General features: G+C 71.5%; 207 protein-coding genes, 5 tRNA genes and 5 pseudogenes (1 of these 217 only partly in view). 152 read left to right on the top strand and 65 right to left on the bottom strand.

Annotation, left to right across the window (positions count from 1 at the left end):
- The 3 genes from CRV15_RS11090 to CRV15_RS11080 form a co-directional block, all read left to right on the top strand.
- On the top strand, positions 1-300 hold the 3' end of the coding sequence (locus tag CRV15_RS11090; protein ID WP_003953298.1) for an LLM class flavin-dependent oxidoreductase. The gene continues 819 nt to the left of window position 1, outside the view; the window shows 300 of its 1,119 coding nt (coding positions 820-1,119); its start codon lies beyond the left edge, outside the window; it ends in the stop codon at positions 298-300.
- Positions 301-421: 121 nt separating this feature from the next.
- On the top strand, positions 422-2,161 hold the full coding sequence (locus CRV15_RS11085; RefSeq protein WP_003953297.1) for an N-acyl-D-amino-acid deacylase family protein: 1,740 nt from the start codon (positions 422-424) through the stop codon (positions 2,159-2,161).
- Entirely contained in the window at positions 2,158-3,627 is a 1,470-nt protein-coding gene (locus CRV15_RS11080) for an aldehyde dehydrogenase family protein (protein ID WP_003961427.1), read from the top strand. The genes CRV15_RS11085 and CRV15_RS11080 overlap by 4 nt, the downstream gene beginning before the upstream one ends.
- 64 nt (positions 3,628-3,691) lie before the next feature.
- Here CRV15_RS11080 and CRV15_RS37390 read toward each other — a convergent pair whose 3' ends face one another.
- Positions 3,692-3,814 carry a hypothetical protein gene (locus tag CRV15_RS37390; protein ID WP_257785465.1) on the bottom strand — a complete coding sequence of 41 codons (123 nt, stop codon included), beginning with the start codon at positions 3,812-3,814 and terminating at the stop codon, positions 3,692-3,694.
- A 452-nt stretch (positions 3,815-4,266) separates the two neighbouring features.
- Between CRV15_RS37390 and CRV15_RS11075 the strand changes: the two genes are divergently transcribed.
- From CRV15_RS11075 to CRV15_RS35895, 4 genes are all read left to right on the top strand, one after another.
- Entirely contained in the window at positions 4,267-5,826 is a 1,560-nt protein-coding gene (locus CRV15_RS11075) for an APC family permease (protein ID WP_003961429.1), read from the top strand.
- Between the two features lie 329 nt (positions 5,827-6,155).
- On the top strand, positions 6,156-6,503 hold the full coding sequence (locus CRV15_RS11070; protein WP_009997252.1) for a hypothetical protein: 348 nt from the start codon (positions 6,156-6,158) through the stop codon (positions 6,501-6,503).
- Positions 6,504-6,587: 84 nt separating this feature from the next.
- Entirely contained in the window at positions 6,588-7,304 is a 717-nt protein-coding gene (locus CRV15_RS11065) for an ABC transporter ATP-binding protein (RefSeq protein WP_003961432.1), read from the top strand.
- Between the two features lie 11 nt (positions 7,305-7,315).
- Positions 7,316-9,508: a hypothetical protein gene (locus CRV15_RS35895; protein WP_009997253.1), complete on the top strand. Its 2,193-nt coding sequence runs from the start codon at positions 7,316-7,318 to the stop codon at positions 9,506-9,508.
- A 24-nt stretch (positions 9,509-9,532) separates the two neighbouring features.
- On the opposite strand, the gene CRV15_RS11055 is transcribed toward CRV15_RS35895, so the two are convergent.
- The gene (locus CRV15_RS11055; RefSeq protein WP_003961434.1) at positions 9,533-11,170 is read right to left on the bottom strand and encodes a CehA/McbA family metallohydrolase; all 1,638 of its coding nucleotides are present in this window, start codon (positions 11,168-11,170) and stop codon (positions 9,533-9,535) included.
- 217 nt (positions 11,171-11,387) lie between these two features.
- On the opposite strand from CRV15_RS11055, the gene CRV15_RS11050 reads away from it, so the two are divergent.
- A complete protein-coding gene (locus tag CRV15_RS11050; protein WP_003953290.1) occupies positions 11,388-12,215 on the top strand; it encodes a TIGR03619 family F420-dependent LLM class oxidoreductase in 828 nt (275 codons plus the stop codon).
- Between the two features lie 137 nt (positions 12,216-12,352).
- Here CRV15_RS11050 and CRV15_RS11045 read toward each other — a convergent pair whose 3' ends face one another.
- Positions 12,353-13,348 (bottom strand): ArsR family transcriptional regulator, encoded by a 996-nt coding sequence (locus tag CRV15_RS11045; protein WP_003953289.1) that lies wholly within the window; start codon positions 13,346-13,348, stop codon positions 12,353-12,355.
- A 177-nt stretch (positions 13,349-13,525) separates the two neighbouring features.
- The gene (locus tag CRV15_RS11040) at positions 13,526-14,347 is read right to left on the bottom strand and encodes an alpha/beta fold hydrolase (protein WP_009997256.1); all 822 of its coding nucleotides are present in this window, start codon (positions 14,345-14,347) and stop codon (positions 13,526-13,528) included.
- Between the two features lie 73 nt (positions 14,348-14,420).
- On the opposite strand from CRV15_RS11040, the gene CRV15_RS11035 reads away from it, so the two are divergent.
- From CRV15_RS11035 to CRV15_RS11015, 5 genes are all read left to right on the top strand, one after another.
- Positions 14,421-17,003 carry a bifunctional FO biosynthesis protein CofGH gene (locus CRV15_RS11035; RefSeq protein ID WP_003961436.1) on the top strand — a complete coding sequence of 861 codons (2,583 nt, stop codon included), beginning with the start codon at positions 14,421-14,423 and terminating at the stop codon, positions 17,001-17,003.
- Between the two features lie 393 nt (positions 17,004-17,396).
- Positions 17,397-17,783: a hypothetical protein gene (locus CRV15_RS11030; RefSeq protein ID WP_230864159.1), complete on the top strand. Its 387-nt coding sequence runs from the start codon at positions 17,397-17,399 to the stop codon at positions 17,781-17,783.
- A gap of 138 nt (positions 17,784-17,921) precedes the next feature.
- Positions 17,922-18,494, top strand: a complete 573-nt coding sequence (locus CRV15_RS11025) for a hypothetical protein (RefSeq protein ID WP_003953285.1) — start codon at positions 17,922-17,924, stop codon at positions 18,492-18,494.
- Positions 18,495-18,612: 118 nt separating this feature from the next.
- Entirely contained in the window at positions 18,613-19,767 is a 1,155-nt protein-coding gene (locus CRV15_RS11020; protein WP_003953284.1) for an ADP-ribosylglycohydrolase family protein, read from the top strand.
- A gap of 341 nt (positions 19,768-20,108) precedes the next feature.
- A complete protein-coding gene (locus tag CRV15_RS11015) occupies positions 20,109-22,679 on the top strand; it encodes an NACHT domain-containing protein (RefSeq protein ID WP_003961438.1) in 2,571 nt (856 codons plus the stop codon).
- Positions 22,680-22,682: 3 nt separating this feature from the next.
- Here CRV15_RS11015 and CRV15_RS11010 read toward each other — a convergent pair whose 3' ends face one another.
- The 4 genes from CRV15_RS11010 to CRV15_RS10995 all read right to left on the bottom strand — a co-directional run bounded on the left by CRV15_RS11010 (position 22,683) and on the right by CRV15_RS10995 (position 26,970).
- A complete protein-coding gene (locus CRV15_RS11010) occupies positions 22,683-24,212 on the bottom strand; it encodes a sodium:solute symporter family protein (RefSeq protein WP_003961439.1) in 1,530 nt (509 codons plus the stop codon).
- A 422-nt stretch (positions 24,213-24,634) separates the two neighbouring features.
- Entirely contained in the window at positions 24,635-24,844 is a 210-nt protein-coding gene (locus CRV15_RS11005) for a DUF397 domain-containing protein (RefSeq protein ID WP_003953280.1), read from the bottom strand.
- A 207-nt stretch (positions 24,845-25,051) separates the two neighbouring features.
- Entirely contained in the window at positions 25,052-25,912 is an 861-nt protein-coding gene (locus CRV15_RS11000) for a helix-turn-helix domain-containing protein (protein WP_003953279.1), read from the bottom strand.
- Between the two features lie 338 nt (positions 25,913-26,250).
- Positions 26,251-26,970, bottom strand: a complete 720-nt coding sequence (locus CRV15_RS10995; protein WP_003953278.1) for a GOLPH3/VPS74 family protein — start codon at positions 26,968-26,970, stop codon at positions 26,251-26,253.
- A gap of 210 nt (positions 26,971-27,180) precedes the next feature.
- Here CRV15_RS10995 and CRV15_RS10990 point away from each other — a divergent pair, with 210 nt between their 5' ends.
- From CRV15_RS10990 to CRV15_RS10980, 3 genes are all read left to right on the top strand, one after another.
- Complete coding sequence (locus CRV15_RS10990) at positions 27,181-29,760, top strand: D-alanyl-D-alanine carboxypeptidase (protein ID WP_003961441.1); 2,580 nt, start codon at positions 27,181-27,183, stop codon at positions 29,758-29,760.
- Between the two features lie 453 nt (positions 29,761-30,213).
- Positions 30,214-32,109, top strand: a complete 1,896-nt coding sequence (locus CRV15_RS10985) for a hypothetical protein (RefSeq protein ID WP_003953276.1) — start codon at positions 30,214-30,216, stop codon at positions 32,107-32,109.
- 352 nt (positions 32,110-32,461) lie between these two features.
- Positions 32,462-33,637, top strand: a complete 1,176-nt coding sequence (locus CRV15_RS10980) for a hypothetical protein (protein WP_003961442.1) — start codon at positions 32,462-32,464, stop codon at positions 33,635-33,637.
- Between the two features lie 252 nt (positions 33,638-33,889).
- Here the strand turns inward: CRV15_RS10980 and CRV15_RS10975 are convergent, their stop codons facing one another.
- The 4 genes from CRV15_RS10975 to CRV15_RS10960 form a co-directional block, all read right to left on the bottom strand.
- On the bottom strand, positions 33,890-35,179 hold the full coding sequence (locus CRV15_RS10975) for a CHAP domain-containing protein (RefSeq protein ID WP_003961443.1): 1,290 nt from the start codon (positions 35,177-35,179) through the stop codon (positions 33,890-33,892).
- Positions 35,180-35,314: 135 nt separating this feature from the next.
- Positions 35,315-36,535 carry an aggregation-promoting factor C-terminal-like domain-containing protein gene (locus CRV15_RS10970; protein ID WP_003953273.1) on the bottom strand — a complete coding sequence of 407 codons (1,221 nt, stop codon included), beginning with the start codon at positions 36,533-36,535 and terminating at the stop codon, positions 35,315-35,317.
- Between the two features lie 125 nt (positions 36,536-36,660).
- Complete coding sequence (locus CRV15_RS10965) at positions 36,661-36,852, bottom strand: hypothetical protein (protein ID WP_003953271.1); 192 nt, start codon at positions 36,850-36,852, stop codon at positions 36,661-36,663.
- A gap of 230 nt (positions 36,853-37,082) precedes the next feature.
- Complete coding sequence (locus CRV15_RS10960; RefSeq protein WP_009997263.1) at positions 37,083-37,322, bottom strand: hypothetical protein; 240 nt, start codon at positions 37,320-37,322, stop codon at positions 37,083-37,085.
- 255 nt (positions 37,323-37,577) lie between these two features.
- On the opposite strand from CRV15_RS10960, the gene CRV15_RS10955 reads away from it, so the two are divergent.
- On the top strand, positions 37,578-38,573 hold the full coding sequence (locus CRV15_RS10955; RefSeq protein WP_003953269.1) for a helix-turn-helix transcriptional regulator: 996 nt from the start codon (positions 37,578-37,580) through the stop codon (positions 38,571-38,573).
- Positions 38,574-38,755: 182 nt separating this feature from the next.
- On the opposite strand, the gene CRV15_RS10950 is transcribed toward CRV15_RS10955, so the two are convergent.
- Positions 38,756-39,670, bottom strand: coding sequence for a hypothetical protein (locus tag CRV15_RS10950; RefSeq protein ID WP_003953268.1), 915 nt, complete (start codon positions 39,668-39,670; stop codon positions 38,756-38,758).
- A gap of 460 nt (positions 39,671-40,130) precedes the next feature.
- Here CRV15_RS10950 and CRV15_RS10945 point away from each other — a divergent pair.
- Positions 40,131-40,367: pseudogene (locus CRV15_RS10945) on the top strand (hypothetical protein); the annotation flags it as partial.
- A gap of 408 nt (positions 40,368-40,775) precedes the next feature.
- Entirely contained in the window at positions 40,776-41,063 is a 288-nt protein-coding gene (locus CRV15_RS10940) for a hypothetical protein (RefSeq protein ID WP_003953266.1), read from the top strand.
- 27 nt (positions 41,064-41,090) lie between these two features.
- Here CRV15_RS10940 and CRV15_RS10935 read toward each other — a convergent pair.
- Positions 41,091-41,163 (bottom strand) — tRNA-Arg (locus tag CRV15_RS10935).
- A 358-nt stretch (positions 41,164-41,521) separates the two neighbouring features.
- Here CRV15_RS10935 and hemB point away from each other — a divergent pair.
- Entirely contained in the window at positions 41,522-42,511 is a 990-nt protein-coding gene (hemB, locus tag CRV15_RS10930; protein WP_003953265.1) for a porphobilinogen synthase, read from the top strand.
- Between the two features lie 119 nt (positions 42,512-42,630).
- Here hemB and CRV15_RS10925 read toward each other — a convergent pair whose 3' ends face one another.
- Together CRV15_RS10925 and CRV15_RS10920 are read right to left on the bottom strand one after the other, a co-directional pair.
- Entirely contained in the window at positions 42,631-43,542 is a 912-nt protein-coding gene (locus CRV15_RS10925) for a glycoside hydrolase family 19 protein (RefSeq protein WP_003953264.1), read from the bottom strand.
- Between the two features lie 251 nt (positions 43,543-43,793).
- On the bottom strand, positions 43,794-44,708 hold the full coding sequence (locus tag CRV15_RS10920) for a glycoside hydrolase family 19 protein (RefSeq protein ID WP_196933390.1): 915 nt from the start codon (positions 44,706-44,708) through the stop codon (positions 43,794-43,796).
- Positions 44,709-45,292: 584 nt separating this feature from the next.
- On the opposite strand from CRV15_RS10920, the gene CRV15_RS10915 reads away from it, so the two are divergent.
- The gene (locus CRV15_RS10915; RefSeq protein WP_003953261.1) at positions 45,293-45,565 is read left to right on the top strand and encodes a DUF1876 domain-containing protein; all 273 of its coding nucleotides are present in this window, start codon (positions 45,293-45,295) and stop codon (positions 45,563-45,565) included.
- A gap of 220 nt (positions 45,566-45,785) precedes the next feature.
- Here the strand turns inward: CRV15_RS10915 and argS are convergent, their stop codons facing one another.
- Complete coding sequence (gene argS / locus CRV15_RS10910) at positions 45,786-47,549, bottom strand: arginine--tRNA ligase (protein ID WP_003953260.1); 1,764 nt, start codon at positions 47,547-47,549, stop codon at positions 45,786-45,788.
- 277 nt (positions 47,550-47,826) lie between these two features.
- On the opposite strand from argS, the gene lysS reads away from it, so the two are divergent.
- Together lysS and CRV15_RS10900 are read left to right on the top strand one after the other, a co-directional pair.
- Complete coding sequence (lysS, locus tag CRV15_RS10905; protein ID WP_009997267.1) at positions 47,827-49,554, top strand: lysine--tRNA ligase; 1,728 nt, start codon at positions 47,827-47,829, stop codon at positions 49,552-49,554.
- Positions 49,555-49,912: 358 nt separating this feature from the next.
- Positions 49,913-51,529 carry a hypothetical protein gene (locus tag CRV15_RS10900; protein ID WP_009997268.1) on the top strand — a complete coding sequence of 539 codons (1,617 nt, stop codon included), beginning with the start codon at positions 49,913-49,915 and terminating at the stop codon, positions 51,527-51,529.
- Positions 51,530-51,545: 16 nt separating this feature from the next.
- Here the strand turns inward: CRV15_RS10900 and CRV15_RS10895 are convergent, their stop codons facing one another.
- The 6 genes and pseudogenes from CRV15_RS10895 to CRV15_RS10870 all read right to left on the bottom strand — a co-directional run bounded on the left by CRV15_RS10895 (position 51,546) and on the right by CRV15_RS10870 (position 58,284).
- Complete coding sequence (locus CRV15_RS10895) at positions 51,546-52,709, bottom strand: alanine racemase (protein WP_009997269.1); 1,164 nt, start codon at positions 52,707-52,709, stop codon at positions 51,546-51,548.
- Positions 52,710-53,680: 971 nt separating this feature from the next.
- Positions 53,681-54,799 (bottom strand): annotated as a pseudogene (locus CRV15_RS36670) (aminotransferase class V-fold PLP-dependent enzyme); the annotation flags it as partial.
- On the bottom strand, positions 54,796-55,932 hold the full coding sequence (locus CRV15_RS10885; RefSeq protein WP_003961450.1) for a phosphotriesterase family protein: 1,137 nt from the start codon (positions 55,930-55,932) through the stop codon (positions 54,796-54,798). The gene CRV15_RS10885 and the pseudogene CRV15_RS36670, both read right to left, overlap by 4 nt.
- A 43-nt stretch (positions 55,933-55,975) precedes the next feature.
- Positions 55,976-57,355: a YhfT family protein gene (locus CRV15_RS10880; RefSeq protein WP_003961451.1), complete on the bottom strand. Its 1,380-nt coding sequence runs from the start codon at positions 57,353-57,355 to the stop codon at positions 55,976-55,978.
- A 130-nt stretch (positions 57,356-57,485) separates the two neighbouring features.
- The gene (locus CRV15_RS10875; RefSeq protein ID WP_003961452.1) at positions 57,486-57,842 is read right to left on the bottom strand and encodes a DUF2620 domain-containing protein; all 357 of its coding nucleotides are present in this window, start codon (positions 57,840-57,842) and stop codon (positions 57,486-57,488) included.
- Positions 57,843-57,909: 67 nt separating this feature from the next.
- Entirely contained in the window at positions 57,910-58,284 is a 375-nt protein-coding gene (locus tag CRV15_RS10870) for a PRD domain-containing protein (RefSeq protein WP_003961453.1), read from the bottom strand.
- A gap of 158 nt (positions 58,285-58,442) precedes the next feature.
- Between CRV15_RS10870 and CRV15_RS10865 the strand changes: the two genes are divergently transcribed.
- Complete coding sequence (locus tag CRV15_RS10865; RefSeq protein ID WP_009997270.1) at positions 58,443-58,646, top strand: hypothetical protein; 204 nt, start codon at positions 58,443-58,445, stop codon at positions 58,644-58,646.
- A gap of 974 nt (positions 58,647-59,620) precedes the next feature.
- Here CRV15_RS10865 and CRV15_RS10860 read toward each other — a convergent pair.
- The 3 genes from CRV15_RS10860 to CRV15_RS10850 all read right to left on the bottom strand — a co-directional run bounded on the left by CRV15_RS10860 (position 59,621) and on the right by CRV15_RS10850 (position 63,284).
- On the bottom strand, positions 59,621-61,219 hold the full coding sequence (locus tag CRV15_RS10860; RefSeq protein WP_003961454.1) for a DUF2637 domain-containing protein: 1,599 nt from the start codon (positions 61,217-61,219) through the stop codon (positions 59,621-59,623).
- A gap of 90 nt (positions 61,220-61,309) precedes the next feature.
- On the bottom strand, positions 61,310-62,080 hold the full coding sequence (locus CRV15_RS10855; RefSeq protein WP_003961455.1) for a hypothetical protein: 771 nt from the start codon (positions 62,078-62,080) through the stop codon (positions 61,310-61,312).
- Between the two features lie 271 nt (positions 62,081-62,351).
- A complete protein-coding gene (locus tag CRV15_RS10850; protein ID WP_003961456.1) occupies positions 62,352-63,284 on the bottom strand; it encodes a hypothetical protein in 933 nt (310 codons plus the stop codon).
- Positions 63,285-63,456: 172 nt separating this feature from the next.
- Between CRV15_RS10850 and CRV15_RS10845 the strand changes: the two genes are divergently transcribed.
- From CRV15_RS10845 to CRV15_RS10835, 3 genes are all read left to right on the top strand, one after another.
- Positions 63,457-64,662 (top strand): RtcB family protein, encoded by a 1,206-nt coding sequence (locus tag CRV15_RS10845; RefSeq protein WP_003959045.1) that lies wholly within the window; start codon positions 63,457-63,459, stop codon positions 64,660-64,662.
- Between the two features lie 157 nt (positions 64,663-64,819).
- The gene (guaD, locus tag CRV15_RS10840) at positions 64,820-66,181 is read left to right on the top strand and encodes a guanine deaminase (RefSeq protein WP_003961457.1); all 1,362 of its coding nucleotides are present in this window, start codon (positions 64,820-64,822) and stop codon (positions 66,179-66,181) included.
- A gap of 18 nt (positions 66,182-66,199) precedes the next feature.
- Positions 66,200-67,525 (top strand): MFS transporter, encoded by a 1,326-nt coding sequence (locus CRV15_RS10835; RefSeq protein ID WP_009997271.1) that lies wholly within the window; start codon positions 66,200-66,202, stop codon positions 67,523-67,525.
- A 55-nt stretch (positions 67,526-67,580) separates the two neighbouring features.
- On the opposite strand, the gene CRV15_RS10830 is transcribed toward CRV15_RS10835, so the two are convergent.
- Positions 67,581-68,342, bottom strand: coding sequence for an SDR family NAD(P)-dependent oxidoreductase (locus tag CRV15_RS10830; RefSeq protein ID WP_003959040.1), 762 nt, complete (start codon positions 68,340-68,342; stop codon positions 67,581-67,583).
- An 89-nt stretch (positions 68,343-68,431) separates the two neighbouring features.
- Positions 68,432-68,767 carry a YnfA family protein gene (locus tag CRV15_RS10825; protein ID WP_003959039.1) on the bottom strand — a complete coding sequence of 112 codons (336 nt, stop codon included), beginning with the start codon at positions 68,765-68,767 and terminating at the stop codon, positions 68,432-68,434.
- An 87-nt stretch (positions 68,768-68,854) separates the two neighbouring features.
- Between CRV15_RS10825 and CRV15_RS10820 the strand changes: the two genes are divergently transcribed.
- Positions 68,855-69,334: a hypothetical protein gene (locus CRV15_RS10820; RefSeq protein ID WP_003959038.1), complete on the top strand. Its 480-nt coding sequence runs from the start codon at positions 68,855-68,857 to the stop codon at positions 69,332-69,334.
- Positions 69,335-70,180: 846 nt separating this feature from the next.
- Here the strand turns inward: CRV15_RS10820 and CRV15_RS10815 are convergent.
- The 3 genes from CRV15_RS10815 to CRV15_RS10805 all read right to left on the bottom strand — a co-directional run bounded on the left by CRV15_RS10815 (position 70,181) and on the right by CRV15_RS10805 (position 73,319).
- The gene (locus CRV15_RS10815; protein WP_003961460.1) at positions 70,181-71,641 is read right to left on the bottom strand and encodes an FAD-dependent monooxygenase; all 1,461 of its coding nucleotides are present in this window, start codon (positions 71,639-71,641) and stop codon (positions 70,181-70,183) included.
- A gap of 229 nt (positions 71,642-71,870) precedes the next feature.
- Positions 71,871-72,605 carry a Mut7-C RNAse domain-containing protein gene (locus tag CRV15_RS10810; protein WP_003961461.1) on the bottom strand — a complete coding sequence of 245 codons (735 nt, stop codon included), beginning with the start codon at positions 72,603-72,605 and terminating at the stop codon, positions 71,871-71,873.
- 150 nt (positions 72,606-72,755) lie between these two features.
- Positions 72,756-73,319, bottom strand: coding sequence for a hypothetical protein (locus tag CRV15_RS10805; protein WP_003961462.1), 564 nt, complete (start codon positions 73,317-73,319; stop codon positions 72,756-72,758).
- Between the two features lie 273 nt (positions 73,320-73,592).
- On the opposite strand from CRV15_RS10805, the gene hemL reads away from it, so the two are divergent.
- The 6 genes from hemL (at position 73,593) to ccsB (ending at position 80,070) form a co-directional block, all read left to right on the top strand.
- On the top strand, positions 73,593-74,900 hold the full coding sequence (gene hemL, locus CRV15_RS10800; protein WP_029183006.1) for a glutamate-1-semialdehyde 2,1-aminomutase: 1,308 nt from the start codon (positions 73,593-73,595) through the stop codon (positions 74,898-74,900).
- Positions 74,897-75,673 (top strand): histidine phosphatase family protein, encoded by a 777-nt coding sequence (locus CRV15_RS10795; RefSeq protein ID WP_003961463.1) that lies wholly within the window; start codon positions 74,897-74,899, stop codon positions 75,671-75,673. The genes hemL and CRV15_RS10795 overlap by 4 nt, the downstream gene beginning before the upstream one ends.
- 139 nt (positions 75,674-75,812) lie before the next feature.
- Complete coding sequence (locus CRV15_RS10790) at positions 75,813-76,406, top strand: TlpA family protein disulfide reductase (RefSeq protein WP_003956167.1); 594 nt, start codon at positions 75,813-75,815, stop codon at positions 76,404-76,406.
- A 4-nt stretch (positions 76,407-76,410) separates the two neighbouring features.
- Positions 76,411-77,229, top strand: a complete 819-nt coding sequence (locus CRV15_RS10785; protein WP_003961464.1) for a cytochrome c biogenesis CcdA family protein — start codon at positions 76,411-76,413, stop codon at positions 77,227-77,229.
- A gap of 4 nt (positions 77,230-77,233) precedes the next feature.
- Positions 77,234-78,991, top strand: coding sequence for a cytochrome c biogenesis protein ResB (resB, locus tag CRV15_RS10780; protein ID WP_003956169.1), 1,758 nt, complete (start codon positions 77,234-77,236; stop codon positions 78,989-78,991).
- Positions 78,988-80,070 (top strand): c-type cytochrome biogenesis protein CcsB, encoded by a 1,083-nt coding sequence (ccsB, locus tag CRV15_RS10775; RefSeq protein WP_003956170.1) that lies wholly within the window; start codon positions 78,988-78,990, stop codon positions 80,068-80,070. The genes resB and ccsB overlap by 4 nt, the downstream gene beginning before the upstream one ends.
- A 117-nt stretch (positions 80,071-80,187) precedes the next feature.
- Here ccsB and CRV15_RS10770 read toward each other — a convergent pair whose 3' ends face one another.
- A complete protein-coding gene (locus CRV15_RS10770; RefSeq protein ID WP_003956171.1) occupies positions 80,188-80,511 on the bottom strand; it encodes a PLD nuclease N-terminal domain-containing protein in 324 nt (107 codons plus the stop codon).
- A gap of 89 nt (positions 80,512-80,600) precedes the next feature.
- On the opposite strand from CRV15_RS10770, the gene CRV15_RS10765 reads away from it, so the two are divergent.
- The 8 genes from CRV15_RS10765 to CRV15_RS10730 all read left to right on the top strand — a co-directional run bounded on the left by CRV15_RS10765 (position 80,601) and on the right by CRV15_RS10730 (position 88,574).
- A complete protein-coding gene (locus tag CRV15_RS10765; protein WP_003961465.1) occupies positions 80,601-82,052 on the top strand; it encodes a menaquinone biosynthesis decarboxylase in 1,452 nt (483 codons plus the stop codon).
- Complete coding sequence (gene mqnP, locus CRV15_RS10760) at positions 82,049-82,954, top strand: menaquinone biosynthesis prenyltransferase MqnP (protein ID WP_003956173.1); 906 nt, start codon at positions 82,049-82,051, stop codon at positions 82,952-82,954. Before CRV15_RS10765 ends, mqnP begins: the two co-directional genes overlap by 4 nt.
- A gap of 223 nt (positions 82,955-83,177) precedes the next feature.
- Complete coding sequence (locus CRV15_RS10755; RefSeq protein ID WP_003956174.1) at positions 83,178-83,837, top strand: UbiX family flavin prenyltransferase; 660 nt, start codon at positions 83,178-83,180, stop codon at positions 83,835-83,837.
- Between the two features lie 134 nt (positions 83,838-83,971).
- Entirely contained in the window at positions 83,972-84,427 is a 456-nt protein-coding gene (locus CRV15_RS10750) for an Lrp/AsnC family transcriptional regulator (RefSeq protein WP_009997274.1), read from the top strand.
- 95 nt (positions 84,428-84,522) lie between these two features.
- Positions 84,523-85,686: an aminofutalosine synthase MqnE gene (gene mqnE, locus CRV15_RS10745; protein WP_003956176.1), complete on the top strand. Its 1,164-nt coding sequence runs from the start codon at positions 84,523-84,525 to the stop codon at positions 85,684-85,686.
- An 11-nt stretch (positions 85,687-85,697) separates the two neighbouring features.
- Positions 85,698-86,222: a GNAT family N-acetyltransferase gene (locus CRV15_RS10740; protein ID WP_003956177.1), complete on the top strand. Its 525-nt coding sequence runs from the start codon at positions 85,698-85,700 to the stop codon at positions 86,220-86,222.
- Between the two features lie 98 nt (positions 86,223-86,320).
- Positions 86,321-86,602 (top strand): DUF4229 domain-containing protein, encoded by a 282-nt coding sequence (locus CRV15_RS10735; protein ID WP_003961467.1) that lies wholly within the window; start codon positions 86,321-86,323, stop codon positions 86,600-86,602.
- A gap of 625 nt (positions 86,603-87,227) precedes the next feature.
- Positions 87,228-88,574, top strand: a complete 1,347-nt coding sequence (locus CRV15_RS10730; protein WP_003956181.1) for a dicarboxylate/amino acid:cation symporter — start codon at positions 87,228-87,230, stop codon at positions 88,572-88,574.
- Between the two features lie 375 nt (positions 88,575-88,949).
- Here the strand turns inward: CRV15_RS10730 and CRV15_RS10725 are convergent, their stop codons facing one another.
- On the bottom strand, positions 88,950-89,153 hold the full coding sequence (locus tag CRV15_RS10725; protein WP_003956183.1) for a cold-shock protein: 204 nt from the start codon (positions 89,151-89,153) through the stop codon (positions 88,950-88,952).
- Between the two features lie 342 nt (positions 89,154-89,495).
- Between CRV15_RS10725 and CRV15_RS10715 the strand changes: the two genes are divergently transcribed.
- From CRV15_RS10715 to CRV15_RS10700, 4 genes are all read left to right on the top strand, one after another.
- Positions 89,496-90,377 carry a menaquinone biosynthetic enzyme MqnA/MqnD family protein gene (locus CRV15_RS10715; RefSeq protein ID WP_003956184.1) on the top strand — a complete coding sequence of 294 codons (882 nt, stop codon included), beginning with the start codon at positions 89,496-89,498 and terminating at the stop codon, positions 90,375-90,377.
- Positions 90,378-90,605: 228 nt separating this feature from the next.
- The gene (mqnC, locus tag CRV15_RS10710) at positions 90,606-91,805 is read left to right on the top strand and encodes a cyclic dehypoxanthinyl futalosine synthase (protein ID WP_003956186.1); all 1,200 of its coding nucleotides are present in this window, start codon (positions 90,606-90,608) and stop codon (positions 91,803-91,805) included.
- Between the two features lie 19 nt (positions 91,806-91,824).
- Complete coding sequence (locus CRV15_RS10705) at positions 91,825-92,487, top strand: imidazolonepropionase-like domain-containing protein (protein ID WP_003961470.1); 663 nt, start codon at positions 91,825-91,827, stop codon at positions 92,485-92,487.
- Positions 92,488-92,519: 32 nt separating this feature from the next.
- On the top strand, positions 92,520-93,212 hold the full coding sequence (locus CRV15_RS10700; RefSeq protein WP_003956189.1) for a demethylmenaquinone methyltransferase: 693 nt from the start codon (positions 92,520-92,522) through the stop codon (positions 93,210-93,212).
- A gap of 79 nt (positions 93,213-93,291) precedes the next feature.
- Here the strand turns inward: CRV15_RS10700 and CRV15_RS10695 are convergent, their stop codons facing one another.
- Entirely contained in the window at positions 93,292-93,798 is a 507-nt protein-coding gene (locus tag CRV15_RS10695) for a GNAT family N-acetyltransferase (RefSeq protein WP_003956190.1), read from the bottom strand.
- Between the two features lie 98 nt (positions 93,799-93,896).
- Between CRV15_RS10695 and CRV15_RS10690 the strand changes: the two genes are divergently transcribed.
- Positions 93,897-95,183: a geranylgeranyl reductase family protein gene (locus CRV15_RS10690; RefSeq protein ID WP_003956191.1), complete on the top strand. Its 1,287-nt coding sequence runs from the start codon at positions 93,897-93,899 to the stop codon at positions 95,181-95,183.
- Positions 95,184-95,515: 332 nt separating this feature from the next.
- Complete coding sequence (locus CRV15_RS36665; RefSeq protein WP_009997276.1) at positions 95,516-95,653, top strand: hypothetical protein; 138 nt, start codon at positions 95,516-95,518, stop codon at positions 95,651-95,653.
- 309 nt (positions 95,654-95,962) lie between these two features.
- On the opposite strand, the gene CRV15_RS10680 is transcribed toward CRV15_RS36665, so the two are convergent.
- Positions 95,963-96,850, bottom strand: a complete 888-nt coding sequence (locus tag CRV15_RS10680) for a C40 family peptidase (protein WP_003961472.1) — start codon at positions 96,848-96,850, stop codon at positions 95,963-95,965.
- Positions 96,851-97,596: 746 nt separating this feature from the next.
- On the opposite strand from CRV15_RS10680, the gene CRV15_RS10675 reads away from it, so the two are divergent.
- From CRV15_RS10675 to nuoN, 14 genes are all read left to right on the top strand, one after another.
- On the top strand, positions 97,597-97,956 hold the full coding sequence (locus CRV15_RS10675) for an NADH-quinone oxidoreductase subunit A (RefSeq protein ID WP_003956195.1): 360 nt from the start codon (positions 97,597-97,599) through the stop codon (positions 97,954-97,956).
- 21 nt (positions 97,957-97,977) lie between these two features.
- The gene (locus CRV15_RS10670) at positions 97,978-98,532 is read left to right on the top strand and encodes a NuoB/complex I 20 kDa subunit family protein (RefSeq protein ID WP_003956196.1); all 555 of its coding nucleotides are present in this window, start codon (positions 97,978-97,980) and stop codon (positions 98,530-98,532) included.
- Between the two features lie 91 nt (positions 98,533-98,623).
- Positions 98,624-99,352 carry an NADH-quinone oxidoreductase subunit C gene (locus CRV15_RS10665; protein WP_003956197.1) on the top strand — a complete coding sequence of 243 codons (729 nt, stop codon included), beginning with the start codon at positions 98,624-98,626 and terminating at the stop codon, positions 99,350-99,352.
- The gene (locus tag CRV15_RS10660; RefSeq protein WP_003961473.1) at positions 99,352-100,737 is read left to right on the top strand and encodes an NADH-quinone oxidoreductase subunit D; all 1,386 of its coding nucleotides are present in this window, start codon (positions 99,352-99,354) and stop codon (positions 100,735-100,737) included. Before CRV15_RS10665 ends, CRV15_RS10660 begins: the two co-directional genes overlap by 1 nt.
- Complete coding sequence (gene nuoE / locus CRV15_RS10655; protein WP_003956199.1) at positions 100,734-101,582, top strand: NADH-quinone oxidoreductase subunit NuoE; 849 nt, start codon at positions 100,734-100,736, stop codon at positions 101,580-101,582. Before CRV15_RS10660 ends, nuoE begins: the two co-directional genes overlap by 4 nt.
- Positions 101,582-102,958, top strand: a complete 1,377-nt coding sequence (gene nuoF / locus CRV15_RS10650; protein WP_003961474.1) for an NADH-quinone oxidoreductase subunit NuoF — start codon at positions 101,582-101,584, stop codon at positions 102,956-102,958. The genes nuoE and nuoF overlap by 1 nt, the downstream gene beginning before the upstream one ends.
- Entirely contained in the window at positions 102,955-105,474 is a 2,520-nt protein-coding gene (locus CRV15_RS10645; RefSeq protein ID WP_003956201.1) for an NADH-quinone oxidoreductase subunit G, read from the top strand. Before nuoF ends, CRV15_RS10645 begins: the two co-directional genes overlap by 4 nt.
- Entirely contained in the window at positions 105,471-106,850 is a 1,380-nt protein-coding gene (nuoH, locus tag CRV15_RS10640) for an NADH-quinone oxidoreductase subunit NuoH (RefSeq protein WP_003956202.1), read from the top strand. The genes CRV15_RS10645 and nuoH overlap by 4 nt, the downstream gene beginning before the upstream one ends.
- Positions 106,843-107,463 carry an NADH-quinone oxidoreductase subunit NuoI gene (gene nuoI / locus CRV15_RS10635; RefSeq protein WP_003961475.1) on the top strand — a complete coding sequence of 207 codons (621 nt, stop codon included), beginning with the start codon at positions 106,843-106,845 and terminating at the stop codon, positions 107,461-107,463. The genes nuoH and nuoI overlap by 8 nt, the downstream gene beginning before the upstream one ends.
- Positions 107,460-108,377, top strand: a complete 918-nt coding sequence (locus CRV15_RS10630) for an NADH-quinone oxidoreductase subunit J (RefSeq protein WP_003961476.1) — start codon at positions 107,460-107,462, stop codon at positions 108,375-108,377. The genes nuoI and CRV15_RS10630 overlap by 4 nt, the downstream gene beginning before the upstream one ends.
- Positions 108,374-108,673: an NADH-quinone oxidoreductase subunit NuoK gene (gene nuoK / locus CRV15_RS10625; protein ID WP_003956205.1), complete on the top strand. Its 300-nt coding sequence runs from the start codon at positions 108,374-108,376 to the stop codon at positions 108,671-108,673. The genes CRV15_RS10630 and nuoK (CRV15_RS10625) overlap by 4 nt, the downstream gene beginning before the upstream one ends.
- A gap of 11 nt (positions 108,674-108,684) precedes the next feature.
- The gene (gene nuoL / locus CRV15_RS10620; RefSeq protein ID WP_003956206.1) at positions 108,685-110,589 is read left to right on the top strand and encodes an NADH-quinone oxidoreductase subunit L; all 1,905 of its coding nucleotides are present in this window, start codon (positions 108,685-108,687) and stop codon (positions 110,587-110,589) included.
- A gap of 5 nt (positions 110,590-110,594) precedes the next feature.
- The gene (locus tag CRV15_RS10615; protein ID WP_003961477.1) at positions 110,595-112,166 is read left to right on the top strand and encodes an NADH-quinone oxidoreductase subunit M; all 1,572 of its coding nucleotides are present in this window, start codon (positions 110,595-110,597) and stop codon (positions 112,164-112,166) included.
- Entirely contained in the window at positions 112,163-113,812 is a 1,650-nt protein-coding gene (gene nuoN, locus CRV15_RS10610) for an NADH-quinone oxidoreductase subunit NuoN (protein WP_003956208.1), read from the top strand. The genes CRV15_RS10615 and nuoN overlap by 4 nt, the downstream gene beginning before the upstream one ends.
- Positions 113,813-113,933: 121 nt before the next feature.
- On the opposite strand, the gene fahA is transcribed toward nuoN, so the two are convergent.
- Together fahA and CRV15_RS10600 are read right to left on the bottom strand one after the other, a co-directional pair.
- Positions 113,934-115,163 (bottom strand): fumarylacetoacetase, encoded by a 1,230-nt coding sequence (gene fahA, locus CRV15_RS10605; RefSeq protein WP_009997277.1) that lies wholly within the window; start codon positions 115,161-115,163, stop codon positions 113,934-113,936.
- A gap of 68 nt (positions 115,164-115,231) precedes the next feature.
- Positions 115,232-117,286, bottom strand: a complete 2,055-nt coding sequence (locus tag CRV15_RS10600; RefSeq protein WP_003961478.1) for a CocE/NonD family hydrolase — start codon at positions 117,284-117,286, stop codon at positions 115,232-115,234.
- A 239-nt stretch (positions 117,287-117,525) separates the two neighbouring features.
- Between CRV15_RS10600 and CRV15_RS10595 the strand changes: the two genes are divergently transcribed.
- The 5 genes from CRV15_RS10595 (at position 117,526) to CRV15_RS10575 (ending at position 123,880) form a co-directional block, all read left to right on the top strand.
- Entirely contained in the window at positions 117,526-118,536 is a 1,011-nt protein-coding gene (locus tag CRV15_RS10595; RefSeq protein ID WP_003956211.1) for a polyprenyl synthetase family protein, read from the top strand.
- 275 nt (positions 118,537-118,811) lie between these two features.
- Positions 118,812-119,978 (top strand): CHRD domain-containing protein, encoded by a 1,167-nt coding sequence (locus CRV15_RS10590; protein ID WP_003961479.1) that lies wholly within the window; start codon positions 118,812-118,814, stop codon positions 119,976-119,978.
- 310 nt (positions 119,979-120,288) lie between these two features.
- Positions 120,289-121,704 (top strand): LolA family protein, encoded by a 1,416-nt coding sequence (locus CRV15_RS10585; RefSeq protein WP_003956214.1) that lies wholly within the window; start codon positions 120,289-120,291, stop codon positions 121,702-121,704.
- Positions 121,705-121,911: 207 nt separating this feature from the next.
- Positions 121,912-122,871 (top strand): ABC transporter ATP-binding protein, encoded by a 960-nt coding sequence (locus CRV15_RS10580; RefSeq protein WP_003961480.1) that lies wholly within the window; start codon positions 121,912-121,914, stop codon positions 122,869-122,871.
- Positions 122,858-123,880 carry an ABC transporter permease gene (locus tag CRV15_RS10575; RefSeq protein ID WP_009997278.1) on the top strand — a complete coding sequence of 341 codons (1,023 nt, stop codon included), beginning with the start codon at positions 122,858-122,860 and terminating at the stop codon, positions 123,878-123,880. Before CRV15_RS10580 ends, CRV15_RS10575 begins: the two co-directional genes overlap by 14 nt.
- Before the next feature lie 220 nt (positions 123,881-124,100).
- On the opposite strand, the pseudogene CRV15_RS10570 reads toward CRV15_RS10575, so the two are convergent.
- Together CRV15_RS10570 and CRV15_RS10565 are read right to left on the bottom strand one after the other, a co-directional pair.
- Positions 124,101-125,066, bottom strand: a pseudogene (locus CRV15_RS10570) (M28 family metallopeptidase); the annotation flags it as partial.
- A 482-nt stretch (positions 125,067-125,548) separates the two neighbouring features.
- Positions 125,549-125,995, bottom strand: coding sequence for a VOC family protein (locus CRV15_RS10565; protein ID WP_003956219.1), 447 nt, complete (start codon positions 125,993-125,995; stop codon positions 125,549-125,551).
- A gap of 21 nt (positions 125,996-126,016) precedes the next feature.
- Between CRV15_RS10565 and CRV15_RS10560 the strand changes: the two genes are divergently transcribed.
- Positions 126,017-126,613: a CGNR zinc finger domain-containing protein gene (locus CRV15_RS10560; RefSeq protein WP_003956220.1), complete on the top strand. Its 597-nt coding sequence runs from the start codon at positions 126,017-126,019 to the stop codon at positions 126,611-126,613.
- Positions 126,614-126,713: 100 nt separating this feature from the next.
- Here CRV15_RS10560 and CRV15_RS10555 read toward each other — a convergent pair whose 3' ends face one another.
- A complete protein-coding gene (locus tag CRV15_RS10555; protein WP_003956222.1) occupies positions 126,714-127,256 on the bottom strand; it encodes a winged helix-turn-helix transcriptional regulator in 543 nt (180 codons plus the stop codon).
- Positions 127,257-127,404: 148 nt separating this feature from the next.
- On the opposite strand from CRV15_RS10555, the gene CRV15_RS10550 reads away from it, so the two are divergent.
- Positions 127,405-128,820 (top strand): MFS transporter, encoded by a 1,416-nt coding sequence (locus CRV15_RS10550; RefSeq protein WP_230864160.1) that lies wholly within the window; start codon positions 127,405-127,407, stop codon positions 128,818-128,820.
- A gap of 77 nt (positions 128,821-128,897) precedes the next feature.
- On the top strand, positions 128,898-129,335 hold the full coding sequence (locus CRV15_RS10545; protein WP_003956224.1) for a DUF6401 family natural product biosynthesis protein: 438 nt from the start codon (positions 128,898-128,900) through the stop codon (positions 129,333-129,335).
- Between the two features lie 73 nt (positions 129,336-129,408).
- Here the strand turns inward: CRV15_RS10545 and CRV15_RS10540 are convergent, their stop codons facing one another.
- From CRV15_RS10540 to CRV15_RS10510, 7 genes are all read right to left on the bottom strand, one after another.
- Entirely contained in the window at positions 129,409-130,230 is an 822-nt protein-coding gene (locus CRV15_RS10540) for a mechanosensitive ion channel family protein (protein WP_003961482.1), read from the bottom strand.
- Between the two features lie 222 nt (positions 130,231-130,452).
- Entirely contained in the window at positions 130,453-131,445 is a 993-nt protein-coding gene (rarD, locus tag CRV15_RS10535; protein ID WP_372461439.1) for an EamA family transporter RarD, read from the bottom strand.
- A 446-nt stretch (positions 131,446-131,891) separates the two neighbouring features.
- The gene (locus CRV15_RS10530) at positions 131,892-132,893 is read right to left on the bottom strand and encodes a 2-oxoacid:ferredoxin oxidoreductase subunit beta (RefSeq protein ID WP_003961484.1); all 1,002 of its coding nucleotides are present in this window, start codon (positions 132,891-132,893) and stop codon (positions 131,892-131,894) included.
- Positions 132,894-133,191: 298 nt separating this feature from the next.
- Positions 133,192-135,156, bottom strand: coding sequence for a 2-oxoacid:acceptor oxidoreductase subunit alpha (locus CRV15_RS10525; RefSeq protein ID WP_029183008.1), 1,965 nt, complete (start codon positions 135,154-135,156; stop codon positions 133,192-133,194).
- Between the two features lie 252 nt (positions 135,157-135,408).
- The gene (locus CRV15_RS10520) at positions 135,409-136,068 is read right to left on the bottom strand and encodes a response regulator transcription factor (RefSeq protein WP_003956229.1); all 660 of its coding nucleotides are present in this window, start codon (positions 136,066-136,068) and stop codon (positions 135,409-135,411) included.
- A 207-nt stretch (positions 136,069-136,275) separates the two neighbouring features.
- Positions 136,276-137,646 (bottom strand): sensor histidine kinase, encoded by a 1,371-nt coding sequence (locus tag CRV15_RS10515; RefSeq protein ID WP_003956230.1) that lies wholly within the window; start codon positions 137,644-137,646, stop codon positions 136,276-136,278.
- 113 nt (positions 137,647-137,759) lie between these two features.
- The gene (locus CRV15_RS10510) at positions 137,760-139,010 is read right to left on the bottom strand and encodes a sensor histidine kinase (protein WP_003956231.1); all 1,251 of its coding nucleotides are present in this window, start codon (positions 139,008-139,010) and stop codon (positions 137,760-137,762) included.
- 312 nt (positions 139,011-139,322) lie between these two features.
- On the opposite strand from CRV15_RS10510, the gene CRV15_RS10505 reads away from it, so the two are divergent.
- The 12 genes from CRV15_RS10505 to CRV15_RS10450 all read left to right on the top strand — a co-directional run bounded on the left by CRV15_RS10505 (position 139,323) and on the right by CRV15_RS10450 (position 151,178).
- Positions 139,323-139,796: an NADH-quinone oxidoreductase subunit A gene (locus CRV15_RS10505; protein ID WP_003961487.1), complete on the top strand. Its 474-nt coding sequence runs from the start codon at positions 139,323-139,325 to the stop codon at positions 139,794-139,796.
- The gene (locus tag CRV15_RS10500) at positions 139,787-140,506 is read left to right on the top strand and encodes an NADH-quinone oxidoreductase subunit B (RefSeq protein ID WP_003961488.1); all 720 of its coding nucleotides are present in this window, start codon (positions 139,787-139,789) and stop codon (positions 140,504-140,506) included. Before CRV15_RS10505 ends, CRV15_RS10500 begins: the two co-directional genes overlap by 10 nt.
- Complete coding sequence (locus CRV15_RS10495; protein ID WP_009997284.1) at positions 140,503-141,744, top strand: NADH-quinone oxidoreductase subunit C; 1,242 nt, start codon at positions 140,503-140,505, stop codon at positions 141,742-141,744. Before CRV15_RS10500 ends, CRV15_RS10495 begins: the two co-directional genes overlap by 4 nt.
- The gene (locus CRV15_RS10490; protein ID WP_003961490.1) at positions 141,741-142,706 is read left to right on the top strand and encodes a complex I subunit 1/NuoH family protein; all 966 of its coding nucleotides are present in this window, start codon (positions 141,741-141,743) and stop codon (positions 142,704-142,706) included. Before CRV15_RS10495 ends, CRV15_RS10490 begins: the two co-directional genes overlap by 4 nt.
- A gap of 2 nt (positions 142,707-142,708) precedes the next feature.
- On the top strand, positions 142,709-143,347 hold the full coding sequence (locus CRV15_RS10485) for a NuoI/complex I 23 kDa subunit family protein (protein ID WP_003961491.1): 639 nt from the start codon (positions 142,709-142,711) through the stop codon (positions 143,345-143,347).
- A complete protein-coding gene (locus CRV15_RS10480; RefSeq protein ID WP_003961492.1) occupies positions 143,344-144,000 on the top strand; it encodes an NADH-quinone oxidoreductase subunit J family protein in 657 nt (218 codons plus the stop codon). Before CRV15_RS10485 ends, CRV15_RS10480 begins: the two co-directional genes overlap by 4 nt.
- Positions 144,000-144,389: an NADH-quinone oxidoreductase subunit NuoK gene (gene nuoK / locus CRV15_RS10475; protein WP_003961493.1), complete on the top strand. Its 390-nt coding sequence runs from the start codon at positions 144,000-144,002 to the stop codon at positions 144,387-144,389. Before CRV15_RS10480 ends, nuoK (CRV15_RS10475) begins: the two co-directional genes overlap by 1 nt.
- Positions 144,386-146,395: an NADH-quinone oxidoreductase subunit 5 family protein gene (locus CRV15_RS10470; protein ID WP_003961494.1), complete on the top strand. Its 2,010-nt coding sequence runs from the start codon at positions 144,386-144,388 to the stop codon at positions 146,393-146,395. Before nuoK (CRV15_RS10475) ends, CRV15_RS10470 begins: the two co-directional genes overlap by 4 nt.
- 27 nt (positions 146,396-146,422) lie before the next feature.
- Positions 146,423-148,057, top strand: coding sequence for an NADH-quinone oxidoreductase subunit M (locus CRV15_RS10465; RefSeq protein WP_003961495.1), 1,635 nt, complete (start codon positions 146,423-146,425; stop codon positions 148,055-148,057).
- Positions 148,054-149,700, top strand: a complete 1,647-nt coding sequence (locus tag CRV15_RS10460; protein WP_003961496.1) for an NADH-quinone oxidoreductase subunit N — start codon at positions 148,054-148,056, stop codon at positions 149,698-149,700. Before CRV15_RS10465 ends, CRV15_RS10460 begins: the two co-directional genes overlap by 4 nt.
- A 228-nt stretch (positions 149,701-149,928) precedes the next feature.
- On the top strand, positions 149,929-150,789 hold the full coding sequence (gene htpX / locus CRV15_RS10455) for a zinc metalloprotease HtpX (protein WP_137986978.1): 861 nt from the start codon (positions 149,929-149,931) through the stop codon (positions 150,787-150,789).
- On the top strand, positions 150,786-151,178 hold the full coding sequence (locus CRV15_RS10450) for a YccF domain-containing protein (protein ID WP_003956493.1): 393 nt from the start codon (positions 150,786-150,788) through the stop codon (positions 151,176-151,178). The genes htpX and CRV15_RS10450 overlap by 4 nt, the downstream gene beginning before the upstream one ends.
- Positions 151,179-151,229: 51 nt before the next feature.
- On the opposite strand, the gene CRV15_RS10445 is transcribed toward CRV15_RS10450, so the two are convergent.
- The 3 genes from CRV15_RS10445 to CRV15_RS10435 all read right to left on the bottom strand — a co-directional run bounded on the left by CRV15_RS10445 (position 151,230) and on the right by CRV15_RS10435 (position 153,234).
- A complete protein-coding gene (locus tag CRV15_RS10445) occupies positions 151,230-151,997 on the bottom strand; it encodes an alpha-ketoglutarate-dependent dioxygenase AlkB family protein (protein ID WP_003961497.1) in 768 nt (255 codons plus the stop codon).
- Positions 151,994-152,548 (bottom strand): methylated-DNA--[protein]-cysteine S-methyltransferase, encoded by a 555-nt coding sequence (locus tag CRV15_RS10440; protein WP_003961498.1) that lies wholly within the window; start codon positions 152,546-152,548, stop codon positions 151,994-151,996. The genes CRV15_RS10445 and CRV15_RS10440 overlap by 4 nt, the downstream gene beginning before the upstream one ends.
- A gap of 197 nt (positions 152,549-152,745) precedes the next feature.
- Positions 152,746-153,234, bottom strand: a complete 489-nt coding sequence (locus CRV15_RS10435) for a YajQ family cyclic di-GMP-binding protein (protein WP_003956490.1) — start codon at positions 153,232-153,234, stop codon at positions 152,746-152,748.
- Between the two features lie 199 nt (positions 153,235-153,433).
- On the opposite strand from CRV15_RS10435, the gene CRV15_RS10430 reads away from it, so the two are divergent.
- Positions 153,434-153,515: transfer RNA gene (locus CRV15_RS10430), tRNA-Tyr, on the top strand.
- Positions 153,516-153,737: 222 nt separating this feature from the next.
- Here CRV15_RS10430 and CRV15_RS37870 read toward each other — a convergent pair.
- The 5 genes and pseudogenes from CRV15_RS37870 to CRV15_RS10410 all read right to left on the bottom strand — a co-directional run bounded on the left by CRV15_RS37870 (position 153,738) and on the right by CRV15_RS10410 (position 156,766).
- Positions 153,738-153,920, bottom strand: coding sequence for a hypothetical protein (locus CRV15_RS37870; protein ID WP_372461438.1), 183 nt, complete (start codon positions 153,918-153,920; stop codon positions 153,738-153,740).
- 106 nt (positions 153,921-154,026) lie between these two features.
- Positions 154,027-154,083 (bottom strand): annotated as a pseudogene (locus tag CRV15_RS38025) (hypothetical protein); the annotation flags it as partial.
- Positions 154,084-154,188: 105 nt separating this feature from the next.
- A complete protein-coding gene (locus tag CRV15_RS10420) occupies positions 154,189-154,698 on the bottom strand; it encodes a GyrI-like domain-containing protein (RefSeq protein ID WP_003956489.1) in 510 nt (169 codons plus the stop codon).
- Positions 154,699-154,769: 71 nt separating this feature from the next.
- A complete protein-coding gene (locus tag CRV15_RS10415; protein WP_003961500.1) occupies positions 154,770-155,426 on the bottom strand; it encodes an NAD(P)H-binding protein in 657 nt (218 codons plus the stop codon).
- Positions 155,427-155,545: 119 nt separating this feature from the next.
- Positions 155,546-156,766 carry an amidohydrolase family protein gene (locus tag CRV15_RS10410; protein ID WP_003961501.1) on the bottom strand — a complete coding sequence of 407 codons (1,221 nt, stop codon included), beginning with the start codon at positions 156,764-156,766 and terminating at the stop codon, positions 155,546-155,548.
- A gap of 519 nt (positions 156,767-157,285) precedes the next feature.
- On the opposite strand from CRV15_RS10410, the gene CRV15_RS10405 reads away from it, so the two are divergent.
- The 6 genes from CRV15_RS10405 to CRV15_RS10380 all read left to right on the top strand — a co-directional run bounded on the left by CRV15_RS10405 (position 157,286) and on the right by CRV15_RS10380 (position 159,898).
- A tRNA-Thr gene (locus CRV15_RS10405) sits at positions 157,286-157,358 on the top strand.
- A 46-nt stretch (positions 157,359-157,404) separates the two neighbouring features.
- Positions 157,405-157,477, top strand: a tRNA-Met gene (locus CRV15_RS10400).
- A 96-nt stretch (positions 157,478-157,573) separates the two neighbouring features.
- Entirely contained in the window at positions 157,574-157,738 is a 165-nt protein-coding gene (gene rpmG, locus CRV15_RS10395; RefSeq protein WP_003956487.1) for a 50S ribosomal protein L33, read from the top strand.
- 82 nt (positions 157,739-157,820) lie between these two features.
- Positions 157,821-158,273 carry a MaoC family dehydratase N-terminal domain-containing protein gene (locus CRV15_RS10390; protein ID WP_003956486.1) on the top strand — a complete coding sequence of 151 codons (453 nt, stop codon included), beginning with the start codon at positions 157,821-157,823 and terminating at the stop codon, positions 158,271-158,273.
- Entirely contained in the window at positions 158,273-158,701 is a 429-nt protein-coding gene (locus tag CRV15_RS10385) for a MaoC family dehydratase (protein ID WP_003956485.1), read from the top strand. The genes CRV15_RS10390 and CRV15_RS10385 overlap by 1 nt, the downstream gene beginning before the upstream one ends.
- Positions 158,702-158,842: 141 nt before the next feature.
- On the top strand, positions 158,843-159,898 hold the full coding sequence (locus tag CRV15_RS10380; RefSeq protein WP_029183010.1) for a UDP-N-acetylmuramate dehydrogenase: 1,056 nt from the start codon (positions 158,843-158,845) through the stop codon (positions 159,896-159,898).
- A gap of 87 nt (positions 159,899-159,985) precedes the next feature.
- Here CRV15_RS10380 and CRV15_RS10375 read toward each other — a convergent pair whose 3' ends face one another.
- Together CRV15_RS10375 and CRV15_RS10370 are read right to left on the bottom strand one after the other, a co-directional pair.
- Positions 159,986-161,032: an adenosine deaminase gene (locus CRV15_RS10375; RefSeq protein WP_003956483.1), complete on the bottom strand. Its 1,047-nt coding sequence runs from the start codon at positions 161,030-161,032 to the stop codon at positions 159,986-159,988.
- 192 nt (positions 161,033-161,224) lie between these two features.
- Positions 161,225-162,451: a pyridoxal phosphate-dependent aminotransferase gene (locus CRV15_RS10370; protein ID WP_003956482.1), complete on the bottom strand. Its 1,227-nt coding sequence runs from the start codon at positions 162,449-162,451 to the stop codon at positions 161,225-161,227.
- A 249-nt stretch (positions 162,452-162,700) separates the two neighbouring features.
- Here CRV15_RS10370 and CRV15_RS10365 point away from each other — a divergent pair.
- From CRV15_RS10365 to tuf, 13 genes are all read left to right on the top strand, one after another.
- A tRNA-Trp gene (locus CRV15_RS10365) sits at positions 162,701-162,773 on the top strand.
- 104 nt (positions 162,774-162,877) lie between these two features.
- The gene (gene secE / locus CRV15_RS10360; RefSeq protein ID WP_003956481.1) at positions 162,878-163,156 is read left to right on the top strand and encodes a preprotein translocase subunit SecE; all 279 of its coding nucleotides are present in this window, start codon (positions 162,878-162,880) and stop codon (positions 163,154-163,156) included.
- An 88-nt stretch (positions 163,157-163,244) separates the two neighbouring features.
- Complete coding sequence (nusG, locus tag CRV15_RS10355; RefSeq protein ID WP_003961504.1) at positions 163,245-164,159, top strand: transcription termination/antitermination protein NusG; 915 nt, start codon at positions 163,245-163,247, stop codon at positions 164,157-164,159.
- Between the two features lie 176 nt (positions 164,160-164,335).
- A complete protein-coding gene (rplK, locus tag CRV15_RS10350; RefSeq protein ID WP_003956479.1) occupies positions 164,336-164,770 on the top strand; it encodes a 50S ribosomal protein L11 in 435 nt (144 codons plus the stop codon).
- Positions 164,771-164,881: 111 nt separating this feature from the next.
- The gene (gene rplA, locus CRV15_RS10345) at positions 164,882-165,604 is read left to right on the top strand and encodes a 50S ribosomal protein L1 (protein ID WP_003956478.1); all 723 of its coding nucleotides are present in this window, start codon (positions 164,882-164,884) and stop codon (positions 165,602-165,604) included.
- Between the two features lie 507 nt (positions 165,605-166,111).
- Positions 166,112-166,642 carry a 50S ribosomal protein L10 gene (gene rplJ, locus CRV15_RS10340; protein WP_003956477.1) on the top strand — a complete coding sequence of 177 codons (531 nt, stop codon included), beginning with the start codon at positions 166,112-166,114 and terminating at the stop codon, positions 166,640-166,642.
- A gap of 110 nt (positions 166,643-166,752) precedes the next feature.
- Positions 166,753-167,139, top strand: a complete 387-nt coding sequence (gene rplL / locus CRV15_RS10335) for a 50S ribosomal protein L7/L12 (RefSeq protein WP_003961506.1) — start codon at positions 166,753-166,755, stop codon at positions 167,137-167,139.
- 598 nt (positions 167,140-167,737) lie between these two features.
- On the top strand, positions 167,738-171,220 hold the full coding sequence (gene rpoB / locus CRV15_RS10325; protein ID WP_009997288.1) for a DNA-directed RNA polymerase subunit beta: 3,483 nt from the start codon (positions 167,738-167,740) through the stop codon (positions 171,218-171,220).
- A 104-nt stretch (positions 171,221-171,324) separates the two neighbouring features.
- A complete protein-coding gene (locus tag CRV15_RS10320) occupies positions 171,325-175,224 on the top strand; it encodes a DNA-directed RNA polymerase subunit beta' (RefSeq protein WP_003956474.1) in 3,900 nt (1,299 codons plus the stop codon).
- A 437-nt stretch (positions 175,225-175,661) separates the two neighbouring features.
- Entirely contained in the window at positions 175,662-176,033 is a 372-nt protein-coding gene (gene rpsL / locus CRV15_RS10315) for a 30S ribosomal protein S12 (protein WP_003948652.1), read from the top strand.
- Between the two features lie 2 nt (positions 176,034-176,035).
- Complete coding sequence (rpsG, locus tag CRV15_RS10310; protein ID WP_003956472.1) at positions 176,036-176,506, top strand: 30S ribosomal protein S7; 471 nt, start codon at positions 176,036-176,038, stop codon at positions 176,504-176,506.
- Between the two features lie 38 nt (positions 176,507-176,544).
- On the top strand, positions 176,545-178,671 hold the full coding sequence (gene fusA / locus CRV15_RS10305; protein WP_003956471.1) for an elongation factor G: 2,127 nt from the start codon (positions 176,545-176,547) through the stop codon (positions 178,669-178,671).
- Between the two features lie 154 nt (positions 178,672-178,825).
- Positions 178,826-180,019, top strand: a complete 1,194-nt coding sequence (tuf, locus tag CRV15_RS10300) for an elongation factor Tu (RefSeq protein ID WP_003956470.1) — start codon at positions 178,826-178,828, stop codon at positions 180,017-180,019.
- A gap of 142 nt (positions 180,020-180,161) precedes the next feature.
- On the opposite strand, the gene CRV15_RS10295 is transcribed toward tuf, so the two are convergent.
- Entirely contained in the window at positions 180,162-182,315 is a 2,154-nt protein-coding gene (locus CRV15_RS10295; protein ID WP_003961507.1) for a PIG-L family deacetylase, read from the bottom strand.
- 888 nt (positions 182,316-183,203) lie between these two features.
- Here CRV15_RS10295 and rpsJ point away from each other — a divergent pair.
- The 31 genes from rpsJ to truA all read left to right on the top strand — a co-directional run bounded on the left by rpsJ (position 183,204) and on the right by truA (position 200,870).
- A complete protein-coding gene (rpsJ, locus tag CRV15_RS10290; RefSeq protein ID WP_003948644.1) occupies positions 183,204-183,512 on the top strand; it encodes a 30S ribosomal protein S10 in 309 nt (102 codons plus the stop codon).
- Positions 183,513-183,526: 14 nt separating this feature from the next.
- Positions 183,527-184,171, top strand: coding sequence for a 50S ribosomal protein L3 (gene rplC, locus CRV15_RS10285; protein ID WP_003956465.1), 645 nt, complete (start codon positions 183,527-183,529; stop codon positions 184,169-184,171).
- Between the two features lie 5 nt (positions 184,172-184,176).
- Positions 184,177-184,827 carry a 50S ribosomal protein L4 gene (gene rplD, locus CRV15_RS10280; protein WP_003961508.1) on the top strand — a complete coding sequence of 217 codons (651 nt, stop codon included), beginning with the start codon at positions 184,177-184,179 and terminating at the stop codon, positions 184,825-184,827.
- Positions 184,827-185,156 (top strand): 50S ribosomal protein L23, encoded by a 330-nt coding sequence (gene rplW, locus CRV15_RS10275; RefSeq protein WP_003961509.1) that lies wholly within the window; start codon positions 184,827-184,829, stop codon positions 185,154-185,156. The genes rplD and rplW overlap by 1 nt, the downstream gene beginning before the upstream one ends.
- A 39-nt stretch (positions 185,157-185,195) precedes the next feature.
- Positions 185,196-186,032, top strand: a complete 837-nt coding sequence (rplB, locus tag CRV15_RS10270) for a 50S ribosomal protein L2 (RefSeq protein WP_003956462.1) — start codon at positions 185,196-185,198, stop codon at positions 186,030-186,032.
- A gap of 12 nt (positions 186,033-186,044) precedes the next feature.
- Positions 186,045-186,326 carry a 30S ribosomal protein S19 gene (gene rpsS, locus CRV15_RS10265; RefSeq protein WP_003956461.1) on the top strand — a complete coding sequence of 94 codons (282 nt, stop codon included), beginning with the start codon at positions 186,045-186,047 and terminating at the stop codon, positions 186,324-186,326.
- 51 nt (positions 186,327-186,377) lie between these two features.
- Complete coding sequence (gene rplV / locus CRV15_RS10260) at positions 186,378-186,725, top strand: 50S ribosomal protein L22 (protein WP_009997296.1); 348 nt, start codon at positions 186,378-186,380, stop codon at positions 186,723-186,725.
- The gene (gene rpsC, locus CRV15_RS10255) at positions 186,725-187,555 is read left to right on the top strand and encodes a 30S ribosomal protein S3 (RefSeq protein WP_003956459.1); all 831 of its coding nucleotides are present in this window, start codon (positions 186,725-186,727) and stop codon (positions 187,553-187,555) included. Before rplV ends, rpsC begins: the two co-directional genes overlap by 1 nt.
- Before the next feature lie 5 nt (positions 187,556-187,560).
- Positions 187,561-187,980, top strand: a complete 420-nt coding sequence (rplP, locus tag CRV15_RS10250) for a 50S ribosomal protein L16 (RefSeq protein ID WP_003956458.1) — start codon at positions 187,561-187,563, stop codon at positions 187,978-187,980.
- On the top strand, positions 187,980-188,204 hold the full coding sequence (gene rpmC, locus CRV15_RS10245; RefSeq protein ID WP_003956457.1) for a 50S ribosomal protein L29: 225 nt from the start codon (positions 187,980-187,982) through the stop codon (positions 188,202-188,204). Before rplP ends, rpmC begins: the two co-directional genes overlap by 1 nt.
- Positions 188,204-188,491 (top strand): 30S ribosomal protein S17, encoded by a 288-nt coding sequence (gene rpsQ / locus CRV15_RS10240; RefSeq protein ID WP_003956456.1) that lies wholly within the window; start codon positions 188,204-188,206, stop codon positions 188,489-188,491. The genes rpmC and rpsQ overlap by 1 nt, the downstream gene beginning before the upstream one ends.
- Before the next feature lie 97 nt (positions 188,492-188,588).
- Positions 188,589-188,957, top strand: a complete 369-nt coding sequence (gene rplN, locus CRV15_RS10235; protein WP_003956455.1) for a 50S ribosomal protein L14 — start codon at positions 188,589-188,591, stop codon at positions 188,955-188,957.
- A 2-nt stretch (positions 188,958-188,959) separates the two neighbouring features.
- Entirely contained in the window at positions 188,960-189,283 is a 324-nt protein-coding gene (gene rplX, locus CRV15_RS10230) for a 50S ribosomal protein L24 (RefSeq protein ID WP_003956454.1), read from the top strand.
- Complete coding sequence (gene rplE, locus CRV15_RS10225) at positions 189,283-189,840, top strand: 50S ribosomal protein L5 (protein ID WP_003956453.1); 558 nt, start codon at positions 189,283-189,285, stop codon at positions 189,838-189,840. Before rplX ends, rplE begins: the two co-directional genes overlap by 1 nt.
- A gap of 3 nt (positions 189,841-189,843) precedes the next feature.
- Positions 189,844-190,029, top strand: coding sequence for a type Z 30S ribosomal protein S14 (locus CRV15_RS10220; protein WP_003956452.1), 186 nt, complete (start codon positions 189,844-189,846; stop codon positions 190,027-190,029).
- 211 nt (positions 190,030-190,240) lie between these two features.
- Positions 190,241-190,639 (top strand): 30S ribosomal protein S8, encoded by a 399-nt coding sequence (gene rpsH, locus CRV15_RS10210; RefSeq protein ID WP_003956451.1) that lies wholly within the window; start codon positions 190,241-190,243, stop codon positions 190,637-190,639.
- Between the two features lie 21 nt (positions 190,640-190,660).
- The gene (gene rplF, locus CRV15_RS10205) at positions 190,661-191,200 is read left to right on the top strand and encodes a 50S ribosomal protein L6 (protein WP_003956450.1); all 540 of its coding nucleotides are present in this window, start codon (positions 190,661-190,663) and stop codon (positions 191,198-191,200) included.
- 3 nt (positions 191,201-191,203) lie between these two features.
- Entirely contained in the window at positions 191,204-191,587 is a 384-nt protein-coding gene (gene rplR, locus CRV15_RS10200) for a 50S ribosomal protein L18 (protein ID WP_003956449.1), read from the top strand.
- A 66-nt stretch (positions 191,588-191,653) separates the two neighbouring features.
- Positions 191,654-192,259 carry a 30S ribosomal protein S5 gene (gene rpsE, locus CRV15_RS10195; RefSeq protein ID WP_003956448.1) on the top strand — a complete coding sequence of 202 codons (606 nt, stop codon included), beginning with the start codon at positions 191,654-191,656 and terminating at the stop codon, positions 192,257-192,259.
- Positions 192,259-192,441: a 50S ribosomal protein L30 gene (gene rpmD, locus CRV15_RS10190; RefSeq protein WP_003956447.1), complete on the top strand. Its 183-nt coding sequence runs from the start codon at positions 192,259-192,261 to the stop codon at positions 192,439-192,441. The genes rpsE and rpmD overlap by 1 nt, the downstream gene beginning before the upstream one ends.
- A 1-nt stretch (position 192,442) precedes the next feature.
- Complete coding sequence (gene rplO / locus CRV15_RS10185; RefSeq protein WP_003956446.1) at positions 192,443-192,898, top strand: 50S ribosomal protein L15; 456 nt, start codon at positions 192,443-192,445, stop codon at positions 192,896-192,898.
- A gap of 257 nt (positions 192,899-193,155) precedes the next feature.
- Positions 193,156-194,475, top strand: a complete 1,320-nt coding sequence (gene secY / locus CRV15_RS10180) for a preprotein translocase subunit SecY (RefSeq protein ID WP_003956445.1) — start codon at positions 193,156-193,158, stop codon at positions 194,473-194,475.
- On the top strand, positions 194,475-195,119 hold the full coding sequence (locus tag CRV15_RS10175) for an adenylate kinase (RefSeq protein ID WP_003956444.1): 645 nt from the start codon (positions 194,475-194,477) through the stop codon (positions 195,117-195,119). Before secY ends, CRV15_RS10175 begins: the two co-directional genes overlap by 1 nt.
- A gap of 233 nt (positions 195,120-195,352) precedes the next feature.
- Positions 195,353-196,189, top strand: a complete 837-nt coding sequence (gene map, locus CRV15_RS10170; RefSeq protein WP_003956443.1) for a type I methionyl aminopeptidase — start codon at positions 195,353-195,355, stop codon at positions 196,187-196,189.
- 245 nt (positions 196,190-196,434) lie between these two features.
- A complete protein-coding gene (gene infA / locus CRV15_RS10165) occupies positions 196,435-196,656 on the top strand; it encodes a translation initiation factor IF-1 (RefSeq protein WP_003956442.1) in 222 nt (73 codons plus the stop codon).
- Positions 196,657-196,710: 54 nt separating this feature from the next.
- The gene (rpmJ, locus tag CRV15_RS10160) at positions 196,711-196,824 is read left to right on the top strand and encodes a 50S ribosomal protein L36 (RefSeq protein WP_003956441.1); all 114 of its coding nucleotides are present in this window, start codon (positions 196,711-196,713) and stop codon (positions 196,822-196,824) included.
- A gap of 214 nt (positions 196,825-197,038) precedes the next feature.
- On the top strand, positions 197,039-197,419 hold the full coding sequence (gene rpsM / locus CRV15_RS10155; RefSeq protein WP_003956433.1) for a 30S ribosomal protein S13: 381 nt from the start codon (positions 197,039-197,041) through the stop codon (positions 197,417-197,419).
- Between the two features lie 98 nt (positions 197,420-197,517).
- Positions 197,518-197,922 carry a 30S ribosomal protein S11 gene (rpsK, locus tag CRV15_RS10150; RefSeq protein ID WP_003956432.1) on the top strand — a complete coding sequence of 135 codons (405 nt, stop codon included), beginning with the start codon at positions 197,518-197,520 and terminating at the stop codon, positions 197,920-197,922.
- A gap of 248 nt (positions 197,923-198,170) precedes the next feature.
- Complete coding sequence (locus CRV15_RS10145; RefSeq protein WP_003956430.1) at positions 198,171-199,193, top strand: DNA-directed RNA polymerase subunit alpha; 1,023 nt, start codon at positions 198,171-198,173, stop codon at positions 199,191-199,193.
- Between the two features lie 167 nt (positions 199,194-199,360).
- Positions 199,361-199,867: a 50S ribosomal protein L17 gene (gene rplQ, locus CRV15_RS10140; RefSeq protein ID WP_003956429.1), complete on the top strand. Its 507-nt coding sequence runs from the start codon at positions 199,361-199,363 to the stop codon at positions 199,865-199,867.
- 136 nt (positions 199,868-200,003) lie between these two features.
- Positions 200,004-200,870 carry a tRNA pseudouridine(38-40) synthase TruA gene (truA, locus tag CRV15_RS10135; protein WP_003961513.1) on the top strand — a complete coding sequence of 289 codons (867 nt, stop codon included), beginning with the start codon at positions 200,004-200,006 and terminating at the stop codon, positions 200,868-200,870.
- Here truA and CRV15_RS10130 read toward each other — a convergent pair.
- Entirely contained in the window at positions 200,844-201,950 is a 1,107-nt protein-coding gene (locus CRV15_RS10130; protein ID WP_009997308.1) for a hypothetical protein, read from the bottom strand. The genes truA and CRV15_RS10130 overlap by 27 nt on opposite strands.
- A gap of 56 nt (positions 201,951-202,006) precedes the next feature.
- On the opposite strand from CRV15_RS10130, the gene CRV15_RS10125 reads away from it, so the two are divergent.
- From CRV15_RS10125 to glmM, 4 genes are all read left to right on the top strand, one after another.
- Positions 202,007-203,629 (top strand): ABC-F family ATP-binding cassette domain-containing protein, encoded by a 1,623-nt coding sequence (locus CRV15_RS10125; protein ID WP_003956426.1) that lies wholly within the window; start codon positions 202,007-202,009, stop codon positions 203,627-203,629.
- 290 nt (positions 203,630-203,919) lie between these two features.
- Positions 203,920-204,363: a 50S ribosomal protein L13 gene (gene rplM, locus CRV15_RS10120; protein WP_003956424.1), complete on the top strand. Its 444-nt coding sequence runs from the start codon at positions 203,920-203,922 to the stop codon at positions 204,361-204,363.
- 41 nt (positions 204,364-204,404) lie between these two features.
- Positions 204,405-204,923: a 30S ribosomal protein S9 gene (rpsI, locus tag CRV15_RS10115; protein WP_003956423.1), complete on the top strand. Its 519-nt coding sequence runs from the start codon at positions 204,405-204,407 to the stop codon at positions 204,921-204,923.
- Between the two features lie 189 nt (positions 204,924-205,112).
- Complete coding sequence (gene glmM, locus CRV15_RS10110) at positions 205,113-206,471, top strand: phosphoglucosamine mutase (RefSeq protein WP_003956422.1); 1,359 nt, start codon at positions 205,113-205,115, stop codon at positions 206,469-206,471.
- Between the two features lie 90 nt (positions 206,472-206,561).
- On the opposite strand, the gene coaA is transcribed toward glmM, so the two are convergent.
- Positions 206,562-207,602 carry a type I pantothenate kinase gene (coaA, locus tag CRV15_RS10105; protein ID WP_003961515.1) on the bottom strand — a complete coding sequence of 347 codons (1,041 nt, stop codon included), beginning with the start codon at positions 207,600-207,602 and terminating at the stop codon, positions 206,562-206,564.
- A 72-nt stretch (positions 207,603-207,674) separates the two neighbouring features.
- Here coaA and CRV15_RS10100 point away from each other — a divergent pair.
- Positions 207,675-208,385: pseudogene (locus CRV15_RS10100) on the top strand (glucosamine--fructose-6-phosphate aminotransferase); the annotation flags it as partial.
- A gap of 116 nt (positions 208,386-208,501) precedes the next feature.
- Positions 208,502-208,870: a holo-ACP synthase gene (locus tag CRV15_RS10095; RefSeq protein ID WP_003956419.1), complete on the top strand. Its 369-nt coding sequence runs from the start codon at positions 208,502-208,504 to the stop codon at positions 208,868-208,870.
- Positions 208,871-209,132: 262 nt separating this feature from the next.
- On the opposite strand, the gene CRV15_RS10090 is transcribed toward CRV15_RS10095, so the two are convergent.
- A complete protein-coding gene (locus tag CRV15_RS10090; protein ID WP_003961516.1) occupies positions 209,133-211,277 on the bottom strand; it encodes a hypothetical protein in 2,145 nt (714 codons plus the stop codon).
- 3 nt (positions 211,278-211,280) lie between these two features.
- Entirely contained in the window at positions 211,281-211,853 is a 573-nt protein-coding gene (locus CRV15_RS10085) for a neocarzinostatin apoprotein domain-containing protein (RefSeq protein WP_003961517.1), read from the bottom strand.
- A 271-nt stretch (positions 211,854-212,124) separates the two neighbouring features.
- Here CRV15_RS10085 and CRV15_RS10080 point away from each other — a divergent pair, with 271 nt between their 5' ends.
- The 5 genes from CRV15_RS10080 to CRV15_RS10060 all read left to right on the top strand — a co-directional run bounded on the left by CRV15_RS10080 (position 212,125) and on the right by CRV15_RS10060 (position 217,420).
- On the top strand, positions 212,125-213,567 hold the full coding sequence (locus tag CRV15_RS10080; protein WP_003961518.1) for an NAD(P)H-hydrate dehydratase: 1,443 nt from the start codon (positions 212,125-212,127) through the stop codon (positions 213,565-213,567).
- 395 nt (positions 213,568-213,962) lie between these two features.
- Positions 213,963-215,153 (top strand): alanine racemase, encoded by a 1,191-nt coding sequence (gene alr, locus CRV15_RS10075; protein ID WP_003961519.1) that lies wholly within the window; start codon positions 213,963-213,965, stop codon positions 215,151-215,153.
- A gap of 84 nt (positions 215,154-215,237) precedes the next feature.
- Positions 215,238-216,464 carry an alpha/beta fold hydrolase gene (locus CRV15_RS10070; RefSeq protein ID WP_003961520.1) on the top strand — a complete coding sequence of 409 codons (1,227 nt, stop codon included), beginning with the start codon at positions 215,238-215,240 and terminating at the stop codon, positions 216,462-216,464.
- A complete protein-coding gene (gene tsaE, locus CRV15_RS10065; RefSeq protein ID WP_009997315.1) occupies positions 216,436-216,993 on the top strand; it encodes a tRNA (adenosine(37)-N6)-threonylcarbamoyltransferase complex ATPase subunit type 1 TsaE in 558 nt (185 codons plus the stop codon). The genes CRV15_RS10070 and tsaE overlap by 29 nt, the downstream gene beginning before the upstream one ends.
- Positions 216,994-217,177: 184 nt before the next feature.
- The gene (locus CRV15_RS10060; protein WP_009997316.1) at positions 217,178-217,420 is read left to right on the top strand and encodes a hypothetical protein; all 243 of its coding nucleotides are present in this window, start codon (positions 217,178-217,180) and stop codon (positions 217,418-217,420) included.
- Positions 217,421-217,587: 167 nt separating this feature from the next.
- On the opposite strand, the gene CRV15_RS10055 is transcribed toward CRV15_RS10060, so the two are convergent.
- Positions 217,588-218,109, bottom strand: coding sequence for a hypothetical protein (locus tag CRV15_RS10055; protein WP_003961522.1), 522 nt, complete (start codon positions 218,107-218,109; stop codon positions 217,588-217,590).
- Between the two features lie 161 nt (positions 218,110-218,270).
- Between CRV15_RS10055 and tsaB the strand changes: the two genes are divergently transcribed.
- From tsaB to CRV15_RS10035, 4 genes are read left to right on the top strand one after another with little or no spacing between them, the layout of a single operon-like run.
- Positions 218,271-218,933 carry a tRNA (adenosine(37)-N6)-threonylcarbamoyltransferase complex dimerization subunit type 1 TsaB gene (gene tsaB / locus CRV15_RS10050; protein ID WP_003961523.1) on the top strand — a complete coding sequence of 221 codons (663 nt, stop codon included), beginning with the start codon at positions 218,271-218,273 and terminating at the stop codon, positions 218,931-218,933.
- A 56-nt stretch (positions 218,934-218,989) separates the two neighbouring features.
- Positions 218,990-219,472 carry a ribosomal protein S18-alanine N-acetyltransferase gene (gene rimI / locus CRV15_RS10045; RefSeq protein WP_003961524.1) on the top strand — a complete coding sequence of 161 codons (483 nt, stop codon included), beginning with the start codon at positions 218,990-218,992 and terminating at the stop codon, positions 219,470-219,472.
- A complete protein-coding gene (gene tsaD / locus CRV15_RS10040) occupies positions 219,465-220,598 on the top strand; it encodes a tRNA (adenosine(37)-N6)-threonylcarbamoyltransferase complex transferase subunit TsaD (protein WP_003961525.1) in 1,134 nt (377 codons plus the stop codon). The genes rimI and tsaD overlap by 8 nt, the downstream gene beginning before the upstream one ends.
- Entirely contained in the window at positions 220,595-220,894 is a 300-nt protein-coding gene (locus tag CRV15_RS10035; RefSeq protein ID WP_003961526.1) for a hypothetical protein, read from the top strand. The genes tsaD and CRV15_RS10035 overlap by 4 nt, the downstream gene beginning before the upstream one ends.
- Before the next feature lie 3 nt (positions 220,895-220,897).
- Here CRV15_RS10035 and CRV15_RS10030 read toward each other — a convergent pair whose 3' ends face one another.
- Positions 220,898-221,575 (bottom strand): TetR/AcrR family transcriptional regulator, encoded by a 678-nt coding sequence (locus CRV15_RS10030; protein WP_009997319.1) that lies wholly within the window; start codon positions 221,573-221,575, stop codon positions 220,898-220,900.
- 122 nt (positions 221,576-221,697) lie between these two features.
- On the opposite strand from CRV15_RS10030, the gene CRV15_RS10025 reads away from it, so the two are divergent.
- From CRV15_RS10025 to CRV15_RS10015, 3 genes are read left to right on the top strand one after another with little or no spacing between them, the layout of a single operon-like run.
- Positions 221,698-223,170, top strand: a complete 1,473-nt coding sequence (locus tag CRV15_RS10025) for an MFS transporter (protein ID WP_003957105.1) — start codon at positions 221,698-221,700, stop codon at positions 223,168-223,170.
- Between the two features lie 43 nt (positions 223,171-223,213).
- A complete protein-coding gene (locus CRV15_RS10020; RefSeq protein WP_003957106.1) occupies positions 223,214-223,570 on the top strand; it encodes a YciI family protein in 357 nt (118 codons plus the stop codon).
- A gap of 52 nt (positions 223,571-223,622) precedes the next feature.
- Positions 223,623-224,870, top strand: coding sequence for an RNA polymerase sigma factor (locus CRV15_RS10015; RefSeq protein ID WP_003957107.1), 1,248 nt, complete (start codon positions 223,623-223,625; stop codon positions 224,868-224,870).
- A 412-nt stretch (positions 224,871-225,282) separates the two neighbouring features.
- Here CRV15_RS10015 and CRV15_RS10010 read toward each other — a convergent pair whose 3' ends face one another.
- Positions 225,283-226,476 (bottom strand): THUMP-like domain-containing protein, encoded by a 1,194-nt coding sequence (locus tag CRV15_RS10010; RefSeq protein ID WP_003957108.1) that lies wholly within the window; start codon positions 226,474-226,476, stop codon positions 225,283-225,285.
- Positions 226,477-226,614: 138 nt separating this feature from the next.
- Here CRV15_RS10010 and CRV15_RS10005 point away from each other — a divergent pair, with 138 nt between their 5' ends.
- Entirely contained in the window at positions 226,615-227,505 is an 891-nt protein-coding gene (locus CRV15_RS10005) for a polysaccharide deacetylase family protein (protein WP_003957109.1), read from the top strand.
- Positions 227,506-227,638: the final 133 nt, after the last annotated feature.

Genomic DNA, 227,638 nt, shown 5'->3' with positions numbered 1-227,638 from the left:
GACACCTTCCCCCGGCCCGAGGGGATACCGGTGTGGCCCGAGCTGATCCCCGAGTACACCGAGGAGATCATCGAGCTGCTGATCGCGGAGGAGCTGATCATCTGCGGCGACCCCGAGGAGGTGCTGGGACAGTGCAAGCGCTGGGAGCAGGCGGGCGCCGACCAGCTCTCGTTCGGACTGCCGGTGGGGATCGGCCGCGAGGACACCATGAACACGATCAAGCTGCTCGGTGAGCATGTGATCCCCCGTATCGACACCGACCCGATACACCGGACGACCCGCTTCCGTAACGCCGTCTGACCCGGTCGGCGACGGAACGGGAGCGGCCGGACGGGATCCGGCGGAACGGCGGCAACGGAACGGGAGCAGCCGAACGGGATTCAGTGGAACGGCGGCAACGGAACGGGAAGGGACAGGGGCCATGCTCGACCACCTCATCCGCTCGGCGACCCTCGTCGACGGCACGGGCGCGCCCGCGCGGGTCGCCGACATCGGGCTCCGGGACGGCCGGATCGCGGTCGTCGCCCCGCCCGGCACCGTCACCGCCCCCACGGCCACCGGCGAGGACGCCACCGGACTCGTCCTCGCCCCCGGCTTCGTCGACCCGCACACGCACTACGACGCCCAGCTCTTCTGGGACCCGTACGCCACCCCCTCCATGAACCACGGCGTGACCACCGTCGCGGGCGGCAACTGCGGCTTCACCCTCGCCCCGCTCCACCCCGGGCGGCCCGCCGACGCCGACTACACCCGCCGCATGATGGCCCGGGTCGAGGGCATGTCCCTGGCCGCGCTGGAGCAGGGCGCGCCCTGGACCTGGCACACCTTCGGCGAGTACCTCGGCGCCCTCGACGGGCGGATCGCCGTCAACGCGGGCTTCATGGTCGGCCACTGCGCCCTGCGCCGCCATGTCATGGGCCCCGCCGCGATCGGCGGCAGCGCCACCCCGGAGCAGCTCGACGCGATGCTCGCGCTGCTGCACACCTCGATGGACGAGGGCGCCTGGGGCCTGTCCACCACCCGGTCCACCACCCACTCCGACGGCGACGGCGCCCCCGTCGCCTCCCGCCACGCCGACCCCGGGGAGCTGATCGCCCTCTGCCGGGCGGTCGGCGAGCACGAGGGCACCCAGCTGGAGGCGATCGTCGCGGGCTGTCTCGACCGGTTCGCCGACGACGAGATCGACCTGCTGGTGGCGATGACCCGGGCCGCCGGGCGCCCCCTCAACTGGAATGTGCTCACCATCGACTCCGCCGTCCCCGAACGGGTGCCCCGGCAGCTCCTCGCGAGCGGGCGCGCCCGCGCGGCGGGCGGCCGGATCGTCGCCCTGACCATGCCGATCCTCGTCCCCATGAACATGTCCCTGGGCACGTTCTGCGCGCTCAACCTCATCCCCGGCTGGGGCGAGATCCTGGGCCTGCCCGTCCCCGAACGGATACGGCGGCTGAACGATCCCCAGGTGCGGGCCGGGATGCTGCGGCGGGCCGCGTCCCCCGAGGCGGGCATCTTCCGGCGGCTCGCCGACTTCGCGGGCTATGTCATCGGCGACACCTACGACCCCGGGAACGCGGGCCTCACCGGCCGGACCGTCGGCGACATCGCCGCCGAACGCGGCCAGGACCCCTTCCACTGCCTCGTCGCGATCTGCGTCCGGGACGGGCTGCGCACCGTGCTCTGGCCGATGCCCCCCGACGACGACCCCGCCTCCTGGGAGCTGCGGCGGCGGACCTGGGAGCACGAGGACGTCCTGCTCGGCGGCTCCGACGCGGGCGCCCATCTGGACCGGATGTGCGGGGCGCCCTACACCACCCGCTTCCTCGGCGACTGTCTGCGCGGCCGCGGGCTCGTCCCCCTGGAACGGGCGGTACGGATGCTCAGCGACGATCCGGCCCGCCTCCTCGGGTTGCGGGAACGCGGCCGGATCACCGAGGGGTACCACGCGGACCTCGTCCTCTTCGACCCGGAACGGATCGACGCGGGCCCCGCGACCCTCGTCCACGACCTCCCCGGCGACAGCCCCCGCCTCGACGCGGCGGCGGCCGGGATCGTCTCCGTCCGGGTCAACGGCGTCGAGACCCTCCGCGACGGCCGGGTCACCGGGGCGGTGCCGGGCACGGTGCTGCGCTCCGGACGGGACACGAGAACGGTGCCGACCCGGTGACCGGCCCCGACGGCCCCGGGCAGCGGCTGTTCATCGCCGGGGAGTGGGTCGAGCCCGACGGCGGCCACCACCCGGTCGTCGACCCGGCCACCGAGGAGACCGTCGGACTCGCGCCCGAGGCGAGCCGCGCCCAGGTGCTCGCGGCGACCGAGGCGGCCCGGGACGCCTTCGGCCCCTGGTCGCGGACGCCCCCCGAGGAACGCGCCCGGCTGCTGGACGCGGCGGCGGAGATCGTGCTGCGGCACACCGAGCCGTACACGGAGCTGGCGCGCGCCGAGACCGGGGCGACCACCGGCACCGCGCGCGCGATGCAGGTACGGGTGGCGGCGGCCCGGTTCCGGCGGTACGCCAAAGGGGCCCTGGAACCGGTCGAGCAGCCGTTGCCGCCGCAGCTCAACCCGGCGGGGCCGATGGGCCCGGCCCGGATCATGGGGGCGCTGGCGGTGCGCCGCCCGGTGGGCGTGGTCACCTGCGTCACCTCGTACAACAACCCCTGGGCCAACGCGGCGGGAAAGGTCGCGCCCGCGCTCGCGATGGGCAACACGGTGGTGGTCAAGCCCGCGCCGCAGGACCCGCTCTCCGTCTACCGGATGGCCGGGGCACTGGCGGAGGCGGGGATTCCGCCCGGGGTGGTCAATGTGGTGGGCGGGACGTCCACCGCCGTGGGGGAGGCCGCCGTCGGGGCGCCCGCCGTCGACATGGTCAGCTTCACCGGCTCCACGGCGGTGGGGCGGCGGATCGCGGAGGTCTGCGGGCGCGGGATGAAGCGGCGGCTGATGGAACTGGGCGGCAAGGGCGCGGCGCTGGTCTTCGACGACGCGGACCCGGAGGCGGCGGTGCGCGCGATCGGCACCACGTTCACCTTCTACAGCGGGCAGATCTGTACGGCGCCGACCCGGGTGATCGCCCAGCGGGGCATCCACGACCGGCTGGTGGCGGGGCTCGCCGCCCTCGCGGCCCGGCTGCCGGTGGGACACCCGGCCGAGCCGGGGACCGTCGTCGGACCGGTGATCTCGGCGGCGCACCGGGACCGGGTCGAGTCCTATGTGGCGCTGGGCCGCGCGGAGGGCGCGCGGCTGGTGGCGGGGGGCGAGCGGCCCTCGTTCGAACGGGGCTTCTGGGTCGCTCCGACGCTGTTCACCGAGTGCGCGGCGGGCATGCGGATCGTCCGCGAGGAGATCTTCGGGCCGGTGGTGGTCGTCGTCCCGTTCGACACGGAGGACGAGGGGGTGGCGCTGGTCAACGACAGCGAGTACGGACTCATGGACTATGTGTGGTCGGGCGACACGGCCCGCGCCTTCCGGGTCGCGGCCCGGCTGCGCTCCGGCGGGGTGGGGATCAATACGGTCGGACGCCATATGGAGGCGCCGTTCGGCGGCTTCCGCGCGAGCGGGGTGGGGCGGGACGTGGGCTCGTACGCGCTGCACGCCTACAGCGAGACGCAGGCGATCGTCTGGCCGGGGTGAGACGGGCGGCGGCGGTGCGCCGGGCCGGGTGGGCCGGCCCGGCGCACCTGTCCGGCCGGGTGGCTCAGCCGGGGTCCCAGGAGTCGCCGTCCCCGGTGAGGTACGGCGCGGGCCCCTGAGCCCCTGTTGCCAGTGTCGTCGGCGTTCTCGGCGTCTGCGAGGTCTGCGTGCCCGCTCTGCGGCTCATCCGTTGTCTCCCCCGTCGATCCCTCTGGCCGTACCGCTCCGTGGTCACAACTGCCACAGGAGTAGACGGCTTCAGCTTGGACCTCAATTTTCTCTGTGGTTTCCGCGTAGGGTAGATACAGGGAGTAGCGAATCCCCTTACCCTCCGTGAGGAACATCACGGTTGCCCTGGTGCGGCGAGGAGATCTGCGTCCTTTCTGTGAAGGATCTGTGAAGCGGTGGGGTCGCCACCCTCTTCCTCCCGCAAAGGGAAATTTTGAAAGCGGACAAAACGGACTCAGCTGCGGTTATCGCACCGGGGAAATCCTGGAATCACCCCCGGTAACGCATGGGGCGTGCGGCGAGGGTCTTTCAAGCGCAGGTGCGGTTGCCTTGTTGCCCGTTAAATCCAAGGTGGATCATCCGGATGGCTTTCCTCCAGATGTGGAAACCGCAGCATTTAACGTCCTGTTCATGACTCAGCTGGATGCGCGGCCCCTGGCCGGAGACAGAGCGGAGGACGTCCCTGGCGGGACCAGGGGCGTACGCACCAAGGGGCTCGGCGGCAACTCCGTCGGGCTCACCGGGAGTGCCGTCATCGGCATCTCCACCGTCGCACCCGTCTACTGCCTGACCTCGACGCTCGGCTCCACGGCCGGTGAGGTCGGACTCCAGATGCCGGCCGTCTTCCTGGCGGGCTTTCTGCCGATGCTGCTGGTGGCCTTCGCCTACCGCGAGCTGAACCGGGTCATGCCGGACTGCGGCACCTCGTTCACCTGGACCGTGAAGGCGTTCGGCCCCCGCGTGGGCTGGATGTGCGGCTGGGGGCTGGTGATCGCCACGATCATCGTGCTCTCCAACCTCGCCGGGGTGGCCACGTCCTTCTTCTGGCTGCTCGCGGGCGAGATCACCGGCAAGGAGTCCATCGCGGCGCTGGACGACAACAAGGCCGTCCACATCGTCACCGTGCTGGTCTTCATCGCCGTCGCCACGGCCATCAGCTACCGGGGCATGACCGCGACCAAGGGGGTCCAGTACGCCCTGGTCGGGCTGCAACTCCTGGTCCTCGCGCTGTTCGTGGCGATGGCCCTCGGCAAGGCGGGCGAGTTCGAGACCTCGCTGTCCTTCTCCGCCGAGTGGCTGAATCCGTTCGCCGTCCAGTCCTTCGCGGCCTTCACCGCCGGACTCTCCCTGTCGATCTTCATGTACTGGGGCTGGGACGCCTGTCTCACGGCCAACGAGGAGACCACCGGCAGCGACCGGACCCCCGGCCGCGCCGCGCTGATCGCCATGGTCGTCCTCGTCGGCGCCTACCTCGCCACCGGGGTCGCCGCGCAGATGGCCGTCGGCTCCGGCGACCAGGGCCTGGGCCTCGCCAACCCCGACACCTCGGACAATGTCTTCGCCGCCCTCGCGGGCCCCGTCATGGGCCCGGCCCTGGGCGTCCTCCTCTTCGTCGCGGTCCTCGCGTCCGCCGCCGCGAGCCTCCAGACCACCTTCATCCCGGTCGCCCGCACCGTCCTCGCGATGTCCGCGTACGAGGCCCTGCCGCCCTCGTACGCCCGGGTCCACCCCCGCTTCCGCACCCCCGGCCGCGCCACCGTCGTCGCGGGCCTCGCCACCGGCGCGTTCTACACCGTGATGACCCTCGTCAGCGAGAACGTCCTGATCGACACGGTCTACGCACTCGGCCTGATGATCTGCTTCTACTACTCCCTCACGGCCTTCGCCTGCGCCTGGTACTTCCGCCGCGAACTCCTGCGCTCCGGCCGCGACCTGGTCTTCAAGGGCGTCTTCCCGCTCCTCGGCGGCACCCTCCTCGCCGCCGTCTTCTCCAAGACCCTCTACGACATGTGGGACCCCGCCTACGGCAGCGGCTCCGCCGTCCTCGGCGTCGGCTCGGTCTTCGTCATCGGCGTCGGCCTGCTCCTCCTCGGCCTCGTCATCATGCTGGTCATGACCCGCCGCAGCCCCGCCTTCTTCCGCGGCGAGATCCTGACCCGCGAAACCCCCTCCCTGATCGTCCGCGACTGACCGCGGACCCCTGAACCGGCCGGCGGCGTCCCCGTGGGGGGTGGCGCCGTCGGCCGCCTCGCTCTCCGGGGTCAGGCCGCCCGCGCGTCCCCCGGGCCGCCCCGTCCGCCGCCTCACAGCGTGATAGCGGCCGGATCGAGCCAACGCCAGGGCGAAGCCGAATCAGCGGCCAGCCCTTTGTCCCTGCGTGCGCGCTCCCTTTCGGTCAACGGGAGCTTGCGTCCGATCGTGTGGGGCGGGCGGTGGTTATGGTCATCTCCACTCACCAGGCGCCCACCGGGGCTGAGCCCCCGGGGCGCATTCACCTGGCAAGAGAACGGGGAAACATCATGAACAGACGTCTGCAGAGAGCCACCGTGCTGTCGGTCACCGGCTTCGCGCTGCTGGGAGCCGCGTCATCCGCCATCGGTGTCGACATGGAGAGAAGCCGGGGCGGCGTGCACGCCTGGAGCAGGGGCGCGAACGGCCAGATAGCCGTGAAGGACACGGCCGGTGACAGCAAAGAGGTGTACGCGGACTACAAGCGCAGGTACACCGAGCACGAACTCCGCAACAGCAGCGGCAACGGCACCACCGTGTACAGCAGCAACGACGAGACCAACTACGTGCGGGGCTTCAAGGCGTGCGTGGCCGTCAACTTCCAGCCCGACGACTGCACGACCTGGGCCTGGCGCTGAGTTCTGACGGCACGGGGGTGGCACAGTGGGCCGCCCCCGTGCCGTGCGCGGGGTGAGCGGACAGGAGCGGGGGGGGGGAACGGCTTGAAGACCTCGGGTACGCAGGGCCCGGACGGAACGGTTCTGGCCATCGGCGGTCTGGACTACTCCGTCGCGGGGCGGCGGCTGCTGAACGGGCTGGAGCTGGAGCTGAGGGCCGGGGAGTCCGTCGCGGTCACCGGGCCCAGCGGATCGGGCAAGAGCACGCTGCTCTCGTGCGTCCTCGGGCTGATACGCCCGAACGGCGGGACCGTCGCGGTGGCGGGGGCGGACACGACCGGTCTGCGGGGGGCGGCGCTGGCGCGGCACCGCAGCCGTCACATCGGGATGGTCTTCCAGTTCGGGGAGTTGCTGCCCGAGCTGTCCCCCGTGGACAACGTCGCGCTCGCCGCGCTGCTGGCGGGCACCGCCAAGGACAGCGCGTACCGCCGGGCCGAGGAGCTGCTGGACGAGCTGGAGGTGCCCCGGGCGGACACCAGCGGGGAACTGTCGGGCGGCGAACGGCAGCGGACCGCCGTCGCCCGTGCCCTGATCAACTCCCCGTCGCTGCTGCTCGCGGACGAGCCCACCGGCGCACTGGACGCCGCGACCCGGGACAAGGTCACCGAGCTGCTGTTCGCGATGCCGGCCCGGCACGGGTGCGGTCTGCTGCTCGTCACCCACGATCTGACGGTGGCGACCCACGCCGAACGGGTCCTCTCCCTCGACGACGGACGGCTGGTGCCGGTGCCGGTGCGGTCGCCGGGGGCGGGCGACCGATGAGCCGGAGAGGCATGTACCGGCAGCTCCTGCGGGTCGGCAGGGCGGCAGGGAGCCGGTCCGAGGCCGGCGGGGTCCGGTTCGCGGCACTGGTCGTCTCCGTCCTCGCCCTGGCCCTGGTGGGGGTGGCCCTGGTGGCCACCCACGCGGCGTACGAGGGCCAGCGCGAGCGGGGCACCGCCCGGGGCCCGGTGTTCCGGGAGGACCGGCCCGAGCTGCCGGCCCGGGCTCTGTGGAAGGCCGCCGGTGACTCGCTCACCGGCGGTGGCCGCTTCACCGTCGTCCTCGTCGAGCCGCTCACCGCCGACGCCCCCCTACCGCCGGGTGTCGCGGCGTGGCCCGCCCGGGGCGAGGCCGTGCTCTCCCCGCGCCTGCGGGGGGCCGGGGCCGACGACGGAATCGGGGAGCGCTACGGCCGGGTGGCCGGGACCATCGCGGCGGAGGGCCTCCAATCCCCCGACGAGCTGTTCGCCTATGTGCGTCCACTCTCCGGCCTGACCGGGCGGAACGCCTCGCCGATCGTCGGATTCGGGCCCGCCGCCGGACCTGTCTACTTCGCCGTGGGCCAGACCGACCAGGCGAAGCCGGAAGGGAACTTCCTCGTCATGCCAGGGGTCCTGGGGCTGCTGCCCGCGGGAATCCTGGTCGTCGTGGCGGCCCGCTCCGGTGCGCACGGCAGGGACCGGCGGGCCACCGTGGTCACGGTGCTCGGTGGGACGGCCCGTGCCCGCGCGGTGCTGCTCGTCGGCGAGACCTGGCGGCCGGTCGCCCTCGGCGCGGCCCTCGCGCTGGCGGCGGTCGCCGTCTCCTGGGCGACGGACCTCCGGCTGCCCTGGACCGGCCATGTGGTGGCGGCGGCGGACATGCGGGCATGGGCAGGGGCGCTGCTGCTCGCGGTCCTGGCCGCCGCCGTGGCCGTCCTGGGCGCGGCGGTGGCGGTGGACCGCCCGGGGCGGACCAGGACCGGCACCACCCGGCCTGTCGCGGCCCGCCGGGCGCCCGCCCGCTGGGCGGTGCTCTGCCCCGTGCTGCTGCTCGTGGCGGTGCGCGGCCCCGACCTCTTCGAGCCGGGCACCACCCCCTATGTCTTCGTGAACTGGATCGGTGCCGCCGGGACGCTGGCCACCCTGCCCGCCGCCGTGGCGGTGCTCACGGCCCGCCTCGGCCGGGGCATGGCACGGCTGGGGCGCCGGCTGGGCAGCCCCGCGCTGCTGGTGTCGGGGCGCAGGGCGGCGGCGCATCCGCGACCGGCCGCCCGGCTGGTCTCGGGTGTGGTGGTCGCGCTCGGTCTGCTGATCCAGATCGTCGTCTGGCAGGCTCAGTTCGGCTCCCAGGCCCGCGCCGCCCAGGCCGCCGTCGACCGGATCGGCACCGCCGCGCTCGTCGTCCGCCCCGGTTCGGAGGTGACGGAACGGCAGATCGACGGGTTCCTCGCGGCACTGCCGGACGGCCTGGACGCCATCGCCACCGTGACCGACCCCCGGCGCGGCACCCTCACACTGAAGGGGGAGTGCACCTCGCTCACCGCTCTCGGACTGCCCTGCTCCGGAGAGCGGACCCCCCTCACCCGGGTCCCCGGCGACCCGCGCGCCCAGGAGATCATCACCTGGAACGGGACCCCGGGCGTCCGGCTGTACACCCAGGGCGGGGCGTCGGTCGCCCGGTCCGCCGCGCGCGACGACTTCGCTCAGATCGTGCTGATCTCCCCCCGGGGCGCGCCCGCGTCCGTGCCCGAGGTGAAACGCCTGGCCTACCGGACCCTTCCGACCGGTGCCGATGTGCACACGCTGGGCGGGGAATGGCTGGTCTCCAGCCAGGTGAACAAGGACCACGGCCGGTGGATCTTCCTCTTCGGATTCTTCGGCATCCTTGTCCTCACCGTCGCCATGACCGTCTCCGGCACCGCCGAGTTCCTCCGCAACGGACGCGCTCTCGCTCCGCTGACCGTGCTCTCCGGGGACCGCGGCCTCCAACGGACCACCGCGGCCTGGAGTCTTCTCGTACCGCTGGTCCTGGCGGGCACGGCGGGCTGTGCGATCGGGCTCTGGCTCGCCCTGCCCCGGACGGCTGACGGCGGCTCCTACGTCTCCGGGGACTTCCTCGCCGCCTGTGCCGCCGCCGTCGCCGCGATGGGCGTGGTGGCCTGGATCTGGGCCTCGTCCGTCGCCGGGCGGCAGGCCCGGCGGTGGCGCCCCCGCGGCGAGTGACCCCGGGGGACGCCACCGCGGAGGTCAGGCCGCCCGCGCGTCCCCCGGGCCGTGCCCCAGGAACACCGGGTTGGTGAAGGCGGCCATCCGGCCCGGCAGGCCGGGGGTGGTCGGGGGGTGGCGGAGTTCGGCGCGGACGTAGGTCGCGCGGCGGGGGGTCGTGGACCAGGAGACCGCCGTCCGGCCGTCCGCAGGGGTCGTGGGGGAGGTGTGCAGGACGCCCTGGTCGGTGATGAGGCGGACCGAGCAGCCGGGGACGCCCGAGGCTTCGAGGCGGACGGTGACGGGGGTGTCGTCGGGGACCCGCAGGCGGTCCCCGATGCCCGCGGTGCGGGCCCGGCCGCCCGTGGCCGTGAGGGAGAGCGCGACCGACGAGGACTCCGCCACATAGCTGCGGCCCCGGCGCAGGCCCTCCAGGAGCGCCGTCCGGCTGAGGGCGTCGGCGAGGACGACGGTCTGCGGGGTGCCGACCGGGTCCGGGTCGCGGTGGGCGTCGCTGTTGCCCATCGCGGGGGTCCAGCGGCCCCGTGCCAGGGCCGCGTCCCAGGTCTGGAGCGACACCTCGTCGTCCGCGTTCCACGAGCCGTTCCACACCTCCACCACATCCGCCTCGCCGAGGCCGAACTTCCAGTTGCAGCCGAGGCAGGTGGCGTGCGGATGCGCCGGGACGACCAGGCCGCCCGCGCGCCGGATCTCCCGGGCGAAGCGGCCGAAACGGTTCTCCCTGGCCCGGTAGCGCCAGTCCACGAAGGTGCCCGGGTCGGTGCCGAGCGCCAGGACGTGCCCGTTGCGCGTGGTGATCTCCTCACCGGTGAGGATCAGCAGATCGTCGCCCGCGTGCTCCGCCCAGTGCCCGTGCGCCGCGTGCGTGTTGTGCTCGGAGGTGTGGATGAAGTCCAGCCCGGCCGCCCGGGCGAGGGCCGCGATCTCGCCGGGGGTGCGGCGGCCGTCGGAGAACCACGAGTGCAGATGGCAGTCCCCCCGGTACCAGGCCCGGCCCCGGCCCTCCGCCCGCTCCGGCGGGAACGTGAACCGCGCCGTCGGCGCCTCGTCCCCGTACCGCAGGACCACCGTCACCTCGTAGGCGAGCCCCTGCGGCGCCACCGTGTACGGACCGAGGACGACATGCCAGGTGCCCGGCCGCACGGGGCCGGGCACATACCCCGGGGTCGCCTCGTCGGCCCGCAGGAAGAACTCGCTCCGCGCCCCGCCCGACCAGCCCCGGAAGCCCTTCCCGCCGAGCGCCGTCCCCCGTTCGTCGAAGATCCCGATGTCGAGCGCGTTGCCCGCCGTGCCGGCCGGGACGGCGGGACGCTCGTACCGGTAGGCCACCCGCAGCTCGCGCACCCCCGGCGGTACCTCCACCGGGAGATAGACATAGTCCGGCGCGCCGGGCGGCAGCACTCCGCGCACCACCTCGGTGCGCTCCGTCCCCGCGGCCGGGCCCGCGTCCGGGGACCCGTCCGCCGGGGGCGGCGCCTCGGGAAAGCTCACACCCCTCAACGTAAACGCCGCGCCCGCCCCCGTCGCGAGCAGCCGCCGTCTGCCGGGGCCCCCGGGGCTCCCTGGGTCCTCGAAGCGCCCGGAGTGCTCAAAGGCTCCTGAGGCGCCCCCGCCCGCCCCTGTCTCCGTCGTCTCCGTGGGCACCGCTCTCTCGCGCATACAGTTCAACTCCTCAGGCTGTCCCGCAGGCTGTTTCCCGGCACATGAACCCTGGTACTGATCGCTGAACGGCACCGCAAGGGGCGGCGTCGGCCACGTTGACGACGCCCCCGTGTCCACGGCACCCACGGACACGGCACACACCTTCACCACGAGCACCTTCACGACGAGCACCTTCACCACGAGCACCTTCATCACCACGGAGGGCGACACAGGCATGCGCATCGCGACCACGATCTTCCTCACGGACGAGACCATCACCCCGGTACGCCTCGCCCGGGAGCTGGAGGCCCGCGGCTTCGCCGGGCTCTTCCTCCCCGAGCACAGCCATATCCCGGTGGACCGCACCACCCCCGCCCCCATGGGCGGTGAACTGCCCCGCGAGTACGGCCGCACCCTCGACGCCTTCGTCGCCCTCGCGCAGGCCGCCGCCGTCACCGAACACCTCGGGATCGGCACCGGCATCACCCTCGTCGCGCAGCACGACCCCATCGACCTCGCCAAGCGGATCGCCACCCTGGACCATCTCTCCGGCGGCCGGTTCACCTTCGGCGTGGGCCACGGCTGGAACCGCGAGGAGTCCGCCGACCACGGTGTCGTCTGGCACACCCGGCGCGCCCTCGCCGAGGACCGCATCGCCCTGATGCGCGCGCTGTGGGCGCCCGAACCGACCGCGTACGAGGGCGCCTTCGGCTCCGTGCGCGCCTCGTTCGCCCACCCCAAACCGCACGGCGGCGCACCGCGCATCCTCTTCGGCGGGGCGGCGGGTCCGAAGCTCTTCGCGCAGATCGCCGCGTGCGCCGACGGCTGGCTCCCGATCGGCGGCAGCGGCCTCGGCGAGAGCATCCCGCTGCTGCGCGCGGCCTGGGAGCAGGCGGGCCGGGACCCCGGGGCGCTCCGGATCGTGCCCGCGTCGGTGATTCCCACGCCCGGGAAGCTCGCGCACTACGCCGAGCTGGGGATCGAGGAGGTCGTCCTCCAGCTCCCGACGGGCGGTGAGGCGGAGGTCCTGCGCACACTCGACGAGTACGCGCGGTACCTGTAGCGGCGCCTCGCCAGGGGCGGGCCGCCCGCGGGCCGGTGGGCGGCCTGCCTCGGGCCGGGGGAGGCCCCGGGCCCCGGGTCGGACCCATGGGCCCGGCGCCGGGGGAGGTCCCGGGCCCACGGGCCCGGGGAGGCCGCTCAGCGGACGCCGACCAGTGCCTCCCCCACACTCGTCCGCGCGTACAGCACCACCCGCCCCGTCCGGTGCGCGCTCACCAGACCGGCCGCCCGCAGCGCCGTCAGATGCTGCGACACACCCCCGGCCGACAGCCCCAGCCGCCGGGCCAGTTCGGTCGTGGACGCCGGGTGCGTCAACTCGGCCAGCAGCAGCGCCCTGCTCCGTCCCAGCACCCCCGCCAGCGCGTCGGAGCACGGCCGCGGACCGTGCTCCCACAGCGTGCCGATCCCGCGCGGCGGATAGCGCAGCGTCGGCTGCCACGCCCCGCTGCCCAGGTTGGAGAAGATCCGGGGCCAGGCGAACGCCGACGGCACCAGCAGCAGCCCCCGCCCGTCCAGCCGCTTCGTCCCCCGGCTGGAGCGCCGGATGAGCTGGAGCGTCCCCGAGTCCCAGGTGACCTGGGGCCCGAAGTCGTCGAAGAGCCGCCGCGCCCCGCCCTCCGCGAGGTGGATGGCCCGGTGCAGGATGTCCCCCTCGAACAGCGCCTGCATCCGGGGCCAGAACGGCGCGATAGCGATCTCCCAGTACGCGGAGATCAGATCGGCGAGCCGCCCCAACTCCCGCCCCGGGTCGGCCCGCAGCTCCCCCACGCACGCCTCGACGCCGGGTGTCGTCGTCCGCAGCAGCTCCGGCGGCGTGGCCCGCAGCGCCGCCAGCTCCACCGCCAGGGACGGCTGCGGAGTCGTCGGCGGCGGGACGAGGAACGAGGGGACGCACTCCGCCGGAACGGCGATCAGCCGGGAGAGCGGGGTGAGATCCAGCCGTTCCGCCGCGAGCAACGGCCGTACGTGCTCCGCCCACCGGCGGTGCATCCCCTGGTCGTCCCCGCCCTTGAGAACCCGGACACTGGCCACCACCTCCCACAGCGGAGAGACGGCGAACCGCGTTCTGGCCATGTCCTCGGCCGTGAACTCGATGTCGACGGTGCCGCCTTGGGCACGTCCCACTTGCACCATTCGGCCGACACTAAATGATGGACGCCGGACCGGGGGCCGCAGAGCGTCAGAGGCGCGTCAGGGGAGAGACCCTGGCGCCCCTCCCCGGGCTTCTCCTGGCCACCGCCCGCACCGCGCACCGCCCGCGTCGCGCGTCAGGCCGCACCGCCGCCACCATGAGGACGCTCACGGTGCCCGTCAGCGCGTACCGTCGAGACCCGCCAGGAACTCCGCCACCACCGGCCCCATCGCCGCCCCCAGATCCTCCGCCGTCAGCAGCTCGTGCGACAGCGTCACCGGCGCGAGACGGCCCCGCGGCAGCACCGCCGCCACCCGCTCGGCCAGCTCGGTCGGATGGCGGACGTCCGTACCGGGCACGATCAGCGCCGGGACCCCGACCACCGCGAGATCGGACACCTCGCGGAAGGCGCGGTCCCGTCCGATCGCGCAGAACGCGGCCACGCTCGCCGGGTCCGCGCGCGGGATCGCCTCCCGGACCAGATGCCCGATCAGCGGGGCCAGATCGGGCAGCACCGGCGCCCAGCCCGCCGCCACGCCCCCGGCGCGCACCCGCTCCGCGAACCGTTCGAAGAAGACCCGCTCGGCCTCCTTTGCCGCGTCGTCCTCGATGTCCTCTACACTGACGACCACCACCGCCCGGACCCGTTCCGGGTGCTCCACCGCCGTCCGCAGCGCGACCGTGCCGCCCAGCCCGGTGCCGCCGACCACCGCCCGTTCCAGACCCAGCCGGTCCAGCAGCGCGACCACGTCGGCCGCATACCCCGACCAGGTGTGACGCTCCTCGTGCGCGCAGAGCGAACGGCCGAAGCCGCGGACGTCCGGCAGGACCACGGTGTACGCGGACGACAGCCGCGCGGCGAGCGGCAGCAGACTGCGGTGGTCGGGGCCGCCCCCGTGCAGCAGGACGACCGGCGGGCCGGTGCCGCTCACCCGTGCGCGCAGCGGACAGCCGTCGCCCCCGTGGAAGACCACCCCGGTTCCCGACGCCTCTTCGGACACGCCTCCCCCTCCGTTCCCCACCGGCTGATTCTGCCCGGCCCGACCCTTCCCATCAGTACGTATGCTCGGCTCCATGACGGACCACGTACCCGTACCCCCGACCGAGAACGCCATGCGCCGAGCCCTCAGGCGAGCCCGGGACGGGGTCGCCCTCGACGTCACGGAAGCGGCGGTGCTGCTCCAGGCGCGGGGCAGTGATCTGACGGACCTGTGCCGCTCGGCGGCGCGGGTGCGCGACGCCGGACTCGAAGCCGCGGGCCGCCCCGGGGTCATCACCTACTCCAAGAGCGTCTTCATCCCGCTCACCAGGCTCTGCCGGGACAAGTGCCACTACTGCACCTTCGCCACCGTCCCCGGGAAGCTGCGCCGCGCCGGGCACGGCATGTTCATGTCCCCGGACGAGGTTCTCGCCATCGCCCGCCGCGGGGCCGAGCTGGGCTGCAAGGAGGCCTTGATCACCCTCGGCGACAAGCCCGAGGACCGCTGGCCCGAGGCCCGTGAGTGGCTGGAGGCCGAGGGGTACGACGACACCATCGCCTATGTCCGCGCCATGTCCATCCGCATCCTGGAGGAGACGGGGCTGCTGCCCCACCTCAACCCCGGTGTGCTGTCCTGGACCGACTTCCAGCGGCTCAAGCCCGTCGCCCCCTCCATGGGCATGATGCTGGAGACCACCGCCACCCGGCTGTGGAGCGAGCCCGGCGGCCCCCACCACGGCTCGCCCGACAAGGAGCCCGCCGTCCGGCTGCGGGTGCTGGAGGACGCCGGGCGCAGCTCCGTCCCGTTCACCAGCGGACTGCTCATCGGCATCGGGGAGACCCACGAGGAGCGCGCCGAGTCGCTGTTCGCGCTCCGCCGTGTCTCCCGCACGTACCACGGCATCCAGGAGCTGATCCTCCAGAACTTCCGCGCCAAACCGGACACGGCCATGCGCGGCATGCCCGACGCCGAACTGGACGAGCTGGTCGCCACCGTCGCCGTCGCCCGGCACCTCCTGGGCCCCGCCGCCTGTCTCCAGGCCCCGCCGAACCTGGTGGACGCCGAGTACGCGCGGCTCATCGGCGCGGGCATCGACGACTGGGGCGGGGTCTCCCCGCTCACCCCCGACCATGTGAACCCCGAGCGGCCCTGGCCGCAGATCGACGAGCTGGCCGAGCACTCCGCCGCCGCCGGTTTCCGCCTCGCCGAACGGCTCTGTGTCTACCCGGAGTTCGTCACCCGGGGCGAGCCCTGGCTCGACCCCCGTGTCCTGCCGCACGTACGGGCGCTCGCCGACCCGGCCACCGGACTCGCCGACCCCGGGGCCCACCCCGCCGGGCTGCCCTGGCAGGAGCCGGACGAGGGCTTCACCTCCACGGGCCGCACCGATCTGCACCGCACCATCGACACCGAGGGCCGCACCCACGACCGCCGCGACGACTTCGACGCCGTCTACGGGGACTGGGACGCCCTGCGCGAGGCCGCCGCGCCCGGGATGGTCCCGCAGCGCATCGACACCGACGTCCGGCAGGCGCTGCGCACGGCCGCCGACGACCCCACGCGGCTCACCGACGACGAGGCCCTGGCGCTGCTGCACGCCGACGGACCGGCCCTGGACGCGCTCACCCGGATCGCCGACGAGCTGCGCCGCGACGTCGTCGGCGACGACGTCACCTATGTCGTCACCCGGAACATCAACTTCACCAATGTCTGCTACACCGGCTGCCGTTTCTGCGCCTTCGCGCAGCGGCGCACGGACGCGGACGCCTACACCCTCTCCCTGGACCAGGTCGCCGACCGGGCCGCCCAGGCGTGGGACGTGGGCGCGGTGGAGGTGTGCATGCAGGGCGGCATCCATCCGGATCTGCCCGGGACGGCGTACTTCGACATCGCCCGCGCGGTGAAGACCCGGGTCCCCGGCATCCATGTGCACGCCTTCTCGCCGATGGAGGTCGTCAACGGGGCCTCCCGCACCGGCCTGTCCATCCGGGAGTGGCTGACGGCGGCGAAGGAGGCCGGACTCGACTCCGTGCCCGGCACCGCGGCCGAGATCCTGGACGACGAGGTCCGCTGGGTGCTCACCAAGGGCAAGCTGCCCGCCGCGACCTGGATCGAGGTCATCAGCACCGCGCACGAGCTGGGCATCCGCTCCTCGTCGACGATGATGTACGGGCATGTCGACCAGCCCCGGCACTGGCTCGGCCATCTGCGGACGCTCGCGCGCATCCAGCAGGAGACGGGTGGCTTCACGGAGTTCGTCACGCTGCCCTTCATCCACACCAACGCCCCCGTCTATCTCGCGGGGATCGCCCGCCCGGGGCCGACGGACCGGGACAACCGCGCGGTGACGGCGATGGCCCGGCTGCTGCTGCACCCCCACATCACCAATATCCAGACAAGCTGGGTGAAGCTGGGGGCGGAGGGCGCCGCCGAGATGCTGCGGTCCGGTGCCAACGATCTGGGCGGCACGCTGATGGAGGAGACTATTTCGCGGATGGCGGGTTCTCGTTATGGCTCGTACCGTTCGGTCAGGGATCTGGTGGCGATCGCCGAGTTGGCCGGGCGGCCTGCGAGGTCGCGGACGACGTTGTACGGGGAGGTGCCCGGGGAGCGGACGCGGGCGGCGGAGGCGTCGGACGGGCAGTTGCCGGAGCTGCTGCCCCTGGTGACCGACTAGCCGCGGGCCGCCCTGCCCCGCCCCGTCCCGTTTCATCCCGTCATGGTCTGCTGTGGGGCGTCTCGTCCGGGATCGTCCCGTCCTGTGCGGGCACGGTCCCGTACCCGGGTCCTGTGCGGCGCCGGGGGCGGTGGTGGTGCAAGCCCCTGGGGTCGTGTCGGGGGTCGGTCCCGGTGCTGACTTCCCGGTGCGGGGGACCGGCCCCGCGGTGGATGTGGTGGCGGTGCCGCTGTCGGCATGCTGGAGCCGGCGGCGGGCGGGTGGGGAACGGCCGGTGCTGTTCCTCCGGGTGCCGGGGTGGCCCGTTCCGGCGGGAGTGGGCCCGGTGTGCTGTTCCGTCCGGCGGCCGCGGGAGCTGTGGTCGGTCATCCGTGAGCGGGAAGGCGGCGGTCCGTGGTGTGGTGGTTCGGGCGGACGGAGCTGGTCGCGGGGGCCGTGGTGCTCACGGCTGCCGCGCTGGTGGGTGCGGGGGCGGAGCTGCGGTCCCCGCCTGTGCTGGACCATGGGCCTGTGGTGATCGGCGAACGCGCGGAACGGGCGGAACGCGCGGAACGGGAACGGGCCGAGCAGGCCGAACGGGCCGAACGCGCCGAGCGGGCGGAACGGGGCCGGCGCGCCGGGCGGGAGCCGTGCGCCGGGACGGACACCGACACCCGAACCGACAGCGGACACGGCACGGGCACGGGCACGGATGCGGGTACCGGCACCGGCACGGGCAGGGGCACCGTGGAGCGACCCCGGCGCGCGGAGCCGGACGGCACCGCGGAGCGGCCCGAGTGAGCCGGGCGCGTCAGGGGCGTACGTCCGGCGTCCGGCCGCTCCCGGCCGCCCGCCGCCGGGAGAACATCAGCGGATAAGCTGCCTGACGTGACGGCCCCCGCCGGGGGCGGGAGAGCGCGTTGAGGAGACACACCCCCGATGGCCCGTCAGATCTCGTCCGCGGCGCTGGTGACCGGACTCACCTCCGCCGCCCTCGTCGGCGTACTCCTGCTCGCCGTCCAGGCCGGACAGGCCGCCCCGCAGAACACGGCGGCCCGCAAGCCCGCCCCCGGCGCCAGCGGCTCCCCCGAGGCCAAGGACCGCACCCGTGAGCCCGCCGAGCAGCCCACCGCCCTGCCCGCGGACTCCGGCACCGGCAAGCGGGTCGTCTACTCCCTCGGCCGGGACCGGGTCTGGCTGGTGGACCACTCCGGCAGGCCCGTCAGCACCTTCACCGTCTGGCCCGGCAATGTGGAACCGGCGCTCGGCACCCACCGGGTCACCGACCGCCAGCCCTCCATCACCGGCAACGACGGCGTCTCCGTCGAGAACATCGTCTACTTCTCCGGCTCCAAGGAGGGCCTGCCCATCGCCTTCTCCGCGGCCGTCGACGGCTCGTCCCCGAAGCCGGTCCCCGGCAAGCAGACCGGCGCGATACGCGTCCGCACCGCCGACGGCGACCGCATCTGGGACTTCACCGTCGTGGGCAGCGACGTCGTCGTGGTGCGCTGACCGACGGCCGCCCGCTCCCGGACCGGACCACACCCGTTCGATTACAGTGCTGCTCCGGCAGAGGTTCGACACCGGACGGCCGGCCCGCACAGCGACCACGTCCAGGGAGGGGCGCGCGGTGAGCGCAGCAGCCACAGCCGTCTGGGGGCGAACCGAACAGCAGGACTTCCGGGCCCGGGTCCGCGGGGCACTCCTCGGCGCGGCCCTCGGCGACGCCCTCGGAGCGGCGGTCGACCCGCTCCCGTACGAGGAGATACGCGAGACCCACGGCCCCGACGGACTCACCGACCTGGTCCCCGTCCACGGCCGCCGCGGCGCCGTCACTGCCGCCACCCAGCTCACCCTCTTCACCGTCGACGGGCTGATCCGCGCCCAGGTCCGCCGGGACACCGGCGCCTGGCACCCGCCCACCGACGTCCACCGCGCCTATCTGCGCTGGGCCGCGACCCAGCGCGACTGGGGCCCCGACGAACGCCGCAAGGACAACGGCTGGCTGGCCCAGGAGGAGTGGCTGTACGCGCGCCGCGCCGCGCCCCGCGCCAGTCTGCTCGGCCTCGGCGACGACACCATGGGCACCCTCGAAGCCCCCAAGAACCCCACCGCCCGCGACGGCGGCGCCCTCGCCCGCTCGGCCCCGTTCGGCCTGCTCGTCGGCTGGGAACCCCAACTGGTCTGCCAGCTCGCCCTGGAGTGCGCGGCCCAGACCCACGGCCACCCCACCGCCTTCCTCGCGGCGGGTGCCTGCGCCGTCATCGTGCACGGCCTCGCCCGGGGCGAGACCCTGGAGGCGGCCGTCCGCCGTGCCCTCGCGCTGGTGGCCGTCCACCCCGGGCATCAGCAGGTCACCGAAGGGCTCACGGCCGCGCTCGCCGCCGTACGGGAAGGGGTCCCCGGACCCGGGCGCGTCGGCGCCTTCCACACCCCCGGGGACGACACGGACGACGGGGATGGCCCCGCCGGGGGGTCCCACGCGGGGGCCGATCTCGCCGCCGCTGTCTACGCCGCCCTCGTCAGCGAGGACATGCGCCACGGGCTGCGGCTCGCCGTCAACCACGACGGCGCCTCGACCGTCACCGGCGCGGTCACGGGCGCCCTGCTCGGCGCCCTGCACGGGGAGACGGCCCTGCCCCCGGCCTGGCTCTGCGAACTGGAGGGCCGCCCCACCGTGCTCGCCCTCGCCGACGACTTCGCCCTGGAGACGACCCAGGGCCCCGCCCTCCACGGCCCGACCGCCGCCGCCCCCGGCTGGCTCGCCCGCTACCCCCGCGCCTGACCGGACGCGCATCCGCCAGGTGCCTCGGCGCTTGGCCGGACGCGCACCCGCCGGTACGGGCGCGGTCTGGCGGGACGCGCATCCGCCGGGTGTCTCCGTGGGCGGAATGCGCATCCGCCGGTACGGGCGGCCTGATCGGACGGGCACCCGCCGGTCCCGGCACCCGCCCGGACGGGCACCCGCCGGGTACCCGCACCTGGCGGGACGCGCATCCGCCGGTACGGGCGGCCTGACCGGACGGGCACCCGCCGGTACGCCGGTGCGCCGGTACGAGCAGCCTGGCCCGACGCGAATACGCCGGTCCCGGCACCCGCCCCCCGCCGCCGCTCTACGATCACGCCATGGATGCCGCCGCCGCCGTCGCCGCCCGACTCGCGTCCACCGCCGTCGCCCCCCTCGTCCGCAAGCTCTTCACCCCCCAGCCCGACGGCGCCCGCCTCGTCGACAAGCCGGTACGGATATCCGGCCTGGTCTCCTTCCGCGGCGAACGGCGGACCCTCGGCGAGAAGGAGCTGAGGAGACTCGCCACCGAACTCGTCGACCGCGCCGCCGCCTCCTACGGCCCCCACGAGGCCCCGTCCCCCGAGACCCGCCGCGAACTCGCCGACGCCCTCGCGCTCGCCCTCCACAGCCTCGGCGACCTCGACATGGACGACGTCCAGGCCGTCCGCCTCGGCCCCGAGGCGTTCACCGCCCGCCTGGCCCGCCCCCGGCACCTCTCCGCGGCGGCCGAGGCGTACTACGAGCCCCTGCTCCACACCGCCGGGCTCCACATCCTCAACTTCTTCAGCCAGCGGTCCTCGTTCGTCCCCCGCACCCTCACCGAACAGACCCGCACCCTCGACCGGCTCGTCGCCCTCACCGATCTGCTGCTCGAACGGCTCCCCTCCCGGCCCGCCGAGGACGCCCGCTTCGAGGACCGCTACACCCGCCACATCGCGGCGAAACACAGCGAACTGACCATCCACGGACTCGACCTCCGCCAGGCCCGCGCCTGGCACCTCGACTCCGCCTATGTCTCCCTGGAAGCCGCCGACGCCACCACCTCCGTACCGCGACCCGCCGACCGCGCCCTCTCCGGCCGGGACCGGGTGCTGCTGCGCGGCGGCGCGGGCTCCGGGAAGACCACCCTCGTCCAGTGGCTCGCGGTCACGGCGGCCCGGCAGAAGTACGAGGAGTTCGGCGACCACCTCGACCACCTCGTCGGCCGGATACCCTTCGTCCTCCCGCTGCGCCGCGTCATCAGGGACGGCCGCCCGCCCACCCCCGACGAGTTCCTGCGCGCCGTCCGCAGCGTCCTCGCCGGAGCCGAGCCGCCCGGCTGGACCGACCGCGTCCTGAGCGCGGGCCGCGCGCTCGTCCTCGTCGACGGCATCGACGAGATCCCGCAGCGCGAACGCGAGACCACCCGCCGCTGGCTGCGCGAGCTGATGGCCGACTTCCCCGGCAATCTGTGGCTGGTCACCGCCCGCCCCTCCGCCGTCGACGCGGACTGGCTCGCCGCCGAGGGCTTCACCGAGCTGACCCTCGCCACGATGTCCCACGACGACGTCACCCGCTTCGTCCACCGCTGGCACACCGCCGCAGCGGCCCCCGCCAGCCTCGCCGGCACCCTCCTGACCGCCGTCCGGGTCAGCACCGACCTCGGCCGTCTCGCCGTCAACCCCCTGATGTGCGGCATGCTCTGCGCCCTCCACCGCGAACGGAACGGCTTCCTCCCCCACAGCCGCAAGGAGCTGTACGAGGCGGCCCTGCGCATGCTCCTCGAACGCCGCGACCTCGAACGCGGCGTCCAGGACGAGCTGAGCCTCTCCTCCGAGACCCAGATCCTGCTGCTCCAGCGGCTCGCGCACTGGATGATCCGCAACGACACCGCCGAGATGGAACGCGCGGACGCGGTGGCCCAACTGGGACGCGCCCTGGAGCTGATGCACCATGTGACCGCCCCCGCCGACCGGGTCCTGACCCATCTCCTGGAACGCTCGGGCCTGATCCGCGAACCCGCCCACGACCGGATCGACTTCGTCCACCGCACCTTCCAGGACTATCTGGGGGCGAAGGCCCTGGTGGAGGAGGGCGATTTCCCGCTGCTGCTGAAGAACGCCCACCGGGACCAGTGGGAGGACGTGGTCCGCATGGCGGTGGCGCTGGGGCGGCCCGCGGAACGGGACCGGATTCTGCGGGGGCTGGTGGCGGGGGACTCCGACGAGCTCTTCGACCTCCGCGGGGTGCTGCTGGCGTTCGCCTGTCTGGAGCAGGCCCCCGAGGTGTATCCGGAGACCCGGAGCCTGATCACCGGGCTGACCGCGGAGATCATTCCCCCGAAGAACACGCCGCACGCCATGGCTCTCTCGAATTTCGGCGGCTCCTTGGCACTCGGCCTGCTGCCCGGACCCGAGGGGCTGTCGGACGACGAGGCGCGCGGCACCGTCCTCGCGGCCTCCTACATCGGCACGGACGCCGCCCTGCCCGTCCTCGCCCGCTTCCGGCACCACCCCTCGCTCCGCATCCGCAGCCAGCTCGTCTGGTCCTGGTACCGCTTCGACTGCCGCCGCTACGCCGACGAGGTCATCGCCCATCTCGACCCGGCGGACCTCTACTTCACCGTCCCCGGCGTCGAGCACGCCCACGCGCTGACGGCCCTCGGCGGCCGGGAACGGGTCCATCTGCCGAGCGGCGCCGATCCGTCGGCGGTGGCGGAGCACCTCGACACCGAACGGGTCACCCATGTCTGGGTGGAGCTGGGACGCACCAGCGAGGAGTACTGGGCGTGGGTCCGGGACTTCCCCCGGCTCCACACCTTGGTCCTGGAGGACGACGCGGTGCGTGCGGCGGCGTCCCCGTATCTGCCGCCGCACCTCACCGTGCTGCCCTGGCCGGGCGAGGGCCGGTACACCGAGCGCACCCCGTAGCGGCTACCGCCGCACCGTCCCCGGCGCCTCGGCCTCGTCCCCGTCCGTGTTGATCCGTTCGATGAGCGCGTCCCGTTCCGCCGTGTTCTCCGGCTTCAGGAAGCCGATCGCGATGTACAGCACCAGCGAGATCGCCAGCGGTACGGAGACCTGGTACTGGAGCGCGATATCGGTCCGCTGGTCGCCGTTCAGCTCATAGTTGACCAGGAAGAAGGCGAGCAGCCCGGCGGCCCAGCTGGTGAGCGCCGCCGTCGGTCCCGAGCGGCGGAAGGAGCGGAGCATGCCGAGCATGAAGGGGATGGCGATCGGGCCCATCAGCCCGGCGACCCACTTGATCACGACGGTGATGATGTCCTTGAACGTGGGCGAGTTGACCTGGGTGGCGATGGCCATCGACAGGGCCAGGAACGCGATGGTCGACCAGCGCGCCGCGATCAGTCCGGCCTGCTCGGTCCAGGAGCGGGCCTTCTTCGAGAGCACCGGGGCGATGTCCCGGGTGAAGACGGCGGCGATGGCGTTGGCGTCGGAGGAGCACATGGCCATCGTGTGCGAGAAGAAACCGACGATGACCAGGCCGAGCAGGCCGTGCGGCAGCAGTTGCTCGGTCATCAGGGCGTAGCTGTCGGAGGCGTCCGGCTTCTCCGTCTTCACCAGCAGCGGCGCGCACCACATCGGGAAGAAGAGGACCAGCGGCCAGACGAACCAGAGCACCGCGGAGAGCCGGGCGGAGCGGGTGGCCTCGCGGGCGTTGGCGGTGGCCATGTACCGCTGGGCCTGGTTCCACATGCCGCCGTTGTACTCGAAGGTCTTGATGAAGAGGAACGCGAGGAGGAAGGTCACGGTGTAGGGGCCGGCGGTGGGTTCGGCATGGCCCTGGAGCTGGGGCTCGTCCCAGATGGTCCACAGGGTGCTGAAGCCGTCGAGTTCCCTCATGACGGCGAAGAGCATGGCGAGCCCGGCGAACAACTGGATGATGAACTGGCCGAGTTCGGTGAGGGCGTCGGCCCACAGCCCGCCGATGGTGCAGTAGACACCGGTGATCACACCGGTGATCAGGATGCCCTGGTTGAGCGATATACCGGTGAACACGGAGAGCAGGGTGGCGATGGCCGCCCATTTGGCACCCACGTCCACGATCTTCAGCAGCACGCCGGACCAGGCGAGGGCCTGCTGTGTCTTCAGGTTGTACCGGTTCTTCAGATACTCCAGCGGAGAGGCCACATGGAGCCGGGACCGGAGCCGGTTCAGCCGGGGGGCGAAGAGCGTGGAACCGATGTAGATGCCGATGGCGATGGGGAGGGACCAGGTCACGAAGGATGTGACGCCATAGGTATAGGCGATACCGGCGTAGCCGGTGAACATCACCGCGCTGTAGCCGGACATGTGGTGCGAGATGCCCGACAGCCACCAGGGCATCTTGCCGCCCGCGGTGAAGAAGTCGCTGACGTTGTCGACCCGTTTGTGCGACCAGAGCCCGATCGCGACCATCACACCGAAGTAGCCGATGAGCACGGTCCAGTCGAGACTGTTCATCTGCCCCCTCCTGGGGTCCGCCTTGTGAACGACCGGCAGTGCACTCCGTCAGACGTCAGTTCAGCGGTGCCCCCGTACGGGATGGGGGCTAGCGGGGATTGAACCCCTGGGGGAGAGGGGCGGTCAAGAGGGCAGTAGGTCAAGTATGTGAACAGGAGTCAGAAAGCAGAACGATTTTACTTCTTCTTGACCAACGGGGTTGTTGTCCCGCTCACACCGGGGCACCCACGATGAGCGGGCACTTCGTCAGGCGGTGGACGGTGAAGGAGGGTGCGGCAGACGCATACGAAAAAAGCCCGCGGACCAGGCCGCGGACAGCGCCGAGCCCCCTCGGCCGGGACGGCGGACCAGTCGAGAGGGCTCTGTCAGTGTCGCGCCGACGGGCGCGTACTACTCCGGTGGCTCGATCGAGCTCGGGTGGCTCAGCCGAGGTCGAACGAGCCCCGGCCCACCTCGCCCACGAACGCGTTCCACGAGCCGGGGACGAAGGTCAGCTCCGCACCGGCCGTGACCTTGGAGTCCCGCACGGAAATCGCCCGGGTGACCGGGGACTTGACTTCCACGCAAGCCCCGTTGCCCCCGGAGTACGAGGACTTCGTCCAGGACTCCGTGGCTCCTTCGATGATTGCCATTTCCGCTCCGCTTCGGCGAGTGATGTGAGTGCACCAACGATTTTGCCGGTGCTTGATGCGGTGGACGCTACTCGCCACAACTGCCCGGTGAGGCATGGTTTCACTCGGTCGGATGGCATATTCCGGACGTCCCTTCCGCAGCCGGTGGCGGGGGTGTACCTTGCGCGCCCCCGCGCACCGGCTTCCGGAGTGATTCCCCGGACTTCCTCATAGCATCGTGTACCGCTTGGCGATGTTCTCGATGAAAGCCCGCGACTGGTCGGCATTCAGCGCCTGGGCGCGCAGATGCTCGTACATGACCGTGTACTTGTGGACATCGTTGGCCTTCTCCAGATAGAGGTCGCTGGTGACGCCTTCGATATACACCACGCTCGAATCGGTCGCATCGGGAAATTCAAGGATCGCGTACTGACCGTTGATGCCCGGATGGGCGCCCATCTCGAACGGCAGTACCTGAACGGTGACATGCGGCAGCCGGGACAGCTCGATCAGATACTCCAGCTGTTCGCGCATGAGCGCCTTGCCGCCCACGATCCGGTGGAGCGCGGCCTCGTCCACCACGGCCCACAGCCGCAGCGGAAGCTCCTCCGCGTGCACCCGGTCCTGGCGGCGCATGCGCACACTGACCCGCTTCTCGATATCGGCGGTGCTGCTCTCCGGGAGCGCCCCGGCGATCAGCGACTCGGCGTACGGCCGGGTCTGGAGCAGCCCCGGCACCACTTGCGGCTCGTAGACCCGAAGGCTCGCCGCGTCCGTCTCCAGACCGATGTAGACGCTGTAGGGGATATCGCCGAAGGCATGCCACCAGCCCTGCTGACGCGAGTCCTTGGCCATTTGCATGAGTGAGTCGACGATACGGTGGTCGTCGACCTCGTACACTCCGCAGAGGTCGCGGACATCACGCTGACTGATGGAGCGGCGCCCGTTCTCCAGGCGGCTGATCTTCGACTGTGACACCAGGAGGCGCTCTGCCACCTCTTCGGCGGTCATGCCTTTCAGCTCGCGGAGCCGGCGCAGCTCCAGGCCCAATCGGCGTCTCCTGACGGTGGGATTGACGTTGGACGCCACGGAAACTGCACCTCCGGCTGTTTAGCTGAGCGTATGTACTGCTCAGCAGACTGCCACCAAACCGCGTGAGCGCGCTGAGGAATCGCCACACGGGCCACATTCATGACATCATCCGCCGGGCTCCGCACGGGAATTCTCGTACGGACGCTCGTATCGGCTCGTGTCCTCGCCGAGTCGGTCCGGACAGTCGAAGCGCTGTCCGGACCGATCGGCGGTTCGTGTCATGGCGCGGCCACCGTGTGGAGCGCGCGACGGTTCCGGTACCGGAGTCCGATGGCATCACGGTACGGGGTCGGTGCGAGAGAAAGATGTGGAAATCCGGGTGAGATTCGTGAGATTCAGTGCGCAGCGACGCGGACCATGCCACCGCGGCGGGCCTGCATCGAGACGGCCGGCTGCCGGCCGTTCGTCGCGGGCGCCCGGCGTGGCTGCGCGGCCACACCGTTCTGGACGTCCATGACGGCGTGCGCCACGAGACCGCCCATGGGGTCGTGCCGGATGAGATCCCGCAGCCGGGATCGCGAGGAACGGCCCTCATTGCCGGGGTACAGGTGCTTGCCGAGCCCGACCGCGTGGGCCAGGGCGGCGAGCGCCGCGGTCCGGGGGTCCGGCGGCACCCCGGTGCGGATCGCGCTGTCCAGCCGTGAACGGATGTCGCGGCTGATCGCCGTGTCGGTCGCCTGATAGCGCGTCGTCGGCAGCACTCCGCACATCTGGCCCGCCACGGCATGCACCATGCCGCACCGTTCCAGGTGCAGAAGATAGATCTGACGCAGCCCCAGTCGGGGCCCGCCGATCCAGTGGACGGCCCGGACCGGGCTGCCGCGTCTGCGCAGCAGCTCCAGTGCGGAGTCCAAGGTCGGATCTCCGGTCGGCCGTGGCATCACCACGGCGATACGATCCCCGTCTGGGGCTATCCGTCCTGCCAGTGCCAGCTCCACTAGCTGGGCTCCGGCCAGGCCGAGGTCGAGCGACTGCGGCTGCGCTGTGGTACCCGTGGTCGGGTCCAGAGCGAGCAACAGAAGCTCCTCCGGAAGTGTTCTGCGGCTCCTGCCCATCCATGCCTCCCCGCGTGGATGAATGACAGGGTGACGCCTCTCACATTGGTCTGTCGAGAGTGCCTGTGCGCTTTGGATGGGAACCAGTAGGTATGTCGTTCTCGTCTCACCACAGGGGCCGGGCTCCCACACAGGACACTGATAGATGGTTCGGACAACACGGGCCGCCGGTATCCGGCGCCCGTCGGTGCGTACGCAGGGCGGCGGCGCATGACTGATGGAGGAGGCACGGTGGCGGGCGAGTCCCCCGACAGGTCGGAGCAGCGGAAGCCGTCGGGGGGGACGGCGAACGGCGGCGCCGACCCGAGACTTGCCATGGCCGACCGGTCGGACGCGTCCGACACGCCGGACACCACGGATGCGCCGGACGCTCCGGAGGTGCTCGCGCGGGAGTCCGGCACGGAGACGGGTTCGGCGGACGCCGACCGTGAGCTGAGGTCCGCCGTGGCGGCGTGGGTGGCGTCGGCGGGCGACGGGCGTGACGACGGCGGGCGCGAGGGCGACCGCGACAGCTCCGCCGCGGACCGCACGGTGGAGACCGCGGTACTGCCCGGGGCCGCCGCCGAGGAGACGGCGGTGCTGCCCGAGATACGGCGGCGCCCCGGCAAGGGCGGCGAGACCGACCAGGCCGACCAGGGCGCTACGGGTGGCGAGGCCGGGAAGGCCGAGGGCTCCGGCGATGGGCCCGCCGCCCCGGGCGAGGGCAAGGCCGCCGCCGAGCCCGACGCCGAGGCCGCCCCGGACGTCAAGGACGCCGAGCCGGACGTGAAGAAGGACGAGCCGGACGTCAAGGACGCGGCGCCGGACGTCGAGCCGGACCCGGACGTGAAGAAGGACGAGCCGGAGGCGGGGAGCGAGCCGGGCCCGGCCGAGGACGACGCCCAGGAGACGAAGCCCGTCGCGAAGGCGACGGCGAAGGCGGCGTCGGCCGCCGGGCGGGTCGTCGACCACCCCACCACCGCGTTGCGCACGCCTCCGGCCCCCCGTGCGGAGCCGGACTCCGGCGCGAAGGGTGCGAAGGCCGCGAAGGCCGCGAAGGGAGCGGCGGCGGACAAAGCCGCGGACAAGGCCGTGGAGAAGGCCCCCGGCGGGACCGAGGAGGACAAGGGCGGCTCCGAGGGGGACCCCGCGAAGGGCGTCGCGAAGGACGCCCGGAAGGACGCCGGGAAGAAGAAGGACACTGAGACGGACACCGAGACGGACGCCGAGCGGACGAGTACGTTCGTCCCGCTGCGGACCGACGACATCCGGCGTCCGGCCGTGCCCCGGAGCAGGAACGAAACCTCTGGCGCCGCGCCCGCGACCCCCGGGTCCGAGCGCTCGGGGAAGACGGCGGGGGCGAAGCCGGAGGAGAGGCCCGGCGGGAAGAAGTCCGCTGAGGAGCCCGTCGAGAAGCCCGTCGAGGAGAAGCCAGGGGCCGGGAAGCGGCCGGAGAAGAGCGGAGGAGCCGCCGAGGCCACGGGTGCCGCGGCGACCGCCGACCCCGAGCGGACCAGTCAGCAGCCGCTCCCCCCGCTCGATCTGCTCGCCCAGCTCACGAACACCCCGCTCACCCCGTTCCGCGCGGTGGTGCGACGGGTCAAGATCTGGACGCCGCTGGTCGTCCTCCTCCTGATCGTCCTCGCCGTCGCCCAGGTGCTGCGCCCGCTTCCCGCGCCCGAGCTGAAGCTCAGCGGGGACCCGGCGTTCACCTTCAAGGGCGATGCCGTCGATCTGAAGTTCCCGGGTGAGGGCCAGGGTGCGGTGGCCGTGGACGGCGTCGGAACCGTCGCGACCTACGGCGACCAGAAGCCCCGGCCGATCGCCAGCGTCACCAAGGCGATGACCGCGTATGTGATCCTCCGGGAGAAGCCGCTCACCGGGAAGGGGCAGGGCGACCGGATCACCATCGACCAGCGGACCGAGGACGAGTACCACTCCGGCAAGAACAGCGAGTCCGTCGTCGAGGTCAAGGCCGGGCAGAAGTACACCCAGCGGCAGCTCCTCGAACTGCTGATGATCCCGTCCGCGAACAACGTGGCCCGGCTGCTGGCCCGCTGGCACGCCGGGTCCGAGGCCGCGTTCGTGAAGAAGATGCAGGCCGCCGCGGACGACCTCGGGATGAAGGACACCGTCTACACCGACCCGAGCGGGCTGCGGAGCACGACCGTGTCCACCCCGCTCGACCAGCTCAAGCTGGCGGAGGCGGCGATGCAGGACGAGGTTTTCCGGGAGATCGTCAACACCACGAAGCTCAAGGTGCCGGGGATAGAGCGGACCATCTACAACAGCGCCGACAAGGCCCTGCTCCTGGACGGTGTCGGCGGGATCAAGACGGGTTCGTCCACCCCGGCGGGCGGCAATCTGCTCTGGTCGGCCAATGCGGAGGTCGACGGGGAGATCCACCGGGTCTACGGGGCGACCTTCGACGTCCATGACGCGGGCAGGCTCGACGAGAAGCTGGAGCTGGCCGTCGACCACAGCATCCGGGTGATCGAGGCGGCGCAGCAGGCCGTGACCTCCGACACGGTGATCAAGAAGGGCACCGTGGTCGGCCGGGTGGACGACGGTCTCGGGGGCACGACCCCGGTGGTCGCCACGGAGGATCTGAAGGCGATCGGCTGGGCGGGCCACCGGGCGGAGATCTCGATCGACGGCGCGGGCAGTCCCGTGCCCGGCACCGGGGCCGCCGGGGACGTCGTGGGCCGGATCACCGTCGGCACCGGTGAGGGGCGGCTGACCGCGCCGGTCGCGCTCCAGCGGGAGCTGGTGGAGCCCGGAGTCCTGGACAAGCTGACACGGATCGGCTGAGCCGCGGTTATCACCGGTTTTCGCGCCAGGGCGTCCCGGTTCACCGGGGCGCCCTCGTGTTAGCGTCCGATCAGTTCGGTTGGTCCGTCAGTTCGATCGGTCCTGTCAACCTGGACGGCGGGGACGGCGTCCTTGACCGAAGGGCGGCATCCCGGGCGGCGGGGGAGACCGCCGGTGCGGTGTGCCGGGAGGCGCCGCCCGGACGGGGTCACGCCGGGGTGATGACGGACGGATTTGATCACACCCGTTTCCATCGGACAATATCGGATGCAATTGGATGGAATCTGATGCATTCGGGTGGAAGTGGCGGCCGCGCCGGCAGGGGCGAAAGTGACCGGACGAGAGCGGTCGGGCAAGGGCGGCCGGGTGAGAGCATCCGGACGAAGGCAGTCGTGACCGAACGAGGACAGCCGGGCGAGGAAGACACCGGACCGGGAGACGGGGAGAGTCGCAGTGAGTACCGCTGAGCCGGTCCGGACGGACGGCCACAGCACCCGTACCGGACCCGCGGGGTCCACGGGCAGCGCCGGACCGGCCGGACCCCGAATACAGGGGACGGCACCGCAGGCGGGGGAGCCGGGAGGCCCCGACCGCAGAGGGCCGGGCGCCGCCGGAGTCCTCGCCGACGCCCGGGACCGGCTGTCGCGCCGCCCCGTCCTGGTCGCGACCGCGGTCGCGGCCTTCACCCATGTGCTCTGGTTCTTCTTCTTCGCCAACAGCGGCGGCGATCTGGCCGCCCAGGACGCCTGGGCCGAGTTCGTCGGCCGCCACCCCGACTCCGCGTACAACCTCGCCTGGTACGGCGGGATGCACCCCGTCTCGTACAGCGTCGTCTCGCCCTATCTGATGTCGGTCATCGGTGTCCGGCCGACCATGATGGTCGCGGGCACCGTGTCGGCGGCCCTGACGGCGCTGATCCTGGTGCGGCTGCGGGCCGTGCGCAATCCGCTGGCCTGCGCGCTCGCCGGGGTGTTCGCCTTCCTCTGCAACGCGCTGTCGGGCCGGGTCACCTTCGGCCTCGGCATGATGTTCGCGGTCGGCGCCGTCGCCGCCGTCTTCTGCTGGCCGCACCGCTGGCGGTACCACCGCTGGGCGAAGGGCGCCGTCGCCGCCCCGCTCGCCGCGCTCGCCACCGCGTCCAGCCCGGTCGCCGGACTCTTCCTCGGGGTGGTCGCCGCCGCGCTCTTCCTCAACGGCCGCAGGCCCGGCGCGTACGCCATCGGGCTGCCGCCGGTCGCGGTCGTGGGGCTCTCGGCCTGGCTGTTCCCCTTCTCCGGCACCCAGCCGATGTCGATCGCGTCCTCGTCCCTGCCCTTCGTCTACGGCGTGCTGGTCTGCCTCCTCGTCCCGAAGGAGTGGCGCACGGTCAAGGTGGCCTCCGGCGTCTACGCCCTCGGGGTCTTCCTCGCCTGGGCGATAGATTCCCAGATCGGTTCGAACATCTCCCGGCTGCCGATGCTCTTCGCCGGGGTGGCGCTGCTCGCGGTCCTTCCGTACACCGTGCCGCGCTCCCGGAAGTGGTACGCGCTGGTTCTCGCCGTGGTGGGGATGAACGTCTGGGTCGGCTTCAAGGGGGTCGACGACATCCTGCGGACGGCCCCCACCGCGTCCTGGAACTTCGAGCTGGCGCCGCTGGTCAACAAGCTCCAGGAGGTCGACGCGGAGAAGGGCCGGGTCGAGGTGGTCCCCGCCAGCAGCCACCGGGAGGCGTCGGCGCTCGCCCCGTACGTCCATCTGGCGCGCGGCTGGAACCGACAGGCCGACATGGAGCGGAACGCGATCTTCTACGACAAGGAGAACCCGCTCACCGCCGTGGACTACCGCGCCTGGCTGGAGCGCTGGGCCGTCCGCTATGTCGTGCTGCCCGAGGGCACGCCCGATGTCGGGGCCGAGCGGGAGGCGGAGCTGGTCCAGGGCGGGCTGCCCTATCTGGAACGGATCTGGGGCGACGCGAACTGGCAGCTTTTCAAGGTGCGCGACCCGGTCCCGATGGCGGACCCCCCGGCCACGGTGGAGCAGGCGACCGCGGGCGAGGTCCGCATCCGGGTCGCGCAGGAGGGCCGGGTGCGGATCAGGATTCCGTACTCGCCCTGGCTGAGCCTCGTCGACGAGAAGGGCGACAAGGTCGAGAGCCCGGAGGAGACCGAGGAGTCCCAGCAGCGGCCCGAGGGGTCACCCAAGTCGTTCACCAATCCGGGTGGCTGTCTGATCAAGCTGGACGAGGACGACGAGGGCGACGAGTGGACCGAGCTGGTCGCCCCCCGCGCCGGGACCTACCGGCTCGCGGCCCCGTACGACATACAGCGCGGCACGCCGTGCCCGGAGGAGATGCGCCAGGAACTGCCCTGATGGGCTCTGGTGGGCACGGACCGGCCATGACAGGCTCGGACGTGTCCGGGCCCCGGCCTCCGGGGCCCCGCCCCGATGCGCCGTGAGGCGGCTCCGAGGCGCCGCGAGGTGCCCTGGGGCACTCCGGCGCGCGGGCGCGGTCCGAGGAGGCCGAGGCGGTGGGGACTGTGGTGCGGACGGGGAGAAGCGGGTGAACTCCCCCAGGGCTTACCGGCGTTAACACCTGTCGGCCCACGGTCTCCTCATGCATAGTGGACACGATTTCTGAGCCATACCGAACAGTCGGTCTACGTAGTCCAGGTGTGAGATGGCGTGCGAACGATGCGGTGGCCCCGGTGGCACGCTGCCGGGGATGCGATGCCCGGTGTGCGGAGCCCCTCCGGGCCCGGGAGCCGGTGACTGGGCGGCCCGTGACACGGTGCTCGGACGGTTCGCGCTGCTCTCCCGGACGGGGAAGATCCTGCTGGTCGGCGGTGTCGTCCTGACGGCGCTCGCGCTGGCCGCCTCGGTGATGACCCTGCGCGGCGGCGAGTCCCCGCGGGCCAGGGCGGGCGCGCCGAAGGACCCGGGGCTGCTCCCCGAGAGTCTGGGCGGTCTGGGCGGCCTCGGCGGGGTTCCGCAGCGGATCGAGCCCTCGCCGCCCGCCGGGCGCTCGGCCGGAGGGTCCGCTTCCGCCTCCGTTTCCGCCGGTCTCGCGGCGGGCTCGGCCCTGGGCACGGCGGGCTCGGGCGACCGTGAGGGCGGGAGCGCCGGGGGCCGCGGGGGCCCGCTCTCCCCGTCCGCGGCTCCGGTGGAGCCGCCCGCCGAGGCGTCGGAGACCTCGGGAACGCCGGGAGCGGCGGGGCTGCCGGACGCTGTCCCCGAACGGCCGTCCACCGGGGCGGCGGGCGGTGCGGGCGGCTCAGGCCCGGGTGCCTCCGGCGGTCCCGGCTCCGGCTCCGGTTCCGGTTCCGGCTCCGGTTCTGGTTCTGGTCCTGGTTCTGGTTCCGAGGGTGGCTCCGCGTCCGTCCAGCCACTGCGGGGCGCGTACTCGGCCTGGGCGGGTCCTGGCTGCACCGGCGGCGGACGCTACCGCGAGCACGGCCGCTACCAGGACGGCGACCGCGGCTGGTACGCCCGTCCGCAGGGCGGGCACCGGGGCCACGGCTGCGACGGGCGCTTCAGCGCGCTGCCCATGTCGGGCCGCGCGCACCAGGACAGCGGCGGCTCGGCGATCTGGGCGTGGTACGTCGGCAGCGGCTACCGCGAGTGCTCCCTGACGGTCGTCGTCCCCCGGGGCGAGCGCGACCGGGACGTGGCGGGCGCCCCGTCCGTCTACCAGGTCATGGCCGCCCCGGTCGAGGGCGGCGGGCCGATCCAGACCTTCGAGATCGACCAGGTCTCCCGGCGGGGCGACCGCGTGGTCGTCCCCGGCGCCCTGGTGAGCGACCGGCATCTGACGGTGCGGCTGCTGGACCGCGGCGAGGGCCGCGAGGGCGGGCACCACGCGGCGGCGCAGATCAGGGCGGACTGCCGGACGGCGGCCTAACGGTCCGGGCCCAGCGGTCCGGGCCGCGTGTCCGGGACCGGGCCGGGGCGGACGGTCCGGCGGCAGCGCGGGGAGCGTCCCCGCGGAGGGCCCGCGCGGACCACCGGCGTGGAGGGTCCGCGAGGAGGGTCTGCGCCGAGCACCGGCGTGGGCAGGGGCGAAGCGCTCGCGCGAAGGGCCCGCGCCACCCGGAGGGGCGACGCGGGCCTGGGGAGAGGGAGCCCGGTTGGGGCCGGGTCCCTCTGGCTGATATCAGCCCTTGGGGGAGACGAACGCGAGGACGGGTCCGGCGCCGACCGGGCTGGAGGCGGTGTCCCAGTTGAACCAGCCGGCCTTGGAGACCTTGCCGCTCTCGTTGCCGCCGACGGTCTGGATCTGCGTCCCGTCCGCCGAGACCGCGACGACGATGTTGACGTGGTCGGCCTCGCCGTCGTTCAGGTTGCGGTCGACGTCGTAGAGCACCGCGTCGCCGACCTTGGGGCCGCTGGTCCGGTAGGTGCCGTGCCTCTGGCCGTACTCCTTGAGGCTGATGGCTCGGGCGTCCAGCTCACGGGAGTGGTCGACGCTGTTGCCCGCCCAGATGTACTCGACGAACTCGGCGCACCAGGCACGGGCGTGGTTGAAGTCGAAGTCGTTGAAGTTGTTGCCGACCTCGCGGTTGGCGTCGGCGGCTATGTCCTGGCCGAGGGTGTTGACCTGCTTGCAGGAGGTGGTGTCGGGCGCGGCGGAGAGCAGCTTCTGGGTCCAGCCGGACGTGTCGACCGGGTCGTTGGTGTGGTAGACGATGTCGCTGCCGCTGCCGTCGGAGATATTGCCGTCCTTGTACCAGTACATGGCGCCCGTGGTCGGAATCCGGCCGAAGTAGAAGCCGCCGCCGGAGGAGGTCAGCTCGTCGAAGGCGGACCAGCCGTCGTTCTTCAGGTCGTCCCGCTTCCAGGCGGAGCCGATGATCTTGTACGAGAGGAGACGGCCGTCGGCGGCGGTGGCCAGCAGCCGGTCCTTGCCGGTCGCGGTGAGGGTCTTGAGGACGAAGCCGGTCCCGATCTCCTTGCGCTGGCCGATGTGCTGGGAGCCCTGCGGCTTGTCCTGGGAGACGAGGTACTGGAGCAGGTTTCCGGCGGCGGTGGTGCCGTAGAGGTGGCCGTAGCCGTCGTAGGCGAGCTTGTCGTGGGTCCAGCCGCTGTCGGCGATCTTCTCGACGCCGGAGAGTTCCAGGGCGTTGTTGTTGGTCAGAACATCCACGCGGTAGAGGGCGCCCGCGGTGGAGGTCACCAGGATCGTGTTGAAGTTCAGCGTGGCCATCGCCTTGGGCGTGAAGCCCAGGTCCGGGCCGATCAGCGTCTTGAGCCGGTCGCCCTTGGTGTTGATGGCGGAGTAGGTCAGCCGCCCGTCGCCGAGGATCCCGTACACGGAGGCGGTGCCGGTGCAGACCTCGGCGGCGACGGCGGGCTGCGCGCCGGTGGCGGTGACGAGGCCCATCGAGGCGGCCGTCAGGGCGAGTCCGGCGACGGTGGTGCGGAGCTTCTTGGACGTCGGGAACATCTGGCGTCTCCAGGTTCTGGGCAGCCCTGACCGGGGTGTGGCGGGCCGAAGTCGATGAGGGTGTGCGGAGCGGTACGGGATGAGCCGGGGGCGCGGGGCGCGGTGTGCACTCGGGGCCGAGGGCGGTCCCGGGGCTCAGTACCAGTTGTTGTTCTGGAAGAAGTTCCAGGCGCCGCAGGGGCTGTCGTAGCGGTTCTCGATGTAGTACAGACCCCACTTGATCTGGGTCAGCGGGTTGGTCGCCCAGTCCGCGCCCATGAGGCCCATCTTCGAACCGGGGTTGGCCTGCGGGATGCCGTACGCGGCGGAGGAGGGGTTGTCCGCGTTCCAGCGCCAGCCGCTCTCCTTGTCCCAGAGCCGCTCCAGGCAGCTCCACTGCGCGGCGGTGTTCCAGGCGCTGTTCCGCTGGGCCATCAGATTCCGGCCCGCGGCCTTGACCTGCGCGATGTTGTCGCGGTCGACGGTCTCCGGCGCGGTGGTGGTGCACTTGAACGTGTTCGGCTGCGCCGAGAGCAGCTTCTGCGTCCAGCCGTCCGTGTTCACCGGGTCGTCGTTGTGGTACGTGATGTCGCTGCCGCTGCCGTCGTTCGGGTTGGCGTCCTTGTACCAGTACATGGCGCCCGTGGTGCCCATCCGGCCGTAGTAGAGCCCGCCGCCGGGCGAGACCAGCTGGTCGAAGGCGGACCAGCCGCTCGTCTTCAGATCGTCGCGGTCCCAGGCGCCAGCGCTGTTGATCTTGTACGAGTAGAGCGCGCCCGTGGAGGTCGTCGCGAGCAGCCGGTCGTCACCGGCGGCGGTGAGGGTCTTGAGGACGAAGCCGCTGCCGATCTCCTTGCGCTGGCCGATGTGCTGGGAGCCCTGCGGCTTGTCCTGGGAGACGAGGTACTGGAGCAGCGTCCCGTCGGACGTGGTGCCGTAGAGGTGGCCATGGCCGTCGTAGGTCAGCTTGTCGTGGGTCCAGCCGCTGTCGGCGATCTTCTCGACGCCGGAGAGTTCCAGGGCGTTGTTGTTGGTCAGGACATCGACCCGGTAGAGGGCGCCCGCGGTGGAGGTCACCAGGACGGTGTTGAAGTTCAGGGTGGCCATCGCCTTGGGCGTGAAACCGAGGTCGGGACCGATCCGGACCTTGGTGAGGTCGCCCCGAGCGGGGTTGATGGCGCTGAAGGTGAGCCGGCCGTCGTCGAGGATTCCGTACACGGAGGCGGTGCCGGAGCAGGAGGTCGCGGCCTGGGCGGCCGGGGCGGTGGCGACGGTGGCGGCGGTGAGGAGTCCGGCGCCGACGGCACCGGAGAGCAGCGCGCCGGTGGCGGCACGGAGGGCGGGACGGATGGCGGGCACGGGGTTCCCCTCGGGCATACGGCGTACGGCGTACGGGTGTGGTGATCGGTGATCGGTGATCGGCGATGCGGCGGCGGTGACGCGGGGGCGGGCCGGGGTGCGCGGGCGCTCGGCGCGCGGCGCTCAGGGCCGCCCGGGGCCGGTTACTGCCAGCTCATGTCGTACGGAGCGATCTGCCAGCTCATGTCGTTCGTCGTGAACGAGGGCTGAAGGGCCGTCACCGAGGTGGCGCGGACCGGGGCGGAGTGTCCGGCGGCGGAGGCGACGGCCGGGGTACCGAGGGCGAGGACGAAGGCGGCGACCGCGGTGGCCTGGGCGATACGGGTGGCGCTCATGACTGCTGAGGTCCTTTCGGGGGGTGGCCGTCAGGAGGTCCGTGCGACGGCGGAGAGTGCGGATTCCCGGTGCTGTGAGCGCCCCGCGGTTGGCGCCCCCGTTCCGGTGATCACTAGCTAAGCCGCAGCTCAACGGGGTGAGAAGAGGATTCGGCTGGACCGAATAGGACGTGGACGGTTGCGGCCAGCGAGGCCGTTCCGGGGCCGTTTCCGGCCGTCCGCGGCCCCGGTCAGGAGGTGCCGGAGCCGAACAGCTCGGGCCGGAGCAGCGGAGCCTCGGCCTTCAGCAGTCGTGCGGAGGGCAGCCTCCCGCTGTCGAGCAGCCGTCGGCTCACCCGTTCGGCCCGGCTCTCCGCCTCCGCGAGCGATCCGGCCACCAGATAGAAGCCGAGGACGAAGTGCCGGGGCGGACGCCGGTGCACGGACAGATGCTCGATCCGGTCTTCGTCGGTGAGCAGAGAACGGCTCAATTGCCGCAGATCAAATGGGATCTCCGTGTCCGGCGGAGTCTCAAAGCGCGCGTGGACGAGGTACATCCCCCCAGGGTCGGGCCCTCGTCAGGGGTGAACTCGCCCTGAGCGCTGGCCGATTCGGGCCAGGGCCGGAAACGGCCCGTCCGCCGCCCGTTATCACGGCGTGCGCCGGTGCATTTTCTGCACAGATATGAGCCACTTTCTGCGATGATCGACAACGTGTGATCGTGTTTGACACCGAGGGGGGACCTCATGCTCACGGGCCTTGGGCTGAGTGCTGCGGCCGAATCCGTCTACCGGGCGATGCTGCTGCATCCACGGGCCGGGGTGGCCGCGATCGCGGCCACGACCGGCGACTCCGAGGCGGAGGTGCGCGAGGCCCTCGACGAACTCAGCGAGCTGGCCCTCGTCCGGGCCTCGGCCGAGGACGAGGGCCGGCTGCGGGTGGTCTCCCCGGACATCGGCATGGAGATCCTGATGGCCCGCCGCCAGGCCGAGCTGGCCGCCGAACAGCAGCGCCTCGAAGCGTCCCGCGCGGCGGCGGCCCAGCTGATCTCCGAGTACGCGGAGCTGCGCCCCGCGACCCCGCACCCGGGCGTGGAACAGCTCATCGGCCTCGACGCCGTACGCGACCGGCTCGTCGTGCTGACCCGGGAGCTGAAGGAGGAGCTGATGGCCTTCTCACCCGACTCCGCGCTGACCGAATCGGCGATCACGTCGTCCCGCCCGCTCAACGAGGAACTGCTCGCGCGCGGGGTACGCATGCGGACGATCTACCTGGACAGTGTCCGCAACAGCCGCCCCTCCATCGAACACGCCAACTGGCTGGCCGAACTGGGTGGCCAGGTCCGCACCGTGGCCGCGCTGCCGACCCGGATGCTCATCGTGGACCGCGGCACGGCCGTGATCCCGGTCAGCAGCGACAACACGGCGGCGGGCGCGGTGGTCCTCACCGGCCAGGGCATGCTGACCGCCCTCTGCGCCCTCTTCGAGGCCACCTGGGCCGCCGCCCACCCCCTGGCCGAATCCACCACCCGCGACCCCCACGGCCTCACCCCCCAGCAGTCCGTTGCCCTCCACCTCCTCGCCGACGGCCACACCGACGACTCCGTCGCCAAACGCCTCGGCGTCTCCCCCCGCACCGCCCGCCGCATGGCCAACGACCTGATGGAACGCCTTGAGGCCCGCAGCCGCTTCGAGGCGGGCGTCCGAGCGGTACAGCGTGGCTGGCTCCCGAACGAGGAGTGAGCCCGACCCTGCGGGTGCGGGGGCTCAGCGCGCGCGGAGCCCGGCTCCGGGGCGGACCGGCTCGGCTCCGGCTGACCCCGGCCGACATCCAACGCCAACTCCGCTCGAAAAACTCACTTCACAGGCATCCACACCGCCCAACATGGTCCCGACCAGCCTCGACGGCAAGACCTGACAGAGCCCTACTGGTCATCGGTGTTCAGCCAATTCTGGCTGATGGTCTGTACGCCGATGACGCTGGGGAAGCGATCTGCAAGGTAAGGCTGTTCGATCTTCTCGCCGGTCTCACGGTCGCGCCTGGCCTTGACGCCGCCCATCTTCATCTTCTTCAGAGTGCCGATGGTCTCACCTGAGACGAGTGCGTTGAATGCCTTGATGGCTTGTGCCGCCTGTTGGACGCTGTCCCTGCTGATGACGCCTTTGTTCACATTGAGCATGGTGTTTGTGTAGACGGCCCGGGGATCTTTTCCGACATAATCGCGACTTGCGTCACCGATCCCTTCGAAGAAGAGATTGACCACACTCTCGGGCCACTTTTCCAGGATGATGTGGTGACTGATGAGCAGTCCCGTGCCGCTGGCGTGGCACTGTCGTCCCTTTGTCAGCATGTAGTTGATTCGGGATTCTGGGATGGGCCATGATGACATGAGCTCAGGGATCTCATCGGCAGTGATTTTTCCCGTAGTCCAACGGGTCCAGTGAAGGCCCTGAGCCCGATTGCGAAGGATCTTCAGCGATGCGCTGTAATAGTTGGCATTGTTCTGCGTCATGCCGGACGCCTGGGCCACGTGATCGCCTGCGGTCCGCACACGACCTCCGTCGATGGCGGCGAAGGTGTCAGGGTCCAGGTCGTATGTGACCTGTGCGGTCACGGAGATTCCTGTGTCGATGATGGCCTGTGCTCGATGCTGTCCATCGATAAGGCAACCGTGTGAGTCCAGCGCGAAACCTTGATGGGTCGTTCGGAATTGTCCCGTCCGCAGGATTTCTCGAAATTTCTCGACGTTGTAACTGCGCAACGGCACGCAGTTGCAGACCCGGTTTTTCATCCACTTGACGCACATGTCAGGTGTGACCAGCACTGTCTTGGTACGCATGGATGAGTTCTCCCGGTTTTGTACAAGGGTGCGACGGAATTGAGCCCGCTATTTCTCGTTGCGCAGCATTGCAGGCCCGATCTGATTCTGTAGCTGAGTGATTGAAATATGGCAAGATTTGTCCGAAAGTGTAAGTTTTCTTTCTCGGTTGCATCGATTGTGGTCTGTCGACACCGAGTTGTATCAGTCTTTTATCGCCCTTCGTTCAAGGGCGGTCCGACAGGTGATGGGCTCAACGGCAGTTGAATGGGCTACAGCAAGGGTGTCAATGATGGGGATTGCAATGTCATTGAGGTGCCAGTGCAGTGGAATCGAATAATCCCCGTTGCCTGGCGTTTGGACTGATTCATCAGGGTGCCGCCTGTGAGGCCGACGGAGGGGCACCTGGCGCAGAATGCTGCTCAGCTGTTGTTCGGGGCCAGGGTCCTGTGCGGCTGTATGAAGGCGTCCATCGCTTCAGCGGTCGGGTGCCAATGATCTGGGTGGGACGTTGATGGAGGAGACTATTTCGCGGATGGCGGGTTCTCGTTATGGCTCGTACCGTTCGGTCAGGGATTTGGTGGCGATCGCCGAGTTGGCCGGGCGGCCTGCGAGGTCGCGGACGACGTTGTACGGGGAGGTGTCCGGGGAGCGGACGCGGGCGGCGGAGGCGTCGGACGGGCAGTTGCCGGAGTTGCTGCCCCTGGTGACCGACTAGCCGCGTCCCGCCCCGCCCCGCCCCGCCCTGCCCCGCCCCGTCCCGTTTCATCCCGTCATGGTCTGCTGTGGGGCGTCTCGTCCGGGTTTGTCCCGTCCTGTGCGGGCACGGTCCCGTACCGGGGTCCTGTGCGGCGCCGGGGGCGGTGGTGGTGCAAGCCCCTGGGGTCGTGTCGGGGGTCGGTCTCGGTGCTGACTTCCCGGTGCGGGGGACCGGCCCCGCGGTGGATGTGGTGGCGGTGCCGCTGTCGGCATGCTGGAGCCGGCGGCGGGCGGGTGGGGAACGGCCGGTGCTGTTCCTCCGGGTGCCGGGGTGGCCCGTTCCGGCGGGAGTGGGCCCGGTGTGCTGTTCCGTCCGGCGGCCGCGGGAGCTGTGGTCGGTCATCCGTGAGCGGGAAGGCGGCGGTCCGTGGTGTGGTGGTTCGGGCGGACGGAGCTGGTCGCGGGGGCCGTGGTGCTCACGGCTGCCGCGCTGGTGGGTGCGGGGGCGGAGCTGCGGTCCCCGCCTGTGCTGGACCATGGGCCTGTGGTGATCGGCGAACGCGCGGAACGGGAACGGGCCGAGCAGGCCGAACGGGCCGAACGCGCCGAGCGGGCGGAACGGGGCCGGCGCGCCGGGCGGGAGCCGTGTGCCGGGACGGACACGGACACCCGAACCGACAGCGGACACCGGAGGCCCTGCCACCCTCGCGGGTGACAGGGCCTCCGATCTGATGCTTCAGTGTGCCCCCGGCAGGATTCGAACCTGCGACACCCGCTTTAGGAGAGCGGTGCTCTATCCCCTGAGCTACGAAGGCAAGAGCCGGTACCCATGGCCGGTCGGCCGGGTGGGTCCGTGGGCAGTGGGGCTGGTTGGCAGCCGGTGACGGTCAAGGTCGGGGCGGTGCCGTGCAGGGTCCTACTGGCCTCTGACAGCGTAGCGGATGTGTTCGCCGATGAGGCGCCTGGTTGCCGAGAAGATCACGGCGGACCGGGAGGCGGGTGGGGCGGGGCGGGGGGTGGGGTGCCGCCCGGGTCGGTTTCGGGCCGGTGGAGAGCGTCGCCGGGATCGGCGTCGTCCTTCGTCTCCGTCGTGCGCCCGGAACCGGACGCGGGCGCTCCCAGGGCGGACGACCCCCGGCGAGGACGGGGTCGCGCGCGGCGTAGCGTAGAGGTATGAGTGCCTATGGATCTTTCCCCGGGGCCCGGCCGCGTCGGCTGCGGACCACCCCCGCCGTGCGGCGTATGGTCGCCGAGACCCGGCTGCACCCCGCCGATCTGATCCTTCCCGCCTTTGTCCGGGAGGGTGTCAGCGAGCCGGTGCCGATCTCCGCCATGCCCGGTGTGGTGCAGCACACCCGGGACACGCTGCGGAAGGCGGCCGTCGAGGCCCGCGCGGCCGGGGTCGCCGGGATCATGCTCTTCGGGGTGCCGGAGGACTCCAAGAAGGACGCGCTGGGCACGGCGGGCACCGATCCGGACGGCATTCTCCAGGTCGCCATCCGCGATGTGCGCTCCGAGGTCGGCGACGATCTGGTGATCATGTCCGATCTCTGTCTGGACGAGTACACGGACCACGGGCACTGCGGGGTCCTCGACGCCGATGGCCGGGTGGACAACGACGCCACCCTGGAGCGGTACGCCGAGATGGCCCAGGTCCAGGCCGACGCGGGCGTCCATATGGTCGGCCCCAGCGGGATGATGGACGGCCAGGTCGGTGTCATCCGGGACGCGCTCGACACGATCGGCAAGGAGGATGTGTCGATCCTCGCGTACACCGCGAAGTACTCCTCGGCCTTCTACGGGCCGTTCCGGGAGGCCGTCGGCTCCTCGCTGACCGGCGACCGCAAGACCTATCAGCAGGACTCGGCCAATGTGCGGGAGTCGCTGCGCGAGCTGGCGCTCGACCTGGACGAGGGCGCCGACATCGTCATGGTCAAGCCCGCCGGGCCCTACCTCGACGTCCTCGCCAAGATCGCCGAATCGGTGTCCGTACCGGTCGCCGCGTACCAGATCAGCGGCGAGTACTCCATGGTCGAGGCCGCCGCCGAGAAGGGCTGGGTCGACCGGGAGAAGGCGATCCTGGAGACCCTCACCGGCATCAAGCGGGCCGGTGCCGACATGATCCTCACCTACTGGGCCACCGAAGTCGCCCACCGGCTCTGACCTGCGAGGGGAGACACCTGCGAGGGGAGACCGGGGAAGCGGCAGCGGAGGGGGCCGGGGCGCATGCCCCGGCCCCCTCCGTTCGCTCCGTCCGGCAGCCTCAGTGCCTCAGTGACACCTCAGCAGTACAGGTTCGGCCCCGTCGGCACCCCGAGGATCTTGGTGAAGCGCTCGTACCGCGTCACCCGGCTCTGCACGTACTGCGGACCCTTGCCGTCGCACTCCAGCGCACCGTTGATGGAACGGACCGACTGGCCGAAGCCCGCGCCGCTCACCATCGCGTCATGGCCGGTGATCGGGCCGGGGCCGTCCTGCGTGTTCCAGTACCACAGGCCCGTCATCATCGCGATCGCCGGGTCGCGCTCGACCAGCCAGGGGTTGTTCAGCAGGTCGACACCGAGGTAGTCGCCCACGGTCTTGTAGTTGAAGTTCCAGCTCAGCTGGATGGGCCCGCGGCCGTAGTACGCGGACTGGCCCGCCGGGCAGCCGTAGGGCTGGTCGCGGTCGCAGTACAGCGGGTAGTTGGCCTCGTTGATCTCCTTGATGTAGTAGAGGCCGCCGGTCTCATGGCTGACGTTGGCGAGGAACGCCGCCGCCTCCTGCTTGCGCATGGTGTCCGTGCCGGTGTGGGCGAACTTCGGGAACGCCTTCATGGCGTCCGTCAGACCCTTGTACGTGTAGAACGGGTTCCGGCGCGGGAACATCTCGTTGAACTGGGCCTCGGTCACCACGAAGCTGTTGTGGTCCGGGTTCCCGGTGCCGCTGCCGCAGAGGTACTTGTCCCAGTAGTAGCTGCTGGCCACCGGGTTGTAGCCCGGGTTGTCGCGCTCGGCGATGTAGACCGAGCCATCGGTGTACTTGACGATGTCCCGGGCCTTGTAGTTGGCGCCGGCGGACCAGTTGGGCGCCTTGGCGCACTCGTCGGACGGTGTCGCGGCGGTGGCCGTCGCGGCCGGCAGCAGCACCGTGGCGGCCAGCGTACCGACGGCGGCGACGCCGACCATGAGCGCCTTCATACGTTCTCTGAGCACGACTTTCCCTTTCGCACGAGCACGTCAACGGGCACGCCGGAGCGGCCCGGGGGAAGCCGGTGCCGAACGGGTGCGCCGTGGCGGGGGTGTACGCACAGCCAAGCGCTCCCGATGGGTTCCAGTCAAGGTATAGACCAATGCCTTTTCGCTCTTAACCTTCAGAAAAGGAAGGGGCGTTGGCCTCGTGCGATGGCACGGCGGGCCGGGGGAGATCCCCGGCCCGCCGTGCCGTACGGGTGGTGCGGTGGGCGTCAGCAGTACAGGTTGGCGCCGGTCGGGACGCCCAGGAGCTGGGCGAACCGGGTGTAGTTGGTGACCCGGCTCTGGACCTGTGCCGGGTTGCCGCCGTTGCACTCCAGGGAGCCGTTGATGGAACGGATCGACTGGCCGAAGCCTGCCCCGTTCACCATCGCGGCGTGGCCGGTCATGGTCCCCGGCCCGTTCTGGGTGTTCCAGTACCAGAGGCCGGTCTTCCAGGCCACGGCCGGATCGGTCTGCACCCGGGAGGGGTTGCCCAGCAGATCGATGCCGAGGTGGTCGCCCGCCGCCTTGTAGTTGAAGTTCCAGCTCAGCTGGATGGGCCCGCGGCCGTAGTACGCGGACTGCCCGGCCGGGCAGCCGTACGGCCGGGTGCGGTCGCAGTAGTGCGAGTAGTTGGCGGTGTTCTGTTCCACGATGTGGACGAGGCCGCCGGTCTCATGGCTGACGTTGGCGAGGAACGCCGCCGCCTCCTGCTTCCGTACGGTGTCGCTGCCGGTCTTCGTGAACGCCGGGAACGCGCTCAGCGCGTCCGTCAGACCCTTGTAGGTGTAGAACGAGTTCCGCCCCGGGAACATCTGGTTGAACTGGGCCTCGGTCACCACGAAGCCGGACGGGTTGGGGTTGGGGTTGGGGTTCGGGGTGCCGCCGCCGCTACAGGTGTGCGGGTTCCAGAACCAGTGGCTGATCACCGGGTCGTAGCCGGGGTTGGCGTGCTCGGCGATGTAGTACCGGCCATCCGTGTACCTGACAACGTTGCCAGGTACATAGGCGGTCCCGGCCCGCCAGGCCGGGGCGTTGGTGCACTCGTCGGCCGCGGCCGGTGTCGCCGCGGGGATGAGGCCCGCGACCGCGAGCCCCGCCGCAGCGAGGATCCCGGTCAGGGCGGAAGTCAGGCGCTTTTTCAGCACGATTCGGCTCCTTCGTGCGTCAACGGCCTTGCCCGGGTCCCGGTTGGGGGCCGGGAGGGGATTCCGGACAGGGCTGTGGTGGTGGGGGGAGCACCACTGAACCGCGCTGACTGCGCCCCAGTCAAGGTATAGACCAATACGAATGTGCCTGTGTGACGTGTCGACTCCCGCGCTGTGGTGAAGAGTTGAAGCAATGGGGTGACGGGGCGTCAGTGCGGTGGCTCGGCGTCCCGCGGGCGGGCGGGGTCGCCCGAGCCCGGTCGCGGGGTCGGCCCCGGCGCCGCCGCCGGTCCGGCGCCCCCGCGCCCCGCACGGGCGGCCCGCCCGCCCGGCCCGTACCGATCATGGGGCGCGGCGCTCGGCCTGCCACGGTGCCCGGCGGACACGTCGGCGGGGACAGCGGACAGGTCAGTGGGGACAGCGGACACGTCGGCGGGGACAGCGGCCAGGTCAGTGGGACAGCGGACACACCGGCGGGGACAGCGGGCAGGTGAGCGGGGAAAGTGGTGATCAGACGGCCCCGGGCGCACCCTGGAGACGTACCACCGGACGCGCAGCCCGACCGCTGGAGGTGATCCGTCATGCAGACGCTCGTCGGATGGCACATCGACATGGAATTCCGTGAAGAAGGGCACCATCGGACCCGGGCCGCCGCCCTGGTGCGGCTCCCGGACGGAACCGAGGTGCGCGGTCACGGCTCCGCCCAGCGGCACCCCTCCGACGCGGAGCAGCTCCGGGTCGGCGAGGAGATCGCGGGCGCCCGGGCGCTGATGGACATCGCCTCGCAGATGCTCCAGAAGGCCCACGCCGAGATCGACGAGGATTCGGGGCGCACCTCCCACGGCCTCGGCTGAGGCCGAGCCCCACCGGGAAGGCCCGTGCGCACCTGCCATGACGCGGGCCCGTGCGCACCTGCCGCGGCGCAGGACACGCGCGCACCTGCCACGGCGCGGGACACGCGCGCACCTGCCACGGCGCGGGACACGCGGGAACGTCTACGGCGAAGGGCCCGCGACCGCCACGGTCACGGGCCCCTGCGGTACCCGCACGCACGCCGCGCGGGTGCCGAATGGCTCAGAGGCGCTCGGGCGTGCGGATGCCCAGCAGCCCCATTCCCTGGTGCAGCGTCCGCGCCGTCAGATCGATCAGGAAGAGCCGGTTCTCCACCACCTCGGGCGGATTCTCCGCGCTCAGCACCTGGCACTGGTCGTAGAACCGCGTCAGATGCGAGGCGAGCTGGTACAGATACGCGGCCAGCTTGTGCGGCTCGTACGCGGCGGCCACCTCGGCGATCGTCTCCGCGAACTGGTCCAGGTGCAGCCCCAGCGCCCGCTCGGCCGGGGCCAGCGCCAGCTCGGGGTGCGCCTTCGGCCGGACCTCGCCCGCCTTGCGCTTGATCGACTGGATGCGGGCGTACGCGTACTGGAGGTACACCGAGGTGTCCCCGTTCAGCGACACCATCTGGTCCAGGTCGAACTTGTAGTCCCGGGCGGCGGACGTGGACAGGTCCGCGTACTTCACCGCGCCGATGCCGACCTGGGTGCCGCGCTCGGCGATCTCCTCGTCGGTGAGGTCGCGGGCCTTCTCCCGGACCACGGCCGACGCGCGGTCGATCGCCTCGTCCAGCAGGTCCACCAGCCGCACCGTCTCGCCCTCACGGGTCTTGAACGGCTTGCCGTCCGAGCCGAGGACGGTGCCGAACGCGAGCTGGACGGCCTTGACCCCCTCGCCCAGCCAGCCGGCCCGGCGGGCGGTCTCGAAGACCATCTTGAAGTGCAGCGACTGCCGGGCGTCCACGACATAGATCAGCGTGTCCGCGCCGAGCCGCTGCACCCGGTCGCGGATCGCGGAGAGGTCGGTGGCCGCGTAGCCGTAGCCGCCGTTCGACTTGCGGACGATCAGCGGCACCGGGTTGCCGTCCGGGCCCTTGACGTCGTCGAAGAAGACACAGAGCGCGCCCTCGGAGCGGACAGCGACGCCCGACTCCTCCAGCAGGCGGCAGGTCTCGTCCAGCATGTCGTTGTAGCCGGACTCGCCGACGATGTCGGGGTCGCGGATCTCCATGTCCAGCTTGTCGAAGACGGAGTAGAAGTAGATCTTCGACTCGTCCACGAACCGCTGCCACAGGGCACGGGTCTCCGGGTCGCCCGCCTGGAGGGCGACCACCCGGTCCCGGGCCCGCGCCTTGAACTCCTCGTCGGAGTCGAAGAGCGCCCGGGACGCCTTGTAGAGGCGGTTCAGCGAGGACATCGCCTCCTCGCCGGAGACCTCCGCGCCCTCCTGGTGGTCCAGCTCGTGCGGGTGCTCGATCAGATACTGGATGAGCATGCCGAACTGGGTGCCCCAGTCGCCGATGTGGTGCCTGCGGACCACCGTCTCACCGGTGAACTCCAGGATCTCCGTCATCGCCGCGCCGATCACCGCCGAGCGCAGATGACCGACGTGCATCTCCTTGGCCACGTTCGGCTGGGCGTAGTCGATCACGGTGGTGCCGGGGTGGTCCCTGAGCGGGACGCCGAGGCGGTCGTCGGCGGCGCGCGCCGCCAGCGTCCGGACGATCGCGCCGTCCGTGAGCGTGATGTTCAGGAAGCCGGGCCCGGAGACCTCGATCTCCTTCAGGACGTCGTTCTCCCCGATCGCGTCCACGACCTGCGCCGCCAGCTCACGCGGGTTGCCCTTGAGCTTCTTGGCCAGCGCCAGGATGCCGTTGGCCTGGAAGTCCGCCCGGTCGCTCCGTCGCAGCAGCGGGTCGGCGGGGCCTGCTTCCGGCAGGGCTGCCGTGAGGGCGTCCGCGAGGCGCTGGTGCACATCCGAGGCGAGTGAAGGGACCGAGGCCATGGGTTCCGTTCCTGGGGTGGTCGTACCAATTTATGGATGTCAAGTGTCCCATGCGGGAGCCCTCTCTCCCGCCCGGATTTCCGCCTGGGCCCGGCCTCGGATGTATCCCTGGATTCACCCCTGAATTCACCCCCGGGCCCCGGCCCCCGATTCACCCCTGGGCCCGGCCCCGGAATCACCCCGGCACCCGGCCCCCGGAAACACCTCGACGAGCGGTGCGGACGGTCTGGGAGAATGGGGCATCGATGCGACAACCCCAGCGATGAGGAAGAAGGACGTGCCGACCGTGGCTCAGAGCAGCACCGAGACCGACTGGGTCTCCCGTTTCGCGGACGAGGTCATTGCGGAATCGGAACGGCGTGCGCCTGGGAAACCGGTGGTCGTCGCCTCGGGTCTCTCCCCTTCCGGCCCCATCCACCTGGGGAATCTCCGTGAGGTCATGACCCCGCACCTGGTCGCGGACGAGGTGCGCCGGCGCGGGTACGAGGTCCGGCACCTGATCTCCTGGGACGACTACGACCGGTACCGCAAGGTGCCCGCCGGGGTCGAGGGCGTCGACGAGAGCTGGGCCGAGTACATCGGCCGCCCGCTGACCTCCGTGCCCGCCCCCCAGGGCTCCCCGCACGCGAACTGGGCCGAGCACTTCAGGGCCGCGATGGTCGCCTCGCTGGCCGAGTTGGGCGTGGAGTACGACGGGATCAGCCAGACCGAGCAGTACACCTCGGGCGTCTACCGTGAGCAGGTCCTGCACGCGATGCGCCACCGGGCCGACATCGACGCGGTGCTCGCCCAGTACCGCACCAGGAAGGCCCCGGCGAAGACGTCGCAGAAGCCGCTCGACGAGGCCGAGGTGGAGGCCGCCGAGGGCTCCGGCGCGGCGGGCGAGGACGACGGCGCGGGTTCGTCCGGCTACTTCCCGTACAAGCCGTACTGCGGTGGCTGCGGCAAGGACCTCACCACCGTCACGGCGTACGACGACGAGACCACCGAGCTGACGTACACGTGCTCGGCCTGCGGCTTCGCGGAGACCGTCCGGCTCACCGAGTTCAACCGGGGCAAGCTGGTCTGGAAGGTCGACTGGCCGATGCGCTGGGCGTACGAGGGCGTGATCTTCGAGCCCAGCGGGGTCGACCACAGCTCCCCCGGCTCGTCCTTCCAGGTCGGCGGGGAGATCGTGGGGATCTTCGGCGGCGAGCGGCCGATCGGCCCCATGTACGCCTTCGTCGGCATCAGCGGCATGGCCAAGATGTCCTCGTCCAAGGGCGGCGTCCCCACCCCGGGCGACGCGCTGAAGATCATGGAGGCGCCGCTGCTGCGCTGGCTGTACGCGCGCCGCAGGCCCAACCAGTCGTTCAAGATCGCCTTCGACCAGGAGATCCAGCGGCTGTACGACGAGTGGGACAAGCTCAGCGCCAAGGTGGCCGACGGCTCCGTGCTGCCCGCCGACGCCGCCGCCCACTCCCGGGCGGTGCGCACGGCCGCGGGTGAGCTGCCGGTGACGCCGCGTCCGCTGCCGTACCGCACGCTCGCGTCCGTCGCCGACATCACCGCCGGGCACGACGAGCAGACGATCCGCATCCTCAGCGAGCTGGACCCGGCGAACCCGCTGGCCACGCTGGACGAGGTCCGGCCCCGGCTGGACCGCGCCGAGTACTGGATCACCAGCCAGGTCCCGGCGGACGCCCGGACGATCGTGCGCGCCGAGCCGGACCGTGAGCTGCTGGACACGCTGGACGACGAGGGCCGCGAGTCGCTGCGGCTGCTCCTGGAGGGGCTGGACTCGCACTGGTCGCTCGACGGGCTGACCACGCTGGTCTACGGCGTGCCGAAGGTCATGGCGGGGCTGGAGCCCGACGCCAGGCCGACGCCCGAGCTGAAGGTGGCGCAGCGGACGTTCTTCGCGCTGCTGTACCGGCTGCTGGTGACCCGGGAGACCGGGCCGCGGCTGCCGACGCTGCTGCTCGCGGTCGGCGCGGACCGGGTGCGGACGCTGCTGGGCGCGTAACGCGCCATCGGGCCGGGCGGTCCGAGGCGTCCGGGGTGTCCGGGACGCGGCGGCGGCCCGGACGAGGCGTCCGCGCGGGACGGTGACGGCCCGTCCGGGACGCGGCGGCAGCCGGACCCGCACGGCACAGACACGGCACAGGCACGGCACAGGGGCCGGGCGCTCTCCTTCGGGAGGGGCCCGGCCCCTTGTCGTGTCCGTACCCGGGGCGCCCGCGGACCCGTGGGGCTCCGGGTGGGTACGCGGGACACGCCTGACTCCCTTCAGCGGCGAGATCCACCGGAATGTCGCATTTTCATGATCCACTGGTGGTCGTCTTATCCGATCCATGGGGGGCTGCCCAGGTGAAGGAGTCGGAGTGCGGACACTGCGCGGACTGAGGGCCCTGGCGCTCTCGCTGCTCCCGGCGGTCACCCTGCTGAGCGGCCCGGAGGCCGCAGGCGCGGAGCGCCCCGGGCCCGCCGTACGGCGGCTGCCCCTGACGGACGGCGCCTTCGGACTGACCGCGACCGATCACCGGCCCCTCGCCGACGAACTGGCGCGGACCCGGCTGACCCGGCGGGTGAGCCTGGCCGACGTGCTCGACACCGAGCTGACGACCGACTCGCGGGGCCGCCCCGACGGCTGGCTGGGGCTCCGCCGGATGCGGGCCTGCGCGGGCGCGGAGGCGCTCGCCCTGCCGCCGGTCAGCCGCCGGGCCGCCTGGTGCTGGGACTCGTCCCACCGGGACGACACCACGATGGAGTGGCTGCCGCAGGGGCTGAGCAGCACGGGCACCGCCGACGGCGGCGACGGCGCGATCCAGCGGCGCTCCGCCCTCGCGATCGCCTGGCACCACGAGAACCCCGGCCGCCCCGCCGCCGGGTGCCGGAGTCACAATCTGCTGCGGCTGACCCTCATCGACCACGCCACCCGCCGCTACCGCCATGTGCTCCTCGTCGAGCCGACGGCGGCGGGGCCCTCGTCCACGGGGGCGGGCGGGCCCGGTTTCCGCTATGTCACCGGCCACGGCGGCGGGGTCGTCTGGTACGGGAACCATCTCTACGTCACCGACACCGTCCGGGGGCTGCGCGTCTTCGACCTCGGACGGATGGCGAAGGTCGACACCTACGGCTCCGGTGTCACCACGTACGGCGTCGGCGCCGACGGCCGCTCCAGCGCCTGCGGCTATCCGTATGTCGTCCCGCAGACCCATACCTATCGGCAGGACGCGGCCGTCCCGGCGGGCGGCTGCGGGACCCGGGGCGCCGGAGGGCGGCCCGCTCCGCGCGCCCTCTGCTTCTCCTGGCTCTCCCTGGACAAGAGCGGGTCGCGGACGGCCACCGCCGCCGGAGGAACGGGCGGAACGGGTGGAACGGGCGGCTCCGGAGGAACGGGAGGGGCCGGGGCGTACCGGCTCGTCGTCGGCGAGTGGTACGGCTCCGTCCGCGGCGCCCGGGTGGTCCGCTACCGCCTCAACCCCATGAACGCGCCGTCCGCCCCCGGGCTGCTGCCCCTGACCGGCGGCCGGGCGGTGCCCGACGACGCCTACACCGCCGACCGCTACACCGGACTCCAGGGCGGTATGACCTGGACGGACACCCGGGGCGTGCTCAACTTCGCGTTCCACAAGGGCTGCGAGACCCTGCCGAACATCTTCGCCCGCACCTGGCTGGGGGACACCCGCCCCACGCTCACCACCGCCTGTCAGACCCGGGACGGCAGCCCGGACGGCATCCACCCCCGGGGCAACTGGGCCGCGGGCACCGTCCAGGCCCTCAGCCACTGGCCCCGCCGCGACGGCCGGGCCGTGGACGAGCTCTGGGGGCTGACCGAGAAGGTCTGTCCGCCCGGACGCCGGACCGCCCGGGGCGGGCCCCTGCCGCTGCGCGATCCGCTGGACGCCTGCTCCGCGCAGTACGGCGACCGGCCGCTGTCCCTGCGGACCGTCTTCGCGGTCGGCTTCCACGACCCGCTGGTGCAGGGCCGCCACTGAGCACGGGCGCCGGTGGTCACAGGGGGCGGCCCCGGGAGTCGTACAGACCCAGGAGCCGCCCCCGGCCCGTGGAGAGCCCCGCGACGACCGCGACCGTGGACCGGGTGACGAAGATCTGGGTACGGAACGCGAGCAGCGCGGTGTCCCCGGTCCGGGCCTCCCGGGGGCGGGCCGGGGCCGCCAGCAGCCGGTAGTAGTCGATGTGGTCCGGGGGCGCCGGGAGCACCGGCAGCCGGGTCCCGGTGCGCGGCAGCAGGGCGGTGCGGGCCCGCCCCCGGGCGTAGAAGCCGCCGCCGAAGAGGGCGGGGCGGCCGTCGGCCAGGGTGTGGGCGACCTCGGTGACATACACGTACGCGGGCCGTTCGGGCTGGTCCTGGTCGGCGGCGTGCAGCGGGGTGGTGCCGGTGAGGGCGTGTCCCGGCTCCCCGTGGGTGGCCCCGGCGGCGGCGAGCAGCGGCAGCACGGCGGCGCAGGTGGCCCCCGGGGCGCTCAGCAGGAGCCCTTCATGGCCCCGCGCGGTCAGCAGCGCGACGGCGGCCTGTGCCGCGGCGAGGTCGGGTGTGGCGGACGGCTGCCCGGTGACCGGGTCGCAGCGGACGCACGGGAAGGCGGTGACGCCCGCGATCCGCACCCCCGGCAGCCGCTCGGCGGCCTCGGCGAACTCCGTCAGGGCGGTGAGCGGTACGCCGCCCTCCTGGCCGGGGTGGCCGGAGCCGGGCCCGTTCTCCAGCCGTACGAGGACGTCCTGCGTCCACCCGCCGCGCCGGGCCGCCCGGCCGACCGCGCGGGCGCCCGCCAGGTCGAACACGGTGACGGCCAGGGGCCGCAGGGCCAGCAGCCCGCCGAGGGCGCGCACGGGGATCTGCGAGAGATGACCGAGGTTGCCGGGGCGGGCCCCGGCCGCGTCCAGCGCACGGGCCTCGGCGGCGTCGATCGCCGCGTACCGGGGGATGTGCCGGGCCACGGCCCGGATCAGCGCGGGGTTGCGGCCGAACTGCTTGACGACGAACCAGAGCCCGAGCCCGAGCCGCTCGGCCCGGTCCGCGAGCAGCGCGGCGTTGGCGTCGACGGCGTCGAGGTCCAGGACATAGGTGTCGGGCGGGATGCGCCCCCGCCGGTGCAGCGCGGTGGCGGCCCCGGCGAGCGCGGGATTGCGACGGAGGACGACATCGAGGAACACGCCGGCCCCGCCCCTCAGCACCGGGGCGCGGCGGGCCCGCCGGGGGCGGTAGGGCCCGCAGGGCCGTCCGGCGCCGTGGCGCCGCCGGGGGCCGGTGGGCGGTCCTGGGTCCCTGTACCGGGGGACCGGCTTGGTGGGGTGTCCTCGTCGGGTGCGCCATGGCTGCCGGGGGCCGGGAGGCCGCTCGGGCCTGGGGGGCTGTCGGGTGCGGCGGGCCCGCAGGGGGCCGGGGGGCAGCCCAGGGCCGGTGGGCGGTCCTGGGCCCCTGTACCGGGGGAGGGGCCAGGTGCCCCAGCGCTGCCGGGCACGGGTCGACTGCCGGGTGCCGGGGGGCCGTTCGGGGCCTTCGTCCCGGGGGAGTCGCCGGGTACCGCAGGGGTGGCGGGTGCCAGGGAGTTGCCGGGTGGTGGTGCGAGGTCCGGTGCCGGGGGGCCGTTCGGGGCTGGGGTTCCGTCGGGTGCGCCATGACGGCCGGGGGCTGGGGGCCCGCCGGGTGTCGGTCGGCTGCCCGGGGCCGGTGCCGGTGCCGGTGGGCGGTCCTGGGTCCCCGTACCGGGGGAGTGGCCCGGTGCGGTGGGGCCGCCCGGCGCCGGAGGGTCGCTCGGGAACGGGGCTTCGCCGGGTGGCGCATGCCGATCGGGTGTCGTGGCGCTGCCCAGTTCCCCAGCGCCACCGGGTGCCGGGGGCTCGCCGGGTGGCGCAGGGCCGTCCAGCGCGGTGGGGCCGCCGGGTGGTGGTGTGGGGTCCGGTGCCGGGGGGCCGCTCGGTGCTGGGGTTCCGTCGGGTGCGCCATGATGGCCGGGGGACGGGAAGTGGTCCTGGGGCTCTGTACGGGGGGACCGGCCCGGTGCGGTGTCCCCGCCGGGGGCCGGAGGGGCGCCGGGAGTCGTATGGCGAGCGCTTCCGGGGGCCGCGGGCGCGCCCGACGCCGGGGAGTGGTCCGGAGTGCCGCCGGGGCTCGGGGAGGTGCCCGGTGGGGTCAGTGAGGCGATGGCGCGGCGCAGCAGGTCGACGACGAGGTCCGCGCCCGCTCGCATCGGGTTGACGCGGACGGCCCAGTCGGCGAGCGCGGGCGCGTCCTCCAGGCAGGAGCCGGAGAGGCGGTAGACCAGCGGGGCGATCTCGTAGCGGGAGTTCGCCCCCACGGGGTGCGGCGCCGCACCCAGCCGGGCCGCGGCAGCGGGCAGCTCGCGGGCGAGCGGGCGCTCCAGCCGCACCAGCAGACAGCGGTCCTGCGCGTTGGCGACGGCGACCTCCGCGACCCCGGGCGCCTCGCCCGCCCGCAGCCGCTCGGCGACCTCCTCCGTGACCTGGGACTGGATGGACCACATCACCGGGACGTGGGTGAGCGCGCGCAGTGCGTCCAGCGCCTGGTGGCCCTGGACCTGGCCGCCGCCGGAGTAGTTGTCGGAGCGGATCCGGTCGATCAGATCACGGGCGCCGACGACCGCTCCGACCCCCTCGGGGCCGTGCAGCTTGAAGAGCGAGAAGCAGGACGCGTCCGCGCCCAGTTCCACCCCGCACGCGGGCACCCGCAGCGCCGCGTAGTTGTCGTCGACGATCGTGCGGACCCCGGCGGCCCGGCACGCGGCCACGGTCGCGCCCACGTCGTACGCGTCGCCGAGCCGCTGCCGCGTGTGCTGGATGTACGCCCAGCGCACGGAGGGCAGTACGGCGGCCAGCGCCGCCGGGTCGCCGTAGTCGGCGGCGACGGTGCGGACCGCCATGCCGACGAGGGTGGTCCGGGTGGTCGGGTAGAGCGGGGCCGTGTGCACCAGCAGCCCGCCGGGGGTCGCCGGGCGGATGCCCGCCGCGTGCAGCGCCGCCCGGATCGCCCCGGTGCCCGCGCCCTGGACGAGGGCCGCGTCCTCGGCGCCGAAGAAGTCGGCGAGCACCGCCTCGACCTTGGCGGTGGTCCGGGGCCGGCCGGGACCGGGAACCACTCCGGCGTCCGCCGTGAACAGCTCCTGGCCCTCGAAGTGGCCGGTGACGCACTCCAGGAGCTGGAACTGACGGGCGATCGCGTCCTGGAGCGGCACGGTGGGCAGGGGGTGGGTCCGGGGGAGGGACACGGGATCGGTGACGGTCATCGGGCGTCCTTGGGGGAGGGGTCCTGGAGCGGAGGCCGAGGCGGAGCCGGAGGAGGGGACGGAGACGGGGACGGAGGCGGAACGGGGGCAGGGCGCGCGGGCCCCGGGTCGGCGCCGGTGAGCAGCCGCAGCGGATTGCGGCGGGTCAGCAGGTCGATCAGCGCGTCGTCGGCCCCGGCGGCGCGCAGCCGGGGCAGGAAGACGCGGAAGAGGTGCCCGTACCCCTGGCCGCCCTCGGACCACAGATAGCGGTGGCGGGAGATGTCCCCGCTGAGCAGCGCCCGGTCGGCGTGGCCCGCCTCCAGGAGGGCCAGCAGCAGCCGCAGCCGGGTGGTGTCGCTCCCGTAGTCCTCCTTGCCGACGGTGTCGAACGCGACGTACGCGCCGGTCGCCGCCAGCTCCCGGTGGACGGCGGGGGAGTCCAGGAGGTCCTGGTGGCCGATGCTGACACGGTCGGGCGGCAGTCCCTCACGGGTGAGGAGGGCGAGTTGCGCGGGGCCGCCCCGGCCGAGGTGGGCGTGGGTGGCGACGGCGAGACCGGTGGCGAGCGCGGCCCGGGCGGCGGCCCGCAGCACCCGGGTCTCGGGCTCGCTCGGGGTCTCGCCGTGGCTGCCGACCTCGCCGATGATCCCCGGGAGGACGGGCCCGGCACCGGTCCCGGCCGCGGCGGGGACGGCGCCCGCGGCGGCGCCCGTGGTGATGCCTGCGGCGGCGCCTGTGGTGATGCCCGTGGTGATCTCCCGGATCAGGACGTCCGCCAGCTCCTCGACCCCGGCGCCGTTCACCTCGGGGGTGTGGAACGGCTCGTAGTACCAGCCGGTGGCGGCGACCACGGCGACGCCGGACGCCCGGGAGATCCGCCGCAGGGCCGCCGGGTCCCGGCCCATGCCCCGGCAGGTCGGCTCGACGACGAGGCCGAGGCCGTACTCCTCCCGCAGCCCGGCCAGCTCGGCGGCCACCGCCGGGGCGTGGCGGGCGTCGAGCACGGCCGCGCCCTCCCCCGTCCGGTCCAGGTCCAGGGCCAGATGCTCATGGGCGAGGACCGGGCCGGTGACCGCGTGACCGGGGAGCGGCCCGGTGACCGTACGGACCTGCGGTGGGGCCGGTGGGGCCGGGCGGGTGGCGCGGTCCATGGTGCGGGGCCTCCGGAGGGGAGCGGCGGTACGGGCGCCGCGGTCAGGCGGCCACCGGGGTGAACAGGCCGAGCCAGTGCAGCAGATTGAGCAGTACCCCGCCCGCGAGGACAGCGGCGGGCGCGGCGGCCATCCGGACCAGTGGCCGTCCCATCGCCTCGTTCAGCAGATAGAGCCCGCCGACGATCAGGATGCCCAGCCCGCCGCCCATCGCGTTCGCGGCCATCAGCGAGCCGAAGAGGATCGCCAGCAGCAGGGTCTCGGTGATCGCCCCGCGCAGGTGCTCGGAGGAGTCCCGGACGGTCGGCAGCCGCCCGAGCAGTCGGCCGAGCGCGGACAGGGCCAGTACCTCGACGGTGAGGACGAGGGCCCCGGCGCCCGCCGCGAGCAGCGCGCTCGGCATCAGATAGCCCAGCGGGTAGACGAAGGTGAAGCCCGCGATCGCGTACGCGCCCGAGGCGAGCGCGGTGGTGGCGATCAGCGGCAGAAAGCCGAAGGCGCGGTAGAAGTCGACCTGGGCCGCTTCGGTGTGCTCGCCCTTGGCGATGAGGAAGCTGGTCGCCTCGCCGCCGCCGAAGACATGGCTCTGGGCGAGGACGGCGACCCCCGCGCCGAGCAGGGCGAAGAGCGGGAGGAAGCGCCGCAGCCGGGCCGCGCCCGCGCTGAAGAGCGAGGCCAGCGGGTCGGCGGCGGCACCGGCGGCACCGGCGGCTCCGGAGGTGGGCCGGGTGGCCTGGGCGGCCGCCTGCTCGCGGCGCAGCCGCAGATCCCGGGCGACGGCGAGCGAGACGAGCAGCAGCACCCCCACGGCCATGGCGAGCGCCCCGGCGAACATGTTCGGCCAGAGCTTCATCGTCGCCACGACCAGGGAGAGTTCCAGGGCGCCCGCGACGGCGCCCCAGGCCCGGCCGAACTGCCGGACGATCGCGAGCACCGGGAAGAGGGTGAAGAGGAAGAGGATCGGCGTCGACATCTGCTGCATCGCGGTGAGGAAGTCGACGGGCAGGTCGTGCGCCAGGTCGTTCGCCCCGTCCAGGCCGAAGACCACCACCGCGCCCCACGCCGCGCCCAGCAGGAGGGCGAGCACACGGCCCGGGGCGAGCAGCCCGAGGACATCGGTGGGGAGGAAGAGCAGCCAGGGGTTGAGGACCCCGCTGGAGAGCGCCATCGGCGCCCCGAGGCCGAAGACGAAGCCCGCGGAGAGGCCGAAGGCGACGGCGGCGGTGGCGTTGCGGGTGGTCCGGCCGTGGACGAAGTCCAGCAGGAAGGGGCGGACGCCGTCGTTGAAGACGGCGAAGGCCAGATGGGAGACGAGCGCGGTCAGCGCGCAGAGGCCGATCACCGTCCCCTGCTGGAACGCGGTGAAGTCGAGCCCGGCGGGCGGCGGCGCGGGGACGGGGGCGGCGGCGATGGGGAGGTGCACGGGTCACTCCACTCCGGTTGCCGGGCGCGGTGGGCAGGTCGGGTCCTGGCCCGCGGTGTGTACCGGGGCTCGCGCGGCGCGCTGTGCCACGACGCGGGGGCGCGCTGTGCTCGGGCCGGGCGCGCCGTGCTCAGGCGCGGGCGGCGGCGATGGCGCGTCCGATGGCGGGCGCGACGGCGTCGATCCGGTCCAGGGAGAAGCCGAAGACCCGTTTGCCGTCCGCGAGCAGGGCGCCGACCTCGGTCTCCGTGGGGACCGAGCGGCCGAAGGTGTGACAGGTCCCCTGGCCCAGCAGGCCGACGAGCACCCCGAGCGAGGCCCCGGCGCCGGTGTGGCACGTTCCGAGGTAGTAGTCGGCCCCGCCGGTGGTGAGCCGCCGCGCCGCCTCCAGATCGTTCGAAACGGTGATCTCGACGCCGTCGAGGGCGAGGGCGCGCAGCGCGTCGGCGGTCTCCGTCCTGCCGAGACCGCCGGTGAGGATGTTCATGAGGGCTCCGTCCTGGCGGCGGTGCCGCCGGCTCAGCGCTGGGTACGGATCGGACCGGTACGAGGGCTCAGGGCGCGGGCTGTGCGGTGAGGACGGCCAGGTGCATCCCGAGGAAACGGACCTCGGACTCGGGCAGGGCCGCCCCCAGCGCGCGTTCGGCGCGGCGGGCCACCGCGCGGGCGCGTTCCAGGGCGTCCGGACGGCCGCCCAGCTCCGCCGTCAGCAGCGCGTCGGCGGGGTCGTCGGTGATCGGTTCGCCGTCCAGGAGCCGGGTGAGCGCCAGCATCAGATGGCTCGTCAGCACTCCGGCGGTCGTCTCCGTGACGGCGCGGCCCTCGTCGGCGAGGGCCCGCAGTTCGGCGGTGACGAAGTCGGCCACCTCGGGCCGGACCCGGCCGCCCGCGCGGAACAGGCGGATGCGCTCGGCGAGTCGGTCGTCCATGGGCAGCACCTCCCGGCCCGGACAGTAAACCGGATTCCCGCCCCGGTGCCGAGGGCGGCGGCGTCCCCGGTGTGGCGCGGGGACTGCATCCTTCGGCCTACCCCAGGTTCCGTCGTGGGCATGACGTTTCCACCGGTCCCGCGCGGGACCGTGGAGGCATGAAGAACGAGATCCTTCTGACCATCGGCTGGGTCACCGCGATCCAGGGCGGCCTCGGCGCGGGGGGTCGGCTGTTCGGCGAGGGCCCCTGGGGGCTGCTGCACCGCTGGTGGGACGTGCCCACCTCCGGTTATCTCGCCCTGCTGCTGGTGGGCGCGGTGCTGGCCGTGACCGGCGAGAGGGCCAAACGCGCCCGGACTTGACCCTCGCCCGGTCACTCGGCCGGGCGCCCGGGCGCCCGGTCCCTCGCCCGGTCCCTCGGGCCGGACCCCCGCCGGTCCTCCGGGGGCGCCCTCGTACCTCATTCCCGATTCCCGTCCGCTCCTCGGACCTGACGCTCCGCCAGTCCCCGGCCCGGAGCCCGGGGCCCGGGGCCGGACGCCTGCAGGGCAGGTGCCCTCGCTCTTGACGCCTGTCCGCTCCTCGGTCCTGACGCTCCGGCGGCCCCCGGTCCGGCTCCGGTCTCCGCGACGGAAGCCCGCTCCGGTCCGCGGCCTCGTTCCGGTCCGCGGCCTCGTTCCGGCTCCGGCTCCGGCCCGTCCACAGCGGCGCGCCGGGCTCCGGCACCGGTCAGTGCCGACAGCGGTGTGCCGGACCCGGGCTCCGGTCCCTCGGTCCTGACGCCCGCCCGCCCCTCGGGTCTGACGCCCCGGCAGCCCCGTGCCGGTGGCGGAGGCCCGCGTCGGGCCTCGGCCCCCGTCCGGCTCCGGCCCGGCTGCCGGGGAGCCCCGCCGGACCCAGGCGCGCGGCCCCGGTGCTGGTCACCGGTGGTGGGCCGGGTCTGCGGCAGCGCGCCGGGCTCCGGGGCCGGCACGGGTCCTCGCTATCGGTCCGGGCCCGGTGGCGCGCCTGGGCTCCGGCACCGGCCGGGCCCGGCGGCGGCGTCCCGGGCCTGGGCTCCGGTACCCCGGGCTGGACACCGCCCGCCCCTCTTCGGGGCTGACGCTCCGACAGTTCCTGGTCCGGTGGCGCAAGCGCGCCGGTCCGCGGCTCCGCGTCGGGCCTCGGCCCCCGTCCGGCTCCGGCTGCCGGGGAGCCCGCCGGGTCCGCGGCTCCGGGCCGGTCATCGGTGGTGGCACCGGCCCGGCTTTCGGCAGCGCGCCGAGCCTGCGACCAGCCCGGCCCGGCTGCTGCGGAGCGCGCCGGGTGTGGCCCGTGGTCCGGGCCGGTCATCGGCTCAGGCGATGTGCTCGTCCATCAGTTCGGCCTGGAAGCGCTCCCTGAAGGACGGCATCGCCTGCCGCAGCAGCGCCGCGCCGCCCGCGTGGTTGATGCCGTGGACATCGGAGAGGTGTATGTCGAGCTGCTCCACCTTGGGGTAGTCGCCCAGCTCGTGCGCGAGGGAGGCGAAGACCGGGTAGGCGGACTCGATGAACTCCTCCTCCTGCTCCTTGCGCTCCCGGCGCAGCGCCCGCTTCGAGTCCCGGGCGGACCGCTCGGGGGCGGGGGGCTCCGGGGTCCGCGTCACCGGCTCCGGCACCTCGGGCAGCTCGGGGGCGTCCGGGACGCCGACCGCCCCGGGGACGTCCGACGCGTCCGGGACGCCCGGCAGCGCCTCGGTCCCGTGGCCCTCGTAGCCGGGGTCGTAGCCGCCCTCGTACGCCTTCTGCCGGGGCGGCCCGGCGAACCAGGGGCTGCCGCCCGGCCCCTCGGGCGCCGGGCCCTGCTGCGCGTGCTGCGCCCGGGGCCGGTCCTCGTCCGGGTACGGCGGCTCGTCGTACGGGTCCGGGTGCTCCTCGTGGGGCGGCTCCGGCCACTCCTCCTCCGGCCACCCCTCCTCCGGCCACCCCTCCTCCGGCCAGTGCTCCTCGGGCCACAGCTCCTCGGGCTCCGGCTCGGGCCGCCGCCCCTGCCGCTGCTCCCGGTCCCGGGCCTGCGGGGGCTGCTTCTGGAGCCGAGTCCGTGCGGGCGGCAGCTCCGGCCGGTCGGACCCCGCCGCCGCCACGGCCGGCCGGGTGTCCTGCTCCCCCCGGGGCGACCCGCCCGAGAGCTCCGGTACGTCCGCCCGCTCCGCCGTGACGGCGGCCGGTTCCGGAACGGCAGCGGCAGCGGCGACGGCCGGAGCCGGGGCGGGCGGCAGCAGCACCGGGTCGACCCCCGCCGCCGCGAGCCCCGCCGGAGCCGTCTGCGCGAGCGGCACACCGAACTTGGCGAGCCGCAGCGGCATCAGCGCCTCCACCGGGGCCTTGCGCCGCCAGGCCCGCCCGTACCGCCCCTGGAGCCGCGCCCGGTAGACCAGCCGGTCCTGCTCCAGCTTGATGACCTGTTCGTAACTGCGCAGCTCCCACAGCTTCATCCGGCGCCAGAGCTTGAACGTGGGGATCGGCGACAGCAGCCAGCGGGTGAGCCGCACCCCCTCCATGTGCTTGTCGGCGGTGATGTCGGCGATCCGGCCGATCGCGTGCCGGGCCGCCTCCACGGTGACCACGAACAGCACCGGGATCACCGCGTGCATGCCCACGCCCAGCGGGTCGGGCCAGGAGGCGGCACCGTTGAACGCGATCGTCGCCACCGTCAGCAGCCAGGCGGTCTGACGGAGCATCGGGAAGGGGATGCGCATCCAGGTCAGCAGCAGGTCCAGCGCGAGCAGCACACAGATGCCCGCGTCGATGCCGATCGGGAAGACCAGCGCGAAGTCGCCGAACCCCTTGCGCTCGGCCAGTTCACGGACCGCCGCATAGGACCCCGCGAAGCCGATGCCCGCGATGACCACCGCACCGGCTATGACGACGCTGATGAGTATGCGGTGGGTGCGTGTCAGCTGCATCGCGGCCATACGCGACCCCCTCCCCTTTTGAAACGCGTGCCACAGAGCGTCTCAGAGTGCTCAGAGCTGTACGCGTGTTCCACTTTCGCCAGGGGAAGGCTACTTGTTGGCGCGCGCCACCGATCCGACAGCCTCCTTGGCGGCGGCGACCGCGTCCTTGGCGAGGTCCGCGACGGAGGGGCCCTTGGCGCCCGCGTAGCCGGTGCCGTTGTACGTGAGGCTCACGACCACGTTCTCGGTCCGGCTCACGACGGTGACGTACGAGAAGTCCGCGTCGGTCTTGCGCAGTCCGTAGCTGACGGTCTGGGCCTCGTCGCCGACGCCGGACAGCGGGGCGGTCTTCAGGTCCCTGGCGCCCTCGGCGGCCCGGGCCTTGGACAGCTCCTTGGTGTAGTTCTCCTTGGCGCGCTCGGCCCCGTCGCTCCCGAGCGCGGCCTCCGACTCGTAGCGCTGGAAGGCGACATCGAGCCAGCGGTACTGCGAGCCCTTGACGCCCTTGTCGTCCAGGCCGTTCCAGGAGCAGCCCGCGCGGCTCATGCTGTCCGATGTGCGGCTGGAGGCGCCGTCCTTGTCCTTGACCGAGGGGACCAGCGCACCGACCGTCTTCCCGGAGACCGCCTGGCACGCGGCGGGCAGCTTCGCGTACTTCGCGGGCAGGATCTCCCGGCTCTTCGACGCCTCGGGGGTGGCGAGCGCGGCGCCGGAGTCCTGGGTACCGGCGGACGCGCCGGTCTGGCCGGAGCCGGGCTTCTTCGCCGAGTCGGAGCCGGAGTCCGAACCGGAGTCGGACGAGCAGCCGGAGACGACGAGCATCACCGGGACGACTGCGCAGGCGAGTACACGGGCGAGCCGCGGGGCTGTTCGGTGCATGGTTCCTTCGGTTTCGTTGGTCGTACGCGCTCCGGCCGGTCCGGCGTGACGTTTTTGCCCGCAGGCTTGCGCCCAGGGGCTGTGCGTCCGCGGGCGGGCGCCCGTGGACGCGCGTCCACACGCTGGTGCCCACGTGCTTCCGCCCGCGGGTTTGTGCCCGCGGGCTGGTAGCCGGTGGGCCCGGCCAACGACACCGTACGCGGACACGCTGCCGGGGCGAAGACGTCCGGTGCGGATCGCCCCCGGCACCCGGGGGCGGCGCACCGTGCCGTCAGCCGAACTCCCCGGCCAGGTCCTCGGCCAGCTTTCTGGCCCTGTCCTGGAGTTCCTTGCTGTCGGGGACGTCCGTCACCCGCCCCGAGTGCTCGGTGTAGACGACGGTCGCGACGACGTTCGATGTGCGGAACACCACGCTCACGGTCCGCCGCTGGGCCGTGGAGCCGCCGCCCGCCGCCGACAGGACGTCGTTGATGAACGCGGCGTCCCCGAGGTCGTCCAGCACCCGTGGCACGGGCTCCGCCGCCGCGGTGTCCCCCGGGGCGCCGGAGGCCCCCGGCGCGGAGGCGGACGAGGACGACGGCGGCGCGGAGGAACCGGAGCCGGAGGAGGGCGGCGGTCCGGAGGAGCCGGTGGCGGACGGCGACGGGGGCGCGCCCGGCGTCCCGGGGGGGAACACGGCGCTCTGCTTCCGCCCGTACACCTCCGCGGCCCGGTCCGTGTCGCTGGTCCCGGCGTCGTACGAGACCACCCGTTCGAAGTCGAGCGTGAGGGTGTGGGCGGCGCCCGTGGCGGACGCGGCCCGCCAGGCGCAGCCGACCCGGCGGTCGCTGTCGAAGGTCCCGGCCGCCTCGCCGCGCAGCTTGGCCCGCTGCTGGTCCTCGGGCAGCTCGGCGATGCCGGGCAGCAGCTCGCGGAGGGTGGCGTCGGCGACGGCGCCACAGGGTTCGAGGAGGGTGCGGTACTTCCCGGGCTGGGCGACCGTCCGGGCCCCGCTGCCCGCCTTGGCGTCGCCGGTGGCCCCCTCGTCGCTCGCGCCGGCCGTGCAGCCGGTCGCGACCGCGCCGACGACCAGGGCGATCAGCGCGGCGGCGAGCCCCGGCGCGTACGGCCTGTTCCCCGGGTGCCGCCCGGTACTGCTCCGGCCCGCTCGGCCTGCTCGGGACCGCGGCCCCTCCCGGCGGGTCGTGTACGCCCATCGCTGCACGGTCCCAGGCTCCCTTCGGGCGGAAAAGCGTTTGCCGCCCCCTGGCGGCCGATGGACACAATGTCTATCGCACGCAATGCCGTGGATGCCGGTCCGCTGAGTCTTTCGCGGCCCTTGGCACCGGTTTTGCGATTCATGGATTTTGTCGGGTTGTCGGGGGAATTGGATAGACATGTCGTATGTAGAGGTGCCGGGAGAGCAGACGCCCATCCGGATGTGGACGGATCCCGCGTCGGTCGAGCATCAGGCGATGCAGCAGCTCCGCAATGTCGCCACCCTGCCCTGGATCAAGGGTCTGGCCGTGATGCCGGACGTCCACTACGGCAAGGGCGCCACGGTCGGCTCGGTGATCGCGATGGAGGGGGCCGTCTGCCCCGCCGCGGTCGGTGTCGACATCGGCTGCGGCATGTCCGCCGTGAAGACCTCGCTGACCGCCGAGGACCTGCCCGGCGACCTCTCCCGGCTGCGCTCCCTGATCGAGCAGGCGATCCCGGTGGGCCGGGCCGGACACCCGGACCCGGTGGATGTCTCGCGGGTCTTCGGCTTCTCCGCCGTCGCGGGCTCCGGCCGCTGGGACGACTTCTGGAGCCGCTTCGACGGGGTGGCGGACGCGGTGAAGTTCCGCCGGGAGCGGGCCGCCCTCCAGATGGGCACCCTGGGCGGCGGCAACCACTTCGTCGAACTGTGCCTGGACGAGTCCGGCGCCGTCTGGCTGATGCTCCACTCCGGCTCCCGCAACATCGGCAATGTGCTCGCCGAGCACCACATGGGCGTCGCCCGCGGCCTCCCGCACAACCAGGGGATCGTCGACCGCGACCTCGCCGTCTTCGTCTCCGGCACCCCGCAGATGGACGCGTACCGCAACGACCTGTACTGGGCGCAGGAGTACGCCCAGCACAACCGCGCGATCATGATGGGCCTCTTCCAGGAGGTCGTCCGGCGCGAGTTCCGCAAGGCGAAGGTCACGTTCGAGCCGGTCATCTCCTGCCACCACAACTATGTCTCGGAGGAGCGGTACGAGGGGGTGGACCTCCTCGTCACCCGCAAGGGCGCGATCAGGGCGGGCAGCGGCGAGTACGGGATCATCCCCGGTTCCATGGGCACCGGCTCGTACATCGTGCGCGGTCTGGGCAATGAGAAGTCGTTCAACTCCGCCTCCCACGGCGCGGGCCGCCGGATGAGCCGCAACCAGGCGAAGAAGCGGTTCTCGACCGAGGACCTGGCGGCGCAGACCCGGGGTGTGGAGTGCCGCAAGGACGCCGGTGTGGTCGACGAGATCCCCGGCGCGTACAAGCCGATCGAGCAGGTGATCGACCAGCAGCGGGACCTGGTCGAGGTCGTCGCCAGGATCAAGCAGGTCATCTGCGTCAAGGGCTGACGCGTACGGACGGCGCGGGGTCCCGGACCGGTCGGCGGTCCGGGGCCCCGCGCTCCCCGGCGTCCGCGAGGTCACCCGAACGGACCGTCCGCGGGTGCCGGGGACGGGCCGGGGACATGGACTGGGACCGCTGCCCGCGACCCGCCCGGAGGTGACGATGTCCTCGTCCGCAGCCGTGACGGCCGTCCGCGGACCGCTGGTGTGGTTCCGCGACGACCCCTTCCTCCACGACCGTGACGAGTCGTTCGTCCATATCGAGGACGGCCTGCTGATCTGCGCGGACGGCCGGATCACCGCGGCCGGACCGTACTCCGCCCTGCGGGAGCGGCTGCCCGCCGGGACCGTCCCCGTCCACTACCCGGACCAGGTGATCGTGCCGGGGTTCGTCGACACCCATGTGCACTACGTCCAGACCGGGATCATCGCCGCCTTCGGCTCCCAGCTCATCGACTGGCTCAACCACTACACCTTCGTCGAGGAGCAGCGCTTCAGCGATGCCGGTTACGCCCGGCGGATCGCCTCGGGGTTCTGCGACGAACTGCTCCGCAACGGCACCACCACCGCGCTGACGTTCTGCGCCGTCTACCCCCAGTCCGTGGACGCGCTCTTCGAGGAGGCGTCCCGGCGGAACATGCGGATCGCGGCGGGCAAGGTCCTCATGGACCGCAACGCCCCGGACGCGCTGCTCGACACCGCCGAGACGGGGTACGCCGACTCCAAGGCCCTCATCGCCCGCTGGCACGGCACCGGCCGCAACCTCTACGCGATCACCCCGCGCTTCGCCCCCACCAGCACCCCCGCCCAACTGGAGGCGGCGGGCGCCCTGCGCCGGGAGCACCCCGGGGTGCTGACCCAGACCCATGTCTCCGAGAACACCGGCGAGATCTCCTGGGTGCGCTCGCTCTTCCCCGAGCGGCGCGGCTACCTCGACGTCTACGACCACTACGGGCTGCTCGGACCCCGTACCGTCCTCGCCCACGGCGTCCATCTCACCGGACGGGAACGGGACCGCTGCGCCGAGACCGGGACGGCCGTCTCGCACTGCCCCACGTCCAATCTCTTCCTCGGCAGCGGTCTGTTCCACCTGCACGACGCCAAGGACCCCCGGCGGCCCATGCTCGTGGGCCTCGGTACCGACATCGGGGCGGGCACCAGCTTCTCGCTGCTCGCGACCATGAACGAGGCGTACAAGGTCGCCGAGCTCGGCAACTACCCCCTGGACGCGGTCAAGTCCTTCTACCTCGCGACCCTGGGCGGGGCGCAGGCCATGGGGATCGCCGACCGGGTCGGCTCCCTCGAACCGGGGCACGAGGCCGACTTCGTCGTCCTGGACCCCCGGGCCACCCCGCTGCTCGCGGAGCGCGCCTCCCGGGTGGGGGACATCGAGGAGCTGCTGTTCGTCCTCGCGGTGATGGGGGACGACCGAACGGTACGGGCCACCTATGTGGCCGGTGCCCTGGCCCACGACCGCGACGCCGCGCCCGTGCCCCGGGGCGGCGCGCCCGACGGCTCCGGCTGAGGACAGGAGACCATGGCCATGGCGAACAGCGCGGCCGCCGCCCCCGGCGGCACCACGGAGTACAAGAAGCACCCCGGGGCCCGGATCCTGCACGGACCGCACCGGACCATCGGCGGTGTCGAGGCGTGGATCGTCTGGGGCCTGTGCACGATCTTCGTGGTCTGGCTCTTCTCCATCCAGACCGGGTACGCGGTCGTCTCCCCGGAGATCCAGCGGACGGCCTCCCTCACCGTGGCTCAGATCGGCCTCGCCGGGTCGATCTACACCTGGGCGTTCGCGCTCTGCCAGTTCTTCTCCGGCGCCCTGCTCGACCGCTTCGGCTCCCGGCCGCTGCTGACGATCGCGGTCGCCTTCGTCACCGCCGGAGCCTTTCTGTACGCGCAGACCAGCAGCATGGGCACGCTGATCGCGGCGCAGATCGTGCTCGCGGTCGGCTCCTCGTTCGGCTTCGTCGGCGCGGGCTACATCGGCGGCCAGTGGTTCCCCGCGGCCCGCTACGGGCTGATGTTCGGCATGGTGCAGTGCCTCGCCTCGCTCGGCTCGGCCTTCGGGCAGCCCGCGATCTCCTGGCAGCTCACCCTGGTGAGCTGGCAGCAGCTCCTCAACGGCTTCGGCGCGGCGGGCGTCGTCCTGATCGTGCTCTTCGCCCTGCTGGTACGGAACCCCTCCCCGGGCCCCGAACAGCTCGCGCGGGCGACTGCCGCCGGGCCGCGGCCCGCGCTGGTACCGAGCATCCTGCGGGACCTCGGCGCCTGCTTCCGCAACCGCAATGTGGTGCTCTCCGCCCTGCTCGCCGGGGTCTCCTTCGGCTCGATGCTGGCCATGGGCGTGCTGTGGGGGCCCCGGGTGATGGAGGCGCGCGGCGCCGAGTCCTCGCTGGCCGCCGTGTTGACCGCGATGTCCTGGCTCGGCCTCGCCATCGGCGCGCCGCTGTTCAACCTGGTCTCCGACCACTGGAACAACCGCCGTCTCCCGGCCGTGACGGGGGTGCTGCTCCAGGCGGTGGCGGTGAGCCTGCTGATCTATCTGCCGACCGAGACGAACAGTGTCTCCGTGGTGACGATGTTCTGCGTCGGCCTCTTCGCGGGCGCCCATATGCTCGGGTTCACCGTCGCCGGGGAGTCCGTGCCCGGTGCCCTGGTCGGCAGCTCCGCCGCGATCGTCAACGGGGTCTGCTTCATCGTCGGCGGACTCCTTCAGGCCATCCCCGGCAAGATCCTGCCCGCCGTCCCCGATCTGGCCGACTTCGGCCACGCCCTGCTGATGATGCCGATCCTGCTGGTGTTGGGGGCGGCGGCCGGATTCTTCATCAAGGAGACCGGCACCGCCCGCCAGGACATCTGAGCCGCCCGCCGGGCCATCTGGGCCGGGTGCCGGTGCGGCGCCCGGGCCGGGCGGGTCACGACTCCCGGTGCACCTTGGTGTTGGACGCCTGGGCACGCGGCCGGACGACCAGCAGATCCACGTTGACATGGGAGGGACGGGTGACCGCCCAGGTGACCGCGTCCGCGACGTCCTCGGCGGTCAGCGGCTCGGCCACCCCCGCGTAGACCTTCGCCGCCTTCTCGGTGTCGCCCCGGAAACGGGTGGTCGCGAACCCCTCGGTCCGCACCATCCCCGGCGCGATCTCGATCACCCGGACGGGGGTGCCGACGATCTCCAGCCGCAGGGTCTCGGCGAGGACGTGCGCGCCGTGCTTGGCGGCGACATAGCCCGCCCCGCCCTCATAGGTGGCGTGCCCCGCCGTGGAACTGATCACCACGACGGTGCCGTCGCCGCTCGCGGTGAGCGCGGGCAGCAGGGCCTGGGTGGTGTGCAGGGTGCCGATGACGTTCACCTCATACATCCGCCGCCACTCGGCGGGGTCGCCGGTCGCGACCGGGTCGGCGCCGAGCGCGCCCCCGGCGTTGGCGACGAGGACGTCGCAGCGGTCGAGCGAGGCGGCGAGGGCGTCGACGGCCGCCCGGTCCGTCACATCGAGGACGTGGACCCTGGCCCGGTGGCCCGCGGCCGTCAGCTCCCCGGCGAGTTCCCGCAGCCGCTCCTCGCGGCGGGCGGTGAGGACCACCTCGTACCCGGCGGCGGCGAGCCCGCGCGCGGTGGCGGCGCCGATACCGCCGCTGGCTCCGGTGACGACGGCGACGGGGGTGGCGGCGGTCATGTCGTGACTCCTCGCGAAGACGGTGCCTTCTCCGGTGACGGGACCGGAGGCGCTGGTCCGCATCGTAGGCGGGCGGGGGAGACGGGGGCTCAGCGCCCCCGGGGCGCGTACATGATCAGCGCCATGCCCAGCAGACAGACCAGCGCGCCCGCCACGTCCCAGCGGTCCGGGCGGTAGCCGTCCGCGACCATTCCCCAGACGAGCGAGCCCGCCACGAAGACGCCGCCGTACGCGGCCAGCACCCGGCCGAACTCGGCGTCCGGCTGGAGGGTGGCCACGAAGCCGTAGGCGCCGAGCGCGATGACCCCGGCGCCGATCCAGATCCAGCCCCGGTGCTCCCTGACGCCCTGCCAGACCAGCCAGGCACCCCCGATCTCGAACAGGGCGGCGACGAGGAAGAGGGCGGCGGAGCGGAGGACGAGCATGGGGACACCCTGCCACGGCCCCGGTCACCGACGCGCCGCGCTGATGAATCATCAGGATTATAAGCGGATAAAAGGTATCTTCCTCCCATGGCGGTGATGCACAGGACTCTGCTCGCGGCAGGCGCGACCGTGGTGATGGTGGCCGGTACCGGGGCGGTGAACGCGGGCGCGGGCATGGTCGCGCCCCAGGCGGACGTGGCCCACCACGGGCGGGCCGCACTCTCCGAGGGCCGGCTGGCGCTCTCGGTCGAGTCCGGCAGCCAGGGCCCCGCCGACCTGGAGAACGCCACCGTGCGGCTCGCGTTCTCCACCCCGCTCGCGGGCGGCCGGGAGCTGCCCTCCTCCTGTCTGTGGAGCGGCGAGACGGTGGTGCTCTGCGCCACCGGCCCGCTGCGGGCCGGTGGCGCGAGCCGCCGTACCGTGATCGAGCTGCGGACGGAGGAGAGCACGGACGAGCTGACGGTGACGGTCCGCACCCACTGGAACGGCGGCGCGGTGGACAAGCACCCCGAGAACAACGAACACGAGGTGCTGGTGCCCGCCTCCGGGGAACCGACCGTCTTCTGACCTGCCGTCACGGGCCGCGCTCCCGGGCTCCGGCGTGCCATGCCGCACGGGCTGGACCGGCCCGGGCTTCGGGCGTTTCCCGGGCCCGGGCCCGTCGCCCGGGTGAAAGGTCCCCGACGGTGGCGCGTCACATGGGCTGGACCGGCGCGGGCTTCCGGCGTTCCCCGGCCCGGCTCCGGCGATGTGGTGCCACGGCGGCCCGGTCCGGTGGCTCCGGAAAGACCCCGGCCCGTGCCCCGGGCGGCCCCCGGCGCTGGCGCGCCATGCCACACGGGCCGGGCCCGGCCTTGGCCGTGCGGCGCCGCACGACCCGGCCCCGGCGGAAGGCGCCCGGCGGTGGCGCGGCCCGCCACACGGGTCGGACCTCCGGACCCGTGGTCCTGGAAGGTCCCGGCCGCGGGGCGGCCCGCCACTCCAGGTCCCGGCCCCGGCTTCCGGCGTTCCCCGGCTCCGGCGGTGTGGGGCCGCGCGGTCCGGGCCGGTCCGTTGCGGAAGCTCCAACCTGGCTCCGACGGTGGCGCGTCACACGGGCCGGACCTGCCCGGGCTTCCGGCGTTCCCCGGCCCGGCTCCGGTGATGCGGTGCCACGAGGCCCGGTCCGGTGGCCCCGGGGCGTGGAGTCCACCGTGCCCCCGGGCCTCGGGCGAGGCGCCACGGGCCATCCGGCCCCGCTCTCCCGGTACGGGCCTTCGGCCCGGCTTTCGGCTTTCCCGGGGCCGTCGCCCGGGTGAAAGGTCCCCGGTGGCGGCGTGCCCCGCCGTTCGGGCCTACGGTTTACCGGGCCCCGGTCCGGGCCCGGCCGGCGCGCCGCGCGGTCCGGGCCCGTCGGGCCGGGGAGCCCCAGGCTCAGCGCCCGGTCTGCGCCGCCCAGGCGATATAGCCGTCCGGGCGGATCAGCAGGGCGTCCCGGCGGGCGGAGAGCCAGTGGGCCCGCACCGCGTCCGCCGGGGCCGGGGTCGTCCGGGGCGGCTCGCCCTCCGGTGCCACCAGGACGAACCTGCCGCGTCCCAGCAGCTCGTGCAGCCGCCCCTCGGCGAGCCGCAGATCGGGCGCGCGGCGGCCGGTGAGCGGATGGGAGCCCCGGGGGCGCGGATAGGCGATCCCCACCCCGGAGATCTGGCCGAGCACCGTGTCGAGGAGCGGGGGCAGGGAGCCCACCGCCTTGGCAGCCAGCAGCCGCAGCGCCCGCTCGGCCCGGTTGTGGGCCACGACCATCCGGATGAGGGTCCCGCTGGAGCGGATCACCATCCGGCCCACGGGGTGGCGCTCCGCGTGGTAGCTGTCGAGCAGTTCCTCCGGCTCGGGCGTCCGGCCCTGGACCACCGCGGCCAGCTTCCAGGAGAGATTGGCCGCGTCCTGGAGCCCCGTGTTCATCCCCTGGCCGCCCGCGGGCGAGTGCACATGGGCGGCGTCCCCCGCGAGGAAGACCCGTCCGCTGCGGTACGCGGGAACCTGCCGCTCCTCGCTCTGGAGCCGGGACATCCAGCGGGGGTCGTGCATCCCGAGGTCCGTGCCCAGCGCCCGCCGGGTCGTCTCCCGCACCTCGTCCAGGTCGAGCGGCTCGTCGACGGGTGTCTGACGGCGGGCGTCCGAGCAGATGACACGGTGCCAGCCGTCACCGAAGGGGACGACCAGCGCCACCGCGTCCGCTGCCGCGTTGGCGGCGATCGTCCGCTCGGTCCCCCCGGCGAGCCGGACATCGGCGAGGGCCATGGAGAGGACCAGGGCGCTCCCGGGGAAGGGCATCCCCAGCGCCTCGCGGACGGTGCTGCGCACCCCGTCCGCGCCGACGGCGTAGCGGGCGTGCAGGGTCCCCTCCGTTCCGTCGGCGTCCTCGGTGGTGGCGGTGACCCGGTCCGCGGACTGGGTGAGCCCGGTGAGCCGGGTGCTGTGCCGGAAGGCGACCCCGGCGGCCCGGGCCCGGGCCGCCAGCAGCCGTTCCACCTCGTACTGCGGGGTGATCAGGACAAAGGGGAACCGGGTCCGGTCCGCCAGCCGGGACAGATCCAGGGTGAGCAGTTCGAAGAAGCGCAGGGAAGAGACGGGGGAGCCGGTGGCGATCAGCTCCTCGGCGAGGCCCCGGTCCGCCAGCAGTTCCAGACTGCGGGCGTGGACGGCGAAGGCGCGGGTCAGATTGCTGATCCCGGGCGGGCGGCGCTCGATCAGCGTGGTCCGTACGCCCGCCTGGGCGAGGTCCCCGGCGAGCATCAGGCCGGTGGGGCCCGCGCCCACGACGAGGACGTCGGTGGTGTCGGCGGTGTGGTGAGGGGTGTCGGCTGCTTCGGTGGTCGCGGACGCGTCGGTCATCGCTGCCTCCTGACGGCGGTGCGGGTGATCCTTCCCTCCTGCGGGCCCCACCCTCGGCCGTGGCCGTTCACCGGGCAAACGATCACGTAATCCGGCGGGGCGCAGGGGTGCTGCCGGCCGGTCCCCATGGTCCCGCCCGCTCCCCGCCTCCGCCGGACCGGCGCGCCGCCGCTCACCCCCGGACCGCCGCGCGGCCCGGCCCGGCGTGCCATTCAAACCGCCGGGCCGCTCAGACCGCCGCGCCGCCGAACTCGTCCATCGCCGCCGAGACGATCGCCTCCAGCCGGGCGTGGTGGGCACCCCGCCAGTACACCCGTTCACAGCCGGAGCACTGGGCGAACACGTCGTACGTCCGCTGCGTGCCCTGCTCCAGCCGCTCCTGCACCGCGTCCTTGTCGGCGTCCCGCAGCGGTCCGTTGCACGCGGTGCAGCGGGTCCACGGCGCGAGCACGGGGGCGAACCGCTCCAGGACATCCCTGAGCTGCTCGTCCGGTTTGTCGCTGTAGATGTACGCGCCCGCCCACAGCTCCCGGCGGCGCAGCAGCCCCCGGTCCCGGGAGAGCAGCACCCGCCGCTCCCGCGCGGAGAGCGCCGCCAGCGCGGGGTCGCCGATGTCCTCGTTCTCGTACGCGGCGTCCACGCCCAGCAGCCGCAGCCGCCGGGCGAGCGTGCCGAGGTGGACGTCGAGGAGGAAGCGCAGCGGGGCGCCGGGCACCCGCTGGGGCCGTTCGACCCCGTGCACGGCGACATGTTCCCCGGCGCGCGGGATGTGGGAGACCTCCACCGGGCCTCCGTCGACGAGCAGCCGCCCCGCCTCGGTGAGCGGGACCCCCAGCGACTCGATGACATGGCCGAGCGTCGAGACCCCGTCGGTGGTGAGGGCGGAGCGCCCCGACCGGTGTGCCGAGGGGACGAAAAGGTGCAGCTCGGGGGCGATGCTGAGGGTGATGTCCGGTCCGTTCACGCCGTCAGCATGGCACCGGGGCGCACGGAAATCACCCGGGTTCCGCCGGGGCCGCCGCCGGGGTGCCGGGCCGCCCGCCCGCGCGGGCCCGCCGCCGGGCCCCGGGGCCGTCCGCGCGGGGACGGCCCCGGCGTCCGGCCCGCCCCCTGCTCAGGGCCAGACCAGGCAGTACGGCTGGTGCCCGGCGTCATGCAGCCGGTGGCTGAAGTCCTGCCACTCGTGCAGGAGCTGGTAGACGTCGAACGCGTTCCGCGGCCCGCCCCGGTCCGGCACCGTCGACCAGATGAACGCGGCGGCGCCGACGGACTCCTCGCCGATGCCCCGCAGCGGGTCGACCGCGGTCAGGGGCAGCTTCACCACCGCGTAGTCGGGGTGGAGCACCACCAGCTCCAGCGGCGGCACCTTGTGCAGGGGCAGGCCCTGGATGCCGGTGAGCACCATCGCCGCTATGGTCTCCGGCTTGATCTTGGTGAAGAGCCCGCCCATGCCCAGCTCGTCACCGCCCAGTTCCTCCGGGCGCATCGAGATCGGGACCCGTGCGGCTGTCGCCCCATTGGGAGCCCCGAAGTACTTGTACGTCACCCCCATGCGGGCGTTCCTGCCTCCCATGGCCCGCGCGTCCGCTTCCGCCTCGCTTCGCCGGTGCCTGCCCCGCCGGGTCGGCTCAGGACCCAGGTCGTCGGTCCCCTCGCCCGGTCCGCCACCGCGATACATATCTCCACCCGACCACTCGCGACCCCCGCCGCGCAACCCGATCATCGTGTCAGTGACCTCCCCCGCCGACGCCTGGTGAAACACCTGTCCGCAAGGAACACCGGGGCCTCTGACACCATGGATTCCGTGAGCCTTCCCTGTGTCGCCCCAGTTTCGCAGATACAAGGAGGCTGAGGCCGTTCCGTAATACGAGGAGCACGGACTCTTCGCCCACCCGTGGCCGAGATCATCCGCACCGGCCGCCCGACACCCTCATCCGAGATCAGGACCAAAGTGGCGTATTCATACGAAGCCCCAGTTTCACAGGCGCTCTTCGACCGCGCGTCCGCCGTGACGCCCGGGGGCGTCAACTCCCCGGTGCGGGCCTTCCGGGCCGTGGGCGGTACGCCCCGGTTCATGGTGTCCGGTACCGGTCCGTACCTCACCGACGCGGACGGACGCGAGTACGTCGACCTCGTCTGCTCATGGGGGCCGATGATCCTCGGCCACGCGCACCCGGCCGTTCTGGAGGCCGTGCAGGCCGCCGTCGCCCGGGGCACCTCCTTCGGGACGCCCGGCGAGGGCGAGGTCGCCCTCGCCGAGGAGATCGTGGCCCGCGTCGCCCCCGTCGAGCAGCTGCGGCTCGTCTCCAGCGGCACCGAGGCCACCATGTCCGCCATCCGGCTCGCCCGGGGCTTCACCGGCCGGGCGAAGGTGGTCAAGTTCGCGGGCTGCTACCACGGCCATGTGGACGCGCTGCTCGCCGCCGCCGGGTCCGGCGTCGCCACCTTCTCGCTGCCCGACACCCCCGGTGTCACCGGCGCCCAGGCGGGCGAGACCATCGTCCTGCCCTACAACGACCTCGACGCCGTGCGCGCCGCCTTCGCCGCGCACCCCGGCGAGATCGCCTGTGTGATCACCGAGGCGTCCCCCGGCAACATGGGCGTCGTCCCCCCGCTGCCCGGCTTCAACCAGGGCATCAAGGACCTCTGCCAGGAGAACGGCGCGCTCTTCATCTCGGACGAGGTGATGACGGGCTTCCGCACCAGCCGCGCGGGCTGGTACGGCGTGGAGGGCGTCGAGCCCGATCTGCTGACCTTCGGCAAGGTCATGGGCGGCGGCTTCCCGGCCGCCGCGTTCGGCGGGCGCGCCGACGTCATGGCCCATCTGGCCCCGGCCGGACCCGTCTACCAGGCGGGCACCCTCTCCGGGAACCCGGTGGCCACCGCCGCGGGCCTGGCCCAGCTCCGGCTGCTCGACCAGGCCGCGTACGACACCGTCGACGCCGTCTCGCGGGAGATCCAGGGCCTGGTCACCGCGGCGCTGGCCAAGGAGGGCGTGGCCCACCGGCTCCAGACGGCGAGCAATATGTTCTCCGTCTTCTTCACCCCGGACGAGGTCCGCGACTACGCGGACGCCAAGCGGCAGGAAGCGTTCCGTTTCAACGCCTTCTTCCACGCGATGCTCGCGCACGGCGTCTATCTGCCGCCGTCGGCCTTCGAGTCCTGGTTCGTCTCGACCGCCCACGACGCCCGCGCGATCGAGCGCGTCGCCGCCGCGCTGCCCTTCGCCGCCCGTGCCGCAGCGGAGGCCACGGCATGAGCACGGAGCGCACGGCCCCGGCGAACGGCGGCGGACCCGCCGCCGGGCAGGCCGGAGCCGTCGGAGCCACCGGCCCCGACGGTGCCGCCGGGCAGGCCGAGCCGGTGCGGACCCTCGTCCATCTGGTGCGCCACGGCGAGGTCCACAACCCCGACGGCGTGCTCTACGGCCGTCGCCCCGGCTACCACCTCTCCGAGCTGGGACGGCAGATGGCCGACCGGGTCGCCGAGCACCTCGCGGGCCGGGACATCACCCATGTCGCCGCCTCCTCGCTGGAGCGCGCGCAGGAGACCGCGTCCCCCGTCGCCGAGGCGCACGGCCTGGCCGTGGCCACCGACGACCGGCTGATCGAGGCGGCCAACGTCTTCGAGGGCAAGACCTTCGGCGTCGGCGACGGCGCCCTGCGCAGGCCGGAGAACTGGCGCCATCTGACCAACCCGTTCCGCCCGTCCTGGGGCGAGCCGTACATCGAGCAGGTCGTGCGGATGATGGGCGCGCTCCAGACCGCCCGCGCGGCGGCCGGCGGCCACGAGGCCGTCTGCGTCAGCCATCAGCTCCCGATCTGGATCGTGCGCAGCTTCGTGGAGCGGCGCAGGCTCTGGCACGACCCGCGCCGCCGCCAGTGCACCCTCGCCTCGCTGACGACGTTCACCTTCGAGGACGACCGCATCGTCTCGGTGGGGTACGCGGAGCCCGCCCTCGACCTGGTGCCGCCGCATCTGCGCGCCGGGGCGAAGCCCGTGAAGGGGCAGTCCAAGGCGTTCGGCGCCTGAGCCGCCGACGAGGGGACGCGGGGGACCCGGCGCCCCCGCATCCCCTCGTCGGCCGCCCGTTTCTGCGGACATCCACGGACATGGGAGCGCCCCAGGGGGGCGCCGAAGATCGCCGCAAACGCCATGCGAAACTTTTCACATGAGCCTTAGCCGTGCGCCTCGCGCTGCCCTGCTGACCGCTGTGATCGTGGCCGGCGGGCTCCTCCTGTCCGCTTGTGGAGGAACGTCGGGCGGTGGGGGCAACACCAAGTTCCTCACCAACACGGGCGGGATCTCGACCGTCGAACGCGGCGAGCGCAAGGCCACCGGCGAGCTCAGCGGGGAGACCCTGGAGGGGGACCGGCTCGACCTCGCCGACCTCAAGGGCAAGATCGTCGTCCTGAACGTCTGGGGCTCGTGGTGCCCGCCCTGCCGGGCCGAGGCCCCCCACTTCGTCAAGGTCGCCAACGAGTACAAGGCCAAGGGCGTCGAGTTCGTCGGCATCAACACCCGGGACCCCAACAAGAGCCCGGCACTCGCCTTCGAGAAGGACTACGACGTCCCCTACCCGAGCTTCTACGACCCGGCGGGCAAGCTGATCGTGGGCGGCTTCCCCCGGGGGACCCTGCCGCCGCAGTCCATCCCCTCCACCCTGGTCCTGGACCGTGAGGGGAAGATCGCCGCCCGCTCCCTCCAGGCGCTCGACGAGAAGCGGCTGCGCCAGATGATCGACCCCGTGCTCGCGGAGAAGTGACCCCGTGGCACTCGTACCCACCGCCTCCGCGCCGCCCTTCCCGGGGCCGGCCGCCGAAGCGCTGACCCTCGCCGCCTACACCGGCACCAACGAGACCGTCCTCAGCGGCGCGCTCGCGGTCGCCCTGCCGATCGCGCTCCTCGCCGGTCTCGTCTCCTTCTTCTCCCCCTGCATCCTCCCGCTCGTCCCCGGCTATCTCTCCTATGTGACCGGGGTCGGCGGCACCGATCTGGCCGAGGCCCGGCGCGGCCGGATGTTCCTCGGCTCCCTCCTCTTCGTCCTCGGCTTCACCGCCGTCTTCGTCTCCGGCGGCGCCCTCTTCGGATACTTCGGCGCCGAGCTCCAGGCCCAGCAGGAGATCCTGAGCAAGGTGCTCGGCGCGGTGATGGTGCTGCTGGGCGTCTTCTTCATGGGCGGCATGCCCTGGCTCAGCGCCCGCACGGTCCGCTTCCAGAAGCGCCCGGCGGCCGGACTCGCCGGGGCGCCGCTGCTCGGCGCGCTCTTCGGGGTGGGCTGGACCCCCTGTATGGGTCCGACGCTCGCCGCCGTGCTGACGCTCTCCGCCGAGCAGGAGAGCGCGGGCCGGGGCGCCGCGCTGACCGTCGCCTACTGCCTGGGCCTCGGCCTCCCCTTCATCTTCGCCGCGGTCGCCTACCGCAAGGCGCTGGGCACCTTCGGCTGGGTCAAACGCCACTACGTCTGGGTCATGCGGATCGGCGGCATCATGATGATCGCGACCGGGGTGCTGCTGCTCACCGGCGTCTGGGACGTCATGGTGCAGCAGATGCAGACCTGGACCGGCTCCTTCACGGTTGGAATCTAAAGCGATGAGCACGACAGAGACGACGGCCGCCCCGGGCCCGGAGCGGCCCGGGACCGACGCGGACGCGGACGCCGCCGGGGCGCTCTCCACCGCTCCCCGGGAGGAGCCCGACGGGCCCCGGGAGGAGCTGAGCGGCGGACCCTCGCTCGGGTTCATCGGCTGGGCCCGCTGGTTCTGGCGCCAGCTCACCTCGATGCGGGTCGCCCTGCTGCTGCTCCTGCTGCTCTCGCTCGCCGCGATCCCCGGCTCGCTGATCCCGCAGAACAGCGTGGACGACCTGAAGGTGCGGGGCTGGAAGGAGGCGAACGAGAACTGGGCGGGGCTCTTCGAGGCGCTCCAGCTCTTCGACGTCTACAGCTCGGTCTGGTTCTCCGCGATCTACATCCTGCTCTTCGTCTCCCTCATCGGCTGTATCGTCCCGCGCACCTGGCAGTTCGTCGGCCAGCTCCGGAGCCGTCCGCCGGGGGCCCCGGGACGGCTGAACCGGATGCCCGCGTACACCACGTGGCGCACGGACGCCGACCCCGACGAGGTCCGCGAGGCCGCGCTCGGCCTGCTGAAGCGGAAGCGTTTCCGCGCCCATGTCGCCGGGGACGCGGTCGCCGCCGAGAAGGGCTATCTCCGCGAGGCCGGGAACCTGGTCTTCCATGTCGCGCTGATCGTGATGCTGGTGGCCTTCGCCGCCGGTCAGCTCCTCAAGTCCGAGGGCGGCAAGCTGATCGTCGAGGGCGACGGCTTCTCCAACACGCTCACCATGTACGACGACTTCCGCTCCGGCCCGCTGCACGACCTGGACGACCTGACACCGTTCACGTTCATGCTGGACGGCTTCACCGGGACCTATGAGGAGAACGGCCCGCAGAAGGGCACCCCGCGCACCTTCGAGGCGGGCGTCACCTGGTCGAAGCCCGGCGGTCCTGACAAGAAGGCCACGATCGAGGTCAACCGTCCGCTGAAGGTCGGCGACACCAAGGTCTATCTGCTGGGCCACGGCTACGCCCCCGTGGTCACCGTCCGGGACCGGCAGAACAAGGTCGTCTACAACGGCGCCGTGCCGCTGCTGCCCCTGGACTCGAACATCACCTCGCAGGGCGCGATCAAGGTGATGGACGGCTACCGCGACAAGAACGGCAAGAAGGCGCAGCTCGCGTTCAAGGCGTTCTTCGTCCCGACCTTCGCCGGTCATGGCGAGGGCACGATGTTCTCCACCTTCCCCGGTCTGGAGTTCCCGGTGATGGCGGTCAACGCCTACATCGGCGATCTCGGCGTCGACGCGGGCCTCCCGCAGAACGTCTACCAGCTGGAGACCCGCAAGCTGAAGCAGTTCACGGACGAGAAGGGCAACAAGCTCGCCAAGCTGCTGCTGCCCGGCGAGACCATGAAGCTGCCCGACGGCGCGGGATCGATCACCTTCGAGAAGGAGATCAAGGAGTGGGCCAGTTTCCAGATCTCCGAGTCGCCCGGCAACGGCTGGGCGCTGACGGGTGCCGTCGCCGCCGTCGCCGGACTGATCGGCTCGCTGTTCATCCAGCGCCGCCGGGTCTGGGTCCGCGCGGTGCGGGGCGCCGACGGGGTGACGGTGGTGGAGATGGCGGGTCTCGGCCGCAGCGACTCGCCGAGGCTGCCGGAAGAGCTGGCCGACCTGGCCGGCACGCTGCACGAGCGGGTGCCCACCGCGCCCGCGGGCACACCCAAGGACGAACCCGTGGACGAATCTGTGGACGAACCTGTGGAAGTTTCTGCCGAAGGGGCTGAGAAGTGACTCTCGCCGCCGCTACCAACGAGAACCTCGCCCAGATCAGCAATACGCTGATCTACTCGGCGATGGCCGTCTACACCCTCGCCTTCCTCGCGTACATCGCGGAGTGGGTCTTCGGCAGCCGCAGCAAGGTCGGCCGCAGCTCCGCCGCGCTGACGGGCTCCGCCGCCGCTGCCCCGGCACCGGCCGTGGTGGTGAAGGGCGCCCAGGGCGCCACCGGCACCGCCGTCCTGGAGAAGCCGAGGGTCGTCACCCGGATCGCCGCCGGGACCCGGGACGTCCCCGACGGCCCCGGCGCCGCGGGCGGCACCTACAAGGGCGACCTCTACGGCCGGATCGCCATCTCCCTCACCGTGCTCGCCTGGGCGGTGCACGCGGCCGGGGTGGCGACCCGCGCCGCGTCCGTGCGCCGTGCCCCCTGGGGCAATATGTACGAGTTCTCCATCACCTTCTCCATGGTGCTGGTGGCCGCGTACCTGGGCTTCCTGGTGGCGCGGAAGAACGTCCGCTGGCTGGGGCTGCCGCTCGCCGGAACCGTCCTGCTGGACCTGGGCATCGCGACCACGTACCTCTACACCGCGAGCGACCAGCTCGTGCCCGCCCTCGACTCGTACTGGCTGTGGATCCATGTCTCCACCGCCATCTTCTGCGGCGCGGTGTTCTACCTCGGCGCCGTCACCACGGTGCTCTATCTCTTCCGGGACAGCTACGAGAACAAGGTGGCGCGCGGCGGGAAGCCCGGCGCCTTCGCGGTCTCCGTCCTCGAACGGCTCCCGGCCGCGGCCTCCCTGGACAAGTTCGCCTACCGGGTGAACGCGGCGATCTTCCCGCTGTGGACCTTCACCATCATCGCGGGCGCCATCTGGGCGGGCGACGCCTGGGGCCGCTACTGGGGCTGGGACCCCAAGGAGGTCTGGTCCTTCATCACCTGGGCCGCCTACGCCTGCTACCTCCACGCCCGGGTGACCGCGGGCTGGAAGGGCCGCAAGGCCGCCGTCCTCGGTCTGATCGCCTTCGCGTGCTGGCTGTTCAACTACTACGGAGTGAACATCTTCGTGGACGGGCTCCACTCGTACGCGTAAGGCACCGCTCCCCGTACGCCCGCCCGCGGCGCCGCCGGGAACGGAAAGGGGCCCCGCCGCCGGACATCCGGCCGCGGGGCCCCTCCGCATGCGCACCCGTTCACCGGGACGGGGACATCACACCCCGTCCTCGTCCTTCGTGTCCTTCTTCTGCTCCTCGTCCTTCGGACCCTTCTCGTCCTTCAGGGACCGGAGGAACTCCGGGTTGTCGTCGGGGGCGACCCAGCCGCCGCGCCCTTTGGCGTATCCCACGGTCCGGCGCGGACGGCCCGCGACCAGCCAGGCGACCGGACCGATCAGCACCTGCCCGAACAGCAGCACGATGATGACCCACGCGATCTTCGGCAGATTCCTGACCTCGTTCTCCGGAGTGTTCAGGCAATCGATGAAGGCGTAGATCCACACCGCCAGGACCAGCAGGAAGGGCAGATACCTGAGCATGGTGGACGGTCCCCCAGGAAGAGGCGGAAGGGTACGGAAACGAACCCCGGTGACGCGGCCAGGGTAACGGGTACCGGATACTGGGGCGCATGGCTTATGACGATCTTCGCTCCCTGCTCAGGGCCCTGGAACGCGAGGGAGACCTCAAGCGGATCACGGCCGAGGTGGATTCCCATCTGGAAGTCGGGGAGATCGTCGACCGGGTGAACAAGGCCGGTGGGCCCGCGCTGCTCTTCGAGAATGTGCGCGGCTCGTCGATGCCGCTCGCGATGAACGTCTTCGGCACCGACCGACGGCTGCTGAAGGCCCTGGGGCTGACGTCCTACTCCGAGATCAGCGACAAGATCGGCGGGCTGCTCAAGCCGGAGCTGCCGCACGGTTTCGTCGGGGTCCGCGAGGCGTTCGGGAAGCTGGGCTCGATGGTCCACGTCCCGCCGAAGAAGGTGAAGGACGCCCCGGTGCAGGAGGTCGTCCTGCGCGGCGACGACGTGGACCTCGACGCGCTGCCCGCGCTGTTCACCTGGCCGAAGGACGGCGGCTCCTTCTTCAATCTGGGGCTCACGCATACGAAGGACCCCGAGTCCGGCGTCCGCAATCTGGGGCTCTACCGGCTCCAGCGCCACGACAAGCGCACCATCGGGATGCACTGGCAGATCCACAAGGACAGCCGCAACCACTACCAGGTGGCCGCCCGCCGCGGTGAGCGGCTGCCCGTCGCCATCGCCTTCGGCGCCCCGCCCGCCGTGACCTACGCCTCGACCGCGCCGCTCCCCGGCGACATCGACGAGTATCTGTTCGCGGGCTTCCTCCAGGGCAAGCGGATCGAGATGGTGGACTGCAAGACGGTCCCGCTCCAGGTCCCGGCGCAGGCGGAGGTCGTCCTCGAAGGCTGGCTGGAGCCGGGGCAGATGCTCCCGGAGGGCCCCTTCGGCGACCACACCGGCTTCTACACCCCGCAGGAGCCCTTCCCCGCGCTCACCATCGACTGTGTCACCATGCGGCGCCGCCCGCTGCTCCAGTCGATCGTCGTGGGCCGCCCGCCGACGGAGGACGGTCCGCTGGGCCGGGCCACGGAGCGCTTCTTCCTGCCCCTGCTGAAGATCATCGTCCCGGACATCGTGGACTACCACCTGCCGGAGGCGGGCGGCTTCCACAACTGCGCGATCGTCTCGATCGACAAGAAGTACCCCAAGCACGCCCAGAAGGTGATGTCCGCGATCTGGGGCGCGCACATGATGTCGCTGACCAAGCTGATCGTGGTGGTCGACTCCGACTGCGACGTCCACGATCTGCACGAGGTGGCCTGGCGCGCGCTCGGGAACACCGACTACGCCCGCGACCTCACCGTGGCCGAGGGCCCCGTGGACCATCTGGACCACGCCTCGTACCAGCAGTTCTGGGGCGGCAAGGCGGGCATCGACGCGACGAAGAAGTGGCCCGAGGAGGGGTACACCCGGGACGGGGGCTGGCCCGACATGGTCGAGTCGGACCCCGCGACGGCGGCCCTCGTGGACCGGCGCTGGAAGGAATACGGTCTGTGACCGCTTCCGCCGCGGCGGCCGTGCCCCGGCCCGGCCGCACCCGGGCCTTTCTGCGGCTGGTGATGATCGAGCACTCGGTCTTCGCGCTGCCGTTCGCCTATATCGCCACCCTCACGGCGATGTACACGACGAGCGGCTCCGTGGACTGGCTCACCCTGCTGCTGGTCACCGTGGCCATGGTGGGCCTGCGCACCTTCGCCATGGCCTGCAACCGGATCATCGACCGGGAGATCGACGCCCGCAATCCGCGGACCGCGGGCCGGGAGCTGGTCACCGGCGCGGTGAGCGTCCGCTCCGCCTGGACGGGCGCGCTGATCGCGCTGGTCTTCTTCCTGGGCGCGGCGGCGCTGCTGAATCCGCTCTGTCTGGCGCTGGCGCCCGTCGCGGTGGTCCCGATGGTGGTCTATCCGTACGGGAAGCGCTTCACCGACTTCCCGCACGCGATCCTGGGCCTGGCCCAGGCGATGGGCCCGGTGGGCGCCTGGCTCGCGGTGACGGGGAGTTGGTCCTGGGAGGCGGTGCTGCTCGGGCTCGCGGTCGGGGTCTGGATCGGCGGCTTCGATCTGATCTTCGCCTGCCAGGACGTCCGGGCGGACCGGGCCGAGGGCGTGCGCTCCGTGCCCGCCCGCTTCGGTGTCCCGGCCGCCCTGCACGGGGCCCGCGCCTGCCATCTCGTCACCACGGCCCTGCTGGTCTGGTACGGCCTGGCCAGTGGTGCCGGGGCGTTCTTCTGGGCGGGCCTCGCGATCGTGGCCGCGGCCTTCGTCCACGAGCACACGATCGTCCGTCCGCACGATCTGTCCCGGCTGAACCGGGCGTTCTTCACCGTCAACGGATTCATCGGCATTGCCCTGTTCGTGTGCGCGCTGTTCGATCTGGTGAGCCGCGGGCTGTCGGTCTGACCGTCCCGCCGACGCCGCCGCGCGCGGGCGGACGCCGATGCACGCTGATAAACGCCTATAAAAGCCGATGAACACGGCTGAACGCCGAGGGTGGGCCGGGGGCGCCCCGGGCGGCGGCCCGCCGGTCCCCGCGCGGGCCCCGGCGGTCTCCTCCGCGACCCCGGCGCCTGGCCTACGGAGCCCCGGGGCGTCCGGATAGGCTCCTTGTGTGGAGCCAGCAGAAGTGAACCCCCGTCGGCCCTGGATCGTCGGAGTCTCCGGCGCCTCCGGGACGCCCTATGCCGCCGCCGTGCTGCGGGGGCTGATCGACGCGGGGGAGAGCGTCGACCTCGTGGTGTCGCGCGCGTCCCGGCTGACGCTGATCGACGAGACGGGGATCTCCTTCCGGGACGCCCACTGGCGCGAGGACCTCGGGGAGTGGCTCGGCCGCGGGGCCGACGGAAAGCCCGGGACCTTCGCGGTGGACCTCTCGGACGTGCGGTACTGGGCCGCCGGTGACCTGGCGGCCGGGCCCTCCTCCGGCTCGTACCCCGCGCAGGGCATGCTGATCGTGCCCGCGTCGACGGCGTGTGTCGCCGGGGTCGCCCTCGGGCTCTCCAAGGACCTGCTCCAGCGCACCGCGAGCGTGACCCTCAAGGAGCGCCGCCCCCTGGTCGTGGCCGTCCGGGAGACCCCCCTCAACGGCCAGACCCTCGCCCACCTCGTCACGCTGGACGCGGCGGGCGCGGTGGTCCTGCCCGCGTCACCCGCGTTCTACGCGGGCGCGACCCATATCCAGGACCTGGTGGACTTCGTCGCCGGGCGGGCGCTGGACGCGGTGGAGGTGCCGCACCGGCTGTACCGGCGCTGGGAAGGCGAGCTGGGGGGCTCCCGCAGCGACTGACCCCGCAGCGGCGCCCGGCGGCACGGACCGCCGGGGCACCGGGAAGCAGAGGAACAGCGCTGGTTCCACGCAGTAAACGCAGGGCCTCGTCCCTGCACGCCTCAGGTTCAGCAACGATGGAAGGCTCCAGGCACATGGACGCGGTGGACAGACAGCTCATCCAGGCCCTCCGGGAGAACGGCAGGGCCTCCTACGCCGAGCTGGGACGGCTGGTCGGGCTCTCCGGCCCCAGCGTCACGGACCGGATCAACCGCCTGGAGACGGCGGGCGTCATCACCGGCTATCGCGCCACCGTCGACGCGGCCTCGCTCGGGCTCGGGGTGACCGCGCTGATCGGCATCTCGCTCTCGGACGCGGCCGACCACGAGGACGTGGCGCGGCGGCTGCGCGACCTCGCCGAGATCGAGGACTGCTGGTTCATCGCGGGCGACGACTCGTACATGCTCAAGGTGCGGGCCAGCGATGTGGACGGGCTGGAGAAGACCATCCGCAGACTGAGCGGCACCCGGGGCGTCTCCCGCACCCGGACCACCATCGTGCTCTCCACCAAGTGGGAGAACCGCGTCGGCGAGCTGCCCGGCGAGGGCTGACAGCCACTCGGGGGACCACGGTGCCCGCCCCTCGGAGGCGGGCGGGTACCGTGGGAACGGCCCGATGTGACGAAGGACAAATGGGAGGCGGGCGCATGGACGCAGGGCTCAAGCGCGAGCTGGAGGCGAAGGTCACGGCCGGGGAGCGGCTGAGCCGTGAGGACGGCATCGCTCTGTACGCGTCGGACGACCTGGCCTGGCTCGGCGGCCTCGCGCACGAGGTGCGGACCCGCAAGAACGGCGACGTGGTCCACTTCAACGTCAACCGCCATCTGAACATGACCAATGTGTGCACGGCCTCGTGCGCGTACTGCTCGTTCCAGCGCAAGCCGGGCGAGAAGGACGCCTACACCATGCGCATCGAGGAGGCGGTGCGGCTCGCGAAGGCGATGGAGAGCGACAACCTCACCGAGCTGCACATCGTCAACGGGCTCCACCCGAACCTCCCCTGGCGCTACTACCCCCGCTCCCTGAGCGAGCTGAAGAAGGCGCTGCCGGACGTCTCGCTGAAGGCGTTCACCGCGACCGAGATCCACCACTTCGAGACGATCTCGGGGCTGTCGGCCTCCGACATCCTGGACGAGCTGATCGAGGCGGGGCTCGAATCCCTCACCGGCGGCGGCGCGGAGATCTTCGACTGGGAGGTGCGTCAGCACATCGTCGACCACCGCACCCACTGGGAGGACTGGTCGCGCATTCACCGCCTCGCCCACAGCAAGGGCCTCAAGACCCCGTCCACCATGCTGTACGGGCACATCGAGGAGCCCCGGCACCGCGTCGACCATGTGCTGCGGCTGCGTGAGCTCCAGGACGAGACCGGCGGTTTCCAGGTCTTCATCCCGCTGCGCTACCAGCACGACTTCGTGGACATGAAGGACGGCAAGGTCCGCAACCGCCTTCAGGCGCGGACCACGATGGCGACCGGGGCCGAGGCGCTGAAGACGTTCGCGGTCTCCCGGCTGCTCTTCGACAACGTTCCGCACGTCAAGGTCTTCTGGGTGATGCACGGCCTCCAGACCGCGCAGCTCGCCCTCCAGCACGGCGCGGACGACATGGACGGCTCGGTGGTCGAGTACAAGATCACGCACGACGCCGACAACTACGGCACGCCGAACAAGCTGACCCGTGACGATCTGCTGGAGCTGATCCGGGACGCCGGGTTCCGCCCGGTGGAGCGGAACACCCGGTACGAGATCATCCGCGAGTACCCCGGCCCGGACTCCGGGCGCCGGGAGTCGCCGCAGCCCATGCGGGTGTGAGGCACCTCTCCATGGCACTGCGCTTCACGCTGGACCCGGAACTGGACCCGGCGCTGCACGACGGGGTCCTCGCGCTCTGGGTGGACGCCACGAACGCGGGCGGGGCGGTGGGCTTCGTGCCGCCCGTCGCGGCGGAGCAGGTCCGGCCCGTGCTGGGCCGCCAGCTCGACCTGGTGGCCCAGGGCGGGATGCGGCTGCTCGTCGGCCATGACGAGCGGGGCGAGCTGGTGGCCACCGCGTTCCTCGCCTACAACAGCCATCGGCTCATGACCCACTGGGTCTGGCTCTACACGGTCATGATCCACCCCAGGCTCCAGGGGACCGGGCAGGGCCGGGCGCTGATGGACGCGGTCGCCGGGGCCGCCCGGGGCTTCGAGGGCATCACGGCGATACGGCTCGGCTGCCGCAGCGGGATGGGCCTGGAGCAGTTCTACGAGGGCTGCGGCTATCAGGAGGTCGGCCGGGTCCCCGGGGCGATCCGGGTGGCCGAGGGCGACTACCGCGACGATGTCACGATGCTGCTGCCGCTGCGCTGAGCCCCCGGGGGGCCCGTGATGATCGGGAAGACGCCGTGTTTCACTGGATCGGCACGATCTGTCGTGAGTGGCGATGTGAAGAGAGTAGGCACCCCGGGATGACAGCCAAGACGAGCGCCGCGCTCAAGTACACCGGTATGCGCTTCGGCATCTTCGCCGGCTGCTTCCTGGTGGTGGCCGTCCTGGTCCAGTTCGGCATTCTGCCCAAGGGCCTCGGCGGGTCCAACTTCGTCTGGGTCGTGCTGCTGGCGCTGGTGCTCTCCGCCCCGCTCAGCTTTGTGCTGCTGCGCAAGCAGCGGGACGCGATGTCCGAGCAGATCATCGTCAAGACGGGCGAGGTCAAGCAGCGGCTGAGCTCGCACCGGACCCAGGAGGACTGACCGCGCGGTCCCCGTGGTGAGCCCCCGGCGCCCTGGCGAATGCCAGGCTTCGGGGGCTTCCGTGTGTCCGGGCCGGGTGCCTGGGCCGGGCGTCCGGGCTGGGTGTCCGGCGGGCCCGGGGCATCCGGGCGCCGGGCCCGCCGGGCGGGGCTGAGGGTGCCGGGCCCGCCGGGGGAGCCGGGGGGTGCCGGGCGGGGCTGAGGGTGCCGGGTGTCCGGAATCCGACCCCAACACCCCGCCTCCCCGGGTTCTTCCCCCGGGCCGCGTGGCGAAGATCCCAAAGGGGGCCTTTGAGGTCCTCAAAGTTCAAGTGTTAATGTACTGGCCATGAAGTCAGCAGCGCGCACCCTCGACGACCTGGGGCCTCCCCTCGTCATGCGCCTGCACATCGACCTCTGTCGCTGTATGTCCGCGTACTGTCACTGTCCGCTCTGACTGCACGGCCCGGATCGGCTCCCCCCGATCCACCCGCGCACCGGTCCGATCGCACCGCGTTGATCCGGCCTGATCCGGACAAGCCGCGTCCGGTGGCCCAGGCCCCGACAGCACACGCGGACCGCCCCCACGCGCACGGGCGCCGCACCCCCTCACCCTTCTCCCCAACCGCCGCCACTGGAGTGTGTCCGTGTCCGCGAACGCCGCGTCCACCACGACCGGGGCCCCCTCGGGCTCCGGCTTCCGTATACCCAAGGTCCCGTTCTGGGCGCAGATCGTCCTCGGTCTGGTGCTCGGCGCCGCGCTCGGCTGGCTCGCCCGGGGCCAGGACATCGGCTGGCTCAAGGAGACCCTGAGCCAGATCGGCACCATCTTCGTCCGGCTGCTGAAGCTGGCCGTGGCCCCCCTGGTCTTCTTCGCGATCCTGGTGTCGATCACCAACCTCCGCAAGGTCAACAACGCCGCCCGGCTGGCCGGCCGCACCCTGCTCTGGTTCCTGATCACCTCGCTGATCGCGGTCGGCATCGGCCTCGCCCTCGGCCTGCTCACCAGCCCCGGCGCGGGTACCGGCCTCACCCCGAAGGACGGACAGCTCCCGGAGAAGCAGGGCACCTGGATCGACTTCCTCACCGGAATCGTCCCCACCGACATCATCACGCCCTTCACCGAGCTGAAGGTGCTCCAGATCGTCTTCCTGGCCGCCGTCGCCGGTATCGCCGCGCTCTCCCTCGGGGAGAAGGCCAAGCCGATCCTCACCCTCAGCGAGTCCGTTCTGGAGCTGCTCCAGAAGGCCCTGTGGTGGGTCATCCGCCTCGCCCCGCTGGGCACCGTCGGTCTGATCGGCTATGCCGTCGCCGACTACGGCTGGGATCTCATCAGCAAGTACGCCACCTTCACCGCCGATGTCTACATCGGCTGCGCGATCGTGCTCTTCGGCGTCTACCCGCTGTTGCTCGCGACCGTGGCCAAGGTCAATCCGATCCACTTCTTCCGGGGCGCCTGGCCCGCGATCCAGCTCGCCTTCGTCTCCCGCTCCTCGGTCGGCACCATGCCGGTCACCCAGCGGGTCACCGAGCGGCTGGGCGTGCCCAAGGAGTACGCCTCCTTCGCGGTGCCCTTCGGCGCCACCACCAAGATGGACGGCTGCGCCGCGATCTACCCGGCGCTGGCGGCGATCTTCGTCGCGGAGATCTTCGACGTCCAGCTCGGCATCCAGGACTATCTGCTGATCGCCTTTGTCTCCGTGGTGGGCTCGGCGGCGACCGCCGGTCTGACCGGCGCGACGGTCATGCTCACCCTGACCCTCTCCACGCTGGGCCTTCCGCTGGAGGGCGTGGGTCTGCTGATGGCCATCGACCCGATCATCGACATGATCCGGACGGCCACCAATGTGGCGGGCCAGGCGCTGGTCCCGGTGATCGTCGCCGCCCGGGAGAAGATCCTCGACCACGACGCGTACTCCTCGGCCACCGCCTCGCCGATCGACGAGGCCCCGGAGGCGACCGTTCCGCAGGACCGGGTCCCCGCCACCGCCTGACCGCGACCCCGGGACGGGGCCTGCGGGCCCCGCTCCGGGCCCCGCGGGGCCCGTAACCCAACCGGGCCCCTTCTCCGCCGTGCAGGTCCGCACGCGGCGGAGAAGGGGCCCGGCCGTCGTTTCCACCGTTTCCCCACCGTTCTTCGCCGTTCCCCACCGTTCTTCGCGGTTCTTCGCGGTTCTCCGCCGGTCGTGCCCTCCGGCGGGTCCGGTGAACGCCGCTCGGCATTCGGGTGAATGCCATGCGAAAAACTCGGTAAAGGTCCGGTAATGGAGCGGACAGGGCCGTTCCGGAAAAGGCAGGAGCCCCGTCCCTGGAAGGGACGGGGCTCCTTGGGTACTGCTAAGTCGGGTGCGATCGCCGACCTGGCCCGATTAGGCCGGGGAGACGTTCTCCGCCTGCGGGCCCTTCGGGCCCTGGGTGACGTCGAAGTTCACGACCTGGTTCTCCTCAAGGGAGCGGAAGCCGGTCGCGTTGATCGCGGAGTAGTGGACGAAGACATCCGGGCCGCCGCCGTCCTGGGCGATGAAGCCGAAGCCCTTTTCAGCGTTGAACCACTTGACGGTTCCGGTAGCCATAAGCCCTCCTTGGGCCAAAGGGTTGCCCTGCTCCAGAACCTGCAAACAAGTCTGAAAACTACAAAAGCCTGCGGGTTACATGCTCCGCAGGCTCTGTACTGCAAGGGAAACCAAACTGCAACTTGCGTTGAGCGTAGCACGCAGGGTGTTCTCAGCGGTAGAGGCAAAGATCACTTCACCCGGATGCCTGAAACCTGCGTCCGCCGCTGACGAGTCCCGCACGATCCGAGGATTCGCGGCGGTGGCGGCGGGGTAAGGGGGGAGGCCCCGCAGCCAAGGGGAGACCCGCCGCCACGGGCACCCGGCGGCGGGGCGGCCGGTCCACGGGTCTAGCCTCGCCGTGTGGACAGTCTCGGAGAAAACGCAGCAACCGCCACCCGGCGCAGCAGGCCCCGGGTCGGCCATATCCAGTTCCTCAACTGTCTCCCCCTCTACTGGGGGCTGGCCCGCACCGGAACGCTTCTCGATCTGGAGCTGACGAAGGACACCCCGGAGAAGCTGAGCGAGCGGCTCGTCCGGGGCGATCTCGATATCGGACCGATCACTCTGGTGGAATTTCTGCGCAATGCCGATCAGCTCGTCGCCTTTCCCGATCTCGCGGTCGGCTGCGACGGGCCGGTGATGTCCTGTGTGATCGTCTCCCAGCTCCCCCTGGAGAAACTCGACGGCGCCCGGGTCGCGCTCGGCTCCACCTCCCGTACCTCCGTCCGGCTGGCACAGCTGCTGCTCGCCGAGCGCTACCGGGTGACCCCCGACTACTTCGACTGCCCGCCCGATCTCCGCGTGATGATGCAGGAGGCCGACGCGGCGGTCCTCATCGGCGACGCGGCGCTGCGCGCGGCGCTGCACGAGGCCCCGCAGCTCGGTCTTGAGGTGCACGATCTGGGCCTGCTGTGGAAGGAGTGGACCGGGCTCCCCTTCGTCTTCGCGCTCTGGGCGGCGCGGAAGGAGTACCTGGCCCGCGAGGAGGGGCTCGTGCACGAGGTGCACCAGGCGTTCCTCGCCTCCCGGGACCTCTCCCTCCAGGAGGTCGGCAAGGTGGCCGAGCAGGCCGCGCGCTGGGAGCTGTTCGACGCGGAGCTGCTGGAGCGGTACTTCCGGACGCTCGACTTCCGTTTCGGTGCCGAGCAGCTCGGGGGTGTGCGCGAGTTCGCCCGCCGTACGGGGGCCACCACCGGGTTCCCGCGGGACGTCGCCGTGGAACTGCTGCCGCCCCGCCCCTGACCCCGGCCGCCCCCCGCCCGGGTGGCCAGCGCGGCCCGGAGCCCCGCCCGTACCCCGGCACCGGCCCGGGGCCGCCGAGGGGCCTGGCGTAGGGTGGACGCGCCCGCAGCCGCCGCTGACCAGCCGATGACAGGCCGCCGGCCGGTCGCGCGCCGGACTCCCGCCGGAACCGTCAGAACCGCCGGAACCGTCGGAAATTACTGTCGAACTCGCGAAAAGGTGAACCCGGTGACCGAGAAGGCCGACCTTCAGTCCGTGCTGGACCGTGCCGCCGCAGGAGGCCGGATCACGCCGGAGGAGGCGCTGGACCTCTACCGCTCCGCCCCGCTGCACGCCCTGGGCCGCGCCGCCGACGCCGTGCGCCGCCGCCGTTACGCGGGCACCGAGCACATCGCGACGTACATCATCGAACGCAATATCAACTACACCAACGTCTGCGTCACGGCCTGCCGCTTCTGCGCCTTCTACGCGGCGCCGAAGGACACGGCCAAGGGCTGGACCCGGAACCTCGACGACATCCTGCGCCGCTGCGCGGAGACCGTCGAGCTGGGCGGCACCCAGATCATGTTCCAGGGCGGCCACCACCCCGACTTCGGCGTCGAGTACTACGAGGAGCACTTCTCGGCCATCAAGCAGGCGTTCCCCCAGCTGGTGATCCACTCGCTGGGCGCCTCCGAGGTCGAGCACATGGCCCGGATCTCCGGGGTCTCCGCGCAGGAGGCCATCGAGCGCATCCACGCCGCCGGTCTCGACTCGTTCGCGGGCGCCGGTGCCGAGCTGCTGCCCGAGCGCCCCCGCAAGGCGATCGCCCCGCTCAAGGAGTCCGGCGAGCGCTGGCTGGAGATCATGGAGATCGCCCATGGCCTGGGCGTGGAGTCCACCTCCACCATGCTGATGGGCACCGGCGAGACCAACGCCGAGCGGATCGAGCATCTGCGGATGATCCGCGACGTCCAGGACCGTACGGGCGGCTTCCGTGCCTTCATCCCGTACACCTACCAGCCCGAGAACAACCATCTGAAGGGCCGCACGCAGGCCACGCTCTTCGAGTATCTGCGGATCATCGCGGTCGCCCGGCTCTTCCTCGACAACGTCGCCCATGTCCAGGGCTCCTGGCTCACCACCGGCAAGGAGGTCGGACAGCTCTCCCTGCACTACGGCGCCGACGACCTCGGCTCGATCATGCTGGAGGAGAACGTCGTCTCCTCGGCGGGCGCCAAGCACCGCTCCAACCGCCAGGAGATCATCGACCTCATCCGCGCGGCGGGCCGGGTCCCGGCCCAGCGGGCCACGACGTACGAGCACCTCCTCGTCCACGAGGACCCGGCGGACGACCCGGCCGACGAGCGGGTGGTCTCCCACATCTCCTCGACCGCGATCGCGGGTGGCACCGCCCACCCCGAGCTCAAGCTCCTCGACGCCCGCTGAGCGCCGGACGGTCCCGCGGGTGCTCACCCTCCACACGGCAGACGTCCTGCTGACCGCCGACGGCTCCCCGGTGCCCGGCCCGTACGCCGTCCTCGTCGGCGCCGGGCGGATCGTCGCGCTCGGCCCGGCCGCGGAGCTGGCGGGCGCCCACCCCGGGGCCCGGGAGCGCCGCTGGCCCGGGGTGCTCACGGCGGGGCTGTGGCACACCCGCGCCGCCGAGCTGCTCCAGGGCGCCTACCACCCCGACCCCCGCGAGGCCGACGCGCTCGGCACCGAGCCGCTGACCGGCGCCGCGCTGAGCGCGCTGGCGCCGGACGGGACCCGCTGGGGCGGCAGCGACCGGCGCGGGGTGCAGCGGCTCCTCGCCCGGGGCGTCACCACGGTCTCCGGGCCCTTCGCCCGGCCCTCGGCGCACACGGCGGTGGCCCGCTCCGGGCTCCGCACCCGGCCCGCGCCCCCGGGCGCCCCCGAGCTGACCCTGAGCGGGGCACCGGCCGTCGGCGGACCGGCCGATCTCGCCGTCTTCGCCCTCCCCGGCGCACCGGACCCACGGGCCCTGACCGCCTTCCTCGGGGGCGCGGAGGGCGCGGACGGCCCCGGAGCGGTCGCCGCCCGGCTGGCCGCCGGGGCCGAGTGCGTCGCCACCGTCCTCGGCGGACGCCTGGTGCACCGCCGCGCGTAGCCGCCCCGGGGCGCCCTGCTTGAATGGGCGGCGTGAACCGAGCCTCCCTGGACAAGCAGCCGGACGATGTCGCCGCGATGTTCGACGACGTCGCGAAGAACTACGACCTCACCAACGATGTGCTGTCGCTGGGCCAGGACCGCAGATGGCGCAGGGAGGTCACCAGGGCGGTCGATCCGCGCCCCGGCCAGAAGGTGCTCGACCTCGCCGCCGGGACGGGCACCTCGTCCCTCCCGTTCAGCGGGGCCGGTGCCTGGGTGGTGCCCTGCGACTTCTCGCTCGGCATGCTCACGGTGGGCAAGAGCCGCCGTCCGTGGATGCCGCTGACGGCCGGTGACGCGACCCGGCTCCCGTTCCGCGACGACGTCTTCGACGCGGTCACCATCTCGTTCGGACTGCGCAATGTGCAGGACACCGAGGGGGCGCTGCGGGAGATGCTGCGGGTGACCAGGCCGGGCGGCCGGATCGTGGTCTGCGAGTTCTCCCACCCGACCTGGGGGCCGTTCCGGAAGGTGTACGAGGAGTATCTGATGCGGGCGCTGCCGCCGGTCGCCCGCGCCGTCTCCTCCAACCCGGAGGCGTACGTCTATCTCGCCGAGTCCATCCAGGACTGGCCCGAGCAGCCCGAACTGGCGGGGCTGCTCCAGAAGGCCGGCTGGTCCCAGGTGGCCTGGCGGAACCTCTCCGGCGGGATCGTCGCCCTGCACCGGGGCACCAAGGTCTGACCCGCTGTCGCCGTCGCCGTGGGGCGGCGGGCCGGTCCGGACGCGCGGAAACACGTACGGGACCCGCCCGCCGGACCGGCTACAGCGCCAGCCGGAAGCAGCGCGCCGTCCGCCCCGGCGTCACCTCGTGGCTCTCGCCCGCCTCCATCCCCAGCCGCCGGGTCACCGCGATGGAGCGCTCGTTGCCGGAGTCCACGACCGCGACGACCCGGTCGACGCCCGCTGTGCGCAGCCGCTCCAGTGTGGTGTCGGCGGCGGCGCTCGCGTAGCCCTTCCCCCAGGCCGCCCGCCCCAGCCGCCAGCCGATCTCGATCTCGCCGACCGGACCCCGGTCCCGGTGCGGCCAGGGCTGGGCGCCGGTGAACCCGATGACCTCGCCCTCCTCGTCGAGCAGCGTCCACAGGCAGTAGCCGAGTTCGGCGTCGTGGCGGCGCTGGCGCGCCGTCAGTTCCTCGTACACGGACAGCTCGGACGGGCGCCCGCCCAGGTACCGCATCACCTCGGAGTCCGCGAAGACCCGGTGCCAGGCGAGGGCGTCCTCGTCGGTGGGCACACGCAGGGTGACGGCGGGGAGGAGCCTGCTCATGAGGGAGCCCTTCGGTCGGTGGATCAGTACGTCCCCATAGACTGCACACGTCCTGTGCCGTACAAGCACGTCTGATCGAGTCTTCGGGAGATTCAACCGTGACCGAGCCCCTCTCCGAGCACAGTGCCGATGTGATCGTCGTCGGGGCGGGCCCGGCCGGTTCCACTGCCGCGTACTACCTGGCCAAGGCGGGACTTGACGTCCTGCTGCTGGAGAAGACGGCCTTCCCGCGCGAGAAGGTCTGCGGCGACGGCCTCACCCCGCGCGCCACCAAGCAGCTCGTCTCGATGGGGATCGACATCTCCGAGGAGGCCGGCTGGCTGCGGAACAAGGGGCTGCGGATCATCGGTGGCGGGATGCGGCTCCAGCTCGACTGGCCGGAGCTGGCCGCCTACCCGGACTACGGACTCGTGCGCAAGCGCGACGACTTCGACGAGCAGCTCGCCCGGCAGGCGCAGAAGGCGGGGGCGCGGCTGTACGAGCGCTGCAATGTCGGCGCGCCCGTCATCGACGCCCGCACCGGCCGGATCACCGGGGTGGAGGCGAAGCTCGGCGAGGAGCGGACCCCGGTCACCTTCCACGCCCCGCTGGTCGTCGCCGCCGACGGCAACTCCTCCCGGATCTCCCTGGCGATGGGGCTGCACCGCCGTGAGGACCGCCCCATGGGCGTGGCGGTACGGACGTACTTCACCTCGCCCCGGCACGACGACGACTATCTGGAGTCCTGGCTCGAACTGTGGGACCGCCGCGGCCCCGGCCCGGACCGCCTCCTCCCCGGCTACGGCTGGATCTTCGGCATGGGCGACGGCACCTCCAACGTGGGTCTGGGCGTGCTCAACACGTCCTCCTCCTTCAAGGAGCTGGACTGGCGCGAGGTGCTGAAGGCGTGGTGCGCCTCGATGCCCGAGGAGTGGGGCTACACCGAGGAGAACATGACGGGCCCGATCCGGGGCGCCGCGCTGCCGATGGCCTTCAACCGGCAGCCGCACTACACCCGGGGGCTGTTGCTCATCGGTGACGCGGGCGGTCTGGTCAACCCGTTCAACGGCGAGGGCATCGCCTACGCGATGGAGTCCGCGCAGATCGCCGCCGAGGTCATCGTGCAGGCCCACGCCCGTGCCACCCCGGCCCAGCGGGAGCTGGCCCTCCAGCGCTACCCGAAGATCCTCAAGGACACCTACGGCGGCTACTACACGCTGGGCCGTGCCTTTGTGAAGCTGATCGGCAACCCGAAGATCATGAAGCTGGCGGCCGACCGGGGACTCTCCCACCCGGTGCTGATGCGTTTCACGCTCAAACTGCTGGCGAACCTGACCGACCCGACGGGCGGGGACGCGATGGACCGCATCATCAACGGGCTGTCGCGGGTGGCCCCCCGGGCCTGAGCGCCCCACGGAGAAAACCTCGGAGCGGGACAGCGGGCCGGACATCGGGCCCCGCTGTCCCGCTCTGCTGTTCCACCCCTTGTGAGCTGCGCTTTCGTTGTCCCGGACAGCGGACTGCTGTCCCGGACACGATCAGTGTTGCCGGACGGGTGCCGGGGCCCGCAGTCTGGAACCCGTCCACCGATCCGGACGGTGGGCCCGGCGCCACAGGGCACGGCCCGGCACCACCGGGCACGACCCGGCGCCGATCGAGCACGGCATGCCGCACCCCGCACGTCAGGGCACCGGCGCAGCACGTCAGCAGTCAGCACAGCACTCACGGGGGATACACCATGAACACCTTCACCTTCTCTGCCACGCTCTTCCCGGTCCTCGCCGTCCTCGGGGGAACGGCCGTGCCCATCGGCACGGGCGACGACGACGGCTCGTGGGACCCGTCCCTGGACGGGGCGGCCCCGGCCGGGATCTGAGCCACAGTCCGGTCGCACCGGTTCCGTCGGCACGGCCACTCCGGCCGACGGGAGGGGGAGAGTGCGACTGCCGGGCGGGCCGGGCCACTTCAGGAGGTCCGGTCCGCCCGGGACGCCGATCACGGCGATGGGACGACGACGGGGCCGACGGGAGAGATTCCCGTCGGCCCCGTCGGCCGTGGGCCCGGCGCTCCGGAGCCCGTTCAGGGCCGCTCGGAGCCCCGTTCAAGCCCGTTCAAAGCCCGTTCGAGCCCGTTCACGTGCGGAGGAGTCGGCTCAGGGGCCCGTTTCGGGGCCCGTGGGGTCCGCTCAGAGCACGCGCACCGCGCCCGTCGCCGGGTAGCCCGACAGATCCTGGATGACCACACCCTTGGCGGGGTTCGCGGCGTCGAGGTACTGGCCGCCGCCGATGTAGACGCCGGTGTGGTACGCGCTGCCCGCGTTGCCCCAGTAGAGGATGTCGCCCACCTGGAGGTTGGAGAGAGCGACCGGGGTACCGGCGGTGGACTGCTCCTGGGAGATCCGCGGCAGGTCGACGCCCACCTGGCGGAAGGCCGCCTGGACCAGGCTGGAGCAGTCCCAGGAGTTGGGGCCGGTGGCGCCCATCACATAGGCGTCGCCGAGCTGCGCCTTGAGGAAGTTGATGACGGTGGCCACGCTGCCGGACGCCGGGGCGGAGGTGCTCGGGGCCTGGCTCTGGGAGCCGCCCGTCGTTCCTCCGGTGGCACCGGACGAAGGGGCGCTCGCCGTACGGGCGGTGGAGAGGTCGGTGCGCTCGGCGGCGCGGGCGGCCCGCTCCTGCTCGGCGGCGCGCGCGGCGGCGGCCTCCTCGCGTTCCCGCTTCTCCTCGGCCTTCTTCTCCGCCTCGGCCAGGCGTACCGCTTCGGCCTTGGCCTTCTTCGCGGTCTTCGCGGCGCGGTCGGCGGCGGAGTCCTCGCGGGCCTGGGCGTCCTGCTCGAAGGCGATTTGCTGCTGGGACTGGACGGACTCCTCGACGGCCAGCGCGAGACCGGCGGTGGGGGAGAGGACGGGCATCTCGATGGTCTCGGTCACCGGCTCGGCGTTCGCCGTTCCGGCGGACCCGGCCACCGCGATGGTGCTGAGGACACCACCGGCGACTCCGGCGCGGAGCGCCATGGCGGAGGCGCTGGGGCGGCGCGGCTTCCGGTGGCTGGTTATCTGAGCGGTGTGGGACATGGGAACAACCGCTATCAGCCGCGGCCGGTTCCCGACAACAAACGTGGGTTGCGCCACAGTTACGATCGGAATGAATCAATCCGTTTTCTGTGGGCTCTTATTGACGCCACAACGGACAAAGCGGGCGTCAGTGATCATGGCCGTGATCATGGACTTTCAGAAAAAAGTCCGAATTGCCATTCGCTTACCACTCTTGCGGATCATTGGCCAAGCCCGGTGTTCCTGGTGCCGGGACGGCGTGGCGCAGGTCACAGATCGACTTCGGTCGTGTGTGCGGACGGTGTCCGAAAGGTGACGGGGTGATGCCTGCCGGGCGGCGGGCCGGACGGTGTGCCGACGGGGCCCCGCCCGCCCCTTCCGCGGCGGCGGCGAGGGCGCTCCGCGCCAGGTGAGGCAAGGCTTACTATCACTTGATCGCGGCCACCGCCAATTTGCCCGAGCAGGCATAGGCTTGATAGTGCAAGACGCCTTTCACCAGCGAAAACCTCAAGAGATGTCACCTCTGGTGATCAACTGCGTGCTTCACGTATGAAGATCACGCCTCATCCGAGTTCATGATCGTTCGCCGGGTGGTGGAGATCACAAGAGTGGTTCCCGACCCCGTGTCGCAGATCACAGACCGGCGGGCATAGGATGCGGGGCAATCGGGCTTGTGAACTGCCTCACATGAACGCGATCTTTGTGACGGAGCGCCAGACGCCCGGTGCGGTCCACTCGGTCAAGGACGACTGGAAGGAGCGAGGAGGGTGAATGCCTACGCGCCCATCCTTGTGCTCGGCGCCCTCGGGGCAGGGTTTGCGATCTTCTCCGTGGTCATGGCCACGTTGATCGGCCCCAAGCGGTACAACCGGGCAAAGCTCGAAGCGTACGAGTGCGGCATCGAGCCGACACCGACGCCGGCCGGAGGCGGTCGCTTTCCCATCAAGTACTACCTGACGGCGATGCTCTTCATCGTCTTCGACATCGAAATCGTCTTTCTCTACCCCTGGGCGGTCAGCTTTGACGCGCTGGGGCTTTTCGGGCTCGTCGAGATGCTGCTCTTCGTGCTCACCGTGTTCGTCGCGTACGCGTATGTCTGGCGGCGCGGCGGTCTGGAATGGGACTGAGGCTGAGGGGCTGAGCGACCAATGGGACTCGAAGAGAAGCTGCCGAGCGGTTTTCTGCTGACCACCGTGGAACAGGCCGCCGGCTGGGTGCGCAAGGCGTCGGTCTTCCCCGCCACCTTCGGCCTGGCCTGCTGCGCCATCGAGATGATGACCACCGGCGCGGGCCGGTACGACCTGGCCCGCTTCGGTATGGAGGTCTTCCGCGGCTCGCCGCGCCAGGCCGATCTGATGATCGTGGCCGGCCGGGTCAGCCAGAAGATGGCCCCGGTGCTGCGGCAGGTCTACGACCAGATGCCCAACCCCAAGTGGGTCATCTCCATGGGCGTCTGCGCGTCCTCCGGCGGGATGTTCAACAACTACGCGATCGTGCAGGGCGTCGACCACATCGTCCCCGTGGACATCTATCTGCCCGGCTGCCCGCCCCGCCCCGAGATGCTGATGGACGCGATCCTCAAGCTGCACCAGAAGATCCAGTCCTCGCACCTCGGCGTGAACGCGGAGGAGGCGGCCCGGGAGGCGGAGCAGGCGGCGCTCAAGGCGCTGCCGCTGATCGAGATGAAGGGACTGCTCCGGTGAGCGGGACACACCCCGCGGCCGGGCGGCCGACCAAGGACCGGGCCGCACCCCCGCGCCGCAGTGGCCGGGGCACGGCCCCCGAGGAGGGGCGATGACGGACCAGCCGAACCCCGAGAAGGAACTCAGCGAGCAGAACCTCCCCGGCCAGCGCGGTGAGCACGGCGAGGAGATCCGCGTCCAGCGCGGCATGTTCGGCGCCGCCAACGGCGGCGACACCTCCGGCTACGGCGGACTCGTCCGCTCCGTACGGCTGCCGGGCCCGGCCTCCCGCCCCTACGGCGGCTGGTTCGACGAGGTCGCCGACGAGCTGGAGGGCGCGCTCGAAGAACAGGGGCTCGTCCCCGAGCACGCCATCGCGCAGACCGTCGTGGACCGGGGGGAGCTGACCTTCCACATCGAACGGGAGCATCTGCTCCAGGTCGCCCGCACCCTGCGCGACGACCCCGCGCTCCGCTTCGAGCTGTGCACCGGGGTCAGCGGGGTCCACTACCCCGAGGACAAGGGCCGCGAGCTGCACGCCGTCTACCATCTGCGCTCGCTCACCCACGGCCGGCTGATCCGCGTCGAGGTCAGCGCCCCCGACGCCGATCCGCACATCCCGTCGCTGGTCTCCGTCTATCCCACCAACGACTGGCACGAGCGCGAGACCTACGACTTCTTCGGCCTGGTCTTCGACGGCCACCCCGCCCTCACCCGAATCATGATGCCGGACGACTGGCAGGGCTTCCCCCAGCGCAAGGACTATCCGCTCGGTGGCATCGCCGTCGAGTACAAGGGCGCCCAGATCCCGGCTCCGGACCAGCGGAGGTCGTACAGCTGATGGCCACTTCCCACGCGGACCACCCCGCGGACCACCCGGTGGACGCCCCGGCGGACCCCTCCGGCGGGACCGCGCCCGCCCAGTCCCGCGAGACCACCGAAGGCACGGTCTACACGGTCACCGGCGGCGACTGGGACGAGGTCGCCGAGAGCGCCGCCCGCGCCGACGACGAGCGCATCGTCGTCAACATGGGGCCCCAGCACCCGTCCACCCACGGAGTGCTCCGGCTGATCCTGGAGATCGACGGCGAGACCGTCACCGAGGCCCGCTGCGGTATCGGCTACCTCCACACCGGCATCGAGAAGAACCTCGAATTCCGGAACTGGACCCAGGGCACCACCTTCGTGACGCGCATGGACTACCTCACGCCCTTCTTCAACGAGGCGGCCTACTGCCTCGCGGTCGAGAAGCTGCTGGGCATCGAGGACCAGATCCCGGACCGCGCCTCCGTCATCCGGGTGCTGCTGATGGAGCTGAACCGGCTCTCCTCGCATCTGGTGTGCATCGCCACCGGCGGCATGGAGCTGGGCGCCACCACCATCATGATCTACGGCTTCCGCGACCGCGAGCTGATCCTCGACCTCTATGAGCTGATCACCGGGCTGCGGATGAACCACGCCTACATCCGCCCCGGCGGCCTCGCCCAGGATCTGCCCGCGGGCGCCGTGGACCGGCTGCGCGAGTTCGTGAAGACCATGAAGAAGAACCTGCCGGAGTACGACAAGCTCGCCACCGGCAACCCCATCTTCAAGGCCCGGATGCAGGGCATCGGCCATCTCGACCTGACCGGCTGCATGGCGCTGGGCGCCACCGGCCCGATCCTGCGCGCCGCCGGGCTGCCGCACGACCTGCGCAAGACCGACCCGTACTGCGGTTACGAGACCTACGACTTCGAGGTCCCCACCGCCGACACCTGCGACTCCTACGGCCGCTTCCTGATCCGTCTGGAGGAGATGCGGCAGTCGCTGCGGATCGTCGAGCAGTGCGTCGAACGGCTCGCCCCCGGCCCCGTCATGGTCGCCGACAAGAAGATCGCCTGGCCCGCGCAGCTCGCCCTCGGGCCCGATGGACTCGGCAACTCCCTCGACCACATCAAGAAGATCATGGGCACCTCCATGGAGGCCCTGATCCACCACTTCAAGCTGGTCACTGAGGGGTTCAGGGTCCCCGCCGGACAGGCGTACGCGGCCGTCGAATCCCCCAAGGGCGAACTCGGCGCCCATGTCGTCTCCGACGGCGGCACCCGCCCCTACCGGGTCCACTTCCGGGACCCCTCCTTCACCAACCTCCAGTCCATGGCGGCGATGTGCGAGGGCGGCCAGGTCGCCGACGTCATCGTCGCCGTCGCGTCCATCGACCCCGTGATGGGAGGCGTCGACCGATGACGGCCCAGTCGCCCAAGCAGGAAGTGGCGCTCGGGATGCCCCAGCTCCCCGCCCCCGACTACCCGGCCGAGGTGCGGGCCAGGCTGGAGACGGACGCCAAGGACGTCATCTCCCGCTACCCCGACTCCCGTTCGGCACTGCTGCCGCTGCTCCACCTGGTGCAGTCCGAGGAGGGCTTCGTCTCCCGCACCGGTATGCGCTTCTGCGCCGAGGTGCTCGATCTGACCACCGCCGAGGTCACCGCCGTGGCCACCTTCTACACCATGTACCGCCGCGGGCCCTCCGGCGACTACCAGGTCGGGGTCTGCACCAACACCCTCTGCGCCGTCATGGGCGGGGACGCCATCTTCGAGGACCTCAAGGAACACCTCGGCGTCGGCAACAACGGGACCACCGAGGACGGCAAGGTCACGCTGGAGCACATCGAGTGCAACGCGGCCTGCGACTTCGCCCCCGTGGTGATGGTGAACTGGGAGTTCTTCGACAACCAGACCCCCGCGTCCGCCCGCGCCCTCGTGGACGACCTGCGCGCGGGCCGCCCCGTGAGCCCCACCCGCGGCGCGCCCCTGTGCACCTTCCGGGAGACCGCCCGCATCCTCGCCGGATTCCCGGACGAGCGCCCCGGGGCCACCGCCGCGAGCGGCGGCGCCGGACCCGCCTCCCTCGTCGGGCTCCGGCTGGCCAAGGGCGAGGGCCCGGCGAAGGTGGTCGCCCCCCGCGGCGAGACCGCCCAGGACACGCCCCGGCCCGGTTCCCGGCACCGCGGCCCACAGGACGCACCGCGGCCCACCGCGGACTCCGGCCCCGGCCACCCGTCCGGGCCGGTCACCGAGGAGGGGGAGTGATGACCTTGTCCACGGAGCAGGGCGACACCGCCCGTCCCCCGGCCGACGAGGGACAGGGCCCCGAGCAGCTCCTGACCCCCGTCCTGTCGGCCTTCTGGGACGAGGAGGAGTCCTGGACGCTGGAGACCTATCGGCGCCACGACGGCTACCAGGGCCTGCGCAAGGCCCTGGCCATGGCCCCCGACGACCTCATCGCCCATGTCAAGGACTCCGGGCTGCGCGGCCGGGGCGGCGCGGGCTTCCCCACCGGGATGAAGTGGCAGTTCATCCCCCAGGGAGACGGCAAACCGCACTATCTAGTTGTCAACGCCGACGAATCGGAGCCCGGGACCTGCAAGGACATCCCGCTCCTCTTCGCCAACCCGCATTCCCTCATCGAGGGGATGATCATCGCCTGTTGGGCGATCCGTTCGAACCATGCCTTCATCTATCTGCGCGGCGAGGTCGTCCCCGTCCTCCGCAGGCTCCACGAGGCCGTACGGGAAGCCTATGAAGCGGGCTATCTGGGCCGGAACATCCTCGGCAGCGGACTCGATCTCGACATCACGGTGCACGCGGGCGCGGGCGCGTACATCTGCGGTGAGGAGACCGCGCTGCTCGACTCGCTCGAAGGACGCCGCGGCCAGCCCCGGCTGCGACCCCCCTTCCCCGCGGTCGCCGGTCTGTACGCGTGCCCCACTGTGGTGAACAACGTCGAGTCCATCGCGTCGGTTCCCGCGATCCTGCACCGGGGCAAGGACTGGTTCCGTTCGATGGGCAGCGATAAGTCCGCGGGCTTCACGCTCTACTCGCTCAGCGGCCATGTGGCGAGCCCCGGACAGTACGAGGCCCCGCTCGGGATCACCCTGCGCCAGCTCCTCGACATGAGCGGCGGCATGCGCCCCGGCCACCGGCTGAAGTTCTGGACCCCCGGCGGCTCCTCCACCCCGCTGCTCACCGAGGAACACCTCGACGTCCCCCTCGACTACGAGGGCGTCGCCGCCGCCGGGTCCATGCTCGGCACCAAGGCGCTCCAGTGCTTCGACGAGACCACCTGCGTGGTGCGGGCCGTCACCCGCTGGACCGAGTTCTACGCCCATGAGTCCTGCGGCAAGTGCACCCCCTGCCGCGAGGGCACCTACTGGCTCGTCCAGCTCCTGCGCGACATCGAGGACGGCAAGGGCGCGCCCGCCGACCTCGACAAGCTCGCGGACATCGCCGACAACATCAACGGCAAGTCCTTCTGCGCCCTCGGCGACGGCGCCGCGTCCCCGATCTTCTCCTCGCTCCGCTACTTCCGCGCGGAGTACGAGGCGCACCTCGACGGAGCGGGCTGCCCCTTCGACCCGGCCAAGTCCACCGCTTGGGCCGACCACCCCACGGAGGTGACCGCATGACCGTGACCACCGGCGCTCCCTCCGGGGGTGGCCAGGCGGCCAAGCCGCCCGAGGACCTGGTCACGCTGACCATCGACGGCGCGGAGATCAGCGTGCCCAAGGGGACGCTCGTCATCCGGGCCGCCGAACTCCTCGGCATCGAGATCCCCCGCTTCTGCGACCACCCCCTGCTGGACCCCGCCGGAGCCTGCCGCCAGTGCATCGTCGAGGTCGAGGGCCAGCGCAAGCCGATGGCCTCCTGCACCATCACCTGCACCGACGGCATGGTGGTCAGGTCGCAGCTCACCTCGCCCGCCGCCGAGAAGGCGCAGCAGGGCGTGATGGAGCTGCTGCTGATCAACCATCCGCTGGACTGCCCCGTCTGCGACAAGGGCGGCGAGTGCCCCCTCCAGAACCAGGCGATGTCCCACGGCGGGGCCGAGTCCCGCTTCGAGGGCAGGAAGCGGACCTACGAGAAGCCGGTACCGATCTCCACCCAGGTGCTGCTCGACCGCGAGCGCTGTGTGCTGTGCGCCCGCTGTACCCGCTTCTCGAACCAGATCGCGGGCGACCCGATGATCGAACTCGTGGAACGGGGCGCGCTCCAGCAGGTCGGCACCGGTGAGGGCGACCCCTTCGCCTCGTACTTCTCCGGCAACACCATCCAGATCTGTCCGGTGGGCGCGCTGACCTCGGCCGCCTACCGCTTCCGTTCCCGCCCCTTCGACCTGGTCTCCTCGCCGAGCGTCTGCGAGCACTGCGCCGGGGGCTGCGCCACCCGCACCGACCACCGCCGGGGCAAGGTCATGCGGCGGCTCGCCGCCGACGACCCCGAGGTCAACGAGGAGTGGATCTGCGACAAGGGGCGGTTCGCCTTCCGCTACGCCCAGGGCAAGGACCGGCTCACCACCCCGCTGGTGCGCGACGCCGATGGCGCGCTCCGGCCCGCGAGCTGGCCCGAGGCGCTCGAAGCGGCGGCGGCCGGTCTGGGCGCGGCCCGCGGCCGGGCGGGGGTGCTCACCGGCGGCCGGCTCACCGTCGAGGATGCCTACGCGTACGCCAAGTTCGCCCGGGTCGCCCTCGACACCAACGACATCGACTTCCGGGCCCGGGTCCACTCCCCGGAGGAGGCCGACTTCCTCGCCGCGCGGGTGGCCGGAAAGGGCCGCGACCTCGCGGACGGCGGTCGGGCCGTGACCTATGCGCTCCTGGAGCGCGCCCCCGCGGTCCTGCTCGTCGGCTTCGAGGCCGAGGAGGAGGCCCCCGGGGTCTTCCTGCGGCTGCGCAAGGCCCACCGCAAGCACGGGCAGCGCGTCTACGCCCTCGCGAGCCACGCCACCCGGGGCCTGGCCAAGGCGGGCGGCACCTTGCTGCCCGCCGCGCCCGGCACCGAGACCGAGTGGCTGGACGCCCTCAGCGGACAGGTCGGACTGGACGCGGGCGGTGCCGGGGCCCAGGCCGCCGACGCGCTGCGCGCGGAGGGCGCGGTCATCGTCGTCGGCGAACGGCTCGCCGCGGTCCCCGGCGGCTTCACCGCCGCCGTCCGCACCGCCACCGCGACCGGCGCCCGGCTGGTGTGGATTCCGCGCCGGGCCGGTGAGCGCGGCGCGGTCGAGGCGGGCGCGCTGCCCTCGCTGCTGCCCGGCGGACGCCCCGCCACCGACCCGCGCGCCCGTGAGGAGACCGCCGAGATCTGGCGGGTCCGTGAACTCCCGCGCGCCTATGGGCGGGACACCGGCCGGATCGTGGCCGCGGCGGCCACCGGCGAGCTGGGCGCCCTGCTGGTCGCGGGCGTCGAGGTCGCCGATCTGCCCGACCCGGCGCGGGCCCGCGAGGCCCTGGCCGCCGTCGGTTTCCTGGTCTCCCTGGAGCTGGCGCCGAGCGAGGTCACCGAGCGGGCCGACGTGGTCCTCCCGGTGGCCGCGGTCGCCGAGAAGTCCGGCACGTTCCTCGACTGGGAGGGCCGGGCCCGGCCCTTCGAGGCGGCGCTCAAGCCCGAGCAGATGACCCGCGGGCTCGCCCCGTCCGACGCCCGGGTGCTCCATATGCTCGCGGACGCCATGGACGTGCCCTTCGGGCTGCCCGATGTCGCCGCCGTGCGCCGGGAGATGCACCGGCTGGGCACCTGGGGCGGACCGGGGGCCACCGAGCCGATGGAGTCCGCCCGTCCGCTGCCCCGCGCGGGTGACGGCGAGGCCGTGCTCGCGGGCCACCGCCTCCTGCTCGACCAGGGGCTGCTGCAACGCGGTGACGAGGCGCTGGCCGGTACCCGGCACGCCGCCGTCGTCCGGCTCTCGGCGGCCACGGCGGCCGAGTCCGGCGTCCAGGACGGCGAGGAGCTGGCCGTCACCGGCCCCGCGGGCACCGTACGGCTGCCGCTCGCGATCACCGAGATGCCCGACCGGGTGGTCTGGCTGCCGCTGAACTCCACCGGCGGCGGGGTGCTCTCCGACACCGGGGCCCACCCCGGCGAGCTGGTCCGGATCGGCCCGGCCGCCCCGCAGTCCGCGACGACGGCGCCGGAGGTGCGCGCATGATCTCCCAGGTGCAGGTCCTCGCGGCCGAGGACCTCTCGATGTTCGGGCGCGACCCCTGGTGGCTGGTGCTGATCAAGGCGGTGTTCTGCTTCGCCTTCCTCATGGTGACGGTGCTGTTCTCGATCGTCTGGGAACGCAAGGTCGTCGCCTGGATGCAGTTGCGCATCGGCCCCAACCGGCACGGCCCCTGGGGGCTGCTCCAGTCCCTCGCCGACGGCGTCAAGCTGATGCTGAAGGAGGACGTCGTCGTCAAGCGCGCGGACAAGGTCGTCTACATCCTCGCGCCGATCGTCGCCGCCATCCCCGCGTTCATGGCGATCGCGGTCATCCCCTTCGGCCCGGCGGGCAACGAGGTCTCGATCTTCGGCCAGCGCACCACGATGCAGCTCACCGATCTGCCGATCGCGATGCTCTACGTCCTCGCGGTCGCCTCGGTCGGCATCTACGGCATCGTGCTGGCGGGCTGGTCGTCCGGCTCCACCTATCCGCTGCTCGGCGGGCTCCGCTCCTGCGCGCAGATGATCTCGTACGAGATCGCGATGGGCGCGGCCTTCGCCTCCGTCTTCCTCTACTCCGGCTCGATGTCGACCTCGGCGATCGTGGAGGCGCAGGCGGACCGCTGGTATGTGCTGCTGCTGCCGGTCTCGTTCATCATCTACATCGTCACGATGGTGGGAGAGACCAACCGGGCGCCGTTCGACATGCCGGAGTCCGAGGGCGATCTCGTCGGCGGCTTCAACACCGAGTACAGCTCGATCAAGTTCGCGCTGTTCATGCTGGCGGAGTACGTCAACATGGTCACCGTCTCCGCCGTGTCGGTCACCCTCTTCCTGGGCGGCTGGCGGGCCCCCTACCCGATCTCCACCTTCTGGGAGGGCGCCAACCACGGCTGGTGGCCGATGCTCTGGTTCGTCATCAAGGTCCAGTTGCTGCTGTTCTTCTTCATCTGGCTGCGCGGCACGCTGCCCCGGGTCCGCTACGACCAGCTCATGAAGCTCGGCTGGAAGGTGCTCATCCCGGTATCGGTGGTCTGGCTGATGCTGGTCGCGACCGTCCGGGCGCTGCGGAACGAGAACTACGACTTCCAGCAGATCGTGCTCTATGTCGCCGGAGCGGTGATCGCCCTGCTGCTGCTCTCCTTCGTCGCGGACATCTTCCGCGACCGGCGGGACCAGCAGGAGCAGGGCGACCGGGAGGCGGCGGCCCCGGACTTCGACCCGATGGCGGGCGGCTATCCCGTTCCCCCGCTGCCCGGGCAGACCCTGCCGCCGGTGCCGCGCAGGCGCCCGCGCCGTGAACGCGAGCTGATTGTCAGTGGTGGACCCGACACTGTGAGTGAGGGATCTCGCGAAGGAAAGGAGGCTGACGGTGTCTGAGGAATCGGAGAAGTTCCAGAACCCGGTCGCCGGCTTCGGCGTGACCTTCAAGGCCATGTTCAAGCGGCGGCTGACCGAGCAGTACCCGGAGGAGCAGAAGGTCACAGCGCCGCGCTTCCACGGCCGGCATCAGCTCAACCGGCATCCGGACGGGCTGGAGAAGTGCGTCGGCTGCGAGCTGTGCGCCTGGGCGTGCCCCGCCGACGCCATCTATGTGGAGGGCGCGGACAACACCGACGAGGAGCGCTACTCGCCGGGCGAGCGGTACGGCCGCGTCTATCAGATCAACTACGCCCGCTGCATCCTCTGCGGGCTCTGCATCGAGGCGTGCCCCACCCGGGCGCTCACGATGACCAACGAGTTCGAGCTGGCCGACAGCTCCCGCGAGAACCTGATCTATACGAAGGAGCAGCTCCTCGCCGGGCTGACGGAGGGCATGGTCGACTCCCCGCACGCCCTTTACCCCGGGATGGACGAGGGCGACTACTACCGGGGCGCCGTCACCGGGGCCGCCCCCGGGACCGTCCGTCAGACCGCCGTCTCCCAGGGCGAGAAGGACGAGAAGGACAAGAAGGACGAGAGCGACGAGAAGGCCAAGGAGGTGGACGCATGACCGGCCCGATCCCGCTGGGCACCCTGGCCGCGTCCACCACGTCCACCGGTGAGGCCGTGCAGTTCTGGGTGCTCGGGACCGTCGCCGTGCTGGGCGCGCTCTGTACGATCCTGATGAAACGGGCCGTGCACAGCGCCCTCTGCCTCGCCGGGACCATGGTGGTCCTGGCGGTCTTCTACCTCGCCAACGGGGCCTACTTCCTGGGCGTGGTGCAGATCGTCGTCTACACCGGCGCGATCATGATGCTCTTCCTCTTCGTGGTCATGCTCGTCGGCGTCACCGCCGCCGACTCCCTGAAGGAGACGCTGAAGGGCCAGCGCTGGCTGGCCGCCCTCTGCGGGCTCGGCTTCGGGGTGCTCCTGGTCGCCGGTCTCGGCAACGCCTCGCTGAACGAGTTCAACGGACTCGGCGCGGCCAACAGCGAGCACGGCGGCAATGTGGAGGGCCTGGCCGCCCTCATCTTCACCAAGTACGTGTTCGCCTTCGAGATCACCGGCGCGCTGCTGATCACTGCGACGGTGGGCGCGATGGTGCTCACCCACCGCGAGCGCACCGAGCAGGCCAGGACCCAGCGCGAGCAGGCCGAAGAGCGGGTGCGCGCGGGCGTTCAGCTCCCGCCGCTGCCCGCGCCCGGCGTCTACGCCCGGCACAACGCCGTCGATATCGCGGGTCTGCTGCCCGACGGCACCCCGTCCGAGCTGACCGTCAGCCGGACCCTGCGCGAACGCGGCCAGATCCGCGATGTGTCCACGCAGGCGCTGGACGACCTCAAGGCGCTGGAGCAGCGCTCCGAGGAGCGGCTGGGACGCGGGGGCCACGGCCCCGACGCCCCCGGACCCGCAGGTGATGGACCCGATGACCGTACCCGGAACACCGATGACCGGGACCGGGACGGAGAGGAGGCTCATCGGTGAATCCGGCCAACTACCTCTATCTGGCTGCGCTGCTGTTCACGATCGGTGCGGCCGGAGTGCTGATCCGGCGGAACGCCATCGTGGTCTTCATGTGCATCGAGCTGATGCTCAACGCCTGCAATCTCGCGCTCGTCGCCTTCTCCCGGATGCACGGCAATCTCGACGGCCAGATCATCGCCTTCTTCACGATGGTCGTCGCCGCCGCCGAGGTCGTGGTGGGACTCGCGATCATCGTGTCCCTGTTCCGTTCCCGCCACTCGGCCTCGGTCGACGACGCCAGCCTGATGAAGCTGTGAGGGGCTGAACCGTGACGAACGCTGAGAATCTGATCGCGCTGCTGATCGGCGCGCCCCTGCTCGGAGCGGCGGTGCTGCTGTGCGGGGGGCGGCGGCTCGACCGCGCCGGCCACTGGATCGGCACCGCGCTGGCCGGTGCGTCCTTTGCCATCGGCGCGGTGCTCTTCCTCGACATGCTGGGCCGGAGCGCCGACGAACGGACCCTGCACCAGAAGCTGTTCAGCTGGATTCCGGTGGAGGGCTTCCAGGCGGATGTCGCCTTCCAGCTCGACCAGCTCTCGATGACCTTCGTCCTGCTGATCACCGGTGTGGGCACGCTGATCCATGTCTACTCGATCGGCTACATGGAGCACGACGAGCGGCGCCGCCGCTTCTTCGGCTATCTCAATCTCTTCCTCGCGGCGATGCTGCTGCTCGTCCTCGCCGACAACTATCTGCTGCTGTACTTCGGCTGGGAGGGCGTCGGCCTCGCCTCGTACCTGCTGATCGGCTTCTGGCAGCACAAGCCCAGCGCGGCGACGGCGGCGAAGAAGGCGTTCCTGGTCAACCGGGTCGGTGACATCGGCCTGTCGATCGCGATCATGCTGATGTTCACCACCTTCGGCACCTTCGCCTTCGGGCCGGTGCTCGGCTCGGTCGACGAGACCGGTGAGGGCAGGCTGACGGCGATCGGGCTGATGCTGCTGCTCGCCGCCTGCGGCAAGTCGGCGCAGGTGCCGCTCCAGTCCTGGCTGGGGGACGCGATGGAGGGCCCGACCCCGGTCTCGGCCCTGATCCACGCGGCCACCATGGTCACCGCGGGTGTCTATCTGATCGTCCGCTCCGGCGCGATCTTCAACGCGGCGCCGGACGCCCAGCTCGCGGTCGTCGTCGTCGGCGCGGTCACGCTGCTCTTCGGTGCGATCGTCGGTTGCGCCAAGGACGACATCAAGAAGGCGCTGGCCGGGTCCACGATGTCGCAGATCGGCTATATGATCCTCGCCGCCGGTCTGGGCCCCATCGGCTATGTCTTCGCCATCATGCACCTGGTGACGCACGGCTTCTTCAAGGCCGGGCTCTTCCTGGGCGCCGGTTCGGTCATGCACGGCATGAACGACGAGGTCGACATGCGGAAGTACGGCGGGCTGCGCACCTATATGCCCGTCACCTTCATCACCTTCGGGCTCGGCTATCTCGCCATCATCGGCTTCCCCGGGCTCTCCGGCTTCTTCTCCAAGGACAAGATCATCGAGGCGGCCTTCGCCAAGGGCGGCACCGAGGGCTGGATTCTGGGCTCGGTCGCCCTGCTGGGCGCCGCCATCACCGCGTTCTACATGACCCGGGTGATGGTGCTGACCTTCTTCGGCGAGAAGCGCTGGCAGCCGGACGCCCGGGGGGAGCTGCCGCATCCGCACGAGTCCCCGAAGTCGATGACCATTCCGATGGTGATCCTGGCCTTCGGCTCGGTCTTCGCGGGCGGTCTCTTCTCCATCGGCGACCGCTTCCTCACCTGGCTGGAGCCGGTCACCGGCGCGGAGCACGGCCATCCGCCGATCAGCGCCGCCACCGTCACGGCGTCCACCGTGGTCGCCCTGCTCATCGGGGTCTCCATCGCCTGGGCGATGTACGGGCGGCGGCCGGTGCCCGTCACCCCGCCGCGCGGCTCGCTGCTCACCCGGGCGGCCCGCCGCGATCTGCTCCAGGACGACTTCAACCATGTGGTCCTGGTCCGCGGCGGTGAGCATCTGACCCGCTCCCTGGTCTATGTGGACCACACCCTCGTCGACGGGGTGGTCAACGGTACGGCGGCGTCCGTCGGCGGTCTCTCCGGCCGGCTCCGCAAGCTCCAGAACGGCTACGTCCGCTCGTACGCCGTCTCCATGTTCGGAGGTACGGCGGTGCTGATCGCCGCGACCCTGCTGATGAGGGGTGTGTGACCGCGATGTCCTTTCCGCTCCTCACCGCGACGGCGGCGGTTCCGGCGCTCGGTGCGATCGTCACCGCCGCCGTGCCCGCCGCCCGGCGGACGGCGGCCAAATGGGTGGCGCTGTTCTTCTCACTGGTCACCCTGGGGCTCGCCGCGGGCGTCTTCGTCCGCTTCGACCCCGGCGGCGACCGCTACCAGCTCACCGAGTCGCACGCCTGGATCAAGGACTTCGGCGTCCGCTACGAGCTGGGCGTCGACGGCATCGGGGTGGCGCTGATCGCGCTCACCGCGCTGCTGATCCCGTTCGTGATCCTCGCCGGGTGGAACGACGCCGACCCCCAGGAGACCGGCTCCACCCGCTGGCGGCCCACCCAGGGCTTCTTCGCCCTGATCCTGATGGTCGAGGCGATGGTGATCCTCTCCTTCGAGGCCACCGACGTCTTCCTCTTCTACATCCTGTTCGAAGCCATGCTGATCCCGATGTACTTCCTCATCGGCGGCTTCGGCGACCGCGCCCACGCGGGCACGGACCGCAACGCGGCGGCGCAGCGCTCCTACGCGGCCGTCAAGTTCCTGCTGTACAACCTGGTCGGCGGGCTGATCATGCTGGCCGCCGTCATCGGGCTCTACGCGGTCGCGGGCACCTTCTCGCTCTCCGAGATCGCCGCCGCCCGGGCGGGCGGACAACTGGAGCTGGCCACCCATACCGAGCGCTGGCTCTTCCTCGGCTTCTTCTTCGCCTTCGCGGTCAAGGCGCCGCTGTGGCCGCTGCACACCTGGCTGCCCAACGCCATGGGCGAGGCGACCGCCCCGGTCGCGGTGCTCATCACGGCGGTGGTCGACAAGGTGGGCACCTTCGCGATGCTCCGCTTCTGCCTCCAGCTCTTCCCGGAGGCGTCCGCCTGGGCCACCCCGGTGATCCTGGTGCTGGCGCTGGTCAGCATCGTCTACGGTGCCCTGCTCGCGGTCGGCCAGCGGGACATCAAGCGGCTGATCGCCTATGCCTCGATCTCCCACTTCGGCTTCATCGTCCTCGGCATCTTCGCGATGACCTCCCAGGGGCAGTCGGGCGCCACGCTCTACATGGTCAACCACGGGATCTCGACCGCCGCCCTGATGCTGGTGGCCGGGTTCCTCATCTCCCGGCGCGGCTCGCGGCTCATCGCGGACTACGGCGGGGTGCAGAAGGTCGCCCCCGTGCTCGCGGGCACCTTCCTCATCGGCGGTCTGGCCACCCTCTCGCTGCCCGGGCTCGCGCCCTTCGTCAGTGAGTTCCTGGTCCTCGTGGGCACCTTCGCCCGCTACCCGGTCGCGGGGATCGTCGCCACCTCCGGCATCGTGCTCGCCGCGCTCTACACCCTCGTCCTCTACCAGCGGACCATGACCGGCCCGGTCAAGGACGAGGTGGCGAAGATGCCCGACCTCAGGGCGCGGGAACTGGCGGTCGTGGCACCGCTGATCGCGCTGCTGATCCTCCTCGGCGTCTTCCCCAAGCCGCTGACGGAGATCGTCGACCCGGCGGTGGAGCACACCCTGTCGGACGTCCAGAAGACTGACCCCCGGCCCGATGTGGAGGCGGCCAAGTGAGCCCTGTAGCTGTCCACACCCTGTGGACGACGGCGGCCGGGCCCGTCGACAAGATCCCCGCCCCGGACATCGAGTACGCCCAGCTCGCGCCGGTCCTCATCGTCGTCGGCGCGGCGATCGTCGGGCTGCTGCTCGAAGCCTTCCTGCCGCGCAGGGCACGCTATCCCGCCCAGTTCGTCCTGACGTTCTTCGCGCTCGCCGCCGCGTTCGTCTCCGTCGTCGCCCTCGCCCGGTCCGGCTACGGCACCTCCAAGGTGAACATCGCGGCGATGGGCGCCATCGCGATCGACGGGCCGACGCTCTTCCTCCAGGGCACGATCCTGCTGGCGTCGATCCTGGCCGTGTTCACCTTCGCCGAGCGGGGGCTCGACCCCCACGCGGAGGGGAAACCGGTGGACTCCTTCGTCGCCCAGGCGGCGGCGGTGCCCGGCAGCGACAGCGAGAAGGCCGCCGTGAAGGCGGGGTTCACCACCACCGAGGTCTATCCGCTGGCGCTGTTCGCCATCGCCGGGCTGCTGGTCTTCCCCGCCGCGAACGACCTGCTGACGCTCTTCATCGCGCTGGAGGTCCTCTCCCTGCCGCTGTATCTGCTCTGCGCGCTCGCCCGCCGCAAGCGGCTCCTGTCGCAGGAGGCGGCCGTGAAGTACTTCCTGCTCGGCGCCTTCTCCTCCGCCTTCCTCCTCTTCGGGGTGGCGCTGCTGTACGGCTACGCGGGCTCTGTCTCGTACGCGCGGATCGCCGATGTCGTCGACGGCAGTGTGCGCACCATCGATCCGGCGCTCGCCGACACCATGGGCAATGACGTCCTGCTGCTGATCGGCACCGCGCTGATCCTCATGGGGCTGCTGTTCAAGGTGGGCGCGGTGCCGTTCCACATGTGGACCCCGGACGTCTACCAGGGCGCCCCCACGCCCATCACCGGCTTCATGGCGGCGGCGACCAAGGTGGCGGCCTTCGGCGCGCTGCTGCGGCTGCTGTACGTGGTGCTGCCGGGGCTGCGCTGGGACTGGCGGCCGGTGATGTGGGGCGTCGCCATCATCACCATGCTGGGCGGGGCGATCGTCGCCATCACCCAGACCGACATCAAGCGGATGCTGGCGTACTCCTCGATCGCGCACGCCGGGTTCATCCTGGTCGGCGTGGTCGCGGTGAACGAGGACGGGGTGTCCTCGGTCCTGTTCTATCTGGCGGCCTACTCCTTTGTGACGATCGGCGCGTTCGCGGTGGTCACCCTGGTGCGGGACGCGGGCGGCGAGGCGACCCACCTCTCCCAGTGGGCCGGGCTGGGGCGGCGCTCCCCGGTGGTGGCGGCGGTCTTCGCGGTGTTCCTGCTGGCCTTCGCCGGTATCCCGCTGACGGCCGGGTTCTCCGGGAAGTTCGCCGTCTTCAAGGCGGCGGCCGAGGGCGGGGCGGAGCCGCTGGTGGTCGTGGGTGTGATCGCGTCGGCGATCGCGGCGTTCTTCTACATCCGGGTCATCGTGCTGATGTTCTTCAGCGAGCCGAAGCCCGACGGGCCGACGGTCGCGGTGCCCTCGGGGATGACGACGGCGGCGATCACCACGGGTGTCGTCGTCACCCTGATCCTCGGCATCGCTCCGCAGTACTTCCTCGATCTGGCGGGACAGGCCGGGGTGTTCGTCCGGTAGCCGCCGCCGTCGCACCGCTCCGGAAGCCGGAAGGCCGAAGGGCCCGGGGATCGCTCCCCGGGCCCTTCGCCCTGTCCGTCTGTCCGTGGGCCCGGTCCCTGGCCGGGCCGCGCGGCGATCGCTACCGGGGCGCGGGGACGATCCGTCCGGTGACCTCGCCCAGGCCGATCCGTACCCCGTCGGGGCCCGGGGCCCAGGCCGTCATCGTCACCTCGTCGCCGTCCGCCAGGAACGTCCGCCGCCCCGTGGGCAGTTCCAGCGCGTCCCGCCCGTTCCAGGTCAGTTCGAGCAGGGAGCCGCGCTGGTGCGGCTCGGGCCCGCTGACCGTTCCGGAGCCGTAGAGGTCGCCGGTCCGCAGCGAGGCCCCGTTCACCGTCATCTGGGCGAGCTGCTGCGCGGCCGTCCAGTACATCGACGCGAACGGCGGCTCCGCGACCACCTGCCCGTTGACGGCCACGCTGATCCGCAGGTCGAAGCCGCCCGGCTCCTCCTCGGCGGTGTCGTCGAGATACGGCAGCACCGGCACGTCCCGCGCGGGCGGGGCGGTCCGGGCCGCGTCCAGCGCCTCCAGCGGGGTCACCCACGCCGAGACCGAGGTGGCGAAGGACTTGCCGAGGAACGGTCCCAGCGGGACGTACTCCCATGCCTGGATGTCCCGTGCCGACCAGTCGTTGAGCAGCGAGACCCCGAAGACATGGTCGCGGAAGGCGGCGAGCGGCACCGGGTGCCCCTGCGCGGAGGGGACGCCGACGACGAAGCCGACCTCCGCCTCGATGTCGAGTTTCACGCTCGGCCCGAAGACGGGCGCCGGGTCGGCGGGCGCCTTGCGCTGCCCGGAGGGCCGTACGACGTCCGTCCCCGAGACCACGACCGTTCCGGAGCGGCCGTGGTAACCGATCGGCAGATGCTTCCAGTTCGGCGTCAGCGGCTCCCCGCCCGGGCGGAAGATCTGTCCCACGTTGGCGGCGTGGTGCTCGCTGGCGTAGAAGTCCACATAGTCGGCGACCGTGTACGGGAGCCGCATGGTCACCGCCGGGAGCGGGATCAGCAGCGGCTCCACGGTGGCGCGGTGCGCGGGCACGGTCACCCAGGCGGTGAGTGCCCGGCGCACATCGTGCCAGGCGGTGCGCCCGGCGGCCAGCAGCGGATCGAGTCCGGGGCCGCCGAGCAGGGCGGCGTAGGGGGAGCCGAGGGCCGCTGCCGCCGCTCCCGCGTCCAGGACGTGGTTGCCGATCCGGACGCCGACCTTCCGGCGTCCGGGCTCGTCCGCCGTGGTGAAGACGCCGTACGGGAGGTTGTGCGGGCCGAAGGGATCGTCCCCGGCCAGATCGAGCGGGCTCTGCTCGGACATCGGTGCTTGCCTCGCTTTCATGGGGTGAGGACACCGTACGACGGGGTGGGCCCCGCCCGGCAGAGCGATCATCCCGCCAGTCGCGGAATCCTCTTCTCCCAGGTCCGATGGAAGACGATCTCTCTTCCGTCCCGGCAGACCACCTCGTCCCGCAGGACGAAGTCGTCGGCGTCGCAGCGGATTTCGGAACGGGTCTCGACGGTGGTGTCCCAGGGCAGCGCGGGCCGGTGCAGCCGGGTCCGCCAGACGGTGAGGGCGTGGGCCGAGAGGGGGTCGTGGGCGCGGATCGTCCAGGTCTGAAGGGCCTCCTCGGTCACTTCGAGCCCGTCCGGGTGGACCCGGGTGCCGCCGGGCACGGGGACGGTCTCCGAGCGGTGGACGCCGGTGCCCGGCTCGCGGATCAGCAGCCGCGCCGGACGCTCCCCCTCCAGGGTCCCGGCGGCCCCGACGAGCGGCGGTTCGGCCTGCTCCGGCTCCCTCTCCGGCGCGGGCTCCCGCGCCGTCGAAGGCCCGTTCCGCCGCTCCCGTACCGGGAGTTCGAGGTGCGAACCCTCCGGTACGAGGACGAATCCGGCTGCTGTGTCGTCGGCGGGCCAGAGCCAGGGCCAGTACGCGGAGGAGACGGCGAGCCGGATGCGGTGCCCGGGCCGGAAGGTGTGCCCGGCGGCGGCCAGGGCGAAGGAGACGGGCTCGGTCGCCCCCGGCGGCCAGGCGTGGGCGCGTTCGGTGCCATGGCGGGCGGAGAGCGCGAGGGCGCCCAGGGCGATCCGGGTGGACGTGCCGTCGGGCGCGACGTCGCAGAGCCGGGCCACGGCCTGCCCGTGGGGGACGCCGAGCCGCAGCAGCAGGGTGACGCGGGGGGTGCCGAGGAGTTCCACCGGCTCCCCGGCCACGGGGAACTCGAAACAGGCCGAGCAGGCGTCGTCGGCCCGCTGGTCGCCCCCGGTGGTGCCGTCGGTGGAACGGCAGGGGCCCGCCTCCAGGCCGGTGGACTGGGGCGAGGCGACGGGGACGGGATCGCCGCGCAGCTCGTACGCCACCGGGGTGACCTGCGGGGAGGGCCAGGCGGCGGTGCCGGTCCACCGCCCGGCGCCGGGGCCCGGCCGGTCGTCGGAGCCGCCGTCGGCCCCGGCGCCCCGGGTGCCGTCCCCGCTCCAGGTGCGCAGCAGCGGCTCGTCCATCACCCCGTTCTCGATGCCCCGCAGATGCCGGTCCCACCAGCGGCGGGTCTCCTGGAGGAAGCCGATCGCGGGACCGGGCCGCCCGTGGTCCGGGTACTGGTGCGACCACGGGCCGATCAGCCCGCGCACCCGCTCCGGCGGAAGCGTGCCCACCAGCCGCAGGACGGTGTCCCGGTAGGGGTCCCACCAGCCGCCGACGGCGAGCACGGCGGCGCGGACGGCGCTGAGGTCCGGGCCGGGCCGGGCGGCGGCGGGCCCCGGGGACGCCGCCGCCCAGAAGTCGTCCCTGAGCTGATGGGCGAGCCAGTGGTGGGCGGCGGGCTCGACCGTCTCCAGCCGCTCCAGCCAGCGGGCGCGCCACGGTGCGCCGCTGTGCGCGGGGTCGGGCGGGCGGCAGCCCGTCGACAGCAGCGCGGCGGACGCGGAGTGCAGCGACTCGGCGAGGACCGCGCCGCCCAGATAGCGTCCGCCGTTGGTGTGGGGGTCGTCCCCGCAGCAGACCGCGACGACGGCCTTGAGCGGTTCGGGGGCGCGCGCGGCGGTCGCCAGGGCGCAGCTCCCGCCCCAGCCGAGGCCGAACATCCCGATCCGCCCGGTGCACCAGGGCTGCCCGGCCAGCCAGTCGATCACGTCGACGGCGTCCGCGAGGGCGGTGGCGCCGCCCGGCAGCCCGGCGGGGTCCGGTGTCCCGCCGCTGTTCCCGTGCCCGCGCGCCTCGACGCGGACGGACGCGTAGCCGTGCCCCGCGTACCAGGGGTGGCGCTGGGCGTCGCGTGTCACCGTCGTGTCCGTCAGCCTTTCCGGCGAATACTCCAGCAGTGCGGGGACAGGTTCTCCGGTGCGGGGGCGCCAGACGCGGGCGAAGAGGGTGAGGTCCCCGTGAACGGGGATGCGGACGTCCTGATGACTGGTTTCATAGGGGAACCGAAGGCGGTGGCGCATGGCGGGGCCTCGATGCACGGTGTACGGCCCGCCGCCGGACCGCGTCCGGGTGCGGTTCCCGGCTGCTCGCAGATCTTGGCGAAATGGGCCTTTTCTGGTCGTATGTGCTGATCACGAACATACCGGGGGCGGCGGGAAGGCGCTCACGGTGATCGAAACGCGACCGGATACGCTGACTTGAGTGAATCCACCGACACATCGACAATCCGTGTGATTATCAGCAGACAGGAGACCACCTCGTGACCGACGTCGGGCCGTTCGGGCTGAGCGTGCGGGACCAGGCCCTTGAAGCCGATGTCCACAACGGACTGTCGGCCGTGGAAGCCGGTCTGCTCGATGCCACCAAGAGCGAGGTGCCCTTCATCACGGAGGCGGCGCAACATCTCGTCCGCGCCGGGGGCAAGCGCTTCCGCCCGCTGCTGGTGATGCTGGCGGCACAGTTCGGTGACCCCTACAGCCCCGGTGTCGTGCCCGCTGCCGTCGTCATGGAGCTGACGCACCTCGCGACGCTCTACCACGACGATGTGATGGATGAGGCGGACGTGCGGCGCGGGGTCCCCAGCGCCAACGCCCGCTGGGGGAACTCGGTGGCGGTGCTGACCGGGGACTTCCTCTTCGCCCGCGCCTCCCACATCCTCGCCGACCTCGGCCCCGAGGCCGTCCGGATTCAGGCCGAGGCGTTCGAGCGGCTGGTCACCGGCCAGATCCTGGAGACCGCGGGTCCCCGCGAGGGCGGCGACCCCATCGAGCACTATCTCGATGTGATCGGGGGCAAGACGGGTTCGCTGATCGCCGTCTCGGGCCGGATCGGCGCGATGATGGCCGGTGCCGACGAACGGATCGTGGACACGCTCACCCAGTACGGGGAGCGGCTGGGGGTCGCCTTCCAGCTCGCCGACGACGTCCTCGACATCGCCAGCCACTCGCACGAGTCGGGCAAGACGCCCGGCACGGATCTGCGGGAGGGCATTCCCACCCTGCCGGTGCTGCGGCTGCGCGAGCGGGCGAAGGCCACGGGCGAGGCGGCGGACCGGGAGCTGGTCGAGCTGCTCGACGGGGATCTCGCGGACGACGACCGGCTCGCCGAGGTGCTGCGCCGCTTCCGTGACCACCCCGCGCTGGAGCAGGCCCGGAGGGACACCGTCCGGTACGCCCAGGAGGCGCGCGCCACGCTCGCGCCGCTGCCGGACTGCCCGGCGAAGGCGGCGCTGGAGGAGTTGTGCGACGCGGTGGTGCACCGGGCCGGCTGAGCCCGCGGAATCCGTCCGGAGGGGGCGGGGCGCGACGTGCGGACGTCGTGGCCCGCCCCTTTTCGCCGCTCCGGGGCGGTCCGTGGCGGGCGTCCCGGAGCGGTGTCGGCGCGGGGAGCCCCGCGGCTCGGGGGCCGGGCGCGAAGCGGAGTCGTTCAATCCGGATTCTGTGATGCTGGCCATACTTCTGGATTGAGTCCAGGGCGGGGCCTCTTCGTACTCGTGTGCGGAAGTCGACGCACAGGGCGTCGGCGCCGGTACGGGGAGTCCTCCTGATGAAGCGCACCAAGACCATCCTTGTCGGTATCACCGCTGTTGTGGCCGCGGCCGGTGTGGGGTTCGCCGTTCTCCCCGCTGTCGCGGATGCCCTGAGCGACACCAAGGGCAACGGGAGCAACGGGAGCACCGGCAGCGCCGAGGGTGCAGGGAAGGCCGAGGACGCTGGGAAGGCCGGGAGTACCGGGAAGGTCGAGGGCACCGAGGGCGCTGAGGGTGGCGGGAGTGCCGGGGCCGCGGGGGGCACCGGCGGTGCCGGGGGCCACGGCTCCCACGCGGGCCACGGAGCGGGCGAGGCCGTCTCGGCCGCGGGCCTGGACGCCGCGGGCAAGGCCAAAGCCTGGTACTTCGTGGCCAGTTTGAACGGTGCCAACGAGGTTCCGGTGGCCGGTGGCCCCGCCGTCGGCGACCGTGACGGCCGGGCGCTCCAGTTCGTCAAGGTCCAGGGCGACACGGTCTCCGTCGCCATGAAGTTCCGCGGTGTCGCCAAGCCGACCGCCCTCCACATCCACCAGGGCAAGCGCGGCACCAACGGCGGGGTGAAGGTCGACTTCACTCCGCTCCTGAGCAGGGTCACCTCGCTGAACGGCTGGACGGGCGCCGTGACCGGCTCCGTGAAGGTCAGGGACGCGGCCCTGCTGAAGTCCTTCGTCGGCGACCCGAACGGCTTCTACGCCAATCTGCACACCGCCGAGTTCCCCGGCGGCGCCGTGCGCGCCCAGTACCACCAGGTGACCCAGGGCCTCACGTTCTCCAAGGCGCTGGAGAACTTCCAGGCGTCCGTGGTCGAGGGACAGCAGATCTACGCGTGCGAGCGCGGCACCAATGGCACCTGGTCCTTCCAGCAGCGCGATGTGACGGCCAGGCTGGGCGGCCACATCGGCCACTCCTTCGTGGCGCCGGGCTCGGGCACCCCGCAGTGGATCGCCCCCGACCGCAGCGCGGTGACCGGTTCCCTGGTCAGCAGCGTGGACAACGGTTCCAGGAACATCCCCGAGCTGGACCTGAAGGCCACCCGGTCCGGCAGGGGGGCGGGGCTGCTCGCGACGTCCCACGAGATCCTGCGGCTGAACACCGTGGGCGGCGTGGCACCCGAGGGCGGCTGCGCGAAGGGCGCGACAGCCAGGGTCGCCTACGGCGCCGACTACGTCTTCATCCAGAAGTGAGTCTCCGGGGCGGTGCGCCGCCACGCACCGTCCCGGGCCGCGCCCGCCCCTACGGGAGGGGGCCGGGCGACCCCCCTACGGGAAGGGGCCGGGCGTCTCCCCTACGGGAAGGGGAGGCGCCCGGCTGTTTCGTCATCCCTGAGCAGTACGGCAAGTTGCTCCCGGGGGCGGACGCTGACGGCCCATGTGTTTGGTGTGATGGATACATCGCCCCGGGGCGGCCGACGCTTCCGGGTGAGGGCGCTCCCCCGACCGGCAGGGGCCCGTCCGGCACCACCGCTTCTGACCGACCACGGAGGTAGTCCACACCATGGAAGCCAACGACAGCGCACGGAGCACCGAGGAGACCCAGGGCGCCGGAGGCCGCCGCAAGAAGGCCGCGCGCTACGCCGTCCCCGTCGCCGTGGCCGGCATCGCGGCGGCGACCATCGGACTGGTCCCGGCGCTGGCCGCTTCCGGCGATCCGGACCTCCCGGACATCACGGCCCAGCAGCTCATCGAGAAGATCGCCGCGTCGGAGACCCAGCAGCTCTCCGGCACGGTGAAGATCACCACGGATCTGGGCCTGCCGGGTCTGGACGGTCTTGAGGGCCTCGCCCCGGGCGCCCTGGGCTCCGGCGGCCCCGGCGGCTCCTCGGCGGACCCCCAGGAGAAGCTGACCGAGCTGGCGTCCGGCGGCTCGCACACCCTGCGGATCGCCATCGACGGACCCGAGCGGCAGAAGCTCTCGGTCCTCGACGAGACCTCCGAGTACAGCGTGATCCACAACGGCGGCGAGCTGTGGGCGTACAACAGCGAGAGCAACGAGGTCTACCACGAGAAGGACCTCACCGGGGGCAAGGGTCATGGCGGGGGCGCCCCCGGCGGCAAGGGCGCGAAGGGCCCGGACCGGCTGCCGACGACGCCGCAGGAGCTGGCCCGGACGGTGCTCGACGCGGCGCGCGGGGCGAGCACCTCGGTCGAGGTCGACGGCACCGCCCAGATCGCCGGGCGGGACGCGTACCAGCTCGCGATCAAGCCCGAGCAGAGCGGCTCCACCATCGGCTCCATCAAGATCGCGGTGGATGAGAGGACGGGCACGCCCCTCCGGTTCACGGTGAATCCGAGCGACGGCGGCAAGGCCGCGATCGACATCGGCTTCACCAAGGTGAACTTCGCCAAGCCCGCCCCGGCGATGTTCGACTTCACCCCGCCCAAGGGCGCGAAGCTCGTCGAGGGCGACACAGCCGACAGGGCCGGGGCCGAGGGCTTCGGCGGGCTGGGCGAGAAGGAGCTGAAGAAGCTCGAAGGCGAGTTCGGCAAGGACCTGGGCAAGGACTTCGGCAAGGACTTCGAGAAGGACCTCGCCGCGCTGGAGAAGGAGTTCGGGGCCGGGACGGGCCAGGCCGTCGAGGACCTGGGCAAGGACCTGGGCAAGGACCTGGAGAAGGAGTTCGGGGCCGGGCTGCCCGGCGGCGGGCTGAACATCCTCGGCAAGGACTGGACCTCCATAGCCACCTTCAAGGTCCCGGGCGGCGGACTGCTCGCCTCGGCCTCGGAGAAGGACCTCCCGGAGGAGGCGCGCGGGATGCTGGACATGTTCGGCGACAAGGTCAGCGGCGACTTCGGCTCGGGCAAGGTCTTCACCTCCCGCCTGGTCAACGCCCTGGTGACGGACGACGGCACGGTCTACGCGGGCGCGGTCACCCAGGACGCCCTGGTGAAGGCGGCCAACGCGGCCAAGTAGCGGGACACCCGGGCGGACGGGCCACGGGCCGCCGCACGGGCCGTCACCGACCGTCCCCGCCCGCCCCGCCGTGCTCTGTACGGCGGGGCGGGCGTCTGTGCGCGTCCGGGTGCGTGGAAGCCCCGGGCCGCGGGAAGGGGGAGACGGCTCGTACGCTCGTACGGTGGGGCGGACGGCTGATCGGGTACGGCGGACGGGGGACGGCGGATGACAGCGGTGATCGAGACCCGGGGGCTCACCAAGCGCTACCGGGGCGGGCAACTCGCCGTCGACGGCCTCGACCTGACTGTCCCGGCGGGCAGTGTGTACGGCTATCTGGGACCGAACGGCTCCGGCAAGACGACCACCATCCGCATGCTGATGGGCCTCATCGAGCCGACCTCGGGCACCGCCACCGTCCTCGGTGAGCCGATGCCGCAGTCGGCCCGCACCGTTCTGCCCCGGGTGGGCGCGCTGATCGAGGGACCGGCCCTGTACGGCTTCCTCAGCGGACGGGACAATCTGCTGCGGTACGACGCCGCCGACCCCACCGCCGACCCCGCGACCAGGTCCCGCAGGGTAGCCGCCGCGCTCGACCGGGTCGGGCTCACCGGAGCGGCGGGCAAGAAGGCCAAGGCGTACTCACTGGGCATGAAACAGCGGCTCGGCCTGGCCGCCGCCCTGCTCCAGCCGCGCGGGCTGCTCGTCCTGGACGAGCCCACCAACGGTCTCGACCCCCAGGGCATGCGGGAGATCCGCGCCCTCGTCCGTGAGCTGGCCGCCGACGGGACCACGGTCTTTCTCTCGTCCCATCTCCTGGACGAGATCGAGCAACTGTGCACCCATGTGGCCGTGATGGCCCAGGGACGGCTGCTCACCCAGGGCCCGGTGGCCGAGCTGGCGGCCCGGGCGCGGGGGCGGCTGAGCGTCCTCACCCCCGACACCGCGCGGGCGGCCCGGCTGCTCGTCTCCCTGGGGGTGGCGGGGGTGACCGTCGAGGACGGCAGCCGTGGCGAGGGCGGTGGCCGGGTCACCGCGGAGCCACCGGGGGAGGGGACGGAACTCTCCGACCTCAACGCGGCGTTGGTCGAGGAGGGGGTACGGGTGCGGGGCTTCGGTGTCGAGCGGGCGTCGCTGGAGGACGCGTTCGTCGCGCTCACGGGGGAGGGTTTCGATGTCGCGGGATGACACCACGGCGGTTGACCCGGCGGGAGGTCCGGTGGGAGGTCCGGCGGCGGACCGGGAGACGGGTCCCGAGACGGGTCCGGTGGCGGACCGGCCGGAGGCGGGCTCAGCGCCGGGCGCGGAGCCGGGTCGTCCGGGTGGCGCCCCCGGGGCGCTGTGGACGCTCGGGCTCTTCCGCTCCGAGCTGCTGGTCACCCTGCGCCGCCGGCGGACGCTCGCGCTGCTCGCGGTGCTGGCCGCCGTCCCCGTCCTGATCGGCCTCGCGGTCCGGATCGAGACCGGGGACGGCGGCTCGGTCGGCGGCCACGGGGAGGACGGGGACGGGCGCGGCGAGGGCGGCGGGCCCGCGTTCGTCTCCCAGGTCACCAACAACGGGCTGTTCCTGGTCTTCGCCTCGCTCGCCGCCACTCTGCCGGTCTTTCTGCCGATGGCGGTCGGGGTCGTCGCGGGCGACGCCATCGCGGGCGAGGCAAGCGCGGGGACCCTGCGCTATCTGCTGGTCGCCCCGGCGGGCCGGGCCCGGCTGCTGCTCGCCAAGTACCTCACCACGCTGGTCTTCTGCCTGGTGGCGACGGTGGTGGTGGCCGCTTCGGCGCTCGCGGTGGGCGCGCTGCTCTTCCCGCTCGGGGGGGTCACCACCATCTCCGGGACCACGATCGGCTTCGGCGCGGGGCTGCTCAGGGCGGTGCTGGTCGCGGCGGTCGTGGCGGCGTCGCTCTCCGGGCTCGCCGCGCTCGGCCTGTTCGTCTCCACCCTCACGAGCAGCGGGGTGACGGCGATGGCGGCGACGGTGGGCCTGTTGATCACGGCCCAGATCCTGGACGCGATACCGCAGTTGGACGCCGTCCACCCGTATCTCTTCCCGCACTACTGGCTGTCGTTCTCGGATCTGCTGAGAGACCCGGTCCTCTGGGACGGGATAGCGCGGAACCTCGGGCTCCAACTGCTCTGGACGGCGGTGTTCGGGTCGGCGGCGTGGGCGCGGTTCACCAGCCGGGACATCACCGCCTGAGCCGCTGGGCCGGGCTGGGCGCCTTGGGTGCGGCTGGGTCCGGACATGACTGCATGCGTGTGCGGTGGGCACACACGCATGCAGTCTGTGGGGGGTGGCGGTGGAGATGGTTCCGGTGGAGATGGTCCCTGCGCGGCCGGTGGTCGTCCGGTCGGCCGCAGTGGTGGCCGGTGGGGCGCGGTCGTCCGCTGAGCGTGTCCCACCGGCGGCACGGTCAGTTGCTGAGCGTCCAGATCGCGTGGGCGATGGCGTCGCTCGAACGGTCCAGCGTGGTGTCGCCGATGTTCGCGAGGGTGTCGCACGCCCGGTGGTAGCAGGGGTCGAAGGCCCGGCCCGCGGTGCCGCCCCACTTCTGGACCTGTGCCGCCGTCTTGAGCCGGCCCGCGCCGGTGAAGAGACCGCCGACGGGGATGCCCACGTTCTTGAAGGAGGCGTGGTCGGAGCGGCCGTCGCCCTCGGTGTCGGGCTCGGTGGCGACACCGATCCCGGTGAGGTAGCCCTTGAGGGCACTCTCGATCGCCGGGTCGTCGTCGTAGACGAAGTAACCGCCGTTCGTGGCCCCGATCATGTCGAAGTTGAGATAGCCGGAGATCTTGGACCGCTCGGTGGACGGCAGGCTGTTCACATAGTCCCGGGAGCCGATGAGCCCCAGCTCCTCCGCGCCCCACCAGGCGAACCGCAGATGCTTCGCGGGCTTGAACCCTTCGCGGGCGACGGCGAGGGCGGTCTCCAGGATTCCGGCGGAGCCCGAGCCGTTGTCGTTGATCCCGGCACCGGCGGTGACGGAGTCGAGGTGGGCCCCGGCCATCAGCACCCGGTTGGGGTCGCCGCCGGGCCAGTCGGCGATCAGGTTGTAGCCGGTGGTGCCGAGGTAGCTGAACTGCTGGACGGTGGTGATGAATCCGGCCGCGTCCAGCTTGGCCTTCAGATGGTCGACGGACGCCTTGTAGCCGGGGCGGCCATGGGCGCGGTTGCCGCCGTTGGCGGTGGCTATCGACTGGAGCTGGGTCAGATGCGCCTTGACGTTGGTGACCGGTATGTCAGGGGCGGCGAGCGCCCGTGCGCTGGTTCCGGGGGCGGTGGGGGCGCCGGGGACGGCCGAGGCGGCGGGCGCGGTGGTGGCCAGCAGCCCGGCCAGGGCTATGACGGCCGCCGTGGCCGTACGGCGCGGGAGGGAGATCTTCATCGATGGGCTCCGGATTCCGTGTGTGGGGACAGGACGGAAGGGCGCGACGCCACGGAACGGCGGTGTCCAGGGCGTTGGAGCGTGGGTGGTGCGGTGAACCGGTGGATGGTGCCGGTGAGATCAGAGGTATCAGTGGTACTGGAGGTACCGGTGGCGTCGGGCAGGACGAGGGTGGGTCATGCCCATGACATTCCACGGGACGGACGGCGCCCTCAGCGGGTGGGGGTGGGGTGTGCTGAGTGCGTGGTGCGTCCACAGAGTTCAGCGAGAGTTCGGCCTACCGTCAAGGGCGGAAACCGGTCAGTTACGTCCGTATAGAGGACGGCTGGTCCGCCCTCCGGAGCCGGTGGGGCGGGACGGGGCGGTGGATGCCCCGGGTGCGGCCCGGGTCCGGAGCGGTCGTGCCCCTGCACGGAACGATCCGTTCCGTGCAGGGGCACGATCGGTGGCACCCTCGGGGCGGGGCCCGCCCCGACCCGTGGTCACTCCACGCAGAATTCGTTCCCCTCGGGGTCCGCCATGATCGTCCATGTCCCCATGGGCTGGTTGTGCCGGTGCAGCACCTTCGCCCCCAGCTTCTCCAGCCGGGCCACTTCCGCCTCGCGGCGCTCCGGCCCCACATGGAGATCGAGATGGAGCCGGTTCTTGACCGTCTTGGCCTCCGGGACGCGCTGGAAGAGCAGCCGTCGGCCGTGGCAGATGCCGTTCTCGTCCACCGGGTCGTCCGGATGCCGGACTGCGGCGAGTTCGCGCCAGACCTCACGTCCGTACGCCCGCGTGGTCAGCCCCTCCGTCAGCAGCCCCTGTTCGGTGAGGCGCCGGATGAGGTCGCTGTGGTCCTCGATCTCGTATCCGAGGACGGCGGACCAGAACTCGGTCTGGGCGAGCGGGTCCTCGGCGTCGATGGTGAGCTTCCAGTGCAGGGCCATGTAACTGGTTATATTGGTTACATGACGGAAGCCGCAAGGGGATTGATCCTGACCCCGTCCGACGGGCGCTCTTTCCGCTTCGACCCCGGGGCGCTCTGTCTTGAGCTGCTGCTGACCGGGGGGCCGGGCCCGCTGGCCCGCTGGGAATCCCTGTACACCTCCGCCGACCTGGTGCGCTGGGCGGGGGAGAGCCGCCTTCCCGACGGGCTCGCCCCGGTGGTGACGGAACCGGAGGTGGCGGACGCCCGACGGCTGCGCGACGCCCTGCACCGGATCACCTCGGCCCGTGTCCATGGCCGGAAACTGCCCGCCGCCGATATGGCCGTGGTGAACGAGGCGGCGGCCCTGCCCCCGCCCGTGCCCTGCCTCACCCCCGAGGGGGAGCGCGGATGGGTCCCCGGGGCGAGCGGGTCCCAGGTGCTGTCGGCGGTGGCGCGGGACGCGGTGGAACTGTTCACCGGCCCCTGGGCCGGGCGGGTGCGCGAGTGCGGCGCCGACAACTGTCTGCTGCTCTTCGTGGACACCTCACGGCCGGGCCGCCGCCGCTGGTGCGCGATGGAGCGGTGCGGCAACCGGCACAAGGTGCGGGCACACCGGGCCCGCCCGGCGGATTCCTGAGCGGGGCCGAGGGGCCGGGTCCTGGCCGGGCGCCGTGACCGGGGCCGGACCGGGTCCGCGGGAAGTGCCCGGCGGACCGAAGGGGCCCGAGGGGGGCGGGCTAGCGGGCGGCGGCTGCCGCACCGCCGTGCACCGTCCCAGGCGTCTCCTGAGCCCGCACCGTCTCCTGCACCTCCTGCCTCTCCCGCTCCTCCTGTGCCTGCTGCGCTTCCCGTTCCGCGCGGATGTCGTACGCGGCGCGCGCCGCCGCGATCTCCTGCTGGTGCTCCTCGGTCCAGGTGACGAGCGAGCGGATCGTGGTGTGCAGGGTGCAGCCGAGCGCGGTGAGCGCGTACTCCACCCGGGGCGGCACGACCGGATGGACCGTACGGGTCACCAGACCGTCCCGCTCCAACTGCCGCAGGGTCACGGTCAGCATCCGCTGGCTGATGCCGTCGATCTCCCGGCGCAGTTCGGTGAAGCGCAGGACCCGGCTGTCGAGCAGCGCGATGACGAGCAGCGACCACTTGTCCGCCACCCGGTCGAGGATCTGGCGGACCTCGCAGCCCTCCCGGGTGTCCCACTGGAAGGGGTCCGGGTCGCCGCAGTCGCCGAAGCCGGTGAACGCGAGGTGCCTCGGTGACTTCGAAGTGCCTTCTTCCATGGAACGTCATGCTGGCGCAGGATCAGGACAGTTACAAGAGGGAACCGGCCCCATGGGAAGTAACTGACGTCACCCGTCGTTCCCTCCTCACACCCCTGGAGCCCTGGAGCCGACGATGCTCACGTCCGATCTGCCGCCCCACCCGCCCATGTCCACAGAGAGAGCCCCGGCCCCGGTGGAGGAGCGGCCCGGCGGGTCCGCCGCCCTGTCGGGCCGGTCCTGGGCCCTGCTGCTCGTCCTCTGCGGCGCGATCTTCCTGGAGGGCATCGATGTCGCGATGCTCGCCGTGGCCATCCCCACGATCCGCGCCGACCTCGGTCTCTCCACCGGCACGGCGGCCTGGGTGGTCAGCGGATACGTCCTCGGTTACGCGGGCTTCACCCTGCTCGGCGGCCGGGCCGCCGACCTCCTCGGCCGCCGCCGGATGTTCCTGGGCTGGCTCGTGGTCTTCCTGGTGTTCTCCGCGTTCGGCGGGCTGGCCACCGAGGGCTGGATGCTGGTCGTCTCCCGCTTTGTGACCGGTGTGGCCTCGGCCTTCATGACCCCCGCCGCCCTCTCGGTGATCACCACCTCGTACCCGGAGGGGCCGCAGCGCAACAAGGCGCTGCTGGTCTACGCCGGGACGTCCGCCGGAGGCTTCTCGCTCGGCTTGGTCATCGGCGGGCTGCTCACCCAGATCGGCTGGCGCTGGGTCTTCTTCGCCCCCGTGCTGCTCGCCGCCGCCATCCTGGTGGCCGCCGTCCGGCTGATCCCCGCCGAGCGGCCGCCGATACGGAAGGGAGGCTTCGACCTCCCGGGCGCGGCCACGGCGGCGGGCGCCATGCTGCTGCTCACCTATGGGATCGTGCGTCTGGAACACGGTCTGGACGGCTGGACGTTCACCCTGGCGGCCGTCGGCGCCGGGCTGCTGCTGGCGGGACTCTTCGTCCTGGTCGAACGGCGGACCCCGGCCCCGCTGGTACGGCTGGGCATTCTGCGCCGGGCCCCGCTGGTCCGGGCGGACCTGGGGGCGCTGCTGCTCCTGGGGTCCTTCATGGGCTTCCAGTTCATGACCACGCTCTACCTCCAGGAGCTGCGGGGCTGGGGCTCGCTGGAGACCTCGCTCGCGCTGCTGGTGATGGGGATCGACGTCGTCCTCGCGCCGACCGTCACCCCGATCCTGGTGAACCGTTTCGGCTATGGCCGGGTGATTCTCTCCGGCTTCGCCCTCGCGGCCCTGGGGTACGCGCTGTTCCTGCCGGTCGGCAGTGACTGGACCTATCTGATGATGCTGCCGACCCTGCTCTCCCTGGGGCTGGCCTTCGGGCTGGCCTACGGGCCGCTGACGATCGCGGCGACGGACGGTGTCGACGCCGGGGAACAGGGGCTGGCCGGTGGGCTGCTCCAGACCGCGACCCAGTTCGGCGCGGCGGTGGGGGTGGCCTCCGTGACGGCGGTGTACGGGCTGGTCGGCCCGGGTGCGGACGGCTTCCGGGCGGCGCTGGTGGTGCCGGTGGTGATGGCGCTGGTGGGGGTGGCGGTCGCCGTGCCGGGCGCGCGGCGCGGAGCCCCGGGGCGGCGGTAGGGCCTACCGCTTCCGGGAGCGGCGGGTGCGACCAAGCTCACGCCGGAGGGCGGCGCGGCGGCCCTTACCGTAGGGCAATGGACATTCCGCCCGCCGCTGGACCGAACGGACCGAACGGAGCGGCCCCCGGCTGCCCGCTGGTGGGTGTGGTCGCGACATATCTGCCCCGGCTCTCGGAGTTCGCCTTCGAGCCGGGGCTCGTCGCCGCTGTCGACCAGCACGCGGCGGCGGTCCGCGACGCCCTGCTCCCGGGCCCCCGCCGGTCACCGGAAGCCGGTGAAACCCATGAAGCCTGTGGAGCTGGTGAGGCCCATGCAGCGGTACCGCCGACCGCCCCGCTGTCCGCCCGTACCGACTTCACCCCCGTACGCCGGGACGATCTGGCCGACTATGTGCTCGGCTTCACGGACTGGCTCACGGAGACGGAGTGGACGGAGCCGGTGGGGTACGACTTCGCGACCCTGCGGCTGACGGCGGTCTGCTGGCTGGTGCGGGAGTACGACCTGCTCTCCTGACCGCCGTCGGCGGAGGAACGGCCCCCGGACGGCAGTCGCGTCCGGGGGCCGTTTCCTGGCGGGGTACGGGGGCTCACATCGGGTCGATGTTCTCGCGTCCCTCCGGGCCCCGGCCGCTCTCGCGTCCGCCGGGCGCCCGGGTGTCCGGCGCGGGCCGGCCCGCCTGGGCGTCGGCCCGTCCCCGCTGGTAGGCGCTGATGCTGTCCCGTGCCCGCGTCGACTCCTGCTCGGCCCGGCTCAGCCAGCGGTCCCACCGTTCCCGCATCGGGTTGATCAGACCGCCGCCGACGCCGACGATCAGGATTCCGGCGACGGTGGCGAGCACGGCGGTGAGCAGCGGTCCGGTGATGGCGGTCGCGATCCCCGCCTGGCCGAGGGCCGCGATCACACCGAGTGCGACGATGAACGCCCAGGCCACGGTGGCCAGCACCTTGCCGTACGACTGTCCGCCCAGTGCCCCCATGACGATGTCGCGCACCGCGCGGGCGATGGCCATGGCGACCACGACGATCACCAGCGCGATGATGGCCCTGGGCAGCCAGGCGACGACGGCCTCGATCATGCGGCTGATGGGGTTGGGCCCGAAGGCGCCGAAGGCCAGTTGCAGCACGATCAGCAGCAGACCGTAGTAGATGATCTTGGTGATGATGCCGGTGGCGTCGTACTTCGAGCCGCTCAGGGTGGCGGCGACCCCGCTGCGCTCGGCGAGCCGTTCGGTGCCTATCTTGCGCAGGACCTTGTCCACGACCCGGGCGATGAGCTTCGCGATGAACCAGCCGATCACCAGGATCACGAGGAAGGCGATGAGCTTGGGGACGAAACGGGCCACGGCGGACCACGCCTCGGTGAGGCCCTGGCCGAAGTCCACTGAGAGGGCGAGGGGGGACTGGGACATGACGCACACACTCCGTCCGCTGTGCGGGTCCCGCTCTCCGGGGCCTGGACTTCGGTCGTAACACCGGCGCGGTGGGTGGGGCCTGTGCCCAGGGCCGGGGATAGGCCGATGGAGTGGTATTTCGGGTGCCGGGCCGGGGCCGGGGAGGCCGACCGGGCCGGGGGTCCGGCCGGGCCGGAACGGGCCCTCCGCTCCGGTTCCGGTGACCGGGTGTGTACGGGCTCAGGACCTGCGGTCGGCGTCCGGAGCGGGAGCCGGAGCCGGGGCGGGAAGGGGAACGGGGACGGGAGCGGGCCCGGGGAGCGCGGGCTCCGGGACGGCGGGGGCCTGCGCGGCGGTCCGTGCGGAGTGCCCGGCCTGCTCGGCGAGCCGCAGCGCCGCCGCCTTGTTCCGCCGGGCGGTCCGCAGCGCGTCCCAGGTCAGCATGGCCAGCGCCAGCCAGACCAGGGTGAAACCGGCCCAGCGCTCCGGCGGCATGGCCTCCTTGAAATACAGCACGCCCAGCAGGAACTGGAAGACCGGCGCCAGATACTGGAGCAGCCCCAGCGTGGAGAGCGGCACCCGTATCGCCGCCGCGCCGAAGCAGATCAGCGGGACGGCCGTCACCACGCCGGTGAGCGCGAGCAGCGTGGCGTGCCCCACCCCTTCGGTGGCGAAGGTCGCCTCCCCCTGGGACCCCAGCCAGAGCAGAAAGCCCAGCGCGGGCAGGAACAGCACGGCGGTCTCCGCCGCCAGGGACTCCAGCCCGCCGAGATTGACCTTCTTCTTCACCAGGCCGTAGGTGGCGAAGGAGAAGGCCAGTACGAGCGAGATCCACGGCGGGCGGCCATAGCCGACGGCCAGGACGAGGACGGCGAGCGCGGCGGTGGCGACGGCGGCCCACTGCACCGGGCGCAGCCGCTCGTTCAGCAGGAGCACCCCCATGGCGATGGTCACCAGGGGGTTGATGAAGTAGCCGAGGGAGGCTTCGATCACCCGTTCGTTGTTGACGGCCCAGATGTACAGGCCCCAGTTGACGCTGATGACCGCTGCGGCGGCCGTGATCAGCCCCAGTCGGCGGGGGTTGGACAGCAACTCCCGCACCCACTGCCAGCGGCGCAGGGCGAGCAGGGCGACCACGACGAGGACGAGCGACCAGACCATCCGCTGGGCGAGGATCTCCATCGCGCCCGCGGGCTCCAGCAGCGGCCAGAAGAGGGGGACGAGCCCCCACATGCCATAGGCCCCGATTCCGTAGAGCAGTCCCGCTCTCTCTTCGCCGTCCCGCTTCACTGGACCGCCTGCCTTCCGCTTCCCGGCTCCCGCCGCCTTCTGGTGTCCGTCTCCGGCTGTCCGCTGCTTCGCGGTCTCGCTTCCGCGCGTCAAACCCTCTTGACGGTACGCGCCCGGACCCTCGGAAGTCATGCCCGTATCGCATGACGGTACTGGCACCTCGCCGACCTGCCGGGCGGGGCTCCGGGCCGGGCGGCCAGGGCCGGGCGCGTCTCACGGTCCGCCTCCGGGTCCGCCTCCGGGCCGGTACGGCAGCGGCCCCCGGCGGCCCGGCCCTCCCGGCGCCATGAGCGCGAGGGGGCGGGGTCACCGGGGGCCATGAGTATCGCCGTCCCTACGGCTGTGAGGCCGTGACCACGGGTCCGCGACGGTGAGCCGCGGCGGGGAGATCAGCCGACCACGGTCCAGGTGTCGTTCCCGGCGAGCAGCTTCGACAGATCGCCCTGGCCCGACTGCTCGACGGCGGTGTCGAGCTGTTCGTTGAGCAGGGTGTCGTAGACGGGGCGCTGGATGTCGCGGAAGACACCGATGGGTGTGTGGTGGAGGGTGTCGGGGTTGGCGAGGCGGGAGAGGGCGAAGGCGGTGGTGGGGGAGGGGGTGTGGGTGTTGTGGGTGAGGATGTGGTGTTCGTTGTCGGGTGTGACGGTGACGGCCTGGAGGTCTCCGGTGTGGGGGTCGCGGATGACGCCTTTGGTGTTGTCGGTGCCGAAGCGGATGGGCTGTCCGTGTTCCAGGCGGATGACGGCTTCTTGGGCCTGTTCTTTGTCTTTGAGGGTGTCGAAGGCGCCGTCGTTGAAGATGTTGCAGTTCTGGTAGATCTCGACGAGGGCGGTGCCGGGGTGGGCGGCGGCGGCGCGCAGGACGTCGGTGAGGTGTTTGCGGTCGGAGTCGATGGTGCGGGCCACGAAGCTGGCTTCGGCGCCGATGGCGAGGGAGACGGGGTTGAAGGGGGCGTCGAGGGAGCCCATGGGGGTGGACTTGGTGATTTTCCCGGTCTCGCTGGTGGGGGAGTACTGGCCCTTGGTCAGTCCGTAGATCCGGTTGTTGAAGAGGAGGATCTTGAGGTTGACGTTGCGGCGCAGGGCGTGGATGAGGTGGTTGCCGCCGATGGACAGGGCGTCGCCGTCGCCGGTGACGACCCAGACGGACAGGTCCTGGCGGGAGGTGGACAGGCCGGTGGCGATGGCGGGGGCGCGGCCGTGGATGGAGTGCATCCCGTAGGTGTTCATGTAGTACGGGAAGCGGGAGGAGCAGCCGATGCCGGAGATGAAGACGGTGTTCTCGCGGGGGATGCCGAGTTCGGGCATGAAGCTCTGGACGGCGGCGAGGACGGCGTAGTCGCCGCAGCCGGGGCACCAGCGGACTTCCTGGTCGGACTTGAAGTCCTTCATGGTCTGGCGGCCGGTGGCGCGGGGGACCAGGGACAGGGCGTCGGCGATGCTCAGTACCGGTCTGCCCTCCGCCTGCGGAACACCCGCCCGCGGAACACCGGCCGAAGCCGTACCGGTGCTGCCCGCGCCGGCACCGGCCGAAGCCGCGCCGGTTCCGGCAGCCGCCGGAACCGCACCGTCCGCCGGAGTCGCACCCTCCGCCGTGGTGCCCGCACCGGCACCGGCGGTGGCCGCCGTGCCTGCCGTCGCGGCGGCCGTGGTGCCTGCTGTGGCACCGGTGGTGGGTGTGGTGGTGGGGTCAGGCATCGGTGGCCTCCTTCAGGGCGTCGGCGAGCTGGGCTGCTTTGAAGGGCATGCCGTTGATCTGGGTGTGGGCGTGGACGGGGGTGAGGTAGCGGGCGCGCAGGAGGAGGCTGAGCTGGCCGAGGTTCATCTCGGGCACGATGACCTTGTCGTAGGAGGCCAGGACGGTGCCGAGGTTGGCGGGGAAGGGGTTGAGGTGGCGCAGGTGGGCCTGGGCGATGGCGCGGCCGTCCTTGCGCAGGCGGCGGACGGCGGCGGTGATGGGGCCGTAGGTGGAGCCCCAGCCCAGGACCAGGACCCGCGCGGTCCCGCCGGGGTCGTCGACGGTCAGGTCGGGCACCTGGATGCTGTCGGTCTTGGCCTGGCGGGTGCGGACCATGTGTTCGTGGTTGGCGGGGTCGTAGGAGATGTTGCCCGTGCCGTCCTGTTTCTCGATCCCGCCGATGCGGTGTTCCAGCCCGGGTGTCCCCGGCACCGCCCACGGCCGCGCCAGCGTCTCGGGGTCGCGCTTGTAGGGCCAGAACACCTCGCTGCCGTCCGCCAGCGTGTGGTTCGGGCCGGTCGCGAACGGGGTCCGCAGATCGGGCAGCTCACCCGTCTCCGGGACCCGCCAGGGCTCCGACCCGTTGGCGAGGTACCCGTCGGAGAGGAGGAAGACGGGGGTGCGGTAGGTGAGGGCGATCCGCGCCGCCTCCAGCGCCGCGTCGAAACAGTCCCCCGGCGTGCGCGGCGCGATCACCGGCACCGGCGCCTCACCGTTGCGGCCGAACATCGCCTGGAGCAGATCCGCCTGCTCCGTCTTGGTCGGCAGCCCTGTGGAGGGGCCCCCGCGCTGGATGTCCACGACCACCAAAGGCAGCTCCAGCGACACCGCGAGACCGATCGTCTCCGACTTCAGCGCCACACCCGGCCCCGACGTCGTCGTCACCGCCAAAGACCCCCCGAACGCCGCACCCAGCGCCGCCCCGATCCCCGCGATCTCGTCCTCCGCCTGGAACGTCCGCACACCGAAATTCTTGTGCTTCGACAGCTCATGCAGAATGTCCGAGGCCGGAGTGATCGGATACGACCCCAGATACAACGGCAGACCCGCCCGCTCCCCCGCAGCCACCAGCCCCAGCGACAACGCCAGATTCCCCGAAATATTGCGGTACGTACCCGCCGGGAACGCCGACACCGCCGGAGCCACCTCATAGGAGACCGCGAAATCCTCCGTCGTCTCCCCGAAATTCCACCCCGCACGGAACGCCGCGACATTCGCCTCCGCGATCACCGGCCGCTTCGCGAACTTCCGCCGCAAAAACGACTCCGTCCCCTCCGTCGGACGGTGATACATCCACGACAGCAGACCCAGCGCAAACATATTCTTGCTGCGCTCGGCCTCCTTCCGGGTCAGACCGAACTCCTTCAGCGCCTCCAGCGTCAGCGTCGTCAGCGGCACCGGATGGACCCGGTACCCCTCCAGGGTCCCGTCCTCCAGCGGCGACACATCCCAGCCGACCTTCGCCATCGCCCGCTTCGCGAACTCGTCCGTGTTCACGATGATCTCCCCGCCCCGGGGCACATCCGCGAGATTCGCCCGCAACGCCGCCGGGTTCATCGCCACCAGCACATCCGGCGCGTCCCCCGGCGTGAGAATGTCATGATCCGCGAAATGCAGCTGGAACGACGACACCCCCGGCAGCGTCCCGGCAGGCGCCCGGATCTCCGCCGGAAAATTCGGCAGCGTCGACAGATCATTCCCGAACGACGCCGTCTCCGAGGTGAACCGGTCACCCGTGAGCTGCATACCATCACCCGAATCACCAGCGAACCGGATCACCACCCGATCCAACCGGCGAACCTCCCCCACACCGGCTTCACCAGTGGCGTCGGGCTGGCGCTGGCCGCCGACGAGTGCCTCATTGGCCTCGTCAGCCTCATCGGCATGCTCGGCGGGGCTACTGACCTGGCTGGTCACTGAACTGGACCTCCCTTGAGGCGGCTGCTCGGGCGCCGACCGTCCCACTGGTCGCCCTGAAGAGCCACCCTACGTCGGTAAGGGTGCCCTTCCCTGGGGCTCTCATATGGTGGACGCTCCCGTGAGACGCCTCGATGACCTGAATTGTCATAGTTTGTCCGCTACCCGGCCTGCTCCGGGGAGCGGCTTCCGGCTCATCCTTTGGAACTAGGACCGTCCGTCGGCCCGCCTGCTGACAGCGTGTCAGTGGCCCTAGGAGTTGAGGTATGTCAACACGGCCAGCACCCGTCGGTGATCCCCGTCACTGGGGGAGAGCCCGAGCTTCAGAAAGATATTGCTGACGTGCTTCTCCACGGCACCGTCGCTGACCACGAGGGTGCGGGCGATCGCGGAGTTCGTCCGGCCTTCGGCCATCAGGCCGAGGACCTCACGCTCCCGGGGGGTGAGATGAGCGAGGACGTCCTGTTTGCGGCTCCGGCCCAGGAGCTGGGCGACCACCTCGGGGTCCAGGGCGGTGCCGCCCCGGGCCACCCGGACCACGGCGTCGACGAACTCGCGCACCTCGGCCACCCGGTCCTTGAGCAGATAGCCGACCCCGCGGCTGCTGCCCGCCAGCAGCTCGGTGGCGTACCGCTCCTCCACATACTGGGAGAACACCAGGACGCCCAGCTCGGGGTGGTCCTTGCGCAGCCGCACCGCGGCCCGGACGCCCTCGTCGGTGTGGGTGGGCGGCATCCGCACATCGGCGACCACCACATCCGGCAGCGCGTTCCCGTCCGCCAGCTCACCGACCGTCCTCACCAGCGCCTCGCCGTCGCCCACCCCCGCGACGACCTCGTGCCCGCGATCGGTGAGCAGCCGGGTCAGCCCCTCGCGGAGCAGCACCGAATCCTCGGCGATGACGACCCGCACTCTGTCTTCCACCACTGCCTGACGCCCCCATGTCGTTCCGTGCTGTTCCCGTGCCGTTCCGCGCTGTTCCTGGTCCGGCTGTCCGTACCAGCATCCCAGTATCCGGCGCCGGGACGGGGCGGCTGCCGGGAACGGAGAGCACGGCGAGACCCGGGGGAGGGCCGGGGAAGTCCCGGACCCTCCCCCGGGCGGCCCGGGGGACGGGGCTCACTCCCGCCAGGGGAGTTCGGCGGTGACCGTGGTGGGTCCGCCGGGGGGTGAGTCGACGACGAGGAGTCCGTCGACGGCGTCGAGGCGTTCGGCGAGGCCGGTGAGTCCGGTGCCGTGGTGGAGGGTGGCTCCGCCGTGTCCGTTGTCGGTGACTTGGAGGAGGAGGCGGTTGTCGGTGTGCCAGACGTCGACGGTGGCGTGGGTGGCGTGGGCGTGTTTGCTGATGTTCTGGAGGAGTTCGGAGACGGTGAAGTAGGCGATGCCTTCGATGGCTTCGGCGGGTCGTTGGGTGAGGTCGACGGAGACGTGGACGGGGGCGGTGCAGCGGGCGGCGAGGGCGGAGAGGGCGGCGTCGAGTCCTCGGTCGGTGAGGACGGCGGGGTGGATGCCTCGGGCGAGGTCGCGGAGTTCCTGGAGGGCGAGTTTCACTTCGCCGTGGGCTTCGTCGACCATGGCGGCGGCGGTGTCGGGGTCTTCGTGGAGTTTTTCTTTGGCGAGTCCGAGTCCCATGGCGAGGGCGACGAGGCGGGCCTGTGCTCCGTCGTGGAGGTCGCGTTCGATGCGGCGGAGGTCGGCGGCGGCGGTGTCGACGACCACCCCCCGATCCGACTCCAGCTCGACCACCCGGGTGGCCAGCCGCGAGGGCCCGAGCAGCCCGCCGACCATCACCCGGTCCATATGCGCGAAGCCGCGGATCAGCCCGGCGGTGACCAGGACGAGCAGCAGACCCAGCACCGAGGTGCCCGCGATCTCGAACGGGGTGTCGAGGTAGAAGGCGTCGCCGTCGCTGTCGCCGTAGAGCTGGATGCCGGGGTTGTCCGCGTAGGCCGGCAGGGCCCAGTGCCACAGCGGGTAGAGGAACAGCAGCCAGGCGGTCGACCAGCACACGAGGCTCACGACGAAGGCGACGAGCGCCCAGGGGAAGTGCAGCAGACCGTAAAGCAGATGCCGCCAGGACGTACCGCTCTTGAGGACGGCGCCGACCCAGGACATCAGCCCGGGGGCACGCGGGCGCAGCGGCTCGGGGGCCTCTGTGTCGAGCCGGAGGAACGCCCGGGCGCGGAGGCGCTCCAGCGCCCCGAAGCCCCGGAAGGCGGCGAGGCTCGACGCCAGGACCGGAATGCCCAGGAAGGTGATCAGCAGTCCCGCGCTGAGCGAGAGGGTCACCAGCGCGAAGACGAAGAGCAGCAGGCTGATGGGCAGGTTGAGCATGAGGTGGGTGAATTCCCGCCAGGTGCGGATCTCGAACGGGGCCCGCAGCGCCGTCGGTACCCGGTGGGCGGGGCGCCCCTGGCGGGCGGGCCGGTCCAGCGGGTGGTCCAGGTCCATGGCCATCGGGGTGGTCCGTTCGTCGCTACGGGCTGTCATGGGATCAAGGGTGCTCCGGGGGGCGCGGGCCGCACCATGCGGCGGGTCGGCGTCCCGGACCGGGGGTTTTCCCCACCCTGGGCCCCGGGGTGGGGTTGGGGACCCGGGGGTGCTCAGCGCTGCGGGGCGGCGCCGCGCCCGGCGGCCCGGTCCCGCCACGGCAGCTCGGCGGTGACGGTGGTCGGTCCCCCCGGGGGCGAATCCAGGGACAGCAGTCCGTCGACGGCGTCGAGGCGTTCGGCGAGGCCGGTGAGTCCGGTGCCGTGGTGGAGGGTGGCTCCGCCGTGTCCGTTGTCGGTGACTTGGAGGAGGAGGCGGTTGTCGGTGTGCCAGACGTCGACGGTGGCGTGGGTGGCGTGGGCGTGTTTGCTGATGTTCTGGAGGAGTTCGGAGACGGTGAAGTAGGCGATGCCTTCGATGGCTTCGGCGGGTCGTTGGGTGAGGTCGACGGAGACGTGGACGGGGGCGGTGCAGCGGGCGGCGAGGGCGGAGAGGGCGGCGTCGAGTCCTCGGTCGGTGAGGACGGCGGGGTGGATGCCTCGGGCGAGGTCGCGGAGTTCCTGGAGGGCGAGTTTCACTTCGCCGTGGGCTTCGTCGACCATGGCGGCGGCGGTGTCGGGGTCTTCGTGGAGTTTTTCTTTGGCGAGTCCGAGTCCCATGGCGAGGGCGACGAGGCGGGCCTGTGCTCCGTCGTGGAGGTCGCGTTCGATGCGGCGGAGGTCGGCGGCGGCGGTGTCGACGACCACCCCCCGATCCGACTCCAGCTCGGCGATCCGCCGCTCCAGCTCGTCCGACGGCGAGAGCAGACCCCTGACCATGGCCCGGTCCGCGTTGGCCAGACCGCGGACGACGAACGCCAGGGCGGGCCAGAGGAGAAAGAACCCCGCCGTCACCACGGCGAAGGAGACCACGCCCCACGGCAGCCGGATCACGCAGTACAGCACCGTCCGCCAGCCGACCGGGTCCTTGAGGGTCGCGAGCAGCCATCCGACGAACCCGTCCGCGCCCCGGCCGCCGCGGTGCGGAGGGCTCGGCTCGTCGATCCGCACCCCCAGCAGCACCCGTGCCCGGGCCCGCTCCGCCTTGCCGAGCAGCCGTGCCCCGACCAGCCCGAACGCCAGCGTGGGCAGGGCGATGACCGTGACCGACAGGCCCGCGCCCACAAAGACTGTGAACGTCGCGTAAACAAAACCGATCAGTGCCATGGGCAGATTGATCAGCAGATGCGCGATTTCCTTCCAGGTGTGGGCGTCATACGCCCAGCGCGGCGCGGGCGGCCGATCGTTTCCCGTCGTGCGGTCCCCGCCGGGGGAGGGCGCGGGGGCGGAGGCGGGGCGACGGCCGTCCTCGGTGACTCGTTCCATGGAGTCGGATGCGGTGCTGCTCACGGTCATATGGGACACAGTGCACGGCGGACGCCCACGCGCGCCATGGGGTGGCTCGGGTGAGGCGTAGTGGGGATATCCCCACCAGAAGGCCGACGCGACTGCTTACCGTGCCTTTAGCAGGGCCTAGACTCCCGTCCGTACGGAAAAGGATCGCCGAACAGGCCGCCAGGAGATCCGCCGCCCCGGTGAGCTGGAACGGCGATCCGTGGCGGTGAGCCGTGACAGTGAGCTGGAACGGCGATCCATGAGGTCCATGAGGCCGACGAGGTCAGGGAGCGAGGGGCGGACGTGCCGGAACCGACCGTGGCCGTGCTCGCGGCGGAACGCGCCGATCATGCCGGGTATGTCCAGTACGCCGGTACCGGCGGCGGGGGCGGCGGATACGCCGCGGCTGCCGCGTATTTCGACAGCTATACGGTCGTCGGACTGCTCGCGGTCGTCGGGGTCCTCTTCGTGATGGTGGCCTTCGGCGCCGGGCGGCTGCTGCGGCCCGTCGTGCCCACGCCGGAGAAACTGCTCACCTATGAGTGCGGAGTGGACCCGGTCGGCGAGGGCTGGGCGCACACCCAGGTCCGTTATTACGTCTATGCCTTTCTGTATGTGATCTTCGCGGTGGACTCGATCTTCCTCTTCCCCTGGGCGACCGTGTTCGCGGCGCCGGGGTACGGGGCGACGACGCTCGTGGAGATGTTCATCTTCCTCGGCTTCCTGGCCGTGGGACTGCTCTACGCATGGAAGAAGGGCGTCCTGGCATGGACGTGACCCCCGCCTCCGCCGCCTCCGGGGGGTCCGGCCCGGTGCCGGGCACCGGGCAGACCCCGGGCGCCGGTCCGGTTTCCGGCGCCGGGCCGGTTCCGCTGCCGGAGCCCCAGCGGCTCGGTGTGCTCTCCCGGCTCGCCCCCGAGCCCATGAAGGTCGTCCTGAACTGGGGCCGCCGCTACAGCCTCTGGGTCTTCAACTTCGGTCTGGCCTGCTGCGCCATCGAGTTCATCGCCGCCTCGATGGCCCGCCACGACTTCATCCGGCTCGGGGTCATCCCCTTCGCCCCGGGGCCGCGCCAGGCCGATCTGATGATCGTCTCGGGAACGGTCACCGACAAGATGGCCCCCGCCGTCAAACGGCTGTACGAGCAGATGCCCGAGCCCAAGTACGTCATCTCCTTCGGTGCCTGCTCCAACTGCGGCGGGCCCTACTGGGACTCGTACTCCGTGACCAAGGGCGTCGACCAGATCATCCCCGTCGACGTCTATGTACCGGGCTGCCCGCCCCGGCCCGAGGCGCTGCTCCAGGGCATCCTCAAGCTCCAGGAGAAGATCGCCCGCGAATCGCTCGGCGAGCGCTACGGCAGCGGCGGGCGGGCCTCGGCGGACCAGCTCCGCAGCGGGCTGGTCACCCCGCCCCCACCGCCGTCCGGCGCGCCCGCCGGGGGGCCGGAGCAGCCGGGGAAGCCGGAGAAGGGGGACGGGAAGTGAACGCGTACGACGGTCTCCCCGACTCCGTCACCGAGGTCTTCGGACCGGACGCCACCGCCGAGCACGCCTACGACCTGCTCACCGTCGATGTCCCCGCGGACGCCTGGATCAGCGCGCTGACCACCGCCCGGGACCGGCTCGGCTGCACCTACTTCGACTGGCTCAGCGCGGTCGACGAGCCCGGCACCGGCTTCCGGGTCTGCGCCCATGTCGTCTCGCTGGAGGGCGGCCGGGTACGGAGGCTGCTGCTCCGGACGACGGTCCCGCACGAGGCGGCCGTGCTCCCGACCGCCGTCGGCGTCTACGCGGGCGCGGGCTGGCACGAGCGCGAGACCCATGAGATGTTCGGCGTCGGCTTCACCGGCCACCCCCATCTGGTGCCGCTGCTGCTGCCCGAGGGTTTCGAGGGCCATCCGCTGCGCAAGGACTTCGTGCTGGCGGCCCGCGTCGCCAAGGCGTGGCCCGGGGCGAAGGAGCCGGGGGAGTCGGAGCACGGCGGCCCCAAGCGCCGCCAGATGCTCCCGCCCGGCGTCCCCGACCCCAACGAGTGGGGCCCCCTCAAAGGCCAACTGCCCGCCGCCCCCGCCCGCACTCCCCGAACCCCCCGCACCGCCCCCGGCGCCACCCCGGACCGCCCCGCCCGCCGCACCCGCACCGCGAGCGAGGGCTCCGCGAGCCAGGCACCCGAGGCTGCGGCTCCGCCCCGTCGTACCCGCAGCGCGGCCGAGGGTTCGGCGAGCCAGCCCGCCGCCGGAACGACCGCCCCGCGCCGTACGCGCAGCGCGGCCGACGGTTCCGCCGGCCAGGCGCCCGCGCCCGAGACACAGCCGCGCCCGTCGTCCCGCCCCTCGGACGCCCCGTGGCACCACGCGCGCCCCGCCTTCGACACCCAGGACAAGCTCCACCCCGACCCCACCGACCCGGCCGAGCCGACCGGGCCCGATCGGACCGGCCCCGCCGCTCCGGCGGAGCCCGAGCCCCCGTCCGGCGAGCCCCCGCAGGAGCCGGGCCCCGCCGAGCCGACCAGGTCCGCCGACGCTCCGGCGGAGCCCGCCGAGTCGACGGAGCCCGCCGAGCCCACCGACGCGGCCGAGTCCGCCGACGCGGCCGGCCCCACCGCGTCCCGGCCCGACGGCCGGGGCGGCCCGCGCGGTCGGAGCGACGGCCAGGCGGGCGACGGCGCGCAGGACCCGCAGAGCCCCTACCACCACGACCCCGCCGGAGGCGACCCCGCGTGAACGACGCTCTCGACGTCGCCCTCCGGCTCCTCGCCGTCTTCGTCGCCTTTCTCGTCCTCCCGCTCGTCGTCGGGCAGACGGAGCACAAGGTGATGGCCCATATGCAGGGGCGCCTCGGCCCCATGTACGCGGGCGGCTTCCACGGCTGGGCCCAGCTCGTCGCCGACGGGGTGAAGTTCGCGCAGAAGGAGGACGTGGTCCCGGCCAACGCCGACCGCCGGGTCTTCCAGCTCGCCCCCGCCGTCGCCCTGCTCCCCTATCTCCTCGTCCTCGTCGCCATCCCGATCGGGCCCGGTGGCGCGGTCGGCCAGATCGTCGACGCGGGGATCTTCTTCGTCCTCGCCGTCATGGGCGCCGGAGTACTCGGCTCGCTCATGGCGGGCTGGGCGTCCGCGAACAAGTTCTCCCTGCTCGGCGGCTTGCGCACCGCCGCCCAGCTCCTCGCGTACGAGCTGCCGATGCTGCTCGCCGCGGCCTCGGTCGCCATGGCGGCGGGCACGGTCTCCCTCCCCGGCATCCTGGACGCCTTCGCGTGGTGGTGGATTCCCTGGCAGCTCACGGGGGCCGTCGTCTTCTTCGTCGCGGGCCTCGCCGAGCTCCAGCGCCCGCCCTTCGACATGCCGGTCGCCGACTCCGAGATCATCTTCGGCGCGTACACCGAGTACACCGGACTGCGCTTCGCGCTCTTCCTGCTCGCCGAGTACGCGGGCATCGTCGTGCTCTGCGGTCTGACCACCGTCCTCTTCCTCGGCGGCTGGCACGGCCCCTGGGGCGCCGAGGGCCTCGGCTGGCTGTGGACCCTGCTCAAGGCGGCCGCGCTCGCCTTCGTCGTCATCTGGCTGCGGGTGACCTACCCGCGGATGCGCGAGGACCAGTTGCAGAAACTCGCCTGGACCGTCCTGGTCCCGCTCGCTCTCGCCCAGATCGCCCTCACCGGCGTCGTGAAGGTGGTGACTTCCTGATCATGGCTCCCATTCCCGGCTCCGGACTGGCCAAGGGCCTGGCGGTCACCCTGCGCACGATGACGCGGAAGACCGTCACCGCGCAGTACCCGGACGTACAGCCCGACCTCCCGCCCCGCACCCGCGGGGTGATCGGCCTGTTCGAGGAGAACTGCACGGTCTGCATGCTCTGCGCCCGTGAGTGCCCCGACTGGTGCATCTATATCGACTCCCACAAGGAGACGGTCCCGGCCGCCGCCCCCGGTGGCCGCGAGCGCAGCCGCAATGTCCTCGACCGGTTCGCGATCGACTTCTCGCTCTGCATGTACTGCGGTATCTGCATCGAGGTCTGTCCTTTCGACGCGCTCTTCTGGTCGCCCGAGTTCGAGTACGCGGAGACGGACATCCGCGAACTCACCCATGAACGCGACAAGCTCCGCGAGTGGATGTGGACGGTGCCCGCGCCGCCCGCGCTCGACCCCGCCGCCGAGGAGCCGAAGGAGATCGCCGCCGCCCGCAAGGCCGCCGACAAGCTCGCCGCCGAAGCCGAAGCCGAAGCCGAAGCCGAAGCCGCGGCCGAAGCCGCGGCAGAGGCTGGTGCCGATGCTGAGGACCGGGCCGCCGGAGCCGACGGCCAGGCCGCCGAGGAGGGCCCCGCATGACCCCCGTGTTCCTCGCCGCCGACACCCCGGGCTTCCTCTCCCCGACCGGCGTCGAGATCGTCTTCCTCCTCGTCGGCCTCGTCACCTTCGGCGCGGCCGTCCTGACGGTCACCACCCGCCAGCTCGTGCACGCCGCGCTCTGGCTGGTCGTGGCGCTCGGCGGGCTCGCCGTCGAGTACCTCCTGCTCACGGCGGAGTTCATCGCCTGGGTCCAGGTACTGATCTACGTCGGTTCCGTCGTGGTCATCCTCCTCTTCGGACTCATGCTCACCAGAGCACCCATCGGCCGCTCCCCGGACGCCGACTCCGGCAACCGGTGGGTCGCCCTCGCCGTCGCCCTGACCGCCGCGACCGCCCTGGTCTGGGTGGTCGTCGACGCCTTCCGCACCACCTGGATCGACCTCGACGGCCCCGTCCAGGGCTCCACCGAGGTCACCGGCTCCATCCTCTTCCGGCACTGGGTACTGCCCTTCGAGGCACTGTCCGTCCTGCTGCTCGCCGCCCTCGTCGGCGCGATCGTCCTCTCCCGCAAACAGGCCGAGGCCGACACCCGGGCCGAGGCCGACACCCCGTCGGGGAACGACGCCTTGCCGGGGAACGGCCCCCGGACCGGGAACGGCCCCCGCGCCGCCGCCCCCGAGGGAGACCGCTGATGCACCTCGCCTACCCCGCCGTGCTCAGCGTCCTCCTCTTCTGCACCGGCCTGTACGGTGTGCTCGCCCGGCGCAACGCGATCCTCGTCCTGATGTCCGTCGAGCTGATGCTCAACGCCGTCAATCTCAACCTCGTCGCCTTCGACGTCTGGCTCCGCGACGCCCTCCACTCCGGCCAGGCGCTCACCCTCTTCACCATCGCCATCGCCGCCGCCGAGATCGGCATCGGCCTCTCGATCGTCCTGATGGTCTACCGCAACCGCGGCACCTCGGACATCGACCGGCTCCGGGACACCGCGGAGCGCCCCGACGGCCCGGACGGCACCCCCGACGACCCCGGCGCGACCGCCCCGGCACAGCGGACGCAGAAGACTGAGGCCCCCGCGTGACCACCACGACCCTCGCCGTCCTCGTCCCCCTCCTGCCCTTCCTGGGCGCGGCCGCCGGACTGCTCACCGGCCGTACCGCCCCCGGCTTCGTGCGCCCGCTCGCCATCGTGCCCACGCTGGCCTCGGCCGTCCTCGCGGTCGTCGTCGCCGTGCGCCAGGGCGGGGACGGGACCATCGACGCCGCCACCCGGCTCACGCCGACCGGCTCGGTCCTCATCGACCTCGCCCTGCACATCGACGGCCTCGCCGCCCTGGTCGCCGTCCTCGTCGGACTCGTCGCGTCCTGTGTGCAGATCTACTCCACCGCCTATCTGCGGGACGACCCCCGCTACCCCTCCTACGCGGCCCTCGTCTCCCTCTTCACCGCCGCCATGCTGCTCGTCGTCTACTCCGGCGATCTGATGGTGCTCCTGGTGGGCTGGGAGATCATGGGCATCTGCTCCTACTTCCTGGTGGGGCACTACTGGGAGACGCCCGAGGCGCGTGCCGCCTCCCTCAAGGCGTTCCTGGTCACCAAGCTCGGCGACGTCCCCTTTCTGATCGGCCTCTTCGCCCTGGCCACCGACGCCGGAACCTTCCGGATCACCGGGGTCCTGAACGCCGTCGCGGAAGGCCGCATCGACCACCCGACCCTGGTCGCCCTGCTGCTGCTCGCCGGGGTCGCGGGCAAGTCGGCCCAGTTCCCGCTGCACACCTGGCTCCCCGACGCGATGGCGGGCCCCACCCCCGTCTCGGCACTGATCCACGCCGCGACCATGGTGGCCGCCGGTATCTACTTCGTCGCCCGTCTCCTTCCCGTCTTCGCCGCCTCCCCGGCCGCGCTGACCGTCCTCGCCGTCATGGCCGCCGTCACAATGGTCGGCTCCGGCCTCGCCGCCCTCGCCCAGGACGACATCAAACGGGTCCTCGCCTACTCGACCATCGGCCAGCTCGGCTACATGGCGGGCGCGCTCGCCGTCGCCGACCGGGGCGCGGCCGTCTTCCACCTCCTCACCCACGGAGCCTTCAAGGCCCTGCTCTTCCTCGCCGCCGGAGTGGTCATCCACGCCGCCGGAACCAACTCACTCGCCGCGATGTCCCGGATGAGCGGCCTGCCCCGCCGTATCCCCGACGCCTACTGGACGATGGGCGTCGCCCTTCTCGCCCTCGCGGCCATTCCCCCCTTCGCCGGCTTCTTCTCCAAGGAAGCCGTCCTCGTCGCCGCCGAGCACTCCGCGCTCGGCGAGTCCACCGCGGCCCCCCAGGGCGCGGGCTGGACCGTCCTCGTCGCCGGTCTGCTGGCCGCCCTGCTCACCGCGGCCTACGCCACCCGGCTGTGGCTCCTCGCCTTCCGCGGCCACGGGCCCGAGGCCCCCGACCACGGGCGCGAGCCCCTGGCCATGACCGGTGTGCTCTGGCTCCTCGCCATCCCCTCCCTCGGCCTCGGACTGACCTACGGCTACCTCGACGACTGGTTCGACAGCCACCCCCTCGAACCCACCCTCACCACCGCCGTCCTCGGCACCGGCGCGGCACTGGCCGGCGGCCTCCTCACCTACGGGGCCTGGCGCTCCCTGCGCGCCCGCGACGGCGCGCGCCACCCCCTGCCCGCCACCGCCACCGTCGCCCACCCGGACGCCCCGCCGTCCGTGGTCGAGGCCGAGGCCGTCGAGGCCCACGCCCCCCTCTTCGGCTCCGTCGCCTCCGCCCCCGACCCCGCCGACCCCGGGCGGCTGCTCCTGGGCCCGCTGCACCGCCACGCCGCGTCCGGCTTCCACCTCGACGCCGTCTACCACGCGCTCTTCGTCCGCCCGGTCCAGGCCGGAGCCGACCTGGCGCGCTTCCTCGACCGCGAGGTCGTCGACACCTATGTACGCGGCGCGGGCACCGGCACCCAGTGGCTGGGCCGTCTGGTGCGCCGGGCCCAGACCGGCAATGTGCAGACCTATCTGAGCTGGCTGCTCGCGGGCTCCACCGTCCTGGTGGCCGCCGCCGTCGTCCTGTCCACTGTCAACGCCGGATCGTGAGCCGTGATCGATATCAGCGAGTCCGTGATGCAGTTCCTCCTCGCGTTCATCGTGGTCGGCCCGCTCCTCGGGGCCGTGGCCGCGCTGCTGCCCGCCCCGCCGGGCCTGCGCGGGAAGAACCCCGACCAGGCGGTGCTGCGCCACGGGGTGACCGTCACCGGCGCGGTGCTCGCCGCCGCCATCGCCCTCGTCATCGGCTTCGACCACGACAATCCGTCAAGGATGCAGGCCACGACGGACATCAGCTGGATTCCGGCGCTCGACGTCCGTATCCACCTCGGTGTCGACGGCATCTCCCTCCCCCTTCTGGTCCTGACGGCGCTGCTGACCTTCCTCTGCGCGCTCTACAGCTACTTCCGGATGCCTACGGGCCCGTCCCCGAAGGCGTTCGTCGCCCTGCTGCTCCTGCTGGCATCGGGGACCCTGGCGACCTTCGCCGTCCTCGATCTGCTGCTCTTCTTCCTCGCCTTCGAGATGGTGCTCATCCCGATGTACTTCCTCATCGGGCGCTGGGGCGGCGCGGGCCGGTCCCCCGCCGCCTGGAAGTTCATCCTCTACACACTGCTCGGCTCCGTGGTCATGCTGCTCGGACTGCTCCTCATCGGGCTGAAGAGCGGCACGTTCGACATGGTGGCACTCGCCACTGACAACGGCCGGGGCCTCACCGCGTCCACGCAGGTCGTCGCCGTTCTGGCGATCGGGATCGGCCTCGCCGTGAAGACCCCGATGTGGCCGCTGCACAGTTGGCTGCCCGATGCCCACACCGCCGCTCCGACCGTGGGCTCCGTGCTGCTGGCGGGCGTTCTGCTCAAGATGGGTACGTACGGTTTTGTCCGTATTCTGCTCCCCATCGCCCCCGAGGGCATGCAGACCTTCGCCCCCTATCTGGCGGCGTTCGCCGTCGTCGGCATCGTCTACGGCTCCCTCGTCTGCCTCGCCCTCGCGAAGGAGGGGGCGGGCGGCGATCTCAAGCGGCTGATCGCCTACTCCTCCGTCGGCCACATGGGCTTCGTCCTGCTCGGTATCGCGACGATGACCCCCACCGGCGTCAACGGAGCGCTGTTCGCGAACATCGCCCACGGGCTGATCACAGCCCTGCTCTTCTTCCTCGTCGGCGCGGTCAAGGAGCGCTACGGCACCGCCGACCTGGACACCCTTGCCGGGGCCGCCGGAGCGGCCCTCTACGGCCGGGCGCCCCGCCTCGGCGGACTGCTCGCCTTCGCCGCCGTGGCCTCGCTCGGGCTGCCCGGCCTCGCCGGGTTCTGGGGGGAGATGCTCGCCCTGTTCGGCGCCTTCGACCCGGCGGACGGGCTGAGCCGCCCCGCGTTCCTCACCTTCATGGTGATCGGCGCGTTCGGCACCCTGCTCACGGCCGCCTATCTGCTGATCGTGGTCCGCCGGGTCTGCATGGGCGCCCACCGCCCCGCCGCCCCGGAGCCACCGAGGACCGCGCCCGGCACCGGCACCGATACCCCGGCCCAGGCCGTGCCCGGCGCCGCCCCGGCCACCGGGCCCGCCGAGCCCGCTGATGTTCACCCGTACGAACTGGCGGCCTGGTCCCCCCTCGTCGCCCTCACCGTCCTCGCCGGACTGTGGCCCGCGGTCCTCCTCGGCCTCACCGACCCGGCCGTGCAGCAGCTCCTCGCAGGAGGAAAGTCGTGATCACGACCAGCGGCGATCCCGCCGTCCGCACCGCGGTGGACGCCGTCCGCACCACCGCGGCCGACGGAAGCCTGGTCCAGTCCGTCGACTGGCTCGCGATCGCGCCCCCGACCATCACCGCGGCCGTCGCCCTGATCCTGCTGGTCGCCGACCTCTTCGTACCCGAACGGCACAAGCGCTGGCTGGGCGTCGGCGCGCTCGCGGGCCTCACCGCCGCGCTCCTGACCCTCGTACCGCTGCGGGACGGCGAACGCCGCACCTTCTGCCTCACCACCGACGCGGACACCTGTAGTTACGCCGCCGACCGCTTCGCCCTCGCCATCCAGCTCCTGGTGCTCGGCGGTGCGCTGCTGACGGCCCTGCTCTCGCTCCACCGCGTCCACCGCGCGTACCCGGTGGGGGAGTACTGGTTCCTGCTGCTGTCCGCCACCGCCGGCGCGGCCCTGCTGCCCGCGTCCCGGGACCTGGCCACCCTGGTCGTCGCCCTGGAGGTCGCCTCGTTGCCCGCCTTCGCGCTGGTCGGTCTGCGCCGGGGCGACCGGCTCTCCAGCGAGGCGGCGCTGAAGTTCTTCCTCTCCTCCGTCACCGCGACCGCCGTCACCCTGCTCGGCGTGAGTTTCGTGTACGCCGCCACCGGCAGTCTCCATCTCACCCGGATCGCCGCCGAGCTGGGCAGCGTCCCCGGACAGCTCGACACCCTTGTCAAGACGGGCGTCGCGCTGACCCTGATCGGCTTCGCCTTCAAGACGGCCGCCGTCCCCTTCCACTTCTGGGTCCCCGACACCTATGTGGGCGCGCCGCTGCCGATCGCGGCCTTCCTCTCCGTCGTCGGCAAGGCGGTCGGTTTCTCCGGGCTGATCCTGGTGACCGTGGTCGCGTTCCCCGGGTACGCGGATGTCTGGGGCCCCGTCGTGGCCCTGCTCGCCGCGCTGACCATGACGGCGGGCAACGCCGCCGCCCTGCGCCAGGACCCCGACCGGCCCCGGAGCGCGGTCCGGCTGCTGGCCTGGTCCTCCGTGGGCCAGGCGGGCTACATCCTGGTGCCCGTGGCCGCCGCCGCGTACTCCAGCGACGACCAGATCGGCGCGACGGTCGCGTACGCCCTGATGTACGCGGTCGTGAACCTGGGCGCCTTCGCCGTGGTGGCCCTGGTCGCCCGCACCAAGCCGCTGAACCGGATCTCCGACTACCGGGGCCTCGCGTCCACCAGCCCGCTCACCGCCCTGGTGATGGCCTTCTTCCTGCTCTGCCTGGCCGGTCTGCCGCCGGGGATCATCGGGCTCTTCGCGAAGGTCACGGTCTTCTCCACGGCCGTCGACGCCGAGCTGGGCTGGCTCGCCGTCGTCATGGCGGTCAACGTGGTCATCGCGCTGTACTACTACCTGATGTGGACGGCGGTGCTCTTCCGCGCTCCGGAGCCGGAACGGGCCCCGGGGCAGCAGCGGACGGACCGGTCCGGGCGGCCGGAGCCCCCGGCGACCGCCGGGCCCGGTTCCGCGCCGACGGCGGTCGCGGCACGGCCCGCCACGGGGACCGCCGCACCCGCCCTCACCCTGGCGATCGCCCTCACCGCCGTGGCGGCGGTGGTCCTCTCCGGCTACCCCGAGCTGATCCTCCGCACCGCGGCCACCAGCCTGTTCTGACGGGCCCCGGCGGCTCCTCGACGCCCCCGGCGCGGCCCGGCGCGGCCCGCCGCGCCCCGATCCGGCCCACCGCCCCGGGCCAGGATCACCCGAACGGGCGCCGCCGGGCCCCGCGACGGCAGGGAACTGGGGCCCTTCGCCTGGCGTTGACCAGTACAGAAGGGTCCACTGGAGAGTGGAGCACCACCAGCAAAGGGTTCCCCTGCCGCACCACCTGGAGGGCGTACCGTGCACCGCCGGCACAATGGGCTGAAGACCGCCGTACTTCTCGGTGGACTGTCCGCTCTCATCCTCGTCATCGGCAGTTTCTTCGGCCGCACGGGGCTGATCGTCGCGTTCGTCGTCGCCCTCGGCACCAACGCCTACGCGTACTGGAACAGCGACAAGCTGGCACTGCGCGCGATGCGGGCCCGCCCGGTGAGCGAGTTCGAGGCCCCCGGCCTCTACCGCATCGTCCGGGAGCTGTCGACGTCCGTGCGCCAGCCCATGCCCCGGCTCTACATCTCCCCCACCCAGGCCCCCAAGGCGTTCGCCACCGGCCGCAATCCGCGGAACGCGGCGGTGTGCTGCACCGAGGGCATCCTCCAGCTCCTGGACGAACGGGAGCTGCGCGGCGTCCTCGGCCATGAGCTGAGCCATGTCTACAACCGGGACATCCTGATCTCGTCCGTCGCCGGAGCACTGGCCTCCGTCGTGATGTTCCTGGTGAATTTCGCCTGGCTGATCCCCATCGGCCGGTCCGACGACGACGGCCCCGGCCTCTTCGGGATGCTGCTGATCCTGATCCTCGGCCCGGTGGCCGCCTCGATCATCCAGCTCGCCGTCAGCCGCTCCCGCGAGTACGAGGCGGACGCGTCGGGAGCCCGGCTCACCGGTGATCCGCTCGCCCTCGCCAGCGCCCTGCGCAAGCTCGACGCCGGGACGAAGCAGCTCCCGCTGCCGCCCGAGCCCCGGCTGGAGACCGCGAGCCACATGATGATTGCGAACCCCTTCAGGCCGGGAAAGGGGTTGTCCAAGATGTTCTCCACCCACCCGCCGATGGCGGAACGCATCGCCCGGCTCGAACAGATGGCAGGTCCTCGGTCATGAAGACAGTTCTGAACGTCATATGGCTCGTCCTGTGCGGCTTCTGGATGTTCCTGGGCTATATGTTCGCGGGCGCGCTGCTCTGTCTGACGATCATCGGCATACCCTTCGGCCTGGCCGCCTTCCGTATCGGGATCTACGCCCTGTGGCCCTTCGGGTACACCGTGGTCGACCGCAAGGACGCCGGGGCGCCGTCCTGCGTGGGCAATGTGCTCTGGTTGATCCTCGCGGGGTGGTGGCTGGCGCTGGGGCACATCGTCACCGGGATCGTTCTCTGCGTCACCATCATCGGTATCCCGCTGGGCATCGCGAACTTCAAGCTGATACCGGTCTCGCTGCTGCCGCTGGGCAAGGAGATCGTCCCCACGGACCAGCCCTTCGCCCCGCGCTGACCACCCGGTCCCGCGCCCGGCCCGCCTGCCGGTGCGCGCCGGGACGGCGGGTCAGCCGCTGAGGCCGGTCTCGCGCAGGGTGAGGTTCAGCCGCCCGCTCCGTATCCCGGTCCCCGGGACGGCCGTGCCCGGATACACCTTCGGCACCCCGTGATACGCCGCCCGCGAGGGCCCGCCGAAGACGAACAGATCGCCCGAGGCCAGCTCCACATCGAGGTACGGACGCCCCCGCGTCCGGGTGTTGCCGAAGCGGAAGACACAGCGGTCACCGACGCTCAGGGAGACCACAGGAGCCGCGGACCGCTCCTCGCGGTCCTGGTGCATGCCCATCCGCGCCCCGTCGTCATAGAAGTTGATCAGAGCGGTGTCCGGGGCGTACGCGGACCCGCCCCCGTCGGGCCCATGGGCCGCGAGCACCGCCGCGCGCCCCCACCCGGCCAGCCAGCCGGGCAACGGCGCGGGCCGGGCGCCGTTCACGTCGTCCGCCGTGCGGGAGTACCGGTACGGCTGCCAGTGCCAGCCCAGACACACCGTCCGCACCGACATCACCCCGCCGCCCGGCAGCACCGTGTGCCGCATCGGCACCGGCCCGCGCGCCCAGCCCCGGCAGGCGTCCACCAGCCGGCGCTGCCGCTCGACCGTGAGCCAGCCCGGGACATGCACCGCACCCGGAGCGATCTCGACGGGCACACGCGGAACGGGGCCGCTCACCGGCAGCGGGAACAGCCCCTCACCGTCCGGGGCGCCCCCGGACCCGTCCGTGCCGCCCCAGCCCCCGGGCCGCGGGGCACCGCCTCCCGGTCCGGCCGCCGCGCTCATGATCCGAGCGCGCCCTCAAGGGCGAGCAGACACTCCTTGCGCTCCAGCCCGCCCGCATAGCCGCGCAGCGCGCCGTCGGCACCGATGACCCGATGGCACGGCCGCACCACGAGCAGCGGATTCCGGCCGATCGCCGTGCCCACCGCCCGCACCGCCGCCCCGGAGACACCGACCCGCCGGGCGATCTCCCCATAGGTCGTGGTCGTCCCGTACGGGATCTCCTCCAGGGCCCGCCAGACCCGCCGCTGGAACGCGGTGGGCGCCGCAGCCCCCGGAGCCACCTCGGCCCACTCGATCGCGAAACGGGTCCGTGTGCCCGCGAAGTAGGCGCGGAGCTGCGCCTCGATCTCGGCGAAGGCGCCGGGCCCATGGCGCCAGTCCGGACGGACGACCGCCGCGCCCTTCTGCCCGGGGACGGAGAGCGAGACCAGCGCGGTGCCGCCCGGTGCCGTCGCGGACTCCACGCCCACGAGCAGCACGGTGCCCAGGGGGCTCTCGGTGGTCGTGTACAGCGTCACTGCGTCCCCGCCGGTGCCGGTTCCGGTGCTCATGGCCCTGCCTCTCTCGCGCTCCGGGGCATCCCGCGCCCCACGCCTTCGAGTCTGCGCCGTCGGCAGCCCGCACGCTGGCGGGATTCGGACGTCGCCCCCGGGCGCACCGCCCCCGGCTCCTGGTGCCCGCTCCGCCCTCGCGGACCGGACACCGGGAGCCGTCCGGCTCGGTGGGTCAGGCCACCGGTGGTTTCAGCTCACCGGTAGTTCACGAACTGGAGGGCGAAGTCGAAGTCCTGCCCCTTCAGCAGCGCCTGCACGGCCTGGAGGTCGTCCCGGCTCTTGGAGGTGACCCGCAGCTCGTCGCCCTGCACCTGCGCCTTGACGCCCTTCGGGCCCTCGTCACGGATGACCTTCGCGACCTTCTTGGCGTTCTCCTGCGAGATGCCCTCGGTGATCGTGGCGAAGATCTTGTACTCCTTGCCGGACGGCTGCGGCTCGCCCGCGTCCAGCGCCTTCAGCGAGATGCCCCGCTTGATCAGCTTGGACTGGAACACATCGAGGATCGCGGTGACCCGGTCCTCGGAGTTCGCCTGCATCAGGATCTTCTCGCCGGACCAGGAGATCGACGCTCCGACGTTCTTGAAGTCGTACCGCTGCGCGATCTCCTTCGAGGTCTGGTTGAGGGCGTTGTCGACCTCCTGCCGCTCGACCTTCGAGACGATGTCGAAACTGGAGTCGGCCATGTCCTGTGGCTCCTTGTATCGGGGTGCGTGAAGGGCGCGGCCGGAGTCCCCGAACCGCTCGGGCAAGCCTAGCCACCCGCACCGCTTCCAACGGTTGATCAATCCAGTGGCGTAGCACCCCCGTACATCAGGTATTGTTTACGTCGTCGCCAAGGAGCGCCGCCGCGAGGCGGGGATTCCGAGGTGGCACCTTCTCAATGGCGGTGTGCCCGAGTGGCCAATGGGAGCGGACTGTAAATCCGTCGGCTTAGCCTACCCAGGTTCGAATCCTGGCGCCGCCACGCGAGAACGATGGCCCCTGATCTGCGGAAACGCGGATCAGGGGCCATCGTCGTTCCTCGGGTCCCGGCACCGCCCGCGCGCGGTGGGCCTGCCGCGGAAGAACCCAGACAGACGCTGACAAGTACTGCCAGACGCTGCCAAGTACTGCCAGGCGCTGTCTGACACTGCCAGGCCCTATGACGAAGATCATGAACGGGGGCTGTGGAGCCCGTCCCGGAGGGTCAGTCGTCCCGGCCGCACCACGCGCGGTGGTAACGGAGATGCGCTTCGCTGAGCCGATGGGCGGTGTGCCGCCGGAGCTCTTCCACCGCCTGTCCGTCCGCGGTGGTGCGAACCATGCCGTCGGCGTCGACGTATATCGCGAAGGCATCGAACTGGACATGGTGATTGGGGCACAGGACCAGCAGGTTCGACAGCTCGTCGGGGCCGCGGTGGGGGGGCCGAGACCGCGGATATGGGCGGCTTCCCGCCGGCGATCCTGGAGATGCCCCACAGCAGCGCGAGCGGCTTGTGCCTGCTCGGCCGCCCGTTGAGCCGGTGGACCCGGAGCTTTCTGAGCCTGTCCATGAGGAGGTCCGACGTCAGCTCTTCCAGCGTGCCCATGGTGCCCCCTGACGACTCGTCCTGTCCCCCGATCCTGCCAGGCGGACAGGACCGGGAGGGCGGCGGAGGTCAGTCCGCGAGGCGGAAGGCGAGTTCCATCTCCCACTGGTGCGGGTCGGGTTGGACGCGGGGGTCGGTGAGGTAGGACTCGATGCGGCAGGCACAGTGCTCCACGCCGTCGTCGGTTCGCGTCATGTCGAAGGGCAGGTTCTCGCGGTCGGCCCAGGCGCGCAGGGCGGTGGCCACGGAGCGGAGGCGGTCGGGGTGGCCGGTGAAGCGGGCGGTGGCGTAGCGGCCCGGGGGGAGGGCGCCGATGTGGATGTCGCCCTCCGGGGTGGGGAGCGAGACCACCGGGATGCCCGCCTCGACCTCCGACTCACCGGTCAGGTCGACCGTGTTGAAGCGGAAGAAGGGCGGGCCGGCGAACTCGGTGCCCTGCGCGGCGACCCAGCCGATCAGCTCGCCGAGGCGGTCGGCGATCGTCGCGAAGGCGTCCATCCGGACGGAGCCGCGGATGAACGCGTACGGGCGTTCGCCGTGCTCCACCACGATGGGTTCGAGGGAGGCGAAGTCAGACATGGTGTTCCTCCTGTCGGGAGGACCGGTCCCGGCCCCGGACTCGTCGGGCCGGGCGCCGGGCGTCCGGTGGGTCAGTTCCCCGCGATGTCCTTGACCGCCACGGTGACCGGGACCGAGCCGCCGACCAGCTCCAGGGTCAGCCCCGCCGTGGCCGGGGTCTCCAGCACCTCGGCCAGGACCGCCGCGACGTCGTCGCGCGGGACCGGGCCCCGCCCCGTCGCCGCCTCCAGCCGGACCAGGCCGGTACCGGCGTCGTCCGTCAGCATCCCCGGGCGCAGAATCGTCCAGTCCAGGGCGGAACGGGACCGTACGGCGTCGTCCGCCGCGCCCTTCGCCCGCAGATAGACGTCGAAGACCTCGTCGCCCGGATGCCCGGCGTCCGCGCCCATCGAGGACACCACGACAAAGCGCCGCACCCCCGCGCGTTCCGCGGCGTCCGCGAGCAGCAGCGCGGCGGCCCGGTCCACGGTCTCCTTGCGGGCCGTGCCGCTGCCCGGCCCGGCGCCCGCCGCGAACACCGCGGCGTCCGCGCCCTTCAGCACCTCGGCCACCTCGTCCACGGGCGCCGACTCCAGATCCAGGACGACCGCTTCCGCCCCGGCCGCCCGCAGGTCCGCGCGGTGATCGGGGTTGCGTACGATCCCCACGGCCTCGTGCCCGCCCGCCGAGAGCAACCGCTCCAGCCGCAGGGCGATCCGGCCATGTCCTCCAGCGATGACAATGCGCATGACGTCGACCGTACGTCCGCCGGGCCGCGTCCGCCTCACCGCGGCGGCGCGTCGCACCGAGGGTCCCCCGGTCTGTGGCACGGCCCGGGGCCGTCCCGCCCGGACGCGCCGGGCACGGCTCAGGGGCGCCCCTGCCGCGGCAGCTCCAGCGCCACCGCCACGGCCGAGTCGCAGTACTCCCGTACCGCGCTGGTCCGGGCCACGACCCGGCCGCGGTGGATGACGATCCTGCTGTACGCGAGCGACAGCACCCCCGAGATCCGCTCCCCGCGCACCGCCAGCAGCTCCGCCGGGAAACCCGCCTCCACCCGGACCTCCGGCAGCCCCATGGCCTCCCGGGCGGCCGGGCCGACCGCGTCGTACGCCTCTTGGGCGCGCAGCCCCGTCTGCGAGGCCAGCAGATAGGCGGCCTCCAGCGGGTCGCCCCGGCCCACCGGGTTCGACACATCGCGCAGCGCCCCGCCGCCCGCGGCGACCCGCACCCCCGCCGCCCGCAGCAGCCGCACGGGAGCGGTGCCCCGGTGCTCCAGCGCGCCACAGCCGCCCTGGGGGAGGCAGACCACGGTCACCCCCGCCGCCGCGAGCTGGTCGGCGGCCCGGGACGCCTTGTCGCGCGGCAGCTCCGAGAGCCCGGCGCAGGGCCCGATCACCACCCGGGCCCGCAGCCCGCCCGCCATCGCCGCCAGCCGGGCCAGCCGGGCCGGGTCGTCGCCGTGGGTGTGCAGATCGACGGGGCAGCCGTGTTCCGCCGCCACCTCCAGGACGGTCTGGACATAGCCGGTCGGGTCGGGGTCCGCGTCCGGGCAGCCGCCGACGACCGCCGCGCCCATCTTCACGGCGTCCCGCAGCATCGCCAGTCCCTCCGCCCCGGCGACCCCGGTCAGCAGCCGGGGCACGGCGACGGCCGTCAGATCGGCGAGCCCGCGCAGCGACCGCCGGGCCTGGAGCACCGCCTCCAGCGGGCCGAGGCCCTGGACGGGGCCGATCCGCACATGGGAGCGGAGCGCGGTCGCCCCGTGGCCGAGGTGGAGCAGGGCGGCCTCGGTGGTCCGCCGCTGGACGTCGTCGGAGGCGTACGAGACGGGGCCGGGGGTGTCGGCGGTGAGGGCCGTGTCGCCGTGGGCGTGGGGCTCCGCCGGAGCGGGCAGCAGCAGATACCCGCTCAGATCCACCCGCGCGGAGTGCGCCGTGAGACTCCCCGCGGTGCCGACCGCCTCGATGCGCCCTCCGCTGAGCCGTACGTCGACGGTGCGGCCGTCGGCGAGCCGGGCGCCGCACAGCAGCAGCGCGGTGGTGTCGGCGGTCGCGCCGTCGGACGGCTGCGGCTGACTGTCGGGCATCGCGCTCCTGCGGGGGAGGTCGGGGCTCGGGCCGGGTGAGCGGATGAGGAAGATCACACAGCCTGGGGTGAGCCTAGGGGCGCTCCGGTCGCGCTTCGCGGAAGAGCGAAATAGTCGTACCGGTGAGCCGGGGCGCGTGCCCCGGTCGCTCCCGGGGGCGCGACCGTACGCCCGCCGGTCCCGCCGGACTTCCCACCCGTCCCGCCGGGACTTCCCCGCCACTCCCCGCCGGGCCCCACCACTCGTCACCACAGCCTCGTGGGTCCTACCGGCCCCACGCCGCCCCACAGAACTCTGGACGCACCGCGGAACGGGCTCCGGCGCGGCTCCGGCACGGTTCCGGCGCAGGCTCAGGAACGGGTTTGGAACGGCTTTGGAACGAGGCACGGCACGGCCCGCCGACCCTCTCCCCACCGCCCCGTTCCGCCCCGTCCGACCCCCTCGTCACCGATGCCGGACAGGGCGACAGGAAACGGATTTGGGCGATCGGCGAGAGACCGTGTAATGTCTTCCTCGCTCGCCCCAATAGCTCAGTCGGTAGAGCGTCTCCATGGTAAGGAGAAGGTCTACGGTTCGATTCCGTATTGGGGCTCTGGTGTCGGTGATCCTCACCCTCGGGTGAGGGGATCCGATATCAAAGCGGTGTAGCTCAGTCGGTAGAGCAAGCGGCTCATAATCGCTGTGTCACCGGTTCAAGTCCGGTCACCGCTACACACAGTAGCCGATTGTGGGGTCGGTCCTCCGATCGGCTACTCTCTTATGCGTTCATAGTTTGTACTGTCCATAGTCCGTCCAAGGAGCACTCACGTGGCTGCCACCGACGTCCGCCCGAAGATCACGCTGGCCTGCGTGGAGTGCAAGGAGCGGAACTACATCACCAAGAAGAACCGGCGCAACAACCCGGACCGTCTTGAGATGAAGAAGCACTGCCCGCGCTGCAACTCTCACACTGCGCACCGCGAAACGCGCTGATCAGGCTCGTCTGCGAGGCCGTCCCCGACTCGGGGGCGGCCTCGTGTCGTTTGTCATTGGCCCAGCAGGAGGGAGTCCCTTCATGGCGATCGACCAGTCCTTCGTGGGACGGAGCTATCCGCCCACCGAGCCGTACGAGGTCGGCCGGGAAAAGATCCGGGAGTTCGCCGAGGCGGTCGGGGACGACCATCCCGCGTACACCGACGCCGAAGCCGCGAAGGCGCTCGGCCACCCCGATGTGATCGCCCCGCCCACTTTCGCCTTCGCGATCACTTTCCGGGCCGCCGGAGAGGTCATTCAGGACCCGGGACTGGGTCTCGATTACGACCGCGTGGTCCACCGGGAGCAGAAGTTCGCCTATACGCGGCCGGTGTGCGCCGGGGACCGGCTGAGTGTCGTCTCCACCATCGAGAGCATCAAGACACTCGCGGGCAACGACGTCGTGGAGATCCGGGGCGAGGTCCGCGACGAGACCGGTGCCCATGTGGTCACCGCATGGACCAAGCTGGTGGCGCGCGCCGCCGAGGAGGCGTGATGACGGCGAGGATCTCCTACGCGGACGTCGAGGTCGGCACGGAGCTGCCCGCGCGGTCCTTCCCTGTGACACGGGACACCCTGGTCCGGTACGCGGGCGCGTCGGGCGACTTCAACCCCATCCACTGGAACGAGAAGTTCGCCGTCGCGGTCGGGCTCCCGGACGTGATCGCGCACGGCATGTTCACCATGGCCGAGGCCGTCCGGGTGATCACGGACTGGACCGGCGACCCGGGCGCCGTGGTCGAGTACGGCGTCCGCTTCACCAAGCCCGTCGTGGTCCCCAACGACGGCGAGGGCGCGCTCATCGAGGTCAGCGGCAAGGTCGCGGCGCTCCTCGACGACAACCGCGTACGGGTCGACCTGACCGCGACCAGCGGCGGCGAGAAGGTGCTGGGCATGGCGCGCGCCGTCGTCGCCCTCGCCTAGGCCCCCGGCGCCCCGGGGCTCGGCCGCCCGTCCGCCCTGCCCGTGCCGCCGTGCCCGGTGGGGCGGGCGGACAGGCCGGACGGCCCGGACGGTCCCACGGGGCCCGCGGGGCTGTCGGGGCCGGACCGTACCCTTGTGCCCGTGCAGGAACTCCACGACGCCCCCCTCGCCCCCCTGACCACCTTCCGGCTCGGCGGCCCGGCCACCCGGCTGATCACCGCGACCACCGATGACGAGGTGGTCGCCGCCGTCCGCGCGGCCGACGCCTCGGGGACCCCGCTGCTGCTGATCGGCGGCGGCAGCAACCTGGTCATCGGGGACAAGGGCTTCGACGGGACGGCGCTGCGCATCGCCACCCGGGGCCTCGTCCACGACGGCACCGAGCTGGAGCTGGCCGCGGGCGAGGTCTGGACGGACGTGGTCGCGTACGCCGTCGAGGCCGGTCTCGCGGGCATCGAGGCCCTGGCCGGAATCCCCGGCTCCGCAGGTGCGACGCCCCTCCAGAACGTGGGGGCGTACGGCCAGGAGGTCTCGTCCACCATCACCGAGGTCGTCGCCTACGACCGCCGCGCCGGTGAGACGGTCACCCTCACCAACGCCGAGTGCGGCTTCTCCTACCGCCACAGCCGCTTCAAGGAGCACCCCGGCCGCTATGTCGTGCTGCGGGTCCGCTTCCGGCTGGAGGACGCGGACGGCCTGTCCGCGCCGGTGCGGTACGCGGAGGCCGCGCGGGTCCTCGGAGTGGTCCCCGGCGAGCGCGCCGGCCTGGCGGCGGTCCGCTCCGCCGTGCTCGCGCTGCGCGCCGGGAAGGGCATGGTCCTGGACCCCGCCGACCACGACACCTGGTCGGCGGGGTCGTTCTTCACCAACCCCGTCCTCACCGCCGAGGAGTACACGGCGTTCACCGATCGTGTCCGCGAGCGGCTCGGCGCGGAGGCGACGGCGCCCGCGTATCCGGCGGGGGAGGGGTTCACCAAGACCTCCGCCGCCTGGCTGATCGACCGGGCGGGCTTCACCAAGGGGTACGGCACCGGCCCGGCCCGGATCTCCACCAAGCACACGCTGGCCCTCACCAACCGGGGCGAGGCCACCACCGAGGATCTGCTCGCGCTGGCCCGCGAGGTCGTGGCCGGGGTGCGGGACGCCTTTGGGATCACGCTGGTCAACGAGCCGGTGACGGTCGGCGTGGAGCTCTGACGGCCCCCGGCCGACCGTCGGGCGCCACCACCCGCGCCGACCCGCCCCGGGCGGCCGTCCGGCCCGGGAACGGGGTCACCCGCGGGCTCACCCCGTGACCGGCCGCGGACCCGCCTCCTCGGCCAGCCAGCCGTCGATCCCCGCCAGCATCCGGGCCCGGACGCCCTCGGGGGCGGCGGAGCCCCGTACCGACTGCCGGGCCAGCTCCGCCAGCTCGCTGTCGGTGAACGCGTGGTGCCGCCGGGCGAACTCGTACTGCGCGGCCAGCCGGGAGCCGAAGAGCAGCGGGTCGTCCGCGCCCAGCGCCATCGGCACCCCCGCCTCGTACAGCGTCCGCAGCGGCACGTCCCCGGGCTTCTCGTACACGCCGAGCGCCACGTTCGACGCGGGGCAGACCTCGCAGGTGACCTGCAGTTCGGCGAGCCGCTTCAGCAGCCGGGGGTCCTCGGCGGCCCGGACCCCGTGGCCGACGCGGGACGCGCGCAGATCGTCCAGACAGTCCCGAACGGAGGACGGACCGGTCAGCTCGCCGCCGTGCGGGGCCGCGAGCAGCCCGCCCTCGCGCGCGATCGTGAAGGCGCGGTCGAAGTCCCGGGCCATGCCCCGGCGTTCGTCGTTGGAGAGTCCGAAGCCCACGATGCCGCGGTCCGCGTACCGCACGGCCAGCCGGGCCAGGGTCCGCGCCTCCAGCGGATGCTTCATCCGATTGGCGGCCACCAGCAGCCGTATCCCGAGCCCCGTCTCCCGCGACGCGCTCTCCACCGCGTCGAGGATGATCTCCAGCGCGGGGGTCAGACCGCCCAGCAGCGGGGCGTACGAGGTCGGGTCGACCTGTATCTCCAGCCACTGGGAGCCGTCCCGGACGTCCTCCTCCGCGGCCTCCCTGACCAGCCGCTGGATGTCCTCGGGGGCGCGCAGACAGGACCGGGCGATGTCGTAGAGCCGCTGGAAGCGGAACCAGCCGCGCTCATCGGTGGCGCGCAGCCTGGGAGGCTCGCCGCCGGTCAGCGCGTCGGGGAGATGGACGCCGTACTTGTCGGCCAGTTCGAGCAGGGTGGCGGGGCGCATCGATCCGGTGAAGTGGAGATGCAGATGGGCCTTGGGCAGCCGGGTGACATCACGTACGTGCTCCATCCCAGGATCTTGCCGCACGGCCGGGCCGGGAGGTAAGCGGATTCCCCCATCGGGTCCTTGCCCGGATCTGTGTTCGATCTCACGTGGGGGCGTCCCCGGCGGAACCGGAACGGCTCGCGCGAACGGCCCCGGAACCACCCTCGCGGGGGCTCCGGGGCCGTGCGGCGGCTCACCGGCTCAGCGGTGGAACGATCAGTCGGTGGCCTCGGCGAGCAGCTTCTGGAGCCGCGAGACGCCCTCCACCAGGTCCTCGTCGCCCAGCGCGTAGGACAGCCGCAGATAGCCGGGGGTGCCGAACGCCTCACCGGGGACGACGGCGACCTCGACCTCGTCCAGGATCAGCGCGGCCAGCTCCACGGAGGTCGCCGGGCGCTGTCCGCGGATCTCCTTGCCCAGCAGGGCCTTCACCGAGGGGTAGACGTAGAACGCGCCCTCGGGCTCGGGGCAGACGACGCCGTCGATCTCGTTGAGCATCCGGACGATCGTCCGGCGGCGGCGGTCGAACGCCTCCCGCATCTCGGCCACCGCGTCCAGGCTCCCGGAGACGGCGGTGAGCGCCGCCACCTGCGCCACGTTGGACACATTGGAGGTGGCGTGGGACTGGAGGTTCGTCGCGGCCTTCACCACGTCCTTGGGGCCCACGATCCACCCCACCCGCCAGCCGGTCATGGCGTACGTCTTCGCCACACCGTTCACCACGATGCACTTCTCGCGCAGCTCGGGCACGACCGCCGGCATCGAGGTGAAGACGGCGTCGCCGTAGACCAGGTGCTCGTAGATCTCGTCCGTGAGCACCCACAGACCGTGCTCGACGGCCCAGCGGCCGATCGCCTCGGTGTCCTCACGGCTGTAGACGGCGCCGGTCGGGTTGGACGGGGAGACGAACAGCACCACCTTGGTGCGCTCGGTGCGGGCCGCCTCCAGCTGCTCGACGGAGACCCGGTAACCGGTGGTCTCGTCGGCCACCACCTCGACCGGGACACCGCCCGCGAGCCGGATCGACTCGGGGTAGGTGGTCCAGTACGGAGCGGGGACGATCACCTCGTCGCCCGGGTCGAGGATCGCCGCGAACGCCTCGTAGATCGCCTGCTTGCCACCGTTCGTCACCAGCACCTGCGCCGGGTCGACCGGGTAGCCGGAGTCCCGCAGGGTCTTCTCGGCGATGGCCTTCTTCAGCTCGGGCAGCCCGCCCGCCGGGGTGTAGCGGTGGTACTTCGGCGTACGGCACGCCTCGACGGCGGACTCGACGATGTACTCCGGCGTCGGGAAGTCGGGCTCGCCCGCGCCGAAGCCGATCACCGGGCGCCCGGCGGCCTTGAGGGCCTTGGCCTTGGCGTCGACGGCGAGGGTGGCGGATTCGGAGATCGCGCCGACGCGGGCGGAGACCCGGCGCTCGGCGGGAGAGGTAGCAGCGCTCATGCCGTCCATCGTCCCAGACGCGACAGGCGTCCGGCACAGGTGTTCCGCCCCCCGGACAACGGCCCGGAACACGGCCGGGACGGCGCCGCCGGGCCCTGCGGCGAAGGTCTTCCGGCAGCCCACGAGGGGGGCCGCAAGAACCTCCCCGGAGGCGTCTGTTCGACGAAGAGCCCATGACCACGTACACTCACTCGTCGTTGGCCCACACCGACCGCATCCCCCGGATGCTGTAGGTTGTGGACACCACCAAGGGTCGTAGCTCAATTGGTAGAGCACTGGTCTCCAAAACCAGCGGTTGGGGGTTCAAGTCCCTCCGGCCCTGCTACACACACCTTCGCCAGGCTGTGTGCGCATGTACGTAGATTCATTGGCCGTGCGGCGTCACCGGGCGCGGCACGGCCACGACCCGGGATCAGGTGAAAGAAAGTGACGGACGCCGTGGGCTCCATCGACACGCCTGATGCCGAGGACGAAGCGCCTCAGAAGTCCCGCAAGGGCGGCAAGCGCGGCAAGAAGGGCCCTCTGGGCCGTCTGGCTCTGTTCTACCGGCAGATCATCGCGGAGCTCCGCAAGGTCGTCTGGCCGACGCGCAACCAGCTCACGACGTACACCACAGTGGTGATTATCTTCGTCGTCATCATGATCGGTCTGGTGACCGTGATTGACTATGGATTCCAGGAAGCCGTCAGCTACGTCTTTGGCTGATCCCGCGAGGGGAACCGGTCAGAGGCTCATCGGCGGCGGCAGCCTTCCGTATGTTCCACCCATCTGTAGCCAGGAAGAAGCAGCCACCGTGTCTGACCCGAACCTGAACGAGGCCGCCCGGCCCGGCGACGAGAGCTTCGAGTCGGCCGCGTCGGCGGAGGACCAGCTCGACATCGTTGAGGCCGCGGACTCCATCGACCCGGACCAGGCGGAAGCTGCTGACGCCGAGGCCGGTGAGCCCGCCGAGGAGGCCGCCCTCCACGCCGAGGACGACGCGTCCGCCGAGGACGAGGCCGCCGAGATCGACGAGGCCGTCGAGGCCGACGACGCGTCCGCCGAGGACGACGAGGGCACGGCCGAGGTCGTCGAAGAGGCCGCCGAGGCCGTCGACCCGATCGCCGCGCTCCGTGACGAGCTGCGCATCCTGCCGGGCGAGTGGTACGTGATCCACACCTACGCCGGGTACGAGAAGCGGGTCAAGGCCAACCTGGAGCAGCGCGCCGTCTCGCTGAACGTCGAGGAGTTCATCTACCAGGCCGAAGTGCCCGAGGAAGAGATCGTCCAGATCAAGAACGGCGAGCGCAAGAACGTCCGCCAGAACAAGCTTCCCGGCTATGTCCTGGTCCGGATGGACCTCACCAACGAGTCCTGGGGCGTCGTCCGCAACACGCCCGGCGTCACCGGCTTCGTCGGCAACGCCTACGACCCGTACCCGCTGACCCTGGACGAGATCGTCAAGATGCTCGCCCCGGAGGCGGAGGAGAAGGCCGCTCGCGAGGCCGCCGAGGCCAAGGGCGAGCCCGCCCCGGCGCGCAAGCTGGAGGTCCAGGTCCTGGACTTCGAGGTGGGCGACTCGGTCACCGTCACCGACGGCCCCTTCGCCACCCTCCAGGCCACGATCAACGAGATCAACGCCGACTCGAAGAAGGTCAAGGGCCTGGTCGAGATCTTCGGCCGCGAGACCCCGGTCGAGCTGAGCTTCGACCAGATCCAGAAGAACTGAGCCCTCCGGCCCTCCGCCGGACCATCGCTTCCGACCAGGTCAGAACCGCTCTTCAAGGCGGTTCTGACCTGTCGGTTTTTAACCCCGCACCTCTACCCGTTATCGTGGTGCGGTATGCCTCCATCCGGATGATGGATGGAAGGCCGACCACTCTCACTAGGACCCGGAGAGAGCACATGCCTCCCAAGAAGAAGAAGGTCACGGGGCTTATCAAGCTCCAGATCCAGGCCGGCGCGGCCAACCCGGCTCCGCCGGTCGGCCCCGCCCTGGGTCAGCACGGCGTCAACATCATGGAGTTCTGCAAGGCCTACAACGCCGCGACCGAGTCGCAGCGTGGCATGGTCGTGCCGGTGGAGATCACGGTCTACGAGGACCGTTCCTTCACCTTTGTGACCAAGACTCCGCCGGCCGCCAAGCTGATCCTCAAGGCCGCGGGTGTGGACAAGGGCTCCGGCGAGCCGCACAAGACCAAGGTCGCCAAGCTCACGCGCGACCAGGTCCGTGACATCGCCACGACGAAGATGCCCGACCTGAACGCCAACGACCTGGACGCCGCCGAGAAGATCATCGCCGGCACCGCCCGCTCCATGGGCATCACGGTCGAGGGCTGATTCCCAGCCCGAGGCAGCAGGACGAGGCAGCACGCCCCGTCTGACCTCCTGTGGCAGGACCACGCGCTGGTCCGGACCACATCTCCCACCTGAAACACAGCAGGAGCAGAAGTGAAGCGCAGCAAGAACCTCCGCGCTGCGGACGCCAAGATCGACCGGGAGCGCAACTACGCCCCGCTCGAGGCCGTCCGTCTCGCCAAGGACACCGCGTCCAGCAAGTTCGACGGCACCGTCGAGGTGGCCCTGCGTCTGGGTGTCGACCCGCGCAAGGCCGACCAGATGGTCCGCGGCACCGTGAACCTTCCGCACGGCACCGGTAAGACCGCCCGGGTCCTGGTCTTCGCGACCGGTGACCGTGCCGAGGCCGCGCGTGCCGCGGGCGCCGACATCATCGGCGCCGACGAGCTGATCGACGAGGTGTCGAAGGGCCGTCTGGACTTCGACGCCGTCGTCGCCACCCCGGACCTCATGGGCAAGGTCGGCCGCCTCGGCCGGGTGCTCGGTCCGCGTGGTCTGATGCCGAACCCGAAGACCGGCACCGTCACCCCCGATGTCGCCAAGGCTGTGACCGACATCAAGGGCGGCAAGATCGAGTTCCGCGTCGACAAGCACTCGAACCTGCACTTCATCATCGGCAAGGTCTCCTTCGACGAGACCAAGCTGGTGGAGAACTACGCTGCGGCGCTGGAGGAGATCCTCCGTCTGAAGCCGTCCGCCGCGAAGGGCCGCTACATCAAGAAGGCGACCCTGACCACGACGATGGGCCCCGGCATCCCGCTGGACTCCAACCGCACCCGCAACCTCCTCGTCGAGGAGGACCCGGCCGCCGTCTGATCGGACGACGACCGGCGCGGCGCCTGACACCAGGCGCGGTACACGTTGAGGAACGGCTCTCCTGCCCCCGTGTGGGGCGGGGGAGCCGTTCTGCTGTCCCCGGGCCCGGGAGTCGGCAGCCCGGGGCTTCTGGGCCCGCAGCCCGCAGTCCGCAGTCCGCAGTCCGGAGCCCCGCAGTCCGGAGTGCGCAGCCCCGGAGGCCCGCAGCCCGTCCTCCGGGCTCCCACCTGCGCACTTCTGTGGATTTGCACCTTCGCACCACGGTCCCGTACTCTTCCGGAGAAGCCAAAGACCGCTGGTCGTTGCCGCGTGCTCGTCAGAGAGTGCGGCGACCGAAGGAATCCGCTAGCTACGGACGGCCTGCGCAGGTGACACAGAGGACCCCTGGTTCCCGGACTCGTTCCGGTCGAGCCAAAGCCCCGTGCGCCTGCGCCGGGGCGTTTTGTTTTGCCAAGTTTCCTCCTTCGGGTCCGCGCGGTCCTCATCACCCGGAAGGAGGCCGAAGCTATGGCTAGGCCCGACAAGGCTGCCGCGGTAGCCGAGCTGGCGGACCAGTTCCGCAGCTCGAACGCCGCCGTGCTGACCGAGTACCGGGGTCTCACCGTGGCGCAGCTCAAGACGCTGCGTCGTTCGCTCGGTGAGAACGCCCAGTACGCCGTGGTGAAGAACACGCTGACCAAGATTGCGGCCAACGAGGCCGGGATCACGTCGCTGGACGACCAGTTCACTGGTCCGACGGCGGTCGCCTTCATCACCGGTGACCCGGTGGAGTCGGCGAAGGGTCTTCGTGACTTCGCCAAGGACAACCCCAACCTGATCATCAAGGGCGGTGTCCTTGATGGCAAGGCGCTGTCCCCCGATGAGATCAAGAAGCTCGCGGACCTTGAGTCCCGCGAGGTTCTGCTCGCCAAGCTGGCGGGCGCCATGAAGGGCAAGCAGTCCCAGGCTGCCTCGCTGTTCCAGGCGCTCCCGTCGAAGCTCGTCCGCACGGTGGACGCGCTGCGCGCCAAGCGGGACGAGCAGGGCGGTGCCGAGTAATTCGGCTCGCGCATTGATCGGGGCCCCCTCGGGGCGCTGATCGCAGCGGGCCGCACGCCCGCCGTCATATACAACCGGCACCAGCCGATTTAGTGGAAGGATCGCCCATCATGGCGAAGCTCAGCCAGGAAGACCTGCTCGCTCAGTTCGAGGACATGACCCTCATTGAGCTGGCCGCGTTCGTCTCCGCGTTCGAGGAGAAGTTCGACGTCACCGCCGCCGCCGCCGCGCCGGTCGTCGTCGCCGGTGGTGCCGCTGGTGGCGCCGCCGAGGCCGTCGAGGAGAAGGACGAGTTCGACGTCATCCTCACCGGCGCCGGCGAGAAGAAGATCCAGGTCATCAAGGTCGTCCGCGAGCTGACCTCCCTCGGCCTGAAGGAGGCCAAGGACCTGGTCGACGGCACCCCGAAGCCGGTCCTGGAGAAGGTCGCCAAGGAGGCCGCGGAGAAGGCTGCCGAGTCCCTCAAGGCCGCCGGCGCCTCCGTCGAGGTCAAGTGACCCTCCTGAGTCCCCCGTGACTCTCCGGGCCCGGTGGGCCCACCGACAGCCCCTCGGGGCCGCCGGTGGGCGTCCCGTCGGGACCCGCCAAGGGCGATCACCCATCAGGGTGATCGCCTTTCGGCGTTGAGCGACGGGTGCGTTGCACTTCCCGCGGCGGGGAGTATGGTGATCATCGCCGTGGGGTTCCGGACCGGGCCGGACCGTGATCGGTGTCGCTCCCAGCAGCCGGTGCGGGCCGGGGGGCCTTGACGAACCGCACGCAGCGCGCAATTCTCAGGACGCGTCGTCACAACGATCCGGGTTCGAGGCATGGATCGGCGGGCGAACGGGCAGTATCGATGTGCGCCTCAAGGCGCGGGGCAAGCGCGGAGATGAGAACAACGAGGGTCGTCGGAACCCGGACTGGACATCAGTGAGCCATGTGGCTACACTGACCCTTTGCGCTGCCTGTTAGCTGCCCCCTGCCCGTCACCAGGGGCATCCCCTCGCATGAGCACAGCGGATTGATCCATCCCTGACCTGGGACTTCTCTCTCTGCGCCGGGCTTGGGAACGGTACGCGCGTAGTGAGTCCGAGCCCTCGGAAGGACCCCCTCTTGGCCGCCTCGCGCAACGCCTCGACCGCGAATATGAACAACGGCGCCAGCACTGCCCCGCTGCGCATCTCCTTTGCAAAGATCAAGGAGCCTCTTGAGGTTCCGAACCTCCTCGCGCTCCAGACCGAGAGCTTTGACTGGCTGCTCGGCAACGCCGCGTGGAAGGCTCGGGTCGAGGCGGCTCTGGAGAGTGGACAGGACGTCCCCACGAAGTCCGGTCTGGAGGAGATCTTCGAGGAGATCTCCCCGATCGAGGACTTCAGCGGGTCGATGTCCCTGACCTTCCGGGACCACCGCTTCGAGCCTCCGAAGAACTCCATCGACGAGTGCAAGGAGCGCGACTTCACCTACGCCGCGCCGCTCTTCGTCACGGCCGAGTTCACGAACAACGAGACCGGTGAGATCAAGTCTCAGACGGTCTTCATGGGCGACTTCCCGCTCATGACCAACAAGGGCACCTTCGTGATCAACGGCACCGAGCGTGTCGTGGTGTCGCAGCTGGTGCGCTCCCCCGGTGTCTACTTCGACTCCTCCATCGACAAGACGTCCGACAAGGACATCTACACCGCCAAGATCATCCCGTCCCGGGGTGCCTGGCTGGAGATGGAGATCGACAAGCGCGACATGGTCGGTGTCCGTATCGACCGCAAGCGCAAGCAGTCCGTCACGGTGCTGCTCAAGGCCCTCGGCTGGACGACCGAGCAGATCCTTGAGGAGTTCGGCGAGTACGAGTCGATGCGCGCCACCCTGGAGAAGGACCACACCCAGGGCCAGGACGACGCGCTCCTCGACATCTACCGCAAGCTCCGTCCGGGCGAGCCCCCGACGCGCGAGGCCGCCCAGACGCTGCTGGAGAACCTCTACTTCAACCCGAAGCGCTACGACCTGGCCAAGGTCGGTCGCTACAAGGTGAACAAGAAGCTCGGCGCGGACGAGCCGCTGGACGCCGGCGTGCTCACCACCGACGATGTCATCGCGACCATCAAGTACCTGGTCAAGCTGCACGCGGGCGAGACCGAGACGATCGGTGAGAACGGTTCGCAGATCGTCGTCGAGACCGACGACATCGACCACTTCGGCAACCGTCGTCTGCGCAACGTCGGCGAGCTGATCCAGAACCAGGTCCGTACGGGTCTCGCCCGTATGGAGCGTGTCGTGCGCGAGCGCATGACCACCCAGGACGTCGAGGCGATCACGCCCCAGACCCTGATCAACATCCGGCCGGTCGTCGCCTCCATCAAGGAGTTCTTCGGCACCAGCCAGCTGTCGCAGTTCATGGACCAGAACAACCCGCTGTCGGGTCTCACCCACAAGCGCCGTCTGTCGGCGCTCGGCCCGGGTGGTCTCTCCCGTGAGCGGGCGGGCTTCGAGGTCCGTGACGTGCACCCCTCGCACTACGGCCGCATGTGCCCGATCGAGACCCCCGAAGGCCCGAACATCGGTCTGATCGGCTCGCTCGCCTCCTACGGCCGGGTCAACGCGTTCGGCTTCGTGGAGACCCCGTACCGCAAGGTCGTCGACGGCCAGGTCACCGACGAGGTCGACTACCTGACCGCCGACGAGGAGGACCGCTTCGTCATCGCGCAGGCCAACGCCGCGCTCAACGACGAGCTGCAGTTCACCGAGGCCCGGGTGCTGGTCCGCCGCCGCGGCGGCGAGGTCGACTACGTCCTGCCGGCCGAGGTCGACTACATGGACGTCTCGCCGCGCCAGATGGTGTCGGTCGCGACCGCCATGATCCCCTTCCTGGAGCACGACGACGCCAACCGTGCCCTCATGGGCGCGAACATGATGCGTCAGGCCGTTCCGCTGATCACGGCCGAGGCGCCGCTGGTCGGTACCGGTATGGAGTACCGCTGCGCGGTCGACGCCGGTGACGTGATCAAGGCCGAGAAGGACGGTGTGGTCCAGGAGGTCTCCGCGGACTACATCACCGTCGCCAACGACGACGGCACCTTCACCACCTACCGGGTGGCCAAGTTCTCCCGCTCCAACCAGGGCACCTCGGTCAACCAGAAGGTCATCGTCTCCGAGGGCGACCGGGTCATCGAGAGCCAGGTCCTGGCCGACGGCCCCGCCACCGAAGACGGCGAGATGGCGCTCGGCAAGAACCTCCTCGTGGCGTTCATGCCGTGGGAGGGCCACAACTACGAGGACGCGATCATCCTGTCGCAGCGCCTCGTGCAGGACGACGTCCTCTCCTCGATCCACATCGAGGAGCACGAGGTCGACGCCCGGGACACCAAGCTGGGCCCCGAGGAGATCACCCGGGACATCCCGAACGTCTCCGAGGAGGTCCTGGCCGACCTCGACGAGCGCGGCATCATCCGCATCGGCGCCGAGGTCGTCGCCGGCGACATCCTGGTCGGCAAGGTCACCCCGAAGGGTGAGACCGAGCTGACCCCGGAGGAGCGCCTGCTCCGCGCGATCTTCGGTGAGAAGGCCCGTGAGGTCCGTGACACCTCGCTGAAGGTGCCGCACGGCGAGATCGGCAAGGTCATCGGCGTCCGCGTCTTCGACCGCGAGGAGGGTGACGAGCTGCCTCCGGGCGTGAACCAGCTGGTCCGCGTCTATGTCGCCCAGAAGCGCAAGATCACCGACGGTGACAAGCTGGCCGGCCGCCACGGCAACAAGGGTGTCATCTCCAAGATCCTCCCGATCGAGGACATGCCGTTCCTGGAGGACGGCACCCCGGTCGACATCATCCTCAACCCGCTGGGTGTCCCGTCCCGAATGAACCCGGGACAGGTCCTGGAGATCCACCTCGGCTGGCTCGCCAGCCAGGGCTGGAAGGTCGAGGGCAACGAGGAGTGGATGGAGCGGCTGAAGTCCATCGGCGCGGACGAGGTCCAGCCCGGCACCAATGTCGCCACCCCGGTCTTCGACGGCGCCCGCGAGGACGAGATCGCCGGTCTCTTCGAGAACACGATCCCCAACCGCGACGGTGACCGGATGGTCCTCCCCTCCGGCAAGGCCAGGATGTTCGACGGCCGCTCCGGCGAGCCGTTCCCGGACCCGATCTCGGTCGGGTACATGTACATCCTCAAGCTCCACCACCTGGTCGACGACAAGCTGCACGCCCGGTCGACCGGTCCCTACTCGATGATCACCCAGCAGCCGCTGGGTGGTAAGGCCCAGTTCGGTGGCCAGCGCTTCGGTGAGATGGAGGTGTGGGCGCTGGAGGCATACGGCGCCGCCTACGCCCTCCAGGAGCTGCTGACCATCAAGTCCGACGACGTCACCGGCCGCGTGAAGGTCTACGAGGCCATCGTCAAGGGCGAGAACATCCCCGAGCCCGGCATCCCCGAGTCCTTCAAGGTGCTCATCAAGGAGATGCAGTCCCTGTGCCTCAACGTGGAGGTGCTGTCCTCGGACGGCATGTCCATCGAGATGCGCGACACCGACGAGGACGTCTTCCGCGCTGCGGAAGAGCTCGGCATCGACCTGTCCCGGCGCGAGCCGAGCAGCGTCGAAGAGGTCTGACGGGGTCCGGCCGGGACCCGCACCGCGATGCGGGTCCCGGCCGCCGCCCCCAGGACTCCGTACAGACCACTTTGATACACAACCCTGAGAGGGATTGACGCATAGTGCTCGACGTCAACTTCTTCGACGAGCTTCGGATCGGCCTGGCCACCGCTGACGACATCCGCCAGTGGTCGCACGGCGAGGTCAAGAAGCCCGAGACGATCAACTACCGCACGCTCAAGCCGGAAAAGGACGGGCTCTTCTGCGAGAAGATCTTCGGCCCCACCCGGGACTGGGAGTGCTACTGCGGCAAGTACAAGCGCGTCCGCTTCAAGGGCATCATCTGTGAGCGCTGCGGTGTCGAGGTCACCCGCGCCAAGGTGCGCCGTGAGCGGATGGGCCACATCGAGCTGGCCGCCCCGGTCACCCACATCTGGTACTTCAAGGGTGTCCCGTCCCGTCTGGGCTACCTGCTGGACCTCGCGCCGAAGGACCTGGAGAAGGTCATCTACTTCGCCGCGTACATGATCACGTACGTGGACGACGAGCGCCGGACCCGCGACCTGCCCTCGCTGGAGGCCCATGTCTCCGTCGAGCGCCAGCAGATCGAGAACCGCCGCGACGCCGACCTCGAAGCCCGCGCCAAGAAGCTTGAGACCGACCTGGCCGAGCTGGAGGCCGAGGGCGCCAAGGCGGACGTGCGCCGCAAGGTGCGCGAAGGCGCCGAGCGGGAGATGAAGCAGCTCCGCGACCGCGCCCAGCGCGAGATCGACCGCCTCGACGAGGTGTGGAGCCGCTTCAAGAACCTCAAGGTCCAGGACCTGGAGGGCGACGAGCTGCTCTACCGCGAGCTGCGCGACCGCTTCGGCACCTACTTCGACGGCTCGATGGGCGCCGCCGCGCTCCAGAAGCGCCTGGAGTCCTTCGACCTCGACGAGGAGGCCGAGCGCCTCCGCGAGATCATCCGTACCGGCAAGGGCCAGAAGAAGACCCGTGCGCTCAAGCGCCTCAAGGTCGTCTCCGCGTTCCTCCAGACCAGCAACAGCCCCAAGGGCATGGTGCTGGACTGCGTCCCGGTCATCCCGCCGGACCTGCGTCCGATGGTGCAGCTCGACGGTGGCCGCTTCGCGACCTCCGACCTGAACGACCTGTACCGCCGTGTGATCAACCGGAACAACCGCCTCAAGCGTCTCCTTGACCTCGGTGCCCCCGAGATCATCGTGAACAACGAGAAGCGGATGCTCCAGGAGGCCGTCGACGCGCTGTTCGACAACGGCCGCCGCGGCCGTCCGGTCACCGGTCCGGGCAACCGTCCGCTGAAGTCCCTCAGCGACATGCTCAAGGGCAAGCAGGGCCGCTTCCGTCAGAACCTCCTCGGCAAGCGTGTGGACTACTCCGCGCGTTCCGTGATCGTCGTCGGTCCGCAGCTCAAGCTGCACCAGTGCGGTCTGCCGAAGGCGATGGCGCTGGAGCTGTTCAAGCCGTTCGTGATGAAGCGCCTGGTCGACCTGAACCACGCGCAGAACATCAAGTCGGCCAAGCGCATGGTCGAGCGCGGTCGCACCGTGGTGTACGACGTCCTCGAAGAGGTCATCGCCGAGCACCCGGTGCTGCTGAACCGTGCGCCCACCCTGCACCGCCTCGGCATCCAGGCCTTCGAGCCGCAGCTCGTCGAGGGCAAGGCCATCCAGATCCACCCGCTCGTCTGTACCGCGTTCAACGCGGACTTCGACGGTGACCAGATGGCCGTCCACCTGCCGCTCTCCGCGGAGGCGCAGGCCGAGGCCCGCATCCTGATGCTGTCCTCGAACAACATCCTCAAGCCGGCCGACGGCCGTCCGGTGACCATGCCGACCCAGGACATGGTGCTGGGCCTCTTCTTCCTCACCACGGACGAGGAGGAGCGCGAGGTGCGCGGAGAGGGCCGGTCCTTCGGCTCCACCGCCGAGGCGATCATGGCGTTCGACGCCCGTGAGCTCTCCCTCCAGGCCAAGGTCGACATCCGCTTCCCGGTGGGCACCATCCCGCCGCGCGGCTGGACCCCGCCGGCCCGTGAGGAGGGCGAGCCCGAGTGGCAGCAGGGGGACAGCTTCCGCCTGCGCACCACGCTGGGCCGCGCGCTCTTCAACGAGCTGCTGCCCGAGGACTACCCCTTCGTCGACTACTCGGTCGGCAAGAAGCAGCTCTCCGAGATCGTCAACGACCTCGCCGAGCGCTACCCCAAGGTCATCGTGGCGGCGACGCTCGACAACCTGAAGGCGGCGGGCTTCCACTGGGCCACTCGTTCCGGCGTCACCGTCGCCGTCTCGGACATCGTCGTCCCGGAGGCGAAGAAGGCGATCGTCGCCTCCTACGAGGCCAAGGACGAGAAGATCCAGAAGCAGTACGAGCGCGGTCTGATCACCAAGCAGGAGCGCACGCACGAGCTGATCGAGAACTGGACCCGCGCGACCAACGAGGTCGCCGAGGCGATGAACGCGAACTTCCCGAAGACCAACCCCATCTTCATGATGGTGGACTCGGGTGCTCGTGGAAACATGATGCAGATGCGTCAGATCGCCGGTATGCGTGGTCTGGTGTCGAACGCCAAGAACGAGACCATCCCGCGTCCGATCAAGGCGTCCTTCCGCGAGGGTCTGTCCGTGCTGGAGTACTTCATCTCCACGCACGGTGCCCGTAAGGGTCTGGCGGACACCGCCCTGCGTACCGCCGACTCGGGTTACCTCACCCGTCGTCTGGTGGACGTCTCGCAGGACGTCATCATCCGCGAGGAGGACTGCGGCACCGAGCGCGGTCTCAAGCTGCGGATCGCCGAGAAGAGCGCCGAGGGTGTGCTCCGCAAGACCGACGACGTCGAGACGTCGGTGTACGCGCGGATGCTCGCCGAGGACGTCGTCGTCGACGGCAAGGTCATCGCGCCCGCCAATGTCGACCTCGGCGATGTGCTGATCGACGCGCTGGTCAACGCCGGTGTCGAGGAGGTCAAGACCCGCTCGGTCCTGACCTGTGAGTCCGCGGTCGGCACCTGTGCCTTCTGCTACGGCCGCTCGCTGGCCACCGGCAAGCTGGTCGACATCGGTGAGGCGGTCGGCATCATCGCCGCCCAGTCCATCGGTGAGCCCGGTACCCAGCTGACGATGCGTACCTTCCACACCGGTGGTGTGGCCGGTGACGACATCACCCAGGGTCTGCCCCGAGTCGTCGAGCTCTTCGAGGCCCGTACGCCGAAGGGTGTCTCCCCGATCTCGGAGGCGGCCGGCCGCGTCCGGATCGAGGAGACCGAGAAGACCAAGAAGATCGTCGTCACCCCGGACGACGGCAGCGACGAGACGGCCTTCCCGATCTCGAAGCGCGCCCGTCTGCTGGTGGGCGAGGGCGACCACGTCGAGGTGGGCCAGAAGCTCACCGTGGGTGCCACCAACCCGCACGACGTGCTGCGCATCCTCGGCCAGCGGGCCGTCCAGGTCCACCTGGTCGGCGAGGTCCAGCGGGTGTACAACTCGCAGGGTGTGTCGATCCACGACAAGCACATCGAGATCATCATCCGGCAGATGCTCCGCCGGGTGACGATCATCGAGTCCGGCGACGCCGAGCTGCTGCCCGGCGAGCTGGTCGAGCGCTCGAAGTTCGAGACCGAGAACCGTCGTGTGGTCACCGAGGGTGGTCACCCCGCCTCCGGCCGTCCGCAGCTGATGGGTATCACCAAGGCGTCGCTGGCCACCGAGTCCTGGCTGTCGGCGGCGTCCTTCCAGGAGACCACCCGGGTGCTGACCGACGCGGCGATCAACGCCAAGTCGGACTCCCTGATCGGCCTCAAGGAGAACGTCATCATCGGTAAGCTCATCCCGGCCGGTACGGGTCTGTCCCGTTACCGCAACATCCGGGTGGAGCCCACCGAGGAGGCCAAGGCCGCGATGTACTCGGCCGTCGGCTACGACGACATCGACTACTCGCCGTTCGGCTCCGGCTCCGGCCAGGCCGTGCCGCTGGAGGACTACGACTACGGTCCGTACAACCAGTAAGGCGCCAGTCGGCGAAGGGCGGTCACCCCGTGGGGTGGCCGCCCTTCGGCGTGTCCGGGACCCCGCGCCGGGCCGTGGGCCGGGCCCCTGCTCCGTCCGGGCGGTCCGGGGCGGCTCCCGCTCCCCCCGTTCGCGCTCCGGTGTCCGTTCTGCGATACTGCGCGCTCCCACCGGATGAGCGGCCCCTCGGCGTGTCGCCCCGGCCGCATTTGTTTTGACCGCAGCCCATGCGGTAGGTACGCTCTGACCTTGTGCCTGGGGTGTGCCTGGGCTCCTGCGCGTGTCCTCAACCGCGTGGCGAGTCCGATCTGGGCCACCGCTATCTGCACCCGCTTCCGCCTTCGCGGCGGGAGCCCGCAGCTACGACACACCCGACCGCGTGGGTCGGAGACGTTCCAGGTTAGTTTCACAGTCGGCACACAGAAACCGGAGAAGTAGTGCCTACGATCCAGCAGCTGGTCCGCAAGGGCCGGCAGGACAAGGTCGAGAAGAACAAGACGCCCGCCCTTGAGGGTTCTCCTCAGCGCCGCGGCGTCTGCACGCGTGTGTTCACGACCACCCCGAAGAAGCCGAACTCGGCCCTGCGTAAGGTCGCGCGTGTGCGTCTGACCTCTGGCATCGAGGTCACGGCCTACATCCCGGGTGAGGGACACAACCTGCAGGAGCACTCCATCGTGCTCGTGCGTGGTGGCCGTGTGAAGGACCTGCCGGGTGTTCGTTACAAGATCATCCGCGGTTCCCTGGACACCCAGGGCGTCAAGAACCGTAAGCAGGCCCGCAGCCGCTACGGCGCCAAGAAGGAGAAGTAAGAATGCCTCGTAAGGGCCCCGCCCCGAAGCGCCCGGTCATCATCGACCCGGTCTACGGTTCTCCTCTGGTGACCTCGCTCATCAACAAGATCCTCCTGAACGGCAAGCGCTCCACCGCCGAGCGGATCGTCTACGGCGCCATGGAGGGCCTCCGCGAGAAGACCGGCAACGACCCGGTCATCACGCTGAAGCGCGCGCTTGAGAACGTCAAGCCCGCTCTTGAGGTCAAGTCCCGCCGTGTCGGTGGCGCCACCTACCAGGTGCCGATCGAGGTCAAGCCGGGCCGCGCCTCCACCCTCGCGCTGCGCTGGCTGGTCGGTTACTCCCGCGCCCGTCGCGAGAAGACCATGACCGAGCGCCTCATGAACGAGCTGCTGGACGCCTCGAACGGCCTCGGCGCCTCGGTCAAGAAGCGTGAGGACACGCACAAGATGGCCGAGTCCAACAAGGCCTTCGCGCACTACCGCTGGTAGTCGCTACCCCCATCGAGACCGAGAGAAGACTGAGCCATATGGCCACCACTTCGCTTGACCTGGCCAAGGTCCGCAACATTGGGATCATGGCCCACATCGACGCGGGCAAGACGACGACCACCGAGCGCATCCTCTTCTACACCGGTGTGAGCTACAAGATCGGTGAGGTCCACGACGGCGCTGCCACGATGGACTGGATGGAGCAGGAGCAGGAGCGCGGCATCACGATCACGTCCGCCGCGACGACCTGTCACTGGCCGCTCGAGGACGTCGATCACACGATCAACATCATCGACACCCCGGGTCACGTGGACTTCACCGTCGAGGTGGAGCGTTCGCTCCGTGTCCTCGACGGTGCCGTCACCGTGTTCGACGGTGTCGCCGGTGTTGAGCCGCAGTCCGAGACCGTCTGGCGTCAGGCGGACCGCTACGGCGTTCCGCGTATCTGCTTCGTCAACAAGCTCGACCGCACCGGTGCCGAGTTCCACCGCTGTGTCGACATGATCGTGGACCGCCTCGGCGCGACCCCGATCGTGATGCAGCTCCCGATCGGCGCCGAGGCCAACTTCCAGGGTGTTGTGGACCTCGTCCGCATGAAGGCCCTGGTCTGGTCCGCCGAGGCGTCCAAGGGCGAGATGTACGACGTCGTCGACATCCCGGCCACGCACACCGAGGCCGCCGACGAGTGGCGCGGCAAGCTGATCGAGACGGTCGCGGAGAACGACGAAGAGATCATGGAGCTGTACCTGGAGGGCCAGGAGCCCACCGAGGAGCAGCTGTACGCCGCGATCCGTCGTATCACCATCGCGTCCGGCAAGCCCGACACCTCCACCGTCACCCCCGTGTTCTGCGGCACCGCGTTCAAGAACAAGGGCGTCCAGCCCCTGCTCGACGCCGTCGTGCGCTACCTCCCCTCCCCCCTGGACGTCGAGGCCATCGAGGGCCACGACGTCAAGGACCCCGAGGTGGTCGTGAAGCGCAAGCCGGCCGACACCGAGCCGCTGGCGGCCCTCGCGTTCAAGATTGCGAGCGACCCGCACCTGGGCAAGCTCACCTTCATCCGGGTCTACTCGGGTCGCCTGGAGGCCGGCACCGCGGTGCTGAACTCCGTCAAGGGGCGGAAGGAGCGCATCGGCAAGATCTACCGTATGCACGCCAACAAGCGTGAGGAGATCGAGTCGGTGGGCGCCGGTGACATCGTCGCCGTCATGGGCCTGAAGCAGACCACCACCGGTGAGACGCTCTGCGACGACAAGAACCCGGTGATCCTGGAGTCCATGGACTTCCCGGCGCCGGTGATCCAGGTCGCGATCGAGCCCAAGTCCAAGGGCGACCAGGAGAAGCTGGGTGTCGCCATCCAGCGTCTCGCGGAGGAGGACCCCTCCTTCCAGGTCCACTCGGACGAGGAGACCGGCCAGACCATCATCGGTGGTATGGGCGAGCTCCACCTCGATGTCCTCGTCGACCGTATGCGTCGTGAGTTCAAGGTCGAGGCCAACGTCGGCAAGCCGCAGGTCGCGTACCGCGAGACGATCCGCAAGGCCGTCGAGCGCGTGGACTACACCCACAAGAAGCAGACCGGTGGTACCGGTCAGTTCGCCAAGGTGCAGATCGCGATCGAGCCCATCGAGGGCGGCGACTCGGCGTACGAGTTCGTGAACAAGGTCACCGGTGGCCGCGTGCCCAAGGAGTACATCCCCTCCGTGGACGCCGGTGCGCAGGAGGCCATGCAGTTCGGCATCCTGGCGGGCTACGAGATGACGGGCGTGCGCGTCACGCTCCTCGACGGCGCCTTCCACGAGGTCGACTCCTCCGAGCTCGCCTTCAAGATCGCCGGTTCGCAGGCGTTCAAGGAGGCCGCCCGCAAGGCGTCCCCCGTCATCCTTGAGCCGATGATGGCCGTCGAGGTCGTCACGCCCGAGGACTACATGGGTGACGTCATCGGCGACATCAACTCCCGCCGTGGCCAGATCCAGGCCATGGAGGAGCGCAGCGGCGCCCGTGTCGTCAAGGGCCTCGTGCCGCTGTCGGAGATGTTCGGCTACGTCGGCGACCTCCGCAGCAAGACCTCGGGTCGCGCAAGCTACTCGATGCAGTTCGACTCCTACGCCGAGGTTCCGCGGAACGTCGCCGAGGAGATCATCGCGAAGGCCAAGGGCGAGTAACTCACCCGAGTGCACGCTTTAGGCTTGTCACCGGAGCCCGACGGGGCATTCCCTCCCAGACCGGGATGGAATGCCCCTGGGACCCGGCATCCCAGCAAAGATCACCTGGCGCCGATGAGTAAGGCGTACAGAACCACTCCCCAGGAGGACCCCAGTGGCGAAGGCGAAGTTCGAGCGGACTAAGCCGCACGTCAACATCGGCACCATCGGTCACATCGACCACGGTAAGACGACCCTCACGGCCGCCATTACCAAGGTGCTGCACGACGCGTACCCGGACCTGAACGAGGCTTCGGCGTTCGACCAGATCGACAAGGCTCCTGAGGAGCGCCAGCGCGGTATCACCATCTCCATCGCGCACGTCGAGTACCAGACGGAGTCGCGTCACTACGCGCACGTCGACTGCCCGGGTCACGCGGACTACATCAAGAACATGATCACCGGTGCCGCGCAGATGGACGGCGCCATCCTCGTGGTCGCCGCCACCGACGGCCCGATGCCGCAGACCAAGGAGCACGTGCTCCTGGCCCGCCAGGTCGGCGTTCCGTACATCGTCGTCGCCCTGAACAAGGCCGACATGGTGGACGACGAGGAGATCCTGGAGCTCGTCGAGCTCGAGGTCCGTGAGCTCCTCTCCGAGTACGAGTTCCCGGGCGACGACCTGCCGGTCGTCCGCGTCTCCGCGCTGAAGGCGCTGGAGGGCGACAAGGAGTGGGGCCAGTCGGTCCTGAACCTGATGGCCGCCGTCGACGAGGCGATCCCGCAGCCCGAGCGTGACGTCGACAAGCCGTTCCTGATGCCGATCGAGGACGTCTTCACGATCACCGGTCGTGGCACCGTCGTCACCGGTCGTATCGAGCGTGGTGTCCTCAAGGTCAACGAGACCGTCGACATCGTCGGCATCAAGACCGAGAAGACCACCACCACGGTCACCGGCATCGAGATGTTCCGCAAGCTGCTCGACGAGGGCCAGGCCGGTGAGAACGTCGGTCTGCTCCTCCGTGGCATCAAGCGCGAGGACGTCGAGCGCGGCCAGGTCATCATCAAGCCGGGCTCGGTCACCCCGCACACCGAGTTCGAGGCCCAGGCCTACATCCTGTCGAAGGACGAGGGTGGCCGTCACACCCCGTTCTTCAACAACTACCGCCCGCAGTTCTACTTCCGTACCACGGACGTGACCGGCGTCGTGACCCTCCCCGAGGGCACCGAGATGGTCATGCCGGGCGACAACACCTCCATGACCGTCGCGCTGATCCAGCCGGTCGCCATGGAGGAGGGCCTGAAGTTCGCCATCCGTGAGGGTGGCCGGACCGTGGGCGCCGGCCAGGTCGTCAAGATCACCAAGTGATCGCCTGACGCTCTGACCCGGTAGCTCCCAGCGAGCCGCCGTACGAAGGGCCCCGCACCGTTCACCGGTGCGGGGCCCTTTCGTCTGCCCTCTGCCCTCTGCCGTACGCCGTCCGCCGTCCTCGGACGGCGGACGGATCTGCTCAGACGCTGCCCGTGCGCCGCACCGGGGCCGTGCCGTTCTTCGGGTGCCAGACGAGAAAGGGCCGCGCGTCCGCCCCGAGAGCGACGGCGGTGGGGCCGTAGTGGCAGTCCAGCAGGGTGGGGTCGGACAGCGCCCGGACTCCCGCCGAACGGTTCACCGTCCGGCCGGACGAGGACAGCCGCATCCCGCCCCGCAGCCCCCGGTCGAGCAGGACGGCGCCCGTACGGGTGCGGACCGCGCCGACCGGGCCGTACCCGGGGAGCCCGCCGCCGGGCAGCGGGGTGCCGTCGAGGCCGACCGCGGTCAGCTCCGCCGCCGCCGGCGCGCGGTAGTAGAGCCCCACCCCGCCGTCCCGGTCGGGGAGCGCGGTGACCGGCCCGCCGGGCGGCGGCAGCGGGCCCCCGGGGCGGAGGGCCACCGGCTCCCCGGGGGCCCGCTGCCCCCAGTGCGCCACACCGTCCCGGCCCGCGGCGAAGACCTGGACCCGCCCCCGCGCGTCCACCACCGCGCTGAGCCCGTCCTGGATCTCCGGACCGCCGAGGCGCCGCCAGGGGCCCCAGCTTCCGTCGGCCGCCCGCACCCGGGTGCTGAGCTGCTTGTCGGCGTCGCGCACGAAGAGGTGGACCCGGCCGTCCGGCGCGGCCACCGCCACCGGGACCCCGATCCGCCGGCCCCGGTCGTCGCTGTGCTCCGGGTTGCCGAGGCCCGTCCAGGGCAGGAAGTCGCCGCCCGCGCGCCGCTGCTCCAGCAGCACGATCTCGCGTCGGTTGGGCGCCCCCCGCCCGCCGAGCGCGGCGAACCGCAGCCCGAAGAGGAGCTGGCGTCCGTCCTTGAGGACCGCGGCGCCCAGCGCGGGCGCCAGCGGGCCGCCGCCCAGGTCGTCCGGGGCGCCCCAGGTGCCGCTGCCGGGCGCGGTCTCCCGCCAGCGCACCGCGCGCAGCCCCAGCACCCCGTAGGCGGCGAGCCGCTTGTCCGGCTGCACGGTGACGGCCGGGCGGGGCCCGGGGTAGCGGTGGTGGGTGGAGCGCACCCAGCCCTTCTTGTTCCGGAGCGGCCGGGTCCCGCCGACGCTGTAGTCGCCGCAGCCCGCGTCGTTGCCGCACTGCCAGCCGGGGTCACCGCCGTAGGGGACGAGGTGCGCCGCCTTCTCCTGGAGGACCCGCGGCGGGAGGTTCTTGGGCCAGTGGCGGTTGTAGTAGCCGCGGAAGGCGTTCACGACGAAGCCGGGCACCTGCCCGCCGTCCTCGGTCGCCCGGGCCACCCAGCGCACCATCGCCGCCCAGCTGAAGCAGGCCACGGCGGTGTGGTCGCCGTGGTCGGAGTAGCCGCGCTGCTCGCTGTCCAGACGGCGGGTCCGCTCGTCGCTGTGCTGGATGTCCGGGTCCGGGTCCAGGGTCTGGATCACGGTGGGCCGGTACTGCTCCATCAGCCCGACGAGGACGTCGATCAGCTCGTCGTACGCGTACGGGACGGTCTTCCGCAGCGGGGAGCCCTCGGCGATCACGGTCTGCACCTCGACCGCGCGGTCGTGCCAGAGGCTGGGGAGCGCCATCCAGCGGCGGCGGGTGTGCATGGGCAGATTGAGGAAGATCAGCTCGACCCGGCGGTGGCCGTTGGTGAGGGTGTTGATCTCGGCCAGCCGGTCCCGGCGCAGTGCGGTGACGCCCCGGGTCCACTCGGTGAACTTGTCCAGCCCGAGGAGGGAGGCGTACGCCTGCCGCAGCCCCTGGTGGCGGGCGGAGGAGTAGGCGCGGGTGTCCGGGGCCGGCTCCTGCCCCCCGGGGACGCGGTTCTTCCCGGTGTGCTCCCCGGCGGAGACATAGACGCAGACCAGGGGGGTCCCGGAGTCGAGCATCCGCTGGGTGTCCGGGTTCATGAAGTACAGATCGTCGTCCGGGTGGGCGAGGATCTGCATCAGCTGGGCCCGCCGGGAGCTGGCGATCGGCATACCGGGCGCGGGGTCGGCCGCAGGTATCGGCCGCTGCGGGTCGGGAACCGTGCAGCCGGTGGCGACGCCCGCGCCGAGCAGGCCCGCCGCGGTCACGAGGGCGCGGCGCCGGGGCCCGCGCCGGGGGGTGTCCGCCCCGGCACCGGACTCCGGCTCGGATATCCGGGCAGCCCGAACCAGGGCATGCGAGGGTGCTCTCTTCACTTGGCCGTGCGCTCCGTCCGCTTCCCCCGCAGCGGGCGGCCTGCGGCCCTGGCTGCGTTACATGGTGGTACTGGCGCGAACCGCTGGTCAGGCGGGGTCGCGCAGAATGAGACGGATTATCGTCACACAGGGTTGCCCGAGCGGTGAACTCTTGTTCAAAAACACGGTGATAACGCACGTGGGAGGGGACGGGAGGCGAGCGGAGGGTAACGCTCCGTCGTGATGGCGGGCGATGGCGGGCGACGGCGGGCGACGGCCGAGGGGTCACCGTGCGTACAGCCGGGGAGGTGCCGGAGTGCAGTCGGGGCGCGGCCGGGGAGGTGCAGGGGGGGCGGCCGGGGAGTCGCCCGGGAGCCGTCGGGGAAGCCGTCCGAGGGGCTGGACGATCACTCGGTGATCCGTCCGCGGACGGCGGGGGAGCGGTCCGGGGAGCCGGAGCCGAGGCGATCTTTCCGGCGATCTTCGCGCGATGCGCCGTGCCGTCTGCGTGAACCCCCGTGACCTGGGGTACTCTCTACGGCTCGATTGGCCAGCGCGCCATCCCGTATGGCAGACTGTGCGGGTTGCTCGGTTGAGTGCCGATGCTGCGCGCCTCCCGCCGGGAGGACCGGAAGCGAGTCCCACAGTACTCGTCGCCCCATCTGCCGTACGGCAGCGCTGAGGCGGACGTACGGGAATCTTCCGGGAAGTGTCAGCGGGGTGCAGACCAGGCACTCGGTGGGTGCTTTTCCCCCGATGCGCGGGCCGGACCCGCGCCCCCTTGGTTGGGATGTCCCCTGGGACATCTGCGTAGAGGGAGCGCGACACGCCCGACCGCGTGGGTCGGAGAAAAGCGCAGGACCCCCCGAGTTCCAGAGCGTTCACTAGAGACAGGACTACTGAGTAGCCATGGCGGGACAGAAGATCCGCATCCGGCTCAAGGCCTACGACCACGAGGTCATCGACTCCTCGGCGAAGAAGATCGTCGAGACGGTGACCCGCACTGGTGCGTCGGTCGCGGGCCCGGTGCCGCTGCCCACTGAGAAGAACGTGTACTGCGTCATCAAGTCGCCGCACAAGTACAAGGACTCGCGCGAGCACTTCGAGATGCGCACGCACAAGCGCCTGATCGACATCCTCGACCCGACGCCCAAGACCGTTGACTCGCTGATGCGCCTGGACCTTCCGGCCGGCGTTGACATCGAGATCAAGCTCTGAGAGGCACGGAGAAGATGGCTAAGCAGATCAAGGGCGTCCTGGGCGAGAAGCTCGGCATGACCCAGGTCTGGGACGAGAACAACCGTGTCGTCCCGGTGACCGTCGTCAAGGCCGGGCCCTGTGTTGTCACCCAGGTCCGTACCAATGACGTCGACGGCTATGAGTCGGTCCAGATCGCCTTCGGCGAGATCGACCCGCGCAAGGTGAACAAGCCCCTCAAGGGCCACTTCGCCAAGGCCGACGTGACCCCGCGCCGCCACCTGGTGGAGCTCCGTACCTCCGACGCCAGCGAGTACACGCTCGGCCAGGAGATCACGGCTGCCGTGTTCGAGTCCGGCGTCAAGGTTGACGTCACGGGCAAGAGCAAGGGCAAGGGCTTCGCCGGTGTCATGAAGCGCCACAACTTCCGTGGTCTGGGTGCCGGTCACGGTACGCAGCGCAAGCACCGCTCTCCCGGTTCCATCGGTGGCTGCGCCACCCCGGGCCGTGTGTTCAAGGGCCTCCGCATGGCGGGCCGTATGGGCAACGAGCGGGTCACCACCCAGAACCTGACCGTTCACGCCGTTGACGCGGAGAAGGGCCTGCTGCTCATCAAGGGCGCGGTTCCTGGTCCGAACGGCGGCCTGGTCCTGGTCCGCACTGCGGCCAAGGGGGCCTGAGGACTATGAGCACCATTGACATTCTGTCGCCCGCGGGTGACAAGACCGGGACCGTCGAGCTCCCGGCCGAGATCTTCGACGCCAAGGTCAGCGTTCCGCTGATCCACCAGGTCGTCGTCGCGCAGCTGGCCGCTGCCCGCCAGGGCACGCACAAGGTCAAGACGCGTGGCGAGGTCCGTGGTGGTGGCAAGAAGCCCTACCGCCAGAAGGGCACCGGCCGCGCCCGCCAGGGTTCGACCCGCGCTCCGCAGTTCGCCGGCGGTGGCGTTGTGCACGGCCCCGTGCCGCGCGACTACTCGCAGCGCACCCCCAAGAAGATGAAGGCCGCCGCCCTGCGCGGTGCCCTCACCGACCGGGCCCGCAACGCGCGTATCCACGTCGTCACCGGCGTGGTCGAGGGTGGCATCTCCACCAAGGCCGCCCGGACGCTGTTCGGCAAGATCTCGGAGCGCAAGAACCTGCTCCTGGTCGTCGAGCGCTCCGACGAGGCCGCGTGGCTGTCCGCCCGCAACCTGCCCCAGGTGCACATCCTGGAGCCGGGCCAGCTGAACACGTACGACGTGATCCGCTCCGAGGACGTGGTCTTCACTCAGGCCGCCTTCGAGACCTTCGTGTCTGGCCCCCAGGCCAACGAGACCGAAGGGAACGACGCCTGATGACCGACAACGCTCAGGTCACCGTTACCAGCAAGACCTTCTCGGACCCGCACGACATTCTCGTCAAGCCGGTTGTCTCCGAGAAGAGCTACGCGCTGCTGGACGAGAACAAGTACACGTTCGTCGTCGACCCGCGTGCCAACAAGACCCAGATCAAGCAGGCCATTGAGAAGGTCTTCTCGGTCAAGGTCACCGGGGTCAACACGATCAACCGCCAGGGCAAGCGCAAGCGCACCCGCACCGGTTTCGGCAAGCGCGCCAACACGAAGCGCGCCATCGTGACCCTCGCCGAGGGCGACCGTATCGACATCTTCGGCCAGGCCTCCTGACGGAGCGCCCTGGTCCGAATATCGGACGAGGACTGAGAAATGGGTATCCGCAAGTACAAGCCGACGACTCCGGGCCGTCGTGGCTCCAGCGTCGCCGACTTCGTCGAGATCACGCGGTCCACGCCGGAGAAGTCGCTGGTCCGCCCCCTGCACAGCAAGGGCGGCCGTAACAACACCGGTCGTGTGACCGTCCGCCACCAGGGCGGTGGCCACAAGCGCGCCTACCGTGTGATCGACTTCCGTCGTCACGACAAGGACGGCGTGCCGGCGAAGGTCGCTCACATCGAGTACGACCCGAACCGCACCGCGCGCATCGCGCTGCTCCACTACGCGGACGGCGAGAAGCGCTACATCATCGCGCCGCGTGGCCTGTCGCAGGGTGACCGCGTCGAGAACGGCCCCGGGGCCGACATCAAGCCGGGCAACAACCTGGCGCTGCGCAACATCCCGGTCGGTACGACCATCCACGCCATCGAGCTGCGGCCCGGCGGCGGCGCGAAGTTCGCCCGCTCCGCGGGTGCCTCCGTGCAGCTGCTGGCGAAGGAGGGCTCCATGGCCCACCTGCGCATGCCGTCCGGTGAGATCCGTCTGGTCGACGTCCGCTGCCGCGCCACCATCGGCGAGGTCGGCAACGCCGAGCAGTCGAACATCAACTGGGGCAAGGCCGGCCGCCTGCGCTGGAAGGGCGTCCGCCCGACCGTCCGCGGTGTCGCGATGAACCCGGTTGACCACCCGCACGGTGGTGGTGAGGGCAAGACCTCCGGTGGTCGCCACCCGGTCAGCCCGTGGGGTCAGAAGGAGGGTCGTACGCGTTCTCCCAAGAAGGCGAGCAACAAGTACATCGTCCGCCGCCGCAAGACGAACAAGAAGCGCTAGGAGCGGGTTTAGATGCCGCGCAGTCTCAAGAAGGGGCCCTTCGTCGACGACCACCTGATCAAGAAGGTGGACGTACAGAACGAGGCAGGCACCAAGAACGTCATCAAGACCTGGTCCCGTCGCTCGATGATCGTCCCGGCCATGCTGGGCCACACGATCGCGGTGCACAACGGCAAGACCCACGTTCCGGTGTTCGTCACCGAGTCGATGGTCGGCCACAAGCTCGGCGAGTTCTCGCCGACTCGCACCTTCCGCGGCCACGTCAAGGACGACCGGAAGTCGAAGCGCCGCTAATCGCGGGGTGGAACGACTATGACGAACGTGTCAGACACTGAAGGGACAACCATGGAAGCCAGGGCCCAGGCGCGGTACATCCGCGTCACGCCCATGAAGGCCCGCCGCGTGGTGGACCTCATCCGTGGCATGGACGCCACGGAGGCTCAGGCGGTCCTGCGTTTCGCCCCGCAGGCCGCGAGCGTGCCGGTTGGCAAGGTGCTGGACAGCGCCATCGCCAACGCCGCGCACAACTACGACCACACGGACGCCTCCACGCTGGTCATCAGCGAGGCGTACGTGGACGAGGGCCCGACCCTGAAGCGGTTCCGTCCGCGTGCCCAGGGCCGTGCCTACCGGATCCGTAAGCGGACCAGCCACATCACCGTGGTCGTCAGCAGCAAGGAAGGAACCCGGTAATGGGCCAGAAGGTTAACCCGCACGGGTTCCGGCTCGGCATCACCACGGACTTCAAGTCCCGCTGGTACGCCGACAAGCTGTACAAGGACTACGTCAAGGAAGACGTCGCCATCCGTCGGATGCTGACGTCCGGCATGGAGCGCGCCGGTATCTCGAAGGTTGAGATCGAGCGCACCCGTGACCGTGTCCGCGTGGACATCCACACCGCTCGCCCGGGCATTGTCATCGGTCGCCGTGGCGCCGAGGCCGACAAGATCCGTGGCCAGCTGGAGAAGCTGACCGGCAAGCAGGTCCAGCTCAACATCCTTGAGGTCAAGAACCCCGAGGTGGACGCTCAGCTGGTGGCCCAGGCCGTCGCCGAGCAGCTCTCCTCGCGCGTCTCCTTCCGCCGTGCCATGCGCAAGAGCATGCAGTCGGCGATGAAGGCGGGCGCCAAGGGCATCAAGATCCAGTGTGGTGGCCGTCTCGGCGGCGCCGAGATGTCCCGCTCGGAGTTCTACCGCGAGGGCCGTGTGCCGCTGCACACGCTCCGCGCGAACGTCGAGTACGGCTTCTTCGAGGCCAAGACGACCTTCGGCCGCATCGGTGTGAAGGTCTGGATCTACAAGGGCGATGTCAAGAACATCGCCGAGGTCCGCGCCGAGAACGCCGCCGCCCGCGCCGGCAACCGTCCGGCCCGTGGCGGTTCCGACCGCCCGGCCGGCCGCGGTGGCCGCGGTGGCGAGCGTGGCGGTCGCGGTCGCAAGCCGCAGCAGAGCGCCGCTGCCGAGGCCCCCAAGGCCGAGGCCGCTGCCGCTGCTCCGGCTGAGAGCACCGGAACGGAGGCCTGACCGACATGCTGATCCCCCGTAGGGTCAAGCACCGTAAGCAGCACCACCCGAAGCGCAGTGGCATGGCCAAGGGTGGTACGCAGGTTGCGTTCGGCGAGTACGGCATTCAGGCCCTTACTCCGGCGTACGTGACCAACCGCCAGATCGAGGCGGCCCGTATCGCGATGACCCGCCACATCAAGCGTGGCGGCAAGGTCTGGATCAACATCTACCCGGACCGTCCCCTGACGAAGAAGCCCGCCGAGACCCGCATGGGTTCCGGTAAGGGTTCGCCGGAATGGTGGATCGCGAACGTCAAGCCCGGTCGCGTGATGTTCGAGCTGTCCTACCCGAACGAGAAGACTGCGCGTGAGGCCCTCACTCGTGCAGCCCACAAGCTGCCGATGAAGTGCCGGATCGTCAAGCGCGAGGCAGGTGAAGCGTGATGTCGACCGGTACCAAGGCGTCGGAGCTGCGCGAGCTGGGCAACGAGGAGCTTGTCAACAAGCTCCGCGAGGCCAAGGAAGAGCTGTTCAACCTCCGCTTCCAGGCGGCGACGGGCCAGCTCGAAAACCACGGTCGGCTCAAGGCCGTCCGTAAGGACATCGCCCGGATCTACACCCTGATGCGCGAGCGCGAGCTGGGCATCGAGACGGTGGAGAGCGCCTGATGAGCGAGAACAACGTGACTGAAGAGACCAAGGCCGAGCGCGGCTTCCGCAAGACCCGCGAGGGTCTGGTCGTCAGCGACAAGATGGACAAGACCGTCGTCGTCGCCGTCGAGGACCGCGTCAAGCACGCTCTGTACGGCAAGGTCATCCGTCGTACGAACAAGCTCAAGGCCCACGACGAGCAGAACGCTGCGGGCGTCGGCGACCGTGTCCTCCTCATGGAGACCCGGCCGCTGTCCGCGACGAAGCGCTGGCGCGTCGTCGAGATCCTCGAGAAGGCCAAGTAATCGCTTGAAGGGGTAACCCTTCGAGTTCAGTTCCGCCAGGCTCCGGGGGGCCGCTCAGCGGCCCCCCGGGGAACCGGCAGACAAACAGGAGATAGACGTGATCCAGCAGGAGTCGCGACTTCGGGTCGCCGACAACACTGGTGCCAAGGAGATCCTTTGCATCCGTGTTCTCGGTGGTTCGGGTCGCCGCTACGCGGGCATCGGTGACGTCATCGTCGCCACCGTCAAGGACGCGATCCCCGGTGGCAACGTGAAGAAGGGTGACGTCGTCAAGGCGGTCATCGTTCGCACCGTCAAGGAGCGCCGCCGCCAGGACGGCTCGTACATCCGCTTCGACGAGAACGCCGCCGTCATTCTGAAGAACGACGGCGACCCTCGCGGCACCCGTATCTTCGGCCCCGTCGGCCGTGAGCTGCGCGAGAAGAAGTTCATGAAGATCATCTCGCTCGCGCCGGAGGTGCTGTAAGCATGAAGATCAAGAAGGGCGACCTGGTACAGGTCATCACCGGCAAGGACAAGGGCAAGCAGGGCAAGGTCATCGCGGCCTTCCCCCGCGAGGACCGGGTCCTGGTCGAGGGTGTCAACCGGGTCAAGAAGCACACCAAGGCCGGTCCGACCGCGCGCGGTTCGCAGTCCGGCGGGATCATCACCACTGAGGCCCCGATTCACGTGAGCAACGTTCAGCTCGTCGTGGAGAAGGACGGCAACAAGGTCGTGACCCGCGTCGGTTACCGCTTCGACGACGAGGGCAACAAGATCCGCGTTGCCAAGCGGACGGGTGAGGACATCTGATGGCTACCACCACCACTCCGCGTCTCAAGACGAAGTACCGCAACGAGATCAAGGACAAGCTGCGCGAGGAGTTCTCGTACGAGAACGTCATGCAGATCCCCGGTCTCGTCAAGATCGTGGTCAACATGGGTGTGGGCGACGCCGCCCGCGACTCCAAGCTGATCGAGGGTGCCATCAAGGACCTCACCACGATCACCGGCCAGAAGCCGGCCGTCACCAAGGCCCGTAAGTCCATCGCGCAGTTCAAGCTGCGCGAGGGCCAGCCGATCGGTGCACACGTCACGCTCCGTGGCGACCGCATGTGGGAGTTCCTGGACCGCACCCTGTCGCTGGCGCTGCCGCGCATCCGCGACTTCCGTGGTCTGTCCCCCAAGCAGTTCGACGGCCGTGGCAACTACACCTTCGGTCTCACCGAGCAGGTCATGTTCCACGAGATCGACCAGGACAAGATCGACCGCGTCCGGGGTATGGACATCACCGTGGTGACCACGGCGACCAACGACGCTGAGGGCCGCGCGCTCCTTCGTCACCTCGGCTTCCCGTTCAAGGAGGCGTGAGCCGTGGCGAAGAAGGCTCTCATTGCCAAGGCGGCCCGCAAGCCCAAGTTCGGCGTGCGTGCTTACACGCGCTGCCAGCGCTGCGGTCGTCCCCACTCCGTGTACCGCAAGTTCGGCCTCTGCCGTGTGTGCCTTCGTGAGATGGCTCACCGTGGCGAGCTGCCGGGCGTGACCAAGAGCTCCTGGTAAAACCCGCTTTTCGGGTTCTACCGGACGCTCTCGGTAAGCAGAGGGTCGGCGGGGGCCCAGCACTCCATGGCTTAGGCTAGGAGGGTTGGGCGTCCGCCGCCCGTACGACTTACTACGCCGTAGGTCCCCGCGCCGCACCCGTCCCGCCCCTGTGTGGGGAGAGGGATGGCGCATACAGGAAACCCCGGCGAGAGAGGCCGAAGGCCAATTCATGACCATGACTGATCCGATCGCAGACATGTTGACGCGTCTGCGGAACGCGAACTCGGCGTACCACGACACCGTGGCGATGCCGCACAGCAAGATCAAGTCGCACATCGCGGAGATCCTCCAGCAGGAGGGCTTCATCAGCGGCTGGAAGGTCGAGGACGCCGAGGTCGGCAAGAACCTCGTCCTTGAGCTCAAGTTCGGTCCGAACCGTGAGCGCTCCATCGCGGGCATCAAGCGGATCTCGAAGCCGGGTCTGCGCGTTTACGCGAAGTCCACCAACCTGCCCAAGGTTCTGGGCGGCCTCGGCGTGGCGATCATCTCCACGTCCCACGGGCTGCTCACCGGCCAGCAGGCACAGAAGAAGGGCGTGGGTGGGGAAGTCCTCGCCTACGTCTGGTAGTCGGGAACGGAGGAAAAGCCAATGTCGCGTATCGGCAAGCTCCCCATCCAGGTTCCCGCCGGTGTGGACGTCACCATCGACGGCCGCACGGTCGAGGTGAAGGGCCCGAAGGGCACCCTCACCCACACCGTTGCCGCGCCGATCGAGATCGCCAAGGGCGAGGACGGCGTTCTCAACGTCACCCGTCCCAACGACGAGCGTCAGAACAAGGCCCTGCACGGCCTGTCCCGCACGCTGGTGGCGAACATGATCACCGGTGTGACCCAGGGGTACACCAAGGCGCTCGAAATCAGCGGTGTCGGTTACCGCGTCGCCGCGAAGGGCTCCAACCTGGAGTTCCAGCTCGGCTACAGCCACTCGATCACGGTGGAGGCCCCCGAGGGGATCTCCTTCAAGGTCGAGTCGCCGACCAAGTTCTCGGTCGAGGGCATCGACAAGCAGAAGGTCGGCGAGGTCGCCGCGAACATCCGCAAGCTGCGCAAGCCCGACCCGTACAAGGCCAAGGGCGTGAAGTACGCGGGCGAGGTCATCCGCCGCAAGGTCGGAAAGGCGGGTAAGTAAGCCATGGCATACGGTGTGAAGATCGCTAAGGGTGACGCGTACAAGCGCGCCGCCATCAAGCGCCGGCACATTCGCATCCGCAAGCGTGTCAATGGCACGGCGGAGCGTCCCCGTCTGGTGGTGACGCGTTCCAACCGTCACATCGTCGCGCAGGTCATCGACGACATCGCGGGCCACACGCTCGCGTCGGCGTCGACCCTGGACAGCTCGATCCGCGGTGGCGAGGGCGACAAGAGCGCCCACGCCAAGCAGGTCGGCGCCCTGGTCGCCGAGCGCGCCAAGGCCGCCGGTGTCGAGGCCGTCGTGTTCGACCGTGGTGGTAACCAGTACGCCGGGCGCATCGCCGCCCTGGCGGACGCCGCCCGCGAGGCCGGGCTCAAGTTCTGAGCCGCCGTTCGCGCTAGCGACTTTATGTCGCTGCGTAGCTAGCGGAAAAAGAGAGAGGTAATTCCAATGGCTGGACCCCAGCGCCGCGGCAGCGGTGCCGGTGGCGGCGAGCGGCGGGACCGGAAGGGTCGGGACGGTGGCGCTGCTGCCGCCGAGAAGACCGCTTACGTTGAGCGCGTCGTCGCGATCAACCGCGTCGCCAAGGTTGTGAAGGGTGGTCGTCGCTTCAGCTTTACCGCGCTGGTCGTGGTGGGCGATGGTGACGGCACCGTGGGTGTCGGTTACGGCAAGGCCAAGGAGGTGCCGGCCGCCATCGCCAAGGGTGTGGAGGAGGCCAAGAAGCACTTCTTCAAGGTCCCCCGTATCCAGGGCACCATCCCCCACCCCATCCAGGGTGAGAAGGCTGCGGGCGTCGTCCTGCTCAAGCCCGCCACCCCGGGTACCGGTGTTATCGCCGGTGGTCCGGTGCGCGCCGTTCTGGAGTGCGCCGGTATCCACGACATCCTGTCGAAGTCGCTCGGCTCCGACAACGCGATCAACATCGTGCACGCGACCGTGGAGGCCCTGAAGGGTCTCCAGCGTCCCGAGGAGATCGCGGCCCGCCGCGGTCTGCCGCTGGAGGACGTCGCCCCCGCGGCTCTGCTGCGTGCTCGTGCGGGAGCGGGTGCCTGATGCCCCGCCTCAAGATCACGCAGACGAAGTCGTACATCGGCAGTAAGCAGAACCACCGCGACACCCTGCGTTCGCTCGGCCTCAAGCGGCTGAACGACGTGGTTGTCAAGGAGGACCGTCCCGAGTTCCGCGGCATGGTGCACACCGTCCGCCACCTCGTCACGGTCGAGGAGGTCGACTGACATGGCGGAGAACAACCCGCTGCGCCTCCACAACCTCGCCCCCGCCCCGGGTGCCAAGACCGCCAAGACCCGTGTGGGTCGTGGTGAGGCGTCCAAGGGTAAGACCGCAGGTCGTGGAACCAAGGGCACCAAGGCCCGCTACCAGGTTCCGGAGCGCTTCGAGGGTGGGCAGATGCCCCTCCACATGCGCCTCCCGAAGCTGAAGGGCTTCAACAACCCCTTCCGCACCGAGTACCAGGTGGTCAACCTGGACAAGCTGGCCGCGCTCTACCCGCAGGGTGGCGAGGTCACGGTGGCCGATCTGGTCGCCAAGGGTGCGGTTCGCAAGAACCACCTCGTCAAGGTCCTGGGCCAGGGCGAGATCTCCGTGGCGCTGCAGGTGACGGTCGACGCCGTCTCCGGCTCCGCCAAGGAGAAGATCGCCGCCGCTGGCGGCACGGTCACCGAGCTCGTCTGAGACGGCCTCTGTGGCTGAAAGCTGAACCATCCGACCGGGGATGCCCTCTCAAATGGGGCATCCCCGGTTGGTCGTTCCAAGGGGGGCACCGTCGCCGGTAAGGTGGCGTGCACTGTTGCTGTAAACATGCGGGGGGTCTGCCCCTCGTACCGTAAGGTCCGCTTTCACCGGGACCGTACGGACTTGCCTGAAACGTATTCGTCGATCCTCAAGACCGTCACCTCTGACGCAGTTGCGCGGGGGTCGCAGGAGGCACCGTGCTCACCGCGTTCGCCCGGGCGTTCAAGACGCCCGACCTGCGCAAGAAGCTGCTGTTCACGCTCGCCATCATCGTGCTGTACCGGCTCGGGTCACATATCCCCACACCGGGCATCGATTACCAGAACGTACAGATCTGTGTAGACCAGGCGCAGGAGAACAACAACAGCCTGTTCGGCCTGGTGAACATGTTCAGTGGCGGCGCGCTGCTGCAGATCACCATCTTCGCCCTGGGCATCATGCCCTACATCACGGCGAGCATCATCCTCCAGCTGCTGACCGTGGTCATTCCGCGATTGGAAGCCCTTAAGAAGGAGGGTCAGTCCGGGACCGCGAAGATTACGCAGTACACCCGTTATCTGACGATCGCTCTCGCCGTGCTCCAGGGCACCGGTCTGGTGGCCACCGCGCGCAGTGGCGCGCTCTTCAGTGGCTGTCAGGTCGCGAATCAGATCGTTCCCGACCAATCCATCTTCACGACCGTCACGATGGTCATCACGATGACCGCGGGTACGGCTGCCGTCATGTGGCTCGGTGAACTGATCACCGACCGCGGAATCGGCAATGGCATGTCGATCCTGATGTTCATCTCCATCGCGGCCGGCTTCCCGGGTCAGCTCTGGGCCATCAAGGAGAGCGGCAAGCTCGCACAGGGATGGATCGAGTTCGGCACCGTCATCGCGGTCGGTTTTGTGATGGTCGGCCTGGTCGTCTTCGTGGAGCAGGCACAGCGCCGGATTCCGGTGCAGTACGCCAAGCGCATGATCGGCCGCCGTTCGTACGGCGGTACGTCGACCTACATTCCGCTCAAGGTGAACCAGGCGGGTGTGATCCCCGTCATCTTCGCCTCGTCGCTGCTGTACATCCCGGCCCTGGTGGCACAGTTCTCCAGCGGTACCTCGGAGTGGAAGACCTGGATCGAGAAGTACTTCGTCACAGGTGACCACCCGTACTACATCACCGCGTACTTCATTCTGATCGTCTTCTTCGCCTTCTTCTATGTGGCTATCTCGTTCAACCCCGAGGAAGTCGCGGACAACATGAAGAAGTATGGTGGGTTCATCCCGGGCATCCGGGCTGGTCGACCTACTGCCGAGTATCTGAGTTACGTACTCAACCGGATCACTTGGCCGGGCTCGCTGTATCTGGGCCTGATTGCTCTTGTGCCGACGATGGCGTTGGCTTTCTTCGGGGGCGCGAACCAGAACTTCCCGTTCGGCGGGACAAGCATCCTCATCATCGTGGGTGTGGGTCTGGAGACCGTGAAGCAGATCGAGAGCCAGCTCCAGCAGCGCAATTACGAAGGGTTCCTCCGCTAATGCGAATCGTCCTCGTCGGACCCCCCGGTGCGGGCAAGGGAACGCAGGCCGCGTACCTTGCCGAGAACCTGTCGATCCCGCACATCTCCACGGGGGATCTCTTCCGGGCCAACATCAGCCAGGGCACCGACCTCGGCCGTCAGGCCAAGTCCTACATGGACGCGGGAGAGCTGGTCCCCGACGAGGTCACCATCGGCATGGCCAAGGACCGGATGGAACGGCCGGACGCCACCGGCGGCTTTCTGCTCGACGGCTTCCCGCGCAATGTCTCGCAGGCCGAGGCGCTGGACGCGATGCTGAAGTCCGAGGGCATGACGCTGGACGCGGTGCTCGACCTGGAGGTCCCCGAGGACGAGGTGGTCAAGCGGATCGCGGGCCGGCGCATCTGCCGGAACGACTCCAGCCACGTCTTCCATGTGACGTACTCGCCTCCGGCCCAGGAGGGTGTGTGCGACGTCTGCGGTGGCGATCTGTACCAGCGCGACGACGACTCCGAGACCACCGTGCGCAAGCGCCTGGAGGTCTACCACACCCAGACCGAGCCGATCATCGACTACTACCGGGGCCAGGGCCTCGTGGTGACGATCTCGGCGCTGGGCAAGGTCACCGAGGTGACCCAGCGGGCGATGGCCGCGTTGCAGTAGAAGACCGAGGCCGCCGCCGGCCAGGGCGGACGGTTTCGCGGTACGGGTGTCCGTACCGTCAGGAGCAGTACCAGAGTCGTGCACGGCCGTACGCGGTGCGCGACCGACGGCCGCGGTGTCCGAGAGGCACCGCGGCCGTACTGTTGAGCGAGGACCGGAGCCCCGAGGGGCCGTCCCGCCGGCAGGGCGCAGACGGTCACAGAGGACCGACGACAGAGGTGGAAGGCAAGGCCATGGTGCAGATCAAGACCCCGGAGCAGATCGCGAAGATGCGCGAGGCGGGGCTGGTCGTCGCCGCGATCCACGCCGCGACGCGCGAGGCCGCCGTGCCCGGCGCCACCACCCGGGACCTGGACGAGGTCGCCCGCAAGGTGATCGCCGAGCACGGGGCGAAGTCGAACTTCCTGGGCTACGGCGGTTTCCCCGCCACGATCTGCACCTCGGTGAACGAGGTCGTCGTCCATGGCATCCCGGACGACAAGACCGTGCTCAAGGACGGCGACATCATCTCCATCGACGCCGGTGCCGTCATCGACGGCTGGCACGGGGACGCCGCCTACACCGCCTTCGTCGGCACCGGTCACGCCCCGGAGCTGGTCGAGCTGTCCCGGGTGACCGAGGCGTCCATGTGGGCCGGGATCGCCGCGATGAAGAGCGGCAACCGCCTGGTGGACGTCTCGCGGTCCATCGAGACCTACATCCGCCGCCAGCCCAAGCCGGGCGGCGGCCGGTACGGGATCATCGAGGAGTACGGCGGCCACGGCATCGGCACCGAGATGCACATGGAACCGCATCTGCTGAACTACGTCGCCCGCAAGCGCGGCAAGGGCCCCAAGCTGGTGCCCGGCCTCTGCCTGGCCATCGAGCCGATGGTCTCGCTGGGCACGCCGAAGACCGAGGTGCTCGCGGACGAGTGGACCGTGATCACCACGGACGGGACCTGGTCCTCCCACTGGGAGCACTCGGTGGCCGTGACCGAGGAGGGGCCGCTCGTCCTCACCGCGCCGGACTGCGGCCGGGCCCGGCTGGCCGAGCTGGGGATCACGGCGGCGCCGGACCCGCTGGGCTGAGCCCGCCGACCGCCGGACGGGGCCCTGCCCCGGCTCCGGGACCCCGGGCCGCCGGACCCGGGGCACCCGGCGGTCTTCGGCCGCCGCCCGCCGGGCCCTGCGTAAGGATCACGAACCCTGGGCAAGCTCCCTGGATTCGTCTTTTCGAGGGGCCTGGCGTAGACTGATGCGTCGGCTCTCGTGTACCCGTGTGTCCGCACATGGCGACGGGAGTCGATCAAGGTAGCCGATTCGAAGGGCGAAGCGTGGCCAAGAAGCAAGGTGCCATCGAGATCGAGGGCACCGTGATCGAGTCCCTCCCGAACGCGATGTTCAAGGTGGAGCTTCAGAACGGTCACAAGGTCCTCGCGCACATCTCCGGCAAGATGCGGATGCACTACATCCGAATCCTTCCGGACGACCGGGTCGTCGTGGAGCTGTCTCCGTACGACCTGACGCGTGGCCGGATCGTCTACCGCTACAAGTAGATCTTGTCGCGCCCCTCTTCGGGGCGTCGGCACTGACCCGGAGAACCTCACCCCATGAAGGTCAAGCCGAGCGTCAAGAAGATCTGCGACAAGTGCAAGGTGATCCGCCGTCACGGCCGGGTCATGGTCATCTGCGACAACCTGCGCCACAAGCAGCGCCAGGGCTGACGCACGCCGACCTGCACTTCCCGCAGTTCTTCGCGCGACGCGAGCACAACGTACATAGGCAGAACCCGTCCGGCCGCACCGCGGCTGACGACACCTCCGGCGGGGGCCGGAGACCCGGTTCGTACCACCTCTTCCACGACCCCTCAGGGGTGTGGCGGGGTCGGCGGGCGGGAGTGGTTCTGCGGAAGACCCCCGAACACACAGGAGCCATTGCATGGCACGCGTTTCCGGTGTTGACATCCCGCGCGAAAAGCGTGTGGAGATCGCACTCACCTACGTCTTCGGTATCGGCCGCACCCTGGCGCAGGAGACCCTCGCCGCCACCGGTGTGAACCCGAACACCCGCGTTCGTGACCTGGCCGAAGAGGACCTGGTCAAGATCCGCGAGTACGTGGACAACAACATCAAGACCGAGGGTGACCTCCGTCGCGAGATCCAGGCCGACATCCGCCGCAAGGTGGAGATCGGCTGCTACCAGGGTCTGCGTCACCGCCGCGGTCTGCCGGTCCACGGCCAGCGCACCAGCACGAACGCTCGTACCCGCAAGGGCCCGCGTCGCGCCATCGCCGGTAAGAAGAAGCCGGGCAAGAAGTAGTCCTCAGCGGACATGGCGGAGGGCCGGGTACCACCCGGGACTCCGCGCCAACCAGCGGTCTTCGCTGAAGGACCGACCACCTCCCGTAGGAGTTATAGATGCCCCCCAAGGGTCGTCAGGGCGCTGCCAAGAAGGTGCGCCGCAAGGAAAAGAAGAACGTCGCTCACGGCCACGCGCACATCAAGAGCACGTTCAACAACACGATCGTGTCGATCACGGACCCGTCCGGCAACGTGATCTCCTGGGCCTCCGCCGGCCACGTCGGCTTCAAGGGCTCGCGCAAGTCCACCCCCTTCGCCGCGCAGATGGCCGCCGAGTCGGCCGCCCGCCGCGCGCAGGAGCACGGCATGCGCAAGGTCGACGTCTTCGTGAAGGGTCCCGGCTCCGGCCGTGAGACCGCGATCCGCTCCCTCCAGGCCACCGGTCTTGAGGTCGGCTCGATCCAGGACGTCACCCCCACGCCGCACAACGGCTGCCGTCCGCCGAAGCGCCGCCGCGTCTGACGCACGGCCGAGGCACGGTCGGCAGCCTGCTGGGGGTGTGGGGGTCATCCCCCTCATGTCGCAGTACGGCTGCCGTCCGCCGAAGCGCCGCCGCGTCTGACGCACGGCCGAGGTGCCGCGTGCGCCTCACCGCTTCATCCTGAGTGTCCGGGCGGTACGACCCCCTCGTGGGCCGTGCCGCCCGTACCCTTGCACCACATATGTCGGGCGTCATATAGCGGGCGCCCCCGACTGAAGGATCGATACACATGCTGATCGCTCAGCGTCCCTCGCTGACCGAAGAGGTCGTCGACGAGTACCGCTCCCGGTTCGTGATCGAGCCGCTGGAGCCGGGCTTCGGCTACACCCTCGGCAACTCCCTCCGCCGTACCCTCCTCTCCTCGATCCCGGGTGCGGCGGTCACGTCCATCCGCATCGACGGCGTGCTGCACGAGTTCACCACCGTGCCGGGCGTCAAGGAGGACGTCACCGACCTGATCCTCAACATCAAGCAGCTGGTCGTCTCCTCGGAGCACGACGAGCCGGTCGTGATGTACCTGCGCAAGCAGGGCCCGGGTCTGGTCACCGCCGCCGACATCGCGCCCCCGGCCGGTGTCGAGGTGCACAACCCCGACCTGGTCCTCGCCACCCTCAACGGCAAGGGCAAGCTGGAGATGGAGCTGACCGTCGAGCGCGGTCGCGGCTATGTCTCCGCCGTCCAGAACAAGCAGGTGGGCCAGGAGATCGGCCGTATCCCGGTCGACTCCATCTACTCGCCGGTCCTCAAGGTCACCTACAAGGTCGAGGCCACCCGAGTCGAGCAGCGCACCGACTTCGACAAGCTGATCGTCGACGTCGAGACCAAGCAGGCCATGCGCCCGCGCGACGCCATGGCGTCCGCCGGCAAGACCCTGGTCGAGCTGTTCGGTCTGGCCCGTGAGCTGAACATCGACGCCGAGGGCATCGACATGGGTCCGTCCCCGACGGACGCCGCGCTCGCCGCCGATCTGGCGTTGCCGATCGAGGAGCTGGAGCTGACCGTCCGCTCCTACAACTGCCTCAAGCGCGAGGGCATCCACTCCGTGGGTGAGCTGGTCGCCCGCTCCGAGGCCGACCTGCTCGACATCCGCAACTTCGGTGCGAAGTCGATCGACGAGGTCAAGGCGAAGCTGGCCGGCATGGGCCTGGCCCTCAAGGACAGCCCGCCCGGATTCGACCCGACCGCCGCCGCCGACGCCTTCGGCGCGGACGACGACGCGGACGCCGGGTTCGTGGAGACCGAGCAGTACTGAGTCTTCCCGGGGAGCGGGGACGGTGCGCCGCCGTTGTGGCTGAGCGCGCGGGTCCCTGCGCCCCTGGCGGGGCCTTCGGGCCCCGGCACACTGCCCGTGGGCATCCGCCCGCGGGGCCCTGACACCGGTACCTGACACGGCCGGTGCAGCACACAAGGAGAAACACCATGCCGAAGCCCGCCAAGGGTGCCCGTCTGGGCGGCAGCGCCGCGCACGAGCGTCTGCTCCTCGCGAACCTCGCGAAGGCGCTGTTCGAGCACGGCCGGATCACCACGACCGAGGCCAAGGCCCGCCGCCTGCGTCCGGTCGCCGAGCGCCTGATCACCAAGGCGAAGAAGGGCGACATCCACAACCGTCGCCTGGTGCTTCAGACGATCACGGACAAGGGCATCGTCCACGCCCTGTTCACCGAGATCGCTCCGCGGTACGCCGAGCGTCCGGGTGGTTACACCCGTATCACCAAGATCGGCAACCGCCGTGGTGACAACGCTCCCATGGCCGTGATCGAGCTGGTCGAGGGCGAGATCGCCAAGAAGGCCACCGTCGCCGAGGCCGAGGCCGCCACCCAGCGTGCGGTCAAGGAAGACGCCCTCAAGAAGGAGGAGGCGGCCACCGAGGACGCCCCCGCCGCCGAGGCCGCCGACGAGGCGAAGGCCGAGTCCAAGGACGCCTGAGTCCCGGGACCTGTGATCGCCTCCGGGTGATCCTCGTCGCAACGGGCCCGTTCCCTCCGGGGAGCGGGCCCGTTCCGCGTTCCCGGCCGGGCCGGCCCGGGCGGGGCCGCCGCGGGACTCTGAGAGGATCTGTGCTGTGAGCGATGAGGTGGAGCCCGGGTCCGTCCGGGTACGGCTGGACCTTTCCTACGACGGAAGGGACTTCTCCGGGTGGGCCCGGCAGGCGGGCGGGCGGCGCACCGTCCAGGGGGAGATCGAGGACGCGCTGCGGACCGTGACCCGCTCCGCGCGGCCGTACGAGCTGACCGTCGCCGGGCGGACCGACGCCGGGGTGCACGCCCGGGGCCAGGTGGCCCATGTGGATCTGCCCGCCGAGGTGTGGGCCGAGCACCGGGAGAAGCTGCTCAAGCGGCTCGCGGGGCGGCTCGACCGCGATGTGCGGATCTGGCGGGCCGAGGAGGCCCCGGCAGGGTTCAACGCCCGTTTCTCGGCCGTCTGGCGCCGCTACGCCTATCGCGTCAGCGACCACCCCGGCGGGGTCGACCCGCTGCTGCGCGGCCATGTGCTCTGGCACGACTGGCCGCTGGACGTGGCCGCCATGAACGCCGCCTCCCAGCCGCTGCTGGGGGAGCACGACTTCGCCGCGTACTGCAAGAAGCGGGAGGGCGCCACCACGATCCGCACCCTTCAGCGGCTCTCCTGGGAGCGCGACGCCGCCGGGGTGATCACGGCCACGGTGCGGGCCGACGCGTTCTGCCACAACATGGTGCGCTCGCTGGTGGGCGCGCTGCTCTTCGTCGGGGACGGGCACCGGCCCGTGGACTGGCCGGGGAAGGTGCTGGCGGCGGGTGTCCGGGACTCCGCGGTCCATGTGGTGCGCCCGCACGGCCTCACCCTGGAGGAGGTCGGCTACCCCGCCGACGAGCTGCTGGCCGCCCGGAACCGGGAGGCCCGCAACAAGCGGTCGCTGCCCGGGTCAGCCGGTGGCGCCGGCTGCTGCTGACGCCTTCGTCTCCCCGCGGCCGACGAGCCCCCGGAAGACCGTCTCCGCCACGTCGTCGCCCGCCTTGAAGGCGGCCTCGTCACCCTTCTTCACGGGCTTTCCGCCGGTGAGCCCGGTGGTGGTGAAGTACGCGTAGCGGCCGTAGGAGTTGGCCGTGAAGCGGCAGACCGGGCCGCCCTTGCAGAAGTCGGGGCCGCCCTTGGCCTTCAGCGGGGCGATATTGCCCTTGGACTGCTCGATCGCCTTCTTCGCCTCGCGCTCCAGCCCGAAGACGGCGACACCGACGGTGACCGAGATCTTGCCCCGGGTGTAGGTGGCGCGGAAGACCTGGTCGCAGCCGTTGCGCTCCAGGACGTCGCCGAGGCCGCCCTGGGTGACGGCGGAGCAGGCGTCGGCGCGGGCCACGGTGGACTTGGTGTAGGCCCGGTCACCCGCGGTCATCCTGCGGCCGGGGAAGAGGGTGTCGACGGTCAGCGGCGCCGTGTCCAGCTTCTCGTCCGCGACGATCTCCTGGGCGGTCGGCGGGGGCTTCGGGGCGCCCGTGGGCCCGGGGGAGGTGCCGCCGCTCGTGCTCGGCCGTGCGCTCTGCCCGCCTCTGTTGTCTTTTGTGCCGTCGTCGCCGGAGGTGAGCAGGACGCCCGCCGCCGTGGCGGCCACGGCGACGGCCGCGACCGCCGCGCCGCCGATCAGCGTCCGCCGCTTGCGCCGGTCCCGGGCGGCGGAGGCGTCGGCGAGCGCGGCCCAGTCGGGGGTGGTGGAGGCCGCCGGGGGCTGCTGGGCGGCCTGCGGACGGGGCTGCTGCTGCGGGGGCTGCGGCTGTCCCGGCCCGCCCTGCTGCGGATAGCCCGGATACGGCTGGGGCTGCCCGTAGGGGTTCGGCTGCCCCGCTCCGGGGCCGTAGGGGTTCGGCTGGTTCGGCTGCCCCTGGTAGGGGCCGGGAGCGCCCTGCTGCCCCCCGTAGGGCCCCTGCCGCTCCTCCCCCTGTCGGCCGCCGCTGTACGGATTGTGCTGACCGGACCCGTAGGGGTCCCCGCCCTGCCCGTCGGACCCGTGCGAGGGTCCCCCCTGACCGAAGCTCATGCCGCGCATCCTAAACCGGTTGGGTGACAGCGGGGCCTGGGGACAGAATCGAGCGCATGGGACATCTCGAAGCCGCACATCTGGAGTACTACCTTCCCGACGGGCGGGTGCTGCTCGCCGACGTCTCGTTCCGGGTCGGCGAGGGCGCCGTGGTCGCTCTGGTCGGCGCGAACGGCGCGGGGAAGACCACCCTGCTGCGGCTGCTCTCGGGGGAGCTGAAGGCGCACGGCGGCACCGTGACCGTCAGTGGCGGCCTCGGGGTGATGCCCCAGTTCATCGGCTCGGTCCGGGACGAGCGGACCGTACGGGACCTGCTGGTCTCCCTCGCCCAGCCCCGGGTCCGGGAGGCCGCGCGGGCCGTGGACGAGGCCGAGCACCTGATCATGACCGTGGACGACGAGGCCGCGCAGATGCGGTACGCCCAGGCGCTCAGCGACTGGGCGGAGGCCCGCGGCTACGAGGCCGAGACCCTGTGGGACATGTGCACCACGGCCGCCCTCGGCGTCCCCTACGAGCGGGCCCAATGGCGTGAGCTGCGCACCCTCAGCGGCGGTGAGCAGAAGCGGCTCGCCCTGGAGGCGCTGCTGCGCGGCCCCGACCAGGTGCTGCTCCTCGACGAGCCCGACAACTATCTGGACGTCCCCGGCAAGCGCTGGCTGGAGGAGCGGCTGAAGGAGACCCGTAAGACGGTCCTCTTCGTCTCGCACGACCGGGAGCTGCTCTCCCGCGCCGCCCAGAAGATCGTCAGTGTGGAGCCCGGCCCGGCGGGCTCGGACGTCTGGGTGCACGGCGGCGGCTTCGCCACGTACCACGAGGCCCGGCAGCAGCGGTTCGCCCGGTTCGAGGAGCTGAAGCGGCGCTGGGACGAGAAGCACGCGCAGCTGAAGGCGCTGGTGCACCGGCTGCGCCAGCAGGCGGCGATCAGCCCCGACATGGCCTCGCGGTACGCGGCGGCGCAGACCCGGCTGCGGAAGTTCGAGGAGGCGGGGCCGCCGCCCGAGCCGCCGAGGGAGCAGGAGATCCGGATGCGGCTGCGCGGCGGGCGCACCGGTGTGCGGGCCGTGACCTGCGCGGGGCTGGAGCTGACCGGGCTGATGAAACCGTTCGACCTGGAGGTCTTCTACGGCGAGCGGGTGGCGGTCCTCGGCTCGAACGGCTCCGGGAAGTCGCACTTCCTGCGGCTGCTCGCGGGGGATGCCTCGGTGGCCGCCACGGGGGCGTGGAAGCTGGGCGCGCGGGTGGTCCCCGGCCACTTCGCGCAGACCCACGCCCACCCCGAGCTGGAGGGCCGGACCCTGGTCGACATCCTGTGGACGGAGCACGCGAAGGACCGGGGCGGGGCGATGTCGGTGCTCCGCCGGTACGAGCTGGAACGCCAGGGGGACCAGAGCTTCGACCGGCTCTCCGGCGGGCAGCAGGCGCGGTTCCAGATCCTGCTGCTGGAGCTGGTGGGGACGACCGCGCTGCTCCTGGACGAGCCCACCGACAACCTGGACCTGGAGTCGGCGGAGGCGCTCCAGGACGGTCTGGAGAGCTATGAGGGGACGGTGCTGGCCGTGACGCACGACCGCTGGTTCGCCCGTTCCTTCGACCGCTATCTGGTCTTCGGCTCGGACGGGGTGGTGCGGGAGACCCGGGAGCCGGTCTGGGACGAGCGCCGGGTGCAGCGCGCACGGTAACGTTCTGTGAGTGCCGGGGCCCGGTGGGGCCCGGCGCGGCAGATCGTTTTGACCCGCCCGGCGGTACGCGGGTAGTGTTCTGCTTCGTTATGCGTATTGGCTTGCTCTATCTCACGTGAGGGGCCCTTACGCCGGTCCACCGGACCGATGACCAGCGGCCGGCATCCGGGTTGCGTCCCCGTGATGCTGCCAGGGCTGACGTTCATCGTTCGGGTGGCCTTGTCAGGACCCGCTCCCCGAGCCTCCGGGCCCAGGGAGTCCCACTCACTGAAGAAGCGAAGGCTACGACCGTGCGTACGTACAGCCCCAAGCCCGGCGATGTGACGCGTCAGTGGCACGTCATCGACGCGCAGGACGTCGTCCTGGGCCGTCTGGCGACCACCGCCGCCACCCTGCTGCGCGGCAAGCACAAGCCGATCTACGCCCCCCACGTCGACGCTGGTGACTTCGTCATCATCATCAACGCGGACAAGGTGCACCTGTCCGGCAACAAGCGGACCCAGAAGATGGCCTACCGCCACTCCGGCTACCCGGGTGGTCTGCGTTCCGTCCGCTACGACGAGCTGATGGACAAGAACCCCGAGAAGGCCGTGGAGAAGGCCGTCAAGGGCATGCTCCCGAAGAACTCCCTGGGCCGTCAGATGCTCTCGAAGCTGAAGGTCTACGCGGGCGAGAACCACCCCCACGCTGCGCAGCAGCCGGTTCCGTTCGAGATCACCCAGGTCGCGCAGTAGTTCCGGCCACCCCCTAAGACGAAAAGAATCTGAGGAGCATCGTGGCCGAGACCACCGCTGAAATCCCCGTCGAGGGCGAAGAGACCTACGCCGAGGTCACCACCTTCGAGTCGGAGGTGCCCGTCGAGGGCGAGTACACCTCCGAGTCCCTGGCCTCCCGCTTCGGCGACCCGCAGCCGGCCGCCGGCCTGGGCCGCCGCAAGAACGCCATCGCCCGCGTCCGGATCGTCCCGGGCACCGGCAAGTGGAAGATCAACGGTCGCACCCTTGAGGACTACTTCCCCAACAAGGTGCACCAGCAGGAAGTCAACGAGCCCTTCAAGGTGCTCGAACTCGACAACCGCTACGACGTTGTCGCCCGCATCTCCGGCGGCGGCGTCTCCGGCCAGGCCGGCGCCCTGCGCCTCGGTGTGGCCCGTGCGCTGAACGAGGCGGACGTGGACAACAACCGCGGCCCGCTGAAGAAGGCCGGCTTCCTGAGCCGCGACGACCGCGCGGTCGAGCGCAAGAAGGCCGGTCTGAAGAAGGCCCGCAAGGCCCCGCAGTACAGCAAGCGCTAATCGCTCGCTCGGTCTGCTCTGTACGTACGCCCCGGCGGCACTCCGTGCTGCCGGGGCGTCGTCTTTCCCCGACCGGGCGACACGTTACGGCCGGAGCGCGTCCTTTCGGCCCCCCTCGGGCGGAGAACGGGCAGGAAGCGTTCATAGGCTTACCTTTCTGGAGCATCACGGAGTTTTCGGAGGACAGCTGTGGGACGACTCTTCGGCACGGACGGTGTGCGCGGTGTCGCCAACGCGGATCTGACGGCGGAGCTGGCCCTCGGGCTCTCGGTCGCCGCCGCGCATGTGCTCGCCGAGGCGGGAACCTTTGAGGGGCACCGGCCGACCGCCGTGGTCGGACGTGACCCACGGGCGTCGGGGGAGTTCCTGGAGGCCGCCGTCGTGGCCGGTCTGGCGAGCGCGGGCGTGGACGTCCTGCGTGTCGGTGTGCTGCCCACCCCCGCGGTGGCGTATCTCACCGGTGCGCTCGGCGCCGACCTCGGGGTGATGCTCTCCGCCAGCCACAACGCGATGCCGGACAACGGGATCAAGTTCCTGGCGCGCGGCGGGCACAAGCTCGCCGACGAGCTGGAGAACCGGATCGAGTCGGTCTACGAGCAGCACCGCTCCGGTGAGCCGTGGAACCGTCCCACCGGCGTCGGTGTCGGCCGGGTCCGCGACTACGACGAGGGCTTCGACAAGTACATCGCGCACCTCGTCGCCGTGCTGCCGAACCGGCTCGACGGACTGAGGATCGTCCTGGACGAGGCGCACGGCGCCGCCGCCCGGGTCTCCCCCGAGGCGTTCGCGCGGGCCGGGGCCGAGGTCGTCACCATCGGTGCCGAACCGGACGGGCTCAACATCAACGACGGCTGCGGCTCGACCCACCTCGGTCTGCTCAAGGCCGCGGTCGTGGCGCACGGGGCCGACTTCGGCATCGCCCACGACGGCGACGCGGACCGCTGCCTCGCCGTGGACGGCGCGGGCGAGGAGGTCGACGGCGACCAGATCATGGCCGTGCTGGCGCTGGCGCTGCGCGACGCGGGCGCCCTGCGCGGCAACACGGTCGTCGGCACCGTGATGTCGAACCTGGGCTTCAAGCTGGCGATGGAGCGCGAGGGCGTCCAGGTGGTGCAGACGGCGGTCGGCGACCGCTATGTCCTGGAGTCGATGAAGGAGCACGGCTACGCGCTGGGTGGCGAGCAGTCCGGGCATGTCATCGTCCTGGACCACGCCACCACCGGGGACGGCACCCTCACCGGGCTGCTGCTGGCCGCCCGGGTGGCCGCCACCGGCCGTTCGCTGGCCGAGCTGGCCGCCGTGATGGAGCGGCTGCCGCAGGTCCTGATCAACGTCCCGGACGTGGACAGGTCCCGGGTGCACACCTCCGGCGAGCTGGCGGCGGCCGTCGCCGACGCCGAGCGCGAGCTGGGCACGAGCGGCCGGGTGCTGCTGCGTCCGTCCGGCACCGAACCGCTGGTCCGGGTCATGGTCGAGGCCGCCGACAGCGAGCAGGCCCGCTCGGTCGCGGAGCGTCTCGCGGACGTGGTGAAGTCGGCCCTGGGCTGATCCGTCCCCCGGCCGGGACGGCGACGGGCCCCGTGACCCTTGCGGTCGCGGGGCCCGTTTTTGCTGGACACGCCGGCTGGATACGCCCCGTCAGAGCTTGCGCAGCGACAGCCGCCGGACCTTGTGGTCGGCGCCCTTGCGCAGGATCAGCGTGGCGCGGCCCCGGGTGGGGGCCACGTTCTCCAGCAGATTGGGCTGGTTGACGGTCCGCCACATGGTCCGGGCGTACTCCATGGACTCCTCCTCGGAGACCTGGGTGTACTTCCGGAAGTACGAGGACGGGTCCTGGAAGGCGGTCTCCCGCAGCCTGCGGAAGCGGTGGAGGTACCAGCTCTCGATGTCCTCGGGCCGGGCGTCGACGTAGACCGAGAAGTCGAAGTAGTCCGCGAGCCCCACCCGGGTGCGGCCGTCCTGGCCCGGCTGCGCGGGCTGGAGGACGTTCAGCCCCTCCACGATGAGGATGTCGGGGCGGCGGACCACCAGCCGTTCACCGGGGACGATGTCATAGATCAGATGGGAGTAGACCGGCGCGGTGACCTCCTCCTTGCCGGATTTGACGTCCGCGACGAAACGGGTGAGAGCCCTGCGGTCGTAGGACTCGGGGAACCCCTTGCGGGACATCAGCCCACGGGCCCGCAGCTCCTTCATCGGATAGAGGAAGCCGTCCGTGGTGACCCGCTCCACCCGGGGGTGCTCGGGCCAGCGCGCCAGCAGCGCCTGGAGCAGCCGGGCCACGGTGGACTTGCCGACCGCGACGGAGCCCGCCACCCCTATGACGAAGGGGGTGCCGCGCTGCTCGCCCTGGCCGCGGCCCGCGTCGCCCAGGAAGGTGTTGAGGGCGCCCCGCAGCTCCCCGGTGGCCTGGACATAGAGGTTGAGCAGCCGGGACAGCGGCAGATAGACATCGCGTACCTCGTCGAGGTCGATGACGTCACCGAGTCCGCGCAGCCGCTCCACCTCGTCGGCCGTCAGCGGCAGCGGGGTCCGGTCGCGCAGGGCGCTCCACTGGGCGCGGGTGAGGTCGACGAACGGCGTCGGCGCCGGTTCGCCGCCCCGGCGGGGCCCGCCCGCGGACGCGGTCGGCGGGACGTTCGCGGACGGGAACGGCGGAGGTGAGGAGATCACCTCCATATTGTCGTGGCTGTGCGGCGCGGTGGGGTGGTGTGCTCGGTCACGCGGGGCCCACGGCCGTAGGCTGCGGCCATGTGCGCAATCGTGGGGTACACCGGCGGCCGGTCGGCGCTCGAAGTGCTGTGGGAGGGCCTGGAGCGGCTGACGGACCGGGAGTACGACGCGGCGGGCGTCGCGGTGGTCTCCGACGGGGGTCTCGCCACCGCGAAGAAGGCGGGCCCGCTGGAGCGGCTGGAACGGGAGCTGACCCGGCGTCCGCTGCCCAGCGGCTCCACCGGGGTCGGGCACATCCGCCGGGGCACGGGGGAGAGCGGGGGAGACGCCGACGCGCATCCCCATCTGGACAACGCGGGCCGGGTCGCCGTCGTCCACAACGGGGTGATCGGGAACCATGCCGCGCTCCGTGCCGAGTTGACCCGGCGCGGGCACGCGCTCGTCTCCGCCACGGACACCGAGGTCGTGGCGCATCTGCTGGCCGAGTCCTTCTCCTCCTGCGGGGATCTGGCGGAGGCCATGCGGCAGGTGTACGGGCGTCTCGACGGCGTCTTCGCCCTGGCCGCCGTCGGCGCGGACGACCCGGACGTCCTGGTGGGCGCGGTCCGGGGGCTGCCGCTGCTGGTGGGGGTGGGCGACGGGGAGTCCTTTCTCGCGTCGGACGCCGCGGCCCTCGCCGGTGTGGCCCGGTCCGTGGTGGAGCCGGGCGACGGCCGGGTGGTGGAGGTGCGCCGGGACGGGGTGTCCGTCACCGACGCGGACGGTGCCGTGGTGGAGGTGCTTCCGTACCGGGCGGCGGGGGTACCGGCCGCCGGGGCGCCCTGAGGAGCACGGCCGCGGGACGGCCGAGCCGGACGACCGCGGTGTACAGGCCGCGGCGGATGATTGCGACGGTGGAGTGATTCATGATCATTGGGGTGGGGATCGATGTGGCCGAGATCGAGCGGTTCGCCGCGTCCCTGAGGCGGACGCCGGGGCTGGCGGACCGTCTCTTCCTCGGTCGGGAGCTGCTGTTGCCGAGCGGGGAGCGGCGCGGTGACGCCTCCCTGGCGGCGCGGTTCGCGGCGAAGGAGGCACTGGCGAAGGCGCTGGGTGCCCCGTCGGGGCTGCACTGGACGGACGCGGAGGTGTATGTCGAGGAGGGCGGACGGCCGCGGCTGCGGGTCACGGGGACGGTCGCGGCGTGCGCGGAGCGGCTGGGGGTGCGCTCCTGGCACATCTCGCTCAGCCATGACGCGGGGGTGGCGTCCGCGGTGGTGATCGCGGAGGGGTGAGGGGCCGGCCCGCCGAGCACCCGGCCGACGAGGCGCTTTCCCGGCTGATCGGCTCCACCCGGAGGGAGCCCGGCCCCGGGGCCGGCCGCGGACACCTCCCCGAGGGGCCCCGACGCCTCGCCGAGGGGCCCCGTTTCCCGTTGGGGACCGTTTTCCCGGGGTCCGTCGCTCCGTTTCCGGTGTGCCGGGGAAAGGCTCGGTCCCTCCCGGCCGATGATCGGGAGGGACCGAGGGTCCTGGGGCCGGGCGCGGTCGGGCCCGGTCAGCCGCGGACTCTGCGGCGCGGGATCAGCGCCGCCGCGCCCAGGGCGACGAGGACGGCGGCCCCGAGGGCGAAGGGGAGCAGCGGCATCCCGGTGGCGGCGAGGTTGCCGTGGGTGACGGGGCCGCCGTCACCCGCTCCGCCCGAGGCGCCGCCGCCCACGGGGCTGTCCACCGGGCCGCCCGTGCCGGGGCTGCCGTCGGTGCCCGGTGTCCCGCCGGACGCTCCGCCGGTGTCGCCGGACCCTCCGGGGCGGTCAGGGCCGTCCGGACCGGCCGGGCCCCCGTCACCGCCCGGTCTGCCCGGTACGGCCGGTGTGCCGGGGTCTTCCGGTCCGCCGGGTCCCCCCGGGCCCGGCGGCGCGAGGACGGACAGTTCGGCGGAGGCGGTGCGCGTCGAGCCGACGGGGTTGGACAGCACCGCCCGGTAGCGGTTGCCGTCGTGTTCCGCGGTGGCCCGGAACTCCAGCTCCGCCCCGGCGGCGCCGACGACGGGACGCCAGGTGTCCCCGAGGTCGGAGCTGACCTCCCAGCCGATCCGCGGCGCGGGCGTTCCCTCGCCCGCGACCGTGAACACGGCCTGTTTCCCGGCCGTCACGGAGACGTTCCGCCGCGGCTGGGCCGTGACCGCCGGGGAGATCCGGCGTTCGCTCCGGACGACCTCACCGGTGCCGGTGGAGAGCGTGTACAGGGTGTGCGCCCGCTCGTCGACGGTCAGCGCCTCCGGGCCGCCCCCGGTCTCCAGCGTCTGGACGGTCCTCCTGCGCGCGGTGTCCACGACGGCGACGGTGCCCGCCGTGGTCTGCCCCGCGTAGAGGGTGCCGGTCGTGGGGTCGACCGCCAGGCTCTTGGGGTTGCCGCCGACCTCGGTCGAGCCGGTGACCTTCCCCGCCGCCAGGTCGACGGTGAAGACCGTGCCCGCCGCCATGTTGGCGACATACGCGGTGCCGTTCGCGGCGTCGACGGCCAGGCCCCTGCTGCCGAGTGCGGTCCGGCCCAGCTCGACGGTGCTCACCCGTTTCCCGGTGGTGCCGTCGACCCCGTGGAGCAGGTTGACGAAGCCGGGTTTCCCGGTCGCGGGGTCGGTCGCCTGGCCGATGTGCACCGTGTACGCCCGGCGGGTCCGGGTGTCCACGGCGAGCGCGCCCGCCGGGAGGCCCAGCCCGGCCGGTGCGCCGACCGCCGTCCAGGAGGTGGTGTCGTAGACCGTCACCGTTCCGTCCCTGGTGCCGACGTAGAGCAGGTCCGCCCCGGGGTCGGCGCCCAGGTGCTGGACGGCCGACGGCGATACGGGGGTGCGGTGGTCGGTGACCCGGCCGGTCCGGGTGTCGTAGGTGGCGATCCGGTCGCCCAGCGCGAGGTGCAGGGTCCGGGAGCCGGCGTCCAGCGCCAGCGCCCCGGCGGCGGCGGGCAGTTCGACGGGTGCGCCGATCCGTTCGCCGGTGGCGGTGTCGTACGTGGTCAGCAGGGGCCGCTCACCGCCGGTGCCGACGTAGAGGCGGCCCGCGGCCGGGTCCACCTCGATGTCCAGCGCGCCGCCCGCGGGGAAGCGGCGGACCTCGTCGTGGCGGACGGTGCCCGGGGGGACCGCCGGGGCGGGGGCCTCACCGCCGCGGAAGGCGATCGGGACGACGACGTCCTGTTCGCGGTCGGCCCCGTGGGTGTGGTCCGCCCGGGTGACCACGGCGCAGGCCCGCTGGGTGCAGTCGGCGCCGCTGTCCTTGGCCTTGACGGTCAGCTCGAAGGTGAAGCCGCCTTTGCCGCCCTGCACGGTGAACGGTTTGACGAGGTCCTTGGCGTAGGGCGGCGGGTTGTTGGAGATCCAGTACGAGGAACCCGAGGTGCCGGACATGTCGGTGCCGCCGAGACAGGGGCCGGGTGCTTCGCCCGCCTTCTCGGGGAGGGCGCAGACGGCGAGGTAGACGCCCTTGGCGGGGTCGTAGCCCGAGCCGGTCGCGGTGACCTTCTGTCCGGCCGGGTCGAGGTCCGCGGTGGCGGAGACCGTCAGTTTCTGCCCCGTGGGCCCGGTGGCCTCCCCGGGGGTGTCCGCCCGCGCCGGGCCCGCGGCGGTGAGCCCCGCCGCGAGCAGCAGCGTGGCCACCACGGCCCGTGGTGTGTTCAGGGGTCCTGTGGTGTGGGTGCGCATGGGTCAGGAGAAGGTCACCGGGACATAGACGTCGTACGCGCGGTCGTTCGCGTCGAAGTGGTCGGCGCGGGTGACGACGGCGCAGCGGACGCCGTTCTGGCCGCAGCTCACGGCGGTGGAGATTTTGGCCTTGACGTGGATGGTCACGGAGAAGGAGCCCCGGCCGCCCGCTGTGGCGGTGTAGGGGGAGGAGTTGTTCGGGGACATCCAGTACCAGTCGTTGTTGATCCAGTGCGAGGCGCCGGTGGTGCCGTTCTGGTCCTGGCCGCCGAGGCACGGGGTCGGCTTGCTGTTCCAGGTGGCCGGGTTGTTGGTGTCGACGCCCGCGGGGATGGCGCACAGGCCCACGTAGATGCCCTGCGACTGGTTGAAGCCGCTGCCGCTCACCGTGATGTTGGCCCCGGACGCGGCGGCCGTGCCGGGCGCGGTCACCGAGAGGGTGTAGGTGGTGCCGCCGTCGGTGACGGTGCGGCCCGCGGTCGCGGCGGATGCGGTGGTGGCGAGGCCCAGGGCGAGGGCACCGGCTCCGATCACGGCGGTGGCGGCTCGGGCGGCGGTGCGGGCGGCAGAGCGCATGAAAAGGACACCTTTCGATGGGTGGGGCGCCGCTCAGCGTCCCACTTAGGTAAGGCAAACCTAAGTTTGCTCGTGAGGGTTCGTCAACCCTCCCCGCGCGCCGTCCGGCGAGCTGTCCGAACGGGCAAGTTCGTTCCGAAGGGGGTGATTTGGGTGACTCGGTCCGCCGCTGTGCCGTCCGCGCTCCGCCGTTCGGTGCCCGGCCCGGAGCCGGGCGCTCCGCCGCTGTGCACCCGGGCGCGGCGGGGCCCGCTGAGGCAGACTCGGGACCATGCGTACCGCTCACCGTGTGGAGAAGGTCCGGGCCGCCGAGGCCGAGCTGATGGCACGGCTCCCGGACGGGGCGCTCATGGCGCGCGCCGCCGCCGGGCTCGCCGCCGCCTGCGCCGATCTGCTCGGCCGGGTGTACGGGGCCCGGGTCGTCCTGCTCGTCGGCAGCGGCGACAACGGCGGCGACACGCTCTGGGCGGGTGCCCGGCTCGCCCGCCGGGGCGCGGCCGTGCACGCGGTGCTGCTCGCGCCGGACCGCGCGCACGCCGCCGGGCTCGCCGCGTTCCAGGCCGCGGGCGGGCGGGTCGCCGACGACCCCTTCGCGGTGCTCAGCGGGGCCGATCTGGTGCTGGACGGGATCACCGGCATCGGCGGCACGGGCGGGCTGCGCCCGGCGGCGGTGCCCGTGGCCCGGGCGGCCCGGGGCTCCGGCGCGGTCGTCGTCGCGGTCGATCTGCCCAGCGGCGTCGAGGCGGACAGCGGCGAGGTCCGCGGGGAGGCCCTGCGGGCGGACGCGACGGTCACCTTCGGCACCGACAAGCCGGGGCTGCTGATCGACCCGGCGCGCGAGCACGCGGGGACCGTGCGGCTGGTCGACATCGGGCTCGGCCCCCATCTGCCGTCCGTCCCCGACGTGGAGTCGCTCCAGCACCCGGATGTGGCGGTGCTGCTGCCGGAGCCGTCGGGGGAGAGCGACAAGTACCGGCGCGGGGTCGTCGGCGTCGCCGCCGGGTCGGCGCGCTACCCGGGCGCCGCGGTCCTCACGGTCGCGGGCGCGCTGCGCGGCGGAGCGGGCGCGGTGCGGTACGTGGGCCCCGAGGGCGCCGCCGTGGTCGCCCGCTTCCCCGAGGCGCTGGTGCACGCCGGGCCGCCCGTGAAGGCGGGCCGGGTGCAGGCGTGGGTCGTCGGGCCGGGCCTCGGCGACGACGAGGACACGGTGGGCCAGGTCCTCGCCTCCGATGTGCCGGTGCTGGTCGACGCCGACGGGCTGCGGCTCCTGGACCCCGACGCGGTCCGCGCCAGGACCGCGCCGACCCTGCTCACCCCGCACGCCGGGGAGGCGGCGGCGCTGCTCGGCCGCGACCGTGCCGAGGTGGAGGCGGGCCGGCTGGACGCGGTGCGCGAACTGTCCGCGCGCTACGGGGCGACGGTCCTGCTCAAGGGCTCGACCACCCTGATCGCGGCCCCCGACCCCCGGCTCCCGGTGCGGGCGGACCCCATGGGAACGCCCTGGCTGGCGACGGCGGGCAGCGGCGATGTCCTCTCCGGCCTCGCCGGCTCCCTCCTCGCCGCCGGTCTGCCCCCGCTCGACGCCGCCTCCTGCGCCGCCTACCTCCACGGCCTCGCCGCCCGCCGCGCCGCCGCCGTGTCCACCCCCATCACCTCCTACGAGGTCGCCGACGCCCTCGGGGCGGCCTGGCGCGACATCCGCACCCCGGACTGACCCCGGCCTCCTCTTTGGCCATGTGCCCGCCGGGCGGCCGACGGGGTCCCGCCGTCGACGGCGTCTCCGCGCCCGACGGAGTCCGGTGGGCCGGGGCTGTGACGTGCCTTCCGGTGGCTGGCGGGGGCTGTCTCCGGCGGCCGGGTGGTCGCGCCGCCGACCCGGGTGGGCCGGTCCCGTACCGGGCGGTCGGGGACCGGGCCCGGGGCCGTCCCCATGGGCGGTGGTCCGCCGTGGGCAGCGGTGCTGTGGCCCCCGGTGCCCGGGGCGTCCGGCGCTGGCGGTGGGGTCCGGGTGGTTCGGCCGGTGGGGCGTGAGGAAGGGCACAGCGGGCGGTGGGGTCAAGGGGGAGTCGCGGACCGGGTGGTCCTGGGCGGCCTGAGAGACTGTGGCGGATGACCCAGACAACGCCGCACACCCGAGCCCGTGCCGAGATCGACCTCGCCGCCCTGCGCGCCAACGTGCGCGCCCTGCGTGCCAGGGCGCCCCGGGCCGGGCTCATGGCGGTGGTGAAGGCCGACGGCTACGGGCACGGCGCGGTGCCCTGCGCGCGGGCCGCGATCGCGGCGGGGGCCGAGTGGATCGGGACCGCCACCCCGGACGAGGCGCTGGCGCTGCGCGCCGCGGGCGTCCCCGGGCGGATCATGTGCTGGCTGTGGACCCCGGGCGGCCCCTGGCGGGAGGGGATCGAGGCCGGGCTCGACATGTCCGTCAGCGGCCTCTGGGCGCTCGACGAGGTCGTCGCCGCCGCCCGCGCCACCGGGCGGACCGCCCGCATCCAGCTCAAGGCCGACACCGGTCTCGGCCGCAACGGCTGCCAGCCCGCCGACTGGGCCGCGCTGGTCGCCGCCGCCCGCGCCGCCGAGGCCGAGGGCGCCGTCCGGATCACCGGGCTCTGGTCCCACTTCGCCTGCGCCGACGAGCCGGGCCACCCCTCCATCGCGCACCAGCTCACCGCGTTCCGCGAGATGGTCGCGCACGCGGAGAAGGAGGGCGCCGACCCCGAGGTCCGGCACATCGCCAACTCCCCGGCGACCCTCACCCTGCCCGAGGCCCACTTCGACCTCGTCCGCCCCGGTATCGCCATGTACGGGGTGTCGCCCAGCCCCGAGATCGGCACCCACCAGGAGCTGGGGCTGCGCCCCGTCATGACGCTCGCCGCCTCGGTCGCCCTGGTCAAGCGGGTGCCCGAGGGGCACGGCGTCAGCTACGGCCACCACTACACCACCCCCGGGGCCACCACCCTCGGACTGATCCCGGTCGGCTACGCGGACGGCGTCCCGCGCCATGCCTCCGGCCGGGGCCCGGTCCTCGTCGGCGGCCGGGTGCGCACGGCGGCGGGCCGGATCGCGATGGACCAGTTCGTCGTGGACCTCGGCGGACAGGAGATCCCCGAGGGCAGCGAGGCCGTCCTCTTCGGCCCCGGCACCCGGGGCGAGCCCAGCGCCGAGGACTGGGCGCGGGCCGCGGGCACCATCGCGTACGAGATCGTCACCCGGATCGGCACCCGGGTGCCGCGCGTGCTGCTGCACGAGGAGCCGGAGCGGGAGCCACTGCCGGGGGCCGTCCCCACGGCCCGGCCCTGATCGCACGACGGCACGACGGCACGACGCACGACGACAGGGCGTAGGACGACACGGCGCACGGCGACGAGGGAGGCGGTCAGCACGGTGAGCGAGACCAGTACGGGGGAGTCCGTCGCGGCCGCGGTGGACGCCGCCGCGGCCGGGAACTGGCGCCGCGCGGGCATGGCCGGAGCCGCGCTCGGCCTGCTCGCCGCGGGCGCCGCCGCGGCCGTCGCCGTCGACCGCCTCACCGTCAGCCGCAGCACCCGCCGCAAGGCCCGCCTCGCCCTGGACACCACCGGGCCGTACGGGGCCCTGCGCGGCACCCCCGGCACCGCGTACGCCGACGACGGCACCGCGCTGTACTACGAGGTCGACGCGGTCGATCCGCAGGTCGCCGCCCCGCGCCGGCGCCGGATCTTCGGCCGTCGCGCCCCCGCCCCCGTCACCGTCGTGTTCAGCCACGGCTACTGCCTGAACCAGGACTGCTGGCACTTCCAGCGCGCCGCCCTGCGCGGACTGGTCCGGACTGTGTACTGGGACCAGCGCAGCCACGGCCGCTCGGACCGGGGCGCCGAGCAGACCGGCCCGGACGCGGTCCCCGTCTCCATCGACCGCCTCGGGCGCGACCTGAAGGCCGTCATCGACGCGGCGGCCCCCGAGGGACCCCTGGTACTGGTGGGCCACTCCATGGGCGGCATGACGATGATGGCCCTCGCCGGGCACTTCCCCGAGCTGGTACGGGAACGGGTCGTCGGGGTCGCCTTCGTCGGGACGTCGAGCGGACGGCTCGGCGAGGTCGACTACGGGCTCCCGGTCGCCGGGGTCAACGCCGTGCGCCGGGTGCTCCCCGGGGTGCTGCGCGCCCTCGGCTCCCGCGCCGAACTGGTGGAACGGGGCCGCCGGGCCACCGCCGACCTGTTCGCGGGCCTGATCAAGCGGTACTCGTTCTCCTCCCGCGACGTGGACCCCGCCGTGGTCCGCTTCGCCGAGCGGATGATCGAGTCCACCCCCATCGACGTGGTCGCGGAGTTCTACCCCGCCTTCGACGAGCACGACAAGGCCGCCGCGCTCCCCGTCTTCGCCGGTATTCCGGCCCTGGTGCTCGCCGGGGACCGGGACCTGGTCACCCCCAGCGGCCACAGCGAGACGATCGCGGATCTGCTGCCCGACGCCGAACTGGTGATCGTGCCCGACGGCGGGCATCTGGTGATGCTGGAGCACCCCGACGCCGTCACCGACCGGCTGGCGGATCTCCTCGTCCGGGCGGGGGCGGTACCGGCAGCGGCTACCGTTGGGCCGTATGGAAGCACCGCACAGCCCGGCGGCTGAGTACTCCGCCGCCCACCTCGCCGTCGACTCCGCCGAAGAGATGCGGGACCTGGGACGGCGGCTCGCCGCACTGCTGCGCCCCGGTGATCTGGTGATGCTCACCGGGGAGCTGGGCGCGGGCAAGACCACGCTCACCCGGGGGCTCGGAGAGGGCCTCGGCGTGCGGGGCGCGGTCACCTCGCCCACCTTCGTCATCGCCCGTGTGCACCCGTCCCTGAGCGGCGGCCCCGCCCTGGTCCATGTGGACGCCTACCGCCTCGGCGGCGGTCTGGACGAGATGGAGGACCTGGACCTCGATGTCTCGCTGCCGGACTCGGTGGTGGTCGTGGAGTGGGGCGACGGCAAGGTCGAGGAACTGTCGGACGACCGGCTGCATGTGGTGATCCACCGGGTGGTCGGCAACGGCACGGTCCCCGGGGACGCGGCGGACACCGCCGACGGGGGTGCCGACGACGCCGATGACCGGCGCAGGGTCACCCTGACGGGCTACGGCTCCCGCTGGTCCGGGGTGGACCTGCCCACCGGCTGAGCCCTGTGCCCCGCCGGTCCGGGCCCGCGCCGCGCCGGACCCGGCGGCCCGCGCGGCTTCCGGGACGAATATTCCGACACGGCGTCGGGAAAATGTTGCGTGGGCCGTGCCGACCGTGGTCACATGGTACGGAGCCCTGGTTAGGTATACCTAACCCAGCCCCCGTGACCACAGGAGGCGACCCATGACGGCACCCGAGCGCGAACTCCAGCCCCACTCCGGGCGGCGGCGGACGACGGCGGACCACCCGCCGGTACGGGCCGTCCGCCCGGCCCCAGGGGCCCCCGGGCGCCAGCCGTCCGCCCCCGCCGCGCTGTCCATGCGCGATCTGCTCGCGTCCTGCGCGGCGGCCAGTGCCCTGTCGACGCCGCCGCGCCCGGCCCCGGCGCGGGGGAGCGACCGCCCCGAGGCGCCCGAGGCCGCCTGAGGTCCGCGCCGTCGCCCGTCGCCCTCCGCCGTACTCCCGTGTCCCGCCCTCCGCCGTACTCCCGCGCAGCCCTCGTGTCCGGTGCGCGCGGGGTCCTTCGTACGGGCGATTTCCGTTTCCGGGCCGGGCGGTCCGGGAAGGGGGCGCCGGATTCACGGGGTCCCGGCCTACGGGACCACGATCACCTTCGAGCCGACCGTGGCGAACCGCCACATCACGTCCCCGTCGCTCCGCATCATCCGCACGCCGCCCGTCTTGCGGTCCGGGTCCGGCTCCGCCATCGAGCCGTTCACGGCGGCACTGAAGCCGATCACCACGTCGCCCAGGTGCGCGAACCGCACCACATGCTCGATCGCCACCCCGTCCGACCCGGTGACCTGCCCCGACCGTGAGGTGACGGAGTAGGAACCCGGCCGGGGATGCACCGTCGACGGCATCACGGCGAAGCTGCGGGCGACCTTGCGGTCCCCGTTGACCAGCCAGATCCTGCGTTCCGACAGGTCGTACACCACCCGGGTCCCGGAGCCCGACTCGGCGGGGAGCCCCTGCGGCCCCCGCGGCTTCAGCCGCTGCCGCTCCTCGGCCGCCGCGTCCGCGCGCGCCTTCTCGGCCGCGGGGGCGCCCGCGGCGGCCCGGTAGCCCAGGAAGCAGACACCGGTCAGAGCGGCCGCCGTCAGCCCCGCCACCATTCCCGCGCTGCTCGGTGCCACGGCGCCCGCCTTTCGTGGTTTCTGCGGTTTCTGCAATTTCTGCGGTCTTTTGAATGTTTATGTCTTCGGCCGACGGTAGCAGCAGGGGCCCGTGGGGACGGGGCGCAATGCCCCCGGCGTGGGAGCCGTAGGCTGTTTGCGTGCTCTTGCTCGCCGTAGATACCGCCACGCCCGCCGTCACCGCCGCCCTGCACGACGGTTCCGCCGTCGTCGCCGAGTCCAGCCGGGTGGACGCGCGCCGCCACGGTGAACTGCTGCTGCCCGCCGTCGACCGGGTCCTCGCCGAGGCCGGGGTGACGCTCGACGCCGTCACCGCCGTGGTCGCGGGCGTCGGCCCCGGCCCCTACACGGGGCTGCGGGTCGGCCTCGTCACCGCCGCCACCTTCGGCTCCGCGCTCGGCGTCCCGGTGTACGGGCTGTGCACCCTCGACGGCCTGGCCTGGGCGAGCGGCCTGGAAGGCCCCTTCGTGGTGGCCACCGACGCCCGCCGCAAGGAGGTCTACTGGGCGCGGTACGACTCCGCGCGCCGACGGGTCGACGGCCCCTCGGTCGACCGGCCCGCGGACATCGCCGAGCGGGTCGCGGGCCTCCCCGCCGTCGGCGCCGGGGCGCTCCTCTACCCCGACACCTTCCCCGACGCCCGCGCCCCCGAGCACGTCTCCGCCGCCGCGCTGGCCTCGCTCGCCGCCGAGAAGCTCGCGGACGACCCCTCAGGGGCGGGCTTCCCGCCGCCGCAGCCGCTCTATCTGCGCCGGCCGGACGCCCAGGTGCCGAAGAACTACAAGGTGGTCACTCCGCAGTGAGCACCACCCCCGCTCCCGCTCCCGCCGCGGCGGGCCCTGAGCCCGTGCTCCGCGAGATGCGCTGGTGGGACATCGCCCCCGTACTCGAACTCGAACACGGGCTGTTCCCGGAGGACGCCTGGTCGCCGGGGATGTTCTGGTCCGAGCTGGCCCACGCCCGCGGTCCCCGCGCCACCCGCCGCTATGTCGTCGCCGAGTCCGCCGGGAAGATCGTCGGCTATGCGGGTCTGGCGGCGGCGGGCGACCTCGGGGACGTCCAGACGATCGCCGTCGCCCCCGGCCGGTGGGGCACGGGGCTGGGCTCCCGCCTCCTGGCCGATCTGCTGCGCCACGCCACAGCCTTCGAGTGCGACGAGGTCTTCCTCGAAGTGCGCGTGGACAACACCAGGGCCCAGAAGCTGTACGAGCGCTTCGGTTTCGAACCCGTCGGTTTCCGCCGGGGCTACTACCAGCCCGGCAATGTCGACGCACTCGTCATGCGGCTCCACCTGCGGCCCCATACGCACGGAAACACTGAGGGAATGCTGTCTGATGGCTGACGAACCGCTCGTACTCGGTATCGAGACCTCCTGCGACGAGACCGGCGTCGGCGTGGTGCGCGGTACGACCCTGCTCGCCGACGCCGTCGCCTCCAGCGTGGACGACCACGCCCGCTTCGGCGGGGTGGTCCCCGAGATCGCCTCCCGGGCGCATCTGGAGGCGATGGTCCCGACGATCGAACGCGCGCTGAAGGAGGCCGGGGTCTCCCCGCGCGACCTGGACGGCATCGCCGTCACCGCGGGCCCCGGGCTCGCGGGCGCGCTGCTGGTCGGCGTGTCGGCGGCCAAGGCGTACGCGTACGCGCTCGGCAAGCCGCTCTACGGGGTGAACCACCTGGCCTCGCACATCTGCGTCGACCAGCTCGAACACGGCAAGCTGCCCGAGCCCACCATGGCCCTGCTGGTCTCCGGCGGGCACTCCTCGCTGCTGCTGGCCCCGGACATCACCAGCGATGTCCGGCCGCTGGGCGCGACCATCGACGACGCGGCGGGCGAGGCGTTCGACAAGATCGCGCGCGTGCTCGACCTCGGCTTCCCCGGCGGCCCGGTCATCGACCGGCTGGCCCGGGAGGGCGACCCGGCGGCGATCGCGTTCCCGCGCGGTCTGACGGGCTCCCGCGACCCCGCGTACGACTTTTCGTTCTCCGGGCTCAAGACCTCCGTCGCCCGCTGGATCGAGGCGAAGCGGGCGGCGGGCGAGCCGGTGCCGGTGCGGGACGTGGCGGCCTCGTTCCAGGAGGCCGTCGTCGACGTACTCACCCGCAAGGCGGTGCGCGCCTGTCTCGACGAGGGCGTCGACCATCTGATGATCGGCGGCGGTGTCGCGGCCAACTCCCGGCTGCGGGCGCTCGCCGCGGAGCGCTGCGAGCGGGCGGGCATCCGGCTGCGGGTGCCCCGGCCGAAGCTCTGCACCGACAACGGGGCGATGGTGGCCGCGCTGGGCGCGGAGATGGTGGCCCGCAACCGGCCGCCGTCGGACCTGGAGCTGTCGGCGGACTCCTCGCTGCCGGTGACGGACCCGCATGTGCCCGGCGACAACCATGGCCACGGCCACGGCCACGGCCACGGTCATGCGCACGACCACGACCATGTGCACGAGATCAGCAAGGACAACCTGTACTCATGACCGCCACGAGCGGCCCCGGGGACGCCGCCGCGCCCGGTGCCCTGACGGTCGCGCTGATGTGGGAGGCCCGCGCGGCGGCGGGCCGGGGCGCGGAGCTCCTGGAGTGGGCCCGCGCCCGGCCGACGGACGGGGAGCCGCTGCGCCGCGAGACCTTCCGCGCGGGCGAGGACCGCGTCCTGGTCATCACCTGGTGGCACGCGCCCGCCCTGGACGCCGCCCTCCCGGAACTCCCCGACCCGGCACCGGGCCTGACCACCCGCCCGGTCCACCGCTGGCGCTTCGAGAGCGTCGGCTGACCCTCAGCCGCGCGCGGCCCGCGCGGGGCCCAGGAGCCCGTCGACGATCGCTGTGAGCTGTTCCCGCACGTCGTACCGTTGCAGCTCCTCCCAGCGGCCGGCCAGCTCCGTCAGCCGCGGCAGCTCCCGCGCGTCCTCCCCGGTGAGCGCCGAAGGGAACGAGGGCCGCCGGTCGGGGTCCGCCGCCCGGCGCTCGCGGGCCGCGGTGAGGACCAGATCGCCGTAGACGAAGTGCCAGACGGTGCGGTACGCGCGCACCGCCCGCGCCTCGTCGAGCCCGCTGTCCAGCGCGCTCTGGACGATCTCCTCGGCCATCCACAGCGCCTTCGGGTCCGTGAGGTCGCCGAGCGCCAGCACCTTCAGCACCCAGGGCATCCGCTTCAGCAGCCCGTGCATATGGACCGCGACCGCGATCATCCGCTCGCGCGGGTCGGCGGGGAGCGCGGGCCTCGGGACCGCCGTCGACGTGCCCGCGAGCGTCAGGAGCAGCAGCTCGTCCTTGTCCCGGACATGGTGGTAGAGCGCCATCGGCGTGCTGCCGACCTCCCGGGCCACCCGCCGCATGGAGACCGCCTCCACCCCCTCCTCGTCGATGATCCGCCGGGCGGCGGCGACGATCGTCTCCGGGCCGAGGCGGCGCGGACGGCCGGGGGCGCGCTTCTTCTTCTCTCCGTCAACCACCTGCGCATTTTCCCTCCATCGAGTGACCGTGCGGCTCCCACGGCACGCCCACTCGTATTTCTATACGCGTATAGTAATCTCTTTTGCGGGGGCCGGAGGGACACGAGGCGGGGAGGGCACCGATGGAGGGTCGGAATCGGGACACGGGCTGGCTGCTGACGGCGGTGCTCCTGGTGCAGTTCATGGTGGCGCTGGACGTGTCCGTGGTGAACGTGGCGCTGCCCGACATGCGCGACGACCTCGGCTTCAGCCCCGGCGGGCTGCAATGGGTCGTGGGCGCGTACGCCCTGGCCTTCGGCGGGCTGCTGATGCTCGGCGGGCGCCTGGCCGACCTCGTCGGCGGACGGCGGATACTCCCCGCGGGCCTGGCTTTCTTCGGGGCGGCGAGCCTCGTCGGCGGGCTGGTCTCCGACCCGGGCGCGCTGATCGCCGCCCGGGCCGCCCAGGGGGTCGGCGCGGCGGCGGTCTCGCCCGTCGCCCTCGCGCTGGTCACCCTGAGCTTCCCCGAGGGGCCCGCCCGCTCGCGGGCGCTCGGCCTGTGGGGTGTCGCGGGCGCGCTCGGCGGCGCCGTCGGGGTGCTCGCCGGGGGGCTGCTCACCGACGCGGCGGGCTGGCGCGCGGTGATGCTGGTGAACGTCCCCATCGTGCTCCTCGCCCTGTTCGCCACCGGCCGCGCCCGGCTGCCCGGCCGCCGTGCCGGGGCGGCCCCGCGGCTGGATCTCGCGGGCGCGCTGCTCGTCACCGCCGGGATGACGCTGCTGGTGCTCGCGGTCGTCCGCACCGAGAGCACGCCCTGGGGCTCCCCCGCGACCCTGCTGCCGCTCGGCGCGGCCCTCGCCCTGCTCGCGGCGTTCGTCGCCGTGGAGCGGCGCACCCCGCTGCCGCTGCTGCGGCTCGGGCTGTTCGGCGTCCGCCCGGTCCTCGGGGCGAACCTCTTCACACTGCTGCTCTGCTCCGGCCAGTTCGCCTCGTTCTACTTCTGCTCGCTCTATATGCAGCAGGTGCTCGGCTGGGACGCGGCGACCACGGGCGCGGCCTTCCTGCCGTTCAGCGCGGGCGTGGTGACCGGGTCGGTGATCGCGACCAAGGTGATCGCCCGGACCGGCACCCGCGATCTGCTGGCCCTGGGCGGGCTGCTCGGCACGGCCGGTCTCGCGCTCTTCGCGTACACCGCCACCCCCGACGGGACCTTCCTGTACTCCATCGTGGCGCCCTCGCTGCTGGCCAGCGTCGGCATCGGGATGAGCTTCGTCCCGCTCGCCACGGCGGCGGTGACCGGGGTGGCGCCCGACGAGGCGGGCATGGCCTCCGGGCTGCTCAGCAGCTCCCGTCAGCTCGGCGGCTCCCTCGGGCTCGCCGTCCTCGTCACCCTCGCCGCCTCCGCCACCGGCTCCGGCACGGACCCGGCGGCCCTCGCGGCGGGGCACCGGACGGCCTACGCGGTGAGCGCGGCCCTGCTGGCGCTGGGGACTCTGCTCGCTTTTGTCCTGCTTCCGGGGAGGTCCCGGGGCGCGTCGGAGGACCCCGGCGAAAAAAATCAGAAAGATTCCGGCGGAGATGTCGATCCGCAGGTCTCCCGTTCGACGCAGGGGTGAGAGACGGGGAAAGGCCCTGGCTCACCCCACCCGAGGAGTCACCATGCCGCGCTTCATGACGTTGATCCGCATCGACGAGCAGAACGTCCCCGCCGAGGGCATCAGCGAGGGCTTGCAGCAGCGGATGGGGGAGCTTCTGCAAGAGATCACCAAGGCCGGGGTCATGCTGGAGACCGCCGGGCTCGCACCCAGCTCCGAGGGCACCCGGGTCACCTGGTCCGGCGGACGGATCAGCTCCACGGACGGGCCGTTCACCGAGTCCAAGGAGGTCATCGGCGGGTACGCGATCCTCCAGGCCAAGGACAAGGCCGAGGCCATCGAGTGGACCAAGCGCTTCCTCCAGGTCCACGAGGAGTACTGGACGATCACCTCCGAGGTCCGGGAGATCGTCGGGGGCTGACCTCCCCGTCCGGCTGTTTGCCCCCCGTTCGCGCGGGTGTTCTGATGGCCCGGTGACAGCAGCGAACGCGGTGGAAGCGGTCTACCGGATCGAGTCGGCGCGGATCATCGCCGGTGTCACCCGGATCGTCCGCGATGTCGGCATAGCCGAGGAGATCGCGCAGGACGCCCTGGTCGCCGCGTTGGAACGCTGGCCCGAGTCAGGCGTCCCGGACAACCCGGGCGCCTGGCTCATGGCCACCGCGAAACACCGCGCCATCGATCTCGTCCGGCGCAAGGAGACCTACGCGCGCAAGCTGGCCGAGGTGGGACGGGCGCTGGAGGACATCCCCCCGCCGGAGCCCGCCGACCCGGCCGGGATCGACGACGATGTGCTGCGGCTCGTCTTCACCGCCTGCCACCCGGTGCTCTCCACCGACGCCCGGATCGCGCTCACCCTCCGGCTCGTCGGCGGGCTGACCACCGAGGAGATCGCCCGCGCCTTCCTCACCCGCGAGCCGACCGTCGCCCAGCGGATCGTGCGCGCCAAACGCACCCTCGCGGGCGCGGGCGTCCCCTTCGAGGTGCCCTACGGCCAGGAGCGCGCCGCCCGGCTCGGCTCCGTCCTGGAGGTCATCTACCTGATCTTCAACGAGGGCTACTCCGCCACGGCGGGCGACGACTGGCTGCGCCCCGCGCTCTGCGAGGACGCGACCCGTCTGGCCCGGGTGCTCACGGGGCTCGTCCCGCAGGAGCCGGAGGCGCACGGGCTGGCCGCGCTGCTGGAGCTCCAGGCGTCCCGCACCGCCGCGCGCACCGGCCCGGACGGGCAGCCGGTGCTGCTCGCCGACCAGAACCGCGCCCGCTGGGACCGGCTCCTCATCCGCCGGGGCTTCCTCGCGCTCGAACGCGGCAGGGAACGGGCCGAGGCGCCCGGCCCCTATCTGCTCCAGGCGGCCATCGCGGCGTGCCACGCGCGGGCGCCGCGGTACGAGGACACCGACTGGGCCACCATCGCGGCGCTGTACGGGCAGCTCGCCCGGGTCGCCCCCTCCCCGGTGGTCGAACTCAACCGCGCGGTCGCCGTCTCCATGTCCGAGGGGCCCGGGGCGGCCCTGGCCCTCGTCGACGCCCTCGCCGAGGCGCCCGCGCTGCGCGACTACCATCTGCTGCCCAGCGTCCGCGCCGACCTCCTCGCCCGCCTCGGCCGCACCACGGAGGCCCGCGCCGAACTCCACCGCGCCGCCACCCTCACCCGCAACGCCGCCGAACGCTCCCTGCTGCTGACCCGCGCTGAACGGCTGCTCCCGCCCCGTGCGTGAGCGGACCACCGCCCCGCCCCGGGACGGTTCCCCGGGGCGCGTGCGCCCTCACCCTCTGCCCCTGCCCCGTCCCTGGGCCGGCTGTTTGCCTTGGCCCTGCGGGTGAGTGGGCCGTGGGGACGCGTGGCTGCCGGGAGCGGAGCGCGCGCCCCTGGCTCTTGGGCCGGGCGTCCGCCTCCGTCCTGCGGCGGGTGAGCCGAAGGGGTGCCGCGGGTGCCGGGAGCAGAGAGCAGGCCCCCGCCTCGTGGGCTCTTGGGCCGGGCGTTTGCCTCGCCCCTGTGTTTTTGGGCTGGACGTCTGCCTTGTCCTCGGGGCGAGTGAGCCGAAGGGGTGCCGCGGGTGCCGAAAGTGGAGAGCGCGCGCAGGCCGTGAGGAACGAGCGGCCGAGCACGGTCGACCGTCGGCGCACGCTTCAGCGCCCCGGAGGCGAACCGAGCCACAAAGAAAGGGGCTGTCCGATGAGCATGCTTGGGGCGCCGTCGACCCTGGTGAGGAAGACCGTCGCCATGTTCGGCCCCTTGGGCTTGACGCGGCGGCGGACTTCTTCCGGTTCCACCGCGGAGCCGCGTTTTTTCACGGTCAGGGTGCCGATCTCCCGTTCGCGTACCAGTGCTTTGAGGTTCTTCAGATGGAACGGGAGTACATCCGTGATCTCGTACGCGGTGGTGAACGGCGGCCCGGGGTGTGCCTCGTCGGAGGTGATGTAGGCGATGGTCGCGTCGATGAGCCCGCCGTTCAGCTCTTCGGCGATCTCGGCGACGAGGTGGGCCCGGATCGCCGCGCCGTCCGGTTCGTACAGGTAGCGGCCGACGGGCCGTACCGGCGGGTCGGGCAGTCGCCGTCCGGTGAGTGAGTGTCCGCCGGGGAGCAGCGTGGCCCGTACGGTGCCGGGTTCGGTGCCCGACCACAGCACGGCTTCCTTGACGTCTCCCTCGTACGAGATCCATTCCGCGGCGAAGTCGTCGGGGACGAGTTCGTGCGGCACTCCGGGGGCGATTTTCAGTGCGGCGTGGGGGCGGGTGCGGGCGGAGGCGATGGCCCAGGACAGGGGAGGGGAGTAGGACTCGGGGTCGAAGATGCGGCCCCGGCCGCCGCGGCGGGCCGGGTCGACGAAGACGGCGTCGTATGCCGTGGTGTCGACCTCGGTGACGTCGGCTTCGCGTACCTCGATCAGTTCCGTGAGCCCGAGGGCGCGGGCGTTGGCGCGGGCCACGGACGCGGTCAGCGGGTCGCGGTCCACGGCCAGGACCCGGATGCCCGCGCGGGCGAGCGCGATCGCGTCTCCGCCGATGCCGCTGCACAGGTCGGCGACGGAGCGTACCCCGAGTGCGGCGAAGCGTCCGGCGCGGTATTCGGCGACGGCCTTCCGTGTCGCCTGTTCGACGCCGTGGGGGGTGAAGTACATGCGGTGCGCGTCCTCGGCGCCGAATTTCGCCACCGCGCGCTGTCGCAGCCGGGCCTGCCCGATCGCCGCGGACACCAGCTCGGCCGGGTGGGTGCGGCGCAGCCGGGTGGCGATCGCCAGTTCCCGCGCGGGGTCGTGGTCGCGCAGGGTGCCCAGCAGGGCCTGGCCCTCGTCGGTGAGGAGCGGGGAGAGGTCGTTCACCCGGCCATTGTGGGCCAGCCGGGGGACGGTCCGCTTCCGGTGGCGGTGTCGGAGCGGCCGGGCGCCGGTGTCCTGCCAGGATCGAGCGCCATGAAGCTGAACAGACAAAAGGAAAAAAATACCGCAAAGCTCAGACGGGTGAAACGGCGCAGGACCGCCGCCGCTGCCGCCGCGCTGCTCGCCGCCCTCGCCACGTCCGCGTGCACGGCCGGGGACGGCGCGGGCGGCGGCGCCCCCGGCCCGCAGGCGGCGCGGCGGCAGGCGGGGCCGCCCGGGTCGCCGGTCGACAGGGCCGAGCGGGCCCGCCGGACCCAGGCGCTGCGGGCCGCGGCGGCGGCGAAATGGGGGCTGGACCGGGTCCCGCTCGTCGCACCCCCGCCGCCCGCCGCCAAGCCGGAGCTGACCACCCGGGCGGGCTTCGAGGTGGCGGGCCACGACACGCTGCCGCCGGTCTTCACCACCGTCCCGGTGACCGAACGGGTCGTCTTCCTCACCATCGACGACGGCCGGGAGAAGGACCCGGAGCTGCTGCGGATGATGTCCGAGCTCCAGATCCCGTACAGCTCGTTCCTCAGCGACTACCTGATCAGCGACGACTATCCGTACTTCCAGGAGATGCGCGACCGGGGCACCGCCCTGCACAACCACACCCTGAACCACCGCTATATGCCCGGTCTCGACTACGCCGCGCAGAAACGGGAGATCTGCGGCCAGCAGGACCGGCTCGCCCGGCGGTACGGGCAGCGCCCGCCGCTCTTCCGCCCGCCGTACGGGAACTACAACCAGGACACCCTGCGCGCGGCCAAGGCGTGCGGGATCAAGGCCGTGCCGCTCTGGGCGGCGGAGGCGTTCCCCGACCGCATGGAGTGGCGGGAGTGGGACCGGGATCTGCACCCCGGGGACATCATCCTCACCCACTTCCGGGGGACGGACGAGTGGGACGGCACCATGCCCGACATGATCCGCCAGGTCATGCGGACCGTCACGGAGAAGGGATACGCGGTGGCCCGGCTGGAGGACTACGTCTGAGGGCGCCCGGGAGGGCCCGGCGGGGGGCGGGCCGGCGGCGGCCGGAGGGGCCGGGCGCGTCCGTCCGGGGTGACGCCAGGGGGTCGTATCTGGCACTCCGCTTGACCGAGTGCTAAGCGCGGTCATAGTCTCG

It is taken from the genome of Streptomyces clavuligerus, assembly GCF_005519465.1.
GTDB lineage: Bacteria > Actinomycetota > Actinomycetes > Streptomycetales > Streptomycetaceae > Streptomyces > Streptomyces clavuligerus.
Note: the sequence above shows the minus strand (reverse complement) of the source record. Positions and strands in the feature narration are given on the sequence as shown.

What these genes read in the sequence shown, in the direction of transcription:
- CRV15_RS10950 (WP_003953268.1), bottom strand. Translation starts at nt 39,670, where the DNA reads ATGCGTACCAAGACAGTGCTGGTCACACCTGACATGTGCGTCAAGTGG.
- rpsQ (WP_003956456.1), top strand. Translation starts at nt 188,204, where the DNA reads ATGAGCGAGAACAACGTGACTGAAGAGACCAAGGCCGAGCGCGGCTTC.
- rplF (WP_003956450.1), top strand. Translation starts at nt 190,661, where the DNA reads ATGTCGCGTATCGGCAAGCTCCCCATCCAGGTTCCCGCCGGTGTGGAC.
- CRV15_RS10585 (WP_003956214.1), top strand. Translation starts at nt 120,289, where the DNA reads ATGGAAGCCAACGACAGCGCACGGAGCACCGAGGAGACCCAGGGCGCC.
- CRV15_RS10915 (WP_003953261.1), top strand. Translation starts at nt 45,293, where the DNA reads ATGCAGACGCTCGTCGGATGGCACATCGACATGGAATTCCGTGAAGAA.
- CRV15_RS10875 (WP_003961452.1), bottom strand. Translation starts at nt 57,842, where the DNA reads ATGAACATCCTCACCGGCGGTCTCGGCAGGACGGAGACCGCCGACGCG.
- CRV15_RS10480 (WP_003961492.1), top strand. Translation starts at nt 143,344, where the DNA reads ATGACCCCCGTGTTCCTCGCCGCCGACACCCCGGGCTTCCTCTCCCCG.
- CRV15_RS10510 (WP_003956231.1), bottom strand. Translation starts at nt 139,010, where the DNA reads ATGGAACGAGTCACCGAGGACGGCCGTCGCCCCGCCTCCGCCCCCGCG.
- CRV15_RS11075 (WP_003961429.1), top strand. Translation starts at nt 4,267, where the DNA reads ATGACTCAGCTGGATGCGCGGCCCCTGGCCGGAGACAGAGCGGAGGAC.
- CRV15_RS11045 (WP_003953289.1), bottom strand. Translation starts at nt 13,348, where the DNA reads ATGGTGCAAGTGGGACGTGCCCAAGGCGGCACCGTCGACATCGAGTTC.
- CRV15_RS10020 (WP_003957106.1), top strand. Translation starts at nt 223,214, where the DNA reads ATGCCGCGCTTCATGACGTTGATCCGCATCGACGAGCAGAACGTCCCC.
- CRV15_RS10970 (WP_003953273.1), bottom strand. Translation starts at nt 36,535, where the DNA reads ATGCCCGAGGGGAACCCCGTGCCCGCCATCCGTCCCGCCCTCCGTGCC.
- CRV15_RS10885 (WP_003961450.1), bottom strand. Translation starts at nt 55,932, where the DNA reads ATGGACCGCGCCACCCGCCCGGCCCCACCGGCCCCACCGCAGGTCCGT.
- CRV15_RS36665 (WP_009997276.1), top strand. Translation starts at nt 95,516, where the DNA reads ATGAACACCTTCACCTTCTCTGCCACGCTCTTCCCGGTCCTCGCCGTC.
- CRV15_RS37390 (WP_257785465.1), bottom strand. Translation starts at nt 3,814, where the DNA reads ATGAGCCGCAGAGCGGGCACGCAGACCTCGCAGACGCCGAGAACGCCG.
- CRV15_RS10555 (WP_003956222.1), bottom strand. Translation starts at nt 127,256, where the DNA reads ATGGAAGAAGGCACTTCGAAGTCACCGAGGCACCTCGCGTTCACCGGC.
- CRV15_RS10870 (WP_003961453.1), bottom strand. Translation starts at nt 58,284, where the DNA reads ATGGACGACCGACTCGCCGAGCGCATCCGCCTGTTCCGCGCGGGCGGC.
- rplK (WP_003956479.1), top strand. Translation starts at nt 164,336, where the DNA reads ATGCCTCCCAAGAAGAAGAAGGTCACGGGGCTTATCAAGCTCCAGATC.
- rplE (WP_003956453.1), top strand. Translation starts at nt 189,283, where the DNA reads ATGGCTACCACCACCACTCCGCGTCTCAAGACGAAGTACCGCAACGAG.
- CRV15_RS10695 (WP_003956190.1), bottom strand. Translation starts at nt 93,798, where the DNA reads ATGAGCAGGCTCCTCCCCGCCGTCACCCTGCGTGTGCCCACCGACGAG.
- CRV15_RS10080 (WP_003961518.1), top strand. Translation starts at nt 212,125, where the DNA reads ATGCGTACCGCTCACCGTGTGGAGAAGGTCCGGGCCGCCGAGGCCGAG.
- rpmD (WP_003956447.1), top strand. Translation starts at nt 192,259, where the DNA reads ATGCCCCGCCTCAAGATCACGCAGACGAAGTCGTACATCGGCAGTAAG.
- CRV15_RS10615 (WP_003961477.1), top strand. Translation starts at nt 110,595, where the DNA reads ATGTCCTTTCCGCTCCTCACCGCGACGGCGGCGGTTCCGGCGCTCGGT.
- hemB (WP_003953265.1), top strand. Translation starts at nt 41,522, where the DNA reads ATGAGTGCCTATGGATCTTTCCCCGGGGCCCGGCCGCGTCGGCTGCGG.
- CRV15_RS10735 (WP_003961467.1), top strand. Translation starts at nt 86,321, where the DNA reads ATGACAGCCAAGACGAGCGCCGCGCTCAAGTACACCGGTATGCGCTTC.
- CRV15_RS10375 (WP_003956483.1), bottom strand. Translation starts at nt 161,032, where the DNA reads ATGGAGCACGTACGTGATGTCACCCGGCTGCCCAAGGCCCATCTGCAT.
- coaA (WP_003961515.1), bottom strand. Translation starts at nt 207,602, where the DNA reads ATGGAGGTGATCTCCTCACCTCCGCCGTTCCCGTCCGCGAACGTCCCG.
- mqnE (WP_003956176.1), top strand. Translation starts at nt 84,523, where the DNA reads ATGGACGCAGGGCTCAAGCGCGAGCTGGAGGCGAAGGTCACGGCCGGG.
- CRV15_RS11055 (WP_003961434.1), bottom strand. Translation starts at nt 11,170, where the DNA reads ATGCGCGAGAGAGCGGTGCCCACGGAGACGACGGAGACAGGGGCGGGC.
- CRV15_RS10565 (WP_003956219.1), bottom strand. Translation starts at nt 125,995, where the DNA reads ATGGCCCTGCACTGGAAGCTCACCATCGACGCCGAGGACCCGCTCGCC.
- CRV15_RS10815 (WP_003961460.1), bottom strand. Translation starts at nt 71,641, where the DNA reads ATGACCGACGCGTCCGCGACCACCGAAGCAGCCGACACCCCTCACCAC.
- rplJ (WP_003956477.1), top strand. Translation starts at nt 166,112, where the DNA reads ATGGCTAGGCCCGACAAGGCTGCCGCGGTAGCCGAGCTGGCGGACCAG.
- rpmJ (WP_003956441.1), top strand. Translation starts at nt 196,711, where the DNA reads ATGAAGGTCAAGCCGAGCGTCAAGAAGATCTGCGACAAGTGCAAGGTG.
- CRV15_RS10530 (WP_003961484.1), bottom strand. Translation starts at nt 132,893, where the DNA reads ATGAAGGACTTCAAGTCCGACCAGGAAGTCCGCTGGTGCCCCGGCTGC.
- rplO (WP_003956446.1), top strand. Translation starts at nt 192,443, where the DNA reads ATGGCGGAGAACAACCCGCTGCGCCTCCACAACCTCGCCCCCGCCCCG.
- CRV15_RS10725 (WP_003956183.1), bottom strand. Translation starts at nt 89,153, where the DNA reads ATGGCTACCGGAACCGTCAAGTGGTTCAACGCTGAAAAGGGCTTCGGC.
- rplX (WP_003956454.1), top strand. Translation starts at nt 188,960, where the DNA reads ATGAAGATCAAGAAGGGCGACCTGGTACAGGTCATCACCGGCAAGGAC.
- CRV15_RS10765 (WP_003961465.1), top strand. Translation starts at nt 80,601, where the DNA reads ATGGCTTATGACGATCTTCGCTCCCTGCTCAGGGCCCTGGAACGCGAG.
- CRV15_RS10645 (WP_003956201.1), top strand. Translation starts at nt 102,955, where the DNA reads ATGACCGTGACCACCGGCGCTCCCTCCGGGGGTGGCCAGGCGGCCAAG.
- CRV15_RS10975 (WP_003961443.1), bottom strand. Translation starts at nt 35,179, where the DNA reads ATGTTCCCGACGTCCAAGAAGCTCCGCACCACCGTCGCCGGACTCGCC.
- rplD (WP_003961508.1), top strand. Translation starts at nt 184,177, where the DNA reads ATGAGCACCATTGACATTCTGTCGCCCGCGGGTGACAAGACCGGGACC.
- CRV15_RS10130 (WP_009997308.1), bottom strand. Translation starts at nt 201,950, where the DNA reads ATGAGCTTCGGTCAGGGGGGACCCTCGCACGGGTCCGACGGGCAGGGC.
- CRV15_RS35895 (WP_009997253.1), top strand. Translation starts at nt 7,316, where the DNA reads ATGTACCGGCAGCTCCTGCGGGTCGGCAGGGCGGCAGGGAGCCGGTCC.
- rpsH (WP_003956451.1), top strand. Translation starts at nt 190,241, where the DNA reads ATGACCATGACTGATCCGATCGCAGACATGTTGACGCGTCTGCGGAAC.
- resB (WP_003956169.1), top strand. Translation starts at nt 77,234, where the DNA reads ATGAGCACGACAGAGACGACGGCCGCCCCGGGCCCGGAGCGGCCCGGG.
- CRV15_RS10835 (WP_009997271.1), top strand. Translation starts at nt 66,200, where the DNA reads ATGGCGAACAGCGCGGCCGCCGCCCCCGGCGGCACCACGGAGTACAAG.
- alr (WP_003961519.1), top strand. Translation starts at nt 213,963, where the DNA reads ATGACCCAGACAACGCCGCACACCCGAGCCCGTGCCGAGATCGACCTC.
- nuoH (WP_003956202.1), top strand. Translation starts at nt 105,471, where the DNA reads ATGATCTCCCAGGTGCAGGTCCTCGCGGCCGAGGACCTCTCGATGTTC.
- rpsC (WP_003956459.1), top strand. Translation starts at nt 186,725, where the DNA reads ATGGGCCAGAAGGTTAACCCGCACGGGTTCCGGCTCGGCATCACCACG.
- CRV15_RS10665 (WP_003956197.1), top strand. Translation starts at nt 98,624, where the DNA reads ATGACGGACCAGCCGAACCCCGAGAAGGAACTCAGCGAGCAGAACCTC.
- CRV15_RS10830 (WP_003959040.1), bottom strand. Translation starts at nt 68,342, where the DNA reads ATGACCGCCGCCACCCCCGTCGCCGTCGTCACCGGAGCCAGCGGCGGT.
- CRV15_RS10955 (WP_003953269.1), top strand. Translation starts at nt 37,578, where the DNA reads ATGCTCACGGGCCTTGGGCTGAGTGCTGCGGCCGAATCCGTCTACCGG.
- CRV15_RS10550 (WP_230864160.1), top strand. Translation starts at nt 127,405, where the DNA reads ATGTCCACAGAGAGAGCCCCGGCCCCGGTGGAGGAGCGGCCCGGCGGG.
- CRV15_RS10415 (WP_003961500.1), bottom strand. Translation starts at nt 155,426, where the DNA reads ATGCGCATTGTCATCGCTGGAGGACATGGCCGGATCGCCCTGCGGCTG.
- CRV15_RS10590 (WP_003961479.1), top strand. Translation starts at nt 118,812, where the DNA reads ATGAAGCGCACCAAGACCATCCTTGTCGGTATCACCGCTGTTGTGGCC.
- nuoK (WP_003961493.1), top strand. Translation starts at nt 144,000, where the DNA reads ATGCACCTCGCCTACCCCGCCGTGCTCAGCGTCCTCCTCTTCTGCACC.
- CRV15_RS10025 (WP_003957105.1), top strand. Translation starts at nt 221,698, where the DNA reads ATGGAGGGTCGGAATCGGGACACGGGCTGGCTGCTGACGGCGGTGCTC.
- CRV15_RS11015 (WP_003961438.1), top strand. Translation starts at nt 20,109, where the DNA reads ATGGATGCCGCCGCCGCCGTCGCCGCCCGACTCGCGTCCACCGCCGTC.
- CRV15_RS11025 (WP_003953285.1), top strand. Translation starts at nt 17,922, where the DNA reads ATGGCCCGTCAGATCTCGTCCGCGGCGCTGGTGACCGGACTCACCTCC.
- CRV15_RS10420 (WP_003956489.1), bottom strand. Translation starts at nt 154,698, where the DNA reads ATGTCTGACTTCGCCTCCCTCGAACCCATCGTGGTGGAGCACGGCGAA.
- CRV15_RS10435 (WP_003956490.1), bottom strand. Translation starts at nt 153,234, where the DNA reads ATGGCCGACTCCAGTTTCGACATCGTCTCGAAGGTCGAGCGGCAGGAG.
- CRV15_RS10575 (WP_009997278.1), top strand. Translation starts at nt 122,858, where the DNA reads ATGTCGCGGGATGACACCACGGCGGTTGACCCGGCGGGAGGTCCGGTG.
- CRV15_RS11035 (WP_003961436.1), top strand. Translation starts at nt 14,421, where the DNA reads ATGACGGACCACGTACCCGTACCCCCGACCGAGAACGCCATGCGCCGA.
- rarD (WP_372461439.1), bottom strand. Translation starts at nt 131,445, where the DNA reads ATGTGGGGGCTCGTCCCCCTCTTCTGGCCGCTGCTGGAGCCCGCGGGC.
- CRV15_RS10035 (WP_003961526.1), top strand. Translation starts at nt 220,595, where the DNA reads ATGACCGCCACGAGCGGCCCCGGGGACGCCGCCGCGCCCGGTGCCCTG.
- rplB (WP_003956462.1), top strand. Translation starts at nt 185,196, where the DNA reads ATGGGTATCCGCAAGTACAAGCCGACGACTCCGGGCCGTCGTGGCTCC.
- CRV15_RS10630 (WP_003961476.1), top strand. Translation starts at nt 107,460, where the DNA reads ATGACCGGCCCGATCCCGCTGGGCACCCTGGCCGCGTCCACCACGTCC.
- CRV15_RS10500 (WP_003961488.1), top strand. Translation starts at nt 139,787, where the DNA reads ATGGACGTGACCCCCGCCTCCGCCGCCTCCGGGGGGTCCGGCCCGGTG.
- CRV15_RS10805 (WP_003961462.1), bottom strand. Translation starts at nt 73,319, where the DNA reads ATGTATCGCGGTGGCGGACCGGGCGAGGGGACCGACGACCTGGGTCCT.
- CRV15_RS10860 (WP_003961454.1), bottom strand. Translation starts at nt 61,219, where the DNA reads ATGGCCGCGATGCAGCTGACACGCACCCACCGCATACTCATCAGCGTC.
- CRV15_RS10370 (WP_003956482.1), bottom strand. Translation starts at nt 162,451, where the DNA reads ATGAGCGCTGCTACCTCTCCCGCCGAGCGCCGGGTCTCCGCCCGCGTC.
- CRV15_RS10680 (WP_003961472.1), bottom strand. Translation starts at nt 96,850, where the DNA reads ATGTCCCACACCGCTCAGATAACCAGCCACCGGAAGCCGCGCCGCCCC.
- CRV15_RS10790 (WP_003956167.1), top strand. Translation starts at nt 75,813, where the DNA reads ATGAGCCTTAGCCGTGCGCCTCGCGCTGCCCTGCTGACCGCTGTGATC.
- tsaD (WP_003961525.1), top strand. Translation starts at nt 219,465, where the DNA reads ATGGCTGACGAACCGCTCGTACTCGGTATCGAGACCTCCTGCGACGAG.
- rplL (WP_003961506.1), top strand. Translation starts at nt 166,753, where the DNA reads ATGGCGAAGCTCAGCCAGGAAGACCTGCTCGCTCAGTTCGAGGACATG.
- CRV15_RS10390 (WP_003956486.1), top strand. Translation starts at nt 157,821, where the DNA reads ATGGCGATCGACCAGTCCTTCGTGGGACGGAGCTATCCGCCCACCGAG.
- rpsK (WP_003956432.1), top strand. Translation starts at nt 197,518, where the DNA reads ATGCCCCCCAAGGGTCGTCAGGGCGCTGCCAAGAAGGTGCGCCGCAAG.
- CRV15_RS10865 (WP_009997270.1), top strand. Translation starts at nt 58,443, where the DNA reads ATGAAGAACGAGATCCTTCTGACCATCGGCTGGGTCACCGCGATCCAG.
- CRV15_RS10450 (WP_003956493.1), top strand. Translation starts at nt 150,786, where the DNA reads ATGAAGACAGTTCTGAACGTCATATGGCTCGTCCTGTGCGGCTTCTGG.
- CRV15_RS10175 (WP_003956444.1), top strand. Translation starts at nt 194,475, where the DNA reads ATGCGAATCGTCCTCGTCGGACCCCCCGGTGCGGGCAAGGGAACGCAG.
- CRV15_RS10145 (WP_003956430.1), top strand. Translation starts at nt 198,171, where the DNA reads ATGCTGATCGCTCAGCGTCCCTCGCTGACCGAAGAGGTCGTCGACGAG.
- CRV15_RS10855 (WP_003961455.1), bottom strand. Translation starts at nt 62,080, where the DNA reads ATGCACCGAACAGCCCCGCGGCTCGCCCGTGTACTCGCCTGCGCAGTC.
- CRV15_RS10820 (WP_003959038.1), top strand. Translation starts at nt 68,855, where the DNA reads ATGGCGGTGATGCACAGGACTCTGCTCGCGGCAGGCGCGACCGTGGTG.
- CRV15_RS10060 (WP_009997316.1), top strand. Translation starts at nt 217,178, where the DNA reads ATGACGGCACCCGAGCGCGAACTCCAGCCCCACTCCGGGCGGCGGCGG.
- CRV15_RS10770 (WP_003956171.1), bottom strand. Translation starts at nt 80,511, where the DNA reads ATGCTCAGGTATCTGCCCTTCCTGCTGGTCCTGGCGGTGTGGATCTAC.
- rpsE (WP_003956448.1), top strand. Translation starts at nt 191,654, where the DNA reads ATGGCTGGACCCCAGCGCCGCGGCAGCGGTGCCGGTGGCGGCGAGCGG.
- nuoE (WP_003956199.1), top strand. Translation starts at nt 100,734, where the DNA reads ATGACGGCCCAGTCGCCCAAGCAGGAAGTGGCGCTCGGGATGCCCCAG.
- CRV15_RS10055 (WP_003961522.1), bottom strand. Translation starts at nt 218,109, where the DNA reads ATGGTGGCGGGGCTGACGGCGGCCGCTCTGACCGGTGTCTGCTTCCTG.
- rimI (WP_003961524.1), top strand. Translation starts at nt 218,990, where the DNA reads ATGCGCTGGTGGGACATCGCCCCCGTACTCGAACTCGAACACGGGCTG.
- CRV15_RS10980 (WP_003961442.1), top strand. Translation starts at nt 32,462, where the DNA reads ATGCGATGCCCGGTGTGCGGAGCCCCTCCGGGCCCGGGAGCCGGTGAC.
- nuoF (WP_003961474.1), top strand. Translation starts at nt 101,582, where the DNA reads ATGACCTTGTCCACGGAGCAGGGCGACACCGCCCGTCCCCCGGCCGAC.
- CRV15_RS10750 (WP_009997274.1), top strand. Translation starts at nt 83,972, where the DNA reads ATGGACGCGGTGGACAGACAGCTCATCCAGGCCCTCCGGGAGAACGGC.
- rplC (WP_003956465.1), top strand. Translation starts at nt 183,527, where the DNA reads ATGGCTAAGCAGATCAAGGGCGTCCTGGGCGAGAAGCTCGGCATGACC.
- tsaE (WP_009997315.1), top strand. Translation starts at nt 216,436, where the DNA reads ATGGAAGCACCGCACAGCCCGGCGGCTGAGTACTCCGCCGCCCACCTC.
- CRV15_RS11070 (WP_009997252.1), top strand. Translation starts at nt 6,156, where the DNA reads ATGAACAGACGTCTGCAGAGAGCCACCGTGCTGTCGGTCACCGGCTTC.
- rpsM (WP_003956433.1), top strand. Translation starts at nt 197,039, where the DNA reads ATGGCACGCGTTTCCGGTGTTGACATCCCGCGCGAAAAGCGTGTGGAG.
- CRV15_RS10485 (WP_003961491.1), top strand. Translation starts at nt 142,709, where the DNA reads ATGGCTCCCATTCCCGGCTCCGGACTGGCCAAGGGCCTGGCGGTCACC.
- rpsS (WP_003956461.1), top strand. Translation starts at nt 186,045, where the DNA reads ATGCCGCGCAGTCTCAAGAAGGGGCCCTTCGTCGACGACCACCTGATC.
- CRV15_RS10660 (WP_003961473.1), top strand. Translation starts at nt 99,352, where the DNA reads ATGGCCACTTCCCACGCGGACCACCCCGCGGACCACCCGGTGGACGCC.
- CRV15_RS10600 (WP_003961478.1), bottom strand. Translation starts at nt 117,286, where the DNA reads ATGCGCCACCGCCTTCGGTTCCCCTATGAAACCAGTCATCAGGACGTC.
- CRV15_RS10580 (WP_003961480.1), top strand. Translation starts at nt 121,912, where the DNA reads ATGACAGCGGTGATCGAGACCCGGGGGCTCACCAAGCGCTACCGGGGC.
- CRV15_RS11050 (WP_003953290.1), top strand. Translation starts at nt 11,388, where the DNA reads ATGCGCATCGCGACCACGATCTTCCTCACGGACGAGACCATCACCCCG.
- CRV15_RS10560 (WP_003956220.1), top strand. Translation starts at nt 126,017, where the DNA reads ATGACGGAAGCCGCAAGGGGATTGATCCTGACCCCGTCCGACGGGCGC.
- CRV15_RS10385 (WP_003956485.1), top strand. Translation starts at nt 158,273, where the DNA reads ATGACGGCGAGGATCTCCTACGCGGACGTCGAGGTCGGCACGGAGCTG.
- CRV15_RS10515 (WP_003956230.1), bottom strand. Translation starts at nt 137,646, where the DNA reads ATGACAGCCCGTAGCGACGAACGGACCACCCCGATGGCCATGGACCTG.
- map (WP_003956443.1), top strand. Translation starts at nt 195,353, where the DNA reads ATGGTGCAGATCAAGACCCCGGAGCAGATCGCGAAGATGCGCGAGGCG.
- rplP (WP_003956458.1), top strand. Translation starts at nt 187,561, where the DNA reads ATGCTGATCCCCCGTAGGGTCAAGCACCGTAAGCAGCACCACCCGAAG.
- CRV15_RS10740 (WP_003956177.1), top strand. Translation starts at nt 85,698, where the DNA reads ATGGCACTGCGCTTCACGCTGGACCCGGAACTGGACCCGGCGCTGCAC.
- CRV15_RS10845 (WP_003959045.1), top strand. Translation starts at nt 63,457, where the DNA reads ATGTCGTATGTAGAGGTGCCGGGAGAGCAGACGCCCATCCGGATGTGG.
- fahA (WP_009997277.1), bottom strand. Translation starts at nt 115,163, where the DNA reads ATGTCCGAGCAGAGCCCGCTCGATCTGGCCGGGGACGATCCCTTCGGC.
- rpmC (WP_003956457.1), top strand. Translation starts at nt 187,980, where the DNA reads ATGTCGACCGGTACCAAGGCGTCGGAGCTGCGCGAGCTGGGCAACGAG.
- CRV15_RS11085 (WP_003953297.1), top strand. Translation starts at nt 422, where the DNA reads ATGCTCGACCACCTCATCCGCTCGGCGACCCTCGTCGACGGCACGGGC.
- CRV15_RS10965 (WP_003953271.1), bottom strand. Translation starts at nt 36,852, where the DNA reads ATGAGCGCCACCCGTATCGCCCAGGCCACCGCGGTCGCCGCCTTCGTC.
- CRV15_RS11010 (WP_003961439.1), bottom strand. Translation starts at nt 24,212, where the DNA reads ATGAACAGTCTCGACTGGACCGTGCTCATCGGCTACTTCGGTGTGATG.
- rplV (WP_009997296.1), top strand. Translation starts at nt 186,378, where the DNA reads ATGGAAGCCAGGGCCCAGGCGCGGTACATCCGCGTCACGCCCATGAAG.
- CRV15_RS10670 (WP_003956196.1), top strand. Translation starts at nt 97,978, where the DNA reads ATGGGACTCGAAGAGAAGCTGCCGAGCGGTTTTCTGCTGACCACCGTG.
- CRV15_RS10090 (WP_003961516.1), bottom strand. Translation starts at nt 211,277, where the DNA reads ATGCGCACCCACACCACAGGACCCCTGAACACACCACGGGCCGTGGTG.
- fusA (WP_003956471.1), top strand. Translation starts at nt 176,545, where the DNA reads ATGGCCACCACTTCGCTTGACCTGGCCAAGGTCCGCAACATTGGGATC.
- CRV15_RS10445 (WP_003961497.1), bottom strand. Translation starts at nt 151,997, where the DNA reads ATGAGCGCGGCGGCCGGACCGGGAGGCGGTGCCCCGCGGCCCGGGGGC.
- rpsG (WP_003956472.1), top strand. Translation starts at nt 176,036, where the DNA reads ATGCCTCGTAAGGGCCCCGCCCCGAAGCGCCCGGTCATCATCGACCCG.
- CRV15_RS10540 (WP_003961482.1), bottom strand. Translation starts at nt 130,230, where the DNA reads ATGTCCCAGTCCCCCCTCGCCCTCTCAGTGGACTTCGGCCAGGGCCTC.
- rplW (WP_003961509.1), top strand. Translation starts at nt 184,827, where the DNA reads ATGACCGACAACGCTCAGGTCACCGTTACCAGCAAGACCTTCTCGGAC.
- CRV15_RS10125 (WP_003956426.1), top strand. Translation starts at nt 202,007, where the DNA reads ATGGGACATCTCGAAGCCGCACATCTGGAGTACTACCTTCCCGACGGG.
- CRV15_RS10795 (WP_003961463.1), top strand. Translation starts at nt 74,897, where the DNA reads ATGAGCACGGAGCGCACGGCCCCGGCGAACGGCGGCGGACCCGCCGCC.
- CRV15_RS10545 (WP_003956224.1), top strand. Translation starts at nt 128,898, where the DNA reads ATGGACATTCCGCCCGCCGCTGGACCGAACGGACCGAACGGAGCGGCC.
- CRV15_RS10085 (WP_003961517.1), bottom strand. Translation starts at nt 211,853, where the DNA reads ATGCGCTCTGCCGCCCGCACCGCCGCCCGAGCCGCCACCGCCGTGATC.
- CRV15_RS10990 (WP_003961441.1), top strand. Translation starts at nt 27,181, where the DNA reads ATGACTGATGGAGGAGGCACGGTGGCGGGCGAGTCCCCCGACAGGTCG.
- CRV15_RS10825 (WP_003959039.1), bottom strand. Translation starts at nt 68,767, where the DNA reads ATGCTCGTCCTCCGCTCCGCCGCCCTCTTCCTCGTCGCCGCCCTGTTC.
- CRV15_RS10440 (WP_003961498.1), bottom strand. Translation starts at nt 152,548, where the DNA reads ATGAGCACCGGAACCGGCACCGGCGGGGACGCAGTGACGCTGTACACG.
- guaD (WP_003961457.1), top strand. Translation starts at nt 64,820, where the DNA reads ATGTCCTCGTCCGCAGCCGTGACGGCCGTCCGCGGACCGCTGGTGTGG.
- rplQ (WP_003956429.1), top strand. Translation starts at nt 199,361, where the DNA reads ATGCCGAAGCCCGCCAAGGGTGCCCGTCTGGGCGGCAGCGCCGCGCAC.
- CRV15_RS10995 (WP_003953278.1), bottom strand. Translation starts at nt 26,970, where the DNA reads ATGGGCAGGAGCCGCAGAACACTTCCGGAGGAGCTTCTGTTGCTCGCT.
- CRV15_RS10095 (WP_003956419.1), top strand. Translation starts at nt 208,502, where the DNA reads ATGATCATTGGGGTGGGGATCGATGTGGCCGAGATCGAGCGGTTCGCC.
- rplR (WP_003956449.1), top strand. Translation starts at nt 191,204, where the DNA reads ATGGCATACGGTGTGAAGATCGCTAAGGGTGACGCGTACAAGCGCGCC.
- argS (WP_003953260.1), bottom strand. Translation starts at nt 47,549, where the DNA reads ATGGCCTCGGTCCCTTCACTCGCCTCGGATGTGCACCAGCGCCTCGCG.
- CRV15_RS11005 (WP_003953280.1), bottom strand. Translation starts at nt 24,844, where the DNA reads ATGGCAATCATCGAAGGAGCCACGGAGTCCTGGACGAAGTCCTCGTAC.
- CRV15_RS10410 (WP_003961501.1), bottom strand. Translation starts at nt 156,766, where the DNA reads ATGCCCGACAGTCAGCCGCAGCCGTCCGACGGCGCGACCGCCGACACC.
- CRV15_RS10465 (WP_003961495.1), top strand. Translation starts at nt 146,423, where the DNA reads ATGCAGTTCCTCCTCGCGTTCATCGTGGTCGGCCCGCTCCTCGGGGCC.
- rpsJ (WP_003948644.1), top strand. Translation starts at nt 183,204, where the DNA reads ATGGCGGGACAGAAGATCCGCATCCGGCTCAAGGCCTACGACCACGAG.